The sequence below is a fragment of the Enterobacter cloacae complex sp. P42RS genome (assembly GCF_014930595.1).
Lineage (GTDB): Bacteria > Pseudomonadota > Gammaproteobacteria > Enterobacterales > Enterobacteriaceae > Enterobacter > Enterobacter bugandensis.
On record NZ_JADBRK010000004.1, the window covers coordinates 56,153 to 286,838 of the forward strand.

Consider the following 230,686-nt stretch of genomic DNA (forward strand, 5'->3'; position numbering starts at 1 on the left):
TGAAACCGTATTGCCAGGCGTCAGTGGCGTACCCGTTGCGTTGCCCACCTGGAGCGTTTGGCCAACTTCCAGAGCATACGGGGCCTGGACGTTATTGCGCTGCGCGAGGTCACGGAAATCGTTCCCGGTGATCCAGGCAATGTAGAACAGCGTATCGCCGCGCTTCACGGTATAGGTGCTGCCGCCGGTATAGCTACCTTTCGGAATGTTCCCATACTGGCGGTTATAGACTATGCGGCCATTTTGGGTCTGAACAGGCTGTTCAACTGGCTGAATCTGCGTTGGCTGTGTAACAGGATGTTGCACAGGCTGAATTTGTGGTGTTTGCTGCGGCGCAGCAGTACCCATTTTAGGCGGAGGCGTGATCAACATTCCGCTGGACGTGTTACCGGAGCCGCTGTTTCCCCCGACGGAACTGACGGGCGCAGGCGCGTTGTTGGAACTTGTACAGCCTGCCAGCCAGAGCGAAACCAGTGATAATGCCGCAACACGGCTGATGGTGAATTTAGGGCTTCCCGCGCTCATTTATCCCCCAGGAATGTGTTAACTACCAGTGACTTAAAATTTACCGTGATGACACGAATCTTTCGCGCCACACCATACGCTGAATTTGCCTTAATAACCCTGGATAAATCCGAGTCTCAGGCCAACTCCCCCTTTACCAGAGGCACAAAGCGCACGGCTTCCACGGTGTCGATAATATACTCGCCGCCGCGCCGACGAACGCGCTTTAATAGCTGCTGCTCGTCCCCGACGGGCAGAACAAGAATGCCCCCCTCATCCAGCTGCGACAAGAGCGCTGCGGGAATTTCAGGCGGAGCCGCCGTCACGATGATAGCGTCAAACGGGGCGCGAGCCTGCCAACCCTGCCATCCATCACCGTGTCGTGTCGAAACATTATGTAAATCAAGTTGTTTCAGGCGACGACGCGCCTGCCATTGCAAACCTTTGATCCGCTCTACGGAACAGACATGGTGTACCAGATGCGCCAGGATGGCGGTCTGATACCCCGACCCGGTGCCAATCTCCAGCACGCGTGAGTCGGGCGTGAGCTCCAGCAGCTCCGTCATCCGCGCCACCATATAAGGCTGCGAAATCGTCTGGCCTTGCCCGATGGGCAGCGCTACGTTTTCCCACGCTTTGTGTTCAAACGCCTCGTCTACAAATTTCTCACGCGGGACCTGAGCGAGCGCTTCAAGCACGTGCTCGTCGCGGATCCCCTGTGCGCGAAGTTGTTCCAGAAGAGTTTGTACACGTTTGCTTACCATTGCGCGTTCACTCCTGCGCGATCCAGCCAGCCCGACACCACATCATGCGCGCTATACGCGGTTAAATCTACGTGCAGCGGAGTGACCGAGACATAGCCATCATCCACGGCGGCAAAGTCGGTGTCCGGACCCGCATCGCACTTATCGCCAGGAGGCCCGATCCAGTAAAGCGTGTTGCCGCGAGGATCCTGCTGCGGGATCACCTGATCGGCCGGATGCCGGCTTCCGCAGCGCGTAACGCGAATGCCCTTAATTTCATTGAGAGGAAGATCCGGCACGTTGATGTTGAGAATGCGCCCGGTACGCAGCGGCTCGCGGCCTAGCGCCCGCAGGATCGAGCAGGTCACCGCGGCGGCGGTATCGTAGTGCGTGTGGCCGTTTAACGAGACCGCCAGCGCCGGGAACCCCAGATGGCGCCCTTCCATTGCCGCCGCTACCGTTCCGGAGTAAATCACGTCATCGCCGAGGTTCGGCCCGGCGTTAATGCCGGAGACGACGATATCCGGACGCGGGCGCATCAGCGCGTTCACGCCCAGAAACACGCAGTCCGTCGGCGTGCCCATCTGCACGGCAATATCGCCATTTTCAAAGGTAAAGGTGCGAAGCGACGACTCCAGCGTCAGTGAGTTAGACGCTCCACTGCGGTTACGATCGGGGGCCACGACCTGCACATCCGCAAATTCACGGAGGTGCTTCGCCAGGGTCTGAATGCCCGGCGCGTGGATCCCGTCATCGTTACTCAGCAATATTCGCATAATCACCCGAGGTGTTGATTAGTTCCCTGACAACACTGGTGGCAAAGCTACCTGCCGGCAGCCAGAAGCGTAACTCGACGGTCACGTCATCCCACCAGTTCCAGCTTAACTGCTGCGGATAGAGCAGCATCGCGCGGCGCGCTGCTTCGACTTTTTCCCGCACCAGCAAGGATTGTAATTCCGGCGCATCCGCCACGGCGGACTGCTCAGCGCTCAACGCGTCGCCCTGGGTGCCCCAGTCGCCTGAGCCCGGCAAAGCTGCGGTAATCATCAGCGCTTTGGCATCCACGCGCGACTGCACATCGGCCATTTCTTCGGCCGTTGCCACAAACCAGCTTCCGCGTCCCGCTAATTGTAGCGCATCGCCAACAACAACTTGATTCGCGTCCGGTTTTTTCAGCCTTTCGCTCACAATCTGATTAAACAACGCGCTGCGGGCCGCCGACAACCAAAAACTGCGTTTATTCCTGTCGCGCACCGGCGCATCGCTTTGCGCCCAGCGCAGCGCGCCCTGCAGGTTGCTGCCGCCAATGCCAAAGCGCTGCGCGCCAAAGTAGTTCGGAACGCCGCGTTCATTAATGGCGTTGAGACGTTTTTCAACGTCTTCTCGATCGGTCACTTCGCGCAGCACCAGCGTAAACGCGTTGCCTTTCAACGCCCCCAGGCGCAGCTTGCGCTTGTGGCGGGCGTACTCCAGCACCTTACAGCCTTCAAGCTCAAATTTGCTTAAATCAGGCATCGCATTGCCGGGCACGCGGGCGCAGAGCCACTGCTCGGTGACAGCGTGTTTATCTTTCTGCCCGGCAAAGCTCACTTCCCGGGCGTGAATTTTGAGGAATTTTGCCAGCGCGTCGGCCACAAAGCGGGTGTTGCAGCCGTTTTTCAGAATACGCACCAGGATATGTTCGCCTTCGCCATCGGGTTCAAAGCCCAGATCCTCAACCACGAGGAAATCTTCCGGGCTGGCTTTCAGCACCCCGTTCCCCTGCGGCTTACCGTGCAGGTATGTCAGGTTATCGAAGTCCGTCATTTTGCCGCCTTCACCAGCAGCGCCACGGCTTCACAGGCAATCCCTTCGCCACGACCGGTAAAGCCCAGCTTCTCCGTGGTGGTGGCTTTGACGTTGACGTCGTCCATATGGCAGCCCAGATCTTCAGCGATAAATACGCGCATCTGCGGAATGTGCGGCAGCATTTTCGGGGCCTGGGCAATAATCGTCACGTCGACGTTGCCGAGGGTGTAACCTTTCGCCTGAATACGGCGCCACGCTTCGCGCAGCAATTCGCGGCTGTCCGCCCCTTTAAAGGCCGGGTCGGTGTCCGGGAACAGCTTGCCGATATCACCCAGCGCGGCAGCGCCGAGTAGCGCGTCGGTCAGCGCATGCAGCGCCACGTCGCCATCAGAATGCGCCAGCAGCCCTTTTTCGTAAGGAATACGTACGCCGCCAATGATAATTGGGCCTTCTCCGCCAAAGGCGTGTACATCAAAACCGTGTCCAATTCGCATTATGCCTTCTCCTGATGGGTCGAACGGGTAAGATAAAATTCCGCGAGCTGTAAATCTTCCGGGCGCGTCACTTTTATATTATCAGCGCGCCCTTCAACAAGCGTGGGGTGAAAACCGCAATACTCCAGCGCGGAGGCTTCGTCCGTGATGGTCGCGCCTTCATTAAGGGCACGCGTTAAGCAGTCGTGGAGCAGTTCGCGGGGGAAAAATTGCGGCGTCAGCGCGTGCCATAAGTCGACGCGCTCAACGGTGTGGGCGATGGCACGCTTGCCCGGCTCGGCACGCTTCATGGTGTCGCGCACCGGCGCGGCCAGAATGCCGCCCACTTTACTGGTTTCGCTCAGCGCCAGCAGGCGTGCCAGGTCGTCCTGATGCAGGCACGGACGTGCCGCGTCATGGACCAGCACCCACTGGGCGCTTCCGGCAGCCTGAATGCCCGCCAGCACGGAATCGGCGCGCTCGGCGCCGCCATCAACTACGGTAATCTGTGGGTGGTTTGCCAGCGGCAGCTGCGCAAAGCGGGCATCGCCGGGACTGATGGCGATGACCACGTGCGTCACCCGCGGGTGCGCCAGCAGCGCCGCCACGGCGTGCTCAAGGATCGTTTTATCGCCAATTGAGAGGTACTGCTTGGGACATTCTGTCTGCATGCGCCGGCCAAAACCTGCGGCCGGCACCACGGCACATACGTCCGAAAAAGTTGCTGCCATGTCGTAATCCTGGGCCTGATTATCGATTGTTTTGTGCTGAGCCCTGATTGCGTTTAGACGCATCCGGAACCAGACGATAAAAGGTTTCGCCCGGCTTAGTCATACTGAGTTCATTGCGTGCGCGCTCCTCAATCGCCTCCTGGCCGCCATTGAGGTCATCAATTTCAGCAAAGAGTTGATCGTTACGCGCCTTAAGTTTGGCATTTGTTGCCTGCTGAGCCGCGACGTCATCGCTCACCCGGCTGTAGTCGTGCAGCCCGTTCTTACCGAACCACAACGAATATTGCAGCCAGACCAGCAAAGCCAGCAACAGCAGCGTTAGTTTACCCATCCTGCCCCCTGAAAAAACGGCATCATCATCCCATAACTTTCCGTTCGACTCTACTGCGGGGTTTTAATTATGTCGCAAGTTAGCCCATCAGCCATAAAAACAGCAGGCCAAAGATGACGACAACGGTGGCAATCGTGATAACCGTACTGTACAGGAGCTTGCCGTTGAAAAGGGAGTGCAGCGCAACCCCGACAACGACCGCAACGGGCATCAGCGCCAGGAAGAAGGGCCAGGTGTAGAGAAAGAAGAAAAGGGTGTTACCACCGTAGATCAAAAACGGGATACCCAGCGCCAGTAACCACGACGCAAAGCCGACTATCGCCCCAGGGAAGGACCAGGTCGTCTCATTGTCGGAGGTTAACGGTTCCGACCCGGTGGTGATAATGTAGTTTTCACTGTTGCGCATAGCTAATCCTGTGACCGTGACTCATCGTTCGGGAAGACAGCTCCCGAACGATACCGCCTCAGGATCTGATAATATCGTCCCGTCTGAGCAGGTCTAATAATTGGCTTACTAAATTTGTTACCAATTGTTGACCTTCCAGGTGAATCTCAGGCGATTCAGGCGCTTCGTAAACCGAGTCAATTCCGGTGAAGTTTCGAAGCTCGCCGGCACGCGCTTTTTTGTACAGCCCTTTCGGATCGCGCGCTTCGCAGATCTCCAGCGGCGTATCGACAAACACTTCGATAAAGCGATCCTGACCCACGCGCTCGCGCACCATCTGGCGCTCTGCGCGGTGTGGCGAGATAAACGCCGTCAGCACCACCAGCCCGGCGTCTGCCATCAGGCTGGCGACTTCACCTACCCGGCGAATGTTCTCTTTGCGGTCGTCGTCGCTGAACCCCAAATCGCTGCACAGGCCGTGACGCACGTTGTCGCCATCCAGCAGGTAGGTACTTACTCCCTGCTGATGCAGCGCCTCTTCCAGCGCGCCCGCCACCGTGGATTTACCGGAGCCAGACAGCCCGGTAAACCACAGCACCACCCCACGGTGGCCATGAAGCTGTTCGCGCTGGGCGACGGTGACCGGATGAGGATGCCAGACGACGTTCTCATCATGGGCGGCCATTACTTGCCTCCCAGCAGATCGCGGGCGCCCCAGTGCGGGAAGTGCTTACGCACCAGCGCGTTCAGCTCCAGCTCAAACGCGCTGAACTCAGAGGTCACGCTCGCCTGCGCGTTAGGCTCGCGCACCATGCCCGCGCCGACGGTAACGTTGGTCAGGCGGTCAATAAAGATCAGCCCGCCCGTCACCGGGTTCTGCTGATACGGATCCAGCACCAGCGGCTCGTCGAAGGTCAGATCCACCAGGCCAATACCATTCAGCGGCAGCTCGCTCACGTCACGGTGGGTCAGGTTGTTGATGTCCACCTGGAACTGAATGCCGTCCACGCGGGCACGGGTTTTCTTCCCGGCAATTTTGATGTCGTAGCTCTGGCCTGCGGTCAGCGGCTGTTCGGCCATCCACACCACGTCCACGGACGCGCCCTGCACCGCCGTCAGCATCTCCTGCGCGTCGACCAGCAGGTCACCGCGGCTGATATCAATTTCGTCTTTCAGCACCAGCGTGACCGCTTCCCCTGCCCCGGCTTCCTGCAGGTCGCCGTCGAACGTCACGATGCGAGCGATTGCCGACTCCACGCCGGATGGCAGCACCTTCACGCGCTGCCCCACCTTCACGGAACCGGAAGCAATAGTGCCGGAGAAGCCGCGGAAATCGAGGTTTGGACGGTTCACGTACTGCACCGGGAAACGCATTGGCTGAGTGTCGACCACGCGCTGAATTTCAACGGTTTCGAGCACTTCCAGCAGCGTCGGGCCGCTGTACCACGGCATGTTCGCGCTCTGGGAGGCGACGTTATCCCCTTCCAGCGCCGAGAGCGGCACAAAGCGAATATCCAGGTTGCCCGGCAGCTGTTCGGCAAAGGTCAGGTAGCTCTGGCGGATCTCCTCGAATTTTTCTTCGCTGAAGTTCACCAGATCCATCTTGTTGACCGCCACCACCAGGTGCTTGATCCCCAGCAAAGTGGAGATAAAGCTGTGGCGACGGGTTTGATCCAGCACGCCTTTACGGGCGTCCATCAGCAGGATCGCCAGATCGCAGGTGGATGCGCCGGTCGCCATATTGCGGGTGTACTGCTCGTGCCCCGGGGTGTCGGCGATAATAAACTTGCGCTTCTCGGTGGAGAAATAGCGATAGGCCACGTCAATAGTGATGCCCTGCTCGCGCTCCGCCTGCAGGCCGTCCACCAGCAGCGCCAGGTCAAGTTTTTCGCCCTGGGTGCCGTGACGCTTGCTGTCGTTATGCAGGGAAGAGAGCTGATCTTCATAAATCTGGCGCGTGTCGTGCAGCAGGCGGCCAATCAGGGTACTTTTCCCGTCATCCACGCTGCCGCAGGTCAGAAAACGCAGCAGGCTTTTATGTTGTTGGGCGTGCAGATACGCTTCCACGCCGCCTTCGTTGGCAATTTGTTGAGCAATAGTGGTGTTCATGGCGGCTCCTTAGAAATAACCCTGACGTTTCTTCAGCTCCATGGAGCCTGCCTGGTCGCGGTCAATCACGCGCCCCTGTCGCTCGCTGGTGGTGGACACCAGCATCTCTTCGATGATCTCCGGCAGCGTCTGCGCGTTCGATTCCACCGCGCCGGTCAGCGGCCAGCAGCCGAGGGTACGGAAACGCACCATCTGTTGTTTGATTACCTCACCCGGCTGCAGGTCGATGCGATCGTCGTCGATCATCATCAGCATGCCGTCGCGCTCCAGCACCGGGCGCTCGGCGGCCAGATACAGCGGAACGATTTCGATGTTTTCCAGGTAGATGTACTGCCAGATATCCAGCTCGGTCCAGTTGGAGAGCGGGAAAACGCGAATGCTTTCGCCTTTGTTGATCTGACCGTTGTAGTTGTGCCACAGCTCCGGGCGCTGGTTTTTCGGATCCCAGCGGTGGAAGCGGTCGCGGAAGGAGTAGATACGCTCTTTGGCGCGGGATTTCTCCTCGTCACGGCGCGCGCCGCCGAAGGCCGCGTCAAAACCGTATTTATTCAGCGCCTGCTTCAGCCCTTCGGTTTTCATGATGTCAGTATGTTTGGCGCTACCGTGCACGAACGGGTTAATGCCCATCGCCACCCCTTCCGGGTTTTTATGCACCAGCAGCTCGCAGCCGTAGGCTTTGGCGGTACGGTCGCGGAACTCGTACATTTCGCGGAATTTCCAGCCGGTATCCACGTGCAGCAGCGGGAACGGCAGCGTACCCGGATAAAACGCTTTACGCGCCAGATGCAGCATGACGCTGGAATCTTTACCGATGGAGTACATCATCACCGGGTTAGAAAACTCGGCGGCCACTTCGCGGATAATATGGATACTTTCCGCTTCGAGCTGCCGCAGGTGAGTAAGTCGTTTTTGGTCCATAACCGTTCCTTAAGCCAAATTTACAACAGAAGAACCAAAGCCTTCTGTATCGGTTGTGTTCTGAAACCAGGCGAGCGTGCTGTGCAGCTGCACCACTTCCCCCACCACGATCAGGGCGGGCATCGGGGCGTCTTTCGCCAGGGTTGCAAGGTGTTCCAGCGTGCCCGTCGCAACGTGCTGATCGACGCGCGTGCCTCGAGAAATAACGGCAACGGGCGTCGTCGCCTCGCGACCGTGCTGAATAAGTTGTTCGCTGATGTCCGCAGCCTTCATCGTGCCCATGTATATCGCCAGCGTTTGTCGGCTCTGGGCGAGGTGCGACCAGTCAAACGGCGTGCTGTCGGCCTTGTAGTGCCCGGTCACAAAGGTCACGCTCTGGGCGTAATCGCGATGGGTCAGCGGAATGCCGGCGTAGGCCGTCACCGCAGAGGCCGCCGTGATGCCGGGCACCACCTGGAACGGCACGCCAGCTTCGGCTGCCGCCTGCAGTTCTTCACCGCCGCGACCGAAAATGAACGGGTCGCCCCCTTTCAGGCGCACCACGGTTTTGCCCGCTTTCGCAGCGTCAATCAGCATCTGGTTGGTATCGTGCTGCGGCACGGAGTGTTCCCCCGCCCGTTTGCCGACGCAGATTTGCTCCGCATCGCGACGGATCAGCTCGCGCACGCCGTCGGTGACCAGGTGGTCGTAGAACACTACGTCCGCATCCTGCAGAACCTGCAGGCCGCGCAGCGTCAGTAAACCGGCATCCCCCGGCCCGGCGCCCACCAGAATAATTTCCCCGCCCGTACTGCCGGGGTTATCCAGTTCGTCTTCGAGAATTTTCTGCGCCGCCGTCTCATTGCCCGCCTGCATCAGGCTGGCAAAGCGGCCGCGAAATACGCGCTCCCAGAAGCGACGGCGTTCCGTCACGCTGGTCAGGCGGTTTTTTAAATGGTTGCGCCAGTAGCTGGCTTTCTCCGCCATGCGTCCGAGGCTGGTCGGCAGCAGCGCTTCGATCTTTTCCCGCAGCACGCGCGCCAGCACCGGCGCGGTGCCGCCGGAGGAGATCGCCACCAGCAGCGGCGAGCGGTCAACGATCGACGGGAAGATAAACGAGCATAAAGGCTGGTCGTCCACCACGTTCACCAGACGGTAACGGGCCTGGGCCGCGTCGGAGACCCGCCGGTTCAGTTCCCGATTTTCAGTTGCCGCAATCACCAGCACCACGCTGTCGATCTGTGACTCGTCGAAATCCGCCTCTTCAACAACCCGCACCTGTGCCCCTGCGCGCTGCAAAAACGCGATTTTGCGATCGGCAATTTCTCCCGTGCCGACAACCAGTACCGGTCGGTCTTTTAAGGCGGCAAAAAGGGGTAGATAGTCCACAGGCAACAACTCACTAACAACGAGGAATAGAGGGACTATAGGGGGCGGCTTAGATCGAATGAAATTACGAATTGGAATGAGTAGTTACTCAATGGAATAACGCCGTGAAAAAGCAAATACCAAAAAATGCTTAACACGCGAAATTTCGGGCATTTAAGAGCAATTCAAATTGTGTATGGACGATCACAGTTTCATACTATGCACGTTATTATTTTGCTCTGTTTTTAAGGACTCACTATGTTTTCCGCAACGCGCCACCGTATTGCTGCCCTGGCGCTCGGCGTTTGCTTTATCCTTCCGGCTCAGGCAAAAAATCAACCTTATGGTGAAATCGCGACTCAGCAGGCGCGACATATTGCGACGGTTTTCCCTGGCCGCATGACCGGTTCACCTGCGGAGATGCTCTCCGCCGACTATATTCGCCAGCAGTTTGCACAGATGGGCTACCAGAGTGACATACGCTCGTTTCACAGCCGCTACATCTATACCTCACGCAATAAAATGCAGAACTGGCATAACGTAACCGGCAGCACGGTGATTGCGGCGCATGAGGGGAAAGCGGCTGAGCAGATTATTATCATGGCGCACCTGGATACCTATGCGCCAATGAGCGACGCCGATATTGATAATAACCTCGGGGGACTGACGCTGCAGGGCATGGACGATAACGCAGCGGGTCTCGGCGTGATGCTTGAACTGGCTGAACGCCTTAAAAATATTCCGACGAAATACGGTATTCGCTTTGTGGCGACCAGCGGCGAAGAAGAAGGAAAACTCGGCGCTGAGAATCTCCTTAAACGGATGAGCGCTGAGGAGAAGAAAAATACGCTGCTGGTGATTAACCTCGATAACCTGATCGTGGGCGATAAGCTCTATTTTAATAGTGGACAGAGCACGCCGAGCAGCGTGCGTAAACTCACCCGCGACCGTGCGCTGGCGCTTGCCCGTACGCATGGCGTCTATGCCGCAACAAACCCAGGCGGTAACCCGGATTATCCAAAAGGCACTGGCTGTTGTAACGACGGGGAAGTGTTTGATAAGGCAGGTATTCCGGTGCTGTACGTCGAGGCGACGAACTGGGCGCTGGGCAAAAAGGATGGCTATCAGCAGCGCGCTAAATCGAAAGCGTTCCCGGACGGAACCAGCTGGCATGACGTGCGGCTGGATAATCAGCAGCACATTGATAAAACGCTGCCGCAGCGGATTGAGCACCGCAGCCGGGACGTGGTGAAAGTGATGCTGCCGCTGGTGAAGGAGCTGGCGAAAGCGGGCAAAGCCTGATGTTTTTAAGTATAGCGGGGCCTGATGCCCTCACCCCAACCCTCTCCCACAGGGAGAGGGAGGATAAAGGATCACCCTTCGTGCAGCCCGCACTCGCGCTTCAGCCCAAAGAATCGCGTCTCTTCTTCCGCCATTCCCGGCTCCCATTTGCGCGTGGTGTGGGTGTCGCCCACCGACAGGTAGCCCTGATCCCACAGCGGATGGTACTTGAGCCCGTGTTTTTGCAGGTACTGATACACCGTGCGGTTATCCCAGTCGATAATCGGCAGCACTTTGAACACGCCGCGCTGTACCGCCAGTACCGGTAAGGTTGCGCGGCTCCCGGACTGCTCGCGGCGCAGACCCGCAAACCACGTTTGGGCGTTCAGCTCTTTCAGCGCGCGGTTCATCGGCTCAACTTTGTTGATCTCATTGTATTTCTCAATGCCCTCAACGCCCTGCTCCCAGAGCTTGCCGTAGCGCGCCTCCTGCCAGGCCGGGCTTTCCGTTGCGCGGTAGACTTTAAGGTTCAGCCTGAGCTTGTCCGTCAGCTCGTCGATAAACTGGTAGGTTTCCGGGAACAGGTAGCCGGTATCGGTGAGGATCACCGGTATGTCCGGACGGATCTGATTCACCAGATGCAAACTGACCGCCGCCTGAATACCAAAGCTTGATGAGAGCACATACTCTCCCGGCAGGTTTTCCAGCGCCCACGCCACGCGCCCTTCGGCGTCCAGCTTTTCAAGGTGAGCGTTAGTTTCTGCCAGCGCCAGAATGCGTTCGACTTTTGGCAGGTCATTAAGGGCGTTTAGATCGAGTACGGACATAATTACCTCTCGTGGTTACTCCCAGAAATCCCTGGCAGGATCGAGCACCGGGCGAATGATGCCCGCACGCACTGTAAAGTCGCCGAAGCCTTCACCCGCTTCGCGCTCTTTCGCCCAGCGCCCGACAAGCTCGTCGATGGAATCAAGAATTTCCGGCTCGGTGATGTTCTCGCGGAACATGCGTGGAATACGCGTGCCGATACGGTTACCGCCCAGGTGCAGGTTATAACGGCCCGGCGCTTTCCCCACCAGCCCCAGCTCGGCCAGCATCGCGCGACCGCAGCCGTTCGGGCAGCCCGTCACGCGCATAACAATATGCTCGTCCGGAATACCGTGTTTTTCCAGAATCGCTTCCACTTTGTCAGTGAATGACGGCAGGAAACGCTCGGCTTCGGCCATCGCCAGCGGACAGGTCGGGAACGACACGCAGGCCATCGAGTTTTCACGCTGTGGCTTCACCGCATTCATCAACCCGTGCTCGCGCGCCAGTTCCTCAATTTTCGCCTTTTCGCTTTCCGGCACGCTGGCGACGATCAGGTTCTGGTTAGCGGTGATACGGAACTCGCCTTTGTGGATCTTCGCGATTTCCAGCAGACCGGTTTTCAGCGGGCGGCCCGGATAATCCAGAATACGGCCATTTTCAATGAACAGCGTCAGGTGCCAGTTATTGTCGATGCCTTTCACCCAGCCGATGCGATCGCCGCGACCGGTGAATTCGTAAGGGCGGATCGGCTCAAATTTGATGCCTGCGCGACGCTCCACTTCCTCTTTGAACGTCTCTACGCCCACGCGCTCCAGAGTGTACTTGGTTTTCGCGTTTTTACGGTCGGTACGGTTGCCCCAGTCGCGTTGGGTGGTCACTACCGCTTCTGCCACGGCCAGCGTGTGCTCCAGCGGCAGGAAACCGAACTCGCTCGCGGTACGGGCGTAGGTTTTCTTGTTACCGTGCTCAATAGACAGGCCGCCGCCCACCAGCAGGTTAAAGCCAATCAGCTTGCCGTTTTCGGCAATCGCCACGAAGTTCATGTCGTTGGCGTGCAGATCGATGTCGTTCTGCGGCGGGATCACCACCGTGGTTTTGAACTTACGCGGCAGGTAGGTCTGACCGAGGATCGGTTCTTCGTCGGTGGTCGCGACTTTTTCCTGATCGAGCCAGATCTCCGCATAGGCGCGGGTACGCGGCAGCAGGTGCTCGGAAATTTTCTTCGCCCACTCATACGCTTCGGCGTGCAGCTCGGACTCGTACGGGTTCGAGGTGCAGAGCACGTTACGGTTCATGTCGTTGGCGGTCGCCAGCGCGTCCAGACCCACGGAGTGGAGCATCTGGTGCACCGGCTTCACGTTCTTCTTCAGAATCCCGTGGAACTGGAAGGTCTGACGGTTGGTCAGGCGGATGCTGCCATAAATCGTGTTTTCACCTGCAAACTTGTCGATCGCCTGCCACTGTTTGGTGGTGATCACCCCGCCCGGCAGACGGCAGCGCAGCAGCATCGCGTGGCGCGGCTCCAGTTTCTGTTCTGCGCGCTCGGCGCGGATATCGCGGTCGTCCTGCTGATACATACCGTGGAAACGGATCAGCAGGAAGTTGTCGCCTTTGAAACCGCCGGTCAGGCCGTCATTCAGATCTTCAGCAATGGTGCCGCGCAGATAGTTGCTTTCCAGCTTCATGCGCTCGGCGTCTGTCAGTTTACCTTCGACCACCAGTGGCCCTGGATGTTTTTCGCTCATTAGTAGACATCTCGCTGATAACGGCGCTCAACGCGCAGCTCACTTAAAAATTCATCCGCCGCTTCGGCATCCATACCGCCGAATTCGGCAATCACTTCCAGCAGTGCCTGCTCAACGTCTTTCGCCATGCGATTGGCGTCGCCGCAGACATAAATGTGGGCACCGTCATTAATCCAGCGCCACAGCTCTGCGCCCTGTTCGCGCAGTTTGTCTTGTACGTATACTTTTTCTTTCTGATCGCGGGACCAGGCCAGATCGATGCGGGTCAGTACGCCCTCTTTGACGTAGCGCTGCCACTCAACCTGGTAGAGGAAATCTTCGGTAAAGTGCGGGTTGCCAAAGAACAGCCAGTTTTTACCCGGCGCGTCGTCCGCGGCACGCTGCTGCATAAAGGCGCGGAACGGCGCGATGCCGGTGCCCGGGCCAATCATGATCACCGGCGTCTCCGGATTCGCCGGCAGGCGGAAGTTGTCGTTGTGCTCGATAAAGACGCGCACCTCGCCCTCTTCTTCCACGCGGTCCGCCAGGAAGCTTGATGCCCCACCCGCGCGGGCGCGGCCTTCGATGTCGTAGCGCACCACGCCGACGGTAACGTGAACTTCGCTTTCCACTTCCGCCTGGGAAGAGGCGATAGAGTACAGGCGTGGGGTCAGCGGACGCAGCAGACCGATCAGCGCATCGGCATCCAGCTGTGCCGGAGAGAAACGCACCATATCGACAATCGGCGTCGTCGCGGCGTAATGCTGCAGCTTCGCTTTATCGCCCACCAGTGGCAGCAGGGATTCGCTGCGCGTTAGGGTGGCATAATTCTCGACGATATTCGGGGTGTTCACCGTCAGCTCAAAATGCCACTGCAGCGCCTCTGAAAGTGGCTGGGTTTTGCCGTCAACGGTGACGGGCTCGTCACCCTTCAGCCACAGCAGTTCCACCAGCTCTTTCACCAGCGCCGGATCGTTCTGATACCAGACGCCCAGCGCATCGCCAGGCTGATAGCGCAGGCCGGAGTCGCCAAGATCGATTTCAATATGGCGCACGTCTTTTTCCGAGTCGCGGCCCGTAATTTTCTGGTTCACCGACAGGCTCGCCGTCAGCGGCGACTCTTTGGTGTACGGGCTGGTGTGGATCTCATTGACGGTGCCCGCAGCGGTCACCGCGGCCTGTGCTGGCGTCTTTTTCGGGACGCGGGCTTTCAACACCTCAACGATGCGCGCACGCCATTCAGCGGCGGCAGTCTGGTATTCCACATCCGCGTCCACGCGGTCCAGCAGGCGCTCCGCGCCCAACTCCGCCAGCTTGCTGTCGAAGTCTTTACCGGACTGGCAGAAGAATTCATAGGAGGTATCGCCCAGGCCAAAGACGGCAAACGCCGTGCCATTCAGCTTAGGGGCTTTTTTTGAGAACAGGAACTTGTGCAGCGCCACCGCTTCTTCAGCGGGTTCACCTTCCCCCTGGGTCGAGGCGACCATCACCAACAGTTTTTCTGACGCGATTTGTTTGAATTTATAATCCCCGGCGTTGACCAGGTTCACGTTCAGTTTGGCGGCCAGCAGATCATCACGCAGCGCTTCGGCCACGCGGCGGGCGTTGCCCGTCTGCGAGGCGCTAATCAGCGTAATGGCAGGAATTTCCACGGCCGTTGCCGGTGCGCCAGCCATCGCGCCAGGCTGCTGGTTGAGCATTCCCCAGAAATAACCGGAGACCCAGGCAAGCTGAGTGGGAGAAAAATCAGAGGTGGCAGCCTGAAGGCGCGCCAGTTGCTCCGGGTTAAGGGGAAGCAAATTTGAAGGTGGGGCCTGTGTTGTCATGCGTCGTTATGTTCCAGTAGCCAAGCGGACTTTAAGCGAATAAATCCAAACTGAAGATAAGGTTAACGGCGTGGATAATAACAATTAAAGAAGGGATGGAAATAATAAATAACCAAATGGACTAACCTGTTTTAGTTATCGTTCTTAGCGATAAAAACGATTGAATAACCATTTGAAATAAAAGAATAAAAACCAATAATCACCCTGAATACCGGGCGTTCAACGTTCAGAGCCGTTTTAGTTAATGCTAAAAATTGTGCTTTCCGGTACTATGCGGCGGTTTTTTCCGCATTACTGAGAGCGATCATGTCCACCACACTGTTTAAAGATTTCACCTTCGAAGCCGCCCACCACCTTCCGCACGTTCCTGCAGGACATAAATGCGGCCGCCTGCACGGGCATTCGTTTATGGTGCGTCTTGAGATCACCGGTGAAGTTGATCCGCATACCGGTTGGATCATGGACTTTGCCGAGCTGAAGGCCGCGTTTAAGCCGACCTACGATCGTCTGGATCACTACTATCTCAACGATATTCCGGGTCTGGAAAACCCGACCAGCGAAGTGCTGGCAAAATGGATCTGGGATCAGATGAAGCCGCTGGTACCGCTGCTGAGCGCGGTGATGATAAAAGAAACCTGCACGGCAGGCTGCGTGTATCGCGGAGAGTAAAAAAAGCCCGGCAAAACCGGGCTTTTTTCTAGGCAATATTCAGATACTTGTGCGTCTGCATCGACAGGCGCCAGTTGCGCGCAATGCAGGTTTCAATGCACAGGCGCGTCGCATCCTCTTTCTGGCTGATCGGCTGCAGGGCGATTACCCGCTGCTTCTCATCCGTCAGCGTCGCCAGCAGTTCATCCAGCGCTTCGATATCACGCACGCGTCCTACCGGATGCTTAATTTCATCCGCGCGCTCCAGCGCCTGAGACAGCACGTCATACCCGCCACGCATATTCACTTTTGGCGATACCGTCACCCAGGTAGTGTGTGAACAGCGCACTTCATGGGTGCCGCTGGTCTCAATCTGGCAGCTGTAGCCGTTCTTTTCGAGCAGCTCGGTCAGCGGCGTCAGATCGTGAATGCAGGGTTCGCCGCCGGTGATGACGACGTGGCGAGCTGTCCAGCCCTGGCGACCAATAATGGCCAGCAGGTCTTCTGCACTGCCCGCGCCCCACTTATCGCTCTCTTTTGTTTTCGCCAGAATGCTAAACAGCGACACTTCCCGATCTGCGAGCTTATCCCACGTATGTTTGGTATCACACCAGGCACAGCCAACCGGGCATCCCTGTAAACGAATAAAGATAGCGGGAACGCCGGTAAAGTAACCCTCGCCTTGCAGGGTCTGGAACATCTCGTTAATCGGGTACTGCATAGTCATCTCAGTAAAGGGGATAAACGATAAGTATCGCAGATCCCCGTCGGATGGTCATGCTCCATCGGTGCTTTGCGCGCTAATCGCCGCCATAAAGCGCGCGGTAATTTGCTGTGGGCGGGTGATCGCCCCGCCGACAACGACCGTATGCGCGCCCAGAGCCAGACACCGGGCCGCGCGCTCGGGCGTATCCACGTTGCCTTCGGCAACCACGGGGACCGTCACGGCCGCCAGAACCGCTTTCAGGAACGCACAGTCATTCTCCGGAAGCGTATGGCCTATCGTTTCCGCCGTATAGCCGTACAGCGTGGTACCGACGCAGTCAAAGCCAAGCGTCTGCGCCGTCACGGCTTCGTCTACGGTGGAAATATCTGCCATCAGCAGTACCGAGGGGTAACGTGAGCGGATGGCCGTGACCAGTGTTTCCAGGGATTCACCGCCAGGACGTTCCCGCGCCGTCGCATCAAGGGCAATGATTTCCGGAGAGACGGCCATGAGCTCATCCACCTCTTTCATCGTAGCGGTGATAAATACTTCGCTCCCTGGATAGTCCCGTTTGATGATGCCGATAACCGGTAAAGACACCTGCTGTTTAATGGCCTCGATATCCACCACGCTGTTGGCGCGAATGGCGAAGGCTCCGCCCTGTGCCGCCGCCAGCGCCATTCGCGACATGATAAACGGGCTGTGCAGCGGTTCGTTTTCCAGCGCCTGACAGGAGACGACCAGTTTTCCCTTCAGGTTATCCAGTACATTTTTCATTACGATAAGATCTCTTCCACTTCGTTTTTGATAATAGTGACGTGCGGGCCATAAATGACCTGTACACCGTTACCGCGCACGATAACGCCGCGCGCGCCGGTGGCTTTCAGCGCCGCGTCATTCACTTTGCTGCCGTCTTTGACCGTCACGCGAAGCCGCGTGGCGCAGCAGTCCACCTCTTCCAGATTGTCTTTTCCGCCCAACCCGGCGATCACCGCCGCAGCGCGCTCGCTTTGCGGCAGGCTGACGTCATCAACCATCGCCTCCTTTTCACGGCCCGGCGTGGCGAAATCAAAGCGGTTAATCAGGTAGCGGAAGGTGAAGTAATAGAGGAAGAACCACGGCACGCCGACCAGCGGAACGAACATCCAGTTGGTTTTGGCCTCCCCCTGCAATATGCCGAACAGCACGAAGTCAATAAAACCGCCGGAGAAGGTCTGCCCGATTGTAATGTGCAGCATGTGCGCGAGCATAAACGCCAGCCCGTCAAACAGCGCGTGAATGACGTAGAGCACCGGGGCAATGAACAGGAAGGAGAACTCGATGGGCTCGGTAATTCCCGTCAGGAATGAAGTTAACGCCGCGGAGAGCAGCAGCCCGGCAACGCGCTTTTTGTTCTCCGGTTTCGCCGTGTGGTACATCGCCAGACACGCGCCGAGCAGGCCAAACATCATCGTGATAAAGCGCCCGGACATGAAGCGTGACGTGCCTTCATAGAAATGCTGCGTGTTCGGGTCGGCGAGCTGAGCGAAGAAGATCCGCTGCGTGCCCTCAACCAGGTGGCCGTTGACGATCTCGCTGCCGCCGAGCGCGGTGGTCCAGAACGGCAGATAGAAGATATGGTGCAGACCAAACGGGCCAAGCATGCGCAAAATAAAGCCGTACAGCAGCGTGCCAAGATAACCGGTGGCATCCACCAGCCCGCCCAGACCAAAAATAAGCTTCTGGAAATGCGGCCAGACCACGGTCATGATCGCGCCAACGAGTATTGCCGCCAGCGAGCTGATAATCGGGACAAAGCGCGAGCCGCCAAAAAAGCCCAGGAACTGCGGAAGCGCTATCTTATTAAACCGATGATGCAGCGCGCAGGTCACGAGACCAATCACCACGCCGCCAAACACCCCGGTTTCCAGCGTCTGAATACCCAGCGTCATGCCCTGCCCTACAGCGCCCGGGTTCTCGTGCGCCAGTTTGCCGGTGAGGATCAGCAGCGCGTTGATGGTGGCGTTCATCACCAGAAACGCGAGTAGCGCTGCCAGCCCCGCCGTGCCCTTATCGTTTTTTGCCAGCCCGACAGCCACCCCAACCGCAAACAGCACCGAGAGGTTCGCAAACACAATCGAACCCGCACTGCTCATGATGGTGAAAATGGCCTGCAGCCAGCTCACATCTAAAAACGGATAGGCCGCCAGCGTATTGGGGTTCGATAACGCCCCGCCGATACCGAGCAGCAGACCCGCCGCGGGCAATACGGCGATAGGCAACATAAAGGATTTGCCAAAGCGCTGCGCTTTTTCAAACCATCCACCCGACGAAGCGCCACTGAATATTTGCATCATTTTTTCATCCCCCCATTAAAAGATGAAAATTTTTACCATATAAATATTTTATAGTGAAAATTATCATCACAAACCAGGAGGCCGATCATACTTTTTTAAAATGACTGGCATCTTTCCCCCGCTTTCCGCCACACTAGTCGCAGTGAAACACATTAAGGACGTGGCATGTCGGACCATGAAAACCTGCTGCTGAAGCTCCGCCAGGAGGCTTCCGGGTACAGCCCAACGCAACAAAAACTCGGTGAGTTTGTCCTCAGCGACCCTGCCCGGGTGCTCTACCTGACCATCACCGAACTGGCGCGAGAGAGCCACACCAGCGAGGCCAGCGTGACGCGTCTTTGCCGGACGCTGGGGTGCAAGGGGTATAACGAATTCAAAATGGCGCTGGCGCTGGATATTCAGCAGGGTCAGCCCGCGCGTCAGGCGGGGGATGAGATTGACAGCGTGGTGGATGAATCGGTGCAGGCTCTGCAGGATACCGCGAGTCTCCTCGACCGCGCGCTGCTTGAAAAAGCCGCACTGGCGCTGCATCAGGCGCAGTCCGTGCAGATTTATGGCGTCGCGGCCAGCGCAATCCTCGGGGAGTATCTGCATTACAAGTTATTAAGGCTGGGTAAATCCGCACAGCTGTTTAGCGATATGCACCGCGCAGCCATGAATGCGACCACGCTTTCGGCAGAGACGCTGGTGGTGGCGATCTCCAGCTCCGGTTCAACGCGAGATTTACTTCACGTAGTGAAACTTGCCCGCAAGCGCGGGGTGAAGGTTCTGGCGCTCAGCAACACGCCCCGCAGCCCGCTGGCGTCTCTTAGCGATATGCTGCTGGTGGCCGCCAAGCCAGAAGGCCCTCTTAGCGCGGGCGCGCTCAATGCCAAAGTTGGGGTGATGCTGCTGGTCGAATTACTTACGACATCCATGATTGCGCTGGATGGTCATTACGCTGACGTCAGCCAGCAAACGGCCAGCGCCACGCTTCCTCTTCTGCTCTGAAAACCCTTCGCAGGCTAAATAAAATAGCCTGCGTTTTATTTTGCTCAATTTAACTTAAGCAGAGTTCAATTCATTTATATGATAAATGTTTGGTGTAACAAATTATTTTGTTTATTACAGTTTGAATTATTTCCCTCGCGCCACCCCAGAGACAAAAACAGATTAAAATCATTAAGTTAAAATAAAAACATGAATAAATTGAATTTTTCCGCTTTCTGCAATGTCCAATATTTTCACCTGATTTCCTTTCCTTAAAATAAGCTTAAGACGCTGTCGGTCCCGACGTTTTATTATTTAAACGCCGTTTACTTTTGCGCGCCTACAATCCGCCTCATCAATCATAATGAGACGGTAATAATGAAGATGTTATTAATTACAGGAGTGACCGGGTTTCTGGGCGGTGCAGTACTTGAAAAAATCCTGACCAGCGATCAATCCGTAAAACTCCTTTTGCTTGCCCGTGCCGGCGATCCGCAAAGCGGGCTGGCGCGCGTGCAGGAGAACATGCGTAAGTTCAACATTTCTGAGGAGAAACTGGCCTCCCTGAGCGTGGATAATATCCTCATCGGCGACCTCAGCCAGCCGGAAGCCTTTCTGAACGATCCCCGTCTGGACCAGGTTACGCATGTCGTTAACTGCGCGGCAGTTGCGTCATTTGGCAATAACCCGCTGATCTGGAAGGTGAACGTAGAGGGTACGCTAGCGCTGGCGCGCCGCATGGAGCAGGTCGCAGGGCTGCAGCGTTTCCTGCATGTAGGCACCGCAATGTCATGCACGCCGGAGCAGGATTCGCTGGTCGCCGAAAGTGCGGAATTCAGAGAAAACGCTGAGCACCTGGTGGAATATACGTATTCGAAGTCAACCATCGAACAGCTGATGCGCCAGGAATGTCCTAACCTGCCGCTGCTCATCGCCCGTCCGTCCATCGTCGTCGGCCATACCCGCCACGGCTGCACGCCGTCGAGCAGTATCTTTTGGGTCTTCAGCATGGGCCTGATGCTGCAGAAGTTTATGTGCTCGATGGAAGACCGGATCGACGTTGTCCCGGTAGATTATTGCGCCGACGCAATGTTAATGCTGCTGAGCAGCAACGCGCGTCCGGGGGAAGTGGTACACATTTCAGCCGGGGAAGAGAACAGCGTTCGCTTTGCGGATATCGATCGGGCAATGGCGCAGGCGCTGGAGAAAGCGCCCGTTGGCGATAAGTACGCGCAGGTCAGCTACGAAACGCTGGTCAAAATGCGCCGTGAACTGAAAACCATTTTTGGTCCGTGCAACGAACGTCTGATGCTGAGAGCGATGCGCTTATACGGTGCCTTTGCCACGCTGAACGTGCGCTTCAGCAACGATAAGCTGCTCAGCATGGGGATGCCGAAGCCACCTCGTTTTACGGATTATATCGCCCGCTGCGTGCAAACCACCCGGGGACTGACCATTCCCGAGCAGATGGCGGTCGATTTTAAATAACCAAAAAAAATGCCAGTCATTCGACTGGCATTTTCATGTTAAGGCTTAAGCAATTATGCCTGGCCTTTGATCTCTTTACGACCGTTGTAAGGTGCTTTTTCACCCAGCGCTTCTTCGATACGAATCAGCTGGTTGTATTTAGCAACACGGTCAGAACGGCTCATAGAACCGGTTTTGATCTGGCCAGCAGCGGTACCAACAGCCAGGTCGGCAATGGTCGCGTCTTCAGTTTCGCCAGAACGGTGAGAGATAACAGCGGTGTAGCCAGCGTCTTTCGCCATTTTGATCGCAGCCAGCGTTTCGGTCAGAGAACCGATCTGGTTGAATTTGATCAGGATGGAGTTAACGATGCCTTTCTCGATGCCTTCTTTCAGGATCTTAGTGTTGGTTACGAACAGATCGTCACCAACCAGCTGGATTTTGTCGCCCAGTACTTTGGTCTGGTATGCGAAACCATCCCAGTCAGACTCGTCCAGACCGTCTTCGATAGAAACGATTGGGTACTGTTTGGTCAGGTCTTCCAGGAAGTGAGTGAACTCTTCGGAGGTGAACGCTTTGTTGCCTTCGCCAGCCAGAACGTATTTACCGTCTTTGTAGAATTCAGATGCTGCACAGTCCATCGCCAGGGTGATGTCTTTGCCCAGCTCGTAGCCTGCTGCTTTAACCGCTTCAGCGATAACAGCCAGTGCTTCTGCGTTAGAACCCAGGTTTGGCGCGTAGCCACCTTCGTCACCAACAGCAGTGTTCATACCTTTAGCTTTCAGAACTTTAGCCAGGTTGTGGAACACTTCAGAACCCATACGAACCGCTTCTTTCAGGGTTTTCGCGCCAACTGGCTGAATCATGAATTCCTGAATATCAACGTTGTTGTCTGCGTGCTCACCACCGTTGATGATGTTCATCATTGGTACAGGCATAGAGTATTTGCCTGGGGTGCCGTTCAGTTCAGCGATGTGCTCGAACAGTGGCATACCTTTAGCAGCGGCTGCTGCTTTGGCGTTCGCCAGGGAAACGGCCAGGATTGCGTTCGCACCGAAGTTAGATTTGTTTTCAGTACCGTCCAGATCGATCATGATCTTGTCGATGCCAGCCTGATCTTTGGCATCTTTGCCAACGATAGCCTGAGCAATAGGACCGTTAACAGCGCCAACCGCTTTCAGTACGCCTTTGCCCATGAAACGGGATTTGTCGCCATCACGCAGTTCCAGCGCTTCACGGGAACCCGTAGAAGCTCCTGATGGAGCAGCTGCCATACCGACGAAACCACCTTCCAGATGAACTTCGGCTTCAACGGTCGGGTTACCACGGGAGTCGATGATTTCACGACCGATGACTTTAACGATTTTGGACATTAGATTTTCCTCAGTACAAGTTAAACTAAAACTCCAGACAAACAACGCGTACCGTTGGTACGCGTTGCCGTTCTAACTTTTTTACTTCGCCTGACGCTTCTGGTACTCGCTGGCGGCTTTCACGAAGCCTGCAAACAGCGGATGTCCATCACGCGGCGTTGAAGTAAATTCCGGGTGGAACTGGCAGGCAACAAACCACGGATGGTTTGGCACCTCGATGATCTCGACTAACTGATCGTCCCCGGAGCGACCCGCAACACGCAGGCCCGCGGCTTCAATTTGTTTCAACAACATATTGTTGACTTCATAGCGGTGACGATGGCGCTCGGTGATGACCGGCTCGCCGTACAGCTTGCGAACCACGCTATCGTCGGACAGCTGGCAGGCCTGTGCGCCAAGACGCATAGTGCCACCCAGATCGCTCTTCTCGGTACGGACTTCGACGTTACCGTCTTCGTCGCGCCATTCCGTAATCAGCGCCACGACAGGGTACTTACAGTCTGGCACAAATTCCGTAGAGTTCGCGTTTTCCATTCCCGCTACGTTGCGCGCAAATTCGATCAGCGCAACCTGCATACCCAGGCAGATGCCGAGGTATGGAATATTGTTTTCACGCGCATAGCGTGCAGTGGCGATCTTGCCTTCAACACCACGGTAGCCGAAGCCGCCAGGGATGAGGATAGCATCCAGATCTTTCAGAATTTCAACGCCACGTGTTTCAACATCCTGCGAATCAATCAGCTTGATGTTCACGGAGACGCGGTTCTTCAGACCACCGTGCTTCAGCGCTTCGATAACGGACTTATAGGCGTCCGGCAGTTCGATGTACTTGCCGACCATACCGATAGTCACTTCGCCTGCCGGGTTCGCTTCTTCATAAATAACCTGTTCCCATTCAGACAGGTTAGCTTCCGGACAGTTCAAGCTGAATCGTTTACAAATATAATCGTCCAGACCCTGTGATTTCAACAGGCCCGGGATTTTATAAATGGAATCGACATCTTTCATTGAAATAACGGCTTTTTCAGGCACGTTACAGAACAATGCAATTTTCGCACGTTCGTTCGCTGGAATGGCACGATCGGAACGGCAAACCAGGATGTCAGGCTGAATACCGATAGAGAGCAGTTCTTTAACGGAGTGCTGAGTCGGTTTGGTTTTCACTTCACCTGCCGCCGCCATGTAAGGCACCAGCGTCAGGTGCATGAACAGCGCGTGTTCACGACCAATGTCTACCGCCAGCTGACGAATCGCTTCGAGGAACGGCAGGGATTCGATATCACCCACGGTACCGCCGATTTCAACCAGCACAACGTCATGCCCTTCGCCACCGGCAAGGACACGCTCTTTGATGGCGTTAGTGATGTGTGGGATAACCTGCACGGTCGCGCCCAGGTAGTCACCGCGGCGCTCTTTACGCAGAACGTCAGAGTAGATGCGGCCAGTCGTAAAGTTGTTACGACGGGTCATTTTGGTACGAATGAAACGCTCGTAGTGGCCAAGATCCAGATCGGTTTCAGCGCCGTCTTCAGTAACGAACACTTCCCCGTGTTGGGTTGGGCTCATGGTGCCAGGATCGACGTTGATATACGGATCCAGTTTCATCATGGTCACATTGAGGCCACGGGCTTCAAGAATGGCTGCGAGGGAGGCTGCGGCAATGCCTTTACCCAGAGAGGATACGACCCCGCCGGTCACAAAAATATAGTTCGTTGTCATGCTGAACCTGAGAAGTTAGGGTGAAACGATGGAATAACCAGGACGGGAAAGTAGTATACCCGAACACGGCGAGCGCCACAAACTTTCATTCTCCGTCTCCATTCCAGGCCATGACAAACATAAGGAGTGAGAAAATAGCCCCTTTTGGGTAAATGTTTTTGACGCAAATCAAGCGCTTGTCATTTAAAAAATCACACAAATTGCGCTTGATCGCAAAATTCCGTTAGAGATCAGATTCCTGGCGTTTTACTTCCTGCCAGACTTCTTCCATCGCGTCGAGGTCAATTCCGGTCATTTCCAGGCCGCGCGAGGCCACAATCCGCTCGACTTCACGAAAGCGTCGTTCGAATTTCAGGTTGGCTTTTTGCAGCGCGGTTTCCGCTTTTACCCCTAGATGGCGAGAAAGATTGACGGTGGCGAACAGCAGGTCGCCCATCTCTTCCTCCAGCTTTGCTTCATCGACCACCGCCTGCTGCGCTTCGTGCATCACTTCGTCGATCTCTTCATGCACTTTATCCAGCACGGGTCCCAGGGAATCCCAGTCAAATCCTACCGCCGAGCAGCGCTTTTGAATTTTGTGGGCGCGCATCAGCGCGGGCAGGCTCAGCGGGATGTCGTCCAGCGCAGAGTGTTGGGACTTTTCAGCGCGCTCGGCGCTTTTAATCTGCTCCCAGCGGGCCAGCACCTCTGCGCTGTTTCCTGCGGTGGCATCGCCAAAGATATGGGGATGGCGGCGCTCCAGCTTGTCGCTGATAGCGGCACAGATATCGTCAAAGTTAAAGCGCCCTTCCTCCTGCGCCATCTGGGCGTAGAACACTACCTGGAACAGCAGGTCGCCGAGTTCACCGCGCAGGTCATCGAAATCCTCGCGTGAAATGGCGTCCAGCACCTCATAGGTCTCTTCGAGGGTATAAGGTGCGATGGTCGCGAAAGTCTGCTCCTTGTCCCACGGGCAGCCGTTTTCCGGGTCGCGCAGGCGTTTCATGATGCCGAGCAGGCGGTCGATTTGAGTCATGGTTTTTCCCATTTAAAAAAAGGGCCGGGTGGCAGCGAAGCTTTACCCGGCCTTCATAAGAGTGTGTTTAGCCGCCGTGCAGACGACGCGCGTCAATCACATCCGGCACCTGGTTCAGTTTGCCCAGCACGCGGCCGAGCACCTGCAGGTTGTAGATTTCGATGGTCATATCGATGGTGGCAAGCTGCTCGCGGGTATCGCTGCGGCTGGCGACGCCCAGCACGTTGACCTTCTCGTTGGCGAGAATGGTGGTGATGTCGCGCAGCAGCCCGCTGCGATCGTTGGCAGTGACGCGCACCACCAGCGAGTAACCGGCGGAATAGCTCTCACCCCAGACCGCTTCCACGATACGCTCCGGCGCGTGGGACTGCAGTTCGGCAAGCTGGTCGCAGTCGGAGCGGTGGATCGAGATCCCGCGCCCCTGGGTGATAAAGCCAACGATATCGTCCCCCGGAATCGGCTGGCAGCAGCGGGCAATGTGGTGCATCAGGTTGCCCACGCCCTCGACCACCACGCGGCCGTTGTCTTTGCTGCGCTGCTGCGGGGCATAGGTTTTCTGCTGCAGCTGCTTCAGCGCCGCCGCGTCCTGCTCTTCCGCGCTAGGCTTGTTGAACTGCGCCTGCAGGAAGTTGACCATCTGATTCAGACGGATATCACCGCCGCCAATCGCCGCCAGCAGCTCGTCCAGCTCGTTGAAGTTGTAGCGCGGCAGCAGGAATTTCTCTGCTTCTTTCAGGCTGATCCCGATATGCTCCAGCTCGTCGTCAAGGATCTGGCGACCGGCAAGAATGTTTTTGTCACGATCCTGCTTGCGGAACCAGGCGTGAATTTTGGAGCGCCCGCGGCTGGTGGTGACGTAACCGAGGTTCGGGTTAAGCCAGTCGCGGCTCGGGTTTGGCTGCTTCTGGGTAATGATTTCAATCTGGTCGCCCATCTGCAACTGATAGGTAAACGGCACGATACGTCCGCCGATCTTCGCCCCGATGCAGCGGTGCCCCACGTCGCTGTGGATGTGGTAGGCAAAATCGAGCGGCGTGGAGCCAGCCGGCAGGTCGACAACGTCCCCTTTCGGGGTAAAGACGTAGACGCGGTCATCAAAGACCTGGCTGCGCACCTCGTCGAGCATTTCGCCGGAGTCGGCCATCTCCTCCTGCCACGCAATCAGCTTGCGCAGCCAGGCGATGCGGTCTTCGTGGCCGGAGCGTGCCCCGCCAGAAGTGCCCTCTTTGTACTTCCAGTGCGCGGCTACGCCCAGCTCGGCGTCTTCGTGCATCTGTTTGGTGCGGATTTGAATCTCGACCGTTTTGCCGCCGGGGCCAAGCACCACGGTATGAATGGACTGGTAGCCGTTCGGTTTTGGGTTCGCGACATAGTCGTCAAATTCATCCGGCAGGTGGCGGAAGTGAGTATGTACTATCCCCAGCGCGGCGTAGCAGTCCTGTAGACGCTCCGCCACGATACGCACGGCGCGCACGTCAAACAGCTCGTCAAAGGCGAGGTGTTTCTTCTGCATTTTGCGCCAGATGCTGTAGATGTGCTTGGGCCGACCGTAAACTTCGGCACGCACATTCTCTTCTTTCATGGCCTGGCGCAGCCCGCTGACAAACTCGTCGATGTAGTGCTCACGATCGATACGGCGCTCATGCAGGAGTTTGGCAATGCGCTTGTATTCTGCCGGATGCAGATAGCGGAAGCAGTAATCTTCCAGCTCCCATTTCAGCTGACCAATACCTAAGCGGTTCGCCAGCGGCGCATAGATGTTCGTACACTCTTTGGCGGCCAGCACGCGCTCGTCTTCCGGCGCGTCTTTCACTTCACGCAGGTGGGCAATACGCTCGGCCAGCTTGATGACCACGCAGCGAAAATCATCCACCATGGCCAGCAGCATCCGGCGGACGTTATCAACCTGCTCAGAGGAGACGGAATCGGTATGCGCGGCTTTTAGCTGGCGAATGGCCGCCATATCGCGCACGCCGTGGATCAGCGCAACGACGGATTTGCCGACGCTGTCGCGCAGCACATCTTCGCTGACCACATCCGCATCCGCGAGGGGGAACAGCAGCGCGGCCTGCAGCGTTTCGATGTCCATGTTCAGCATGGACAAGATTTCCACCATCTCCACGCCGCGCCATAAGAGCAGATCGGCATCCGGGTGTCCCTGCGTGGTGCGCAGACAGTAGGCCCAGGTTTCGGTTAAGCGTTCACACGACTGCTGGCTGGAAATTCCCAGACTTGCGATCCATTTTTGTGGGTCAAACTCCCCAGCTTTATTGAGATGTGCACTTCTTACCGCAACCATTGTCCTCTCCTTTAGGGACCAGGGCCTGTCGAAGTCGACAAGCCAAACAAATTAGATGTGCTCGAACAACGCCATCGATTCCAGATGTCCAGTGTGCGGGAACATGTCCAGCATTGCCAGACGCCGAATCTGGTAACCCGCGCTGATTAACGCCTCACTGTCACGGGCAAGCGTTGCCGGGTTACAGGAAACATAGACCACACGCCTGGGCGCGAGTTTAATAATATGCGCCATGACGCCTGGGGCACCTGCACGCGCCGGGTCGAGCAGGATTTTGTCGAAACCCTGCTTTGCCCACGGCTGTTGAGTGACATCTTCCTCAAGATTTTGATGAAAGAATGTCACATTTTGCAAGCCGTTCTGCTCTGCGTTTTCCTGGCCTTTGACCACCAGCGCCTCAACGCCTTCCACCCCGACCACGCTTGCCGCTCTGCGCGCCAGCGGCAGGGTAAAGTTACCCATGCCGCAGAACAGATCGAGCACACGGTCAGTGGGCTGTACGTCAAGCCATTCCAGGGCCTTCGCCACCATTTGCTGGTTTATGCCGTCGTTGACCTGGATAAAATCACGCGGACTGAACGTTAAGCGTAGCCCGTCTGACGCATACCAGGGAGCTTCGCCCGATACCTGTTCAAGTATCTCGCTTTGCGGCGCGAGGAAAAGCGCAAGCTCATGAGAATGCGAAAAGCGTTCCAGTTTTTCGCGATCTTTTTTCGACAGCGGCGCGGTGTGGCGCAGCACCATCAGCGGGCCGTTGTTCGCCAGCACCAGTTCAACGTGGCCCAATGAACGCACCCCGTCGAGCGATGCAAGACAGCGGTGCACGTCCGGAAGTAACGCCTCAAGATGGGGCACCAAAATGGGGCACCGCTTCACGTCAACAATATCGCTGGTGGCCGCTTTGCGAAAACCCATCTCCAGCCGCTCCGTTTTGGGCTGATAGCTCAGGCTCAGGCGCGCGCGGCGGCGATAGCCCCAGGGCTCATCGGCGATAATCTCGTCAACTTCGTGTTTAAGGAGGCGCGCCAGCGCGCGGCTTTTACTTTTTTGCTGTAATTCTGTGCTCGCATGCTGTTGCTGGCAGCCTCCGCACACGCCAAAATGTGGACAGCGGGGCTCCACGCGCTCAGGGCTCGCGTTGAGGCGACGCTTCACCTCTCCGCGCGCGTACTGACGCTTGTCTTCCGTCAGCGTAATTTCTGCTCGTTCTCCTGGCAGCAAACCTGTTATAAACAGAGTCTTACCGTTGTGACGAGCCACTCCCTGACCAAACGGATCAAGGTCCGTGGCTTCAACAGTAATGATTTGACGCGTCGTCACGCGTCGCTTTGCAGAGTAGAATTGCGCCATCGCCGAGATTTTTCTCACATAAACATAATTATCTTAATTGTCCCATAACGGAACGCCATGACCAACTACAGCCTGCGCGCGCGCATGATGATTTTGATCCTCGCCCCCACCGTTCTCATCGGTTTGCTGCTGAGTATCTTCTTTGTGGTGCACCGCTATAACGATTTGCAGCGACAGCTGGAGGACGCGGGCGCCAGCATTATCGAACCGCTCGCCGTCTCAAGCGAGTATGGGATGAACCTGCAAAACCGTGAATCCATTGGGCAGTTAATCAGCGTGCTTCACCGTCGCCACTCGGATATCGTCCGCGCCATTTCCGTCTACGACGAACATAACCGCCTGTTTGTCACCTCAAACTTTCATCTCGATCCGACCACGCTGAAGATCCCTGACGGAACGCCATTCCCGCGCCACCTCACCGTACTGCGGCGCGGCGATATCATGATCCTGCGCACGCCGATCGTGTCGGAAAGCTATTCACCCGATGAGTCTGCGCAATCCGATGCCAAATCCAGCAATAACATGCTGGGATATGTAGCGCTTGAGCTCGATCTCAAGTCGGTACGGCTGCAGCAGTACAAAGAAATTTTTATCTCCGGCGTGATGATGCTGTTCTGCATTGGTATTGCGCTGATCTTCGGCTGGCGTCTGATGCGTGACGTCACGGGTCCCATCCGCAACATGGTTAATACCGTTGACCGCATCCGCCGGGGACAGCTCGACAGCCGCGTGGAAGGGTTTATGCTGGGCGAGCTGGATATGCTGAAAAACGGCATTAACTCGATGGCGATGTCGCTGGCAGCCTATCACGAAGAGATGCAGCATAACGTTGACCAGGCCACCTCTGACCTGCGCGAAACGCTGGAGCAGATGGAGATCCAGAACGTTGAGCTGGATCTGGCGAAAAAGCGCGCTCAGGAAGCGGCGCGTATCAAGTCTGAGTTTCTGGCCAATATGTCGCACGAGCTGCGTACGCCGCTCAATGGCGTGATCGGCTTTACCCGCCTGACCCTGAAAAGCGAGCTCAACCCAACTCAGCGCGATCACCTGCACACCATTGAACGTTCGGCCAACAACCTGCTGGCGATCATTAACGACGTGCTGGACTTCTCCAAGCTGGAGGCGGGCAAACTGATTCTGGAAAGTATTCCCTTCCCGCTGCGCAGTACGCTCGATGAAGTGGTGACGCTGCTCGCGCACTCGTCGCACGACAAGGGCCTTGAGCTAACGCTCAATATTAAAAACGACGTGCCGGACAACGTTATTGGCGATCCGCTGCGCCTGCAGCAGGTCATTACCAATCTTGTCGGGAATGCGATTAAATTCACCGAAAGCGGCAACATCGACATCCTGGTAGAAAAACGCGCCATCAGTAATAACAAGGTGCAGATTGAGGTTCAAATCCGCGATACCGGTATCGGCATTCCGGAGCGGGATCAGTCGCGTCTGTTCCAGGCCTTCCGCCAGGCAGACGCCAGCATCTCCCGCCGCCATGGCGGTACCGGACTGGGGCTGGTGATCACGCAGAGGCTGGTAAACGAGATGGGCGGCGATATCTCTTTCCACAGCCAGCCAAACCGCGGCTCAACCTTCTGGTTCCATATTAACCTCGACCTCAATCCGAACGTGCTGACCGACGGCCCGGTGACGGACTGTCTGAAAGGTAAGCGCCTGGCCTACGTCGAGCCTAACGCGGCAGCGGCGCAGTGCGCGCTGGATATTTTAAGCACCACGCCGCTGGAGGTGGTTTACAGTCCAACCTTCTCTGCCCTGGCCGTTGATCATTACGACATTTTGCTGATGGGGATCCCGGTGACCTTAACCGGCGAGCTGACCATGCAGCAGGAGCGACTGGCGAAAGCCGCGTCGATGACCGACTATCTGCTGCTGGCGCTGCCCTGCCACGCCCAGCTTAATGCGGAAGAGTTGAAAAACGACGGTGCGGCCGCGTGCCTGCTTAAACCACTCACCGCGACCCGCCTGCTGCCCGCCCTTACGGAGTATTGCCGTCTTAGCCAGCACGCACTGCCGTTGATTAACGACGAGCAAAAACTGCCCATGAGCGTGATGGCGGTGGATGATAATCCGGCCAACCTGAAGCTGATTGGCGCATTGCTGGAAGACCAGGTTCAGCATGTTGAGCTGTGCACCAGCGGCGCGCAGGCGGTTGAACAGGCTAAGCAGATGCAGTTCGACTTAATTCTGATGGATATTCAGATGCCGGGCATGGATGGCATTCGTGCCTGCGAGCTGATCCACCAGCTCCCGCATCAGCAGCAAACGCCGGTTATTGCTGTCACCGCGCACGCGATGGCGGGCCAGAAGGAGAAGCTGCTGAGCGCCGGGATGAATGACTATCTGGCAAAGCCCATCGATGAAGAGAAACTTCATAGCCTGCTGTTGCGCTACAAGCCGGGTCATATTGGCGGAACATATACGGTTTTCAGCGAGCCGGTTGAGGTAAGCGTTAATCAAAATGCGACCTTTGACTGGCAGCTGGCGCTGCGCCAGGCGGCAGGGAAACCCGATTTAGCACGAGAGATGCTGCAAATGCTGGTCGCGTTTCTGCCGGAGATCCGTAATAAGGTTGAAGAACAGCTGGTGGGCGAGAACCCGGAAGAGCTGCTGGAAGCGATCCACAAGCTGCACGGCAGCTGCGGCTACAGCGGCGTACCGCGGCTGAAAAACCTCTGCCAGCTGCTGGAGCAGCAGCTGCGCGCGGGTACGCCGGAATCGGAGCTTGAACCGGAGTTCCTGGAACTGCTGGATGAGATGGATAACGTGACGCGGGAAGCGATGAAGGTGTTGGGTAGCTGAGGTAAAAGCCCGGTGGCGGCTTCGCCTTACCGGGCCTACGATTGCGGGTGCGGCCTGATGCCCTCACCCCGCCCCTCTCCCACGGGGAGAGGGAGAACTACATCCCCTGCCCCACTTTCAGCACCGCCGCGATATTCCTTGCAGCCATCTGTACATTCGCGCTGGCATTTTCCAGCGCGTCCTCCAGCGAGCAGATGGTGTAGATCACGCTAAACACCGCGTCTAAGCCGTGATCGTGTACCACGCCAACATCCGCCGTCAGGCTGCCTGCAATGCCGATAACGGGCTTATTAAAGCGTTTCGCCACTTTCGCCACCCCTACCGGCACTTTGCCGTGGATCGTCTGGCTGTCGATACGGCCTTCCCCGGTGATCACCAGATCCGCATCGGCCACCTGGTCGGCCAGGTGTAGCGCATCGGTCACAATCTCAATGCCCTGGCGCAACTGCGCGCCACAAAAAGCGTAGAGCGCCGCGCCCATGCCACCCGCCGCACCGCCGCCAGCAAGGTTGAGCACATCAATGTCCAGATCCCGGGCAATGACTCTCGCATAGTGCGCAAGCGCGTTGTCCAGGGTGACGATCATCTCGGGTGTAGCGCCCTTTTGCGGGCCAAATACCGCTGACGCGCCATCCTTACCGGTGAGCGGATTCGTCACATCGCAGGCGACTTCTATCCGGCACTCCGCCAGACGCTGGTCGAGGCCGCTCAGGTCGATCCGCGCAAGCTTATCCAGCTCGCCCCCGCCCTGCCCCAGCGGCTGTTCATTGTCGTCCAGCAGCTTCGCCCCCAGCGCCTGCACCATCCCGGCGCCGCCGTCATTGGTGGCGCTGCCGCCGATACCGATGATGATATGCTTAACGCCCGCATCCAGCGCGTGGCGGATAAGTTCCCCCGTGCCCCAGGAGGTCGTTTTCAGAGGGTCACGCAGTGAAGGGGCTACCAGTTCCAGACCGCTTGCCGCCGCCATTTCAATAAAGGCGCTCTGCTCGTCACCGGATATTCCATAAAATCCGTCCACGCGCTCGCCCAGCGGACCGGTCACCGGAACGTGCACAATGCGTCCCCGGGTTGCCGCGATCATCGCCTCAACCGTGCCTTCACCGCCATCAGCGACCGGCAGTTTGACGTACTCCGCCTCAGGGAAAATCTCGCGAAAACCGCGCTCGATCGCTGTCGCAACCTCAAGCGCACTCAAACTTTCCTTATACGAGTCCGGTGCGATAACAATTTTCATAAGCCATCCTTACGCATAGTCGTTACGTTAAGCATACACCACGTAGGAAACCGCTCATGGGAGCGGTCCCAATGCGTTTATCGTACCATGCACGGACGTTTATTGTCGAATGTCCAGTCAGGGATCAGGTACTGCATCGCCATCGCGTCGTCGCGCGCGCCCAGACCGTGTTTCTGATACAGCTCGTGTGCTTTCATTACCTGATCCATATCCAGCTCAACGCCCAACCCCGGCGTGGACGGCACCTGCACCATGCCATCTTTGATCTCAAACGGCTCTTTGGTGAGGCGCTGGTTACCCTCCTGCCAGATCCAGTGCGTGTCGATAGCGGTAATGGTGCCCGGCGCGGCGGCGGCCACGTGGGTAAACATCGCCAGCGACACGTCAAAATGGTTGTTGGAGTGCGAACCCCAGGTCAGGCCAAACTCGTGGCACATCTGCGCCACGCGAACCGAGCCCTGCATTGTCCAGAAGTGCGGGTCCGCCAGCGGGATATCCACCGATTGCAGAGAGAGCGTGTGACCCATCTGACGCCAGTCGGTGGCGATCATATTGGTCGCGGTCGGTAGCCCCGTAGCGCGACGGAATTCCGCCATGACTTCGCGGCCCGAGAAGCCTTGCTCAGCCCCGCATGGATCTTCGGCGTAGGCCAGTACGCCCTTGAGCTGCTTACCAATTTTGATCGCTTCATCAAGCGACCACGCGCCGTTCGGATCCAGCGTCACGCGCGCCTGCGGGAAACGTTTTGCCAGCGCGGTAATGGCTTCCGCCTCCTCTTCCCCCGCCAGCACGCCGCCTTTCAGTTTGAAATCATTGAAGCCATATTTTTCATACGCGGCTTCTGCCAGCCGCACCACCGCATCCGGGGTCATCGCTTCTTCGTGACGAACGCGGTACCAGTCGCATTTGTCATCTGGCTGGCTCTGATACGGCAGCGGCGTCAGCTTGCGGTCGCCGACAAAGAACAGATAGCCGAGCATCTCCACTTCACTGCGCTGCTGGCCCTCGCCCAGCAGCGACGCGACGTTAACGCCCAGGTGCTGGCCCAGCAGATCCAGCATCGCGGCTTCAATGCCGGTCACCACGTGGATAGTGGTGCGCAAATCGAAGGTTTGCAGACCGCGGCCGCCGGCATCGCGATCGGCAAAGGTGTTGCGCACGGTGTTGAGGACATTTTTGTACTCACCCAGCGTTTTGCCCACCACCAGCGGAATGGCATCCTCCAGCGTTTTGCGGATCTTCTCCCCGCCTGGAATTTCACCCACGCCGGTATGGCCGGCATTGTCTTTGATAATGACAATATTGCGCGTGAAGAACGGCGCATGCGCCCCGCTCAGGTTCATCAGCATGCTGTCATGACCTGCGACCGGAATGATTTGCATGGAGGTGACGACAGGGGTCGTAAAAGTACTCATCGTGTAATCCTTTTATCAGTGACGTCCAAAAACAGGGCGCTTACGGTCAAATGTCCAGCCGGGGATAAGGTACTGCATCGGGCCCGCGTCGTTACGTGCGCCGCCCGGTAGCTTTTTATACGCCTCATGGGCTTGATGAACCTGATCCCAGTCAAGCTCCACGCCCAGCCCCGGCGCATCGGGTACGGCAATTTTACCGTTTTTGATCTCCAGCGGATTTTTCGTCAGGCGAGCTTCGCCTTCCTGCCAAATCCAGTGGGTGTCGATGGCGGTCGGGTTACCCGGCGCCGCCGCGCCAACGTGGGTAAACATTGCCAGCGAGATATCGAAATGGTTGTTGGAGTGGCAGCCCCAGGTCAGGCCCCAGTCATCGCACAGCTGCGCCACGCGAACCGCGCCGGAGAGCGTCCAGAAGTGCGGATCTGCCAGCGGAATGTCGACGGCGTTCAGCATCACCGCGTGGCCCATTTCGCGCCAGTTGGTGGCGATCATATTGGTCGCAACCGGCAGCCCGGTTGCGCGGCGGAATTCGACCATCACCTCGCGGCCTGAGAAGCCCTGCTCGGCGCCGCACGGGTCTTCCGCGTAGGTCAGCACGTCACCGAGACCTTTACACAGGCTAATCGCCTCATCCAGCAGCCAGGCGCCGTTCGGGTCGACGGTGATGCGCGCCTCCGGGAAACGTTTTTTCAGCGCCCGGGCTGTTTCAATTTCCTGCTCGCCGGGCAGCACGCCGCCTTTCAGCTTGAAATCCTTAAAGCCGTAGCGATCCTGAGCAGCTTCAGCCAGCCGGACCACCGCCTCGCCGGAGAGCGCTTCCTGATGGCGCAGCTGATACCAGTCGTGGTCACCCGGTGAACGAGCCAGATAGGGGAGATCGGTTTTATTGCGATCGCCAACGTAGAACAGATAGCCCAGCACGGTGACCGCATCGCGCTGTTTGCCCGGCCCCAGCAGTTCGCAGACCGGAACGTTAAGGGCTTTACCGAGTAAATCCAGCAGTGCCGCTTCCAGGGCGGCGACCGCATTGACGCGCAGTTCAAACGTCCACGCGCCCTTGCCGAAGGTATCAAAGTCCGCCGACTGATTGCCCTTATGCACCCGCTGAACCACCTTGTTCAGACGAGCCACTTCCTGGCCCACGACCTGTGGAATTGCCTCTACCAGGGTCTGGTAGATCACTTCCCCGCCGGGGGCTTCACCTACCCCGGTGTTGCCTGCACTATCGGTCAGCACCACGATATTGCGGGTAAACCATGCGTTATGCGCGCCGCCAATATTGAGCAGCATGCTGTCCTGACCGGCCACCGGGATAACTTTCATTTCCGTGACGACAGGGCTTGATTGTGTTGTCATCATCCGCGCTCCACGACAGGTTTAAGTTCAACGCGTTTAATATCGCCCACCAGCACCAGGTAACTCAGCACCGCCACCAGGGCATGCACACCAACGTAGATCAGCGCGCCGTTGAAAGACCCCGTGGTGCCGACGATGTAGCCGATAGCGATAGGTGTAACAATCCCGGAAACGTTGCCGAACATATTGAACAAACCGCCGCTCAGGCCGCTGATCTCTTTCGGTGCCGTATCCGCCATCACCGCCCAGCCCAGCGCGCCAATCCCTTTGCCGAAGAAGGCCATCGCCATAAAGCCGATAATCATCCACTCGGCACTGACGTAGTTACAGAACACCATGGTCATGGAGAGCAGCATGCCGAGCACAATCGGCGTTTTACGCGCGATGTTCAGCGAACCCGTGCGGCGCATCAGCCAGTCGGAAATGACCCCGCCAAGCACGCCGCCGATGAAGCCGCAGATTGCCGGGACCGAGGCAACAAACCCCGCTTTGAGGATCGACATGCCGCGCGCCTGCACCAGATAAACCGGGAACCAGGTGATAAAGAAGTAGGTTAAGGCGTTGATACAGTACTGGCCGAGATAGATACCGATCATCATGCGCGAGCCGACGAGCTGCTTGATCTGCGCCCATTTCTGGCTGAAGGGGACTTTTGCTTTGTCAGATTTCTGATCCATATTGATCAGCGCCCCGCCCTCAGCAATGTATTCCAGCTCCTTCTTGTTCACGCCAGGGTGCTGATTCGGTTCGTGGATCACTTTCAGCCAGATAAAGCTGATGACGATCCCAAGCCCGCCCATAAAGAAGAAGACGTGCGACCAGCCCACCTCATGCGTCAGCCAGCCCATAATGGGCGCAAAGATCACCGTCGCGAAATACTGGGCAGAGTTAAAAATTGCCACCGCTGTTCCCCTCTCCTGCGCAGGAAACCAGGCCGCGACAATGCGGCTGTTGCCCGGGAAGGAAGGGGCTTCCGCCAGGCCTACCAGAAAGCGCAGCGTAAAGAGCGCCACGATAATGCCAAAGCCGCTGAAGATATCGACGAAACCCTGCAAAAGGGTAAAAGCAGACCAGATAAAGATGGACCAGAAATAGACGCGTTTAGAGCCAAAACGGTCCAGCAGCCAGCCGCCAGGAATTTGGCCGATGACGTAGGCCCACGAGAATGCAGAGAAAACGTAACCCATGCCCACCGGATCAAGGCCGATGTCTTTTGCCATCTCCGAGCCGGCAATCGACAGCGTGGCGCGGTCACCATAGTTAAAGGACGTGACGATAAACAGCATCACCACTATCCAGTAGCGGGCATTAGTGCGCTTTTCAGCGCTGCTCGCTGCGTGGCTTAATGTACTCATTGTTGCACTCCTGAAACATAGCTTTCGCCTGTTCATTCTGTACAGCACCGGTAGGGTAATCAGAATGAGATAAGTTTTGTCGTTTTAGTACGGCCTGAAGCCGTTTTATTGTGACCGGAAAAGTATATGAAGGAGTGACAGGTTCGCTCACCGTGCAGAAACACAACATTGAGGAGTGTGGGGAACGTGGTTTGAGGCATAAGCCCAAAGCAGTGGAAGATACTTCACGGAATTGAGGATTTAATGCGGCTTTGTTGCCGGGTGGCGGCTACGCCTTACCCGGCCTACGAAACTATTTAAGAAGCGTTGCCCAGTGTTCAACCCACGGGTTCGACTCGCTTTCGGGTTCAGGATGCTCACCGGCATCAATCAGCAGCATCTCGCCGACGCGCTGGGCGCTCTGTTCCTGAAGAAGCGCATCGAACTGCTTGCCGCCGCCGCAGAAGTTGGCGTAAGAGCTATCGCCAAGGGCAATAATGCCGTAGTGAACGTCCGGCTGGTAGCCAAGCCGATCTTTAATGCCCTGGAAAAGCGGCACGATACTGTCCGGGAGATCGCCCTGACCGGTGGTGGAGGTCACTACCAGAATGTATTTATCTTTATACTTTTCCCAGTCCGCCAGCTCCGGGTCTTCATAGACCGTGGCTTTATGGCCCTGGCTTGTCAAAATCGCCTCAGCCTCTTCCGCTACCAGCAGCGAGTTGCCGTACATTGTGCCGACAAAAATGCCTACTTCAGCCATGCTTTGCTCCCGTAATTATTGCGCTTACCGTTCATCCTGAACGTTGCCTGATACAAACTCAACCCTTTCATTTTCGGGGAGTTGTCCCCGCCAGCCAAACTGTGACAGCGCCTGCGTCCAGACGTCGTCCAGCCCGGCACGAATAATCAGTGGTTCACCGGTAAACGGGTGAGTCAGGCTAAGCTCGCTGGCGTGCAGCATCAGTCTGTTACAGCCAAAATGCTCTGCCGCGCTGCGGTTCTGGCGCAGATCGCCGTGCTTGCTGTCGCCAATAATCGGGTGGCGCAGGTGCGCAAGATGGCGGCGAAGCTGGTGCTTGCGTCCGGTTTTGGGCAAAAGCTCAACCAGGCTGTAGCGTGTGGTGGGGAATTTGCTGGTTGCTACCGGCATTTCCGTTGTCGCCATGCCGCGATAATCCGTCACCGCGGGCTGCGGGCCTTTGTCATCTCGGGCAAATTTATCGGCGATTTTGTCCAGCTCCTCCACCAGCGGATAGTCCAGCGTGGCGGATTCGGTCAGCCAGCCACGAACGATCGCGTGGTAGCGCTTCTGGATCTGGTGCTGTTCGAACTGCTGCGCCAGCAGGCGGCCCGCCTCGCTGGAAAGCCCCATCAGCAGCACGCCGGAAGTCGGTCTGTCGAGGCGGTGCGCGGTAAACACATGCTGACCAATCTGGTCGCGCACGGTTTGCATCACCACCACTTTCTCATCGCGATCCAGCCAGCTGCGGTGCACCAGCCAGCCAGACGGTTTATTCACCGCCACCAGCCACTCGTCCTGATAGAGGATTTCCAGCGTCATGCCTCTTCACCGGCAAACAGGGCGTCCAGTTTTTCCAGCTCAACCAGCATCACATCGCGCGCAGGGTGCGTCGCCTCAAGCGCCATTTCATAGTAGGGAGAAACGGCGAACGCCTGCGGCAAAGGATGACCGCCTTCCAGCAGCGCGTGCATGCGCGGAATTAATACCCACTGGAGCCACTCGAACGGTGCCAGCGTATCCAGGCAGAATGGCTGGGTACTGGCAAACGCTTCCGGATTCGGCGCGGTCTCCTGCCACAGCTGATGCTGGCGCAAAAGGGCTTCGATGGCGTGCAACTGAGCACGAACGCTATCGTGTTGCGTCATAGTAACCTCAACTGAAAAAGTGAACGGCGCGCAGCATAGCATTGCGGAAGACAGAAATAAAAAAGGGAGCACTGTAAAAACAGTGCTCCCGGTTCGTTTCGCAGCATTCCAGCTACAATTCGTGCTCCCTGCTCTTCCGTGACAACTTTTCCTGATGCCCGAAGGCCTGGTCATCCTTATACCTTTTGCATCCTGCACACATCTTCCTGACGTGTTTGTTTCATCCTGAAACGTCCTGGCCTTCCTGACCCACCGACCATCCTGTTCGGTTCTCGTTCTCCTTCCTGGAGGTGTCCCTTACGCGTCCTGCGTTATCCTTTTGCTTCATCCTGAAGCCTTCCTGCAGCGCCATCCTGACGTGTCCTGAGTAAGAAACGCCATCATCCTGATGTTCGTTTCTCGTGTCGGCGTCCTGCCGACGGAGATAGAATCCGCTATTCCGCTTCGTCTTACAACCCACCCTTGCAGCACTGTAAGCCGTAAGAAATCCCTAAAAAAGATGCGATGAACAACTAATTCTTTGAAAAACAGAGTGATATTAATCTGAATTAAATAAGGCAATACTGAATGATCCAGCGATCTCTCACAAACCTTGTAAGAGATCTCTCACACGCGTCGTAGCATCATGGATTACAGAAGCGGCTCAAGCCGGGTAAGGAAATCCGCAAGAGAGGGGGCGAGCGTTTCGCGATTGCGGGTACCGATGGTCTCTTTAATCACTTCCCCGGACAGGTTGCAGACGGATATCACATCCAGTTCGCTGTCCAGCGTGGCAATAAAGAGCGTCGGAGAAAGCTTAAGGCGTTTTTGCGTGACCAGATGACCAATCAGGTTTTCCTGAACACGCTGCAGATCGTCTTCGCTCCAGGTCTGCAACAGCGTCAGCGTCAAATCACCCAAGCGCGCGGGCATATCCCCTGCGAACTGCGTGGCATAAAACGCGTGAACCGCTGGTTGTACCACAAGGTCCATAGCCCGTTCAACCGCATTTACATTTTGCTCAGCGGTATTGGGCTTCGGCTGCCAGATAACATAGTCATCCTGCGAAGAGATAATGCACTGCGACGGCACGCCATATAAATCAGCGCTTTGCGGCCATGTTCCGTGCTTTTCATGCCACGCGTCGCAATAGCGGGTTGTGAAGGTAGTAAGGGCATTTGCAGTTTCGATGTCCACCGATTTCTCTCTTCTTGTAAGACAGGATAAACTCTGCCCATAAGTGTACCTGTAAAGTGGCTATGAAACATGTCTTACGAAAATCATCAGGCGTTAACCGGCCTAACGCTGGGTAAATCGACCGATTACCGCGATACCTACGATGCAAGCCTGCTGCAGGGCGTGCCGCGCAGCCTGAACCGCGATCCTCTTGGACTGCATGCGGACGCGTTGCCGTTTGTCGGCGGCGATATCTGGACGCTGTACGAACTCTCCTGGCTTAACGCGCGCGGTCTGCCGCAGGTGGCCGTGGGCCACGTTGAGCTGGACTATGCCAGCGTGAACCTGGTGGAATCCAAAAGCTTTAAGCTCTATCTCAACAGCTTCAACCAGACCCGATTCAACAGCTGGGACGAGGTTCAGCAAACGCTGGAGCGGGATTTAGCCGCCTGCGCGCAGGGGAACGTGTCCGTCTCGTTATACCGCCTGCACGAGCTGGAAGGACAGCCCATCGCCCACTTCCACGGAACCTGCATCGACGAGCAGGACATCGAGGTGGAGAATTATGAATTCAGCGCCGATTACCTCGAAAACGCGGCGAGCGGAAAAGTGGTTGAAGAGACGCTCGTCAGCCATTTGCTGAAGTCCAACTGCCTGATTACCCACCAGCCGGACTGGGGTTCGGTGCAGATCCAGTACCGCGGCCCGAAAATTGACCGGGAAAAACTGCTGCGCTATCTGGTGTCGTTCCGCCATCACAACGAATTTCACGAGCAGTGCGTGGAGCGTATTTTTAACGATATTCAGCGTTTCTGCCAGCCGGAGAAACTGAGCGTTTACGCGCGCTATACCCGCCGTGGCGGGCTGGACATCAACCCGTGGCGCACCAACACCGATTTTGTGCCAGCAACGGGCCGGCTGGTGCGTCAATAATATAAATATTTTCACAATATGCGTGCGGTATTCCGCCGAAGTGTTGTGAAACGTCACGCGCCAGGGCTATTGTAATCAAAGGGAATGACGATAATCGTCCCATAAGGAGCTCACTTGATTACACATATTAGCCCGCTTGGCTCAATGGATATGTTGTCGCAGCTGGAAGTGGACATGCTTAAACGCACGGCCAGCAGCGATCTTTATCAACTGTTTCGTAACTGTTCACTTGCCGTACTGAACTCCGGAAGCCTGACAGATAACAGTAAAGAACTGCTGTCCCGCTTCGAAAGCTTTGATATTAACGTGCTGCGCCGCGAGCGTGGCGTTAAACTGGAAGTGATCAACCCGCCGGAAGAGGCCTTTGTCGACGGACGTATCATTCGTTCCCTTCAGGCCAACCTGTTTGCCGTCCTGCGCGACATCCTGTTTGTTAACGGGCAGATTCACAACGCGGGCCGCTTCCAGCATCTCGACCTGGAAAGCTCCGTTCATATCACCAACCTGGTGTTCTCTATTCTGCGCAACGCCCGCGCCCTGCACGTTGGCGAAGCACCAAACATGGTCGTCTGCTGGGGCGGCCACTCGATTAACGAAACCGAATATCTCTATGCCCGTCGGGTCGGAACGCAGCTTGGCCTGCGCGAGCTGAATATCTGTACCGGCTGTGGTCCGGGTGCAATGGAAGCACCAATGAAAGGTGCAGCCGTGGGTCATGCGCAGCAGCGTTACAAAGAGGGGCGGTTTATCGGCATGACCGAGCCGTCAATCATCGCCGCTGAGCCGCCTAACCCGCTGGTCAATGAGCTGATTATCATGCCGGATATCGAGAAGCGTCTTGAGGCGTTTGTTCGTATCGCTCACGGGATTATCATCTTCCCGGGCGGCGTGGGAACGGCGGAAGAGTTGCTCTATCTGCTGGGGATTCTGATGAACCCGGCCAACAAAGATCAGGTTCTACCGCTGATCCTGACCGGCCCGAAAGAGAGCGCCGACTACTTCCGCGTGCTGGACGAGTTTATCGTGCATACGCTGGGAGAAACCGCGCGTCGTCACTATCGCATCATCATTGATGATGCGGCGGAAGTGGCGCGCCAGATGAAAAAAGCGATGCCGCTGGTGAAAGAGAATCGTCGTGATACCGGTGATGCGTACAGCTTTAACTGGTCAATCCGTATTGCGCCTGACCTGCAGATCCCGTTCGAGCCGACCCATGAAAATATGGCGAACCTGAAACTTTACCCGGACCAGCAGGTGGAAGTGCTGGCCGCCGACCTGCGTCGCGCCTTCTCCGGGATTGTGGCGGGCAACGTGAAGGAGATGGGCATCCGCGCGATTGAGCAGTATGGTCCGTACAAGATCCACGGCGACCCGGAGATGATGCGCCGTATGGACGACATGCTTCAGGGCTTTGTGGCTCAACACCGCATGAAGTTGCCGGGTTCAGCCTACATTCCGTGCTACGAAATCTGCACGTAACGCTCAGTTTCTTCTCCTCAAAGCCGGGGCACCCTGTAGCGGGTCCCGGCTTTTTTATTACCGAATCAATTCATAGGCCTCACTTATAACTTTAACAAACTTACGGCGAACGCAATCGATTACCTCCATTTAACAACCGTAACTTATCAGCCTTAAACTAAATTACCCGCAAGAAAATCCTAAAAACCCATATCTTTACAGCGGAAGACACCTATATTGCGGGCCGCTCTTTTAGCCCACATGTCGTTGGTGGTAGCCTTCGCGCCCGTAAATTCTATTTGATGTTTTTTTAACAGATAAATGGTCTAAAGATGCCCACATCATAAGTGGATTATTGCATTTGGGATCGCGATCACTGATAGATTCATAACGAGAATGTATCTTTCCGCCCGCCAATAGTTACGGGCGAAAATTATTAAAAAACCGTCACTGAACGAATTTCATATTACCGTCAGGCACTTTTTCATCGGATTTGACTAAAAACCTGACAATTTGCTTCCTCCAGGAGATACAGATGGAAACCACTCAAACCAGCACCGTTGCTTCGATTGAATCCCGAAGTGGTTGGCGCAAAACGGATACCATGTGGATGCTGGGCCTTTACGGCACGGCAATCGGCGCTGGTGTACTGTTCCTTCCTATCAACGCAGGCGTCGGCGGTCTGATTCCGCTGATCATCATGGCCATCATCGCCTTCCCGATGACCTACTTCGCACACCGCGGGCTGACCCGCTTCGTGCTGTCCGGTAAAAACCCGGGCGAAGACATCACCGAAGTGGTTGAAGAACATTTCGGCGTTGGCGCAGGTAAACTGATTACCCTGCTCTACTTCTTCGCGATTTACCCAATCCTGCTCGTCTACAGCGTGGCGATCACCAACACCGTTGAAAGCTTCATGACGCACCAGCTGCACATGACGCCGCCACCGCGTGCCATTCTGTCTCTGATCCTGATCGTCGGCATGATGACCATCGTGCGCTTCGGCGAGCAGATGATTGTTAAGGCCATGAGCGTGCTGGTCTTCCCGTTTGTGGCTGCGCTGATGCTGCTGGCCTGCTACCTGATTCCACAGTGGAACGGTGCAGCGCTGGAAACCCTGTCCCTGAGCAGCGCGTCTGCGACCGGTAACGGCCTGCTGATGACCCTGTGGCTGGCGATCCCGGTAATGGTCTTCTCCTTCAACCACTCCCCAATCATCTCCTCTTTCGCCGTGGCGAAACGCGAAGAGTACGGTAATGGTGCAGAGAAGAAGTGCTCCAGCATCCTGGCCCGCGCTCACGTGATGATGGTGCTGACCGTGATGTTCTTCGTCTTCAGCTGCGTACTGAGCCTCTCCCCGGGGGACCTGGCGGCAGCGAAAGAACAGAACATCTCTATTCTGTCTTACCTGGCGAACCACTTTAACGCACCGCTGATTGCGTGGATGGCACCGATCATCGCGATGATCGCCATCACCAAATCCTTCCTGGGCCACTACCTGGGCGCGCGTGAAGGCTTCAACGGTATGGTGATTAAATCTCTGCGCGGTAAAGGCAAGAGCATTGAAATCAACAAGCTGAACAAAATCACTGCACTGTTCATGCTGCTCACCACCTGGGCGGTAGCGACCCTGAACCCAAGCATCCTGGGCATGATTGAAACCCTGGGTGGCCCGGTTATCGCGATGATTCTGTTCCTGATGCCGATGTACGCGATTCAGAAAGTGCCTGCCATGCGCAAGTACAGCGGCCAGGTCAGCAACGTGTTTGTGGTTATCATGGGCCTTATCGCTATCTCTGCGATCTTCTACTCCCTGTACACTATGTTCTGATGAACGCCCGCGCCGCCTTCGGGCGGCGCACTCCTCCCCCTCTGACTGAAAGCAATGGACGCATCATGATTAGCGTATTCGATATTTTCAAAATCGGTATTGGTCCTTCCAGCTCTCACACTGTCGGACCAATGAAAGCCGGTAAGCAGTTCACGGATGACTTGATTGCACGCGGCATTCTGCACGACATCACCCGCGTGGTTGTCGATGTGTACGGCTCGCTTTCCCTGACCGGGAAAGGCCACCATACCGATATCGCCATTATCATGGGCCTGGCGGGAAATCTGCCGGATACCGTTGATATTGACGCGATCCCTGGCTTCATCCAGGACGTGAACACCCACGGTCGTTTGCTGCTGGCAAACGGTGAGCATGAGGTTGAATTCCCGGTTGACCACTGCATGAATTTCCATGCGGACAACCTGTCGCTGCACGAAAACGGCATGCGCATTACCGCGCTGGCCGGCGACAAAGCGGTTTACAGCCAGACGTATTACTCCATCGGCGGCGGCTTTATCGTCGACGAAGACCACTTTGGTCAAACCACCACCTCTTCTGTTGAGGTGCCGTATCCGTACAAAACCGCGGCAGATCTCCAGCGCCACTGCCACGAGACGGGGCTTTCCCTCTCTGGCCTGATGATGAAAAACGAACTGGCCCTTCACAGCAAAGAGGAGCTGGAACAGCACTTCGCTAGCGTCTGGGAAGTGATGCGCGGCGGCATTGAGCGCGGGATCACCACCGAAGGCGTTCTGCCGGGCAAGCTTCGCGTACCGCGTCGTGCGGCGGCGCTGCGTCGTATGCTGGTGAGCACCGACAAAACGACAACGGACCCGATGGCCGTCGTCGACTGGATCAACATGTTCGCCCTGGCGGTGAACGAAGAGAACGCCGCAGGGGGCCGCGTCGTCACGGCGCCAACCAACGGTGCCTGCGGTATCGTTCCGGCCGTGCTGGCGTACTACGACAAGTTTATCCGTGAAGTGAACGCTAACTCCCTGGCGCGCTACCTGCTGGTCGCCAGCGCGATTGGTTCTCTGTACAAGATGAACGCCTCCATTTCCGGTGCGGAAGTAGGCTGTCAGGGCGAAGTCGGCGTGGCATGTTCCATGGCGGCGGCGGGCCTGGCGGAACTGTTGGGCGCAAGCCCGGCGCAGGTCTGCATCGCTGCGGAAATCGGCATGGAACATAACCTGGGGCTAACCTGCGATCCGGTTGCCGGACAGGTACAGGTGCCGTGCATCGAGCGTAACGCCATCGCCTCCGTCAAGGCGGTGAACGCGGCGCGTATGGCGCTGCGCCGCACCAGTGAGCCGCGCGTCTGTCTCGATAAAGTTATCGAAACCATGTACGAAACCGGTAAAGATATGAACGCCAAATACCGCGAAACCTCTCGCGGCGGCCTGGCGATGAAGATCGTAACCTGCGATTAAGCCTCTGAGGAAGCCTCGTTTTGCGAGGCTTCTTCCTGTTTTCCCTCACGCTATTCGTTTCATCCTGCCGACAGTGATACCCTTTACCCATTAGATTTAAGGGAGAATATCTGTGGCTGTTCATTTGCTTATCGTCGACGCGCTCAATCTGATTCGCCGAATCCATGCGGTACAAGGCACGCCCTGCAAGGACACCTGCCTGCACGCGCTGGAGCAGCTTATTCGCCACAGCGAGCCGACGCACGTCGTGGCCGTGTTTGATGACGAAGCGCGCAACAGCGGCTGGCGACATCAGCGCCTGCCCGACTACAAAGCCGGACGCGCACCGATGCCGGACGATCTGCATGCCGAAATGCCCGCCCTGCGTGCCGCCTTTGAGCAGCGTGGCGTCCCCTGCTGGGGTGCACAGGGCAATGAAGCCGACGATCTCGCGGCCACCCTGGCCGTAAAAGTGGCAAGTGCCGGGCATCAGGCCACTATCGTTTCAACTGACAAAGGCTACTGCCAGCTGCTCTCCCCAACTATCCGCATTCGCGACTATTTTCAAAAACGCTGGCTGGACGCGCCGTTTATTGCCAGCGAGTTCGGCGTCTTGCCTGAGCAACTGCCGGATTATTGGGGTCTGGCAGGCATCAGCAGCTCTAAGGTTCCAGGTGTCGCCGGTATTGGACCAAAGAGCGCCGCCCAGTTGCTGACCGATTTTCAGAGTCTGGAAGGGATTTACGCCCGTCTGGATGAGGTGCCAGAAAAGTGGCGCAAGAAGCTGGAGGCGCATAAAGAGATGGCGTTTATCTGCCGCGAGGTGGCGACGCTACAGACAGATTTACAGCTGGACGGGAATTTACAGCAGTTGCGGTTAGAACGTTAAAACGTCAACACCGTTTTGTAGGCCCGGTAAGCGCAGCGCCACCGGGCAAAACAAAGCACGCACTATCGCTCGTCGCGACGTCCGCCTACAGCCGCCCACCAGCGACGGATGTGTACCGTCACCTCTTCGCGGTCGTGGTACAACTGACGCGCCTGGATCTCCACGTTAATACCGTGCTCATCCAGCTGTGCCTGAATGTAGGCCAGGTTCTGGGATACCTCCTCGTAGCGCTTTTTCATCGGCAGCTTGAGGTTGAAAATTGTCTCACGGCACCAGCCGTTCACCAGCCAGGAGGCCATCAGCGCGGCCACTTTCGCCGGCTTCTCCACCATGTCGCACACCATCCACGAGATGTTGTTGCGGGTTGGGCGATAGCGGAAACCGTCTTCTCGCAGCCAGGTGACCTGTCCAGTGTCCATCAGGCTTTGCGCCATTGGGCCGTTATCCACAGACGACACCCACATGTTGCGTTTCACCAGCTGATAGGTCCAGCCGCCCGGGCACGCGCCAAGGTCGACGGCATACATGCCGTTAGCCAGACGCTCGTCCCACTCATCAGCCGGGATAAAAACGTGAAACGCCTCTTCCAGCTTCAGGGTTGAACGGCTCGGCGCATCTGCCGGGAACTTCAGGCGCGGGATGCCCATAAAGAATGGCGAATTGTTATTGGTGTACGAATAGCCCGCATAGCAGCAGCCCGGTGCGATAAAGAAGATATGTACCACCGGACGCTTCGGCGTTTCGTAGTTTGTCAGTATGCCCGCGTCACGCAGCGCTGCGCGCAGCGGCACGGTGAACTTACGGCAAAACTTCATCAGCTCTTTGCTTTCGTTGGTATCGGCAACCTCAACGCGCAGGTCGCCGCCCTTCTCCACCACGCCCTGCAGCATGCCCACAATCGGCGTGATGCGATCTTCCGGCGGAAGATCTTTCAGCAACTCACCCGCGACGAACATCTGGCGGGCGAAAATCAGCGAGCTGAACGGCAGCTCGCGCGCCAGCTTGTCGGCGTCTTCAGGCTGATAACACTCGAATACCACATAGCCCGCATTTTCTTTTACGCGAGCAAAGCCGAAGACTTCGCGCTTCGCCGCTTTATCGGTAATTTCCGCGGCGCACTCTTTCTCAAACCCCGGGCGACAATATAAAACAACCTTATTCATGAACAACGCCCTTGCGTTTCAGACGGATAGCTCCGATAAACATTAATACCCAACCCGCCAGGAAGCTCACGCCGCCGACAGGTGTAACAAACGCCCACAGGCGCAAATGCGAGAGGGCCAGACAGTAAAGGCTGCCGCTAAACAGCACGGTACCCAGCGCCATAAATACGCTACTCCAGTAAAACCAGATGCTTATCCGGCGCTGCATCGCTACCGCCAGCCCAAAAATAGCCAGCGTATGAAACGCCTGGTATTCAAGGCCGGTCTGGATCCAGCCCATCTCGACGGCGCCCAAAGACTTGCTCAATACGTGCGCGCCAAAGGCGCCCAGTGCAACAAAAATAAAGCCACTCACAGCGGCAAAAATCAGCATGAATCGGCTGGTCATGTTTAAGTCCTGAATTAATGCGTGCCCGGCACACAAACGTTATTGTTCATACCTGAAGCGGAATTTTTCTTGCTCGCTTGCCGCTTTCGCCAGTATCCACTGCCGGAAGGCGGCTATTTTACCCAGTTCTGCCTGACTGTCATGACAAACCAGATAAAATGCATTCTTGCTGACCAGTACATCATTAAAAGGGCAAACCAGACGGCCTGCCTCAATTTCGGACTGCGCCATCACGTTGTTCGCCAACGCCACGCCCTGTCCGTGAATGGCAGCCTGTAGCACCATCGCACTATGGCTAAAAATGGGGCCCTGCTGCACGTTTATATGACTAAGACCTAATTGACGGGTATAAGTTTGCCAGTCGCGGCGAGAGGCATCATGTAAAAGCGTATGCTGCGCCAGGTCAGCGGGTGTTTTCAGCGCCTTGTCGCCTGTTAAAAGCAGAGGCGAACAGACCGGCAGCAGATATTCTGCGTATAATTTCTCGACACGCAAGCCCGGCCAGTTGCCGCGACCATAAAAAATGGCGACATCCACATCATCGGCCAGCTTGTCTTCCTGACGATCCACCGCCTGGATTCGAACGTCGATCCCCGGATAAGCTGAGTTAAAGCTTGAGAGTCTTGGCACCAGCCACTGAATGGCAAAACTGGGCAATAAACTAACAGTCAGGGCACCTTTTGCACTGCGGGCCTGCAGCTTACGCGTGGCTTCCGTGAGCTGGGAAAAAATCTCTTTAATATCCTGAAAATAGCTCTGCCCCTCTTCGGTCAACAGCAAGGAACGATTGCGTCGGCGGAACAGCTTAAGGCCCAGGAAATCCTCCAGGGACTTGATTTGGTGACTTACTGCGGCCTGTGTCACAAAAAGCTCATCTGCCGCACGGGTGAAGCTCAGGTGACGTGCTGCTGCATCAAAAACGCGTAATGCATTAAGGGGTGGCAATCGCTTTGACATGGTTATCTGGCTTAGATGTTAACGGAATTTAACAAACAGGAAACAACGTTTAACCTATTAGTTTTTTTTATCTGAGCCATTATAATTTGTCCGTTGAGGAACTACCAGCAAATACCTATAGTGGCGGCACTTCCTGAGCCGGAACGAAGAGCTTTTTTCGGAATGCGTGTTCTGAAGGGCTTTTGGCTTACGGTTGTGATGTTGTGTTGTTGTGTTTGCAATTGGTCTGCGATTCAGACCACGGTAGCAACGCTACCAATTTTTCACTTCCTGTACATTTACCCTGTCTGTCCATAGTGATTAATGTAGCACCGCCAATTTGCGGTGCTTTTTTTTCGCCTGCGATCGGTTAATGCTCGATCTCTTTCATCTCTTTCACGTCCGTGCGGTTGATCTGCTGCTTGTTCCCGTTAGCATCTTTGTACGAAATCATCCCGGTATCGTTATCGGTAGTCGGTTTCCCTTCCGAAACGATAGAACGACCATCGTTTGTGTGCATCACGTAGTTGTTACCAGAACAGGCGCTCAGGGCAAAAGTAAACGCACAGGCAGAAATGATTGCAGCTGTCTTATTCATGATTATTCTCCTTTAGCAATTAATGCTATTCAAACCTCGATTTATAACAGGCTAAAACATCCGCCTAACACTATTTAGCATAACCTGCTTTTTCGAGGTCGCCAGGATAAGCAGACAAATCTGATAGATATCAACCTCCTTGCCCTGCCGCAGAAATTGCGCGACGATCTCTCTATCGACACGAGGAATTCCATGAACGCTTTCAGTCCTGCGCAGTTTCGCGCACAGTTTCCGGCGCTGGCCGATGCCGGTATTTATCTTGATAGCGCCGCCACGGCCCTGAAGCCCCAGGCGGTGATCGAGGCCACGCAGCAGTTCTACAGCCTGAGCGCCGGCAACGTACATCGCAGCCAGTTTGCCGAAGCGCAGCGCCTGACCGCGCGCTATGAAGCCGCACGCGATCAGGTTGCACGCCTGATCAATGCCGAAAGCGGGAAAAATATCGTCTGGACGCGCGGCACGACCGAAGCCATCAATATGGTGGCCCAGAGCTATGCCCGCCCGCTGCTGCAGCCAGGGGACGAGATCATTGTCAGCGAAGCAGAGCACCACGCTAACCTGGTGCCGTGGCTGATGGTGGCTGAGCAAACGGGCGCGCGCGTTATTAAGCTCCCGTTGAGTGCAGACTTTCTGCCTGACGTGGCCCGTCTCCCTGAGCTGATTACCCCCCGCAGCCGTATTCTGGCGCTGGGGCAGATGTCCAACGTCACCGGCGGCTGTCCGGATCTGGCTCGCGCCATTGAGATTGCCCATGCCAGCGGCGTGGTGGTGATGGTCGACGGTGCTCAGGGCGTGGTTCATTTCCCCGCTGATGTGCAGGCGTTGGATATCGACTTCTACGCCTTCTCCGGGCACAAGCTCTACGGGCCAACCGGGATTGGCGCGCTGTACGGTAAGCCAGAACTGCTGGCAAAAATGACGCCGTGGCTCGGCGGCGGCAAAATGATTACCGAGGTGACCTTCGACGGTTTTAAAACGCAGAAGGTGCCTTACCGTCTGGAAGCGGGCACGCCGAACGTGGCCGGGGTCATCGGCCTGAGCGCCGCACTTGAATGGCTGGCGGAAACGGACGCGGTTCAGGCGGAAAGCTGGAGCCGAGGGCTGGCGACGCTGGCAGAGGAAGAACTGAAAAAACGCCCGGGTTTCCGCTCGTTCCGCGTTCAGGATTCCAGCCTGCTCGCCTTTGATTTTGCTGGCGTGCATCATAGCGATATGGTGACGCTGCTGGCCGGATACGGCATTGCCCTGCGCGCAGGACAGCACTGCGCCCAGCCGCTGCTGGCGGCGCTCGGCGTCAGCGGTACGCTGCGCGCCTCGTTTGCGCCGTATAATACCCAAAGCGATGTCGACGCGCTGGTTAGCGCCGTTGACCGCGCCCTTGAAATACTGGTGGATTAATGACTAGCGCTGCTTTAGCCGGACATCCGTTTGGCACGGTCATCACTGAAGAGACCTTAAAACAGACCTTCGCCCCGCTCCAGCAGTGGGAAGATAAATATCGTCAGCTGATCCTGATGGGTAAACAGCTCCCAGCTCTTTCCGACGATCTTAAAGCGCAGGCGAAAGAGATTGCGGGCTGTGAAAACCGTGTCTGGCTGGGCGTGAGCGTCTCCGGCGAGAAGCTGCATTTCTTCGGCGACAGCGAAGGGCGCATCGTCCGGGGCCTGCTGGCGGTCCTGTTAACCGCCATTGAGGGGAAAAGCGCGGCGGAATTGTTAACGCACTCGCCGCTGGCGCTGTTCGACGAGCTGGGGCTGCGCGCACAGCTTAGCGCCTCGCGCGGTCAGGGCCTGATCGCGCTCAGCGACGCGGTGCTGGACGCCGCACGTCAGGCTCAGGCCTGACGTTCCGCCTTCGCCATCATTTTCTTCAGGGCGTGAGAGACCGCCACAAAGCCAAAAGAGGCGGTTACCATGGCGGCCGCCCCAAAGCCTGACGCGCAGTCCATGCGTTTTGGCCCTTCCGCCGTGCTTTTCATCGCACAAACTGAACCATCCGCCTGCGGGTAGACCAGCGCTTCGGTGGAGAACACGCAGTCGACGCCCAGCTTGCCCTTGCTGTTCTTCACCACATTGAAGTCGCTCTTCAGGCGTTCACGCAGCTTGGCAGCCAGCGGATCCTGAATGGTTTTCGCCAGATCGGCAACCTGGATCTGCGTAGGATCGATTTGCCCGCCCGCGCCACCAGTCGTGACCAGCGGCACCTTGTAACGACGGCAGTATGCGATCAGCGCCGCTTTAGGCCGCACGCTGTCGATGGCGTCAATCACATAGCTGTAGCCTTTGCTCATGTACTCCGCGACGTTATCTGCCGTCACAAAGTCATCGATCACCGTCACCCGACACTCCGGATTGATGAGGCGAATGCGCTCCGCCATCACCTCGGACTTCGCCAGGCCGACGTTATCACGCAGGGCGTGGATCTGACGGTTAGTGTTGGTCACACAAACGTCATCCATATCAATCAGCGTGATTGCGCCAATCCCGGTTCTCGCCAGCGCTTCCGCCGCCCAGGAGCCGACACCACCAATGCCCACGACGCAGACGTGCGCATCCGCAAACAGCTGCAGGGCTTTTTCACCATAGAGACGTGCCGTGCCGCCAAAACGCTGGCGCCAGGCATCACTGATTACCACAGACATAAAACCTCAGATGTAAAAAGGGTGAGGTTTTCCTCACCCTGAACAGTAATCCGTATTGCGCTCAGAATACCACAATCAGCCGCTGAATACGTTTCCGGTGCCCGGCGCGGCCTTAAGCACCCATACGCGTCCGTAGTGGTTATACCAGCCTGCACGGTGACCAGCATCCGGGCCAATGCCCTGATAGATATCAAAGTGCTGTCCCTTAATCGCTCCGCCCACATCCAGGGCTACCATCAGACGCAGCTCATATTTGCCGTTGAACTTGCCGTTGTTGTCGAGCAGAGGGACTTCCGCCAGCAGCGTGGTACCCGCAGGAATGATAGAACGATCCGATGCCACCGACGCGCGGCCAATCAGCGGCACGGCGCTGGCCCCTTTCACCGGGGCGAAGTTTTGCGGCTTGAAGAAGACGAACGATGGGTTCTGCTCCAGCAGTTCGCGCACCTCGGCTTCACTGTGCTTTTCGCCCCACTCGCGGATCGCCTGCATCGACATATCTTCTTTTTTCACTTCGCCGCGGTCAATCAGCACCTTACCGATGCTGCGGTAGGCATGGCCGTTTTTCCCGGCATAGCTGAAGAAGTTAAGCGGTGAACCGTCGCCAAAATCAATGTAGCCGCTGCCCTGCACGTCCATGATGAAATTATCCATCAGGGAGTTGCTGTAGGCCAGGACGTAGTTTTCGCTCAGCGCACCGGCGTAGATTTCGGCGCGGGACGGCAGACGGCCGCGTTTTGGCGGCATACGGTAGATAGGGTACTGGAACTCGCCCTGGCGCGTGTGTCGCGCCTGAACCACGGGCGTGTAATAGCCGGTGAACTGGACGTTGCCGTAGTTATCCGCCCCTTCCATTTGCCAGGCATCAATACCAAACTGGCGCATGTTGCGCGTATCGCCGCCCGCCTTCAGCCAGTCCTGTACCGCGCTATAAACATTGTTCTGTGTGCTATACAGACGCGGCGACGCATTGCGGATCTGGTAGACCTGCTCGGAGAAATCACCGGCGTTGATCGGCGCGCCAACGGCGTCAGGCTGATTAACTAAAGAGAAAGGCTGGGATAACTTCCCGTCTTTATACTGCTGACCGCGATCGGTCGGTTTGGAAGAACAGGCCGCAAGAATCGCTACCATTGCGCCCGCCATCAGATACTTCGCCCAACGTCCTTTCATTATATCTCGTCTTTAAGTTGCCCATTTCCGCGTGATGAAGATAACAAACCGACAAAGCGAATGAAATGCGATCGCATGCCCTTTGGCAAATTCAGAGCAAAAAATAGTCTAAATGTCGCAATGCCGTTCACTTTACATACAAAGTTAATGATTTATGTGAAAAAGGGGTTGCATCACAAACCTATCCGAGTATAGTGCGCTTCCACGGACGCGGGGTGGAGCAGCCTGGTAGCTCGTCGGGCTCATAACCCGAAGGTCGTCGGTTCAAATCCGGCCCCCGCAACCAACACTTCTAAAAACAATAAACACCCTTAAGGGTGTTTTTTTGTATCTGTCGTTTGTGAATTTGCCGGGCATTTCACCCGGCTAAAAACCTACCCGCGCCGCGCCAGCGTCGCCCCGTCTGAGAAATACGCCCGTATCCCCGCCAGAATCGACTCCGCCACCTCCTGCTGGAACTTTGCCGTCTTGAGCTTACGCTCTTCTTCAACGTTACTGATAAACGCGGTTTCTACCAGAATGGACGGGATATCCGGTGCCTTCAGCACCGCAAACCCGGCCTGCTCAACACTGTTTTTGTGCAGCTTATTGATGTTCCCCAGCTTGCCCAGCACCGCTTTACCAAACTTCAGGCTGTCGTTAATGGTCAGGGACTGCACCATGTCGAACATGGTGTGGTCGACGTAGCGGTCGCCGCTTTTGCTCACGCCACCGATCAGGTCCGAGGCGTTCTGGGTGTCCGCAAGGTATCGCGCCGCGGTACTGGTCGCACCCTTGGTTGAGAGCGCAAACACCGACGAGCCGCTCGGCTGGCGGCTGGTAAAGGCATCCGCATGGATCGAGACGAACAGATCGGCACGCTGCTTCTGCGCTTTCGCCACCCTCACCTTCAGCGGGATAAAGACATCCTCATTGCGCGTCATGTAGGCGCGCATATTGCCCTCTTTATCAATTAACGCCTTCAGACGACGGGCAATTTGCAGCACCACGTCTTTTTCACGCGTATGATATTTCCCCACCGCACCGGAGTCTTCGCCGCCGTGGCCGGGATCGAGCATGATCACAATCGGACGATCGCGCCCTGCTTTCCCCGGCTGCGGGCCGCTTTGCGCAGGCGGCACCTGACGCTGAAGATCGCCTTTGTTGTAATCCTCCAGCAGGGCGAGAAGCGGATCCTGAATATCCGTCGCATTCGCCGGGTAAAGATCCATCACCAGACGCTCTTTAAACGTCGCGACGGGCGCCAGGGCGAACAGCTGCGGCTTAACGTTCTGCTTAAGCTCAAACACCATGCGCACGGTTTGCGGATCAAACTGACCGACGCGCGCCGATTTAATAAACGGATCGTCACCGCGGATCTGCGCCGCCATGCCTTTCAGCACGGAGTTGAGGTTCACCCCTTCGAGATCCACCACCACGCGTTCAGGGTTGCTGAGGGCAAATTGCTTATATTTCAGCACGCGATTGGATTCAACCGTCACGCGCGTATAGGTCGACGACGGCCAGACGCGCACCGCCACCACCTGACTCGTGGCGGCAAGACCGACCTGGCTGACGCTAAGCAACCACATTGCCCCGGCCCCTTTTAACAAACGGCGGCGGCTTATTGCTGAATTGGATCCCGACATGCTTCTCCCGAGCAAGAAAACAAACTGATATACAAAAGTGCAGATTGACCGAAAACTTTAACGAATGACGCATAAACTGTCATCTATAAAAGGGTAAACAATCATACGTTAACGCACGGATTACTTATTAATTTCTGTAGGTCGCAGAAAATTTGCACTTGCACACGCGCCCACAATCGAATAAAAATACATAAATTACGAATAAACATTCATTAAGGGTTGTGCCATGGTGAAGGAACGTAGAACCGAACTGGTCCAGGGATTCCGCCATTCTGTTCCCTATATCAACGCCCACCGGGGAAAAACGTTTGTCATCATGCTGGGCGGCGAAGCCATTGAGCATGAAAATTTTTCCAGCATCGTCAATGACATTGGCCTGCTGCACAGCCTCGGGATCCGCCTGGTGGTGGTCTATGGCGCGCGCCCGCAGATCGACGCCAACCTGGCCGCTCACCACCACGAGCCGATTTACCACAAACATACCCGCGTCACGGATGCCAAAACCCTGGAGCTAGTGAAGCAGGCGGCGGGTCTGCTGCAGCTGGATATCACCGCTCGGCTGTCGATGAGCCTGAACAACACGCCGCTACAGGGCGCGCATATCAACGTCGTGAGCGGCAACTTTATCATTGCCCAGCCGCTCGGCGTGGACGATGGCGTGGATTACTGCCACAGCGGCCGCATTCGTCGTATTGATGAAGAGGCCATTCACCGTCAGCTCGACAGCGGTGCCATTGTCCTGATGGGGCCGGTGGCGGTTTCCGTAACCGGTGAAAGCTTTAACCTGACGTCCGAAGAGATTGCCACCCAGTTGGCGATCAAGCTGAAGGCGGAAAAAATGATTGGGTTTTGCTCTTCCCAGGGCGTCGTAAACGATGAAGGGGTGATTGTGCCGGAACTCTTCCCGAATGAAGCGCAGGCCCGCGTTGAAGCGCTGGAAGCCGAAGGGGATTACCACTCCGGCACCGTCCGCTTCCTGCGTGGCGCCGTGAAGGCCTGCCGCAGCGGCGTGCGCCGTAGTCACCTGATCAGCTATCAGGAAGACGGAGCTCTGCTGCAGGAGCTGTTCTCCCGCGACGGTATTGGCACCCAGATTGTGATGGAAAGTGCGGAGCAGATTCGCCGCGCGACCATCAACGATATCGGCGGCATTCTGGAGCTGATCCGTCCGCTGGAACAGCAGGGTATTCTGGTTCGTCGCTCCCGCGAGCAGCTGGAGATGGAGATCGACAAATTCACCATTATCCAGCGCGATAACCTGACCATTGCCTGCGCCGCCCTCTATCCGTTCCCGGAAGAGAAAATCGGAGAAATGGCCTGCGTGGCGGTGCACCCGGATTACCGCAGCTCTTCACGCGGCGAAATGCTGCTTGAGCGCGTGGCGGCACAGGCGCGTCAGATGGGGCTGAGCAAGCTGTTCGTCCTGACGACGCGCAGCATTCACTGGTTCCAGGAACGCGGGTTCACGCCGGTGGATATTGATTCTTTGCCGGAAACGAAGAAAGAGATGTACAACTATCAGCGCCGTTCGAAAGTGCTGATGGCCGACCTGGGGTAATCCTTTCTTTGCCGGCGTCGTTCAGAGGGAGTCAAATATCGCGCTCAGCCCGCTTCGGCGCTCCGTGCGGGTGGCAATCGCCTGTACCAGCACCCGTTCATCGGTATACAGCGACAGGCGCTGACGCGCGCGCGTAATGGCGGTATAGATCAGCTCGCGGGTAACGACGGGGGAAAGCTGTGTGGGCAGGATAAGTGCCGCATGGTTAAACTCAGAACCCTGGGATTTATGCACCGTCATCGCCCAGGCAGTTTCATGCTCGGGCAAACGGCTCGGCTGGAAGGACTTCACGCTACCGTCCGGCATCTGGAACCAGACGCGGAGCCCCTGCCCGCGATCGAGCGCAATCCCGATATCCCCGTTAAACAACCCCAACGCGCTGTCGTTGCGGGAGATCATCACCGGCCGGCCTTCATACCAGCGCGAGTGCGGAGTACGGTTGATTTTACGCTTTTGCGCCAGCAGCTGTTCCAGCCTGTCGTTCAGGCCGCTGACGCCAAAGGGCCCTTCCCTCAACGCGCAGAGCAGCTGGTATTCGCCAAACGCGGCAATGACCTGCTCCGGCGTGCTTTGCTGCTGTACGCCCGTCAGAAAATGTTGGTACCCCAGCAGGGCGTCATCCAGCATCGCCTGATACTCTTCCCCGGTTTGCAGCGATTTTTTCTCAATATCGGTAAAGGTACCGTCAAATACCGCACAGGTAGCGTGCCGGTCGCCCCGGTTCACCGCCGCCGCAAGCTGACCAATGCCGGAGTCGCTGCCAAAACGGTAGCTTTTTTGCAGTAAACACAGGCTGTCGCGCAGCGCCCCCGCAAGTAAATGGTTCTCAGCCGCGAGCGAACATCCGGTCAGGCGCGCCAGCTCCTCAGCGCGTTCAGCGGTATACCCCAGGCTGGCATAGGTGCAGATATCGCCCAGCACGGCCCCGGCCTCAACGGAGGCAAGCTGATCGCGGTCGCCGAGGAAAATGACGCGCGCGTGCGGCGGCAACGCATCAATCAAACGCGACATCATCGTCAGGTCAATCATCGATGCTTCATCCACCACCAGCACGTCCAGATGCAGCGGGTTACCGGCATGGTAGCGCAGACGCTGGCTACCCGGCTGCGCGCCGAGCAAGCGGTGCAGCGTGCTGGCTTCGTTAGGGAAAAGCGCAAGCCGCTCCCCGGTGAGCGGCAGTTTTTGCAGCGCGCCGCCTAACGACTCCGTCAGACGTGCAGCCGCTTTACCGGTGGGTGCCGCCAGGCGGATACGACACTTTTGCTCACCCGATAACTGAATCAGCGCGGCAAGCAGCTTAGCCACGGTGGTCGTTTTACCGGTGCCCGGCCCGCCCGAAATCACCGAAATCCGCCGCGTTAACGCCACTGCTGCCGCCACTTTCTGCCAGTCTGTCTCGTCGTCAGAGGTAAACAGCGTATCCAGCGTTTGCCGGAGCAGTGCTTCATCGCACGGAAGCGGAGTATTGGTCTCGCTGAAGAAGCGCGCCACCGTCAGTTCGTTACGCCACAGCCGGTTCAGATACAAACGTTCACCCGTCAAAATCATTGGCGTACCGGTATCGGCGCTGCTGACGGCGGGCGAGCGGAGTAATATTTCTTGCCAGTCCACTGCCTCACCCAGAAGCGCGAAACACGCCTGTAAAGCCGGCGGCATTTTCTCATCCACCACCAGACGTGAAAGCGGCAGACAGACATGCCCTTCTCCCGCATCTTTACTCAGGATCGCCGCGGCAAGCATGACGGCAGGCTCTTCGCTCGCCACCATCATGGCAAATTGTACGTCCAGGTGGCGAAGTGCACGTTGTTCAATTGCGTCCAGCAGTAGCGCCTGCATCGTCATGCTACTTCCTCCGTGCTTGCAGCAAACAGGTTATCCATCTTTTCAATCAACTCCGCAGCCGGGCGGGTGCTGAAGATACCCGAACGCGGGTCGTTAGCATCCACGCCGCGCAGAAACAGGTAAATGACGCCGCCAAAATGATCTTCATAGCGATAATCGGCCATGCGATGGCGCAGGTAACGGTGCAGCGCCAGGGTGTAAAGCTGATACTGCAGATCGTAGCGATGCATTTGCATCGCTGAGGCCATCGCCTGCTGGGTATAAGCTTCGCTGTTTGCCCCCAGCCAGTTCGATTTGTAATCCAACAGGTAGTAGCGCCCTTCATGGCGGAAAACCAGGTCGATAAAGCCTTTCAGCATCCCCTGCACCTGGCGAAAATTCAGCGGCGGACACCCGGCGGATAACGGATCGTACTCGCGGATCAGCGCATCAAGCGCCTCGGCCCTGAGCGGGCTGGCGATGGGGAGGTAAAACTCCATCTCCACCTGCTTATCTTTGGCGGTCAGCTGGCTCAGCGAGATCCCCTGCGCCGTGAGCGGCGCGTGCAGAACAGCGCGGATCCATTCAGTGAGAACCGGCTGCCACTGTGCGTCGTAGCCGCCGCTCTGTAACATCTTCAGCACCCACTCTTCTGATACCGGCTGGGTAAAATCCAGTTCTTCAAACAGGCTGTGCAAAAACGTGCCCGGCGAGGCGCCGCGCGGAAACTGATGCGGCGTGAGCGCCGGCTCGACGGGCACGCTCCCGGCCCCAGCGGCATCCACGTCCAGTTTTGGCATCAGATCCTGCGCAATACTCTGTCCGTGCTGCTGTAAACCGGAGTAACTGGTGACGCGCCAGTCGTCAGCGATTGTGCGAGCCACCTCGCGGGCATGCAGCGCTGACTCTCCCTGCTCCGGCGTCTGCCAGCGGCTGCTGTCGGGCTGGGAGGGAATATGCAGGGCAACATGCTCTGAGCAAAGTGATTCGATGCACTGGCGCAGCCCTGCGGCATCTTTAGGCTCGCCGCGCTGAATAAGCCGCCCCAGCGCGCTCAGATGAAAATCACTCTCGCCGCTCTTTTCGCCACGGCGACGGAACAGCGGCGCGATACCCAGGGAACAGTGCCAGACCGAACGGGTCAGCGCCACGTATAGCAGGCGCAGGTCTTCCGCGAGACGCTCCGCTTCGGCCAGCTCGACGCTGGACTCCGCGTTGCTGAGGTCGAGTACCGCTTCGAACGACTCGCGATCGTGGTAAAAAGCCTGGTCCTGCACGCGATAATTGGCGATAAACGGCAGCCAGACCAGCGGATACTCCAGGCCTTTCGACTTGTGAATGGTGACGATCTGCACCAGATGTTTATCGCTCTCGAGGCGCATCTGCTGGCTGGAAGAATTGCTGTTAGGGTCGGCAATCTGCTGGGCCAGCCAGCGCACCAGAGCATGCTCGCTCTCCAGTTGCGTACCCGCTTCCTGGAGCAGCTCGCTGATGTGCAAAATATCGGTCAGACGGCGTTCGCCGCCCGCTGTCGCCAGCATGTTTTCCGCAATGTGACGATGTGCCATGAGCTCGCGCACCATCGCCATCACGCCGCGCTTCTGCCATTTTTCACGGTAGCGCACAAACTCTTCTACCACAGCATCCCACGCGGATTCGTCAGTATTAAGCGCATCAATGTCACGCGCGTTCAGCCCGAGCATCGCGCTCGCTAAGGCGCTGCGGAGCGTGCTTTCACGCTCCGGGGCCAGCACAGCCTGCAGCAGCCATAGCATCTCGAGGGCTTCCAGCGTTTCAAAAACGCTGTCGCGGTTGGAGAGGTAGACGGACGGTATATTCAATAGCGTCAGGGCGTCGCGGATAAGCGCGGCCTCCTGACGGCTGCGCACCAGCACCGTGATATCAGATGCCTTTACCGGGGCTGGTTTATCCTCCTTCCACAGCAGCGCATCGCCGCGCGCGCCTGCGCTGAGCCAGTCCCTAATTTGCGCCGCACAGTGCTGGGCCATAGCATTTTGATAGTCCGCGACGCCCCAGCCTTCCCCATCAAGTAGCCAGAAGTTCATGGCTGGCTGCGTTTCGCCATTAACCTCGAAGCGCAACGCGGTATTTTTAGGGGCGAACTTGACCGGCTGGAAAGGGATCTCCCGGAACATAAACGCCGTATCCATGCGGCTGAAGAGCGCATTGACGCTTTCCACCATGCCGGGAGAAGAGCGCCAGTTGGTGTCGAGCGTGTAGTGCGCGTCAACCTCGCTGCGGGCTTTCATGTAGGTGAAAATATCCGCACCGCGGAAGGCGTAAATGGCCTGCTTAGGATCGCCGATTAACAACAGCGCGGTGCCGGGCTGCTGGCGCCAGATACGGCGGAAAATGCGGTACTGCTGAGGGTCGGTATCCTGAAATTCGTCAATCATTGCCACCGGGAAGCGGGTGCGAATCGCGGCGGCAAGCGCTTCGCCATTTTCACTGCACAGCGCCGCATCAAGTCGGCTCAGCATATCGTCGAACCCCAGTTCGCCCCGGCGACGCTTTTCACGCGCGACGGCGTCGCGGATCTCCGTCATGGCGCGGACGATCATCAGATCGTTGAGCGTCAGGGGCTCCGCCAGCAGGGTTTCAATCGCCAGAAACAGGGGATGTTCAGGTACGATACCGTCGGCTTTGGTCCGCTCAACCAGGAAACGCCGGGAGAATTTCTCCAGCGCATCCGGGAGCTGGTAACCGCGCGTCTCTTCCTGCGCCCACGCGCTGATCTTCTCGATCCATTTGCCCTGGTTGCCGCGATTGAACTTACGTCGATCGATCCCGGAATTCTCGATGATCGCGTCAATCTCACCGACTGACTCAATCCATTTTTGTTTGATGTCGGCAATTTTAGCGATGATTTTTTCATGGCGTGAGGCCAGGGTTTCATCCGCCGGGGGCGGAGATTTGATGACCGGCGCTTCCCCCTGAAGATAACGATCGATGGCGCGCAGCAGTGCTTCGGGCCCCTTCCACAACGCATGTACCGCTTCCGCAATATCCCGCTGTAACGGATAGCAGTGGCGACGCCAGAAATCCGCGCAGGCCTGATAGCGAAGCACGGATTCATCTTCAATAAGCTGTTGCTCAAACAGCATGCCGGATTCAAACGCATTCAGGCTCAGCATGCGCTGGCAAAAACCGTGAATGGTGAAGACGGACGCTTCGTCCATCTGCCTTTCTGCGAGGAGCAGCCACTGGGCTGCCTGTTGCTTATCGGCAATCTCTTCCAGAAGGCTCGCGTAGAGAGGGTTATCCGTGCTCTGGCGTAGACAGGCGATGCGCAGTTCGTGGATATTGCTCCGAATACGGCCGCGCAGCTCAGCGGTGGCGGCCTCGGTAAAGGTAACGACCAGCAGCTCTTCAACGCTCAAAGGACGAGGAAAAGCGGCATTACCGCCAAGGCCTAACAGCAGGCGCAGATAGAGCGCGGCGATAGTGAAGGTTTTTCCCGTTCCCGCTGAGGCTTCAATCAATCGTTCACCCTGCAGAGGTAAACGTAAGGGATCAAGGGACTCAGCGGTATCGGTCATTCTTTCTTACTCCAGGGCATAGATTGCTGCAACGCGCTGACGCTCTTCCAGACTTTCCAGCCTTTAGGGTTCACGTAGTCCGTTTTCCCGTTCTGGCTACCGGAAACCTGAGACAGGATAGTGATGCCCTGCGGCTTAATCACGGCCTGATGGAAGAAATCGGCAGCCTTCTGCGGCGTCAGCTGTTTTATCTCGGCCACTACTTTATCACGCGAATCAAATTTCAGATTACCGCGATCGAAATCTTTGCTCAGCTGTGACGCCTCTTCGCCCAGCGTCTGCGGCGGCTGCATCACCTGCGCGATGACGGCCTGCTGGATCTGAGCAAACTCTTCCGGCTTCATGGCCCGCAGTTTTGCTTCCACCTGCGGGAAGAACGCCTGATAGCGGTGCCAGAGATAGGCTGGCTGTTTGTCGCTGCTTTGCAGCAGGAAGCCCAGCCCCCATTGACGCCCCACGTTCATTGAGAAAGCAAATACCGCATAGCCAAGCTGCTCTTCTGTGCGCAGCTGGTTATAGAACCACGGCTGAATAATCTGACCCAGAACGGCGCTCTGCGCAGAGCTTGCGAATTCATCATAGCCCGTTGGCACAAACACCGCGGCCAGCGCGGAATCGGTGCTGCTCCCCGCTTTTTCAAAGATCACATTCTGTTTTTTCTCAACCAGCACGTCCTGGTTACGGCACCACTCGTCCCCTTTCGAACCGAGCTGCGTGCGAACATTTTCTGCCAGCGTTTTGGCCTGATCTTCGCTCATGTTGCCGACGATAAGAAACTCCGGGCGCGTGTTGGTTTTTAGCGAGTCACGGTAAGCCAGCACCTCTTTTAATGAGATTGATGGCAGTAAGGCACGGCGTTCTTCACGCTGGAAATAAGGTATTTGCGACAGCATTTGTGCCGGCATAAGCGCCTGATCGTAAGCTTTGCCCTTTTCTGCAGAATCCATCATCTGCGCATACCAGGATTTAGCCTGCTCAAGCTGCTCTTCCGTTGGCGTGTAGCTAAAGTAACCCTCGAGCAGTGCCTTGAAAAGCTGAGGCAGACGCTGAGTATAGCCATTTGCATTAAGCATCAAACCGTTGTTGGCGTTGGTGGAGAAGCTGATCCCGCCCACGGCCGCCTGGTTGCTGAGCTGATCGAGCGCGATACCGGCCAGATAGTCATTGAGCGCGAACATCACCTGATTTTTGGCGCTGTTCATCGCTTTCGGGTTACGCAGGACCACGCTGACATCGGCCTTTGGCTCGCTCGCAAAATAACGGCTTGGGGTATACACCACGCGCAGCGTCGGTTCATCAATAATGAGCTCCGGGTGCGGATAATCCTTAGTCGTTTTGATCAGCGAGAAATCATCCGGGATATAGGGGTTCAGCTCCGGCAGCTTCAACGCAATCTCACCGGCCTTCTTCTGCCAGTCGGCGAAGGTCTGGTCGCTGATTTTGTCTACCTGATAAGGGGCATCAACAAAGTATGCCGTCTTGTTATGCGGTTCGTTCGGGCTGATGTACCAGATGCGGGCATTTTGCGGCGTCATCATCGCCAGGCGCGCTTTAACCGCCTCGGCATCATAACGATCGGCAATATTGACCGCGTCGAGCGTGTGCGCCACCGGCACGCGGATCATGGTATCCGCCAGCCACTCCACGTAATCCATATCGCGGGTAATGGACGGGTAACGGAAATCGAGATCCAGCACGTGCGCGAGTTCATCAAAATAGCGCTTATCGACGCCTTTCTCGCGCATTAAAGAGAGGTAGCTAAAGATAGCCGCCACCACTTCATCACGGTTGGCCTGACCTTTGTCGGTCAGGGTGGCGGAGATCGCCAGCACGCCGCTGTTGCCGTTTACCACGGGATCGGAATCGGCGCGGATCCCTTCCACCAGCCCCTGTTTTTGCAGCCAGTCAGATAAGGTTCCCGGGCTGCGGTTACCAATCAGGTAGGTCACCAGCTCGTCGGTTTTACTGCGAAACTGGGCTGTGTTGTTATCAATGCGGAACTCAACGCGCAGCACTTTGCGGGGCATGGCAGGGACGTAGTGGATGACGATCCCTTTTTGCGCGTCCGTGACAACCGGTACGTCTATCTTCGGCAGGTCAATATTTTTATTCGGCACCCGGCCAAACGTTTGTGCCGCCAGTCCGGCAAGCTCCGGCAACGATTTGTTGCTGTAAATAACCGCCTTCATCAGGTTGGCGGAGTAGTATTTGTCACGAAACGCATGCAGGGCGTCAATGACCGGGCTTCCCGGTTTATCGCTCAGCGTCTCCAGGTTACCGCCCGAGAAACGTGAGCCCGGATGCGCCGGGTTGATGGTCTCGGCGCTGACCTGCGCCATACGCATACCGTCCCGGGTACGGGCCATAGTCAGCTCCGCATTGACGGCATTGCGCTCGCGGTCGGCGTATTTTTTATCCAGCAGCGGCGCGGCGATAGCATCGGCAAGACGATCAACCGCCCCTGCCAGCGCGTCATTTTCGACTTCGAGATAAAAGGCCGTGCGGTACGGTGCCGTGCTGGCGTTGTGGCTGCCGCCGTGCATTTTTAGGAATTCAGAAAGGCTATCCGGCTGCGGATATTTTTTAGAGCCCATCAGCGTCATGTGTTCGAGATAATGCGCCAGCCCCGGATGCGCCTCAGGATCTTCGAGCGATCCAACCGACACCACTAACGCCGAGAGGGATTTCACCGCCTGCGGATCGGAAACCAGCAGCACGGTCATACCGTTATCGAGGCGGATAGCCTGATACTGACGGGTATCTTTTTCGCTCTTACGGATAGTTTCCTGAACGGGTTGCCAACCGGAGTCTGCCTGAGTGACGGGAGCCCAAAGGGCGACAAACAAAACAAACGCTTTGAACAAGGTGCTGCCTGGCATTACGACCTCTTTATCACGGCTACATCATTAACAAACTGCGTGCTGGACACGCCAACATCTCTTTATTTAGGTACATCAGTCCGTGATAAGAAGTGCATCATAAATGAACACCCCATACTGCGCAATTTTTATACAGCGCTCAGGACTGATTAAACTTAAACAACGGTAACAGGTAGCGCTGTGCCTCTTCCGTAATAGCCTCGAAGTATTCTGGCTCAAGCGTTCGCCATAGACGTTGATACCAGACATCCTCACCTTCACCGCGTACCATCATGTTTCCTTCATAGGCCTGCATAAATTTACTGCGCGCTTTCTGCAGCGAAGCCTCATCCGTTAACATCGCATCATTCTGCGCGTCATAACAGGCTTTTATCCACGCACCGCCACTTTCGGGCAGTAACAGGAGAGGTTTGTTCATTCCCTGAAGATAGCCCTCAATATACAAGGACAGATAGCGTAACGCCTGTTCTGCCTCCATGGGTGGGAAGCGCCATTCGCCCTCTTTGCGCACGAAGATCCGGCTTTCACCTTTATTCCCACCCGCACTGTAGACAAGATGTTCCAGCCAGAGTTGCAATCCTTGTGAAACGCTGAGCAGAGAAGGCCGCCAGCGCAGTAGCCCATCCGGCTGAACCTGGGTTAGCCAGCCCGTGAGCTGTATGCCCTTGCAGCTGAGATCGATTTCGATGCTTTGTCCGGGCTGGCGGTGCTCCCTGACGCGCTCCGCCAGAGCGGTCATCTCCTGGCACTGCGCCTCCCAGACGATTTCCCCAAACGCACCGTAAGGTAGTTGTCCTGCGGCACGGTAGCGGCGGTAAAGTTTGTCTGCATCTTCCTCTTCAACCAGCGCATTAAGCAGCTGGAGGTTTAGCTGATAGCGCTCCAGCCCTTCCAGAGTAAAGGGTTCTGCATCAGGAATTTCGCTCTCTTCAGAGCGGAAGTTGACCCGTAATCGCTGCTGGAAGAAGGCGCGCACCGGATGCGCCCAAAACCGCTGAAGCTGTTCGAAAGTCAGAGTGTTAATGGGCAGCGGATCAAGCGGCTGAATAAAATCCGTATGGGCTCTCCCCTCTTTTTTCGCTGCTGGCAGCCATTCGCGGGCATAGCTCTGCTGTTCGCTGACAATATAGTTTACCGGGTCAAACGGCATGCGGCTGTGGATACAGGTAATGTGCGCCTTCACCCGCTGCTCGCTTTCATCGCAGTTAAGCGCCTCATCCCCAGCCAGATAGTGGCTCTGGCCGATATAGTCCACCAGTTCCTGCACCAGAACGGAGGGGAAGCGCTCGCTGTTGTCCTGAATGGAACGACCGATATAGCTGATATAGAGCTTACTTTGAGCGGAGATAAGCGCTTCAAGGAAGAGATAGCGGTCATCATCACGACGGCTACGGTCACCCCGCTTTGGATCTGCGTTCATCAAATCGAACCCCAGCGGTGCCAGGGCCCGAGGATAAATACCGTCGTTCATGCCGAGCAGGCAGACCACCTTAAAGGGAATTGAGCGCATTGGCATCAGGGTACAGATATTGATGGGGCCTGCCAGGAAACGCTGGCTGATTCGCTCCTGGTCAAGGCGCTGCGTCAACTCATCTCTCAGCAGCGACAAAGGAATCGCTTCGCGATAGTGGGAATTCACGCCCTCGTCAACGATAGCCTGCCACTGCGTTTCAATGAGCGCCATCGCCGCTTCGGTGTCGTTGTCTGGCAGGAAGAAATCATTAAGTAACGCCCTGCACACCGGGAGCCACTCTTCAAGCGGACGCGGCTGCATTAGCTCACGGCGCCAGCGGTTAAGCTGCATCAGTAGAGAAGCTAAATGCCCTACCAGGTCAGCAATCAAACCGCTGGACTCATCGTAAGGCAGCACTTCGTTCCACTCGCCCTGGCTGCTCTCCATGGCGTAGCCCAGCAGCATACGCGTCAGGCCAAACCGCCAGGTATGCTGGCCGGTTGGGGGAAGCTCGAACTCCTGAACGTTATCGTCATCGATGCCCCAGCGAACGCCTGATTCGTTTACCCACTGGCGAAGGTAGCGCAGCCCTTCTTCATTGATGTTGAAGCGGGCTGCCAGCACGGGAACATCCAGTAACGCCAGAACATCTTCGGAGATAAACCGGCTATCCGGCAGTGAAAGCAGGGTGATAAATGCCTGCAATGCCGGGTGCGACTGACGGGCACGACGGTCAGAGATGGCGTAAGGCAGGTATCGCTCACCCGTCGCACTGCCGAAGACGGCCTGAATAAAGGGACTGTAGCTGTCGATGTCCGCCACCATCACCACGATATCGCGTGGCGTCAGTTCAGGGTCGTCCTGCAGCATCGCCAGCAGCCGATCGTGAAGCACTTCGACCTCACGCTGCGGGCTATGACAAACATGGATCGTGATACTGCGATCCTCGGCGTCCAGCTTCCGCTTGCTGTCGCTGCGCTCAAACTCTTTCGCCGTCACGCCCATGACGGCGCGGTTCTCCAGATCCAGAATATCTAACTGAATATTATGCAGCAGACTATCCGGGGCGATCTCGACAAAGGCGTCAACGTCACCTTCGCCTGATGACGTAATATCGGAGAGCATGTGAATGTAATCACGCCCCAGCTTCCCCCATGAGGCAAGCAGTGGATTGGGCAGGTTCTGGATGCCGTCTTCATCAAAAAGCTGCCCGGCAGTCGAGCCGTCTTTAAACAGCGGGACGGATCGTTCTTCAAAAAGGCGCTTTCGCTGGCGAGTCACCAGCCGCGCAAGCCAACGTTCGTCGAGGATATCCCCCCAATACTGTCGGCAAGGGTTGGTGAACAAAATATGAATATCGATATGTTTACCCAGCGCATTCAACGCTTTCAGATAAACAGGCGGTAATGCGGATATCCCACAGATAAAAACGCGTGACGGCAGTCGGGCTGGACGCGCCGACGCATTCTCGAGTATTGAGATAAACCGATCGTAGAGGTTGGCACGGTGCCACTTAGGCTGCCCAAGTTTCTCCGTATGCTCGACCAGCGCTTTCCAAAGCGGTGCCTGCCATATTTGCGCCTCCGGTAACCCTTCAACCAGTTCGCCCGCTTCCCAGCGAATTAACCAGTCAGAACGGTAAACAAGGTATTGGTCGTAGAGATCGGCGGTGCGCGACGCCAGCTGGAACAGCTTGCGCTTATCGGTATCGTCATTAAGGTAGTGGCGCAGCATGGCGAATTCATCGTGCTGGAGCATCTCCGGCAGCAGCGCCATCAGCTTCCAGCTCATGCCCTGCTTGTTGAAGGCGCTCTGCTCGGGGATGTCCGGTAACACGCGAACAAACATCTCCCAGATAAAGCTCGCGGGCAGCGGGAAATCAATATTCGCGGCAATGCCAAACTTACGAGAAAGCGACATTTGCAGCCACTGTGCCATACCGGTGCTCTGCACCAGCACCATTTCAGGCTCAAAAGGATCGTCGAGCCGCTCGCGCTCAACGATAAATTCCATCAGTGCTTCCAGCACATCCAGACGATTTGAGTGGTAGACCCTTAACATAGACGCTCCCGACTACTGGCTAACCGGGCAATGCAGACGCGTGATTTCACCGCGTCGCCCCAGAGGAGAAATAAGTGTAACCGTGATGCTGACACATCCTGCGTGCGTTGTCTGCACCCGACTGGCCTGCCAGCCTGCGGGCAGAACATTTGTTGAGAGCTGAGCCTGATTCCAGGCGTGGTGCCAGAGCTGACGATACTGGTTAAACTGCGTAAACCGCGCCGCCAGCGCCCGATGATAACCGGCCAGTGCCGTGACGATGATGACCAGCAGCATCATCGCCAGCAGAACCTCAACCATGCTAAATCCTTTTTCTTTGCTTACGGCAGCTGGCATAGCGAACGCTCCTTTAGCGGGCAAAAATCACTCCAGCCGTGAGGCGAAAAGCGAATATTACCGTCAATAATCTCTCCTGAACGCCAGAGTAACAGGTCGTTGACTCCGGCAATCAGTAAAACAGTGGTCTCACTCAGCCGCCGCAAACACACTTGCCAGGCGAGTGCCTTTTTGCACTGGACTTCAGGATCGGGTGACCAGCTCTGAACGCGTCCCCACTCAAGCGCTGACTGTACAGAAGCCTGCTGCTGCAGCGAACGGCTCTCACCGCCAACGAGCGCGCTGAATGTTGTCAGTTGCTGGTTAAGGCCGGTGAGGATCAGCGTACCAAGCACCAGTAAAAGTAGAACCAGCGCCAGCGAAGACATACCGCGTTGACGGTTCACAGGTTGTACCCCGTGACCGTATACAAAGCCTGATAAGGCTCTCCTTGATCGCCGTTGCGCAGGGCGGACAGTTCGATATTCAGCTCCGGCGCAAACCCGGTGTGTGTTACTTTCCTCACCACAAAATGCGCGATGGCGAGCCTGTCCGGATCCGTGAGCTTTTCCCATCCCTGACCTTCACACGAGGTTGCCCCACGAAGCGTTTCCAGCGCGCCCGATTCCAGACGAAAACCGGTGCTGTCGTTTTCTGATGCACTGCGGTCCCAGCGACCATTACTGTTGGCATCCCACCGAACAATGACGCAGCTGCCCTGCCTTGCGATCGCCAGCCCTTGTCCCTGGCAGTTCCCCGCACAGTAACCCGCACGCTGAAGCTGTTTGCCGAGAGCAAACAGGCGCTGCCAGACCTCTTCTTCCAGCTCTCTCTGGCCGGATTGCAGTAATACCGCCTGCTGCAATCCGGGTAGAAAGCGCGATGCGCCAATCAACAACAGGCTACTGATGGCCGTGGCAATCAGAACTTCTGTCAGCGAGAAACCGCGTTGTCTCATCGACATGAACCCCCTTGTGAGACCTTACACATTCTGATGCGCCCTCCGTCTGAGACCAGGATAAGCCATTCTCCGGCACGGCTTTGCACGCGTATCCGCCCTGCCCATGCCGTATCCCTTAATCCATAGAACCCTAATGACGGTGTGACCTCGCTCACCGCGACCTCTGGCCAGAGTGGAATCAGAACAAAGGGGCTGCCCTTCTCACAGCCTTGTACGGCAGCGCTCACCAGACACTCCAGTCCCCCAACCCGCAGCTGGGTTATGTGATGATCGCGGTTGTACCTGTTGGCATCATTTCGCAGAAACACCAGATAGTCGCGCACCTGGCCGGCGGTTTGCCACAGCCGCTGCTGCCGCTGCCAGCTGTCCCAGCCGTACAGACCTGAGGCGCTGAGTATGACAACCAGCGAGACTGCCACCAGCGTTTCGATAAGCGTAAAGCCGTTCTCTTTTTTCATGCGGGAAGTGTGGCGATTCGCCTTGGGCGTGGCGAGCGGTGAATAATGTTTTTACGAGGCGTTATCCGAAGTATCAGGAGAGTTGCAGCGCGTTGCACGTTTTCTGGATAACGCCTCGGAAAACGAAATAAAGACGAAAAAAAACCGGCGCTAAACAGCACCGGTTATGTCACGCTTTACCGCATCAGATAGCGACGGGCGCTTTGATACCAGGGTACGGGTCGTACCCCTCAATCTCAAAATCATCAAAGCGGTAATCGAAGATCGATTCCGGTTTGCGTTTGATAATCAGCTTCGGCAGCGCGCGCGGTTCACGAGTGAGCTGAAGATGCGTCTGTTCCATATGATTGCTGTAAAGATGGGTGTCCCCACCTGTCCAGACGAAATCACCCACTTCTAGGTCGCACTGCTGCGCCATCATGTGGACTAACAGCGCATAGCTGGCAATGTTAAACGGCAGGCCGAGGAACACGTCACAGGAACGCTGGTAGAGCTGGCAGGAGAGCTTGCCGTCTGCGACATAGAACTGGAAGAACGCGTGGCACGGAGCCAGCGCCATTTTATCCAGCTCGCCCACGTTCCAGGCGGAAACGATGATTCGGCGCGAGTCCGGATCGTTTTTCAGCTGGTTCATCACGGTGGTGATCTGGTCAATATGGCGGCCATCAGGCGTTGGCCATGCGCGCCACTGCTTGCCGTAAACCGGGCCCAGGTTGCCGTTTTCATCTGCCCATTCGTCCCAGATGGAGACGTTATTTTCGTGCAGATACGCAACGTTGGTGTCGCCTTGCAGGAACCAGAGCAGTTCATGAATGATCGAGCGCAGGTGGCAGCGCTTCGTCGTCACCAGAGGGAAGCCTTCTTGCAAATTGAAGCGCATCTGGTGGCCAAAAATGGAGAGCGTACCGGTACCGGTACGGTCGTTTTTCGGCGTGCCCTCATCGAGCACTTTTTTCATCAATTCAAGATACTGTTTCATGGTTCCTCAGGAAAGTTGTTGCTGTGGACGACGACGATACGCCCAAATCATCATAATGGCACCCGCGACAATCATCGGAATGGAGAGGATCTGCCCCATGCTGATGTACTGTACCCATTCGCCGGTAAACTGCGCATCCGGCTGGCGGAAGAATTCAACGATGATGCGGAACGCGCCATAGCCAATCAGGAACAGTCCGGAAACAGCTCCCATCGGGCGCGGCTTGCGAATAAACAGGTTGAGGATGATAAACAGCACCACGCCTTCCAGCGCCAGTTCATACAGCTGGGACATATGACGCGGCAGCACGCCGTAGGTATCGAAAATGGACTGCCACTCCGGGTGCGATGGCAGCAGCGCGATATCCTCCGCGCGGGAGCCCGGGAAGAGCATCGTGTACGGCACGCTTGGGTCAACGCGGCCCCACAGCTCACCGTTAATAAAGTTGCCCAGACGACCCGCCCCCAGACCAAACGGGATCAGCGGTGCGATAAAATCTGACACCTGGAAGAAGTTGCGTTTGGTGCGTTTGGCAAAAATCACCATCACCAGGATCACCCCAATCAGGCCGCCGTGGAAGGACATGCCGCCGTCCCAGACGCGGAACAGGTAGAGGGGATCGTTCAGGAACACCGGGAAGTTATAGAACAGTACATACCCAATACGGCCACCGAGGAACACGCCGAGGAAGCCCGCGTACAGCAGATTTTCAACTTCGTTTTTGGTCCAGCCGCTGCCAGGACGGCTGGCGCGACGGCCCGCGAGCCACATGGCAAAAATAAAGCCCACCAGGTACATCAGACCGTACCAGTGAAGCGAAACAGGTCCTACTGAGAAAATGACCGGATCAAACTCCGGAAAATGCAGATAACCACTGTTCATCTGTCACCACAAGATGTTGTTATTCCGCTGAAAGTGGACAGCGGTAGACATGCGATTCTGCCTTAAGCAGAGGCTCCAAAGTTGCGAATCATAGCATAAGGCGGGCGCGGAGGATGCGCCAGAGATGTAAAAGATGTGTATAGGTTTTTGTGCGCACTGGCGCCCTCTCCACAAGGAGAGGACGAAAGACGATTAGCGACCACCGCGGATCAGGCCGCCCATACCGCGCCGCTCCATAAATGCCGCCACCTGGTGACGAACCTCTGCGGCCAGCTGCGCCTCAAGGCTGCGCTCAGCCAGCTCGCGGGCATCATTGATGTCGATATGCCGCAACAAATACTTCACGCGCGCTACTGCGCGGCCGTTCATTGACAGATGGCGATACCCCAGACCAATCAGGATCGCGACGCACATCGAGTCTCCGGCCATTTCACCGCACAGGCGGAGATCAATACCGTACTGTTCAGCCTCACGGGCAATCATCGCCAGCGCGCGAATGATCGCCGGGTGCAGGCTATCGTAGATACTGGCGACGCGGGTGTTGTTCCGGTCGACGGCCAGAATATATTGCGTCAGGTCGTTGGTACCAACCGAAATAAAATCAACGCGATTTGCCAGCTGCGGCAGCATAAAGACCATAGATGGCACTTCGAGCATGACGCCGATCCGTGGTTTCGGGATCGCATAGCCAATCATCTCTTCCACTTCACGACCAGCACGTTCGATCAGGCGCCGCGCTTCGTCGATTTCATCTATGCTGGTGACCATCGGCAGCAGGATACTGAGATTGCCCGTCGCGGCGTTGGCGCGCAGCATCGCGCGCACCTGGATCAGGAAGATCTCCGGCTGATCGAGCGTAATGCGGATCCCGCGCCAGCCCAGACACGGGTTCTCTTCGCTGATGGGCATATACGGTAGCTGTTTATCCGCCCCGACATCCAGGGTTCGCAGGGTGACAGGCTTGTCGTTGAACATCTGCAACATCCCCTGATACTGCGCCACCTGCTCCTCTTCGGAGGGGAAACCGCTCTGCAGCATGAAGGGGATTTCAGTGCGGTATAAACCGATCCCGTCGATGCGGCTGCCAAGCTTCTCTTCGTGCTCGGGGCTTAAGCCGGCGTTGAGCATGACTTTGATCCGCTCTCCGCTTTTCAGCTGCGCGGGCAGGTTAACGTCATCTTCCGCCAGCTTGCTTAATTCATTCTCTTCGCTGATGAGACGCTGATATTCCTGGAGCAGAACCGGCTCAGGATCGACCAGCAGTTCACCGCGGTAACCATCAACCACCAGCGTGCGGCGATGCAGCACCGAAGGCTGAATATCCGCCCCCATAACGGTAGGGATACCGAGCGCGCGCACCATAATGGCGGCATGGGAGTTCGCTGCACCATCACGTACGACAACCCCGGCGAGTCTGTCCTGCGGCAGCTCGGCCAGTGTTGTTGCCGAAAGTTCATCGGCCACCAGCACAAACCGTTTTGGCCAGGCATTCGGCCCCTGAATGGTATCATCGAGGTGGAACAGCAGGCGCTGTCCCAGCGCGCGGAGATCTCCCGCCCGCTCTTTCAGATAACCGTCGGTCAGAGCAGCGAACTGCTCGGCAAATTTTTCGATGACCTTTTTAACCGCCCACTCCGCGACTGCGCCTTTATCAACCTCAGCAAAAAGCTCACGGCGCAGACGCGCGTCGGAAAGCAGGTGCGAGTAGAGGTCGAAGATGGCCGCCGTCTCTTTTTGCGCACCAGCGGCAAAGCGCTTGCTGTAGCGACGAAACTCATTGGCCGCCTCTTCCAGCGCGGCGGTAAGACGCTCGCGCTCCAGCGCTTCATCAAGCGTAGAGGCTTCGTAGACCTGCTCCATCAACGGCAGCGTGGCGTCCATCCAGCCTTCCGCAATCGCCACCCCTGGCGATGCCGGAAGGGCGCGAATGCGCGTATGGCGGTACTGACCAAAGAGCGCAGCAAGCTGAGACTGAGAGAGGATCGCCGCCATCTGTGTCGCCAGCGTGACGAGGAAGGACTCTTCGCTTTCATCATACTGACGCAGCTCGCGCTGCTGGACGACCAGCACACCGAGTAGCTGACGACGCTGAATAATCGGCACACCCAGAAACGCGCGGAAGCGTTCTTCTTTTACGGAAGGGATGTATTTAAAGCTGGGGTGTTTTTGCGCGTCGGCAAGGTTGATAGGTTCAGCCAGCCGCCCAACCAGCCCGACGATACCTTCATCAAATGCGAGCGTTACGGTGCGCCCCCGCGGCTTTTTCAAACCGCGGGTCGCCATCAGGTAATAGCAGCGCCGATCGTGGTCGGCCAGATACACCGAACAGACCTCGGTCTCCATCGCAAGACAGATGTCAGTGACCAGAATATTCAGCGCCTCGTTGAGGCGCGGAGCGCTGGCCACCTTCTCGACTATTTCTCGCAAGCGGGTGAGCATGATTTGCGTAGCTTAACCTCTTTTACGTCGCCAGGCAGGTGCGCTCTGCGGCTTAGGCGGGATCTCCTGAAGCTGCATCACCACACTTGCAAACTCTTTCATCACCCTACGGTAAACATCGCGCTTAAATGACACGACCTGACGAACAGGATACCAATAGCTCACCCAGCGCCAGCCATCGAACTCCGGCGTACTGCTGGTTTGCATATTGATGTCCGAATCGTTGCCCACCAACTGCAGAAGAAACCACTTCTGTTTCTGGCCGATACAAACCGGCTTTGTGTCCCAACGCACCAAACGTTTCGGTAACTTGTAACGCAACCAGTTGCGGGTCGAGGCAAGGATGCGAACATCTTTTCGGCTTAAACCGACCTCTTCAAAAAGCTCCCGGTACATCGCTTGTTCTGGGGACTCTCCCGGATTGATCCCGCCTTGCGGGAACTGCCAGGAGTGCTGACCATATCGACGGGCCCACATGACCTGGCCCTGACGATTACAAATTACTATTCCTACGTTCGGGCGGTAGCCATCGTCATCAATCACCGGACTACCCCAAACTAAACCTTATATATGAATGATTGTTTCACACTACAGTGAGGCGGTAAACCACTCTCTTACAGGCCTGCAACCTAATAACATTTGAATAACTCACAAATAAGCGCAGAGTTATAAACAGATGTGCGGTCTCGAGGGCAATTTTATTCACCTTTTCTGTGGATATAGTTGTGAAGAAGTGTCTGATTACCGATGAACAACCTGAAATGGCCTCTGCCCTCCCGTTTCTCGCCTTCAAAATAAAGCCATATTTTTCATTATCTTATATTCATATCGACAAACAAAATGCAGAATAGCGTGACGATCGTCACAGCAGGGATCGTCGTGCTGATGAAAGATCGAACAGCGTCGGTTTTATCCACAGATTGTGCCAATAAGTTAGGCACAATTTGTCTGAAATTTGGATTTTCGTCGCACGTCAAGGCTGTAAATTGAAACAGTAATCAGGGTTATGCCCAGTTATCCCATTTTTCTGTGGATAACATGGTGTAAGATCCTGTTTATTGTCAGTGACCAGATTTGAACAACCCGTTTTGCGTCCCTGATGAAACCGTGAAAAATTCATAAAAAAACTTATAAATCATGCACATGGAATATTGGTACAGAAAAAGTTAAACTCTATCCACAGGGGACTGTTTCTTCGTTTATTTTTTAATCAAAAGGTTATCGTCATGCATCCGCTTTCACCCTTGCTCTCACCGCCTTCGAGCGAAAGCCAGTTGCTACAGCAGGCTCAGCGCCTTGCAGGCTTCTCGCTGGGCGAACTGGCGGCGATGGCAGGGCTACAGATCCCGAAGGATCTGAAACGAGATAAGGGCTGGATCGGCATGCTTCTGGAGCTGTGGCTGGGGGCAAGCGCCGGGAGCAAGCCAGAGCAAGATTTCGCGGCCCTTGGCGTAGAGTTAAAAACTATTCCTATCGACCGCCAGGGTCGGCCCCTGGAGACTACCTTTGTCTGCGTTGCGCCCTTAACCGGCAATACCGGCGTAACGTGGGAAACCAGCCACGTGCGCCATAAGCTGAATCGCGTGCTTTGGGTTCCGGTTGAAGGTGAACGGCAGATCCCGTTAGCTGAACGCCGAGTTGGCGCGCCGCTGCTCTGGAGCCCGGATGAAGAAGAGGAGCATCAGCTTCGCCTGGACTGGGAAGAACTGATGGACATGATTGTGCTCGGTCAGGTCGAGCGAATTACCGCCCGGCACGGAGAAGTGTTACAGCTGCGCCCGAAAGCGGCAAACAGCAAAGCGCTTACCGAGGCGATCGGCGCGATGGGCGAACCCATACTGACGCTACCGCGCGGTTTTTATCTTAAAAAAAATTTCACCGGCGCGCTGCTTGCTCGTCATTTCTTACTTAAAACATAGTTTTTTACTTATTTTGCGAGCTCACAAACATAATCGCCTGGTTTTTAAGATTTTACCGCTTCACCCTGTTGCTATAACGGGTTAATACTACACTATGATTTGATACGAGCCAGATGAGGACGATAACGATGAAAAAATGGGCGGTGTTAATTTCAGCAGTCGGGTTGGCGTTTGCCGTTTCGGGCTGCAGCAGCGATTACGTCATGGCGACGAAAGACGGCCGGATGATCCTGACTGACGGTAAACCTGAAGTCGACGATGATACCGGTCTGGTCAGCTACCACGACCAGGCAGGCAATAAAATGCAGATCAATCGCGACGAAGTCTCGCAAATTATTGAGCGATAACAGTCGGAGGTCAGTAGCCTACTGGCCTTTTTGATTTTTTTCTTCCCCTTTTGCTTCCCCTCTGCCATGTTTATATTCCTTTGTCGGGAGGTTCCTGACGCGGTCTACATGTCTATTGAAGGAAGCCGGCTATGCATTATCACCGTATCCCCCACAGCGCTCTGGAGATAAGTCAACTGGGGTTGGGCACGATGACATTTGGTGAACAAAACAGCGAAGCCGATGCCCATGCACAACTCGATTATGCCGTCAGCCAGGGGATTAACCTGATTGATGTCGCAGAGATGTACCCTGTGCCTCCACGCCCTGAAACGCAGGGGCTTACCGAAACCTACGTCGGTAACTGGCTGGCAAAACGCGGTAACCGTGAAAAGCTGGTTATCGCCTCGAAAGTGAGTGGCCCCGCGCGAAACAACGATGCCGGGATCCGACCAAACCAAATCCTCGATCGCAAAAATATCCGCGCCGCGCTGGACGCGAGCCTGAAGCGCCTGCAAACCGACTATCTCGACCTTTACCAGGTCCACTGGCCGCAGCGTCCAACCAACTGTTTTGGCAAGCTCGGCTACAGCTGGAATGAGAGCGCCCCCGCCGTTACGCTGCTGGAAACGCTGGAGGCGCTGACCGAATGCCAGCGCGCGGGAAAAATCCGCTACATTGGCGTGTCCAACGAAACAGCCTTTGGCGTAATGCGCTATCTGCACCTGGCGGATAAACACGATCTGTCGCGCATCGTCACCATCCAGAACCCGTACAGCCTGCTTAACCGCAGCTACGAGGTGGGGCTGGCCGAAGTGACGCAATATGAGGAAGTGGAACTGCTCGCCTATTCATGCCTCGGTTTCGGCACCCTGACGGGGAAATACCTGAACGGTGCGAAACCGGCCGGGGCACGTAATACCCTCTTTAGCCGTTTTACCCGCTACAGCGGCGAGCAGACGCAAAAAGCCGTTGCTGCCTATGTGGATATCGCGAAGCGCCACGGCCTGGATCCGGCGCAGATGGCGCTGGCCTTCGTGCGCCGTCAGCCGTTTGTTGCCAGTACCCTGCTTGGCGCGACGACCATGGAACAGCTGAAAACTAACATTGAGAGTTTCCATCTGAACCTGAGTGAAGAGGTATTAGCGGAGATTGAAGCGGTGCATCAGGTTTATACCTATCCTGCGCCGTAGCCTGATGCTTTTGCCGGGTAAGGCGAAGCCGCCACCCGGCTACTTATTAACGGCGACGCTGCCAGATCCACAATCCCGCAATCGCCGCCGCGAACAGCCCACCAAATCCAACGCCAATCGCCACCACCGGGACACCCACTTTTACCGCCAGCGAGTAGAGCCCCAGCATTAACAGCATGGCCAGGTTTTCACCGAGATTTTGAACCGCAATGGCATTCCCCGCCCCGACGGTCTGCTTGCCACGCTCCTGGAGTAACGCATTCAGCGGTACCACAAAGAAGCCCCCCAGAATACCAATCAGGATCAACAGAGCATAAGCGGGCAATAACGCATGTTGTAGCGAGAAGATAAGCACCACGAGGCCAATCAGGATCCCCGCTGGCATGCAGCGTGCTACCGTTTCAAGCGTCACCAGCTTCGCCGCCGCGCCCGCCCCAGCCACAATCCCGATCGCCACCATCGCATTAAGATAGGTCGGCGTCGCATTGTCCGTAATCCCCAGCGCCACCGGTACCCACAGAACCAGCAGGAAGCGCAGCGTGACGCCCGCCCCCCAGAACATACTGGTTCCCATCAGGGAGAAACGCGTTTCCCCGTTACGCCAGAGCACGCGGCACGCGTTAAAGAAACTGCCGGTCATTGGTTTAAAGCGCCAGGACTGGCCCGGGCGAGCCACCGGCAGCTTCGGAATAAACAGGTTAGCCACGACCGCCCCACCATACACCACTGCACACACGCCCAGGGCCGCCAGAACATGCCAGTCGGCCAGCACGCCACCCGCGACGGAGCCGAGGAGGATAGCGGCAATCGTTGACGACTCCATCAGGCCGTTGGCTTTCACCAGCTTATCGCCCGTGGTCAGCTCCCCGAGGATGCCATACTTCGCCGGAGAGTAGGCGGCAGCGCCGATACCCACCAGCGTATAGCCAATAAACGGATTGAAGCCGAAGCAGATACTGGCAGCGCCCAGCAGCTTGAGACCGTTGGCAAACATCATCACCCGGCCTTTGGGGAAACTGTCCGCCACCTGCCCCACAAACGGGGCAAAGATAATGTAAGCGCCCACAAACACCATCTGCAGGATCGGCTGACTCCAGTCAGGGTAAAACTCGGCTTTCAGCAGCGCCAGCGTGGCAAACAGCAGCGCGTTATCACCGAATGCAGAGAGAAACTGCGCGGCGATGACCGCCATCATGCCTTTCGACCTGAGGGAGGTGTTAGTGTGTACTGACTCACGCATTTTGCTGTTCCGCCTCTTCAACCATACCTTTCAGGGTCACGAAATCGGGCTTGCCGCTACCCAGCACCGGAAGCTGCTTCAGGTAGCGAATATCGCGCGGCACCGCCAGCTCTGGAATGCCATGCTCACGCGCATAGCTCAGTAACCTGTCGCGCTTAAGCTCAGCATCAGTGGTAAACAGCACCAGCGCCTCGCCTTTGCTGGCATCGCTCTTCACGACCGTGGCGTGCATCTTCTCGGCGGACACGGCCGTCGCCAGCTGTTCAACCATTTCCAGAGAGACCATCTCACCGGCGATTTTGGCGAAGCGTTTTGCGCGCCCCTGAATCTGTACAAAGCCTTGCTCATCGAAACGAACGATGTCACCGGTGTCGTACCAGCCGGTTTCAATCTCGCCGTTGACGTTTTCCGCCGTTGGCGCTTCCAGCACGCCTGGGTTTTCCACGCGCAGGTAACCGTTCATCACGTTCGGCCCTTTCAGCTGCAGGCGGCCACCGTCCTCAATGCCCGGCACCGCCAGCAAGCGCGCATCCATCCCCGGCAGAATTCGGCCCACCGTTCCCGGTTTCGCCGCCATCGGTACGTTGATCGAGACAACGGGCGCGCACTCGGTAACGCCATAACCTTCAAGAATGCGCAGGCCAAACTTGTCCTGCCAGATCTGACGCGTGCTCTCCTGCAGCTTTTCCGCACCGGCCACCACGTACCGAACGCGGAAGAAATCATACGGATTGGCGAAACGGGCATAGTTACCCAGGAAGGTTGAGGTCCCGAACAGGACGGTGCAGTTACGGTCATACACCAGCTCCGGCACGATGCGGTAGTGCAGCGGGCTAGGATAGAGGAACACCTCGGCACCGGTCAGCAGCGGCGTGAACAGCCCCACAGTCAGGCCAAAGGAGTGGAACAGCGGCAGCGCCGACATAAAACGGTCATTCGCGGTAAAGTCGGCAATGCTTTTGATCTGCTCAACGTTCGCCAGAATACTCTTGTGGCTGTGGACGACGCCTTTCGGGTTGCCCTCCGAACCCGACGTGAAAAGGATAATCGCGTCATCTTCCGGCTGCTGTTTGACCTGAGCCAGATGCGGCACCAGCAGATGCGCAAAAATCCACAGCTTGTCGCCGGTGGTCACGTCCGCTTTTAGATCTTCCAGGAAGACCCAGCGTACCTGGGTCAGCTGTTCCGGCAGATGCCACAGCTTGCCTTTGTCCAGGAACTGTCGGGAGGTAAAGATGGTATTGATTTGGGCGGCGGTAATGGCGCTGGTCAGCCCTTTCACGCCCGCCGTGTAGTTCATCATCGACGGTATACGGCCACGGGAAACCGCACCAAAAATCACCGCCGCGCTGATGCCCGCGTTTGGCAGCATCAGGCCGATCTTTTCGCCCTTTTTGCTGTACTTCTCAAGAATGCGGCCCACGAACAGCGTCTTGGTCAGCAGTTTACGATAGGTATCCGGGGTAAAGTTGATGTCTTCAATGCAGTTTTTCTTCGCGCCGTAGCGGTACTGCGCCGAAAGCAGGGATTCATACAGCGTTTCGCGCGCACGAACGGCCATGCGCGCTTCCATCATAATCTGGTGCAGCATTTCCCCGGCGATTTTACGGCGATCGCGGGCACGCGGCGCTTCCGGCATCGGTAACGACGTTGGCGGCAGAATATGCAGGGTGATTTTGGGGAACAGACGCTGCTTCACCAGCCCCTTAAGGCGGCTGAAATGGGTCAACTCCGCGCCTTCAATGCGCAGCGGCACCACGGTCGCGTTTGATTTCGCCGCGACAAACCCCGCGCCGTCGTAGATTTTCATCAGCGAACCGGTCACTGAAATGCGCCCTTCCGGGAAAATGACCACCGGACGCCCCTGCTCTACCAGACGTACCAGGTGTTTAATCATCATCGGCTTTGTCGGGTCAAGCGGTACGAAATCGATCAGTGGGGTGAGCCAGCGCATATACCACTGCTGGCTGATGGAGGTATAGACCGCAAACACCGGACGCACGGGCAGAAACAGCGCAAGCAGGATGCCGTCTATAAAGGAAACATGATTGGGTGTGATAAGAACGCGCTCGCCACGAAGCGCCTGGGCATCGCCAGTGACGCGGATGCGAAAAAGAATACGGAACAGTGTACGGAAAAACCCAAATAGCATCTCAACTCCCTTTGCCAGACAGTGTGGTGGGTTGACAGTAAATGGTGGCAGATTACACGAGAAGTGATACGGGAGCGACAGCAAAAATGGAGGCGAAAAAAAACCTGCGCATCCGCGCAGGTTGGTGCAAGAGATGAGTACGAAACCGTACTAAGAATTCTCACCAATCAATACCTCTGGGATCTTGATTGTGGCTGTTGACCCTGCACTTCGCCAGCAGGAAAACGCAAGGGAATGAGCCGAAATGCAACCAGGTGTGAATATTCTCTTTTGCTGTTACAGGTTGAACTATCAGGCAAAAAAAAACCTGCGTAAGAACGCAGGCTGGTGTAAGTCGTGTTAATCAACCGGAGTTGATTCCACCTATCAATACCTCTGGGATCTCGACTCTACCAACCTCTTTAACGTCATCGCCACCGGACAATCGCAACAGCCTGAGGCAAAGTGTAACTAAAGGTTCAGAATGACATTCTTCTGACATGACCAGGCGTGTAACGATTACACTACCAGGGTTGGTCTGCGTCACGTTTGTGGCTCCCGGAAACCGGCTTCCCTTGAATGGACGTCACTTTTCCGCAACACTATTCAGTGTGTAAACGCTTACCCCAAATAAGAAGGTTATAAATGGCGACAATAAAGGATGTGGCTCGTCTGGCAGGTGTGTCGGTAGCCACCGTCTCCCGCGTGATTAATGATTCACCCAAAGCCAGTGACGCATCACGCCAGGCGGTACAAAGCGCCATGGAAACCCTGAACTACCATCCGAATGCCAACGCCCGCGCGCTCGCCCAGCAGTCAACAGAGACTATTGGGCTGGTGGTGGGAGACGTTTCCGATCCCTTTTTCGGTGCCATGGTAAAAGCGGTTGAACAGGTCTCTTATCAGACGGGTAATTTTTTGCTGATCGGCAATGGCTATCATAATGAACAAAAAGAACGCCAGGCCATCGAGCAGCTGATCCGCCACCGCTGCGCTGCACTGGTGGTACACGCCAAAATGATCCCGGATGCCGAGCTAATTCACCTGATGAAGCAGATGCCCGGCATGGTGATTATCAACCGTATTATCCCCGGCTTTGAAAAACGCTGTGTAGCCCTCGACGACCGCTACGGCGCCTGGCTTGCGACCCGTCATCTGATTCAACAGGGTCATACCCGGATTGGCTATCTCTGCTCCAATCACCCCATTTCTGATGCGGAAGACCGCCTGCAGGGCTACTACGACGCCCTGCGCGAAAACGGTCTGCCGTGCAATGACCGTCTGGTGGCCTACGGTGAACCGGATGAGAGCGGCGGCGAACAGGCCATGACGGAGCTGCTGGGTCGCGGACGGAATTTCACCGCGGTCGCCAGCTATAACGATTCGATGGCCGCCGGGGCAATGGGCGTCATGAATGACAACGGGATCGAGGTGCCGGCGGAAATCTCGCTGATTGGCTTCGACGATGTTTTGGTCTCCCGGTACGTGCGCCCGCGCCTGACCACCGTACGCTACCCCATCATCACGATGGCCACCCAGGCCGCAGAGCTGGCGCTGGCGCTGGCCGAACAACGCCAGCCGCCGGAGATTACCCATCTCTTCAGTCCAACGTTAGTGCGCCGTCACTCCGTTGCTGCCCCCGCTGACGCACAGAGCGAATAGCGATACAGGTGTACCGTTTTATCCGGATACTCCAGCCCATCGCCAATATACTGCCAGCCGTAACGTTCATAGAAGTCGCGGCAGGCAGACCAGAGATGAAGTTCCTCGTACCCGGCCCGTGCGGCGAAGCGAATAACATGCTGCTGTAACTTCCCTGCCAGCCCCTTGCCACGCGCCGCGTCGTCAACGTAGAGCGCCGCCAGCCACGGACAGAGATCCTGACGGGTAATCAAATCACAGCGCCAGAGTCCCACCGTCCCGAGAAGCCGTTCATCCTCTACGGCGATAAAGGTCAGCGGCAGGGCACCCGGCGTCTGGCTGTGCTCGACGATGCTATGGAAAAAATCCCGCGCAAGCCCCTCGCCAAAGGCCTGCCAGAGCCAGTCGGTGACCTGCTCCGCATAGCGCGGTGCCTCGTAAAGCGGGAGAATGACGGTCTTTTTCACGTTTCACCTGCGTTTTTAATGATTATGCTGGCCTGACGTCTCCAGCCCGGTTTGGCGATTATTTTACCAGAGTCAGACTATTTAGTTTTACTTCCGGCAGGCCAGGCGAATCGTGACCAAAAAGCGTGATCGTGGCAGAAGTTTTGCGCTTCCCGCATCGCTTATACGCTGTCAGGTCTGTGTTAAACTGCAAACCATTACGTGGAAGCAGGAATGTAGAATGGCAACAATGCTGGATGTCTCACTGCGCGCGGGCGTGTCGAAGGCTACCGTCTCGCGCGTGCTGAATGGCACAGGTCAGGTTAAAGAGAGCACGCGTCAGCAGGTCTTTGCTGCGATGGAAGAGCTGGGCTACCGCCCAAACTTTCTCGCGCGTTCGCTGGCTAACCAGACCAGCAACAGCATTGGTCTGGTCGTCTCTACCTTCGACGGCTTTTACTTTGGTCGTCTTTTGCAGCAGGCGTCGCGGCAGACCGAAACCCACGGGAAACAGCTGATCGTCACCGACGGTCACGACGCGCCAGAGCAGGAAGAGCAGGCGGTGCAAATGCTGGCCGACCGCCAGTGCGATGCCATCGTGCTTTACACGCGCTATATGAGCGAAAAAGCGATCATCAAGCTGATTAATACCGTGCAAACGCCGCTGGTGGTCATCAACCGTGAAGTCAGCCAGGCACCGGAGCGCTGCGTGTTCTTCGAACAACAGGATGCCGCGTTTAAGGCGGTGGATTACCTGATCAATCAGGGCCACCGGGAGATCGCCTGCATTACCGTTCCGATCCACACCCCCACGGGTAAAGCGCGGCTGATGGGCTACCGTAAGGCGCTGGAAAAGCACGGCATTCGTCTGGACGAGCGTCGAATAAAGTACGGTGATGCGGGAATGACGCGGGGCTATGAGCTGTGTAAGGAGCTGATTGCTGAAGGGGTGTCGTTCAGCGCGCTGTTTGCCTGTAACGATGATATGGCGCTTGGCGCGTCCAAAGCGCTGCATCAGGCAGGGCTTAAGATCCCGCAGGATATCTCCCTGTTCGGCTTTGACGATGCCCCAAGCGCAAAGTGGCTGGAGCCTGCGCTGTCGTCGGTTTATCTGCCGATAGATAACATGATCGTCACGGCTATCGATCAGGCGATCCGGCTGGCGAAGAACCAGCCGGTCGATGCGATCCCGCCGTTTACCGGCACGCTGGTATTACGCGATTCGGTCACAACGGGGCCGTACTTTAATCAAACGAGTTCCAGCGCCAGCAGTTCCTGAATGGTCTGGCGACGACGGATCAGCCGCGCCTTGCCGTTATCAAACAGCACTTCCGGCAGCAGCGGACGGCTGTTGTAGTTCGAGGACATAGACGCCCCGTACGCCCCGGTGTCGTGCAGCACCAGGTAATCGCCCGGCTTCACCTCGGGCAGCGCGCGGGTTTCAACTTTGCCACCTTCCTGCTGGGTAAACACATCACCGGATTCACACAGCGGGCCTGCGACCACCGTCTCGCGGCGCGGCGCGTGCGTTAAATCGCGGCCATCGGCAGCCAGGGCGGTAATGTGATGGTAGCTGCCGTACATGGACGGACGCATCAGGTCGTTAAAGCCCGCATCAATCAGCACGAAGTGGCGGGAGCCCATCTCTTTGACGCTGCGTACCTGAGCCACCAGCACGCCGGCTTCGGCTACCAGGAAACGACCCGGCTCAATTTCCAGCTTCACGGCATGGCCCTGATGCGCGGCAATTTGATCGCGCGCGGCGCTCCACAGGCCGTAATAGTGATCGGTGTCGATCGCCTCTTCCCCTTCACGATAAGGAATGGAAAGACCTCCACCGGCGGAGATCGCCTCCAGATCCTGACCGAAGTCGACAACCTGGCGCACCATCGCCCCGCACACCTGCTCCAGGTGCCCGTAATCGACGCCGGAGCCAATGTGCATATGAATGCCTACCAGCTTCAGGCTGTAGCGCTGCAGTACCTCAAGCGCGGCAGGCATATCGGCGTACCAGATGCCGTGCTTGCTGTTTTCGCCCCCGGTGTTGGTTTTTTGGCTATGGCCATGTCCAAAGCCCGGGTTGACGCGCAGCCAGACGCGATGGCCGGGTGAAACCTGCCCAAGCTGCTCCAGCATATCCACAGAACCGGCGTTCACCGGCACCTGCAGTTCATGCACGCGCGCAAGCGTGGCGTCGTCGATCACATCCGCGGTAAAGACGATCGCGTCAGGATCGGTTTTCGGATCAAAGCCTGCCGCCAGCGCACGCTCGATTTCACCCAGCGATACGGAGTCAACTTTCACGCCCTGCTCGCGCATCAGGCGCAGAATATGAATATTGGAGCAAGCCTTCTGGGCAAAACGCACCACGTCAAACTGATGCAGGGCGGCGATCTTCTCGCGAACGATCTGCGCGTCGTAGACCCATACCGGGCAGCCAAACTCGGCGGGCAGGCGCAGCAGGTTTTCAGCGTTCAAATCGGTATCCGTCTGGTTGAGCGGGCGTGGCATGGTCTTCTCCGGTTCAATTCATTTTTTTTATGATTACGCCACAGCGGAAGCAGAATAAAAAATATCGTTTTATCGCGAGTCTATGCAAAAATGATATGGACAGTTCCTTGCTTTCAGGTGCCCTATGCCCGCCGTCAATTTACGCCACATCGAGATTTTCCACGCCGTGATGACCGCCGGCAATCTCACCGAAGCCGCGCAGATGCTGCATACCTCGCAGCCGACGGTCAGCCGCGAGCTGGCGCGCTTCGAGAAAGTGCTGGGGCTGAAGCTGTTCGAACGCGCCCGGGGCAGGCTTCACCCGACGGTGCAGGGGTTGCGCCTGTTTGAGGAAGTGCAGCGCTCATGGTACGGGCTGGACAGAATCGTCAGCGCGGCGGAAAGCCTGCGCGAGTTTCGTCAGGGCGAGCTGTCGATTGTCTGCCTGCCCGTCTTCTCTCAGTCCTTTTTACCGACGCTGCTCCAGCCTTTTCTGGCCCGCTATCCTGAGGTCAATCTCACCATCGTCCCGCAGGAGTCGCCTCTGCTTGAAGAGTGGCTGTCGGCACAGCGGCACGATCTCGGGTTAACCGAAACCCTCTCGACACCCGCAGGAACGGCGCGCACGGAACTGCTCGCGCTGGATGAAGTGTGCGTTCTGCCCGCCGGGCATCGGCTTGCCCACAAAGCAGTGCTGACGCCCGCGGATTTTCATGGTGAAAACTACATTAGCCTGTCGCAAACGGACAGCTACCGGCAGCTGCTGGATACGCTTTTTTCTGAGCATCAGGTGAAGCGGCGGATGGTCGTTGAAACCCACAGCGCGGCGTCAATATGCGCGATGGTGCGCGCGGGCGTCGGCGTTGCGGTCGTCAATCCGCTTACGGCGCTGGACTATGCAGGAAGCGGGATCGTCATCCGCCGTTTTAGCGTTTCCGTCCCGTTCACCGTAAGCCTTATCCGCCCGCTGCACCGTCCGGCTTCCGCGCTGGTGGACGCATTCACCGAACACTTAGTTGAGCATGCGCGTCAGGTGGCGCTTCGCTTACCTGACCTGCAAAACCCGTTATGACAGCATAAATTCCACGGCATCTGCCGCGTGAATGGCCGCGGTATCAAACACCGGGATGGGGCTTCGTTCGGCCGGCACCAGCAAACCGATCTCCGTGCAGCCGAAAATCACCCCTTCAGCCCCCTGCTGCGCCAGTTTATCTATTACGCTGACGTAATATGCGCGGGAGGTTTCGCTGAAGGTTCCGAGGCAGAGCTCGTCGAAGATAATCTGATTGATGCGCGCCCGGTCCCCCTCATCCGGGATCAGGCTTTCAATCCCAAACTCGCTGTGCAAGCGCCCGCGATAGAAATCCTGCTCCATGGTGTAACGTGTGCCCAGCAAGGCCACGCGCGACATTCCCGAAGCGCGAATGGCGCGTCCGGTGGCGTCCGCGATGTGCAGGAACGGCAGCGAACAGCGCGCTTCAATGTGCGAGGCCACTTTGTGCATCGTGTTGGTACACAGCAGAATGCCCTGCGCCCCCGCACGCTCCAGCCCCAGCGCGGCATCAGCCAGGATTTCTCCGGCTTTATCCCATTCGCCGCTCGACTGGCAGGCTTCGATTTCATGAAAATCAACGCTGTGCAGCAGCAGGCTCGCGGAGTGCAGGCCGCCCAGACGCTGCTTTACGCCTTCGTTAATCAGGCGGTAATAAGGGATTGTCGATTCCCAGCTCATCCCACCTATCAGGCCAATCGTTTTCATCATCGCTCCTTATCTGTTTAAGCCAGTGAAGCAAACTTGTGATCCTGTTTCCAGTTCTTTATTACGTCGTTTTCTTTTTAAGCTGGCCAATGTAAATTAAATAAAACACTGTTTTATTATGAAGGGCAAAGCCATGTTTATGTTCCACAAAGAGACCGCGTCTGAAGATCTGGGGAACGGCGTTACGCGTCGCGTGCTGGCCCACGGCGGCAGGATGATGGCGGTTGAAGTACATTTTGAGCAGGGCGCGATTGGCCCACTGCATAACCACCCGCACGAACAGTTAACCTATGTTCTCTCTGGAGAATTTGAGTTTACCATTGGTGAAGAGAAGCATGTCGTGACGGCGGGAGATACCCTCTACAAACAACCACATGTGATGCACGGCTGCGTCTGCCTCAGGGCCGGCACGCTGCTGGACACCTTTACGCCTGTTCGCGAGGATTTCCTGAAATAAAAAAGGCGCTGTTGCAGCGCCTTCATGTGTGCAGAATTTATTCCGTTACCGGCTCTGGCAATGGGTTTCGGCTGAGCATGGCCTCACGGAGTAATACGCTGCCGCAGGCAAACAGAGCGCCAAGGATCGCCGCCAGAATGACAATCATGCCTTTGCCCGGGCCGTCTTTTTTCACCGGCATCGATGGCGAAAGCTGATACCTGAATGGCTCAAGCTTAACGTCTGCGAAGGAGAGTTTTTTCAGCTGCGCCAGGTAATATTCCCGGTTCTGGAAGTCCGCGTTCAGCTCCGTCACATCCTTAAGATTTTTTTCAATCCTTAGCTTTTCCGCGATACCGTCAGCCCCGAGCGCGACGGAGTAATCCGGATCGTCTTTTATCCCTTGTCCGTTGCTATAAACAGGCTTCTTAATGCCCGCCGCATTCGCCACTTCCAGCGAATAGTTCAGCCGCTGCAGGTTGGTGTTATGCACATTGGTCAGACGAACGCGGTCGAGCGTCAGCTGCTGCTCTACCTCGTTCGTTTTGAGGGCGATCTGGTTGCGGATATTCTGCACCGTTTCTTTCTCAACAATTGCCGAGATATAGTTGATATACCCCTCCAGAACGGATTGGGCATCGGCAGCGGTCGGCGCGGTGAAGCTCAATGTCCAGGAGACGAAAGGCGCTTTATCCGCATCTTTTCCCTGAACATCATTCACCGCTTTCATTCTGTCTGCAATATTGACAACCGCACGGTGCAGTTCAAGCGGGTCCACTTGCGCATTCTTGAGCTGTGCCATCACGTAAGGGGAAGAGGTAATATACTCTTCGAGCAATGACTGCGACTGGAATTTTTTAATAAACAGGTCAAAGACTTCCTGACGGGTAACCGGCACCTTCACATCAAGAACCTGCAGCGCAACCATCATCTGGCGCAGCGGGTTCCACTGTGTCTGTTCCGCCGGAGTGATCACCGCTTTACTGGTCCATTTTTGCGGCAGTAGAAGCGCAATTGCCAGACCTGCCAGCGCGAAAACAAAGATAATGGTGGCAATACGTTTTTTCGCGGTAATCAGAATATCTAACAGGCCCAGAAGATCGATCTCTTTTGAACTGACTGCTGGAGGGGCATATGAGGGAAAATCGAGGTCCGTGTTTTTTTTGAAATCCATTGCTGACATAGCCGTTCTTCTGTTTCGGGTGCAGTAAATTCCTGCCGGGTGAGTTCAGTTGCCCGATAATACAAGAAACTAAGAATAATCTGAACGCGAGAATGGACTATCTGAGGAACTGCTATCAAAGTTGGTAGTTATTCAGCATCACGCTAACAAAACGCCGGGTGGCGCTGCGCTTACCCGGCATTAACTCTTACACGCCGATATTTCGCAGTTTCTCCCCGCTCATCAGCTTGCGTTCAATATGTTCCAGCGTCACGCCTTTGGTTTCTGGAATTAGCCAGAATGTCACGCCAATAAACGCCACGTTCAGCACCGTATAGAGCCAGAAGGTTCCCGCCGCGCCAATCGCATCCAGCAGCGTCAGGAAGGTCGCACCGATGATCATGTTCGACACCCAGTTGGTGGTGGTGGAACAGGTGATACCAAAATCGCGACATTTCAGCGGCTGAATTTCAGAGCACAGGATCCACACCACCGGCGCGGCGCTCATCGCGTAGCCAGCAATACACATCATGGTCATGCCCACGGAGAGCCAGGAGAGGCCGCTGGACGCCGTGCCGTTATCAAACTGCATCAGGCAGTAGCCGAGGATCAGGGTGCCGAGCGCCATCACGCTAAAGCCAATTTTCAGCGCAGGCTTACGACCGGCCTTATCGACGGTGAACACCGCAATAAAGGTGGCGAACATAAAGGTCAGCCCCACCACCAGCGTGGCGATCATCTGCTGTTCCGTGGTGGTAAAACCGGCCATTTTGAAGATGCGCGGGGCGTAATACATGATGATGTTCATCCCCGTGAACTGCTGCATCGCCTGCAGCAACATACCGAGGAACACCGCGCGGCGCACGTTGCGGTTAGCCTTAAACAGCGACCAGCCGCCCTGCTTCAGCTTCAGGCTTTCGCGGATCTCGTTCAGCTCTTCACGCGCTTTCTCAGACGTGTCGCGCAGCATGCGCAGCACCTCTTCCGCTTCCACGTGACGCCCTTTTTGCGCCAGCCAGCGCGGACTGTTGGGCAGGAAGATCACTAAAACAATCAGCACTACCGCAGGCAGCGCCAGCACGCCGAGCATCGCCCGCCAGTTACCGCTGTAGCTGAAGTACGTATCGGACAAGAACGCCAGCACGATGCCCAGCGTCACCATCAGCTGGTACATACTAATCATCTTGCCGCGCACGTTCTCGCTCGCCATTTCGGAGAGATACAGCGGCGCAGTGTAGGAGGCAATCCCCACCGCCACGCCCAGCAGTACGCGGGAGAGCAGCAGCACTTCAACGTTAGTGGCAAACGCCGAACCAATGGACCCGGCAACAAACAGGACCGCCCCGACCATCAGGCTGTATTTACGCCCGAGGCGGAACGAAAGCCAGCCGTTAAACAGCGCGCCGATGGCCGCGCCGAGCATCATGCTGCTCACCACCCACTCCTGCAGGCGGTTACTCAGCGTAAAGTGATCGGTAATAAACGGCAGCGCCCCGGCGATAACGCCGATATCCAGGCCGAACAACAAACCGGCCACGGCTGCCGCAATGGAGACAAACTGGTTCATGCGGCGGGTATCGCGCAGCGCGGCGGGCATCAGGGTAGAGTCATTTATAGATGTCATATTTTTCCTGCCTCAACAGCAAAATTCGTTAAATGAAATTACGAGATAGCGGGGAAAAGTGTCAGGCCGGAATTCGTGAAGATATGGATTATTTCGCTATGGCATAGCGATCTGTGATGGACATTACAATTTCAACTAATGCTGGATAATCACCTGATATTACTAACGCCTTAATTTTTCAGTAATAAAAGTGTGATGGCAGTCATCTATGATTTTTAAGTATGGATTTTTCGTGTTTATCAATATGGACTTTGACAAATTTTAAGCAAAAAAAACCTCCGCCGAAGAGCAGAGGTATTTGTCATAAGTTAGGTTATCGCGCCAGCCAGCCGCCATCAACCGCGACGGTATAACCATTGATATAGTCCGATGCCGGGGAAGCCAGGAACACTACCGGCCCCATCAGATCGCTCGGCAGCCCCCAGCGGCCCGCCGGAATACGCTCCAGGATCGCCGCACTGCGTTCTTCGTCCGCGCGAAGCTGCTGGGTGTTGTTGGTGGCCATGTAGCCCGGCGCAATCGCGTTGACGTTGATGTTGTGCTGCGCCCATTCGTTCGCCAGCAGGCGGGTCACGCCCATCACCGCGCTTTTCGACGCGGTGTAAGACGGCACGCGGATGCCGCCCTGGAAGGAGAGCATCGAGGCGATGTTAATGATCTTGCCGCCCTTGCCCTGCGCGATGAAGTGCTTCGCCGCCGCCTGGGACATAAAGAACACGCTCTTGATGTTCAGGTTCATGACATCGTCCCAGTCGGTCTCGCTGAAGTTAATCGCGTCTTCACGGCGGATCAGCCCCGCGTTGTTGACCAGAATGTCGATATGGCCAAATTCCGCCACCGCGCGATCCAGCAGCTCCGGAATAGCGTCGATTTTACGCAGGTCGGCGGTCAGGCTGAGAAAACGGCGGCCCAGCGCGGTTACGCGTTCGATGGTTTCCGTGGGCTCAACGATGTTAATCCCGACGATATCACAGCCCGCTTCCGCCAGGCCTAACGCCATCCCCTGGCCCAGTCCGGTGTCACACCCGGAAACCACGGCCACTTTACCCTGCAGAGAAAATGCATCCAGAATCATGTTTGTTCCTTACTCTTTCAGCGCCTGTCATCAACAGGCAGATGTATGCTTAACTGCCCGCGACTAGCGCAGATCCTTAACCGCGACGTGGTCCATGTCATCGAAGACCTGGTTTTCTCCAACCATCCCCCAGATGAAGGTATAGGCTTTAGTCCCCACGCCGGAGTGAATAGACCAGCTGGGTGAAATCACCGCCTGCTCGTTATGCATGACGATATGACGGGTTTCCTGAGGCTGTCCCATCATGTGGAACACGCAGGCGTCTTCATCCATGTTGAAGTAGAAGTAGACTTCCATGCGGCGTTCGTGGGTATGGCACGGCATGGTGTTCCACAGGTTGCCTGGCGCAAGCTCGGTCAGCCCCATGCTGAGCTGGCAGGTTTCCAGCACATCCGGCACGAAGTATTTATTGATGGTGCGGCGGTTGCTGGTGAGGTTGTCGCCCAGCGTCACGGGCGCAACGTCCGCGGGCGTTACTTTTTTGGTTGGATAAGCGGTGTGCGCCGGGGCGCAGTTGTAGTAAAACTTCGCGGGTTTACTGCCGTCGAGGCTGGCAAAGACCACCTCTTTCGCCCCTTTGCCGACGTACAGCCCGTCGCGGTGGCCAATCTCGTAGCACTGGCCGTCCACGGTAATCGTGCCCGGCCCGCCAATATTAATCACGCCCAGCTCACGACGCTCCAGGAAGTAGCTTACGCCCAGCTGCTTGCCTACTTCACCGCCCACGGAGACGGTTTTCGCCACCGGCATAATGCCGCCCACGATAATGCGGTCGATGTGGCTATAGACCATGGTGTACTTATCGGCTTCGAACACCTGCTCAACTAAAAACTCGCTGCGCAGTCCCTGAGTATCCAGCGTTTTGGCGTGCGCGCTGTGGATGCTTTGTCTGACGTCCACGGTAACCTCCAGATGTGGTCATGCCCGAAGGCAGAAATTAAACGAAACGACGTTTCGTTTTATGATGAGCACATACTAGCGGCATAAAATAGGGTTTTCAATTGCAATTAAAACAACGTTTCATTTTTTATTTTTGTTTATAACAGAAATGACGCGCGGATCACGATTACTTCCCATGAAGAGAAGAGCACGATAAAAAAAACCTCCCGAAGGAGGTTTTTTAAGGGAGGAGAAATTAGCGTTCGATGGCGAGCGCCACACCCTGTCCGCCGCCTATACAGAGGGTAGCGATCCCTTTGCGCGCGTTTCGCTTTTTCATTTCGTGGACCAGCGAAACCAGGATTCGGCAGCCGGACGCGCCGATGGGATGACCCAGCGCAATTGCACCGCCGTTCACGTTGACCCGCAGCGGATCCCATTCCAGCATTTTGCCGACCGAGATCGCCTGCGCGGCAAAGGCTTCGTTCACTTCGATCAGATCGACATCCGAAAGCTGCCACCCTGCGCGCTCCAGGCAGCGACGGGTAGCGTAGACCGGCGCAATCCCCATCAACGCAGGATCCACGCCCACGCTGGCAAACGCCTTAATGCGGGCCAGCACGGGGAGATCGAGCTCAAGGGCTTTGCTTTCGCTCATCATCATCACGGCGGCGGCACCGTCGTTAATGGACGAGGCATTGCCCGCGGTGACTGAGCCCTGTGTTTCAAACGCGGGGTTCAGTCTCGCCAGGCCTTCTGCGCTGGCATCCGTGCGCGGCTGTTCATCGGTATCGACGACGATCGCCTCGCCGTTCTGACGCTGCGTGCTGACCGGGACAATCTCGTCGCGAAAGCGACCGGAATCAATCGCGGTACGCGCTTTTTGCTGCGAACTGAGCGCATAGGCGTCCTGCAATTCGCGGCTAATGCCGTACTCGCGCGCCAGGTTTTCTGCCGTCACGCCCATATGATAGTCGTTGAACGCATCCCACAGCCCGTCATGCACGAGGCTGTCGAGCAGCTGGCTGTTACCCAGCTGCGCGCCGGTTCGGCTATCGGTGAGAACGTGCGGCGCGCGGCTCATGTTCTCTTGTCCGCCAGCTATAACCACATCCGCTTCACCACACTGAATGGCCTGGGTGGCGAGATGCAGCGCTTTTAACCCTGAACCACAGACGTCGTTGATGGTAATGGCGGAGACGGTATTGGGCAGCCCACCCTTCAGCGCCGCCTGACGCGCAGGGTTTTGCCCGGCACCGGCCGTGAGAACCTGCCCCAGGATCACCTCATCAACTTCATGGGCTGCGATCCCGCTACGTTCCACCAGCGCTTTAACGACCACGCTGCCCAGGTCAACCGCCGAGTGACGCGCAAGCGCTCCCTGAAAACAGCCGATAGCCGTACGCAACGCACCCACTATTACGACATCTTTCATCACGACCTCTGTGTTAAATGACATGACGATAGTAGAGGATTGTTACTGGCAATTATCTTAATTGTTTAAAAATAGTGAGTTTAATCACAAGGATTAGCGTGCATCCTGCAGATACTGCCGTAGCCAGCTTCCGGCCACGCCGGGAGGGGATCGTTTATTCCACAGCAGATCGATGCCGATCGCCCGTGGCCAGCCGGGAACATTGAGCTGTACCAGCGACTTCGCGGCGGCGAATTCATCCACCAGCGCGCACGGCAGCACGCACCAGCCGAACCCCTGGACGGCCATACTCAGCAATAACAGGTAGTTCGGCGCTGACCAGACGGGCCCGCGCGCGATCTCAGCCTCGCGCTCAAGGTAGGTGCTGAGCCTCAGCTCCCGCCAGCCGTGCAGCTCGTCGCTCTGCACCTCGCGTTGTCCGGCGAGCGGATGCGTGGTCGCGGCATATATCGCCATTCGGGTCTGCACCGGCAGCCGGGTAGCGCCAATATCCGTAGGATAACCGTCTCGCGCTTCCGTCAGCCCCACCTGCGCGCGCTCCTTTTGCAGCAGATCGATCACGTCCTCTTCCTCGCCAATCAGGCATTCGAATTCCGTGTGGGGAAAGCGAGCGTCAAACTGCTTCATCAGATCTTCAAGCACGTCGGGGTTGAGGGTATCGGAGAGGACAAACGTCAGACGCGCCTCCGTTTGTGCCGTTAACGACACCGCCAGCTCATCCAGCCGCGTGCTGGCGGCGAGGATGGCCTGCACATAGCCCAGCACCTGTTCTCCCTGGACCGTTAACACCGGCTGGCGCGCCGAGCGGTCAAACAGTTCGAAACCAAGATCGGCTTCAAGGTTGGCAATGGAGGTGCTGATCGTCGACTGGCTTTTACGCAGCCTGCGCGCGGCAGCAGAGAAAGAGCCTGCCGCAACGGTCTCAACAAACGCAGTAAGAGCTTCAGGTGAATAGCGCATAAACTATCTACTTTATCGATGGATACCATCTTTAATATATCACCTTTAGCGATAAAAATAGGCTGCATCAACGCCCATACCGGTGAATTAATGAGGTCTACACTATGCAACATCAGGATGCACTCCAACGTAAGCTGCCGGAGCGGATCTTTCATGCTGTCTGTTTCGAAGGGATTGCCACGGCAATTCTCGCCCCCACGGCGGCATGGCTGATGCAGCGATCGGTGGTGGAGATGGGTGGGTTAACCATTATCCTGGCTACCACCGCCATGCTCTGGAACATTATCTATAACTTCGGCTTCGACCGTTTCTGGCCTGTCCAGCGCGTAAAACGTACGGCAAAAGTGCGCGCGCTGCACGCCCTGGGGTTCGAATGCGGGTTTATTGTAATCGGCGTGTCGATTGTCGCCGCCGTGCTGGGCGTGACCCTGCTTGAGGCATTCACGTTAGAAATTGGTTTCTTCCTGTTCTTCCTGCCATACACCATGTTCTATAACTGGGCATACGATAACCTGCGTGAGAAATTCCTTAAGCGTCGTCAGCAACGACGCGCTCTTGCAGGCTAAACCCTCGCTGGCCGGACGCCTGTTCCGGCCAAACTCCGTCGAAGCAACTGCGCTCTTCAGGCATAACTATGGTAAATTGCACGCCATTCTGATGGTTTGTTAGTTGAAACGTTGCTCTAATGTCGAAAATTTGGTCAAAAGATGAGACTCTCTGGAGTTTCGCTCTCTATGGCACGGCCGTGGGCGCAGGAACGCTGTTCTTGCCCATTCAGCTGGGCTCCGCAGGCGCTATTGTCCTGTTTATCACCGCCCTCGTGGCCTATCCGTTAACCTACTGGCCGCACCGGGCGCTGGCGCAATTTATTCTCTCGTCAAACACAAAAGGTAATGAAGGGATCACCGGCGCCGTCTCCCACTACTATGGTAAGAAGATTGGCAATCTGATCACCACGCTCTATTTCATCGCCTTTTTTGTGGTGGTGCAGATTTATGCGGTGGCCATTACCAACTCGTTAACCGAGCAGCTGGCAAAACACCTGACGGTGGACACCACCGTTCGCGTGCTGGTCAGCCTGGGGGTGGTGCTGGTATTGAATCTGATTTTCCTGATGGGACGGCATATCACGATAAAAGTGATGGGCTTCCTGGTGTTTCCGCTGATTGCCTATTTCCTGTTTGTCTCGATCTATCTCACCGGAAGCTGGCAGCCCTCGTTGCTCACCAGCCAGATGGCTTTCGATCGCCAAACGCTGCATCAGGTATGGATTTCAATTCCGGTGATGGTGTTTGCCTTTAGCCATACCCCGATTATCTCAACGTTTGCCGTTGACCGTCGCGAGAAGTTTGCCGACGGTGCCATGGATAAATGCAAGAAGATCATGAAGGTGGCGTACCTGATTATCTGCCTGAGCGTGCTGTTCTTTGTCTTCAGCTGCCTGCTCTCTATCCCACCGTCCTATATTATGGCCGCCAAAGAGCAGGGGGTGACGATTCTGTCAGCGCTGTCGATGATGCCGTCTTCCCCAGCCTGGCTCGGCATTTCCGGGATTATCGTGGCGATCGTAGCGATGTCGAAATCGTTCCTCGGCACCTATTTTGGGGTGATTGAAGGGGCGACGGAGATCGTGAAGTCGTCGCTAAATCAGGTGGGGATTAAAAAGAGCCGCGCCTTTAACCGCGCGATTTCCATTATGGGGGTGTCGTTAATCACCTTTGCGGTCTGCTGCATTAACCCGAACGCCATCTCAATGATTTACGCCATCAGCGGCCCGCTTATCGCCATGATCCTGTTTATCATGCCGACGCTGTCGACGTATCTGATCCCTTCCCTGAAACCGTACCGCTCAATTGGCAGCCTGCTGACGCTGGTCGTCGGCGTGCTGTGCGTGTCGGTGATGTTTGTTGGCTAGACGTACTCGTGCCCGGCGTGCTGCCGGGCGCGTTATTTACGCCCGAATATCGTCATATTCCCGCGTCTTATCAAACTCATGCTTCGCAAACGGGCACAGCGGAATAATTTTGCGGTTCTCACCGCGCATCTTCTCCACCACTTTCGCCACCAGCTGTTTACCGACGCCCTGCCCTTTCAGGCTCTCATCCACATCGGTGTGCTCGATAATGCTCAGGTGCTCGCCGGTCGGCACGAAGACAATCTCTGCGACCTGATTGCCGTTCTCATCATTCACGTAAAACTTGTTATGGCCTTCCAGAATTTCCATGGTTCCTCGCTTATTTTTGGCGATACTTCAGCGCACCGCTCGGGCAGGTATCAATCACGCGTACAACCGTTTCAACGTCCACTTCATCGGGAATGATCCACGGCTTACGTTTCAGATTAAACAGCTTTGCGCTCCCACGCACGCAGTTACCTGAGTGTTTGCAGATCCCGGTATTAAAGTAAACGTCAATTTTCTCGCCGGTATAGGCCCGGTACCCCTCATCCAGTAGTTCTTTATCCATGACATTGCCTCTGTAATTATTATCGTGCTGAATGAAGCATAGCCTTACGGGATCCTGATGGCTATAACGCCGAAAACGAAAAGCCAGGTCACAACTCTTTTCTCGCCAGATTGCGTCCGCTATTGGCACATGTCAGGCTCCGCAAATCTCTCACTTTCATAGGGCTAGCACAGGTTGAATGAAACGCAGACTCTCTTTTCAGGTAAAGCTGTTTTTAGCGCTGGTGTGCTTCTCCTGCCTGCTCTTAGTTCTGCTGGGAACGATCCTGTTTCATTTTATTGACCGACAGCTACACCACGATTTGGGCCAGCGCGCCCGGGTACAGGCCAGTGAAATCGCCCTGATACCGGGTCTGGCGGAAATGGTGGCAGCCAGAGATATCCCCGGTATCGCCCGCTTAATACAGCCGCTGCGTGCCGAAAGCGATGCCAGCTATATTGTGATTGGCGATACCCGGGAACAGCACCTTTATCATTCGGAATCACCGGAGCGCATTAATTTACCGATGATTGGAGGGGATAATGCGGAGGTGTTAAAAGGCAAAACCATTATTTCCGTGCGTCAGGGCGGGATTGGGGTGTCGCTGCGCAGCAAAGCGCCAATCTTTAATGCGCAGCATCAGGTCATTGGCATCGTCTCGGTCGGCTATCTGACCTCGTATATCGCCAATATTAACGCCCGCATTCTCTGGCAGGCTGGACTGTACGGTATTGCCCTTCTGCTGTTGCTGTTTATTTTCTCCTGGCTGTTTACCCGCAATCTTAAAAAGCAGATGTTCCGCCTTGAGCCGAAAGATATCGCCCAGTTGGTTTTGCAGCAACGCGCGCTATTAGAAGCCATGTACGAGGGGGTATTTGCCATCAATGAAGAGAAGCGGCTGATTTTAATTAACCGGGCAGCCAGGGAGATGCTCGATATTCATCAAAGTGAGAAAGAACTTATCGGCAAACCGCTGGAAGACGTTCTGCAGACGTCGCCGGGCTTTTTATCCCAGCGCTACGCCTCGGTAAGCGCTGGTCGCCACGACCAAATCGCAGTGCTTAACCAGCGAGAGGTGATCGTTAACCGCGTGGCGATTGAGGTCGAACCCGGCGTTGAAAGCGGCTGGGTGTACAGCTTTCGCGACAAAAACGACATTAACACCCTCAGCAGCCAACTGAGCCAGATCAAGCGCTATGCGGACAACCTGCGCATTATGCGCCACGAGCAGCTGAACTGGACCGCGACGCTGGTGGGGCTGCTGCAGATGAAACACTATGACGAGGCGATCCGTTACATCCAGATGCAGTCAGAAGGCGCGCAGCGCGTGCTGGACTTCGTTTCGGCCCATTTTTCCTCTCCGGCCCTGTGCGGGCTGCTGTTAGGAAAATACGTCAGCGCGCGCGAAAAAGGCGTTGAACTGCAGTTTGACCCGGCCTGCCAGCTCACCCGCATGCCCGGCACGCTCAACGAAACGGAGCTGATGTCCATTATTGGTAACCTGCTGGATAACGCGGTGGATGCGACCCTTAAGGCACCGGTCCCCGCGCCGGTGGAACTCTACATTTCTGACCGCAACCAGGAGTTGTTGATAGAGGTGGCAGACAGAGGCTGCGGTGTGGATGAGGCGGTGAAGCCACACATTTTCCGCCAGGGATTCAGCAGCAAACCGGAAAGTGAAAACGACATTGTGGGTACCGAGCACGGTATTGGCCTGTTTCTGGTGGCAGGCTATATCAGGAAAGCGGGCGGCAGCATAGAGATCGCCGACAACACGCCGCAGGGCACCATTTTTTCTGTGTTTATTCCCAATGGACAACCGCATGACCCAACCACTTGACGTTGTGATCGTTGAAGATGAACCGCACCTGGCGGAGCTGCATCGCGAGTATATCGAGCAGAATTTTCACTTGCGCGTGGTGGGCATCGCCGCGTCGATTGAGCAGGCATGCAGCCTGATTCGTCAGCATCAGCCGCGGCTTATCCTGCTGGACAACTATCTCCCGGACGGTAAAGGCGTGGAGCTCATCGATAACCCGCTGTTGAAAAGCTATGAATGCTCGGTGATCTTCATCACCGCCGCCAGCGATATGCAGACCTGCAGCCATGCCATGCGCAGCGGCGCGTTTGACTACCTGATCAAGCCCGTCTTTTTCCAGCGCCTGCACGCCTCGCTGGAGCGGTTTATGCGCTTCGTCCACACCGTGCAGCAGGTGAAGGTGGTCGACCAGCACGCGCTGGATCGTCTGTTTAATCTGCCTGCCGCGGAAGCCTCCATTACGCCGTCGACGAAGGGCATTGAACCCCAAACGCTGGAAAGGATTAAACGCCTGTTCGCCGAACATCCCGACAGCGCGATGTCGGTTGAAGAGGTGGTGGAAAACGTGGGGATCAGCAAAACCACGGGGCGTCGCTACCTGGAATACTGCGTGGAGAGCGGGTTAATCATCGTCGAAATGCTGTATGGCAATATTGGTCATCCACGGCGGCTATACCGCAAAGCCGACGATAAACCGTAATCCGAAACCGTTCGCAGGCAAACGTTCGCGGATTTTATGGTGTTAATTGCTGAAACGATGGTGACAGTCACACTTCGGAATCATTGCCCGCGCCTCCCTATTGTCGGAGGCGCGCTTTACGCTATGTTGACAATTAGTTCCTCAAATGTAACTAAAAGGTTAACTATAATGTCGAACACGTTCCGAATTTCTCTGCTTACCGCTACCGTCCTGTTCTCTGCTTCTGCACTGTCTGCCCTGCCGCAGGGCTATCCTGCTGAGTATCAAAAAGTTGTCGATGCCGCCACCAAAGAGGGCAAGGTGGTGATTTACTCCACCACCGACACCAAAGCCGCCGGGCCGCTGATTGCGGGCTTCGAAAAAACCTACCCGGGCATCAAAGTTGAATACAACGACATGAACAGCACCGAGCTGTACAACCGTTTTATCAGCGAACAGGCCTCCGGCGGCGGTAGCGGCGACGTGGTCTGGAGCTCCTCAATGGACACCGGGCTGAAACTCGCCACCGACTACGCCATGGAGTACAAATCGCCGGAGCAAAGTCAGCTGCCGAAATGGGCAGTCTGGAAAGATAAGGCATACGGCACCACCTATGAGCCAGTGGTCTTTATCTACAACAAGCGCCTGATCCCGGCTGGCGACGTGCCGGATTCTCACGCCGCGCTGGCGAAGCTGATTGCCAGCCAGACGGACAAATTCAAGAGCAAAGTCACCACCTACGACATCGAAAAATCGGGTCTTGGCTTTATGCTTTCCGTGCAGGATCACAAGGCCGATCCAAACTACTTTAAAACCCTGGCCGACGTCGCCAAAGGCGGCTTAGCGGTGCAGTCATCAACGGGCACCATGATGGAGAGGGTTTCCTCCGGTGAAAACCTGATCGGCTTTAACATCCTCGGATCCTATGCTGAAGCCCGTGCGAAGAACGATCCTTCTCTCGGCATTTCGTACCCGAAAGATTACACGCTGGTGCTCTCGCGCGTGTCGTTCATCAGCCAGCAGGCGCAAAACAGCAATGCGGCAAAACTGTGGCTGGACTATGTGCTGTCTGAAAAAGGGCAAAGCATTCTGGCCAGTCAGGCGGACATCCCCTCCATCCGTAACGATATCGAAGGCAAAAATGATATTGACGGCCTGACCAAAATCCTCGGTAACGCGCTGAAGCCGATCCCGGTTGATGAAACGCTGCTGGAGTACCTGCAGCCGAAAAAACGCCTGGAGTACATCAAAGAGTGGCGTGCAGCCGCCGCCAAATAAGCGTTCGGGCGCGGCGCACGCCGTCGCGCTCCCTGTCGACTGAGTTCGTTTTATTGGGCTGCAACACCAGGGATACCCCATGAATACATTACGCAGAAAGTGGCAAAGCCTGCCGCGCGGCATCGTCGTGCTGATAACCGCTCTGGTTATCTACACGCCGCTGTCATTTATCGTGATACAGAGCTTCCTGTCCGCTCCGTTCTTTTCTCCGGCAAAAGAGTGGAGCCTTGAATCATTTGGCTTTATCTTCACCGACCCTGATTTCTATAAGGCCCTAAGAAGCGGTTTTATTCTCGCCTTCGGGCTGGTCATCATCGCCATTCCGCTGGGTGGCGTGCTGGCGTTTCTGATGGTTCGCACCGACCTGCCCGGCCGCCGCCTGATTGAACCGCTGATCCTGGTCCCCATTTTCGTATCGCCGATGGTGCTCGGCTTTGGCTATGTGGTGGCTGCCGGTCCCGTGGGCTTTCTGTCCCTGTGGGCGCAGGCGCTGATCGGCTTTGTGCCGTGGAACATCTACGATATGTCGAGCATCGTGGTCATTGCTGGCCTGACGCACGTGCCGCATGCCTATCTCTATATTTCATCCGCGCTGCGCAGCGTCGGCTCTGATGTGGAAGAAGCCGCGCGCGTTGCGGGTGCCTCTCCGCTGCAGGTGATGACCTCCGTCAGCCTGCCGATGGTGCGCCCGTCGATCCTGTACGCCATCGTGCTGCTGTTCTTCCTCGGGCTGGAAGTATTTGGCCTGATGCTGGTGCTCGGCGATCCGGAAGGCAATATGGTGCTGGCAACCTACCTGTACCAGTTGACGAACAAGCTCGGCACGCCTTCCTATCACCTGATGGCGGCGGTTGCCGTGGTGCTGATCTGCATCACCATCCCGCTGGTGATGCTCCAGCGCCGTCTGATGCGCACCGCCAACCGCTTCGTCACTATGAAAGGGAAAGCCTCACAGGCTCGCGCGTTACCGCTGGGCAAATGGCGCTGGGTTGCCGGGGCGGTGGTTGCCTTCTGGCTCACCGTCACCATCGGCGTGCCGCTGCTCGGCGTGGTGCTGCGCGCGTTTATCTCCAACTGGGGCGTCGGCGTTTCGCTGTGGGATGAGCTTTCGCTGAGCACTTTCCGCACCATCTGGGCACAGCCCAACCTGCTGCGCGCCATCGTCAACTCCATGGCAATTGGGGTGATTGGCGGCGCGCTGGCCGTGGCGTGCTACCTGTTCGTCGGGATTGCGATGCACCGTAAACCGGATAACACCACGCGCTTCCTGGACTACAGCGTACTGGTGCCGCGCGCCGTGCCTGGCCTGCTTGCCGGTCTGGCGTTCCTGTGGGTGTTCCTGTTCCTGCCGATGTGGCTGGACAACTCGCTGAAATCCGGCTGGCTTTCCGGGTTCGCCTGGACCGACTGGATGCGCGAGAACGTCATCGTCTGGCTGCGTTCGCTGCGCAGCACCATTTTCAGCGTCTGGCTGGCCTATACCGTGGTGTGGATGGCTTACGGGCTGAGGCTTATCTCTTCCACGCTGCTGCAGGTGGGGCCAGAGCTTGAAGAAGCCGCGCGCAGCACCGGGGCGACGCGCGGGCAGATCACCCGCCATGTGACCATTCCCCTCTCCCGCTACGGTCTTATTGGTTCGTGGCTGCTGATGTTTCTGATCTTTGAGCGCGAATACTCAACGGGTGTGTATCTGCTTTCCCCCGGCACGGAGACCATCGGTTCAATGCTGGTTTCCCTCTGGGCCGCGGGTGCCATTGATATCGTGGCGGCGCTCTCTTTCATTAACATCCTGCTGGTCGTGGTAGGTCTGGGCATTGCCCTTCGTTTCGGAGTGAAAATACATGATTGAATTAGCGGTTGACGATCTGCACTTAACCTACGGCGACAATCCTGTTTTAAAAGGTGTCTCCATGAACCTGAAGCGCGGCGAAGTGGTCTCCCTGTTAGGCCCCTCCGGCAGCGGTAAAACCACCCTGCTGCGTGCCGTCGCGGGTCTGGAAAAACCGACGCAGGGGTCAATTGTCATTGGCAACAATAAAGTTTACGACGGCACGCCGCGCAGTGAGATCCCGGCAGAAGAGCGTAACCTGGGGCTGGTGTTCCAGTCCTATGCCCTGTGGCCGCACAAAACCGTGTTTGAGAACGTGGCCTATCCGCTCAAGCTGCGTAAAGTTCCGGCCAAAGAGATCCAGCAGCGCGTACAGGACGTGCTGGACCAGTTGGGTCTGGGGCATCTTGGCAAACGTCACCCGCACCAGCTCTCCGGCGGGCAACAGCAGCGCGTGGCGATTGGCCGGGCGCTGGTGTACAACCCACCGGTGATTTTGCTGGACGAGCCGCTTTCCAACCTCGACGCCAAGCTGCGCGAAGAGGCCCGCGTGTTCCTGCGCGAGCTGATTATCAAGCTCGGGTTATCCGCGCTGATGGTGACGCACGACCAGAACGAAGCGATGTCCATATCCGACCGCATCCTGCTGCTTAACAACGGCAAAATTGAGCAACAGGGCACGCCGCAGGAGATGTACGGCTCGCCAAAAACGCTGTTTACCGCCGAGTTTATGGGCAGCAACAACCGCCTGCACGGTAAGGTCACCGAAGTGCGCGACGGCAGAGCGCGTATCGAAGGAAAAGGCTGGGTGCTGTGGGGCCAGGCGGGCGAAGGGGTACAGAGCGGTGATGACGCTACGGCGGTGATCCGGGTCGAGCGCGTGGCGGTGGTTGAGGGGCCAGGGGAAAATCAGCTTGAGCTGCCGCTGCTCACCAGCATGTATCTTGGCGACCGCTGGGAGTACCTGTTCCGCACGCCGGGAGATGATTTTGTCATTCGCGCGTACGGGCATGAGGTGCGGGATCCGCAGCACTGCCATCTTTCGCTGCCGGAGAAGCATGTTTGGGTGTTCCCGAAAGGGTGAGTGTGAGAGGAAAGGCTGCGGGATGCGGCCTTTTCTGTTGGTGTATTATGAGTGCATGCAATCTATCTTATGTTAAATGATCTCAATGGATATATTACTTCATTGCTCACTGGTGTTGCCGCAGAAATCATATCGTCAGAATTTTAAAATTTCCTCTTTGCTTACTGGCATGTCGACTGTAATTAGTTTTTATGTCTGTTCCTGAATATCCTTCGCAGAGGTATTTTCCCAGACAAATGCAGAGAGCCGAATGCAGTCTGCATCAAGTACTTTTTCTTGTACTTTTCCATCCTTCGCAATTCTGTACCAGAGATCCAGAGCAGCACAGGCCCGCTCCAGAAAATTTTCTTCGTTATCCACATATGGATCCAGTAACCTTCCCATACATTCCAGAATATAATTCTCGGTAACTCTTGTCAGGTTATCATAGTCTTTTTTTTGCATCACATTATCACCCCGCATATTAAATATGAAAACTAAAACCCTTTAGGCAGTTTATTAATTTTAATTAATAATCCTTTTTTGATGACAATGTAACCACCATCTCTCAATGATGCTAATATTTTCATAATGCCGCTGCGCGAAAGTGAACTTCTTTCCTGTATATATTCCAGTGCGCTGGTTGTTGCGCGGATCTCAAAACTCTCATTGTTAAGTGACATAAGAAGATTACATATAAGCTCATAATTACTAATGCCCACAGTTTCTTTTTGATACTCGCTAAAACGTGTTGTGGATATCATAAGCATATACGATATTTCTTTCCATAGATGATTCTCATCGACGAAATTGAAAAAATCCTTTGCTTTCGTTATACCATACTCAATATCGCTTACAGCATGAATAAGTACATCAGATTTCTCATGATATATGTCATGCAGACCAACTAAGCAGGGCGCCGTAATGGTTGATAAAACAAGTGAATCGCTGCTTCGCTTTACGAGGCAAGTTCCACTGTATAGCATGAAGCACATCCTTTCTCCGTCTTTATCCAGTATGAACCGTTGGGTTTCTTTTCCTGTTTTTATTCCAGTAAAAGTCCGTAGAGATTCAAACAGTCCCTGAACACTATTCATAGATCTGGTGCTAATGTTTACTTTATTAAGATTGTACATGATCTTATTTCCTAATGAAAAACAGGTTTCAATCACTTACCCTAAGATGATGCTGATGTTTATTGGAGTCTAAGTATCTTATGATAGATCCTGCAATTAAAGTTTATTTCAATCCAATTGTAAGACCATAATCCAAAAAAGAATCGGAAGTGCATAATTCCACTATGATGGCATGAATATTTGTTCTTTCTGTGAGTTAACACGAAGGTTCTATTGTTAATTTCTTTAAGAGACTTATAATGGATGATATAGACTCATAATATAGGAGTTGTCCAACGGGCATGTCTTGAGGAAGTGAACATCCCGGTTAATCAACATGGAGATTTTATTGCATGCAAAAAATTATTGATCTTATAAGACAGAAGGGAACCGCTAAGGCTGTAGCCCCCGGTGAAATTATCAAGTCCCGGCACAATGGTATTTTTTTATGTCATCTCATCGAGTCAGGGATTGCCGTAATCTTTGCAGACATCCATGAGCGCCCCTTGCGGACAGTTTATGGACCTCACATTATTGGGCTGAATCAATTGTTTCATCCGCAGGAGGGGCTGGCTTTCAAAATGATCCATCCTTCTGTGGTGTATTCAATCCCTGTTCAGCAGCTGCTTACTATGATTGAAGAAAATGGCTTATGGTCAGAGCTTGCAGTTAACCTGTCAGAACTCGTACTTGAACTGTCTGTAAATGCCAGGAAGCGTAAGACGGATGAAACGGCTGACGTTGTGTACAAGATACTTCAGTCATTGCAGGACGAGAGTGAGGAGGTCCGAATTTCGCATACAGTAAATGACTACGTGCGTTATCTGACAGGTCTTTCTGCAAGTACGGTTTCCCGGACGATCGATACTTTCAAGAAAGAACACTGTATTGAAGTTCAAAACGGAGTACTCATCAGATTACATAAACGAGATGAGCCTGAAAAGACTTAGCGAAAACCATCAATGTTCAACATGTTATCAGGTGTATTTACTTAGAGTTTTTGTAGGTAGATTTATCACTGATTGTCTGTACATGTTCCATTGTCACCAGCGTGATATTATTTGCCTCTGAAAAAGTTTAAATTCAGCATAATCCGCAAAATTCATCTGATAGATAATTCTTTTGTATCCAGAAAAATTTTTTGTTCGTTAAATCTTAATCTTTCGACGGAAGCACTCCAGAATGCTATGCCTGTATTTCATAGGGTGAACATCACAACACGATTATAAAATCATCTCTTTAAATATTCGGTGTATGCAAATGAGGCTTTTATGGTTTATCATCCTTTTTCATTGACGGGGGGCTAGTCTTTAATTTAAAACGAATCATCCCCTCGGGCTAGAGATAAAAATGCTGGAGATTTAACAATAAATTGCCGCTTCGTACCATCATCTCCTATCAGGGTGACATCCAGTTCTGTGCGGGTGTCCAGCAAACGGAATCCATCTACTTTAAACGGGCCGGCAGGCAGTATTGTAGTGTAGATCAGAACACCCGACTGACAGATCTCCACTACCGACCGGGAATCCACAACCCCTTCAACAAATCCGGTAACCTGTCCGGTCGTTTGCAATGTTGCTTCAGGGAACAGCAGCCAGCCATGGGGTTGACCAGCATCCGGGATCGCATTCGACAAAGATACTGCTCTTATTTTAAGGTGCTGCTGGGAATGGATGGATATATTGAGATTCTTAACCACCGGAGCGGCCATATCCGCCACAGCCGATGCGGAAAGTGCAGATAGTATGCACAGGAACATCACGGTTTGAAGCGGCCCGCCCGGGCGTTTGCGACGAGAGTGAGAAGTCACGTTAACATCACTGTCAGTGAGTGAGTGGTGCGTCGTAGCTCTGCACCGAGTAGCCCCAGGTGGTGGCGGGGGCGATGCGGACCTGCCGGGCTGAGCCTGCAGCCGCGCCCTTTTTATCCAGGGAGAGCGTGCGTGTCTGGCCCGGCAGCACGTAGGTGCCGTCCATGGTCCAGGTGGCGTTATCCGGCAGGGTCTGCACCTTCTGCTCCATGCGCACCACGTAAGGCGACGGGTTGGAGACGGTCAGCGTGCTGCCGGACTGCTTCCAGACCAGACCCTTCCAGGGGGCTTCGTCTTTCGCCAGACCGGCCGGACGGATAATGACGGGCAGGTTCTGGCGGAACCCCATGCGCACGATATTCTGGTCTTTCTTCTGCGGCGGAACGCCCTCAAAGGTGACGCGCATCAGGTGTTCAGTGGTCAGCGGTGTCTTGTCGGTCATCAGAAAACGCACGCGCTGGGTCTTGCCCGCTTCGACGCGCGCTGCCGGCGGCGTGAGGGTCAGGAGATTCGCTTTATCTTCGGGAACAGCTTTCAGCGTGCTGAGCATCAGGACCGGGTAGCTGTCGGTGTTGGTCACGTTGACGCTGCCCTCTCCGTCACTCTGCTCAACAATAATGACGGACGTTTCCGGCACCATACCGGTGGCGTGGGATACCGCAGACGCGAGCATGAGGGCAGCCGCCCCGGTTTTGATAAACGAGGAAAGTTTCATTAGATATATGCCTCTGAAGAATGAAACAGAACGGCCGGGAGCCGTGGGGGCCTCCCCCGCCGGGTGGCGGGGGAGGCTGCCGTCAGTAGAATTGACGGGAATTACAGGTAAACCACTTCCAGGGTGGTCTGGCCGTCCAGCTTGACGGCATGGCTCAGATCCAACTCGGATGCCTTGTTGATGTACGCCTGAACATCCAGCTTACCGGCCAGGGTTTTAAAGGCCACTGGTACCAGGGTGCCTGTTTGGGCCCATGAAATTGAACGTGGAGTCCAACTGAAAGGGGTTCCGGCTCCGAGACCCTTGCCTGAACTATACCATGTTCCCGTGCCGTCATTCTGCGCATTGGTAATACTGTCAACAGGGTTCCCGTCAGCTGTTACAGTGCCACCCGTAATGGTCAAACCGTAACCACCAATTTTCTTGGTACCATCAAGACCCAGACCAACAACAGGGTAAAGGCCAGAAGTGTTACCAAAAACATTTACTGGAGCCTTACCCACACCATTGGCCACTTCGCCCCCAGCCAGGGTACCAGGACGATCGTTGACTGCGTGCAGGGCAACGCGTGCCGGGGCATCACAACTAATGGCAAAGTCTAGACTTTTTACCGGCAGCAGTGTATAGGCATCGGCAGACAGGGTGCTGGCCTTGATATTGCCGTAATCCACCACGCCGCCGCCGGACAGGGTCGGGGTGCAGGCTGCCGGCACGATGGTGCCGATAACATTCACCTGCACGCTTTCAGCGGAGGCGGCGTGAATACCGGAAACCAGAAGAGCAGCAGTCACTGCAGTTTTCATAAAGTTGTTTAACATAGTCTTTCCTGTGTATGTTTATTTTCCGCGGATATAAAGTTAAATATAATCCGCAGTGAGTTGGTAAAATTTATCCGTAAATTTCAAGATAATCAGGGCCACCCTTTACTTATTATTCAACTGGCAGCCTGGAGACCTTCTTTTCACTAAATAATCTTCAGTGTGATATTATTTGAAAAGATAATCTCGCACGAAGAAAAACATTCAGCATTAATATTACAGAATAATACCCCGTAACAGCATGATCTAAACTGGAAATAACCATAGACCATACCTGTTGAAGTTAATTATCCATATTAAAATTGCGTCATCAATCTTTTTTTAAAGCATAAATACACCAAAAATCTAAAAATGGACATCTAGTTTATTTTCGGGTTAAAATCTAACCATTCACCCTGATGATGTCCGTTCTGATTCTGGCAACGCTGGCTAGTAAAATCATAATGATTAAAATTATTGGGATGGTTAAATGAAAAAAGTAGCGGGGTATATGGAGGGCTTTAGCATGAACTCAGAGATAAAGTTATTAATTATACGTTAAATAAACAGAGTGGCTTTATTTATATTCAAGATGTGGTTAATTATTTGGCGTCTAATGAAATGCATAACTGAAACCTCTTTGGTTAAATTGGCAAATTTATAAAATACGAACTAAATTACTGTCAATAAATTATTCACATCAGTAATTCTCCGGTAGTTTGTTAATTTTTATCAACAACCCTCTCTTGATTACAATATACCCCCCTGCTTTTAAAGCAGATAATATTTTCATGATCCCGCTTCGAGATAAAAAGGTTCTTTCCTGGATATAAACTGCAGCCGGAATCATGGCCCTTGTTTCAAAATCCTCATTATTCAGCGCATACAGTAAGTTACTGATGATTTTATAAGTTGATAAACCATAACTGTTCCGCAGGTGCTCGTACAGCATAGATACAGCATACATCTGAACATATGATACCTGTTTCCAGGTCTGATTTTTTTCCACCACGCTGAAAAAATCTTCATGCGTAACCTGGATGTACTCAATATCAGAAGACGACTCGATAGTTACATTAATCTCGGGCGGAAGTAACTGGTTTATACCAAAAATATTTGGCCCGGTCATTTTTAAAATAACCAGGCCGTCTTCATTGCGGGAGATTACGCATGTCCCTTTGTATAACAGGAAACACATGGGCTTGCTGTTTTTTTTCATCAGAAAACGGGTTTTCGGGGGGGCGGTTTTTACTTTAGCCACCCTGCTGAAATCATCAAGAAGCGAATTTATATGCTCAACGGGTTTTAGTTCTGTGGCTGGCGTGGAGTGGTTCATTGTGGCACCTCGCTTTTTACTTTATTATAGACTGGATTTATATGCAATGCATGCCTTCTTTTTACATAAAGTGCCCGGTGTGTCAATACCAATTTTATCATCATAAACCTTCAAAAAAGTGCACAGGTCATGTGTGTTCTTCAGACCAAGTTTTTTCATCAAAATATATTTGTGTGAATAGAAAGTTTTAATATTCATATTCAGTATCGCTGAAATCTCAGTAGCATCAAAATCTTTCCTTATAAGATGTGAAATTTCTGACTGAATACCATTCAGGCGAAAGTGCTGACATCTGTTACAATCAGGAGCAATAATGGCCGATTTATACTTAACGATATCACTCCATTTACCCCTTATAAGACTCTCTAACGACCCGGGAGTTATTTTTTTGTTGATAAAAATCGTGCCGTACAGACAGGCTGGACGACGTATGCCAGAAGGTTGCTCAGTAGTCTCGATCATGATGATAACGACACATGAATACTTCTTGCCGAAAAGAGCGCGCTGACAGATATATGGTTCACCGGGAGCAAGAGACAGTATAATAACATCGGCCCTGGCGACAGCGCTGGCAGTTAGATCATATGTTATATCTAATGCCCTTGAACTTTTCGTCTTATTGACGCTTTTTATTATTTCTGCCAGAGAATAACAAAGCCATTTATTTTTAGCATTTATAATTACATTAATCATATTTTTACTTCCTGGGGGGATTACTGCGACACTGACAATAATGACGCAGGAGGTAAGCGGGTTCAGTACATTGATCAGGGAGACAATAAACCAGTAATCGTGTATGCTTTGCAGTCCCGTAATGCAGGGGCTGCCCCCTGCATAATTTCTTACCAGGTCCAGCGGGCTCCGACATTACCGGCCAGCGGTGATTCGCTCTTGCTGCTTTTCGCATAACGCAGGTCTGTATATATCTGCACTGAAGGTGAAATCTGAGCCGTCAGCCCTGCACCGTACTCTGCGCTCAGCCCGGACATGTCATTCGTAAAATGATTGCCGTTAATGCTGACCGAGTTATTATCTGAAAATTCCTCGATAACCGCCGCGCGAATCCACGGCTGGATCATCATTCCGTTTTCCAGATTAAGAGTACGACCGGCCACGCCGTTCAGCGCAGCACGCTGAGAGGTGGTCCGGTTACTTTCAGCATGTAAACCATTGTCATAATCGTAGGCAGCATCTTTTACCCACAGGGCAGAAAGCTGAAGCGAGGGTTCTGCGAACCATCCATCTTTCATCGTTATCTGGCGCCCTGCTTCCAGCGATAACCCAAAGCCCGGCGTATTAAATCCGCCTTTAGTTTTCACACCGTTGCTCATACGAGCTTCCGTGTGGCTGCTGAAGTTATTTGCCTTAGCGACTGCGTCGATAAACCACCCATCCTGTAACAGCCAGGTACTGTAACCCCCGACATAAAAACTGTTGATGGTACCATCGCTGCTGTTATCAAGATCCAGCCGGCTCTGACTGTATCCCATTAACAAACCGGAAATATTGTGTCCGCTTTCCAGTTCGTGTTCACCGTCAATACCGACAGTAAATCCGGTCTGAGTCTGGCGATAGCTGGAATCATCGCGTGGGCTGACATGGCTGGTGTTACCCTGCATGCGTATCCATGCACCTCCCCGTTCATTCCCCTCGCGGACCTCTCCCATGCGAAGACGGAGATTATCAAGCTCGCCATACCAGGCATCCGGCAACGCGTTGAACATGTTCAGCGCCGCTTTTGCGGTTGGGGTCAGTACCGGATTCTTAGCCGGTGTTGGTTCCGGCGCTGGTTCCGGTGCTGGTTCCGGTGCTGGTTCCGGTGTTGGCTCCGGTGTTGGCTCCGGTGCTGGCTCCGGTGCTGGCTCCGGTGTTGGCTCCGGTGTTGGCTCCGGTGTTGGCTCCGGTGTTGGCTCCGGCTTATCCTTCTGTTTCTGCGCCAGCACCCAGTCATTGCCGCGGTGTTCCAGCGCGTACTGCCAGGTACCGGCGTCAACGACACCATTTGTCAGAGAAAACTGTCCATCCCCACCCTGCGTGGCCACAACGGTAAGTGCCCGGCCATCCTGCTCAGGCTCACGCCCCGTATTGGCAATGCCCAGAACGTGCTGACCGCGGGTATCCCCTTTGATTACAATCAGATCGCCCCGCATATTCGCCAGATCGGTATTCATATTGAACCCGCCGTTACCACTGAGGTTATCCAGCGTCAGGGTGCTGAAATCCTCGCCGGTATGGCTAAAGTTCACCGTGCCGTCATGGCTGAAGTCACGGAGTGAGGAATCGCCGGTCAGGATCCACCTGCTGGTGCTGTCCAGTGATAGGGATTCAATATCGCTGATTTTACCCGTCAGGGCTGAGTGGTCTGCCAAGGCGACCTCAACACGGTTGGCGGTCGCGGTACGAATATCCCCCGTCAGGATAACCTCTCCCGTTGCTCTGACGCTGACGTCGCCATTATAGAGCGGGTCTGTGGTACTGCCTGAAAGGCTGTCCAGCAATACGCCATTGCCGCCGGTGATCTGCGTTTTATTTTGCAGGGTAAGGTTCAGAGGGGTCCCCAGGGTTTTAATCGCTGTACTTTTCCCGGCATTTAACGTGACGTTATCGAGAGTGACCGAATTACCGGTTCCGTATTTTGGCGCAGAGGCAACAATTCCCCAGGCTGAGTCACCGGTTGTGGATATCGTCGCATTGCTGATACTCGCAGTGCCTCCACGCACCCACAGGCCATGCGCATCTGCTGCAGAGGTAGTGAGATCGAGGCCTTCAACGGTAATGATCCCCCCTTCATTAGCCAGCATGCCGGAAGCACTGTTTCCTTCGGTACGCAGCTGAACGTTTTTAACATCGATGCGGCCCTCGTGAGTGGCATTCATACCGATAGCACTGGTTCCATGCGTACTGATGACCAGATTTTCCCCGGTGACCCGGGCTGAGCTGTAAATACCTGAACTGTTATCGCCATCGGTAGTGAGTTCCGTATTCTTTACTGAAGCCGAACCCATCATGCCATCCAGGGCATGCGCATTCGTTCCCATGGTATTTATTGATACGTCCGAAATATCAGCTGACGCATCATCAGCACCCACCCAGATGCCATCGGCAAAATGGCCCGTGGTCGCAATACTTCCGCCAGACATGGTGAATGTACTGTAGCGGTTAGCATTCACCCCCTGACCGGTATCCGTCTTAATGTCGGTGTTTTTCAGGGTCACATTCCCCCCGAGAATATAGACACCGTCTCCCTCAGCGGTTGTGATCTGGCTGTCGGTCAGATTCAGTATCCCTGTGTTTCCGCCTCCGGCGTTATAGACTTCAACACCACGGTTACTGTCCAGCGAAGTCAGCGTAACGTTTGTTCCTGTCACGGTGCCGTTTCCCAGCATAATACCGGCTTGTGTGCCCGCCCCGAGCAATTCGACATCAACATTGTCAAGCACTGCAGTTGCCGGACCGAAAGTGGAGTGCGCCAGGGAAATCCCCTGACTGCCAGCACGCGTGGCGATGATATGAACATTGCTGGCATTCAGGCTGCCCTGAGCAAGCTTAACCCCGCCACCGGACTCACCGCTCACATCTATCGTAACGTCCCTGAGCGTGACACTGGAATCGTTCGTCCCGTTAACGCCCTGGCTGTTGGCGCCGGCCACATTGATGGTGCCGCCATTCATACTGAAAGTACCACCCACCAGACTGACAGCATGTGCCAGATTGCCGTTGGTGGACAATCCGGCCTGGGCGAGGTTAATGCTGCCGCCGTTTTTTGCGTACGCTGCAAAAAGCGTATCCCCTGCCGTTGAAAAGTGCAGGTCAGGACTCACCGTCTGCAGAACGCTACCTGCCCCCTCGGCATATAAAGGGTAGTCATTTGCCGTGTTTGAGCTGTAAGAGCTGTTCACGTTAATGACAGCGCCGGATTTTTCGTTCCAGGGTGTCTCCGCAAGTGAGGACATCGGCAACGCACCTGCCGTCAGGGCCAGGAACGTGCTGCGTGCCAGTAACGAACGCTTAAAGATATTCATATCTTTTCCTTGATATCAAAAGTATTAAATACCAGCAAAATGGTTAAGGTTCAGTCCATTAACTCAAATGACACGCTGGCTCCATTGGCCTGCCTGCTGGAAACACGGGCATCGTTATCCGTCAGTACGGGCTGGATCTCGAGACGCACATTGAATGTTTTTCCCTGCGAGGGCAGATTTCCGCTGACTGCAGAAAAGGTCTGGTCGGGCAAAAGAGTCAGTATTTCCTGAGGGGCACCCAGCAACGCCCCCGCTGAACTGGTCAGTGCAACAGGTACATCCCTGCCGTCGAGCTGGGCGCCGGTGACCCGCACCTGAAGCTCTCCTGATGCGCCGTAGCGGAACTCGCCGCGGACAGTGCGACCGCCCATGACCTTGAGGCGCATATTGTGCGTATAGGGGCAGACAACCGTAACGGAAAGCTGACGCTTTCCGGGGGTCACGGCCTGACGGCGACCATCGACATCCTGCATTTGCCAGCGGGACTGCAGGCCATAGTCGATATCGGTGGTACTGGTCGATATCTGGCACCGGGGATCCACAGCCGGTATCTGCGGCGCCTGTTGAAAATGGCCACTCCCGGAGGGAGTCGCCAGAGCGCAGACGGAAAAGAGTAATAAGCTGACAGCAGGAACGGTATTTCGCATAACATCCTCCTTAACTGCACGTAGCCACGGCAGTTTCATAAAGTTCATCAGGGGCCGGTTTTTCAGGCAGCTGCAGCGAGAAGTGGCAAGTTGTCACGCCGGAGAACTGCAGCGCATAGCGCATGCCAGGTCTGGCATCCGGGATAAAAGTGGCACCGTTTTCTCCTGCCACGGTTACGAAACCTCCCTCAGCGTCGAATACGCCGGATCCGTGCTGAACGCCCCTGCCCTGTGCATCTTTCAGCGTGACCAGAACACGGCGGGTACGAACCACATCAAAACTTACGTAGCTCACCGAGCCGCGTGCGGCCTCCGTCTCCTGCCAGGCGTTCGCGATATCGACGTTTTTATCCAGGCTGCGGGTATCAACCTCAACCGTGGATTTACGGAAACTCGCGAGCGAAGGGATCACGGCATAACCCCGGCTGTCGGTCCAGCTCGGGCCACCCGGGGTTTCAAGACGAATGCCGCTCTGATCGCCCACTTTGGCAATCCCGAAGGTATCGCCAACGCGATAGGGTGAAAGGGTCACACCATGATCATGGGCCACGACACCGCCGCTGGCGCGCCCGGACCAGGTCGTCCCGGCGCTGCTGTCCTGGCTTACGCTGCCGTTCAGCTGGCTGTAAGGCGTCACGCTGTCGAACGAGGCGCCGTAAGTATTGCTGTTGTTGCGGTAGTTCCTGTCGCTGGACAGGCTCCAGCCGCGATCCCGGGAGCTGCGGTCGCTGTACCTGACGCCGGCTCGTGCGCCGGAGCTGGAATGGTTGAAGTATGAGCTCACGCTGCGACTGCCAAACGGGATACTCAGGTTGGCATAAACCCGATTATCATTAGTGTCGTTACCGGTGCTGCGGTCGACACTGACGCTCAGATACGCTTTTGAGATCTGGCGACTCCAGCTTCCGCGAAGGTATGTCGTGTCCCCTCCGTTGAACGAGGTGGAACGTGCCCAGGAAGCAGAAAAATTGCCCAACATGTCGTGGGACCAGTTGATGCCAAGCCCATACTGGTTACGAATATTATCGCTGGTATCGAGCGGATCGTTCTGGACGGCATCGTTAATCTCACGATAGCCTCTGGTTTGCTGCGTGAAATTGACATTTGCGCCGGTGCGCTCGGTCAGTTGCTGACTTAAAGAGGTATTAACCGACACCCCTGATTCATCATGATTTGTATCCTGAGCGCCTGTGAGCTGCACTGACCACTGGGTGCTGGCCGTTGGTTGCGTATCAAGACTGGCGGCCAGGGCACGGTACAGCGAGGAGCCCATGACACCACCGTTCAGCGTGGTACGCTCGTTTAACAACCAGCCTGTTGCGGCTGTGGCAATGACCGGCGAGGCATCACTTCCCTCCTGATCAAGCTTGCCGGCACCAAAGGAAAAACCGGGCTGTACGACAGGACCGTTATTCAGAAATGAGGAGGCAGGAACGATAAACTGGCGCTTCGCGCCGTCCTCTCCGGTCAGGGTAACGTCCAGATCGGTACGGGTATTCAGAAGGGAAAAGCCATCCAGCTTAAACGGACCTGCGGGTACCATTGTGCTGTAGATGAGGGCACCGGACTGGCGCACTTCAACCACCGACTGGGAATCAGCAATACCTTCGACCAGCCCGGCGCCACGCTTACCGTTCTGCAGCGCGGCTTCCGGGAACAACTGCACACCCCATACCTGACCAGCACCAAACAGAGAGTTTGATAAGGAGATCTGCCCTGTCTGTAATACTTGCTTTCTTTCAGTCAGGGTTTTCTGGGCATAGGCGGCAAGATGCTGGGAGGTATTTTCGCCGTTAAAGCGCGAAAAACTCTGGCGACTGCGCACGATCCAGTCGCGTATGTTGAAGCCCGCTTCGCTGTCAATTTGTGCAAACCGGGTGTTATCAGATGACATCGCCTGCGCATCGTAGTTCAGCACGGCGGCAGTGCCTCCGTGCGTCCAGTTGCCGGACGTCAGAGAAGAAGATGCAATGGCGTCAGGAGGCACAACAAGCGCAACAGCGCCTTCGCCGGGATCCAGGTTTACATTGCTTTGTGGCCAGACGGTTCGGAGATCCAGGCAGTCAGCGCCGGTATCATGATTTGCAGGCAGGACGAGTCCGGCCTGCCTGAAAAATTCAGCATCCGTGCAGAGCTGACCTTCACTGTCGAACCGGGCAGAGACTTTGCCGCGTTCGCTGCCGTTCACGAGCAGCTTTACCGGTGTCGTGCCCGGCATAAAGCGCGGGGCATGCACAAACATTTCGGCCAGTCTGGGGTCAAGGCCACGGGCTCTCATGGCCTGAACGTCAAACAGCGTTTCCTCGCTTTCTGCCGCCGTGTCAGTCACATCTGCTGCGGCCGGCGCGGAAAGCGCAGAAAGTATGGCCAGGGACAGCGCGGTGCGAAGCGGCCGGCCCGGGCGTTTACGACGAGAGTGAAAAATCACGTTAACATCCTGTCAGTGAGTGAGTGGCGCGTCATAGCTCTGCACCGAGTAGCCCCAGGTGGTGGCGGGTGCAATCCGGACCTGCTGTGCTGAGCCTGTAGCTGCGCCCTTTTTATCCAGGCTCAGGGTGCGGGTCTGGCCCGGCAGCACGTAGGTGCCGTCCATGGTCCAGGTGGCGTTGTCCGGCAGGGTCTGCACCTTCTGCTCCATGCGCACCACATAAGGCGACGGGTTGGAAACCGTCAGCGTGCTGCCGGACTGCTTCCAGACCAGACGCTTCCAGGGGGCTTCATCTTTCGCCAGGCCGGCCGGGCGGATAATCACGGGCAGGTTCTGGCGGAACCCCATGCGCACAATGTTCTGGTCTTTTTTCTGCGGGGGCACGCCCTCAAAGGTGACGCGCATCAGGTGTTCCGTGGTTAACGGCGTTTTGTCGGTGATTAAAAAACGCACGCGCTGGGTCTTGCCCGCTTCAACACGTGCCGCCGGGGGGGTGATAGTGAGCAGATTCGCCTTATCCTCGGGAACAGCTTTCAGGGTGCTGAGCATCAGGACCGGGTAGCTGTCGGTGTTGGTCACGTTGACGCTGCCCTCTCCGTCAGCCTGCTCAACAATAATGACGGACGTTTCCGGCACCATACCGGTGGCGTGCGACACCGCAGATGCGAGCATGAGGGCAGCTGCCCCGGTTTTGATAAACGAGGAAAGTTTCATGGTGTATTTGCCTATGAAGAGACGGACAGAACGGCCGGGAGCCGTGGAGCCCTCCCCCGCCGGATGGCGGGGGAGGAGTTCGTCAGCGGTGCTGACGGGAATTACAGGTAAACCACTTCCAGGGTGGTCTGGCCGTCCAGCTTGACGGCATGGCTCAGGTCAAGCTCGGACGCCTTGTTCAGATAAGCCTGTACATTCAGGGTGCCGGCCAGGGTTTTGAAAGCAACTGGTGTCAGAGAACCTGTTTCAGCCCAGGAGATTGAACGTAAATATGCAGCGTTATAAGGAGCACCGTCGGATGCATGCCACGGACCTTCTCCTCGTCCGTTATTGACTTCAATCGAATCTACCTTGTTGCCATCAACCGTAACGGTTGATGGAGCAACCTGAATAGCGTAACCGCCAATTCGTTTAGTGCCATCCAGGCCAAGGCCAGCGCCTGCGAAATAATTAGCTCTGTATCCAAAAACACCGACTGGAGTTAGTGCGGTACCAATACTTGACTCGGTCACCCCAGCCATCGATCCCGGGCGGTCATTAATGGCACTGATTGCAACACGCGCCGGCGCATCACAGTTAATGGCAAAGTCCACGCTCTTAACGGGAAGCACGGTATACGCATCTGCGGAAAGGGTGCTGGCCTTGATATTGCCATAGTCGATGATGCCACCCCCGGAAACGGTCGGAGTACAGGCAGCCGGCACGATGGTACCGATAACGTTAACCTGCACGCTTTCTGCGGAAGCTGCGTTAATGCCGGATACCAGAAGCGCAGCAGCCAATGCAGTTTTAATAAAGTTGTTTAACATAGTCTTTCCTGTGTATGTTTATTTTCTGCGGATATAAACGAATAATATAAACCGCAGCGAGTCCGTAAAATTTGTCCGTAAATTTCTGTGATAAAAACTGAGTCCATCTTCTGCATATCGGGCGACAGGCAGGTAACCGAACTCTGGCTTTTACATGAAATATGATGAACCGTTGTATGAATGTGAAAAAAACAAGAGGACAGAAAAATTCAGACTTTCCTGCAGTTCTCTGATACATTTTTCACAACACAGGGCTGAGGGTAAATATCAGCTTCCGTTCCTGTTGAAGCTTATTATCCATATTCAAATCCTGCCCTCAATATTTTTTGGATGCATAAATAGTATTAAAATCCATAAATGGACGGAGTGGTTATATTAGGATTTATTAGCTTAACAATAACGTTCCATTTGCATTAATTATAATTATTCCTGGCACGAATTCTGTTTTTATTATTTCTGCCGGTGGACTGTTTTCATTTAAAAATTACAAATGTGCTCAGTTGCTTAATCGTTATCTCAAGTACAATACGGTGGTTAAGATCCGCCATAGCATCCATTACTCAGCAGGATGGCTGTCAGGCAGGCGTACCAGACCCGTTTTTTTATTCGCTGCTTTTTATCATGACATTTGCCTGACACTGCCCGCGCGCCCTGTAACAGCGTTATCCATATCCCTTTCTGTTGTTGCGAAAGCCTCAGGCTTCCGGGCACGGGAAGACGTATACCCGCTTACCGCCCTTTAAATACCTGTAAAGTTCGCCTGATATTTCCTTCTCTGACTGGGAAGAGACGGGGGAACGTGTGGACTGTCGCTGAGGGTGCTGTGTGTTATGCGTGTTTAGCAATAACAACTTTCATTTTTATCCTTTTGGGCAATAATCCACTCAACGCAAAAATTACCCATTTTTTATAACTTTACTGTAATAATGGCTTTTCTCTTATGCCTGGATCCGAAAACTTGCAGTTTCGGATCTTTAATATCCACACTGCTTCATTTTCGTGAAGCGATTACCATTTACCCCGTATAGATCAATTTTAACAGGGAGTTAGCGGTAATTCTCACCTCTGATGACGACTCTGGTCTTAAGCAACAGTTACCGCTTTGCGCATTACCTCACCGAAGTATATTTCCGGAGAAGTGCTCTATGCAGGAAAGTCGGATCTCATAAGGTAGTTGTCCGGTAATTACATGATGTTGTTATTTGGATGATTATTATCAGGAAGGAAAGGATGGTGACAGGAAAACCAAACGACTGAGGGTCTGGAGCTTTGATAGAGAAATATTTCAGAGCGGAAATATTCCATGTGTAAGAAGCTCTTAAAAGACTTTAACCGCTGTTTTATCGAATGAAAGTTGAGTCTGGAAGACTTCTGAAGAGTTGAAACTGGAGCGGGCGAAGGGAATCGAACCCTCGTATAGAGCTTGGGAAGCTCTCGTTCTACCATTGAACTACGCCCGCTTTGAGGTGCGTAAGGCATTATAGACCTTACGCACCTTCATACAAGCCTCTTCACAACTAACCGGCGATTAAATAATCACTTAGCACTTCGGTTTGCTGCCGGGCGCAGTAAGATAGCGTTGCGGATCGATGGCCGTCGCCTTATAGCGGATCTGGAAGTGCAGCTTCACCGAATCGGTACCGGTGCTGCCCATGGTGGCAATCTTCTGCCCCGCTTTCACGTTCTGGCCGTTGTTAACCAGCATCGTGTCGTTATGCGCGTAGGCGGTGATGTAATCTTCGCCATGCTTAATCATGATCAGGTTACCGTAGCCGCGCAGCTGGTTACCCACATAAACCACCTTCCCTGCCCCGGAGGCATAAACCGGCGTACCGCGCGCAGCGGCGATATCAATACCCTTGTTGCCACCTTCAGAGAGTGAGTAAGGGGCGACCACTTTACCGCTGGCAGGCCAAATCCAGCAGCGCTGTCCAACCGGCGGCCATGACGATTGCGGTACCTGATAGGACGGCGTCACTTTGGCGGTTTTGCCTTTCGATGAGGATTTTTTGCCCGAGGACGAACTGCCGTTCACCTTGAGCTTTTGCCCCACTTCGATGGTGTACGGCGGAGAGATGTTATTCAGGCGCGCCAGATCCTTCACGCTGGTCCCCGTTGCGCGCGAAATCCGGTACAGCGTATCCCCGCGCTTAACGGTATAGACCGAACCGGAATAGCTACCCATATCCGACGATTTGCTTCCTGAACAGCCTGCCAGGAATAGCGTCAGCGTCAGGCAAAAGATGGCGATGATGGGATTTCTCGTCAGGCTTCCTGCAAACAAAACAGATCCTCGGTCAGCGTGAATGGCGCACTATGATACCAGCCCGGAGAGATATGGGTCAGCCCTTTTCCGCTCCTGGAAACAAACCGTTCGTATAAGATTGCCGTATAATGCTCCCTGTTGATGGTGCAGAACCATCCGCATCGTTGGCACTGGAGCATGAATGAGTATTCAAGAACACGTTATTTTGGTTAATGACCAGGGAATGGTGATTGGCACTCAGGAAAAATACGCCGCGCATACTGCCCAAACCCCGCTGCATCTGGCGTTCTCATCCTGGCTGTTTAACGCCGAAGGCGAGTGTCTGGTAACCCGACGCGCACTAAGTAAAAAAGCCTGGCCGGGCGTCTGGACGAACTCCGTCTGCGGTCACCCTCAATCTGGTGAACGGACGGAAGAGGCAATTATCCGTCGCTGCCGCGATGAGATTGGCGCAGAAATTACCGCGATTACGCCTGTCGCCTCAGAATTCCGCTACCGCGAAACGGATCCTTCCGGGATCGTGGAAAACGAGATTTGCCCGGTCTTCGCTGCCCGCGTCACCAGCGAACTGCGAATTAACCATGATGAAGTGATGGCATTTGAATGGGTGACGCTGGAGTCGTTATTCCGCGCGCTGGACGCCGCCCCATGGAGCTTTAGCCCGTGGATGGTGCAGGAAGCAACGGTCGCGCGAGACGCGCTGAGAGCGTTCGCGGCGCAATAAAAAAGCCCCTTTCGGGGCTTTTTTAGCAACGTAACGCCTTATTTCACCGGGCGCATTGCCGGGAACAGGATCACGTCACGAATAGTGTGGCTGTTGGTGAACAGCATCACCATACGGTCGATACCAATACCCAGACCTGCGGTTGGCGGCAGGCCGTGCTCCAGCGCGGTCACATAGTCTTCGTCGAAGAACATCGCTTCGTCATCGCCTGCTGCTTTCGCGTCAACCTGATCCTGGAAACGCTGCGCCTGGTCTTCCGCATCGTTCAGCTCGCTAAAGCCGTTGCCGATTTCACGGCCGCCGATGAAGAATTCGAAACGGTCAGTGATTTCCGGGTTCTCGTCATTACGACGCGCCAGCGGAGAGACTTCCGCCGGGTATTCGGTAATGAAGGTCGGCTGAATCAGGTGTGCTTCCGCCACTTCTTCGAAGATCTCGGTCACGATGCGGCCCAGACCCCAGCTCTTCTCAACCTTGATGCCGATGCTTTCAGCGATGGCCTTCGCAGAGTCGAAGTTATCCAGATCCGCCATGTTGGTTTCCGGACGGTATTTCTTGATCGCTTCGCGCATGGTCAGTTTTTCGAACGGCTTGCCGAAGTCGAAGACTTCTTCACCGTAAGGGACCTGCGTGGTGCCCAGAATATCCTGCGCCAGGGTACGGAACAGGGATTCGGTCAGCTCGATCAGGTCTTTGTAGTCCGCGTACGCCATATAGAGTTCCATCATGGTGAACTCAGGGTTATGGCGAACGGAGATACCTTCGTTACGGAAGTTACGGTTGATTTCGAACACGCGGTCGAAACCACCGACCACCAGACGCTTCAGGTACAGTTCCGGCGCGATACGCAGGTACATGTCCAGGTCCAGGGCGTTGTGATGGGTGATGAACGGACGCGCAGACGCGCCGCCAGGGATCACCTGCATCATAGGGGTTTCCACTTCCATAAAGTCGCGGTTGACCATGAACTGGCGAATACCGGCCATGATCTGGGAGCGAATTTTGAAGGTCTTGCGGGATTCATCGTTAGAGATGAGATCCAGGTAACGCTGACGATAGCGCGCTTCCTGATCCTGCAGGCCGTGGAACTTGTCCGGCAGCGGGCGCAGGGCTTTGGTCAGCAGACGCAGCTCGGTGCAGTGGATAGACAGTTCACCGGTTTTGGTTTTGAACAGTTTACCTTTCGCGCCCAGGATATCGCCCAGGTCCCACTTCTTGAACTGCTCGTTGTAGATGCCTTCCGGCAGGTCGTCACGGGAAACGTACAGCTGAATACGGCCACCCACGTCCTGCAAGGTCACGAAGGAGGCTTTACCCATGATGCGACGGGTCATCATACGGCCTGCAACGGCCACTTCGATGTTCAGCGCTTCCAGCTCTTCGTTCTCTTTACCGTCGAAGTCAGCGTGCAGTTGGTCTGAGGTGTGGTCACGACGAAAATCGTTCGGGAACGGCACGCCCTGCTCGCGCAGCGCTGCCAGCTTCTCGCGGCGGGTTTTCAGTTCGTTGTTAAGATCGACTACCGCGTCAGCGCCCTGTGCTTGTTGTTCAGACATGTTGGTTCCTCATAACCCTGCTTTCAAACTTGCTTCGATAAATTGGTCCAGGCTGCCGTCCAGCACCGCCTGCGTGTTGCGGGTTTCAACCCCGGTACGCAGGTCTTTGATGCGGGAGTCATCAAGGACGTAAGAACGGATCTGGCTGCCCCAACCGATGTCGGACTTGTTATCTTCCATCGCCTGTTTCTCAGCATTTTTCTTCTGCATCTCCAGCTCATAAAGCTTCGCTTTCATCTGCTTCATGGCCTGGTCTTTGTTCTTATGCTGGGAACGGTCGTTCTGGCACTGTGTTACCAGCCCGGTTGGAATGTGGGTAATACGCACCGCAGATTCCGTACGGTTAACGTGCTGACCGCCCGCGCCGGACGCGCGGTAAACGTCAATACGCAGGTCCGCCGGGTTAATTTCGATATCGATATCTTCGTCAACTTCCGGGTAAACAAACGCAGAGCTGAAGGAGGTATGACGACGACCACCGGAGTCGAACGGACTCTTACGCACCAGGCGGTGAACGCCGGTTTCGGTACGCAGCCAGCCGTAGGCGTAGTCGCCAATGATCTTGATAGTGACGGATTTAATACCGGCCACTTCACCTTCAGACTCTTCGATAATTTCGGTTTTGAAGCCGCGCGCTTCCGCCCAACGCAGATACATACGCGTCAGCATGCTGGCCCAGTCCTGCGCTTCGGTACCGCCAGAACCTGCCTGAATATCGAGATAGCAGTCAGCGCTGTCGTATTCGCCGGAGAACATGCGACGGAATTCCAGCTGTGCCAGCTTCTCTTCCAGCCCGTCGAGTTCTGCCACGGCTTCGTTAAAGGTTTCTTCGTCGTCGGCTTCGACGGCCAGCTCCAGCAAACCGGAAACGTCTTCCAGCCCCTGGGCCATTTGATCCAACGTATCTACGATAGCTTCGAGAGAGGAACGCTCTTTACCCAGCGCCTGTGCGCGTTCAGGTTCGTTCCAGACGTCCGGCTGTTCCAGCTCGGCGTTTACTTCTTCAAGACGCTCTTTCTTGGCATCGTAGTCAAAGATACCCCCTAAGAACGTCAGAGCGCTCCGTGAGGTCCTGAATACGGTTTTTTACCGGATTAATTTCAAACATGGTCTGTTTTCTTTTATGGACTTGTCAAAATGCGGTGATAAGAGCGGGATTGTACCGAATCCACGCCCTTTTTTATAGAGATTACTGCCGCTAAATTGGCCAGATATTGTCGATGATGATCTGAAGGGTGCGGTTACCGCGAAACTCGTTGATATCCAGTTTGTACGCCAGCTCGACCTCGCGCACGCCGTTGTCCGGCCAGATGGAGGTGTCAACGTTGAAGGCGATGCCGTCCAGCAGCGGTCCGCCGCCCACCGGCTCAACCATCACTTTCAGGTGGCGTTCGCCGACGATACGCTGCTGCAGCAGGCGGAATCGCCCGTCGAACAGCGGTTCCGGGAACATTTGCCCCCATGGACCGGCATCGCGCAGCATCTGCGCGACCTCCATCGTCATTTCGGAGACGGACAGCTCACCGTCAGAGACCACTTCGCCCTGCAGCAGCGCCGGGTCAATCCACTCGGTGACCAGCTCGCCAAACAGGCGCTGGAACTCGTCGAACTTTGCCTCTTCCAGCGACAAGCCTGCCGCCATCGCGTGGCCGCCGAACTTTATCATCAGACCCGGGTAAAGCGTATCCAGACGCTCCAGCGCATCGCGCATGTGCAGCCCCTGAATCGAACGGCCAGAGCCTTTCAGCGTGCCGTCACCCGCAGGCGCAAACGCGATCACCGGACGGTGGAAACGCTCTTTAATGCGCGACGCCAGAATGCCGACCACGCCCTGATGCCACTCGGGGTGATACATTGCCAGCCCGCCCGGCAACGTATCGCCGCTGCGCTCAAGTTTTTCGCACAGGGTCAGCGCTTCGGCCTGCATCCCCTGCTCAATCTCTTTACGGGTCTGGTTCAGGGCGTCCAGCTCGTTGGCCAGCACGCGCGCTTCACCGATGTTGTCGCACAGCAGCAGCGCCACGCCGACGGACATATCGTCCAGCCTTCCGGCAGCGTTCAGACGCGGCCCGAGGGCAAAGCCCAGGTCGCTTGCCGCCAGCTTGAGCGGATCGCGGTTGGCAATCTCCAGCAGCGCCTTAATTCCGGGACGGCACTTGCCCGCGCGAATACGGCTTAAGCCCTGCCAGGTCAAAATGCGGTTATTGGCATCAAGAGGCACCACGTCCGCCACGGTGCCAAGCGCCACCAGGTCGAGGTATTCGGCCAGGTTTGGAACGGCAATGCCGCGGGATTCGAACCAGCCCTTATCGCGTAAGAGAGTACGCAACGCCAGCATCAGATAAAACGCCACGCCCACGCCGGCGAGGGATTTCGACGGGAAATCGCTGTCGCGCAGGTTGGGGTTAATAATCGCTTCTGCTGCGGGGAGCGTATCGCCGGGCAGGTGATGATCGGTGACCAGCACCGGGATCCCCAAAGCGTGAGCATGATCGACGCCCGCATGGGAGGAGATCCCGTTGTCGACGGTCATGATCATCTGCGCACCGCGGGCATGGGCCTGATCGACCACCTCCGGGCTGAGGCCATAGCCGTCTTCAAAGCGGTTCGGCACCAGATAGGTGACATTATCGCAGCCCAGCGCGCGCAGGCTGAGCACGCTCAGGGCGGTGCTGGTTGCGCCGTCGGCGTCGAAATCCCCTACCACCACAATGCGCGTTCCCTCACGCAGCGCGTTGTAGAGCATTTCGGTAGCTTTCTCGATACCGTTCAGCTGCTGCCAGGGCAGCATCCCTTTCACGCTGCGCTCAAGATCCTCTGCGCGGCGCACGCCGCGGCTGGCGTAGAGGCGCTTTAGCAGCGGCGGGAGATCGTCCGGTAAATCAACGTGTTCAACCGCCTCGCGGCGGCGCAATTTGATGGGGGCTTTCACGCGAATTATTTACCACCAAACTGTTTCTGGTGCGCGTCGAGAAACTCTTTCATCTCTTTCGGTCCCTGATAGCCCGGAACAACATAGCCGTTACTCAGGACAATCGCTGGCGTACCGCTCACGCCAAACTGCACGCCCAGCGCGTAGTGATTAGCAATGTCGATGTCGCAGGAGGCAGGCTTAACGTCTTTACCGTTCATCGCGTCATCAAACGCTTTGTTGCGGTCTTTGGCACACCAGATCGCTTTCATGTCCTGCTCTGGCTTGCTCTGTACGCCTGCGCGCGGGAAGGCCAGGTAACGCACGGTAATGCCCAGCGCGTTATAGTCTTTCATCTGTTCATGCAGCTTGTGGCAGTAGCCACAGGTGATGTCGGTGAAGACGGTAATCACATGTTTTTCCTGCGCCGCTTTATAGACGATCATCTCTTTTTCGAGCGCGTTCAGGTTTTTCATCAGCAGCTGGTTGGTGACGTTCACCGGCTGCGCGCCGCTCACGTCGTACAGCGGTCCCTGAATAAAGTGTTTGCCGTCTTCGGTGACGTACAGCACGCCGCTGTTGGTCAGTACGGTTTTCATACCGGCAACCGGCGCAGGCTGGATGTCGCTGCTGGTGACGCCAAGCTTAGCCAGAGACTGTTTGATGGCGGCGTCATCCGCATGGGCGAAGCCGGTAAATGAGGCTGCCAGCAGGGTGAACAGCACGAAAGACTTTTTCATAATTGATCCTGTTACAATTTGTCGGCACTCACGCACGAGGGTGGTGCTGTTGGTGTAGCTGCCGCAGGCGTTCCGTCGCGACATGGGTGTAAATTTGCGTCGTTGAAAGATCGCTGTGTCCCAGCAGCATCTGCACCACGCGTAAATCTGCGCCGTGGTTTAACAGATGCGTCGCGAAGGCGTGACGCAATACGTGCGGCGAAAGCTTTTCACTGTCGATACCCGCCAGTGTGGCGTAATGCTTGATGCGATGCCAGAACGTTTGTCGCGTCATCTGCTGCGCGCGCTGGCTCGGAAACAGGACGTCGATAGACGCGCCATTGAGCAGCCAGGGGCGGCCATGCTCAAGATACGTCTCCAGCCAGTAAACCGCCTCTTCTCCCAGCGGAACCAGCCTTTCCTTGTTTCCTTTACCGATGACGCGCACCACGCCCTGACGCAGGCTGATGTCGCTCATCGTCAGGCCAACCAGTTCCGAAACGCGCAAGCCGGTAGCATACAATAGCTCAAGCATGGCTTTATCGCGTAACTCCAGCGGCAGGTCAACAGCCGGTGACTGTAATAATCTCTCAACTTGTGCTTCGCTGAGATCTTTCGGCAGCCGCTGCGGGAGTTTCGGGGACGCCAGCAGCGCGCTGGGATCGTCTTCGCGAATCTTCTCCCGATAAAGATGCTGGAAAAGCCGACGCATGGCGCTGAGCAAGCGTGCAGAGCTGGTGGCTTTGTACCCCCCTTCTACGCGTTCAGCGAGCAGCGCCTGCAGGTCGTCGCTTTGCGCGCTCGCAAGCGATAGCTCCCGACGCGCCAGCCACTCCACCAGCATGGTGAGATCGCGCCGGTAGGCACTGAGGGTATTCTCGGCCAGATTTTTCTCCAGCCACAGCGCATCGAGAAACTGTTCAACGAGTGCGAGATCCTTTTCCACATCAGCCCCTTTGATTTTGCAGTCAGGCCATTATGCCTGATTGCGACCGGTTTCTGGTACACTACGCGCAAAGTCATAGCAAGAATTGAGATAGTTACGCGATGAATATTGGTCTGTTCTATGGTTCCAGCACCTGCTACACCGAAATGGCGGCGGAGAAAATTCGCGACATCATTGGCCCGGAACTGGTGACGTTGCATAACCTGAAAGATGACTCGGTCGCCTTGATGGAGCAGTACGATGTGCTGATTCTGGGCATCCCAACCTGGGATTTTGGTGAGATACAGGAAGACTGGGAAGCCATCTGGGATCAGCTCGATTCAGTCAATTTCGACGGTAAAATTATTGCGATGTACGGCATGGGTGACCAGTTGGGCTACGGCGAATGGTTCCTGGACGCACTCGGCATGCTGCACGATAAGCTGGCACCAAAAGGGGCGGCGTTTATCGGCTACTGGCCAACCGAAGGGTATGAATTCACCAGTAAAAAGCCGATTATTGCCGACGGCGAGCTGTTTGTCGGGCTCGCGCTGGATGAAACCAATCAGTACGATCTCAGCGACGAGCGCCTGCAGGCCTGGTGCGAGCAGATCCTCGGCGAAATGGCAGAAAAATTCAGCTAACGCGCGTTACTCCTGCGTCGGCTGTTGCAGCAACATCCGGCGCAGATCCCGCCATTCTGATGCGTCCATACTGTCCGCCGCCAGCCACAGGTGCTGGCAACGTCCGCCCCCCACTTTGCGTAACCGTAACATCATCCCGGCGTTAAGCATCCAGGGTACACCGAGAATATCCCACTCTTTTCCCTGCCAGCGCAGGCGGGAATCCATCAGCAGCTTGATCTCACCCTGACGCGCGTTAATGCGACGCTGACTGCGTACGCTGTCAAAAACAACAAACGAAAGTAATAGCAGCCACAGCGGCGTATAGCTGAGCGGCCACGGCATGAGTAAAACGATGGCCGCAACCAGGCCGTGGAGCAATAAAGACATCCACTGCGAGCGCCACGAGACGCGAAGATCAGATTGCCACAGGACCACGTTCCCGATTCCGTGTTTGAATTAATTGCACCATCCGTTGCAACTCGGTGTCGGCAGGTTTGCCGTGGTTCATCAGCCAGTTGAATAAATCCGGATCGTCAGACTCAAGCAGGCGAACAAACAGACGCTTATCATCATCGCTTAAGCTGTCGTACTCATATTCGAAGAAAGGCATGATGGAAATATCAAGTTCACGCATTCCGCGACGGCATGCCCAGTGAATACGGGCCTTGTTGTTAATATCCATGTTCAGTTTCCTGCATTACGTTTGGCACAGTCGGTACCCCGTTTTCTGTTCTTAATTTCTCTACGGGGACACCAGCTAGTGTAACGTGTTTTTGACCGTTTCATTACTGGAATATTGCGTTTGACGAGCTGGCTTCCAGAATAATCCCTACATAGACAGCGGATTACACTATTTTGCGTAGCGCTACGCATAACCCGTTTATGGCACAAATGGTCTGCTGAAAGCGCTTGCAATGCCTGCAGGCTCTTTTACCATTAGGCATTATCAAAGCGTTAAGCAATTCAGGATACCGTTATGGCCTTTACACCATTTTCTCCTCGCCAGCCCGCCGCCTCTGCGCGTCTGCCGCTGACGCTTATTTCTCTTGATGACTGGGCGCTGGCAACCCTCTCCGGCGCCGACGCCGAAAAATACTTGCAGGGTCAGGTGACTGCGGATGTTGCGCAGTTGACTGAACACCAGCATCTGCTGGCCGCGCACTGCGATCCTAAGGGCAAAATGTGGAGCAACCTGCGTCTCTTCCGCCGTCAGGACGGTTTTGCCTTTATTGAGCGCCGTAGCCTGCGCGATGCGCAGCTCAAAGAACTGAAAAAATACGCGGTCTTTTCCAAAGTCACCATCGCCCCGGACGACGAACATGTTCTGCTGGGCGTGGCGGGCTTCCAGGCGCGTGCGGCGCTGAAAAACCTGTTTGCTGAACTGCCGGATGCAGAAAAACAGGTGGTCAGCGAGGGCGCAACTTCCATCCTGTGGTTTGAACACCCGGCAGAGCGCTTCCTGTTAGTCACGGATGCCGCAACAGCCGAACGCGTGACCGAGGCGCTGCGCGGCGAAGCGCAGCTCAACAACAGCCAGCAGTGGCTGGCGCTGAACATCGAAGCGGGTCTGCCTGTAATTGACGCAGCCAACAGCGCGCAGTTTATTCCTCAGGCAACTAACCTGCAGGCGCTGGGGGGCATCAGCTTTAAAAAAGGCTGCTACACCGGTCAGGAAATGGTCGCGCGTGCAAAATTCCGTGGGGCAAACAAACGCGCGTTGTGGACACTGGCAGGCCATGCCAGCCGCGTACCGGAAGCAGGAGAAGACTTAGAACTGAAGATGGGCGACAACTGGCGCCGCACCGGTACCGTGTTAGCCGCAGTCCAGCTGGACGATGGCCGTCTTTTGGTACAGGCTGTAATGAACAACGACATGGAAGCGGACAGCGTGTTCCGCGTGCGCGACGACGCGAATACGTTGAGTATTGAGCCGCTACCGTATTCACTGGAAGAGTGATGCTCTATCGCCCGGTGGCGCTGCGCTTACCGGGCCTACGGGTGCAAATCCAGGTCGGGTAAGGCGAAGCCGCCACCCGACAACAAACTAAACCTGCCCCACGTACAAATAAATCGCCAAAAAGTGGCACACACTGCCGCCCAGCACAAAGCCGTGCCAGATGGCATGGTTGTATGGGATGCGCTTGCAGACGTAGAAAATAACGCCCAGCGAGTAGACCACACCGCCCACCGCCAGCAGCGTTACCCCGCCGACCGCCAGCTTAATCGCCAGCTGATACACCACAATCAGCGACAGCCAGCCCATCGTCAGATAGGTGACCAGCGACAACACTTTAAACCGGTGCGCAATGGTCAGCTTAAACAGGATCCCCAGCAGCGCCAGGCTCCAGATAACAATCATCAGGCCGCGCGACAGCGGTGAGTTTAGCCCCACCAGCAGGAAAGGCGTATAGGTACCCGCAATCAGCAGATAGATAGCGCAGTGGTCAAATTTCTTAAGCCATATTTTGGCCCGCTGATGCGGAATCGCGTGATAGAGCGTCGAGGCCAGGAACAGCAGGATCATACTTCCGCCATACAGGCTATAGCTGGTAATGGCCATCGCGCTGGCATTGGTATCCACCGCCTGTACCAGCAATAACACTAAACCGACAATCCCAAACACCAGGCCAATGCCGTGGCTGATGCTGTTGGCTACTTCCTCAGCCAGCGAATATCCCTGTGCGATTAATGGTCTGCTCGCCATACTAAACTCCGGGAAAACTAAAGATGATTATTCATCGCATGACTATGCTAACTGAGAATGATTCCAGTGAACACCTGTTAGCTAAAATAATTTTAAAGTAAATTTTTATAATTAAAATCAAAAACATAAACGAAAAATTCACCTGACATTTGTTCACATAAAAATTTAAGCGTTACTAATCAATGGCATAAAATTGGCTCCTGCCGTCTGGCTGCATGATATGATGGATAAATGAGGTCTGAATGAGAGTTTTGCCACTGTGAGTATGTTCACCCACTCCGCCATTGCCAGTCTCAATAACCTGGAAATGATGGTCTACAACTATGTCATCAAAAACCGGGACAAAGTGATGTACATGACCATCCGCGAGCTGGCGGATGCGGCCGGCGTCTCAACCACCACTATCCTGCGCTTTTGCCGCAAGCTCAACTGCGAAGGGTATTCTGAATTTCGCGTGCGCTTTAAGCTCTATCTTGAGCAGAACGAGCCCCAGCAGGCAAATTTCGGCGCCAGCGAAATTATCAGCTTCTTTAAAAGCGTGAATAATGAAGAGTTCGACGCGCTATTAAATGACGCGGTAAATATCATTTTGTCTTCCGAGCGAATTATATTTGTCGGGGCGGGCACGTCAGGCTCTTTGGCCAAATATGGCGCACGCTTCTTTTCAAATATTGGTAAATTCAGTAATCATATTGATGACCCTTATTTCCCGGTTACCAATGATATGGCGAAAAATGCGCTGGCGATTGTGCTCTCCGTCTCGGGCGAAACCGAGGAGATCCTGCGCTTCGCCAGCCAGTTCAGCCTGCATCACTGCAAGGTGCTCTCTATCACCAGCCACGAGCACTCGCGCCTGGCAAAACTGGCGGACTTTAATCTCTCCTGGCACGTTCCCCAGACGCGAATTGGCGGCGTCTACGATATCACCACGCAAATTCCCGTCATTTATATTCTGGAATCTCTCGGACGCAAGCTGGCGAAAAAACTGACGGAATAAAACACCCTGTTTTTTCGATGTGACAAATCACAATTTTCGCAAATTGTTATATCGTGACATTCAATTTCGCTTTGCTAGACTCAATGCCAATAAGCCATTTATTGAGAATAGCAGCGATGAAAAAAATAACCTTACCGAAAGATTTTTTATGGGGCGGCGCGGTTGCCGCTCATCAGGTTGAAGGCGGCTGGAACAAAGGCGGCAAAGGGCCAAGCATTTGCGACGTGCTGACCGGCGGTGCACACGGCGTGCCGCGCGAAATCACGCAGGAGGTGGTGCCGGGTAAATACTACCCCAACCACGAAGCCATCGACTTCCACGGCCACTATAAAGAAGACATCAAGCTATTTGCCGAGATGGGCTTCAAGTGTTTCCGTACCTCTATCGCCTGGACGCGCATCTTCCCGAAAGGTGACGAAACGCAGCCAAACGAAGAAGGGCTGAAGTTTTACGACGACATGTTCGATGAGCTGCTGAAGTACAACATCGAACCGGTGATCACCCTCTCCCACTTCGAAATGCCGCTGCACCTGGTGCAGGAGTACGGTAGCTGGACCAACCGCAAAGTGGTCGATTTCTTCGTGCGCTTCGCGGAAGTGGTGTTTGAGCGCTACAAGCACAAGGTCAAATACTGGATGACCTTCAACGAAATCAACAACCAGCGCAACTGGCGCGCCCCGCTGTTCGGCTACTGCTGCTCGGGCGTGGTCTACACCGAACATGACAACCCGGAAGAGACCATGTACCAGGTGCTGCACCACCAGTTTGTGGCCAGCGCCCTGGCGGTGAAAGCCGCGCGCCGCATCAACCCGGAGATGAAAGTCGGCTGCATGCTGGCGATGGTGGCGCTCTATCCATTCTCCTGCAAGCCGGAAGACGTGATGTTCGCCCAGGAATCCATGCGCGAGCGCTATGTCTTTACCGACGTCCAACTGCGTGGTTACTACCCGTCCTACGTGCTGAACGAGTGGGAGCGCCGCGGCTTTTCCATCAAAATGGAGGCGGGCGACGAGCAGATCCTGCGTGAAGGTACCTGCGACTACTTAGGCTTCAGCTACTACATGACCAACGCGGTGAAGGCGGAAGGCGGCACAGGTGACGCCATTTCCGGCTTTGAAGGCAGCGTGCCGAACCCGCACGTGAAGGCGTCCGACTGGGGCTGGCAGATTGACCCGGTGGGCCTGCGTTATTCCCTGTGCGAACTTTACGAGCGTTACCAGAAGCCGCTGTTTATCGTTGAAAACGGCTTCGGCGCCTACGATAAGGTGGAAGAAGACGGCAGCATCAACGATGACTATCGCATCGACTATCTGCGTGCCCACGTGGAAGAGATGATCAAAGCCGTCACGCATGATGGCGTGGATCTGATGGGCTATACGCCGTGGGGCTGCATCGACTGCGTGTCGTTCACCACTGGTCAGTACAGCAAGCGCTACGGCTTTATCTACGTCAACAAGCACGACGACGGCACGGGCGACATGTCGCGCTCCCGTAAGAAGAGCTTCGAGTGGTATAAAGGCGTGATTGCCAGCAACGGCGAGAAACTTTAACGCCGGGCGCAGTTCCCTCTCCCCTTTGGGGAGAGGGTTAGGATGAGGGGTTTACTTCCCGCCAGCCAGCTCGATAAAACTGCCCGTCACGTAAGACGCCTTCTCGCTCAGCAGCCAGACAATCGCCTGCGCCACCTCTTCCGGCTGGCCGCCGCGCTGCATCGGCAGTAACGATTTCACACGATCCACTCGCCCCGGCTCTCCGCCGGAAGCATGGATATCGGTATAAATCAGCCCAGGCCGCACGCAGTTCACGCGAATGCCCTGCGCCGCCACCTCCAGCGATAGCCCGGTTGTCAGCGAATCTACCGCGCCTTTGGAAGCAGCGTAATCGACATACTCACCCGGCGCGCCCAGACGAGACGCGGCGGAAGAGACATTCACAATCGCCCCGCCCTTGCCGCCATGCTTGATGGACATGCGTTTCACCGCTTCACGACAGCAGAGGAAGTAGCCCGTGACGTTGGTCGCCAGCACGCGGTTAATGCGCTCTGCGGACAGATTCTCGATGGTGGATTGCTCAAACAGAATGCCTGCATTATTGACCAGCGCGCGAAGCGGCTCACCTTCACGATCGATGCTGTCAAACATCGCCAGCACCTGAGCTTCGTCGCTGATGTCCGCACGCACGGCAAACGCTTTACCGCCGGCCTCAACGATCTGATTGATAACGTCCGTCGCGGCTTTAATGTTGTGGTGATAGTTCACCGCCACGGTGTAGCCTTCACGTGCCAGCTGCAGCGCGGTGGCTTTCCCAATGCCCCGACTCGCGCCGGTGACCAGTGCAATTGCCATTCACAACCTCCAGATAAAAAAAAGCCGGGTGGCGCTTACGCTTACCCGGCCTACAGTATGGCAAATAATTACTGGTATTCGCTCATCGGCACGCAGGAGCAGAACAGATTACGGTCGCCGTAAACGTCATCAAGACGCTTCACGGTCGGCCAGTATTTGTTTGCCACGCCTGCCGGGAAGACGGCCAGCTCGCGGGAGTAACCGTGGTTCCACTCTGCCACCAACTCGTGCTGGGTATGCGGGGCGTTGACCAGCGGGTTATCTTCCAGTGTCCATTCGCCGTCCTGCACGCGGTCGATCTCCATGCGGATGGCCAACATCGCGTCGATAAAGCGGTCCAGCTCGGCTTTGCTTTCAGACTCGGTCGGCTCCACCATCAGCGTCCCCGCAACCGGGAACGACATGGTTGGCGCGTGGAAGCCGTAGTCGATCAGACGCTTGGCGATATCCAGCTCGCTGATGCCGGTCTGCTCTTTCAGCGGACGAATATCCAGAATGCACTCGTGCGCCACGCGACCGTCGCGGCCGGTATAGAGCACCGGGAAGGCGGACTTCAGGCGAGTCGCAATGTAGTTGGCGTTCAGAATAGCCACCTGGCTCGCCTGCTTCAGCCCTTCCGCGCCCATCATGCGGATGTACATCCAGCTGATTGGCAGAATTGATGCGCTGCCGAACGGGGCCGCAGAGACCGCGCCCTGACGGGTCAGCATGCCTTCAATCTGCACCACGCTGTGCCCCGGCACAAACGGTGCCAGGTGCGCTTTCACGCCGATTGGTCCCATGCCTGGGCCGCCACCGCCGTGCGGAATGCAGAAGGTTTTATGCAGGTTCAGGTGCGACACGTCCGCGCCGATAAAGCCCGGAGAGGTAATGCCCACCTGAGCGTTCATGTTCGCGCCGTCGAGGTATACCTGACCGCCAAACTGGTGCACCACTTCGCACACTTCACGGATGGTCTCTTCGTACACGCCGTGGGTGGACGGGTAGGTCACCATAATGCAGGAGAGCTTGTCGCCCGCCTGCTCGGCTTTCGCACGCAGGTCGGCCAAATCGATGTTGCCGTTCTTATCGCACGCGACCACCACCACTTCCATGCCCGCCATCTGGGCTGAGGCCGGGTTGGTGCCGTGGGCGGAGCTTGGGATCAGGCAGATATCGCGGTGGCCTTCGTTACGGCTTTCGTGATAGTGACGGATCGCCAGCAGGCCCGCGTATTCACCCTGCGCGCCGGAGTTCGGCTGCATGCAGAGCGCGTCGTAACCGGTCAGCTTCACCAGCCAGTCTGAAAGCTGGTTGATCATCATGTGATAGCCTTCCGCCTGTTCTGGCGGGCAGAACGGGTGCAGTTCGGAGAACTCAGGCCAGGTAATCGGGATCATCTCTGCCGCGGCGTTCAGCTTCATGGTGCAGGAGCCCAGCGGGATCATCGCCTGGTTCAGCGCCAGATCCTTGCGCTCCAGAGAGTGCATATAGCGCATCATCTCGGTTTCGCTGTGATAGCGATTGAACACCGGGTGAGTCAGGATCGCGTCATTGCGCAGCATGCTTTCCTGAATGGAGCGGCTGTCGAGCGCGACCTCTTTGTCGAGCGTATCAACGTCCAGACCGTGTGCGTCGCCCAGCAACACGCTGAACAGGCTCAGGATATCGTCGCGAGTGGTGCTTTCATCCAGCGTAATGCCGACCGCGTTGTGGATGTCGCTGCGCAGGTTGATTTCTGCTGCATTCGCGCGCGCCAGCACGGCGGCTTTGTCTGCCACTTCCACGCACAGGGTGTCGAAGTAGTGCGCGTGGCGCAGCTTGAGGCCCTTCTGCTGCAGGCCGCAGGCCAGAATATCGGCCAGGCGGTGAATGCGGCTGGCAATGCGTTTCAGGCCAGCCGGGCCGTGGAATACCGCATACAGGCTGGCGATGTTTGCCAGCAGTACCTGGGAAGTACAGATGTTGGAGTTCGCTTTCTCGCGGCGGATATGCTGCTCGCGGGTCTGCATCGCCATGCGCAACGCGGTATTACCGGCAGCATCTTTTGACACGCCAATGATACGGCCTGGCATGGAGCGTTTGAATTCATCTTTCGCGCCGAAGAACGCCGCGTGCGGGCCGCCGTAGCCCATCGGCACGCCGAAGCGCTGCGCGGAGCCGAATACAATATCCGCGCCCTGTTTGCCCGGCGCCGTCAGCAGCACCAGCGCCATAAAATCGGCGGCAACGCTGACAACCACTTTGCGGGATTTCAGCTCGGCAATCAGCGCGCCGTAGTCGTGAACTTCGCCGGTGGTACCCACCTGCTGCAGCAGCACGCCGAAGACGTCCTGGTGATCCAGCACTTTGTCGGCGTCGTCGACGATCACCTCAAAGCCGAAGGTTTCTGCACGGGTGCGCACCACGTCCAGCGTCTGCGGATGCACGTCCGCCGCCACGAAGAAGCGGTTAGCATTTTTCAGCTTGCTCACGCGTTTTGCCATCGCCATCGCTTCGGCAGCGGCGGTCGCTTCATCCAGCAGTGAGGCGGAAGCGATATCCATACCGGTCAGATCCAGCGTCACCTGCTGGAAGTTCAGCAGCGCTTCCAGACGCCCCTGGGAGACTTCTGGCTGATAAGGGGTGTAAGCGGTGTACCAGCCCGGGTTTTCCAGCATGTTGCGCAGGATAACCGGCGGTAACTGCACGTTGGTGTAGCCCATGCCAATGTAAGACTTATAGCGCTTGTTGAGGCCTGCAATAGCCTTCAGCTCCGCCAGCGCGGCGAACTCCGTGGTGGCTTCCCCTACCTGAGGCGGCGTGGCAAGCTGGATGTCTTTTGGCACAATCTGGCCGATCAGTGCGTCTAATGAATCCGCGCCAACCGTCTTCAGCATCTCCTGCTGTTGCTGAGCATCCGGCCCAATGTGACGTTCAATGAAGGCGCCACGGTTTTCAAGCTGGCTTAAAGTCTGTGTCATGAGCGATGGTTCCTGATACGTGCAGTGAATGTGTTTTCTCCCTCTTCCTTAAGGAGAGGGCTGGGGTGAGGGTGTCGTCTGTTCCCCTCGCCCTACCCTCTCCCCAAAGGGGAGAGGGATAATGGCTTACTCGTCTTCTAACAGTGCTTCGTACGCGGTTGCATCCAGCAGCGCGGCAACTTGCGATTCGTCGCTGGCTTTGATCTTGAAGATCCAGCCGCCTTCATAAGGCTCGCTGTTGACCAGCTCTGGCGAATCGCTCAGCGCATCGTTGACCGCAACAATCTCGCCGCTTACCGGTGCGTAGATGTCAGACGCCGCTTTTACGGACTCCGCCACGGCGCAGTCGTCGCCCGCGCTAACGGTCGTGCCCACGTCAGGCAGGTCAACAAACACCATGTCGCCCAGCAGCTCCTGCGCGTGCTCGGTGATCCCGACGGTGTAAGTGCCGTCCGCCTCTTTGCGCAGCCACTCGTGTTCTTTGCTGTATTTCAGTTCTGCTGGCACATTGCTCATTGAAGTTCTCCTGATAAAAATGATTAGGCGACCGGCTTACCGGCGCGAACAAAAATCGGTTTGGTCACGTGGACCGGCATTTCGCGGTTGCGGATTTGCACTACCGCCGTTTCGCCAATGCCTGCCGGCACGCGAGCCAGTGCAATACTGTAGCCCAGCGTCGGGGAGAAGGTACCGCTGGTGATCACGCCTTCGCGATGATTGCCGTCAGCATCGGTAAAGCGCACCGGCAGCTCGCCGCGCAGCACGCCTTTTTCCTTCATCACCAGTCCCACCAGCTGTTCGGTGCCCTTCTCGCGCTGCATCTCCAGCGCTTCACGGCCAATAAAGTCACGGTCAGCCGGTTCCCACGCGATGGTCCAGCCCATGTTGGCCGCCAGCGGAGAGACGCCTTCATCCATTTCCTGACCGTAGAGGTTCATGCCCGCTTCCAGACGCAGCGTATCGCGCGCGCCCAGACCCGCAGGCTTCACGCCCGCCTCTACCAGGGCACGCCAGAAATCGGCAGCTTTCTCGTTCGGCATCGCAATTTCGTAGCCCGCTTCACCGGTGTAGCCGGTGGTGGCGATAAACAGATCCCCCGCCTGCACGCCGAAGAACGGCTTCATGCCTTCGGTGGCGGTGCGCTGCTCGTCGTTAAAGAGAGAGGCGGCTTTTGCCTGCGCGTTTGGTCCCTGCACGGCGATCAGCGACAGATCGTCACGGACGGTGATGTCGACGGCATAAGGTTCGGCGTGTTGGGTGATCCAGGAGAGGTCTTTTTCGCGGGTGGCGGAGTTTACAACGAGGCGGAAGAAATCTTCAGCGAAGTAGTAGACGATAAGGTCGTCAATCACGCCGCCCGAGGCATTCAGCATGCCGGTATAGAGCGCTTTACCCGGCGTCTTCAGTTTGGCGACGTCGTTTGCCAGCAGATAACGCAAAAACTCCCGGGTGCGGCTACCGCGCAGATCAACAATCGTCATGTGGGACACGTCGAACATACCGGCATCGGTGCGCACCGCGTGGTGCTCATCTATCTGCGAGCCGTAGTGCAGCGGCATCATCCAGCCATGGAAGTCCACCATGCGGGCGCCGCATAACACGTGTTGTTCGTACAAAGGAGTCTGTTGAGCCATCTTGTCCTCGTTGAAAAATTCACCGTGAAACCCGGTATCGGCCTCGTTCCCGAATGCCGACGCAAACGTTCTCTTTTACCTGAACTTACCACCGAAACCGGCGGTTAACCATAAGGTAAAACGGGTCATCACATTAGCTTATGACCAAAAAACGCTGAAAAGCCTACAGAGTTATTCACTGGAAAAATGCGATTAACCCCGCACAAAATTAACAATGATCTAACAGGATTTAGCACATGGTGATATTTCGTGCGGAAAAACGGGCCGAATTTCCGTCACGTGAAAATCACGACATGAGAATAACTAATGCGAAAAATGGCGTGGAATTAGAATATTTCAAACGAGGGGATTTCCCCGACGCAGAGGCCGGGAAAATAAAGTGTGACGGGGATCGAGGTTAGCGTAACCAGTCGGGAAGATCGTTAAGACCCATTGCCTGACGAAGAAGTTGAGGTTTGACGCCGGGAAGGGTGTCGGCCAGCTTGAGGCCGATATCGCGCAGCAGTTTTTTCGCCGGATTTGCCCCGGCAAACAGCTCGCGGAAGCCCTGCATTCCTGCCAGCATCATCGCCGCACTGTGCTTGCGGCTGCGCTCGTAGCGACGCAGATACAGATGCTGGCCGATATCTTTACCTTCACGGTGCAGGCGACGCAGTTCTTCCACCAGTTCCGCCGCGTCCATAAAGCCGAGGTTAACGCCCTGCCCGGCCAGCGGATGAATGGTATGGGCCGCATCCCCCACCAGTGCCAGACGGTGCGCGGCAAATTGACGCGCGTAGCGGCCGGTTAACGGGAAAACCAGCCGCTCGCTTTCAAGCGCGCACAGGCCAAGGCGATTATCAAACGCCACGCACAGCGCCTGGTTAAAGGCCTCCGGCGTCGCATCCTGCATCTGCTGCGCTTTCTCCGGCACCAGGGACCAGACTATCGAGCACAGGTGCGGATCGGCAAGCGGCAGGAACGCCAGTATGCCGTCGTTGTGGAAAATCTGCCGCGCAACGCCCCCGTGCGGCTCTTCAGTACGGATCGTTGCCACCATCGCATGATGGCGGTAATCCCAGTACGTTAGCGGGATATCAGCCTTGTTGCGCAGCCAGGAGTTAGCGCCGTCGGCACCGACCACCAGACGCGCGGTCAGCATGTCGCCGCTTTGCAGGGTGATAAACGCCTCGTTTTCGCCCCATGCCACCTGCTGGATCTGCGCAGGCGCAACCAGCGTCACGTCGCTGCACTGCTCTGCTTTCTGCCACAGCGCGTGGTGGATCACCGCATTCTCTATGATATGCCCCAGATGGCTATAGCCCATGCTTTCATCATCAAAGGCAATATGGCCAAAGCTGTCTTTGTCCCACACTTCCATGCCGTGATAGCAGCTGGCGCGCTGGGCGACGATATCTGACCAGACGCCGAGACGCGTCAAAAGCTTTTCGCTGGCCGCATTAATCGCCGACACGCGGAGTTCCGGCGGAGCATCTGATGCGACAGGCTGGGGCTGCTTTTGCTCCAGCACGGCCACGCGCAGGCCGCTGCCCTGTAATCCACAGGCCAGCGCCAGCCCAACCATTCCGCCGCCAACGATGGCAACATCAACATTTTGCACAGTGATAACTCCTTAACGCGCGACCCAACCCAGGGTCCGCTGCGCCAGCACGTCACGTGCCGGAATGAACAGTTCCATCGCCATCAGCCCGAGGTTGCGACCAACAACCAGCGGCGCCCAGCGATTGGCAAAGAGATGGACTAAGCCGTCGGTGACGCCAATTGTCGCCTCTTTATCGGCCTGACGTCGCGTCTGGTAATGGCTTAGCACCGGGTAAGCGCCACAGTCTTTTTGTTCGCTCCACGCCTGCGAAAGCGTTTCGGCCAGGCTCATCACATCCCGCAGGCCAAGGTTAAAGCCCTGACCGGCGATGGGGTGGAGGGTTTGCGCCGCGTTGCCGACCAGCGCCACGCGGTGAGAAACAGACTGTGATGCCGTGGTTAACGACAGTGGATAGACCGCACGTTTCCCGGCATGGGTAATACGCCCCAGCCGCCAGCCAAAGGCTTTCTGCAGCTCGGTACAAAAACGTTCGTCGGACCAGGATTTAACCTCTTCGGCCTTTTCCTGAGGGTGGCACCAGACCAGCGAGCAGCGCCCGCCCGTCATCGGCAGCATCGCCAGCGGGCCGTGCTGGGTGAAGCGCTCAAACGCCCGGCCGTTGTGTTCTGCTGCGGTCGAGACGTTCGCGATGACCGCGACCTGCCCGTAAGGCTGCTGCCGCCACGCTACGCCGCACTGGGTGCCGAGCGCCGAGCGCGACCCGTCAGCCGCCACCAGAAGCTGTCCGTCAAGCACGGTGCCATTGTCCAGCGTTACGCTGACCGCGTCTTCACTGCGGGTGAAGCTGGCAACGCGTGCCGGGCAGTGCAGCGTGACGCCCGGCGCGTCCTGCAACAGGCGGAACAGGCGCAGGCCAATATCGTGCAGTTCAACGACCTGACCCAGCGCGTCAATACGGTAATCATGGGCATCCAGCGTCACAAACCCGGCATGACCGCGATCGCTCACGTGCACGGTATTAATGGCGGTAGCGCAGTCGGCGATGGCCTGCCAGATGCCAATGCGGGATAGCTGCTGGCAGGTGCCCTGCGCCAGAGCAATGGCGCGGGAATCAAACCCAGGGTGATTCTTCGCCTGCGGCGCGACGGCTTCAACCAGATGCACCGGAAGCTGCCCCTTCGTCAAATGCGAGATGGCTAACGCCAGCGTGGCGCCGGTCATGCCGCCGCCAACGATAATCACGCTCATACGCGCGCCGCTGCCATCAGCGCCTCGATATCGTCCGCTTTTTTCACCACGCTCGCGGTCAGGTTTTCGTTGCCGTTTTCGGTGATGACGATATCGTCTTCAATACGAATGCCAATTCCGCGGTATTCCTCTGGCACGTCGGCATCCGGCGCGATGTACAGGCCCGGCTCGACGGTCAGCACCATGCCCGGTTCAAGCACGCGCGAACGTTCAGGGCCGTACGCGCCCACGTCGTGCACGTCCAGCCCCAGCCAGTGGCTCAGGCCGTGCATAAAGTACGGGCGGTGAGCATTCTCGGTAATCAGGTTGTCGACATCCCCTTTGAGGATCCCAAGCTTAACCAGCCCGGTAATCATGATGCGCACCACCTCACCGGTCACCTCCTGAATGGAGGTGCCCGGGCGATACAGCGTCAGCGCCGTCTCGAGTGATTCGAGAACGATGTCATAAATCGCCCGCTGCGCTGGCGAAAACTTGCCGTTCACCGGGAAGGTACGCGTGATGTCGCCCGCGTAGCCCTGATATTCGCAACCGGCGTCAATCAGCACCAGATCGCCGTCGCGCAGCGCGCTTTCGTTTTCGGTGTAGTGCAGAATGCAGCCGTTTTCCCCGCCGCCAACGATGGTGTTGTAGGAGGGATAACGCGCGCCGTGGCGGTTAAATTCGTGGTGAATTTCGCCTTCCAGCTGGTATTCAAACATTCCGGGACGACATTTTTCCATCGCGCGGGTGTGCGCCAGGGCGCTGATTTCGCCCGCACGGCGCAGCACGTTCAGCTCTTCTTCAGATTTGAACAGACGCATCTCGTGCACCACCGGACGCCAGTCCGTGAGGGTGGCGGGCGCGGACAGGTTCTGCCGCGAGCCTTTACGCAGTTTTTCCAGCGCGTTGAAAACAATCTCATCGGCGTAGGCGTATTCGCCCTGCGCGTGGTAGAGCACGTCGAGGCCATTAAGCAACTGATAGAGCTGCTGGTTGATTTCGCTAAACGCCAGCGCGCGGTCAACGCCCAGCTTTTCCGGGGCGGCCTCTTGCCCTAAGCGGCGGCCAAACCAGATCTCAGCGGTTAAGTCTCGTACGCGGTTGAAAATCACGCTGTGGTTGTGGGTGTCATTGCTCTTAATCAGCACCAGCACCGCTTCCGGCTCGTTGAAGCCGGTGAAGTACCAGAAATCGCTGCTCTGGCGATAGGGGTATTCGCTGTCGGCGCTGCGCGTCACTTCCGGCGCGGCAAAAATCAGCGCCGCGCTTCCCGGCTGCATGTTTGCCAGCAGCGCCTGACGACGGCGCAAATACTCTTGTTGCGAGATAACCATGACACCCTCCTGTGCGTTATTTTTCTTAATGTAAGGTTGGCTTGCGAACTTCCGGCGCGGTCGGCTGCGAGCGCGTAAAGTTGTCGTGGCACAGCAGCGCCGCCACGCGCACGTACTCGATGATCTCTTCGAGAGACATTTCCAGCTCTTCCTGATCTTCCTCTTCATCGTAGCCAAGCTGGGCGATGTTGCGCAGATCGTCAATCGCTTCACCCGCTTCGCCGGTGACTTTATCAAGCTTAGGCTGGGTGACGCCCAGGCCAAGCAGATAGTGGTTTACCCACCCCGCGAGCGCATCGGCGCGATCGAAGACGCTGACATCGTCGCCTTCAGGCAGATAAAGCTGAAAAAGGAAGCCATCGTCTTCCAGCGAATCGCTGGTTGCCGCGTGCATTTTTCGCAGCGCTTCCGCCAGTTCGTGGCCAAACGCCAGCCCTTCGTTGGTGAGGTCGTGGATCAGCGGCTGCCATGAGCTGTCGCTGTTTCCGCCGCACAGTATGCCGCTGATCAGACCGTGCATTTCGGCAGGGGTAAGACCGACGCCCTGCTGGTTCAGTAACTGGTTTAAATCCTTGTAACCAGGCATTTCGTTCTGTATAGACATACGCATTCGTCATCAAAGGGAGGATATTCATGATATGCTACCACTTTGGACCCTGGTGATACCAGAAAAGGGCTTGTATCTTCACATCAGGGTAGCTATAGTGTCGCCCCTTCGCAGCCCCCGGGGCAGTAAGCGAAGGCAGCGCAGTCAATCAGCAGGAAGGTGGCATGTCTGCACAACCCGTCGATCTCCAGATTTTTGGCCGTTCACTGCGAGTGAATTGTCCACCTGAACAAAGGGATGCTTTGAATCAGGCTGCGGACGATTTGAATCAGCGGTTGCAAGATCTAAAAGAACGCACTAGAGTCACAAATACTGAGCAGCTGGTTTTCATCGCCGCGTTGAACATCAGCTATGAACTGACTCAGGAAAAAGCGAAGACCCGCGATTACGCGGCTAGCATGGAGCAGCGCATTAAAATGCTCCAGCAGACCATTGAACAGGCGTTGCTTGATCAAGGTCGCAATCCCGAAAGACCGGGACCAAAGTTTGAATAACACTTCGCAGTTGACTATGGTAGAGTAACTGTGAAGACAAAATTTCTCTGAGATGTTTGCAAGCGGGCCAGTCCCCTGAGCCGATATTTCATACCACAAGAATGTGGCGCTCCATGGTTGGTGAGCATGCTCGGTTCGTCCGAGAAGCCTTAAAACTATGACGACACATTCACCTTGAACCAAGGGTTCAAGGGTTACAGCCTGCGGCGGCATCTCGGAGATTCCCTCTCTCTTCTTCTACCGACTACCATGACTCAATTCCCTGAAGTTTCTGCTTCACGCCAGGACATCCGTCAGCTCATTCGCCAGCGTCGTCGCGCCCTGACGTCCGAACAACAAGCACACTTTGCGCAGCAGGCCGCTGCCCGCATGATGGCCTATCCGCCCGTGGTGATGGCAAACACCGTCGCGCTGTTTCTCTCGTTTGACGGCGAGCTGGACACCCAGCCGCTTATCGACCAGCTCTGGCGCGCCGGGAAAAAAGTTTACCTGCCGGTACTGCATCCGTTCAGCCGGGGCAATCTGCTGTTTCTGCACTACCATCCGCACAGCGAGCTGGTGGTGAATCGTCTGAAAATTACCGAACCCAAACTTGACGTTCGCGACGTACTCCCGCTGTCCGAGCTGGACGTGCTGATTACGCCGCTGGTGGCGTTTGATGAGCAGGGCCAGCGATTAGGCATGGGCGGGGGGTTCTATGACCGAACGCTGCAAAACTGGCAGCAGTACAGGCTGCAGCCGGTAGGCTACGCGCATGATTGTCAGTGCGTGGAGGCGTTGCCGGTGGAGAAATGGGATGTGCCGCTGCCGGCGGTGGTAACGCCAGGTAAAACGTGGCTTTGGTAGCATAAAGCCGGGTGGCGCTTACGCTTACCCGGCCTACAAAAGCTCAACGTAGGTCGGGTAAGGCGTAGCCGCCACCCGACACCACAGACCGCACCATCAGTACAGCAGGCGCGCGCGAATCGTCCCCGGAATGGCCTTCATGCTCTGCAGCGCTTTCTCAGCAACATCTTCATCGGCTTCAATATCGATAACCACATAACCCATCTGCGAGTTGGTTTGCAGATACTGGGCGGCAATGTTAACGCTCTGCTCGGCAAAAATCTGGTTGATGGCGGTCAGCACGCCAGGACGATTTTCGTGGATGTGCAGCAGACGACGACCGCCGTGCAGCGGCAGAGACACTTCCGGGAAGTTCACCGCAGAAAGCGTTGAACCGTTGTCGGAATATTTGCTCAGCTTACCCGCCACTTCCAGACCGATATTCTCCTGCGCTTCCTGAGTAGAACCGCCGATGTGCGGCGTCAGGATCACGTTGTCGAATTCGCACAGCGGAGAGTTAAACGGATCGCTGTTGGTGGCCGGTTCCGTCGGGAACACGTCGATGGCCGCCCCCGCCAGATGCTTACGCTTCAACGCATCGCACAGCGCAGGGATATCGACCACCGTACCACGCGCGGCGTTGATCAGCAGAGATCCCGGCTTCATCAGCGCCAGCTCTTCCGCGCCCATCATGTTTTTGGTGGAGGCGTTTTCCGGCACGTGCAGACTGACCACGTCGCTCATGTTCAGCAGGTCAGAAAGATGCTGTACCTGCGTCGCGTTACCCAGCGGCAGCTTGCTTTCGATATCGTAGAAGTAGACGTGCATCCCCAGCGATTCCGCCAGAATCCCCAGTTGGGTACCGATGTGGCCGTAGCCGATGATACCCAGCTTTTTACCACGGGCTTCGTATGAGCCCGCGGCCAGTTTGTTCCACACGCCACGGTGCGCTTTGGCGTTAGCTTCCGGGATACCGCGCAGCAGCAGCAGCAGCTCGCCAATCACCAGCTCCGCCACGGAACGGGTGTTAGAGAACGGGGCGTTAAAGACCGGGATACCGCGTTTTGCGGCAGCGTTCAGGTCGACCTGGTTGGTGCCGATGCAGAAACAGCCAATAGCAACCAGCTTTTCTGCCGCGGCAATCACGTCTTCAGTCAGATGGGTACGGGATCGCAGGCCAATGAAGTGGGCATCACGGATGGCGGCTTTCAGCTCTTCCGTGTCCAGCGCGCCTTTATGAAAATCGATGTTGGTGTAACCCGCCGCACGAAGGCTATCAAGCGCTTTCTGATGCACGCCCTCGACCAGCAGGAATTTAATCTTGTCTTTCTCCAGTGATACCTTTGCCATTTCCCGACCCTGTTTTTATCTGAACTGATGTTGTGCTGGATTGAAATCCGCTGTAGCCAACATATCAAAAAAAACTATTGCAGCAATATGAACGTTTGCGTCGGCACTCTGAAGAAAAGTCATACAGGGCAAAATGACAGAGTAAAATGCTGAGGAAATTTACAAACGTGGCAGGATCGGCAAAAGAGGCGGAAAAGCGTGACACAAGTCACCAAATTTAGCTTTTCAAAAATTTTTTAGCGGGGGGAGCACTCCCCCCGTCAGATCATTTTACGATGGTTTTCACACCGTCAGCCGTACCGATCAGCGCTACATCCGCGCCGCGGTTGGCAAACAACCCTACGGTGACGACGCCTGGAATGCCGTTGATGGCGTTTTCCAGCGCAATCGCGTCGAGAATCTCCAGACCGTGAACATCGAGGATGACGTTACCGTTGTCGGTGACCACGCCCTGACGGTATTCCGGACGGCCGCCCAGCTTCACCAGCTGACGGGCAACCGCACTGCGCGCCATCGGGATCACTTCAACCGGCAGCGGGAAATTACCCAGAATGTCGACCTGCTTGGAGGCATCCGCGATGCAGATGAACTTGTCCGCCACGGAGGCGATGATCTTTTCACGGGTCAGCGCCGCGCCGCCGCCTTTGATCATCTGCATATGGCCGTTGATTTCATCCGCGCCATCAACGTAAATGCCCAGACGATCCACTTCGTTGAGATCGAAAACGGTAATGCCGAGGCTTTTCAGCTTTTCCGTGGACGCATCGGAGCTGGAAACCGCGCCCTCGATCTGCCCCTTCATCGTGCCCAGTGCATCGATAAAGTGCGCCGCCGTTGACCCCGTACCAACACCGACAATGGTCCCTGGCTGTACGTACTGGAGAGCGGCCCATCCTACTGCTTTTTTCAGTTCATCCTGCGTCATGATCGTTTTGCCTGTGGTGTGAAAACTCAGGGCGCATTATAGAACACGTCGAATGGATTTCGTCTGCCAGGAAGGGAAAATTGTGTCATAGTGCAGATTAAGCAAAATTTAGGAGCCAGCCAGAGCAATGAAACGTCCGGACTACAGAACACTACAGGCACTTGATGCAGTTATTCGTGAACGCGGCTTTGAGCGCGCAGCGCAAAAGCTGTGCATCACCCAGTCCGCCGTATCACAGCGTATCAAACAGCTTGAAAACATGTTCGGGCAGCCGCTGCTGGTGCGTACCGTACCGCCGCGCCCAACGGAGCAAGGGCAAAAGCTTCTCGCCCTGCTGCGTCAGGTTGAACTGCTGGAAGACGAGTGGCTGGGTGACGAACAAACGGGTTCCACGCCGCTGCTGCTCTCGCTGGCGGTGAACGCCGATAGTCTGGCGACCTGGCTGCTGCCGGCCCTTGCGCCGGTGCTGGCCGACTCCCCTATCCGCCTGAATCTTCAGGTCGAAGATGAAACCCGCACCCAGGAACGCCTGCGTCGCGGCGAAGTGGTTGGGGCGGTCAGTATCCAGCCTCAGGCCCTGCCAAGCTGTCTTGTCGATCAGCTAGGCGCGCTCGACTACCTGTTTGTCGGTTCAAAAGCCTTTGCGGAGCGCTACTTCCCGAATGGCGTCACCCGCGCCGCGCTGCTGAAGGCGCCTGCCGTGGCGTTCGACCATCTGGACGATATGCACCAGGCGTTTTTGCAGCAAAACTTCGACCTGCCGCCGGGCAGCGTGCCGTGTCATATCGTTAACTCGTCCGAAGCCTTTGTGCAGCTGGCGCGTCAGGGCACCACCTGCTGCATGATCCCGCATTTACAGATTGAGAAAGAGTTGAAAAGCGGTGAGCTGATTGACCTGACGCCGGGCCTGTATCAGCGCCGGATGCTGTACTGGCACCGTTTTGCGCCAGAAAGCCGCATGATGCGCAACGTGACTGATGCGCTGCTGGCGTTTGGACATAAGGTGTTGAGACAGGATTAAAATGAAAAGCCGGGTGGTTGCTACGCCTTACCCGGCCTATTGATTATTGTGCAGGTTTCGGCTGTGCTGCAACGGGTTCCAGCTGGAACACCACATCAACCTGATCGTCGAACTGAATCGTTGGCTGCTCGTAGGTTTCCTGAGCAGAAACCGGCGCGGCGTCCGCCTTCATCATCCGAACCATCGGGCTTGGCTGGTAGTTAGAGACGTGGTAACGCACGCTGTATACCGGGCCAAGCTTGCTCTTGAAGCCAGACGCCAGCTGTTCCGCCTGATGAATGGCATCATCAATCGCCGCTTTACGCGCTTCGTCTTTGTATTTCTCCGGTTGCGCAACGCCCAGTGAGACGGAACGGATTTCGTTCAGTCCGGCCTTCAACGCGCCGTCCAGCAGAGAGTTCAGCTTGTCCAGCTGACGCACGGTCACTTCCACAGTGCGCACGGCGCGATAGCCTTTCAGGATACTTTTGCCGTTCTGGTAGTCGTAATCGGGCTGGGTACGCAGGTTCGCAGAGCTGATGTCTTTTTTAGCAACACCGTTCTGTTCCAGGAAAGAGAGATATTGCGCAACACGATCGTCTGCCTGTTTTTTGGCGGAAGCGGCATCTTTCGCCGCCACATTCACTTCAATTGCCAGGGTTGCAACATCCGGTACCGCGTCCACGCTTGCGGTGCCTGACGTGACGATGTGCGGGCCATCCGGCAGTTCACTTGCCTGCGCCGACACCGCACCGAAACTTACTAATGCCGCGAGGGCCATCACTTTAAACTTCACTGTCATTCCTCCATGTTGCGAAGAGTGCCCTAACAACAGGGCTCATGCCAGCAAGCTTAGCGGGTCTTGTTCAGTTGTCCATAAGACAAGGATTAGTTGAACAATTCCTGGACATGATGAATCCCCTCTTTTGCCAGCTGAAAGGCAATAAACCACATCACCAGGCCGACCAGGGTATTAATGATGCGCTGGGCTTTGGCCGTACGCAGACGAGGAGCCAGCCATGCCGCCAGAATGGCGAGACCGAAGAACCAGAGGAAAGAGGCGCTGACCGTGCCGAGGGCAAACCAGCGTTTCGGCTCAACGTCCAGCTGTCCGCCCAGGCTGCCCAGCACCACAAAGGTATCAAGGTAGACGTGCGGGTTTAGCCACGTCACGGCGAGCATGGTAACGATAATCTTCCAGCGCCCCTGCTTCATCACTTCGGCGCTAGCCAGCTCAAGATTGCTGCTCATGGCCGTTTTCAGGGCACCAAATCCGTACCACAGCAGAAATGCTACGCCGCCCCAGGTAACCAGCGCCAGCAGCCACGGCGACTGCATCAACAGGGCGCTGCCGCCAAAAATCCCGGCACAAATCAGCAGCAGATCGCTCACCGCGCACAGCAGAGCAATCATCAGATGGTACTGGCGGCGAATGCCCTGGTTCATCACGAACGCATTTTGTGGGCCAAGGGGAAGGATCATGGCCGCGCCTAATGCAAGCCCCTGAAAATAATAAGATAACATGACGTAATTCTCGCAGAGTTGTCCTGGAGGCAGACTATACTGCGGGAACGACATTAGAGGAAATGGATAATATTAATTGGGTATTAGCGGAGCTTATGAAAGTAAAGCCCGGTGGCGCGAGCGCTTACCGGGCCTACGGGTGACGTTATTCTGCTTCTTTGACTTTTTTGACGTTTACGTCCATCTGCGGGTAAGGGAAGCTGATGCCGTTGGCGTCGAAATCGCGCTTGATTCGCTCCAGCACATCCCAGTAAACGTTTTGCAGATCGCTGCTTTTGCTCCAGATACGCACCACGAAGTTAATAGAGGAAGCACCCAGTTCGTTCAGGCGAACCGTCTGCTCGCGGTCCTTCAGAATGCGGTCGTCAGAGGCGATGATATTTGCGATCAGCGACTTCACCTGATCGATATCGGAATCATACGCCACGCTGATGATGAGCTCGTTACGACGCACCGGCTCGCGGGAGAAGTTAATGATATTGCCCGCAATGATTTTCCCGTTCGGGACTACCACAATGCGACCATCAACGGTACGCAGGGTGGTAGAGAAAATCTGTACCTGCAACACGGTACCGGCGATGCCGCCAAGGTCAACATATTCACCGGAACGGAACGGACGGAAAGTCACCAGCAGTACGCCCGCCGCCAGGTTTGAAAGCGAGCCCTGCAGTGCCAGACCAATGGCCAGACCGGCGGCACCGAGAACGGCAATCACGGAGGCGGTTTGCACCCCAACACGGCCCAGCGCGGCAATCAGCGTGAAGGCGATAATGCCGTAGCGCACCAGTGCGGAGAGGAAGTCAGCCACCGTGGCGTCAATGTGTCGTGCGACCATCACACGGTTGACGGCGTTCGACACGATACGCGCCACGATCATCCCGACGATGATGATGGCAATCGCCGCGACAATGTTCACGGCATAGCTCAGCAGCAGGGCCTGGTTGCGCACCAGCCAGTTACCGGCGTTATTGATGCTGTCTACAACATCGAGTTGTTCCATTTATTCTTCCTTTTGTTAAACCAAAACACAAAATCCATCCCCCATGGAGACAGGCAGGTCAGTAAAGGGTAAACAAAAAGCACCGGCTTTGCCAAACAGATCACAAAAACAGGTCTGACAGGGTATTGAAAAAGCATAAAAAAAGGCCCGCATTTGCGGGCCTTCTGATGCTGTCAGCAGCTCAAATTACAGAACGTCGATTGCGTTCAGTTCTTTGAAAGCCTGCTCCAGACGGGTCACCATGGACGTCTGAGCAGCGCGCAGCCATACGCGTGGATCGTAGTATTTCTTGTTCGGCTGGTCTTCGCCTTTCGGGTTGCCCAGCTGGCCCTGCAGGTAAGCTTCGTTCGCTTTGTAGTACTGCAGGATACCGTCCCAGGTTGCCCACTGGGTGTCGGTATCGATGTTCATTTTCACTACGCCGTAGCTTACGGAGTCTTTGATTTCCTGAGCAGAAGAACCGGAACCGCCGTGGAAGACGAAGTTCAGGCTGTTGTGCGGCAGGTTGTGTTTCTTAGACACGTATTCCTGAGAATCACGCAGGATGGTCGGGGTCAGAACCACGTTACCTGGCTTATAAACGCCGTGCACGTTACCGAAGGACGCTGCAATGGTGAAGCGCGGGCTGATTTTGCTCAGCTCGGTGTAAGCGTAATCAACGTCTTCTGGCTGGGTGTACAGGGCAGAAGCGTCCATGTGGCTGTTGTCCACGCCGTCTTCTTCACCACCGGTGCAGCCCAGTTCGATTTCCAGGGTCATGCCCATTTTGGCCATGCGTGCCAGGTACTTAGAGCAGATCTCGATGTTTTCTTCCAGAGACTCTTCGGACAGGTCAATCATGTGAGAAGAGAACAGTGGCTTACCGGTTGCCGCGAAGTGTTTTTCACCCGCGTCCAGCAGACCGTCGATCCACGGCAGCAGTTTCTTCGCGCAGTGGTCAGTGTGCAGGATAACTGGAACACCGTAGTGTTCAGCCATCTGGTGAACGTGGTGCGCACCAGAGATAGCACCCAGGATAGCAGCACCCTGAGGAATGTCAGTTTTCACGCCTTTACCTGCGATGAACGCAGCGCCGCCGTTAGAGAACTGAACGATAACCGGTGCTTTAACTTTTGCAGCGGTTTCCAGTACGGCGTTGATGGAGTCGGTACCTACGCAGTTAACTGCTGGCAGAGCGAAGTTGTTTTCTTTAGCTACCTGGAACACTTTCTGTACGTCATCACCAGTGATAACGCCAGGTTTTACGAAATCAAAAATTTTAGACATGTTGCTTAGTCCTGTATCTTCGGCCGTTAGAAAAGGTGCGAGCTCTTAAAAGCGCGCTGAAAATTGGGCAGGTTTCCCTGCCCTTGAATGGCTTACTTCTTAGCGCGCTCTTCGAGCATTGCTACTGCTGGCAGTACTTTGCCTTCCACGAATTCGAGGAATGCGCCGCCACCAGTGGAGATGTAGGAGATCTTGTCAGCGATACCGAACAGGTCGATTGCTGCCAGGGTGTCACCACCGCCTGCGATAGAGAACGCTTCGCTGTCTGCGATTGCGTTAGCCACGATTTCAGTCCCTTTGCGGAAGTTCGGGAATTCGAACACGCCAACAGGACCGTTCCACAGGATAGTTTTTGCGTTTTTGAGGATTTCAGCCAGTTTCTGTGCAGAAACGTCGCCCAGGTCCAGAATCTGCTCTTCGTCTTTGATGTCGTTTACTGATTTCAGGGTCGCGGTTGCGGTTTCGGAGAACTCAGTCGCCACGCGAACGTCAGTTGGAACCGGGATATCACAGGTACCCAGCAGGCGTTTGGCTTCGTCAACCAGGTCTGCTTCGTACAGGGATTTACCCACGTTGTGGCCCTGAGCGGCAACGAAGGTGTTCGCGATACCACCGCCCACGATCAGCTGGTCAGCGATTTTAGACAGGGAATCCAGAACGGTCAGTTTGGTAGACACTTTAGAACCACCAACGATAGCGACCATTGGGCGAGCAGGTTCTTTCAGTGCTTTACCCAGTGCTTCCAGTTCGTCAGCCAGCAGAGGACCCGCACACGCGACGTCTGCGAATTTACCGATACCGTGGGTAGATGCCTGCGCACGGTGCGCAGTACCGAATGCATCCATCACGAATACGTCGCACAGTGCAGCGTATTTTTTGGACAGGGTTTCGTCGTCTTTCTTTTCGCCTTTGTTGAAGCGAACGTTTTCCAGAACAACCAGCTCACCTTCGGCAACGTCTACGCCGTCCAGGTAATCTTTCACCAGGCGAACCGGGTTGGACAGTTTGTCTTTCAGGTAATTAACAACCGGCAGCAGAGAGAACTCTTCGTTGTACTCGCCTTCAGTTGGACGGCCCAGGTGGGAGGTGACCATCACTTTAGCGCCCTGCTTCAGAGCCAGTTCAATGGTTGGCAGAGATGCACGGATACGCGCGTCGCTGGTCACTTTGCCATCTTTAACCGGTACGTTCAGATCGGCACGGATGAAAACGCGTTTACCTGCCAGATCCAGATCGGTCATCTTAATTACAGACATGGTGAATCCTCTCGTTGATTCTTAAAGTTTTGCAAGCGCAAGGTGCGCTCTACCTGAAACCTTTTGCGGCCATGGCTAACGTGGTGTCGAGCATTCGGTTAGCAAAGCCCCATTCGTTATCACACCAGACCAGCGTCTTGATAAGGTGCGCACCACTGACTCGCGTCTGCGTGCCATCCACGATGGCGCTGTGCGGGTCGTGGTTAAAATCTACTGAGACCAACGGTAATTCCGTATAGTCAACTATACCATGAAATGCTCCCTGTGCCGCTTTTTGCAGCAACAGGTTGACTTCACAGGCTTTTACCGGTTTTTTCACCGTCACGCTGAGGTCGATTGCGGTGACGTTTATCGTCGGAACACGCACGGCAATCGCTTCGAAACGGTCATTAAACTGCGGGAAAATTCGGGTGATCCCTGCAGCCAGTTTCGTGTCCACCGGGATGATTGACTGGCTCGCCGCGCGAGTGCGTCGTAAATCCGGGTGATAGGCGTCGATAACCTGCTGATCGTGCATGGCGGAGTGAATCGTGGTTACGGTGCCGGATTCAATGCCATACGCATCGTCTAACAGTTTGATGACCGGAATAATGCAGTTGGTGGTGCAGGAGGCGTTGGAAACAATGCGGTGTTCGGCTTGCAGCTCATGCTGGTTGACGCCAAACACGACGGTCGCGTCGAGGTCGTGACTGCCGGGATGAGAAAACAGGACTTTTTTCGCGCCTGCTGTCAGATGCGCTTCGCCGTGTTCGCGGTTGCCATACACACCGGTACAGTCAAGCACCACATCCACACCCAGTTCACGCCAGGGTAGCCCGGAAATGCTGTTCTCATGCAGCACACGAATAGCGTCATCACCCACAAAAAGCTGATCTCTTTCCTGGCGCACATCCCAGGCAAAGCGGCCGTGGCTGGTGTCATACTTCAATAAATGCGCCATGCCAGCAGCATCCGCCAGTTCATTGATTGCCACCACGGTGATTTCCGCCCGACGTCCGGATTCATACAAAGCACGAACCACATTACGCCCGATGCGACCGAAGCCATTAATCGCTACGCGTACGGTCATAGATCTCCTGCAAAGCAATCCCTGAGTTTGAGGTGGCTGAAAGAGTAATCCAGCGACGCCCGAAGGGGAATCTTTGCTATCACAAACTGCGATTGATTGGTCAATTGTCGAACATTTAATCGACTGAAACGCTTCAGCAAGAATAAGCGAATCGGGGAATAAAAGGAATGTCTGTCCAGATGAATAAGCGAGCTATATGACTTGCGTCACATTTTCGTTGGAATAATGACGCAAAAAAAGCCGGGTAAGCGCTAGCGCTTACCCGGCCTACTTTTGAGCCATTTGTAGGCCCGGTCAGCGTAAGCGCCACCGGGCAAAACGGCGATTACAGCAATTCTTTCGCCTTAGCGACCACGTTCTCAACGGTGAAGCCGAACTCTTCGAACAGCTGTTCTGCCGGAGCAGACTCACCGAAGGTGGTCATACCGACGATAGCGCCGTTCAGGCCCACGTATTTGAACCAGTAGTCAGCAATACCCGCTTCCACCGCCACGCGAGCGGAAACCGCTTTAGGCAGTACGGATTCACGGTAAGCCGCATCCTGCTTGTCGAACGCATCGGTAGACGGCATGGAGACCACGCGCGCCTTCACGCCTTCGGCAGTCAGTTTTTCCCATGCAGCTACAGCCAGTTCAACTTCAGAACCGGTCGCGATGAAGATCAGCTCAGGCTGGCCCGCGCAATCTTTCAGCACGTAGCCACCGCGGGCGATGTTCGCCAGTTGCTCAGGGGTACGCTCCTGCTGCGCCAGGTTCTGACGGGAGAGGATCAGAGCGGTCGGGCCGTCCTGACGCTCAACGCCGTATTTCCACGCTACCGCAGATTCAACCTGGTCACATGGACGCCATGTGCTCATGTTCGGGGTTACACGCAGGGAAGCTACCTGCTCTACCGGCTGGTGAGTTGGACCATCTTCGCCCAGACCGATGGAGTCATGGGTGTAGACCATCACCTGACGCTGTTTCATCAGCGCAGCCATACGCACGGCGTTACGTGCATATTCCACGAACATCAGGAAGGTAGAGGTGTATGGCAGGAAACCACCGTGCAGAGCGATACCGTTCGCGATAGCGGTCATACCGAACTCACGTACACCGTAATGGATGTAGTTACCGGCAGTGTCTTCGTTGATTGGCTTAGAACCAGACCACAGGGTCAGGTTAGAAGGCGCCAGGTCAGCGGAGCCGCCCAGGAATTCTGGAAGCAGCGGACCGAACGCTTCAATCGCATTCTGAGATGCTTTACGGCTGGCGATTTTAGACGGGTTCGCCTGCAGCTTCGCGATGAATTCGTTGGCTTTCGCGTCGAAGTCAGACGGCATATCGCCTTTCATACGACGGGTGAATTCAGCCGCTTCCTGTGGGAACGCCTTCGCATAGGCAGCGAATTTCTCGTTCCAGGCCGCTTCTTTCGCCTGGCCCACTTCTTTAGCATCCCACTGAGCATAGATCTCAGACGGGATTTCGAAGGCAGGGTGTTTCCAGCCCAGTGCTTCACGGGTCAGTGCGATTTCCGCGTCGCCCAGCGGTGCGCCGTGGGAGTCATGGGTGCCCGCTTTGTTCGGAGAACCGAAGCCGATGATGGTTTTGCACATCAGCAGGGACGGTTTGTCGGTGACTGCGCGAGCTTCTTCTACTGCACGTTTAATCGAGCCAGCATCGTGGCCATCAACACCACGCACAACGTGCCAGCCGTAGGCTTCGAAACGTGCGGCGGTGTCGTCGGTGAACCAGCCTTCAACGTGACCGTCGATGGAGATACCGTTGTCGTCGTAGAACGCCACCAGTTTACCCAGTTTCAGGGTACCTGCCAGGGAGCATACTTCGTGAGAAATGCCTTCCATCATGCAGCCGTCGCCCAGGAAAGCGTAGGTGAAGTGGTCAACGATATCATGGCCAGGACGGTTGAACTGCGCCGCCAGGGTCTTCTCGGCAATCGCCATACCCACAGCGTTAGCAATACCCTGCCCCAGCGGACCGGTGGTGGTTTCTACGCCAGCGGTGTAGCCCACTTCCGGGTGACCTGGAGTTTTGGAGTGCAGCTGACGGAAGTTTTTCAGCTCTTCGATTGGCAGATCGTAGCCGGTGAGGTGCAGCAGGCTGTAGATCAGCATAGAGCCGTGGCCGTTAGACAGCACGAAACGGTCGCGGTCAGCCCATGCCGGGTTCTGCGGGTTGTGGTTAAGGAAATCACGCCACAGGACTTCGGCGATATCAGCCATACCCATAGGGGCACCCGGGTGGCCGGATTTGGCTTTCTGTACTGCGTCCATGCTCAGCGCACGAATAGCATTAGCAAGCTCTTTACGTGAGGACATTTTAACTCCAGATCGGACTGTTAAAGGCCATGCCCTTGACGACAGCGCGTTTTGGGCTACGCCGGAAAAAAGTGCCAACAATGTAACCCAAGCCGCAGGGCATGTACATGGACCATTCTTTTGCAGCTTAAGAAATCTCTGGATCATGCTCGCATGTTGCGCAATCTGCTCGCCCGCGCCTGTAGATATTCCTTATACTTATCCCGCCCCGGCTTCGTTGCGGGTGCACTTTTCGGATTTTATTCAGTTTAACGAGTACGGAAGCAACCTCATGAAAATGCGTGCAATAGTGCTGGCCCTGGGTACAACGCTCGTGCTGAGCGGCTGTCAGAATATGGACTCTAACGGTCTGATGACCTCAGGTGCAGAAGCCTTTCAGGCCTACTCCCTGAGCGACGCGCAGGTTAAAGCGCTGAGCGATCAGGCCTGTAAAGATATGGACGGAAAAGCCACGCTTGCGCCGGCTGACAGTACCTACACACAGCGTCTGAATAAGATTGCTTCCGCGCTCGGCGATAACATCAACGGCCAACCGGTGAACTACAAGGTTTACATGGCGAAAGACGTCAACGCCTTCGCGATGGCTAACGGCTGTATCCGCGTCTACAGCGGGCTGATGGATATGATGACCGACAACGAAGTGGAAGCGGTTATCGGCCATGAAATGGGTCACGTTGCGCTCGGCCACGTGAAGAAAGGGATGCAGGTTGCCTTAGGCACCAACGCCATTCGCGCGGCGGCGGCCTCTGCGGGCGGCATCGTTGGCAGCCTGTCCCAGTCGCAGCTTGGAGACGTAGGTGAAAAACTGGTTAACTCCCAGTTCTCGCAGCGTCAGGAGTCCGAAGCGGACGACTACTCCTACGATCTGTTGCGCAAACGCGGTATTAATCCATCCGGTTTAGCCACCAGTTTCGAAAAACTGGCCAAGCTGGAAGCGGGTCGCCAGAGCTCCATGTTTGATGATCACCCGGCCTCAGAAGCGCGCGCACAGCATATTCGCGACCGAATGGCCGCTGACGGAATTAAATAATTTTGGAAGGAGGCAATTTTGCCTCCTTTTTATTTCGCATGAATTGCTAACTAAATCGCACGTATCGGTAACACCTCTGAAAGCCCCGTCAAATCTACCCTTTCCGGCTGAAACGTCTGGTCACATATTTATTGCAATCGTTAATCTTTCCGGTAATTATCAAACACGCAGTAATTCAATTTAATATATTAAGACAGAGACGTTCCCTCCGTGAAAAAAGAATTATCGTTAATTGCTTTAAGTTTATTCGCCGCATTACCCGCCGCTGCAAGCCAGCAATCTGACAGCAAGGGTTTTATCGACGACAGCCATTTAGACCTGTTTTTACGCAATGCGTATATCAGCCGTGACTACCATCAGGGCCAGCAGGATAAAGCCGAATGGGGTCAGGGAATCATCGCCACCTTTGAATCCGGCTATACCGAAGGGCTGGTGGGCTTTGGCGTGGACGGCATCGCGCAGTACGGCGTGCGCCTGGACGGCGGTCGCGGCAAGAGCGGCGCGGGCGGTATCGACTTCTTTAAACAGGAAGACGATGGCCGGGCCAAATCCGATTTAGCGAAATTTGGCGCTACCGCCAAAATGCGGATCTCGAATACCGTGCTGAGCTACGGTAACCAGCGTCCTGAACTGCCTATCGTTAACGCCGACAGCTCCCGCCTGCTGTTTGAAAGCTACACCGGTGCCATGCTGACCTCGAAAGAGATCGACGGGCTGGAAGTGAACGCCGGTTATTTCACCGACGAGCAGCGTAAAAGCGACGACCGCCACGACAGCGGCCTGAAAAGCCTGACTTTCGGTGGCGCAAGCTACCAGTTCAACGACCAGTTCAGCGGCGCGCTATACGCCTCTCATAACGAAGAGGTGATGAACAAACAGTACCTGGGGCTGAATTTCAAACAACCGTTCAGCACCGGGCAGCAGCTGATGCTCGACTTTAACGGCTATAACTCGCGTCTGGATCAGGGCTACGCTGACAGCCTCGACACGGGCCGCAGCAACACCATCTGGAGCCTGGCGGCGAGCTACATCTGGGATATTCACACGTTCAAAGTGGCGTACCAGCAGAGCAGCGGCAGCACAGGCTATAACTACGGCGGATATCGCGACAAGGGCGGCGTGGGCGACGGCGGCAACACCATCTGGCTCGCGAACTCCTACTGGTCTGACTTTAACGGTGAAGACGAGCGCTCATGGCAGGCATCCTACGGTCTGGACTTCGCGGGTCTCGGCCTGCCGGGCCTGAGCTGGACCACCGCCTACGTGCGCGGCGACAATATCAAGACCTCTGAAACCAGCAACGGCAAAGAGCACGAGTGGTTTAACCAGATCCAGTACCAGGTGCAGGACGGCCCGGCGAAAGATCTGAAGCTGAAACTGCGCTACTCCGTGCTGCGCGTCTCCAGCAACGCCAGCGACTATAACGTGGGCGGGGACGAGATCCGCGCTTACGTGGAATACCCGTTTAACGTGTTCTGATAAAACAAGCCGGGTGGCGGCTTCGCCTTACCCGGACTACTGTTTTCCCTCTCCCCGTGGGAGAGGGAAAACAGCTAGTAAAGCGTTTTCTGCGGCGGCCCGGCAAACTTCAGCGCGCCAATCTGACCCATCCGCACTTCCACTACCGACGGTCCCGGCATCGCCAGCGCCTCCGTCATCACGGCTTCAAAATCCTCTGCCCGCTCAACGCTCCACGCCTGCAGGCCAATTGCCTGTGCCAGCAGGGTAAAGTCCGGCGTATGCAGTTCGTTATAATACTGTCGCCCGCCGAAGTACTTATCCTGAATGCCGCGCATCACGCCGTAGCCCCCGTCGTTCATGATCAGCAGCGTCACGTTAGCTTTCTCCTGCGCCAGCGTCGCCAGCTCGCCTAAATTCAGGCTCAGGCCACCGTCGCCCACCAGCCCCACCACCTTACGCTGTGGGTTGGCAATCGCGGTACCAATCGCCATTGGCAGCCCCATGCCAATCGCCCCGGCCAGAGAGTGAATGTTCATCAGCGGGCCGTTAGCCCTGAACAGGCGGCTGCCCCACAGGCTGCCGGAAACGGTGATATCGCGCACCAGCAGGCCGTCCTTCGGCAGGGCTTTTTCTATGGCGTCGTTGAGCTTCGCATAGGCGCCGCACTGCTCGCGCAGGCCCTGTTCAGCCTGCAATACCGCCTGCTGCACCTGCGCGTCCCACTGGGCGTTGCCCCACTCGCGGCCCTGCGCTTTTTCAGCCAGCGCGCCAAGCAGCGCTGAACAGTCGGCTATCAGCGTATTATCCATCAGGTAGTTACGGCTCGCCGCCGCCGGGTCGATATCTATCTGCACCCTCGGAGACGGCAACTCCAGCGTCCAGGAGCGGGTTTCGTTACTGCGCAGGCGAGAACCGGCCACCAGCGTAAAATCACACTGCTCAATCAGCGCCTCAACCGACGGCGAGTTGTGGAACGCGCGCAGGCTGGCACGATGGCCGTCCGGCAGCACGCCGCGTGCGTGGGTGCTGGAGATCACCGTCACGCCCGCATCCGCCAGCTTTTTCACCGCGTCAGCGCTTCCCAGCGCCCCGCCGCCCAGCCACAGCAGCGGCTGTTTAGCCTGCCTGAGCTGCGCCCATAAAGCATCCACCATCGCGGGATCCACAGCTGCAACCGAAGCCGGTTTCACCGGTGCGGTCACCAGAGACAGAGGAATTTTAGCCCCCTGAATATCAATCGGAATTTCCACAGAGACCGGCCCGCACGGCGGCGTCTGCGCCTCCTGAATGGCTTTATGCAGGATGGCTATCGCCTGGCTGGCATTGCTGATGCGGTACGCCCGTTTTGAACTGGCCTTCAGGAAGGTCAGCTGGTCGCGGGTCTCGTGGATAAACCCGGTGTCAGCGTCCAGCCAGGCCTTTTCAACCTGTCCGGTTAAATGCAGCAGCGGCGTGCAGGCGTTCATCGCCTCCACCAGCGCGCCTACCGCGTTCCCCGCCCCCGCGCCGGTGCTGGTCAGCGCCACGCCGAGGCCGGAAAACCGCCCGTGGGCGTCGGCCATGGTGACGGAACCCGCCTCGCCGCGCGCGGGCACGAAGCGGATTTTGCCCCGCTGCCCCACCGCGTCCGCGATCGGCAGGTTGTGAATGGAGATGACGCCGTAGATGGCCTCAACCTGATACTGCTCCAGCGTTCTGGCGATGGCGTCGCCGACGGTTATCATTTCGCTCATTGCTCACCCTTTCTCAGTCGCACCAGTGGTTGACGCTGTTACCCGTCGCCAGATAAATGCTCTTTTGCTGCATCCAGGCTTTCAGCCCCTGAATGCCCTTTTCGCGGCCCAGACCGCTCTCTTTAAAGCCCCCGAACGGGGTCGAAATCGCAAAAACTTTGTAGGTGTTGATCCACACCGTACCGGCCTCCAGCTGCTCGCTCAGGCGCAGCGCCCGCCCGGTGTCGCGGGTCCAGATCCCTGCCGCCAGGCCGTAAACCGAGTCGTTCGCCTCGCGGATCAACGCCGCTTCATCGCGAAACGGCATCGCCACCAGCACCGGGCCGAAGATCTCCTCCTGGCAGGCGCGGGCGCCGTTCGTCAGCCCTTCGATAATGGTCGGCTGGAAGAAGCTGCCGTTTGCGAGCGCCGGATCTGCCGGGATCTCGCCGCCGCACAGCACCCGGCCCCCCTCGCGCTTCGCCAGCTCGACGTATTCCTGCACGCTCTGGCGATGTTTCTCATTGATCAGCGGCCCAACGTGCACGCCGTCAGTGAAGGGGTGCCCTACGCGCAGCCCGCGAGTTAACTCCAGCAGCCGCGCCATCAGCGGCGCGTACAGGCTTTCGTGGATAAACAGCCGGGACCCGGCGATGCACGCTTGCCCTGCCGAGCTGAAAATGCCGTAGCAGATCCCGCGCGCGGCCTGCTCAACGTCGGCATCCTCCAGCACGATGGTCGGGGATTTACCGCCCAGCTCCAGCGACGCCGGAATAAGCTTTTCCGCGGCCACGTGCGCCAGATGGCGGCCCGTGGCGGTGCCGCCGGTAAAGGAAATTTTTCGCACGCGGGGATGGCGCGCCAGCGCGTCGCCAATCACCGAGCCTTTGCCCGGCAGGACGCTCAGCAGCCCGGCTGGCAGCCCGGCCTGTTCAAAAATGCGCGCCAGCTCAAGCGCCATCAGCGGCGTGGCTTCGGCAGGCTTGAGGATCACCGCGTTCCCGGCGGCGATGGCCGGGGCGACCTTCTGCATCTCGCTGGCAATGGGCGAGTTCCACGGCGTGATAGCCGCCACCACGCCGAGCGGCTCATAGCGGCTTAGCATCAGCAGATCCGGCTGGCGCGGCGTGGGTAGCTCCCCTTCCAGCAGCTCGCAGGCGGCGGCGAAGTAGCGGGCCGTTCCCGCCGCGCTCATCACCAGCCCGCGCGCCTCCGCCAGCGGCTTGCCGTTATCCCGGCTCTGCATCTGCGCCAGCTCGTCAGCGCGGGACTCAATCAGATCCGCCACCTTGTGCAGGATCTTCGCCCGCACGTGCGGCAGGCTGTTGCGCCAGGCGGGATCGCGCCACGCGCGCTCGCCGGCCTCGATCGCGTCGTGCAGATCGTCAAGGTTTGCCGCGTTCAGCGTCGCATTGATCGACCCGTCAGCCGGGAAGTGGCTCTGCATCGGGTTGCCACCGCCGCGTCGCCACTGGCCGCCGATAAAAATCTTCAGATCGTCCATCGTCACTCCTTAGCTCAGGGCCAGCTCGCGGCAGGCGCGCACCGCGCTCAGTGCCGCCAGGGTGGAGGTTTTAGGATTAGAAGCCAGCGGCAGCCCGCTCAGCTCAAGATGGAACTCGCCGAACAATCCTTCCACGTGCAGCGTGTGGGTGTTGCGTTTCGTTAACGGGTCGACCATCAGCTGCACGCGGGTCTCATCCATCCCGACGCCGCCGAGCGCCACGGTCGCCGCCACGTTGGCGTTCGCCGGGAACAGGCGCGCCGCCTCGCGGGCGCTGCCTTCGAAGAAGACTTTCGCTTCTGACACTGCGTTAAGGTCGATAAGCTGCTCGGCGTAGCTGCCGCGCCAGCTGGCCGGGCTTTTGCGTGACTGATAGGTGACGCGCTCAAGCCCGCCCTCCTTCGCCGCCGCCAGCCCGTCGATGCCGGCGACCGCCCCGGAAAGCAGCGTCAGCTTTCCGCCCGCCGCGAGCAGGCGCTGCTCCAGCGCGCTGTCCGCCAGCGCGCCGGTGGAAATAACCGCCAGATGCCAGCCGCGGCGCAGAATCGCTTCGCCGTACTGCGCAACCGCCTGCTGGCTGGCGCACTCCAGCACCAGATCGGGCGTTTGTGCGCACGCCATCGGCGAGGTCAGCGCCTCGACCGCATCCCCAAACTGGTCGCGAATGGCGGCATGGTGAGACGCGCGCGCCACGATCCAGCCGATAGCCACGCCAGCGGGCAGACGCTCAATCACCGCCTGCGCCATGGCGCCATAACCAATCAACATTACCTTTTTCATGATGCGTCCTTACAGATGACGGCAAAAGCCGCCGGAAACGTCCAGCGCCGCGCCGGTGGTAAACGAGGACAGCGGCGAGGCGAGGAACAGCAGCGCCTGCGCGGGCTCCTGCGGCTTGCCGAGACGCGCCATCGGGATGCCGCGCTTGCGCGCGATCTCCGCCGTCCACTCCGGCCAGCTCTGGCTTTTGTCCGCCCGGCTTTCGAAGCGGCGCTGCCACTGGCCGGACTCGACCATGCCAAGCAGTATGGAATTGACGCGAATCCCTTTGCCTACCAGCTCTTTCGAGAGCGTCAGCGTCATGTTCAACAGCGCGGCGCGGGCTGCCGACGTGGCGATCATGTGCTCTTCCGGCTGAAGCGCCAGCAGGGAGTTCACGCAGGTGATGGAGGCGATATCGGACCTTTCCAGCAGCGGCTGAAACGCCTGCACCGGATTAATGACGCCAAACAGTTTAAGTTCGGCTTCGTGCAGCCACGCCTCGCGCGGGGTGTCATGGAAGTGCGCCACGTAGCCCTGACCGGCGTTGTTGATCAGCATATCCGCCGCGCCAAAGCGCGCCTGCACCGCATCCGCGAAGGCCTGCACCTCGTCGGCGCTCAGCACGTCGCAGCGGTATGAGAAAATCTCCCCGTCGGGATAGTCGTTTTGCAGCGTCGCATGGGCGCTGGCGAGCCGGTCCGGGTCGCGGCCACAGAAGGCGACTTTCGCCCCTTCGCCCAGCAGCAGGCGCAGCGTTTCAAAGCCAATGCCGGACGAACCGCCGGTAACGACCGCTACGCGGCCGTCAATGTGTGCATTCATCGCGCACCTCTTCGTTAATGCGTAAAAGCTGTTGATTAAAAAACGCGTCGTTATCGAGATAGCTCGCGTGTCCGGCCTGCGGAATCGCGGTAAACGGCATGCCGTAGCGCAGCGCCAGCCCCTGTACCAGCTCGGGCTGCGTGATCGCGTCCTGCTCGCCGCACCAGACTTCAAAATTGCCGGCGTAACGCTTAAGCCAGCCGTGAATGTCGTCATGCGCCAGCATCCACGCGGCAGCGAGGTAGCCTTCGGGGCGCAGCCTGCGCATGCCCGCCGCGACGGTGGCGATATCGTCCGGGCGCGCGCCGGGGCGCAGCAGCTTCGCGGCGCGGGTCTGCGCGAGAATGTCGCCGCCGAGCGCCATCTGCTGCTCGCGATTACGCCAGACCTGCTCTCGCTGCGCCGGCGCGGCATTACCGTAGCCCTGCGCGGCGTCCGCCAGCACCAGATGAATAACGCGTTCAGGGAACTTCGCCGCAAACGCGCTGGCCACCAGCGCCCCCAGGGAATGGCCCACCAGTACCGCCTGCCAGACGCCTGCGCGGTTGAGCATCGCCGCCAGCGCGTCGGCGTAATCTCCGGCGTTCGCCCGCTCAACCGCCAGCATCGGGCTTTCGCCGTAACCGGGCATGTCCCACGCCAGCACGCGAAAACCGTTCAGCGTCATCTGCTTATGCCAGGACGCAGCGCCAGAGCTGATCCCGTGCAGCAGCATCAGCGGGATGCCGCTTCCCTGTTCACGAAAACCCGTCATGTCGCCCCCTTAGTTCCGCTTCACTTTTGAGAGCGGATGATCGGAGGGATAGGTCGGGATTTCCGGCTTATTGGTTCCCAGCATGACGCACATCAGCGCCTCTTCTTCCCCGTGGTTAAACAGGCCGCGATAGATGCCCGGCGGGACGGAGATCAGGTCTCGCTCTCGCAGCACGGTTTCGGTGTAGTTGTCGCCGTCCTGGATCATCAGCGTGATCTGCCCTTTGAGCATGAAGAACACCTCCTCCACGTCGTCGTGCAGGTGCAGCGGCCCTTCGCACTTCGACGGCAGCACCATGGTGGAGAAGGTAAAATGGTCCGCCTGCACGGTATTGGTGTCGTTCGCCACGCCGGTTGCCCCGGTGCCGATGTAGCGCATCTGCGCCCGGCGGTATTTCGGGTCAAAATCGGCCTGGAACTTCAGCGCGTTCCAGTCGTATTTACGGCCTTCGAAGCGCGCGATGCGCGACTCGACCCACTCTTCCATCGTCAGGTGGTCAGGTTTGATGCCTGTTTTGTTGGTTACGGTTGAATCAGTCATGACACTCTCCTCAGTAACGTCTCAGCAGCGGCAGTAACAGGACGCAGCCCACCGCCGCCATCACCGCCAGAAAAATCAGCCCGGAATCCATGCTGTGGGTGAAGGCAATAAGCGCGCCCATCACCGCCGGCGACAGCGCGCCCGCAAAGTTTCCCAGCCCGTTGAAGATGCCGCCCGCCGTGGCGCTCACCCGGGGATGGGTGGCCTTCGCCAGCAGGGCGAAAATGTTGGGTGCGCCGGTGCCCCACATAAAGGTGCTGAAGCTCATCGCCGCGATGATGGCAAGCGGGGTGTCGAGGTGCATCACCGCCGCCAGGCCTACCGCAGCCCCCGCCATGGAGATAAAGCAGGCCGCCGCGCGCTTATCGACCCGGTCAGAGAGCCACGCGCCAATCACCTCTCCCGCCAGCATGGCGATGAACGGCATCGACGACAGCCAGCCCGCGTGCTCCAGGTGGATGCCTTTGCCCTTAATTAAGTAGCCAGGCAGCCAGCCGTTGATGCCCCACAGGTAGGTCAGGAACGCGATGTTGAAGATGCAGATGATCCAGAAGTGCGGGCTGACAAACAGCTCGCGCCGCGCCGCGCGCCGCTCGTCCCGGGACGCCTGCGAGGTGCCGGGTTTTGCTTCCAGACGGATCCCGCGCAGGCCTACGCGCACAAAGATAAGCACCGGCACGGTCAGCATCGCCATCACAAAGAAGGTGCTCTGCCAGCCGAAGGTGTTCAGGAGCCAGAGGGAGAGCGGGAAGCCAATTGCCGCCCCTACCGGCGTGCCCAGCAGCCAGAGCATGGTGGCGCGCGCCTGTAAATGCTGCGGGAAGTTGTGGCGCACGATGGCGAAAGCCAGCGGGAACAGCGGCCCTTCCGCCACGCCCAGCAGGATGCGCAGGACGATCATCAGCGTGTAGTTATGGGTAAAACCCATCGCCACCATCAGCACGCACCAGATCGCCATCATCCCGGTGAGCAGGCGCAGCGGCGCGATTTTGTCGCCTAAACCGCTCAAAAATACCGACGAAAAGCCGTAGCTCAGCAGGAAGGCGCTCATCAGAATGCCGAGGCGCGTGGTGTCAAAATCGATGCCCATCGCCTGCTGGAAATGGGTGTCGGAAAAGAGCGCCGCGATGCTGATTTTGTCGAAAAAGGCCAGCAGCACGCAGGCCAGCAGCGACAGCGGGATGGCCCAGCGCACCGCTTTTTCAGGCGTGCGGGTTCCCTCACCACTCGCCTCGACGGGCGCGGTGTTGGTCTCTAATGTGGTCATGTCTCCCCCTACGGGTGCGGGTTAGCTATCGCAATGACATCAGTGAAAAAGTCGGGTCGGCGAGCGGTACGTCCGACAAATCCCGCCCCGCCGCCATCCAGCGTTTCGCCAGCTTGACGGTGCGCGCATCGTTGAACGCCACCAGCTGCGTTAGCCGACCGTTGTCGTCCAGCGAGAAGTACAGCGCCTCTTCACGCACTATCGTTCGGCTGCCCGGCTGCGGAATGCCGAGGATCTGGATGTTGTGCTGGTATTGATCCGACCACAGCCACGGTGCGTCGTCGTAGCCTGGCGCATCGGGGTTAAGCATGGCTTTCGCCGTCGCCACCGCCTGATTCTGGGCGAAGGCCCAGGACTGAATGCACAGGCCGTAGTGATGGTGCTGCGCCACGTCGCCGGCGGCAAAGATGAACGGATCGGACGTGCGTCCCTGGGCGTCCACCACGATCCCCCGCTCGGTGCGAAGTCCCGCATCGCGCGCCAGCTCCAGATTGAGATCGACACCGATCCCCACCACCACCGCGTCAAAGGTTTCGCGCTGGCCGTCGCAGTGGATGACCGGCAGGCCGTTATCGTCCTCCAGCTCCAGCGCGCCGCAGCCGGTACGGATATCCACCCCCTGCTCGCGATGGATGGCCTCTAAGCGCTGCGACACCTCGCCGCTCACCGAGCGCATGCACAGCGCGGGCTGCTGCTCGAACAGCGTGACCGTCACGCCGCTTTTGCGCGCGGAAGCGGCAATCTCAAGGCCGATCCAGCCGCCGCCGACGATCGCCAGTTTTTTACTTTCCGCCAGACGCGCCTTCAGGCGCTGCGCGTCCTGCCAGTGGCGCAGAGTGTAGACCTGCGGATGCGCCGCCCACGCTGGTGAAGGCAGGCGCGCCCTCCCGCCGGTGGCCATTAGAAGAATGTTGTAACTAAAGCGTTCGCCGTTGCTTAAACGCACGGTTTTCGCTTCACGATCGACTGACTCAGCACGCAGCGGGCGGTACCATGTCAGGTTCAGCGCCTGCTGTGCTTCTTCGCTAAACAGCCGCGGGAGCGCCGCATCCGGCTCCAGCAGAGACGCTTTCGACAGCGGCGGACGTTCGTAGAAATCCCACTCCTCTTCCGCCACCACGCAGATCTCGCCGTCGAAGCCCTCGTCTCGCAGGGTTTTCGCCGCCCAGCCGCCCGCCTGACCGCCGCCGATAATGACAATGCGCGACGTCATACCGCCTCCGGCTTTTTCTGCTGGCGGCGCGTGTCGTGGTCAATCCCGCCCTCCACCGCCCATTCGGTAAAGGAGACCAGGGAGTGCTCCAGTTCGCGCGGCTGCCAGTTTTCCGTCAGATAGTCGTCGTTGGTGTAATATTCAAACGCGCCGCCGGTCGGGCTATTGACGTACCAGAAATAGGCCGACGACACCGGATGGCGGCCCGGCCCGATAAAAGTGCTCCATTCATTTTTATTCATCGCGATACCGCCGCCGATCACCTCGTGGATGTCGCGCACGGTGAAGGCCACGTGGTTGAGGCCGCGCTTGCGGTTCGGCAGTTGCAGCAGGAACAGGTTGTGATGTCCGCCGCGCGCCCCGCAGCGCAGGAACACGGCGCGGTTGATGTAGCGGTCCGAAACCTGGAAGCCGAGCACCTCGCGGTAGAATTTTTCCACCGCCGCCAGCTCCTCCACGAAGAACACCACGTGCCCGACGTTGATCGGCTGCGCGCGATCGTAAACCGGGCTGGGCGTGTCGATACGGCGTGCATCGCCCCACTGGTTGATCGGCTCAACGTTCAGCTCCACGTCGGTCTGCTGGCTGACCTGCACGCGCAGGGTCATGCCGTTCGGATCGAGGCATTCCAGCGCGTCGCCCACTTCGCGAAAACCGGGCTGCTGCGCCAGCTTCGGGCGCAGCGCGTCGAGATCGGACTGTGCGGCAACCGCCCAGGTCATGCGGCGCAGGGTGTTGCCCGCTTCAAACGCCGGCGGCAGGTCGGGACTGTCGATGGGGTTCAGCTCCACGCGCGCGCCGCTCAGGGTGGTAAAACGCTGGCCGCTGGCATCGCCCGTCAGGCCAAAATCACGCATAAATTTGGCGCAGTGCGTCAGGTCTTCCACGCCAAATTCCAGCTTTTCAATTCCGGTTACACTCATCGTTCGTTGCCTCATCTGGCCCAAATTGGGCGTAAAACATGCCCGACGCAGTCAAGCGCCTGACGTTAACTCACTGATTTAGCTGGCCTGTGACAAATAGCCTAAGAAGCCAGAAATTTTATCCGCCGCGAGGCGAACCTCGTTTTGCAGCCGCTCACGGTCGGTCTGCGGGATCTCTTCCGACGGCACCAGAATGCTGACCACCGCCGCCACGCGTCCGCTTCGGTCATACACCGGGTAGACGATGGAGGAGATGCCGTGGCGGAAGAAGGATTCGCCGATGACAAACCCGCGGGCTTTGTCCTGTTGCACCATCTGCCACAGGGCCTCGCGGTCGTGAAGCTGCCCCGGCGTGTTGCCCGGCAGGCGCTCGTGCGGGAACAACTGTTCGAAATCGGCGCGGGAAATATCGGTCAGCAACATGCGGCCCAGCGAGGTGCAGTGCACCGGCAGGCGGGTGCCAATGCTGACCTGATTGATGCGCGACCCGGCGGCGCTGACGCGGGCGATGTAGATAATGTCGCGCCCGTCGCGGATCGCCAGATGGCTGCTGCACTGGCTCACGTCGCGCAGCTGCTCGATCACCGGCTGGCCGACCTGCGCCACGTCCAGCGAGGCGATGTACTCAAAGCCGAGACGCAGCACGTTCATGCCCAGCGAAAAAGTATTGGTACGCGCGTTACGCTCCAGAAAGCCCATGTACTCCAGCGTCTGCACCACGCGATAGGCGGTCGCCTTCGGCATATCCACCAGCCGGTGCAGCTCGGCAAAGGTCAGATCGCGATGCTGCTCGCCAAAGGCCAACAGCAGCTGTAAACCGCGCTCCAGCCCCGGCACCAGATACTTCACTTCCTGATCGTTTGCCATAATCGCTACACCTTAGTTAAAAACAAAACCGCCGTTGACCGGGATCAGCTGCCCGGTGATAAACCGCGACAGATCGCTTAACAGCCAGACTACGCTGCCGGTGACGTCTTCCGGCTGCTGCGCGCCGGTTAACGCGCGGCCATTCTCGTAAAGCTGATGGCGCTCGGCCGGAACATATTCGGTCGCCTCGACGCGGGTTAACCCCGGCGCGATGGCATTAATGCGTATACGCTTTTCGCCCAGTTCGCGCGCCATTGAGCGGGTCATGGCAATCACGGCGCCCTTACTGGCGACGTAGGCCATCAGGCGTGGCGCGCCCCACAGCGCGGTGTCGGACGCAACGTTCACGATACCCGCGCCCTCGCGCAGCAGCGGCACCGCAGCGCGCGTCACCAGCCAGGTGCCTTTGACGTTAACGCTCATCACCCGATCCCAGAGATCCGGATCGTAATCGAGCATATTTATGCCGCCGACGCCCGTCGCCATCGCCGCGTTGTTCACCAGGCCATCAATCTGACCCTGCTCGCCAATCGCGCTGAACACCTGCTCAATGGACTGTGGATCGGCCAGATCGATAACGTGCGGTTCGATCGCATAGCCCCGCTCGCTCAGGGCGTGGGCGCTCTCAGCCAGCTCGCCCTTGAGGATGTCGCACATCACCACCGCTGCGCCCTGCTCCGCGCAGGCTTTGGCAAAGTGAAAGCCCAGCCCGCGCGCGGCGCCGGTTATGACGATGCGTTTGCCGCTCAGCAGCTCGTTCATCAGGCGGCTCCCTGCTGTTCTTCGCGCATCGCCAGCTGCTCTTTGGCGGCCTTTTGCATCATGCGGCGCAGGCGCGAGAGGCCGACGTCGTGCTGATACAGGTATTCATGGTCGCGGGCGTTTGGCGCCAGGCTTTCCAGCACCACTCGGTCCTGCTCCAGCACTTCCCAGTGCAGTTTTTCCAGACGGTTGCGGTACATGAAGCGCCACATGTCGCGCTGCCAGCCCTGCACCCGGCGAATGCGCCAGAAGAAGACGCGGCAGTTGTCGTTATCTTCCGGCACCACCATGCCGACGATAAAGAAGTGGCCGCCCGGCCCGAAGCGCTTCTTGTACGGAATGGAGAGGCGCATCCAGCAGGTGCCGCTGTTGCCCAGCTCCACCCAGTCAAAGTTGACGCCGCTCTGCCCTTTCTTCTCGAAGATAAAGCCGGTTTTTGTCGGCTGGAGCACCATGTCGGCCTTGCGATCCCCTTCCGCCATTGAGTGCGACGAGGAGTGCAGATAGGTGCCGTGCATCGGGTCCATCACGTTTTCCAGCGCGTACTGGTAATTGCATTTCCACGCGGCGGTGCAGAGGAAGTTGCTGAAGCTGTCCGTATCGGCGAGCTCGTCCGGGAAGGTCAGCTCGTCCGGCTGCTGGTCCGCGGTGACGCCAAACCACAGGAAGATTGCGCCGTGCGCCTCCTGCACGTTGTAGCTGCGCACGCACTGCTGGCCGACCAGCGGACATTTGTCCACGGCGGGCACGTCTTTCACCTCGCCGTTGCCCGCGACCTCCACGCCGTGATACCAGCAGGCAATGCGGTCGCCCAGGTTCCAGCCCATCGACAGGCGTGCGCCGCGGTGCGGACAGCGGTCCTCCAGCGCCTGCACCTGGCCGTCTTTGTTGCGCCAGACCACAATCTGTTCGCCCAGGCGGGTAATGCCCACCGGTGCAGACTGCACCTCCCAGCTCGCCAGCACCGGATACCAGAGGCCGCGCAGACCTTTATCGAGATAGTGTTGTACGGTCGTCGTCATCGCGTTGCCCTCAGTAGCCGTTAACCTGTAAGAATGCCTGGAAGCTGGCCTCGCTCCACGGCTCGCCCTGCTGATCGTGCATGCGCACCGCGTTCAGCCCGTTCACCAGCTCCGGTAAGGTTTCAACCCCCTGCTCGAAGAGATCTTCCAGCGTGGCGATGAGGTTCACTTCCCAGCTTTCCGGCTCGCGGCTGCGGGTCTGCCAGATAAGGTTCTGATAATCACCCGGCTTATGGATCGCACCGTTACCGCCCTCAGCCGGTGGGGCAAACTGACGGCTTTCCGGCAGCGCCGGGTTGTAGTTCAGGGTGTCGCTCATGCCACGGTCTCCTCGACGAAGGTAATCTGAATCTGGTTTTCAAAAACCCGAACCGGGTAGCGGTTGAGGTTGCGCCCGCCGGGGCCGTGCAGGCACTGGCCGGTTTTGACGTCGAAGACCGCCTCGTGCAGCGGGCATTCCACTTTGCCGTCCTCCACGAAGCCCTGGCTCAGCAGGGCATAGGCGTGGGGGCATACGTCTTCCAGCGCGTAATATTCACCGTCAATCAAATACACGCCGATCTCTTTACCGTCGACGTTGCCGCTAAAAGGGAAATCTTCCTGTACTTGTTCTGCGTCACATACGCCTATCCAGCTCATCACGATCCTCCAGGCTTTTGTTTCATATATGAAACTCTGTTTCTTATTTAATACGGTCAATATAAAAGCGATGAATGTTTCGTCAAGCAGCAATGTGACGAATTTGTTAATCAAACGGTAATTAATTAACTAAGTGTGCAAAGGATCACGAAAAAATGCAGCGATATGAAATTTTCATTATTCCGGTGTGAAAGAATACGATTTATCGATGGCCTTAAATTTTAATAAACAGTGATTGACTTCTTTTCTTTTTGTTCCTTAAAAATAAATGAAGTGAAAAACATGGTGTTTCACCTGTGAAACTTGATTTTATTTTTACCTTAATAAACAATGAGTTTCACAGGTGAACCATTTTACCCACGTGACAATCACGCGCATAAAAATAGAAATAAGCGAAAACATAAGGCAGGCGTTATGACGGCAAGATGGCAAGGCACAGTGGCACTGTTATTACTGATTATTATTTCCTACGTTGATCGGGTGAATATTTCTGTCATGATTTTAAACCCGGAATTTGCTCAGCATTTTCAGCTAAATGAAAACAGAATGTTACAGGGAATGCTTATGACCTGTTTTCTGCTGGGTTATGGATTTTCAGCTTTATTATTAACTCCGGTTATTGAAAGCAAACTTCATTATCGACATGGATTATTGAGCAGCATAGCGATGTGGGCAGCGGTATGCGCCATTTCCCCGCTGCTCGGATCGCTGATGGGCATGCTCGTCGCGCGCACGATCCTGGGGATCGCTGAGGGGCCGCTCTTTTCGCTGAAAACGCGCTTCATCAGCGATCACTTTAGCGCGCAAGAGATCGGCAAACCCAACGCCGTGACCGCGCTGGGCGTCTCGCTCGGGCTGGCCGTGGGCTTTCCGCTGGTAACGTGGCTGATGGCGCATCTCGGCTGGGCCGGGTCGTTTTATGCCCTGGCGGTATTAAATCTGGTGCTGGGCGGCGGCCTTGTCTGGCGCTTCCTGCCCGCGCCGCGAAGTGCGGTGAAGATGAAAAAACCGGACTTTACAGAGACGTTTTCGCTGGCCTGGCAGACGCCGCTGCTCGGGTGGATCCTGCTGGTGGAGATTGCCACCCTGAGCTATCTCTGGGGGAGCAGCGCCTGGCTGCCCGCGTGGCTGCGCGACGAGCATCATTTCTCGCTGCACGCCACGGGCATGCTTGCGGCCATTCCCTTCCTGCTGAGTCTGGGCTCGAAGTTCCTCGGTGGGGTGCTGCTCGACAAAATGCGTCCGGAACAGGCGCCAATGCTGTTTGTGGTGGGCGGCGCGCTGACGGCGCTGTCCGTGATCGCGCTGATGCTCAGCCATCAGCCTGCCTGGCTGGCGCTGTTTATGCTCTCGGCGAATATCTTCTGGGGGCTACAGGGGGCGGCTATTCCGGCGGTGATCCAGCATCACGCCGCGCGGGAAGCGGTGGGCAGCGCTTACGGCATTATCAACGGGATCGGCAATATCTGCGCGGCGTTTATTCCGCTGCTGATGGGGATGGTAATGAGGTCGGTGGGGTCGGTTAGCTCAGGCTTTTCGGTGCTGGTCGTCTCGCAGGCAATCACCCTGCTTGCCGGGGGAATGTTGCTGCTGCGCATGCGTCGCGCAGCAGCAATCAGCGCGTAAGGCTTATTCGCCTTTTTTCGCGGCCTGGATGTAGAGCATTTCCAGCGCCAGGGTCGCCGCGGCAAGCGCGGTGATCTCGGACTGGTCATAGGCTGGCGCCACTTCTACCACGTCCATCCCAACGATGTTCAGATCCTTCAGGCCACGCACCAGCTTGATGGCGCGGTCTGACGTCAGGCCGCCAATCACCGGCGTACCGGTACCCGGTGCAAACGCCGGATCCAGGCAGTCGATATCGAAGGTCAGGTATACAGGCATATCGCCGACGATCTGCTTAACCTGAGCCAGAATATCGTCCACGCCGCGATCGTTCACCTGGCCGGCGTCCAGCACGGTGAAACCGTTGTCTTTGTCGAACTCGGTACGGATGCCGATCTGCACGGAGTGGTTCGGATCGATCAGGCCTTCTTTCGGCGCGGTGTAGAACATGGTGCCGTGGTCGAACTCGCAGCCGTTCGCGTAGGTGTCGGTATGCGCATCGAAGTGCACCAGCGCCATTTTACCGAAGTGCTTCGCGTGGGCGCGCAGCAGCGGCAGAGTGACAAAGTGGTCACCGCCGAAGGAGAGCATGCGCTTACCGGCCGCCAGCAGTTTCTCTGCGTGCGCCTGCAATTTTTCGCTCATTTCGCGCGCGTCGCCGAAGGCGTACACCAGGTCACCGCAGTCCACCACGTTCAGGCGCTCGCGCATGTCGAAGTTCCACGGGAAGCGGTTGTGCTCCCAGGCCAGGTTGGTGGAAACCTGACGGATTGCCGCCGGGCCGTGACGTCCACCCGCGCGACCGGAGGTTGCCATGTCGAACGGCACGCCGGTGATCACCCAGTCCGCATCGCTGTCGTACGGCTGGAAGTTCATTGGAAGGCGTAAAAAACCAAACGCGTTAGATACCAGAGAGTTATCGTACTGATGACCTAAAGTGCTCATGTCCTGACCTCTTTTAACGTCGATACATTAAAAACAGATGAAAAAAAATCCCCTCCGCGTCGTTAAACCCGACGAGGAAGGGATTGATTCGTAAATCGCATATTGGGGCGAATTATCGCCGTTAATTCATACGGGTTCAAGTGAGTATAGGGTATTGTGCGGTCTGATGCCCTCACCCCAACCCTCTCCCACCGGGAGAGGGAGGTTTTACTACTCGTCTTCCAGGTAGGTGTACCCGTACAGACCCGCTTCAAACTCTTCCAGGAACTGCTGCTGCAAGGCATCGTCCAGACCGGTGTTTTTCACCTGGTCGCGGAACTGGGTGAGCAGTTTTTTCGGATCCAGCTGCACGTATTCCAGCATATCCGCCACGGTGTCCCCTTCGTCGGACAGCTCAACCTCGACGCTGCCGTCAGGGAAGACAAACACGTCAACCGCTTCGGTATCACCGAACAGGTTGTGCATGTTGCCGAGGATCTCCTGATACGCTCCCACCATAAAGAAGCCCAGCATGGGCGGGTTCTCCGGATCGTACTCCGGCATTGGCATCGTCGTTGCGATACCGTCACCGTCAACGTAATGGTCAATCGCGCCGTCAGAGTCACAGGTGATGTCCAGCAGCACCGCGCGACGTTCCGGGGCGTGGTTCAGCCCTTCCAGCGGCAGAACCGGGAACAGCTGGTCGATACCCCAGGCATCCGGCATCGACTGGAACAGGGAGAAGTTGACGTACATTTTGTCCGCCATACGCTCCTGCAACTCGTCGATAATCGGACGATGCGCGCGGTTGCTCGGGTCGAGCTGTTTCTGCACTTCATGGCACATGTTCAGATAGAGCTGCTCCGCCCACGCGCGCTCCTGCAGGCTGAAGGTGCCTGACGAGTAGCCGACGTGAATATCGTGCAAGTCCATCTGGCTGTCGTGCAGCCATTCGCGCAGGGAGCGACGCGTGCCCGGCTCGTGCATTTCCTGCCAGGTTTCCCACATGCTTTGCAGGGAACGTGGGGCATCGTCTGCCGGAGGCGTCGCTTCGGTGATTTCGCTACGCTCGACGCCGATGATGTTAGACACCAGCACCGTATGGTGCGCGGTAACCGCGCGGCCAGATTCGGTGATCACTGTCGGGTGCGGCAGGCCGTGCTCTTCGCAGGCATCGCCAATCGCCCAGATGATGTTGTTGGCATATTCGTTCAGGCCGTAGTTGACCGAGCAGTCAGACTGGGAGCGGGTTCCTTCGTAGTCCACGCCCAGGCCGCCGCCCACGTCAAAGCACTGGATGTTCACGCCAAGCTTATGCAGCTCAACGTAGAATCGCGCGGATTCACGCACGCCGGTGGCGATGTCGCGGATATTGGCCATCTGCGAGCCGAGGTGGAAGTGCAGCAGCTGAATGCTGTCCAGACGACCGCGCTCGCGCAGGATCTCCACCAGCTGCAGCACCTGGTTCGCCGCGAGGCCGAACTTGGATTTTTCACCGCCGGAGGACTGCCATTTACCGGACCCCTGCGACGCCAGACGCGCACGCACGCCAAGGCGTGGAATGACGTTCAGACGCTCGGCCTCTTCCAGCACGATGGCAATTTCGGTCATTTTCTCGATAACCAGATAGACCTTGTGGCCCATCTTCTCGCCAATCAGCGCCAGACGAATGTATTCGCGGTCTTTATAGCCGTTACAGACGATCACCGACCGGGTCATGCCCGCGTGCGCCAGAACCGCCATCAGCTCCGCTTTGGAGCCTGCTTCCAGTCCCAGCGGTTCGCCGGAGTGGATCAGGGATTCGATTACGCGGCGGTGCTGGTTCACCTTGATCGGGTAAACCAGGAAGTAGTCGCCGTTATAGCCGTAGGATTCACGCGCGCGCTTGAACGCGGCGTTAATGGAACGCAGGCGATGTTGCAGGATCTGCGGGAAGCAGAACAGTGCAGGCAAACGCTGGCCCTGCGCTTCACGGGCTTTCACCAGCTTAGCGAGATCCACGCGCGCTTCAGGGACGTCCGGATCCGGGCAGACGCTGATGTGGCCCAGTTCGTTGACGTCGTAGTAGTTATTGCCCCACCAGGCAATATTGTAAGTGCGCAGCATCTTGCTGGCTTCCTGGGAGCTCATCGCAACCTCCTGCATAGAACGTAGTACACCCTGTTCGCCCGCTGACGAAGGCGAAAAAGAAGACATGTCGTCAGACATAGCGAACCTCAACTCTTTGTATTAAGTGTAAAACAGTTGACTACTATCGCAGCGTTATACGGCGATAACAACCCATAAACGGCTCCGTTTCCCAGCAGAGTATGCTGAAATCCAGACCGTGCGACCGGTTTCTTATTCATATCATTGTAAAACACGTATCCGAACTCTGTATGACAAGGTTCGGCGAAACCACGAGAAAACTCTTGTATCAACAAGAGCGCCCTTGTTCAGTTTTCACAGAGCGTAACCGGCCCTTGAATCCTGAGAAGCGCCGAGATGGGTATAACATCGGCAGGTTTGCAGACTAGAAATGCGGGTTGCGGGAATCAATGGCGCGCCAGAACGGCAGCGCTGAATTAGCGGAAAACGATGGTTCATTATCTCGTATCACCTCCACGGCCGCCTCTGATGAAACGGACCCCAAGCCAAAGCTAAAAGTTCACTGCTCAACCCGGCTGGAAGTGGCGACACGATGTATTCATCGAGCGCTGATTTTATATGAGCCGCGCGCCGCGTTTTATACCGAGAAGGGGGCTAAAAAGCAAAACAAAAATACGCGTGTTGCCAGCAGCGTCAGGAAAAATTTCCAGCAGCCATTTCAACGCAGTGAGAGATGAATCAAAAAAAACTGGAAATCGGGCGAAGAAGTGACCTAAAATAGCCATCCAGATGTTAATCCATCTATACTGATTAACACTCATACTGCCAGTGTCAAAAACCTGCAGGCCTTGGTAGAATTATCTCCTTTGGCTATTCCACACAGCAGCTTGAGCTAACCAAATTCCTCTTAGGTGAAATAAAACATGGCAAAACACCTGTTTACGTCCGAGTCCGTATCAGAAGGACATCCTGATAAAATTGCTGACCAAATCTCCGATGCGGTGCTGGATGCGATCCTGGCGCAGGATCCTAAAGCGCGCGTAGCGTGTGAAACCTATGTCAAAACCGGCATGGTTCTGGTTGGCGGTGAGATCACCACCAGCGCATGGGTTGATATCGAAGAGATCACCCGTAACACGGTGCGTGAGATCGGCTATGTGCATTCTGATATGGGCTTTGATGCCAACTCCTGCGCGGTACTGAGCGCGATTGGCAAACAGTCTCCGGACATCAACCAGGGCGTTGACCGTGCCGATCCGCTGGAACAGGGCGCGGGCGACCAGGGCCTGATGTTCGGTTATGCAACCAACGAAACCGATGTGCTGATGCCAGCACCTGTGACCTACGCACACCGTCTGGTGCAGCGTCAGGCTGAAGTGCGTAAAAACGGCACCCTGCCGTGGCTGCGCCCGGATGCGAAAAGCCAGGTCACCTTCCAGTACGACGACGGCAAAATCGTCGGTATTGACGCGGTGGTGCTGTCTACCCAGCATGCCGAAGAGATCGATCAGAAATCCCTGCAGGAAGCAGTGATGGAAGAGATCATCAAGCCGGTTCTGCCAACCGAATGGCTGAGCTCAGCAACCAAATTCTTCATCAACCCAACCGGACGCTTTGTTATCGGCGGCCCAATGGGCGACTGCGGCCTGACCGGTCGTAAAATCATCGTTGATACCTACGGCGGCATGGCGCGTCACGGTGGCGGCGCGTTCTCCGGTAAAGATCCGTCTAAAGTTGACCGTTCTGCCGCGTACGCTGCACGTTATGTGGCGAAAAACATCGTTGCTGCCGGCCTGGCCGACCGCTGTGAGATTCAGGTTTCCTACGCAATCGGCGTGGCTGAGCCAACCTCCATCATGGTGGAAACCTTCGGTACGGAGAAAGTGCCTTCAGAACAGCTGACCCTGCTGGTGCGCGAGTTCTTCGACCTGCGTCCATACGGCCTGATTCAGATGCTGGATCTGCTGCACCCAATCTACCAGGAAACCGCTGCATACGGTCACTTTGGTCGTGAACATTTCCCATGGGAAAAAACCGACAAAGCCGCTCTGCTGCGTGAGGCTGCCGGTCTGAAGTAATCGACAGCCGAGAGTATTAAACAGGCCAGCCTTTGTGCTGGCTTTTTTTATGTCGGGGGGCGGCTAAAGCCGCACAACTGAAAGCGATTACACCGCACCGGATATATCCCTCTTTCAGAATATTCTCTTTGCATGAACGCCTTTCTTCTGCTGTTACATTTCCTTTCAGTTAAGTCTGAAATTCAAACAAACGCGATGCGCATCACCTCGTTTACCTCTATATTTTCAAAGCTTTAATAATTTTTACGGTTGCACGTTAGTGTAACCGATTACACCATTGTGATTAATCTCACATATTTTTATGGGTCGCTCACCTACCCTTATCATCAATAAAACTGATAACCCAACTGGAGGGCATAATGCCTGACAATAAAAAACAGGGGCGTACGTCCAACAAGGCGATGACTTTCTTCGTCTGCTTCCTCGCCGCCCTGGCAGGATTACTCTTTGGCCTGGATATCGGCGTCATTGCCGGCGCTCTTCCCTTCATCGCAGACGAATTCCAGATTAACGCGCATACCCAGGAATGGGTGGTTAGCTCCATGATGTTCGGCGCCGCCGTTGGGGCCGTCGGCAGCGGCTGGCTCTCCTTCAAGCTCGGACGCAAAAAGAGCCTGATGATCGGTGCGATCCTCTTCGTCGCCGGTTCGCTCTTCTCCGCTGCCGCCCCTAACGTTGAAGTGCTTATTCTTTCCCGCGTGCTGCTGGGCCTTGCGGTGGGCGTGGCGTCTTACACCGCCCCGCTCTACCTCTCCGAAATTGCGCCGGAGAAAATCCGCGGCAGCATGATTTCCATGTACCAGCTGATGATCACCATCGGTATTCTCGGCGCTTACCTGTCCGATACCGCGTTCAGCTACAGCGGCGCATGGCGCTGGATGCTCGGCGTGATCATCATCCCGGCCATTCTCCTGCTGATTGGCGTCTTCTTCCTGCCGGACAGCCCGCGCTGGTTTGCCGCCAAACGTCGCTTCGTTGATGCCGAACGCGTGCTGCTCCGCCTGCGTGATACCAGCGCGGAAGCGAAAAACGAGCTGGAAGAGATCCGCGAAAGCCTGAAGGTAAAACAGTCCGGCTGGGCGCTGTTTAAAGAGAACAGCAACTTCCGTCGGGCGGTGTTCCTCGGCGTGCTGCTGCAGGTGATGCAGCAGTTCACCGGGATGAACGTCATCATGTACTACGCGCCAAAAATCTTTGAACTGGCTGGCTACACCAACACCACCGAGCAGATGTGGGGCACCGTCATCGTGGGCCTGACCAACGTGCTGGCGACCTTTATCGCCATCGGCCTGGTGGACCGCTGGGGACGTAAGCCAACCCTGACCCTGGGCTTCCTGGTGATGGCGACGGGTATGGGCGTTCTCGGTACGATGATGCATGTAGGCATCCACTCCCCAACCGCCCAGTACTTCGCGGTGGGCATGCTGCTGATGTTTATCGTCGGGTTTGCGATGAGCGCCGGTCCGCTGATTTGGGTACTGTGCTCTGAAATCCAGCCGCTGAAAGGGCGTGATTTTGGTATCACCTGCTCTACCGCAACCAACTGGATTGCCAACATGATCGTCGGCGCAACGTTCCTGACCATGCTCAACACCCTGGGCAATGCCAACACCTTCTGGGTCTACGCCGGTCTGAATATCTTCTTTATTGTGCTGACCGTCTGGCTGGTTCCAGAAACCAAACATGTTTCTCTGGAACACATTGAACGTAACCTGATGAAAGGTCGTCCGCTGCGCGAAATCGGCGCCCACGACTAATCCTCTTGCGGGAGGCGCCTCTTGCGCCTCCCCGCTTCCCGCTTTATGCTCTGCCCCTATGAAAGCTCCCCGTCTCCCCATCGCCATTCAGCAAGCCGTTATGCGCAGCCTGCGGGAAAAACTTGCCCAGGCGAATCTGAAACTCGGCCGCAATTACCCTGAACCGAAGCTGGTCTATCAGCAGCGCGGCACCGCAGCCGGCACCGCCTGGCTGGAATCGTACGAGATCCGCCTGAACCCGGTGCTGATGATGGAAAACCAGCAGGCGTTTATTGAAGAAGTGGTGCCGCACGAGCTGGCGCACCTTCTGGTATGGAAGCATTTTGGCCGCGTCGCGCCGCACGGCAAAGAGTGGAAGTGGATGATGGAGGCGGTGCTCGGCGTTCCGGCGCGCCGTACCCATCAGTTCGAGCTGGAATCGGTACGCCGCAATACCTTCCCCTATCGCTGCCAGTGTCAGCAGCACCAGCTTACCGTCCGCCGCCATAACCGCGTGGTGCGCGGTGAGGCGACCTACCGCTGCGTCAAATGCGGCGAACCGCTGATTGCAGAGTAATCACCTGAACTTTCAGGAACTTTCCTGATCTGACTGATTGCATACAGGAACAACATTCGTTACGTTGCGGGCTCGTTTTGACACGGAGTGTAAGATGTCCCGTAATGTTTCTCTCGCGGTCGCTTTTCTGGCGACGGCGCTTTCCGGTCAGGCCCTGGCCGACGGTATCAACAGTTTTTCCCAGGCCAAGGCAGCAGGCGTGAAGGTGAACGCCGATGTGCCGGGCGATTTCTACTGCGGCTGCAAAATTAACTGGCAGGGCAAAAAAGGGGTCGTTGACCTCGAATCCTGCGGCTATAAGGTGCGTAAAAACGAAAACCGCGCCAGCCGCATCGAGTGGGAGCATGTCGTTCCGGCCTGGCAGTTTGGTCACCAGCGCCAGTGCTGGCAGGACGGCGGACGTAAAAATTGCGCCAAAGATCCGGTTTATCGCCAGATGGAAAGCGACATGCATAACCTGCAGCCTGCGGTAGGTGAAGTGAACGGCGACCGCGGCAATTTCATGTACAGCCAGTGGAACGGTGGCGAAGGCCAGTACGGCCAGTGCGGTATGAAGGTAGATTTCAAAGAGAAAGTCGCCGAGCCCCCTGCCCGCGCGCGCGGCAGCATCGCCCGCACCTACTTCTACATGCGTGACCGTTATGACCTCAACCTTTCACGCCAGCAGACGCAGCTGTTCAATGCCTGGGATAAGCAGTATCCGGTGACGGAATGGGAATGCCAGCGCGACGAACGTATCGCCAGAGTCCAGGGGAATCATAATCCGTACGTCCAGCGGGCTTGCCAGGCGCAAAAGAGCTAACCTACACTACGGCAATTCGCTTATACCGCATGACATATGGAATTTTTGACTATGCGCATTCCCCGCATTTACCACCCTGAACTGATTACCGCAGGCCGCGAAATCGCCCTGTCTGACGACGCCGCCAACCACGTTGGCCGCGTGCTGCGCATGGGGGCTGGCCAGGCAATACAGCTGTTCGACGGCTCTAATCAGGTTTTCGACGCGGAAATCACGCGGGCGGATAAAAAAAGCGTGCATGTGAATGTCTTGCGCGGCGAAGTGGACGACCGTGAATCGCCGCTGCACATCCACCTTGGGCAGGTGATGTCGCGCGGAGAAAAGATGGAATTCACCATTCAAAAATCCATTGAGCTGGGTGTAAGCCTCATTACGCCACTTTTTTCCGAGCGCTGTGGCGTTAAACTGGATGCGGAACGTCTGAACAAAAAGATCCAGCAGTGGCAGAAAATCGCCATTGCGGCCTGCGAACAGAGCGGCCGCAACCGTATTCCGGAGATCCGCCCGGCGATGGATCTGGAGGACTGGTGTGCAGAAGAGGATAGCGGGCTGAAGCTCAATCTTCATCCGCGCGCCAGCGCCAGCATCAATACGCTGCCGCTGCCCGTTGAGCGCGTACGCCTGCTGATTGGCCCCGAAGGCGGCCTGTCGGCGGACGAAATTGCGATGACGGCGCGCTACCAGTTTACTGATATTCTGTTGGGACCTCGCGTTCTGCGCACTGAGACAACGGCACTCACGGCCATAACCGCGCTACAGGTACGGTTTGGCGATCTGGGTTGAAGTATTAACGGAGAAGAACATGATAAAGCTCGGCATCGTGATGGATCCCATCGCAAACATTAACATCAAGAAAGATTCCAGCTTCGCCATGCTGCTGGAAGCGCAGCGTCGTGGCTATGAGCTCCACTATATGGAGATGAACGATCTTTATCTGATCAACGGTGAAGCCCGCGCACGCACCCGCATCGTTAACGTCGAACAGAACTACGACAAATGGTACGAATTCGGCACCGAGCAGGACATTGCCCTGGCCGACCTCAACGTCATCCTGATGCGTAAAGATCCGCCGTTTGACACCGAATACATCTATAGCACCTACATCCTTGAGCGTGCCGAAGAGAAAGGGACGCTGATCGTCAACAAGCCGCAGAGCCTGCGCGACTGCAACGAGAAGCTTTACACCGCCTGGTTCTCTGACCTGACGCCGGAAACGCTGGTCACCCGCAGCAAAACGCAGCTGAAAGAATTCTGGCAGAAGCACGGCGACATCATCATGAAGCCGCTGGACGGCATGGGCGGCGCGTCTATTTTCCGCGTGAAAGAAGGCGACCCGAACATTGGCGTGATTGCCGAAACGCTGACCGAGCTGGGCACGCGTTACTGCATGGCGCAAAACTATATTCCAGCGATCAAAGATGGCGATAAGCGCGTGCTGGTCGTGGACGGTGAGCCGGTGCCTTACTGCCTTGCGCGTATCCCACAGGGTGGCGAAACCCGCGGTAACCTGGCGGCAGGTGGCCGCGGCGAGCCGCGTCCGCTAACCGAAAGCGACTGGGAAATTGCCCGCCGCGTTGGCCCAACGCTGAAAGCCAAAGGCCTGATCTTCGTTGGCCTGGATATCATCGGCGATCGCCTGACTGAAGTTAACGTCACCAGCCCAACCTGCATTCGCGAAATCGAAGCGGAGTTCCCGATCTCGATCACCGGAATGCTGATGGACGCTATCGAAAAACGCCTGCAGAAATAACCCACCAATGAGTGACAGCGCCCGGGTTTCTCCGCATACTGGGCGCTGTCGCTTTTTAAACCAGGAAACAGTACCTCTGACAATGAATTTACAGCATCACTTTCTTATTGCCATGCCTGCTCTCCAGGATCCGATTTTTCGCCGCGCCGTGGTTTATATTTGTGAATACAATGAAGACGGCGCGATGGGTATTATCATCAACAAACCGCTGGAAAACCTGCAGGTTGAAGGGATTCTGGACAAGCTGAAAATCTCGGCTGAAGCGCGCCTGCCGGAAATCCGGCTTGATAAACCGGTGATGCTGGGTGGACCTCTTGCCGAAGATCGCGGCTTTATCCTGCATACCCCGCCGGTATTCTCTTCCAGCATTCGCATCTCCGATAACACCGTGATCACCACCTCGCGCGACGTGCTTGAAACGCTGGGCACCGCTGAGCAGCCTTCCGAAGTGCTGGTGGCGCTGGGCTATTCGTCGTGGGAGAAAGGCCAGCTTGAGCAAGAGATCCTCGATAACGCCTGGCTTACCGCACCTGCGGACATGAATATTCTGTTTAAAACCCCTATTGCCGATCGCTGGCGTGACGCGGCAAAACTGATTGGCATTGATATTCTGACCATGCCTGGCGTAGCGGGGCACGCGTAATGAGCGGCACCCTTCTCGCCTTCGACTTCGGCACCAAAAGCATCGGCGTCGCCGTGGGTCAACGGATCACCGGCACCGCCCGCCCGCTCACGGCGCTGAAAGCTAACGACGGCACGCCGGACTGGAACCTTATTGAGCGCCTGCTCAAAGAGTGGCAGCCGGACGACGTGATTGTCGGCCTGCCGCTGAACATGGACGGCACCGAGCAACCGCTTACCGCCCGCGCGCGTAAATTCGCCAATAAAATCCATGGCCGCTTTGGCGTCTCCGTGAAGCTTCACGACGAGCGTCTCAGCACCGTCGAAGCGCGTGCAGGCCTGTTTGAACACGGTGGCTTCCGGGCGCTCAACAAAGGCAGCGTAGACTCCGCTTCAGCCGTTATCATCCTCGAAAGCTACTTCGAACAGGGCTTTTAACGCAGGGGCCTACAGCCGCCCCTGTGCCCGTCTCTCCGCCAGGCTCTGGTCAAAGTTCTGCATTCCCGCCTGCTGGCCGGTTTGAATGATGCCGGGCAGCTGCCACGTCTTCCCCTCACGAATCAGATTCGCCGCCGCCGCGGTGTTTACCAGCAGCTCGTACAGCGCGACGCGCCCGCCCTGAAGATCGGGAAGCAGCTTTTGCGCCAGCACTGCCCGCAGGCTGCCGGCCAGCTGGTTACGCACCGGATCTTTCTCCTGCGCCGGGAACGTATCGACCAGCCGTTCAATCGCCTGTGCTGCCCCGCGCGTATGCAGCGTCGCCAGCACCAGATGCCCGGTCTCCGCCGCCGTCAGCGCCAGGCGGATCGTTTCGCTGTCGCGCAGCTCCCCCAGCAAAATAACGTCCGGGTCCTCGCGTAACGCACTGCGCAGCGCCTCTGCAAATGACGGGCTGTGCTGGCCTATCTCCCGCTGCTGAATCAGGCAACGTTCACTCTGGTACATAAACTCCACCGGATCTTCAAGCGTGAGGATATGGCCGTCAGTATGGCGGTTGAGGAAGTCGACCATTGCGGCCAGCGTGGTGGATTTACCGCTGCCGGTCGCTCCCGTTACCAGAATCAACCCGTTGTCGCTGGACAACAGTTCGGGAATAGCGCGCGGCACCCCAAGCGAAGGGAGCTGCGGACAGGAACGCGGCAACAGCCGCAGGGTAACGGAGATGCCCTTCATCTGCTTAAACGCACTGCCGCGCAGACGCTGGTCTCCTGCGACCGTCACGGCAAAATCGACCTGCCCGTTTGCCCACCATGCGCCCTGCTGTTCGTCGTTGAGCCACGCCTTTAGCAACGCCCCGACGTCCGGCGGCGGAAACGGGGCCGGCTCAAGGCGGCCCAATCTGCGCCAGCGCGGTGGTGAATCACTGCACAGGTGTAGATCAGAGACGTTATGCTTTACACTAAGGGCCACAATTTCTTCCACATCCATAGACTACTCCTCGGAAAATGAACGACATTGCGCATAACCTGGCACAGGTCCGGGACAAAATCTCAGCCGCTGCAACGCGTTGCGGCCGTGCTTCAGAAGAAATTACGCTACTTGCAGTCAGCAAAACCAAGCCTGCGAGCGCCATCGCAGAAGCGATTGCTGCAGGTCACCGGGCGTTTGGCGAAAACTACGTGCAGGAAGGTGTGGATAAAATTCGCTACTTCCAGGAGCAGGAGACGTCCGATCTCCAATGGCACTTTATTGGTCCCCTGCAGTCGAACAAAAGCCGTCTGGTGGCAGAGCACTTTGACTGGTGCCATACCATCGACCGTCTGCGTATTGCTTCCCGTCTGAGCGACCAGCGCCCGGCGGAGATGCCTGCGCTTAACGTGCTGATTCAAATCAACATCAGTGATGAAAACAGCAAGTCCGGCATTGCGCTGAGCGAGCTGGATGCGCTGGCCGCAGAGGTGGCCGCCCTGCCGCGCTTAACCCTGCGCGGGCTGATGGCCATTCCGGCACCTGAGTCAAGTTATGAAAGGCAGTTTGCCGTGGCACAGCAAATGGCTGTAGCATTTGAGGCGCTTAAAGCGCGCTATGAAACGGTAGACACGCTTTCACTGGGCATGTCGGATGATATGGAAGCCGCCATCGCGGCAGGCAGCACTATGGTGCGCATCGGCACAGCCATTTTCGGTGCGCGCGACTACACCAAATAATAAGGAAACCTGAGGAACGCCATGAAGACGTTGACTTTCCTGCTCTCAACGGTCATTGAGCTGTACACGATGGCGCTTTTGCTGCGCGTCTGGATGCAGTGGGCCCGCTGTGACTTTTACAATCCGTTCTCCCAGTTTGTCGTGAAAATCACGCAACCTGTTGTCGGACCGCTGCGCCGTATTATCCCGGCCATGGGCCCCATCGACAGCGCTTCGCTGCTGGTGGCGTTTATTCTGAGCGTGCTCAAAGCCATCGTGCTGTTTATGGTCATCACCTTCCAGCCGATTATCTGGATTGCCGCCGTCCTGATTCTGATCAAAACCGTCGGTTTGCTGATCTTCTGGGTACTGCTGGTGATGGCGATCATGAGCTGGGTAAGCCAGGGGCGTAGCCCGGTAGAGTACGCCTTGATTCAGCTGGCCGAGCCGCTGCTGCGTCCGATCCGTAACCTGCTTCCGTCCATGGGCGGCATCGACTTCTCCCCGATGATCCTGGTGCTGCTGCTCTATGTGATCAACATGGGGATCGCCGAACTGCTCCAGTCTACCGGCGATATGCTGCTGCCGGGGCTGTGGATGGCGCTATGAGTGCAGTAAGCACCTGCACCGACGGGCTGGTTTTACGGCTGTATATTCAGCCGAAAGCCAGCCGCGACAGTATTGTTGGGCTGCATGGCGACGAGCTAAAGGTCGCCATCACCGCCCCACCGGTCGATGGCCAGGCGAACGCGCATCTGACCAAATATCTGGCAAAACAGTTTCGCGTCGCCAAAAGCCAGGTCATCATTGAAAAAGGTGAACTTGGGCGGCATAAACAGGTAAAAATCCTTAATCCGCAATCTATCCCGACGGAAGTCGCGGCTCTGACAGAACAGGACTAAACCATGCAGAAAGTTGTTCTCGCGACCGGTAACGCCGGTAAAGTGCGCGAGCTGGCCTCGCTATTAAATGATTTTGGGCTGGATGTGGTGGCTCAGACCGAGCTGGGCGTGGAGTCCGCCGAAGAGACGGGCCTGACGTTTATCGAAAACGCCATTCTGAAAGCGCGCCATGCGGCGCAGGTAACCGGCCTGCCCGCGATTGCCGACGACTCCGGTCTGGCCGTGGATTTTCTCGGCGGTGCGCCGGGGATTTACTCCGCCCGCTATTCCGGGGTGGACGCCACCGACCAGCAGAATCTGGAAAAGCTGCTCGTGGCCCTGAAGGACGTTCCCGACGAACAGCGTACCGCGCAGTTCCACTGCGTGCTGGTCTACATGCGTCATGCGGAAGACCCGACGCCGATTGTCTGTCACGGCAGCTGGCCGGGCGTGATTACCCGTGAAGCGGCTGGCAACGGCGGCTTTGGCTACGACCCGATTTTCTTTGTCCCGACCGAGGGCAAAACCGCTGCGGAACTGACCCGCGAAGAGAAAAGTGCGATTTCCCACCGTGGACGCGCGCTGAAACTATTACTGGAAGCACTACGTAATGGCTAATTTGCCGCCTCTGAGTCTTTATATTCATATCCCGTGGTGCGTGCAGAAATGCCCGTACTGCGATTTCAATTCGCACGCGCTGAAGGGCGAAGTGCCGCACGATGACTACGTCGCGCATCTGCTGGCCGACCTGGACGCCGATGTGCCGTACGCACAGGGACGTGAAGTTAAGACCATTTTCATTGGTGGCGGTACGCCGAGCCTGCTGTCAGGCCCGGCAATGCAGACGCTGCTGGACGGCGTGCGTGCGCGCCTGAACCTGGCGGCAGATGCGGAAATTACGATGGAAGCCAACCCCGGCACCGTTGAGGCCGACCGTTTTGTCGAGTATCAGCGCGCGGGCGTGAACCGCATCTCCATCGGCGTGCAGAGCTTTAGCGAGCCGAAGCTGAAGCGTCTGGGGCGCATTCACGGCCCGGAAGAGGCGAAGCGCGCGGCGAACCTGGCAACGGGGCTTGGGCTGCGCAGCTTTAACCTCGATTTGATGCATGGCCTGCCGGATCAGTCGCTGGAAGAGGCGCTGGACGATTTGCGCCAGGCCATTGCGCTGAATCCACCGCACCTGTCGTGGTATCAGCTCACCATCGAACCAAACACGCTGTTCGGCTCCCGCCCGCCGGTGCTGCCGGATGACGACGCGCTGTGGGATATCTTCGAGCAGGGCCACACGCTTTTGACCGCTGCCGGGTATCAGCAGTATGAAACGTCCGCCTACGCGAAGCCGGGCTTCCAGTGTCAGCACAACCTGAACTACTGGCGTTTTGGTGATTATCTGGGGATTGGCTGCGGCGCCCACGGCAAGGTGACCTTCCCGGATGGTCGCATCCTTCGCACCGCCAAAACCCGCCACCCGCGCGGATTTATGGAAGGACGCTACCTTGAGCGTCAGCACGACGTTGAGGCGGCGGATAAGCCGTTTGAGTTCTTTATGAACCGTTTCCGCCTGCTGGAAGCCGCGCCGCGCGCGGAGTTTTCGCTGTACACCGGGCTGCCGGAATCGGTGATTCGTCCGCAGATTGACGAAGCGCTGGCAAAGGGGTATCTCACCGAGAGTGAGGAATGCTGGCAGATCACCGAGCACGGCAAGCTTTTCTTAAACTCCCTTCTTGAGCTGTTCCTCGCTGAAGATTCCTGAAGGCTGATTCAGGATTTCGCATCCCGTTCTGCCGGCTAAGGGAAAGGCTGGCAGAGTATGGGGATGGAAAAATCAAAACAACTCCGTAAACAAATGACGCCCGAAGAGTTACGCCTCTGGTATTTACTCAGGGGACGCCGCTTCTTTGGCTATAAGTTTCGCCGCCAGATGCCGATTGGTGCATATATCGTGGATTTTGCCTGTTTTAAGGCAAAGCTGATTATCGAGCTGGACGGTGGCCAACATCAGAATAACGAAACCTATGATTCACGTCGTACTGAATTTTTGAATGCGAACGGCTGGGAAATACTACGGTTCTGGAATAACGAATTCAGGACAAACGAGGAGGAGGTGTTAATGGCTATCAGGCAACGACTGCGCTGCCTGATGCCCTCACCCTGACCCTCTCCCACAGGGAGAGGGAACAATTACACCCTCTCCCCTGGGGAGAGGGACCCAGCGCGCAGAGAACTTACTTCAGCGTCCCCACCAGCGCCTTCCGGCTGTCTTCCAGCGACACCACGCGTTTACACACGTCTTTGCCGAACTGCTGGAAATCATCTTCCTGGTTCTTCCACTCGTTCTGAATGGAAGTCTGCAAGCCGCCCAGGCTGCCCAGCACGCCCTGCAGCGGGTTACCGCCGCCTTTCAGCACGGCTTTGGCGCCCATCTCGTTAATGCTGTCCTGCAGGATGCCGCCCATCGCCTGGTTCACCAGCTGCTGGCCGTCAGCGCGGACCTGATCGATCGCCTTATAGTGGAACGTCAGGCCATCAGAGCGCGTCTCGATAATGCGGTTCATCTGCTCTTTGAGCTGCTTGTCGAGCTTCGTAAGGCGGGAGCGCATATTACTGCTCTCCCCCACCTCTTTAGTGATGATTTTGTCCAGCGCGACGCGGCTCTTTTCGACGCGCGTCAGGGCACCTTCATTAATCCATGGCAGCGCGGTACGCAAATCGGCCTGATAATCTTTCGCCTGCTCACGCTGTGCGGCAGTCAGGTTGTACTGTTTGCCGTTAAAGGTGACGTTCCCTTCCGGCGTAATCACCAGATTGCCGTTCTCGCCTTTGACCTGCACGGTTTGCGGGCTTAACACCACGTCATCACGCGGGGTGACGCTACATTGATAATCCGCATGGGCGGTGAATCCGGTTGCCATCAAAGCAACAGCCAGCAACATTTTGCGCATCTTAAACACTCCCTCAGACAAAATGGGCCAGCTAATGCTGGCCCGCTTACTGCTTTATTAGTCCCACCAAACGTCGAAAAGTTCGCTCACGCGGACATCTTCCAGCTTGTGCTCTTCAAGCCATTTGCGAACCAGGGCCTGATGTTCTTCGGTGCATTTGCCCACTTCCTGGGTGCAGATCAGACCTTCCCATGCCAGGTAGCCGCTACCGTCGAAGGCCAGCTTGTTTGGCTCGATTACCTCGTTGATGAACGCATCAACGTCCTGGTCGATCTGCTCAACGCTGGTGCCTTCCGGGAAACGCCAGGCAACGGAGAAGCCCACTTCCTGGAATTCTTCGATGTGCATCTTTTTACGCAGACGACGGCTACGATTCTTTGCCATTATTTCACCCTCTCGAACATTAAGTCCCATACGCCGTGACCAAGACGATGGCCACGCTGTTCAAATTTTGTCACCGGACGCGATTCCGGACGCGGTACGTAGTCGTTGCTCTCGGACTGATTTTTGTACCCGTCCAGAGACGACATCACTTCCAGCATGTGTTCCGCATAAGGTTCCCAGTCGGTCGCCATGTGGAAAACGCCGCCCAGCTTGAGCTTGCTTTTCACCAGCTCGGCAAACGGTGCCTGAACGATACGGCGTTTATTATGACGCGCTTTGTGCCATGGGTCAGGGAAAAAGAGCTGAACCATGTTCAAAGAATTGTCAGGAATCATTTTGTGCAGCACTTCCACCGCGTCGTGACACATCACGCGCAGGTTCTCAACGCCCTCTTCGTGGGCCGTTGCCAGGCACGCGCCGACGCCCGGGGAGTGTACTTCAATGCCGAGGAAGTTCTGCTCCGGGCGCGCTTTCGCCATAGTGACCAGCGAGGTGCCCATACCAAACCCGATCTCCAGCGTGACGGGCGCGTCGCGGCCAAACAGCTCGGTAAAGTCGAGCGGCTGCTCGCTGAACTCAACGCCCATCACCGGCCAGTAGTTGTCCAGCGCGTGTTGCTGCCCTTTTGTCAGGCGGCCCTGACGGCGGACAAAGCTGCGAATACGGCGCAGCGGGCGACCGTTTTCATCAAATTCCGGTGAAATGACGTCGTTTTTCATAAAAGAGTTGTCTGCTTGTGAGAATGTTCGGGAAACGGGCATTATCCAAAGTTAAGGCTTCTATGCAAGCATGGGAAAGATCCGGTTTACAGTAGATGGACGCTGTGCTGCAATCTGCGTCCCTGATTATGCGAATCGATGACCATGCAAGCCTCTCAATTTTCAGCCCAGGTGCTGGACTGGTACGACAAATACGGGCGTAAAACCCTGCCCTGGCAAATTGAAAAAACGCCCTACAAAGTATGGCTCTCCGAGGTGATGTTGCAACAAACGCAGGTCGCCACCGTGATCCCTTACTTCGAGCGTTTTATGGCACGCTTCCCGACGGTCACCGACCTGGCAAACGCGCCGCTGGACGAAGTGCTGCACCTGTGGACCGGGCTGGGCTATTACGCCCGCGCGCGCAACCTGCACAAGGCCGCGCAGCAGGTCGCCACCCGCCACAACGGTAAATTCCCGGAAACCTTCGACGAGGTGGCCGATTTACCCGGCGTCGGACGTTCAACCGCAGGCGCGATCCTCTCCCTTTCATTAGGCAAGCATTTCCCGATCCTCGACGGCAACGTGAAGCGCGTGCTCGCACGCTGCTACGCCGTTGACGGCTGGCCGGGTAAGAAAGACGTTGAAAAACGCCTGTGGGAGATCGCTGAAGCGGTCACCCCGGCGAAGGGCGTAGAGCGTTTTAACCAGGCGATGATGGATCTTGGCGCGATGGTCTGCACGCGCTCAAAACCAAAGTGCGAACTCTGCCCGGTGAACAACCTCTGCGTGGCGTATGCCAACCAGTCATGGGCGCAGTATCCGGGTAAGAAACCTAAACAGACGCTGCCGGAGCGCACCGGCTATATGCTGCTGATGCAGCACGGTGACGAGGTCTTCCTCGCCCAGCGTCCGCCGAGCGGTCTGTGGGGTGGTCTATACTGCTTCCCACAGTTTGAAGATGAAGACTTGCTGCGTGAATGGCTTGAACAGCGCGGCATTGCGGCAGATACCCTGACGCAGCTGACCGCGTTTCGCCACACCTTCAGCCATTTCCATCTGGATATAGTACCGATGTGGCTTCCCGTGTCCTCATTCACCTCCTGCATGGATGAAGGCACCGCTCTCTGGTATAACTTAGCGCAACCGCCATCAGTCGGGCTGGCGGCTCCCGTGGAGCGCCTGTTACAGCAATTACGTGCCGGTGCAATGGTTTAGCATCGGCAACACAAAGAGGAATACGTATGGCCAGAACCATTTTTTGTACTTTCCTGCAGCGCGACGCTGAAGGCCAGGATTTCCAGCTCTACCCGGGCGACCTGGGCAAGCGCATCTATAACGAGATCTCCAAAGAAGCCTGGGGACAGTGGCAGAAAAAACAGACCATGCTGATCAACGAGAAAAAGCTCAGCATGATGAACCCGGAGCACCGCAAGCTGCTGGAGCAGGAGATGGTGAACTTCCTGTTCGAGGGCAAAGACGTCCACATCGAAGGCTATACGCCGCCGGAAAAATAACAGCGTGCGGGTGAAACCCCGCCGTTAAAGCAAACACAACACGCACTCCCGGAATGATGAAAAAACTTTTAGCGCTAGCCCTTGTTGCGCCGTTGCTGGTCTCGTGCTCGTCCAAAAAAGGCGATGATTACAATGAAGCCTGGGTCAAGGACACCAACGGTTTTGACATTTTGATGGGGCAGTTTGCCCATAACATCGAGAACATATGGGGATTTAACGAAGTTCTTATTGCCGGACCGAAGGACTACGTTAAGTACACCGACGCCTATCTGACCCGTAGCCACATCAACTTTGATGAGGGTACGATCACCATTGAGACCATCGCAGGCACCGACCCTGCGGCACGGCTGCGTCAGGCGATCGTCAAAACCCTGCTGATGGGTGACGATCCGGGATCTATCGATCTCTACTCCGATGCGGACGACATCACCATTTCGAAAGAGCCGTTCCTGTACGGTCAGGTTGTCGACCAGACCGGACAGCCGATCCGCTGGGAAGGTCGCGCCACGAAATTTGCCGACTACCTGCTGCAGACGCGCCTGAAGAGCCGCTCTAACGGCCTGAAGATTATCTACAGCGTCACCATTAACCTTGTCCCGAACCACCTCGACAAGCGTGCGCATAAGTATCTGGGCATGGTGCGTCAGGCGTCGCGTAAGTATGGCGTGGACGAGTCGCTGATCCTGGCGATTATGCAGACCGAATCCTCGTTCAACCCGTACGCGGTGAGCCGTTCCGACGCGCTGGGGCTGATGCAGGTTGTCCAGCACAGCGCCGGTAAAGACGTCTTCCGCTCGCAGGGGAAATCCGGCACGCCGAGCCGCAGCTATCTGTTCGATCCGCAAAGCAACATTGATACCGGCACGGCCTATCTGGCGATGCTGAACAATGTCTATCTCGGCGGAATTGATAACCCGACGTCGCGTCGCTACGCGGTGATCACCGCCTATAACGGCGGCGCGGGCAGCGTGCTGCGCGTCTTCTCGAATGACAAAGTGCAGGCTGCGAACATCATCAACAGCATGACGCCGGGGGATGTTTACTCCACCCTCACCACCCGCCACCCGTCTGCGGAATCCCGCCGGTACCTGTATAAGGTGAATACGGCGCAGAAAAACTATCGTCGTCGATAATCAACACACCTTCTCCAGCAAGGAGAAGGTGTTCTGCTTCCCCTCTCCCTGTGGGAGAGGGTCAGGGTGAGGGCATCAGGCCGCACCTATCCTCCACCCATACGAAAATGTTATTTGCATCACAAACCAAACTGCAAATTAATGTGGATTGCATTTTTTTGCGGGAGGTAACAAAACATATCGTTGCCAACTGATAGAATTGCATCAAATAACAACCCTGAATGTTCCTATAACAACATATCTCCCGCTCACTTGTGAGGAAAGTAACATGAACCTTAAGCTGCAGCTTAAAATCTTGTCGTTTCTGCAGTTCTGCCTGTGGGGTAGCTGGCTGACTACACTCGGCTCCTATATGTTTGTGACGCTCAAGTTTGATGGTGCGTCAATCGGTGCCGTCTACAGCTCGCTGGGTATTGCGGCTGTTTTCATGCCAACGCTGCTCGGTATCGTGGCGGATAAATGGTTAAGTGCGAAATGGCTGTATATGCTTTGCCATCTGGTGGGTGCGGGGACGCTGTTTATGGCGGCCGAAGTGACCACGCCGGGGGCGATGTTTATGGTGATCCTGCTTAACTCGCTGGCGTATATGCCAACGCTTGGGCTGATCAACTCCATCTCCTACTACCGCCTGAAATCTGCCGGCCTGGATATCGTCACCGACTTCCCGCCAATCCGTATCTGGGGCACCATCGGCTTTATCATGGCGATGTGGGGCGTGAGCTTCGCGGGCTTCGAGCTGAGCCACATGCAGCTGTATATTGGTGCTGCGCTCTCCGTACTGCTGGCGCTGTTCACCCTGACGCTGCCAACCATTCCGGTATCTAACCAGCAGAAAAACCAGAGCTGGAGCACCATGCTTGGCCTGGACGCCTTCGCGCTGTTCAAAAACAAGCGCATGGCGATCTTCTTTATCTTCTCCATGCTGCTGGGCGCGGAGCTGCAAATCACCAACATGTTCGGCAACACCTTCCTGCACAGCTTCGATAACGATCCGCTGTTTGCCGGGAGCTTTATCGTTGAGCACGCGTCGGTGATGATGTCCATCTCGCAGATCTCCGAGACGCTGTTCATCCTGACCATCCCGTTCTTCCTGAGCCGCTACGGCATCAAAAACGTCATGCTGATCAGTATCGCCGCGTGGATGCTGCGCTTCGGCCTGTTCGCCTACGGCGACCCGAGCGCGTTCGGCACCGTGCTGCTGGTGCTGTCGATGATTGTTTACGGCTGCGCCTTCGACTTCTTCAACATTTCCGGTTCGGTGTTTGTGGAAAAAGAGGTGAAGCCTGAAATCCGCGCCAGCGCGCAGGGCATGTTCCTGATGATGACCAACGGCTTCGGCTGTATTCTGGGCGGCGTGGTGAGCGGTAAAGTGGTTGAGATGTACACCACCAACGGTATCACCGACTGGCAGCCCGTGTGGCTGATCTTCGCGGCGTATTCGCTGGTGCTGTTCTTCGCGTTCCTCGCGCTGTTCAAGTACAAGCACGTTCGCACAGCGCACGGTACACAGCCGATTGCGCATTAATTGTTGTGCCCGGTGGCGCTTCGCTTACCGGGCCTACAAAACCAGACCGTAGGCCGGGTAAGGCGTAGCCGCCACCCGGCTATTTTATTGCAGAGAGCACCCACCCCACCGACAGCAAATCCGCGCTGCCGCCCGGACTCAGGTTTCGTTCAATCAGTGCCTTATCCATCTTAAGCAACGCCTCGCGATCCCAGCCGTTAGCCAGCAGTTTCCGCGCATAGCCCTGAACGTAGCGCAGCCCCTGAATGCCGCCGCGTGACACGAGATTACTGTCCTGATTGACCGCCATCAGGCGCAACAGCAGGCCGTGAAGCGACTGTCCGTTCCACTGCCCCAGCGCCTTACGCACCGTCGCAAAGCCGCTCTCCGCCTCGCCTCGCGCCCCGGTTAAGCCGTACTGCTGAAACTGCCGCTCGCCCGCCGTCGCCTGCCCGCTGCGCGCTGCCAGCTCCCGCGACACCAGCCCGCTACAGATGTTACTCACCTCACAACAGAGGCTGCTGGCGGAGATATTTTTCACACGCCCGGCAGCGAAGCACAGCAGGCCGAGAGCAAAAATCCCACCCTTATGCGTGTTCACGCCGTTCGTCGCGGCGTACATCGCCTGCTCGCAGGCCATCCCCATCGGGCGGATAATCCGCAGCTGCTGAGCGGCTGGCTTGTCCGCATGTGTCTCGCCCAGCTCCGCAAAACGGGCAAACCACGGCGTAATCGCCGCAATGCTACGGACAAACAGCGCGTGGTCCATATCGCGATGGGAACCGTTGTTGAGCTTGTCCACCAGCCCCGGCTTGGGCGTCAGCTCCAGCTCCTGCCACAGCGCCGCTTCGGCAAGCCCGGGCACGTCAACCGGGCGCGGTTTAGTCGCGAGCAAACCAGTCATCGATCGTCTTCTCCACGCGGGAAACTACCTGCTCAACGGGATGGCGCCGCGAACGGGAGCAGGCATGCGCGGGCTCGTCGCAGATCAGGCAGCGCCTGAGGTTTGCCCCCAGCGACTGACGCCCCACGTGGCCATGCTGAGGACAAATCACGTCCAGATCCCACAGCCTGCCGAGCGGGTGCGTCTGCTCCAGTTCCGCGCAGTGCGCTTTGATTTCCGCCGCCGGATGGGCGACGCACCACAAGGCTTCCGGTCCGGTGGGCAGCCACAGCACCTGGCGGTCCAGCACCTGCCAGCGGTTCTCCCACAGCAGCTGGTCGCACATCTGGAGCGCCACCCCCATGGTGTTGCGATAGCGCAGGCTGTCCTTGATTTCCCCTGGCGTGACCAGCGTGAGGGAGATCACCGGCTGTTTATAGTGCTCAAGCATGTCAGCCTGACGGGCTGCGCGACGCTCCTTCGCCGCCAGCAGTTCCTCCAGGCTGACACCCGCCCGCACGGGTGTCGCTAAAATCATACTGACTCCTTCACCTGTCGTACGGTGTCGATCACGCTGCCGTCGCGGTAGCGGATCACACCGACTATTTTGTCTGTAAATTCAATCGGTTTCGGTACGCCGGTCAGGGAAATCGCCCGCTCATAGAGCGCGCTGATGTCCACTACCTTCAGCCCGGCCTCCAGCAGCCGCTCGCGGATCTCCGGGCGCGCCGGGTTGACTGCGATGCCGTGATCGGTAACCAGCACGTCGATGCTTTCGCCCGGCGTGAGGCGCGTGGTGACGCGCTTCACGACCGTTGGAATGCGGCTGCGCAGCAGCGGCGCGACCACGATGGTCAGGTTGGCTGCCGCCGCCACGTCGCAGTGCCCGCCGGATGCGCCACGCATCACGCCGTCGGAGCCGGTGATGACGTTGACGTTGAAATCAACGTCAATTTCCAGGGCGCTGAGGATCACCACGTCGAGCTGGTCGCAGCTTGCCGCCTTGCTGCCGGGGTTGGCGTAGACGTTGGTGGAGATCTCTACGTGGTTCGGGTTGCGCGCCAGCGAAGCCGCCGCCTGGCCGTCAAAGCACTGGGTGTCGAGCAGCTTTTCGATGAGCCCCTTCTCGTGCAGATCCACCAGGCTGCCGGTGATGCCGCCGAGCGCAAAGCGCGCCTTTACGCCGCTGCGCTCCATCTTCTCTTCCATAAAGCGGGTGCAGGCGGTGGCCGCCGCGCCGGAGCCGGTCTGCATCGAGAAGCCCGGCTTGAAGTAGCCGGAATGCTCGATCACGTCCGCCGCATAGCGGGCGATCATCAGCTCGCGCGGGTTGCTGGTGACGCGCGCCGCGCCGACGCTGATTTTCGCCGGGTCGCCCACGCTCTCGACCTGCACGATGTAGTCCACCTGGTCCTGCACCAGGCTGGCGGGCATATTCGGGAACGGCACCAGCTCTTCGGTCAGCAGCACCACCTTGCGAGCAAAGTGCGCGTCCACCATCGCGTAGCCGAGCGAGCCGCAGCACGATTTACCGTGCGTGCCGTTAGCGTTGCCAAACGCATCGCTGCACGGCACGCCGAGAAACGCCACGTCGATATTCAGCTCGCCGTCCTGGAGCAGCTTCACTCGCCCACCGTGGGAGTGAATGTGTACCGGCTCGTCCATCAGCCCGTGGGAGATGGCGTCCGCCAGCCTGCCGCGCATGCCCGAGGTGTAAATCCGGGTGATGACGCCGCTTTCAATATGCTCGATCAGAGCGTCGTTGCAGGTCATCAGCGAGCTGGAGGCCAGCGTCAGGTTTTTAAATCCCATCCGCGCCAGCAGCGCCACAACGGTGTTGATCACCCGGTCGCCTTCGCGAAAGGCATGGTGGAAGGAGATGGTCATCCCGTCCTGCAGGCCGCTGCGCGCTACGGCTTCTTCAAGGGAGGCACAGAGCTTGCGGTTGTGCTTCGCGTCACTATCCGCCAGCCAGGGCGTCGCGCTGTGGGCAGTATCAAAGGGTTTCAGGTCCCGCAGATGGGGGAAGTTTACGTGGAGAAGTTCAGTCTGATTCATTGTCTTATCCTTACCGACGCACGCCGGAAGCCGCCGCGCGCTCCAGCACCACCTGCGCGTGGTTAATAATTGGTGCATCCACCATTTTGCCGTTGAGCGACACCACGCCCAGGCCGTTACGCTCGCCCTCTTCTGCCGCCTCAATCACCCTTTTGGCGTGATCCACCTCTTCCTGCGTCGGGGCGTAGGCGTTGTGCAGCAGGTCAATCTGGCGCGGGTTAATCAGCGATTTGCCGTTAAAGCCCATCTTGCGGATCAGATCGACCTCGCGAAGGAACCCAGCCTCGTCGTTAACGTCTGACCACACCACATCGAAGGCGTCGATGCCCGCGGCGCGAGCGGCGTGCAGCACGGCGCAGCGGGCATAGAACAGCTCGGTGCCGTCGCCGCGCTCGGTCTGCATGTCCATCACGTAGTCAAAGGCGGCCAGCGCGATGCCGATGAGGCGCGGGGAGCTGCGGGCAATCGCCACGGCATTGATGACGCCAATGGCCGATTCAATCGCCGCCATCACGCGGGTGGAGCCGACCTCGCGGCCGCACTCGCGTTCAATGCGTTCAAGATGGCCTTCCAGCTCGTAGACGTCGTCCGGGGTGTCGGTTTTTGGCAGGCGGATCACGTCCACACCCGCGCGCACGGCGGCTTCCAGATCCAGCAGGCCAAACGGCGTGCTGAGCGGGTTAATGCGCACCACGGTTTCGATATCCTGATACATCGGGTGCTGTAGCGCGTGGAATACCAGCAGGCGGGCGGTGTCCTTCTCACGCAGGGCGACGGCGTCCTCAAGGTCAAACATGATGGAGTCGGGGCGGTAGATAAACGCGGTGGAAAGCATGGCGGCGTTGGCGCCCGGCAGGAACAGCATACTGCGGCGGAGTTTGCTCATTTCAGCGCCTCCCAGTTGATGGCCTGTTCATCGGCGGCACGCATCAGCGCGCTTTGCAGGCGGGCGCGAATAACACAGTCCAGCGCCCCTTTGTCTTCAATAATGATTAATCCCTGGCGCACGTTCATGGCGCGCAGCGTGTCGTTGACCACCTGGCGAATTTGCTCGCCAAACTGCTTAATCACTTCACTGTGGATGACAATCTCCAGCTCGCCGTGAGCGGGGGCGATTTTCACCATCAGGTCGCTGGACTCCTGCGTTCCGGCCAGCGCCTCCCTTACAATATTCATGATAAATTCCTGATAGTTATGCGACTTCCGCACTCGCACGATAGTGTGTTTCGAGATGCGCGAAGGTGGAGTCCGGGACGATCTCCCGGATCCGGGAAAACTGCTGTGACTTGAGTAAACGGCGAACTTCGGACGCCGAAATGGCGTTGCCGGTGGCCTTGATGCGCGGCATCTCCACCACTTCGATATGCGAGGCCAGCAAGTCATGCAGCGTCTGGTTGTACTGGCGGGTGATGTCGCAAAAAGGCTCCGAGCCGATAAAGCGGTGCGTGATGCCGAGCGCCGGGGCGATGAAGTCCCGGAAGATCAGCACGTCGATCTCGCTCCACGCCTGCTGCACTTTGCCGGTCTCCTTCAGGAAGTAGGCCGGGAAGGTGGCGCGGGAGATGATGTACTGCGAGCCTTCATGCACCACCACGTTCGGCAGATGGGCCACGCCCGCGCGCACCATCTCGAGACGCGCGCTGAACGGGAAGAACGAGGCGTCTTCACGCACCACGAACAGATGCAGGGCATCGCACCGCTGCGCCGCCTGCTCCACCAGATGGCGGTGGCCGAGGGTGAACGGATTGGCGTTCATCACTATCGCGCCAGTTTTCTCCCCGCCCTTTCGCATCCGGCTTAAGGTACGGCAGTAGCGCGCGATCCCCTGCGGGGTGTTCTCCATCAGCACCGCGTTGTTCCCGCTCTGGGCAATTGGCCAGAAGCCGCTGCGGGCAAAGCGCTCCCGGTTGCACGGACGGGTGCAGAGGAAGAGGTGAAAATGGCCGCGCTCCAGCGCCGCATTTTCCACCTCTGCCAGCAGCCGCGCGCTGAGGTTTTCCCCACGAAGCTGCTCGTTGACCGCCACGCATTTGATGACGTTGCCGGCAAGTCCTGCGCAACCCACCAGCTGCGCGCCGGACCAGGCTTCGACAAACAGCGTGATGTCGTTGTCCAGGCCAAGGCCGCTGTCTGCCAGCAGGTAGCGGATCTGGCTTAAGCGTTCCGGGTGTTTCGCCACCAGCGTCTGGCGAAAATCGATGGGTTGACTGTTCATGCCGCCTTTCTCAGTGTGCCGCCGCAAGCCCGACGGCTGGCGCTTCAACAATCACGTTGCTCAGATGACCGATATGCTCGATCTCCACTTCAATGCGATCCCCCTCTTTCATAAACAGCGGCGGGTTACGCTTTTTACCCACACCGCCCGGGGAGCCGGTGATGATCACGTCGCCCGGGCTTAAGCGGGTAAAGGTGCTGATGTACTCGATGAGCTCCGCGACCTTGTGGATCATGCTGCTGGTGTTGTCCTCCTGCACCATGCGGCCGTTAAGCCAGGTGCGGATCGCCAGGCTGTGCGGGTCCGGGATCTCATCCGCCGTCGCCATCCAGGGGCCAAACGCCCCGGTCTGACGCCAGTTTTTACCGGCGGTGAACCAGGTGTGCTGCCAGTCGCGGGCGGAGCCGTCCATGTAGCAGCTGTAGCCCGCCACGTGGCGCAGGGCGTCATCGCGGCTGATGTTCTCCCCACCCTTACCGATGATCACCGCCAGCTCGCCTTCGTAGTCGAATTCGCTGGAGTGGCGCGGCTTCAGCACCGGCTCGTTGTGGCCGGTCTGTGAGTCCGGGAAGCGGACAAACAGCGTTGGGGCCGGGTTGTGCTGGTCAAACTCCTTGCGCTTGTCGGCGTAGTTCATGCCCACGCAGAGGATTTTTTCCGGCTGCACGATCACAGGTAAGAAGGTGATGGCGCTCAGCGGTACATCCACCGCGTCGTTCAGGTAACGGGTGGCCAACGCCAGCCCGTTGCCCTGCAGCAGCGCTTTAAGGTCGCCATAGTGGTCGCCCAGGCGGCGGCCTAAATCAATCACGCCCTCGGCCTGGACGATGCCGTAGCTGCGTTTTCCCTGGTATAAAAAGCTTGCGAGTTTCATTGTTTTTTCCTGAATACTTAGACGAGGAAGTTGCCCAGAATCAGCAGTGAGACAGAGACGTTAATCGCCCCGCCGATACGGGTAGCAATCTGGGCGAAGGGCATCAGGCTCATGCGGTTGCCTGCGGTCAGGATCGCCACGTCGCCGGTACCGCCCTGGCCGCTCTGGCAGCAGGAGACGATGGCGACATCAATCGGGTGCATACCGATCTTTTTGCCGACGAAGAACCCGGTCGCCACCAGCGCGGAGACGGTGCTGATAATCACCAGCAGGTTGGTCAGCGTGAAGGCGGCCACCAGTTCATGCCACGGGGTGATGGCCACGCCAACGGCGAAGAGGATCGGGTAGGTCACGGAGGTCTGGAAGAATTTGTACACCACCTGCGAGCCCTCCAGCAGGCGCGGAGAGGCGCCGTTGCAGAGCTTCACCAGCACCGCCATAAACAGCATGCCGACCGGCGCAGGGAGGCCAATCAGCTTGTGGCCGAGCATGCCGAGCATATAGAGCAGCACCGCCAGCAGCGCGCCGGAGGCGATAGTCGTCACGTCCGCTTTACCGGAAAACGCAGGCTGAGAGACGGTGGCATCGGCATTCGCGCGGTTAGGCATCAGCTGGCCTTCACCGGTCAGGTGCGGGTAGCGTTTACCGAGCTGGTTCAGGCAGCCGGAGATGATGATTGCCGTCAGCCCGCCGAGCATGACCATCGGCAGCACGCGGCCGAGCGCTACACCCTGGTCCATATGCAGCAGGGTGGCATAGCCGATGGAAAGCGGAATCGCCCCTTCCCCGACGCCGCCCGCCATGATCGGCAGAATGATAAAGAAGAAGATCTGGAACGGCTCGAGGCCCAGCGCCAGCCCCACGCCCATGCCAACAATCATGCCGACGATTTCACCGCACAGCATCGGGAAGAAGATGCGCAGGAAGCCCTGAATCAGCACCGTGCGGTTCATGCTCATGATGCTGCCGACGATAATGCAGCAGATATAGAGGTAGAGAATGTTGGTGGATTTGTAGAATTTAGTCGTGGATTCCACCACCACGTCCGGCAGCAAACCGTAGTAGACCAGTGCGGAAGGGATAAAGGTGGCGCAAATCGCCGCCGCACCAAGCTTGCCGACAATCGGCAGGCGTTTGCCGAACTCACCGCAGGCAAAGCCGAAGAAGGCCAGCGTCGCCACCATCACAACGATATCGCTCGGCAGCTTTCCGCCCAGGCAATCAATCGCAATCAGCGCGCCCGCCAGAACGAACAGCGGCAGAGGAATAATCCCGATTTTCCAGGTATCCATAATATGCCACCACCGCTCCTTGAGGGATGGCCGCTGAATTTCAATCGGGTCGTGGGTAACAGAGAAAGAATCGTCAGTTGTGCTCATAATAAGCCCCTTAGTTATTTTGTGCGTTCAGCTTAGAGTCACAAAGGCCTACTTTATGTGAGGAATGGCATATTAAAAGCGAAGTTTTAATGGCAGCTATGGTTTTTATGGTTTCTTTTATTTAATGTGATTTATGCCTTATTTATTATCGTGGTTTTTATGGTTTCTTTTCTGAATTGAACGACCAAATAACATTTAACTTAGCAGCAAGAAGATCTTAAGCCTTCTGGATAAATCATTTACAGGCCTTGCTGTGCAAGGGATCACAAGTTTCCCGCAAAGCGGACATCCGCATGAAAAAAGATGATATATTGACGATCTTTGCCGCTACTTTGCGTGATAGTTATGAAAGTCTCTTTCCAGATTAAGCTGTTTATTTCGCTCGTTGCCTTTTTCTCAGTGCTTTTTGTGCTGCTGGGCGGATATTATTATGCCGATGTCGGAAAACAGCTTTATCAGGAAATGAGTGCGCGCGCTAAAATACAGGCGGAAGAGATTGCGCTTATTCCGTCATTGCGTACTGAAGTTGAACAAAAAGATATCAACGCCATTCATGATTTCATGCAGAAAATGGCCGCGCACAGCGACGCCAGCTTTATTGTCATTGGCGATAATACGGGACGGCATCTTTTTCACTCCGTCTTTGCCGACAGGGTGGGCACGACGCTGGTCGGCGGCGACAATGAAGCCGTATTGCAGGGGAAAAGCACGACAACCATACGTAAAGGCGGGTTGGGCATTTCACTGCGCAGTAAAGCGCCCATTTTCAACGACGCCGGGCAGGTGGTCGGCATTGTTTCAGTTGGCTATCTCACCAGCTACCTGGACACCATTACCGTCAGTAAAGTGGTCAATATCCTGATTGCCGCCATGCTGCTGCTGATCGCCCTCTTTGTCTTCTCCTGGTTCTTTACCCGTAGTATTAAGAAGCAGATCTTCTCCCTGGAGCCACGAGAGATCGGCCTGCTGGTGCGCCAGCAAAAGGCGATGATGGAGTCCATTTACGAAGGCGTGATCGCCATTGATAACGAACGGCGCATAGAGGTGATCAACCAGGCGGCGCGCAAGCTGCTGGGCCTGAGCCAGCCGGCCCGGGAACTGCGCGGGCAGCTGATAAGCCAGGTGATCGATCCGGTCCCGTTCTTCGACACGCAGACGATGCTGGCGAAAGATACCCATGACGAGATTTGCCGCTTTAACGATCTCACGGTGATTGCCAGCCGGGTACACATCATGCTTGAGGGGTCGCTGCAGGGCTGGGTGATCACCTTCCGCGATCGCAACGAGATCGACTCTCTCAGCAGCCAGCTCAGCCAGGTAAAACGCTACGTCGATAACCTGCGTATTATGCGTCATGAGCAGCTGAACCGGATGACCACCCTCTCCGGCCTGCTGCATATGGGCCGCTATGAAGAGGCCATTCGCTACATTCAGGCGCAGTCGGAGCATGCTCAGGAGCTGCTGGACTTTATCTCCTCCCGCTTTAGTTCCCCGACACTTTGCGGGCTGCTGCTGGGAAAAGCCGCCCGCGCGCGTGAGAAAGGCGTCGAGCTGAGTTTCGACCCGGCCTGTCGGCTGGACAAACCGTTCCTGCCGCTGGGAGAGCAAGAGCTGATTTCGATTATTGGCAACCTGCTGGATAACGCCATCGAAGCGACGCAGCGATCGCCGCTCCCGCATGCGCCGGTGGAAGTGCTGATAAAACTCAGCGAGCAGGAGCTGATTATTGAAGTGGCCGACCAGGGCGTTGGCATTACCCCGGCGATCCGTGACCGGATATTTGAACGCGGCATCACCACCAAAACGCGGGGCGATCACGGGATTGGCCTGTATCTGATCGAAAGCTACGTCACGCAGGCTGGCGGCACAATAGAAATTGCCGATAACATGCCGCACGGGACCATTTTCTCACTGTTTATCCCGGCCTCGGGAACCGTCCGGCAACTGGAAGATACCGACTATGCAACATGAACTTATCGACGTACTGATTGTTGAAGACGAGAACGAACTGGCACAGCTGCACGCGGAGCTTATCGGTAAACATCCGCGCCTGAGGCTGGTGGGGATTGCCGCGTCGTTGGCCGACGCGCAGGTTCAGCTTGAGAGTAAACAGCCGCAGTTGATGCTGCTGGATAACTACCTGCCGGACGGCAAAGGCATTACCCTTATCAGCAACCCGATGCTGGCCCGCGCCAACTGCTCGGTGATTTTCATCACTGCCGCCAGCGATATGGACACCTGCAGCCAGGCGATTCGCAACGGCGCGTTTGACTATATCCTTAAGCCGGTCTCCTGGAAGCGGCTCAGCCAGTCGCTGGAGCGTTTTGTGCAGTTTACCGAACAGCAGCGGGTCTGGAAGATTGTCGACCAGCAGAACGTGGATTCACTCTATCAGTTACAGGCGAAAAACTATCGTCTGGACAACGGCAGCAAGGGAATAGAGGAGAACACGCTGGCGCGGGTGCAAACGCTGTTTAACAGCAAGGCGGCGCACTGCTTTACGGTGGATGAGGTGGTGAGCGAGACGGGACTGAGTAAAACCACCACCCGACGCTATCTGGAACATTGCGTGGAGGTGGGTTTTCTGACGGTGGAGATGCTGTACGGGAAGATTGGGCATCCGAGAAGGATGTACCGCCGCGCAGAAGCCTGACGAAGTATTGTAGGCCCGGTAAGCTTGCGCCACCGGGCCTACGTTCAGACATTCAATACGTACCCATACAGCCGCTTAATCCCGTCCGCATCCTTCTCGCTGTAAACGCCCTGCAACTCCGGCGAGAAGCCCGGCAGCATATTAATGCCTTCTTCCAGCGCCAGGAAGTAACGCTGTACCGCCCCGCCCCAGACTTCTCCCGGCACCACGCAAAGCACGCCTGGCGGGTACGGCAGCGCACCTTCGGCGGCAATGCGCCCTTCAGCGTCACGAATACGCACCAGCTCCACGTTCCCGCGAATGTACTCCTGGTTGGCATCCTGCGGGTTCATCACTACGGCGGGCAGGCTCTCCTGGCGGAACATCGCCTTCTGTAGATCCTTCACGTTAAAGCTGACGTAGAGATCGTGCATCTCCTGGCACAGTTGACGGATCGTGTAGTCGCGGTAACGCACCGGGTATTTTTGGTAGATGGTCGGCAGCACGTCAGCGAGCGGCGTGTCGTCTTCAATATGCTGCTCAAACTGCCCCAGCATCGCCACCAGCTGCGCCAGCTTCTCGCTGCTTTCGGCAGGCGTCAGCAGGAACAGGATCGAGTTGAGGTCGCACTTCTCCGGCACGATGCCGTTTTCGCGCAGATAATGGGCGAGAATGGTTGCCGGAATGCCGAAATCTGTGTAGTGACCTGTTTCTGCATCAATGCCCGGCGTGGTCAGCAGCAGCTTGCACGGGTCGACGAAATACTGCTCGCTCGCATAGCCCTCAAACCCGTGCCATTTGGCCCCCGGCTCGAAGCTGAAGAAGCGACGCTCGCTCGCGATGACCTGCGTGGGGTGATCCTGCCATGGCCGCCCCGCCACCACCGGCGGAATAAACGGTTTGATCATATGGCAGTTGGCGATGATGGCCTTGCGCGCCTCAATGCCCAGCTCGACGCACTCCGCCCACAGCCTGCGCCCGCTCTCGCCCTCGTGAATTTTGGCGTTCACGTCCAGCGCCGCAAACAGCGGATAAAATGGGCTGGTGGAGGCGTGCAGCATAAACGCGTTGTTCAGCCGCTTGTGCGGACAGAAGCGCGCCTGACCGCGGATGTGGTTATCCTTTTTATGGATCTGCGACGTTTGCGAGAACCCGGCCTGCTGCTTGTGCACCGACTGGGTCACGAAAATACCCGGATCGTTCTCGTTAAGCTCCAGCAAGAGCGGGGACGTTTCCGCCATCATCGGAATAAACTGCTCGTAGCCCACCCACGCGGAGTCAAAAAGGATGTAGTCACACAGATGGCCGATCTTGTCGATCACCTGGCGGGCGTTGTAGATCGTCCCGTCGTAGGTACCAAGCTGAATGATCGCCAGGCGGAACGGGCGGACCTCGTCGGCCTTTTCCGGCGCCGCCTCGCGGATCAGATCCCGTAGATACGCGTCATCAAAGCAGTGCTCGTCGATCCCGCCGATAAAGCCAAACGGATTGCGCGCCGCCTCAAGATACACCGGCGTGGCGCCCGCCTGGATCAGTGCGCCGTGGTGATTAGATTTATGGTTGTTGCGGTCGAACAGCACCAGGTCGCCGCGGGTCAGCAGCGCGTTGGTCACCACCTTGTTGGCCGCCGACGTGCCGTTCAGCACAAAGTAGGTTTTGTCCGCGTTGAATACTTTCGCCGCGAACTTTTGCGCGTGCTTGGCGGAGCCTTCGTGGATCAGCAGATCGCCCAGCTTAACGTCGGCGTTGCACATGTCGGCGCGAAACACATTCTCACCGAAGAAATCATAGAACTGTCGCCCTGCCGGGTGTTTTTTGAAAAAAGCCCCGTGCTGGTGGCCCGGACAGGCGAAGGTGCTGTTGCCCATCTCTACATACTGGCTCAGGGTATCGAAAAAAGGCGGCAGCAATTCCTCTTCGTAACGGCAGGCGGCGCTCTCCAGTTCCAGAAACTCCTGAGCTTTACCCGAGATAATCGCCGTGACGCCATCAGGCATCTCTCCAGGCTCTTGCGAGAACATAAACACCGGTAGCTGAAAGCCCGTACGCTTCAGCAACGCGAGAATGCCGCTGTAGCTTTCAACAACGGTAATGACGACTGCCGCCACATCGGTGAAATCGGTGTTATCCAGCGTCACCTTTTCACGGTGCGTAGAAACCTTGGATACCAGCTCATGGCTGACGGCAATTTTCATGGTTTTCATAAGCGCAAATACCCTCACCGAGCGGTGAGACAGGGAGGAGAAAATTCGCGCAATCATGTCACTTTTTATTTTCACGCGCAAGAAGGAATCAGTATGCACGAAACCACCCAAAGCTAAGGCTCGCGCAGCCCTGACGTGCCATAATAATGCAATATCAATGAGTAAATAACAGGAGTTAACTGTGGTTATCGGGCCATTTATTAACGCCGGAGCCGTATTGCTGGGCGGCGTACTGGGCGCAGTGTTGAGTCAGCGGCTGCCGGAGCGTATCCGTTCATCCATGCCCTCTATATTCGGCCTGGCATCCTTAGGCATCGGCATCCTTCTAGTGATCAAATGCGCCAACCTGCCCGTCATGGTGCTGGCTACACTGCTCGGCGCATTGATTGGTGAATTTTGCTATCTGGAAAAAGGCATCAATAGCGCGGTGGGCAAAGCCAAAAACCTGATTGCCCGACCGGGCAAGGCGAAACACGGCACGCACGAGTCGTTTATTCAGAACTACGTCGCCATCATTATTCTGTTTTGCGCAAGCGGCACCGGGATTTTCGGCTCGATGCAGGAAGGGATGACGGGCGACCCAAGCATATTGATTGCTAAAGCGTTTCTCGATTTCTTCACCGCCACCATTTTCGCCACCACGCTCGGCGTTGCCGTTGCGGCGATTTGCGTCCCGATGCTGCTAATCCAGCTGGCGCTTGCCACCTGTGCCACCTTGATTCTCCCGCTGACCACGCCAGCGATGATGGCGGACTTCACCGCCGTCGGCGGCCTGCTGCTGCTGGCGACGGGCCTACGTATTTGCGGGATCAAAATGTTTGCCGTGGTGAATATGCTGCCCGCATTACTGCTCGCCATGCCGCTCTCTGCGCTCTGGACGCACTTTTTCGCTTAAGATTGCGGCGAAATGGCGAGAGATTGCGCAGTCTGTAACGAAAATAACATTTTTCGTTGACGGCAACGGGCAGATCGGGTTTAATGCGCCCCGTTGCCCGGATAGCTCAGTCGGTAGAGCAGGGGATTGAAAATCCCCGTGTCCTTGGTTCGATTCCGAGTCCGGGCACCACTTATTTATAACCCTCGCTTCGGCGGGGGTTTTTGCTTTCTGAGTCAGCAACTCGTTGTTTGAACAGTAGTTACCGCCCTTATCTCTCCTCCGGCCCCGCTTCCCGGTGGTACAACTGGCGTGTTTACCGCCTTTACCGCCACACAGAAGCAGAAAAACCTGACCTTCACCGATCTATTTGAGCATTACAAATGCACATATCAATTGGACAGAGCCCGACAGAGCGGCATCACGTATCCGTGATTACACCCCATCGGCTAACTGTTTTATTAGATTGATTGGTGGTAAATCCATCCGGGACATCCTGAAAAGTGACCTGTCGGCGTTCCGTACACTGCTGGAACAGGCCCTGGCTAACCGCAGTAAAGTAGGCCGAGGAACGAAGCTGTAAAAAGCGACTTCTACTTCAGACACCGTAACCACATTACTACTATATTGTGTGTGCGTTGGCACGCATGGCTGTCAGGGGGGCGTTTATCAGTCTAAGCAGAGCCCGGTAAAGCAATTGAGAGGAACACCAATGGATGCAGCATTACTTAACATGATGCGCTCAGATGGAAGAAATAAAGCCTGGGCGGAAACTATGGTGAATATGGAAGCCAGGAAACTGGTAAATACAGCCAACACTCTGTCGGCTTTTCATCTCAGCGATAGTTTGACTCGAATGAAGTTTGTTCAGGAAATTCGGGACCTCATAGAACATCAGTTTACGTTAGCTCGTCGGGCTAAATCAGATGAAGAATGCATGGAATGCGTTAAAATTCTCAGAGAAGAAAACAGTAACCTGCTGGAACAAGCGCGTTTATTAAGAACGAAGGCAGCGAAGCTTTAGGCTAAAGTCGAGTTTATCCGAGAGAATAACAAAATTGTTGGGTATGTGATCTCGGCTGTTAGTGTTGTCCTGGCCGGTGCTGAAATAGCCGCAGGATTTACCCTCATAGGCACTATGACCCCTCTCGGGGTTCTTGCTGGTGCGATTCTGGTTACTGACGGGGCAAACAGCATCAGTAAAGAAGTGGCTCGCTACGCAACTAACAACACTACCAGTGAAGGGCTGGTCGCGAATGCCGCGATGTCTACAGCTGAGTTTATGGGCTTTAGTCGTGAGAATGGGTTAGGTGTCTACAAATCAATTTCACTGGCCGCTAATGCGTACACCATTTTTGGCTTGTTACGGCGACCTGGTACCTGGCGACTGTTTCGTTATCTCCCTGCTGACTATTACCGAAAGGTGAGCACACTGAGCCGCCCGCAGCTTACAATGAAAATAGCGGGTTATGGCGTGAAAGCTAAGATTATTTTTGATCTGTTGTCCGTCAGCGACCCGTCCCAGAATTAGTCAGCATTTTACGATAACGCCAGGATTTGTAGCCAAGTTTTGCTGGCGTTATATACCAGATGAAAGGTAGTACAATCAATAACGTGAGTGCTAGTGTCAGGCTTGTATCCTTGGATGCAAGTAAAAGAGTTAAAGCCAGTATGATGAAGGCAATAATAGTTATCCACTTCATAGCCTTAAAACGATTGGCCAGATCATGAGTTACGCTATCAAACGAACCACCGTAATTTTCAATATTGTTTTTTAGCTTTTGAATATCTCGTTTGCTAAAACCTGATTTTAAAAGTGCCTCTTCGCTGGTCATTCTGTTATCCGTCCCATAACTCACTGAAACCTGTGACGAAGTTTAACTTAATTTGGCGGATAAATCGCTACCTGACGATATTCGTCAAATTTATATATATCAACGAGTTGAAGATATCTTAGAGTATACGCTCGAAAACTGACATTATTGCCCACTGCGGAACTTCGCTGGTAGCAACTCTAATGACTCCTTCGGGGCCGTTTCCAACATCTCCCGCCCTGCCCTGTAGAAGCAACATGCAGATCACCACAGGAGGCTGAATCATGCACGATGAAATCATTAATCAGGCCCGCGAAATCCTCCCTCAGCGGCTCAACCATACCGACACATTGGCATCACAGCAGGACACCGCGAACTATCTGGCCCTACAGTGAAGCGCAATGCTGCTATTATCTATTCCCCTATCCACGACACCCCGACCACTGCGTCAGCAGCGCATGCAGTTTAGCCGGCTCCAGAGGCTTGCGGAGCACCAGGTACCCTTCCTGCTCCGCCTCCAGCAGAACAGGCGAATTAAATTCGCCGCTGACCATCGCGCCGCTCATGTCCGGCAGACGTTCAAAAAGCGCTTTCAGGATGTCGAAGCCGCTTTCACCGGATCGCAGGCGCTGGTCGCACAGCACGGCGAACGGGGTGAAGCCGTCGTCGATGATGGCGAACGCTTCTTCAGCGGAGGCCGCGCAGCGCACGTTGATTCCCCAAACGCTCATCAGGCTCTCCCAGGCTGACGTCACCAGCGGGTCGTCATCGACGACCAGGCAAGAACCGCGCAGCGGCGCATAGCGTACCGGCGCAGAGGCGTTGTTATCGGCGGGCGGGATGTCCGTCGCGATCTCTTCGCCAGCATATTGAGTGAAGCGCATCCAGAAGCGTGAGCCTTTAGCTTCTATGGATTGCATCCCGTACTTCACCTTCATCAGCCTGGCACAGCGGGCAACCACGGCGAGGCCCAGCCCGTGTCCGGCGCTGTCGATCTTCCAGGCCAGTTCGGGGCGGTAGTAAGGGGAGAAGATTTTACCTTTCTCGTCATCAGCGATACCGACACCCGTGTCCCACACCTCCACCAGGCACTCGTCACCGCGCGGTCGGATGGCAACCAGCACGCCGCCCTGCTGCGTGTAGCGAAGGGCGTTTTGAATCAGGTTAATCAGCGATTGTCGCACCAGCAGCGGGTCGCCCATCACGTGGATGCGGCGTTTGGGTCGACGGGTGGACAGCCTAAGTGCACGGCTATTAGCCTCTTCGCGAAACAGCGTGATCACCGAGTCGAGCAGAGCGCCGATATCCACTTTGGTAGGGGCTGTGAGCACTTTCCCGGATTCAATCTTGCTGAGGTCGAGCAGAGAATTGAACATCAAATGCACCGAGCGAACGCTCTGCTGAAGGTCAAGCAGCTGGGGCGTCAGGCTGTCGTCCCGATTTCGGTGGATAATCGCTTCGATCAGAAAGCCCATGGCGTGTACCGGCTGACGCAGGTCGTGGCTGGCAGTCGTCAGGAACTGATTTTTATCCAGCAGCGCCTGCTCCGCTTCCTCTTTGGCCTGACGAAACTGTTCTGCCAGGCGTGAGCTTTTTTCCTCAAGCAGCGCTTGCTGAATAAAGTACGCGTGCGACGTTAACGCATGGCGGTAAATGGCGAAGCCGTACAGCAGGTTCAGCATCAGCACAATGAATATCAGCTCGTCCAGCCGCCAGATGATGCCGATATTCAATACTCCCCAGGAGGCGAAGAAAAAGCACGTAAAAGTGCTGATGACTGGCGTCAGATGCGTCGCATTGGCGGCGACGATGGCGGCAATACTGATATTAAGGAGCAGGAAAAAGTCAAAGTTCTGCGTCTGCGGAGTAATTAAATAGAGAGATGAAATCCCCAGCCCGTGAATAAAAGCGATCTTATTTATGCGCGGAAGCCAGCGGCGCAGGACGTCCTCTTCATCATGCTCTTTCACTTCGCGCTGGTAGCGTCGGTGCAATATGCGGATTGCCACGGCACATAGCAGGTAAATAATTATCCAGATAATGGTTGGGCCAAGTTCATCGTCCAGCAAATAGATCCAGATGGCAAAAGGAATACCGACAAATGGCACCGCGCTAAAGCTGAACACCAGCCGCAAAAAAGTGTTGTTTAGCAAACGGATCTGCGCGGGAGATGAGATACCATCTTTCTGTAAGCTCTGGAAAAACCTCATTCTGATGATTCCCGCTTGCCATGCAGAAGCGTGATGGCTTCGACCCGGCTGTTAACGCCTATCTTTTTCAATATATTGCTGATGTGTTCTTTGACCGTGGGCTCAGAAATTGAAAGCTGCGCGGCGATTCGTTTATTTGGCAGGCCGCGCATAATCATATTTAAAACGTCTATTTGTCGCGGCGTTAAGTTAAATTTACTTAACTTCTCATTATTCGATTCAACGGGAAAATCGTTTCTCTCAGGAAACCAGGTCAGATTATCAAGGAGTGCACAAACGGCCCGTGAGAACATTTCAGGCGGTTCGCTTTTCAATACAAATCCGTGTCCCCCGGCGGCGTGAACTTTCTGCCAGATGTCATTATTGTCGTCCCCGCTGACCACCAGGAACCGTACCTGTGGGTAATGTTGTTTTACTTCTTTGAGTAATTTCAGTGCCGTTCCGGACGAAAGCCAAAAATCGATGACCAGCAAACGCGGCGGGCCATTATCCCTAATTTGACGGTAGCAATCTTCCTCATTCGTCACCACGCTCGCCTGCTTAAACTGGCAATGTGAAATCAGAAAATTAGCGATGCCGCTTGCTACCAATGGATGGTCATCAACGACCAACGCATAATTCTGCCCCAAAGGATCCTCCTTTTACCTTCGCATATCTGAGTGTACAGATGAATTATTATCTACCCACCCTACTTTAGGAGGGTTTTTTCGATTAGGAAAGGGAAATATATTATTCGCTGATTTGGGTAATTGAAAACATAAATACAATCAGTGAAATTAACTGATTGGATATCAAGGATAATTTATGAAAAAACCACTCATCTTTTTAAGCGTTACGTTGATGCTCGCCGGTTGTTCCACGCTAAAAACCGATCAGGCTATTCCACTCCTGCAGGCGGAGACCGCTAAAATGCTGGGGCTGGGCTCATCGGATGAAATAACCGTGACCAATGTTAATGGCGCCCAGCCGGACGCACTGGGAGGGCAAAAACTGTCTTATCGCGCTACGACGGAAAAAGGGCGTATTTTCGATTGCTCATCAATGATGATGCCGGGGATTTTAGGATCCGCCCCGACGCTCAGCGCACCAACCTGTACCCCGGTTGTCACGCATAAATAATTAACGGCAAATGAAAAGGCGTACATAAATAACGCCTTTTATATTTTCTGACGTATCTGAGTTTTCATAAAAACGATTTTCCAGACATCACGCTAATGAGTACGGAGATAGCCCGTGAATAACTCTACATCGCATGCTTTAGCGGTTAAGACGCCGCTTTCCAGACTTTACCTCGCTCTATTTTCCGCGCCACTGTTACTGCTTTCACCTGCCGATTTCGCGCGCGCAGCCGATGCCATTTTTGATGGCGAGGCGCGTATAACCGAAACGCTGGGTTACACCGGAGATGTTTACGTTGGACGTAATCAACCCGGAAACCTGCTGATTGATAATGGCAAAATCACCGCCTATAACATCAACATCGGTCGGCTGTTCGACGGCCAAATTTATGAAAGCGTGGTCACGGTCCGTGGGCCAAACGCTGAGCTTAACGCAGTGAACGATCAGTACGTCCTGCGCGGCGACCTGAATCTTGGCCTCGGCACCCTGCGAGTCGAAGAAGGCGCGCTGGCCAGCGCAAAAGAAATTGTTGTCGGCACCACCCGCGGCTACGACAGCCACCTTATCGCCACTGGCGCCGGCTCTCGCGTGACCAGTAATTTTCTCAGCGTAGGTACCGATCTGGGGGCACGCTCCACGCTGGCGATTGAAGACGGCGCGGCGCTCAGCACCGCCTACGATGCGCGCATCGGCAACGGTACCGGGCCGGGTGAAACCGACACGCTAAGCCCGAAAGCCACCGTCACGGGGAGCGGCTCACAGTGGAACGTTGGCCGTACGTTGACGCTTTATGGCGACCTGGACGTGCTGAACGGCGGTGCGGTTAACGTTGGCGGCGTGCAGGTGGCGGGCGTCTCCGGGGCAGGTAAAACCGCCGAGCTGGTTATTGCGGGCAAAGACTCGCGCTTTACCAGCGGCAGCAGCGTGAGCGTGGGCGATTATGGCAATGGCGTGCTGTCGGTGATTGACGGCGGTTCATTTTCCGCTGGCAGCAATACGCTGATCGTGGGGACCTCGGGTTCCGGCTCGAACCGGGGTGCGCTCATTGTCGGCAGCCGCGGCAATATGGACACCGGCACGGGTTTAACTGAGCCAACGCTTGGCACAGCGGGCGGCGCGGGTACTCTCGATGCGAATACGGCAATCAGCCTGCGCGGCGGGCTGTTCGGCAGCTATGTCTACTTCAACCATACCGACGAAAATTACATCTTTAGCAACAAGATGAGTGGCGAAGGTGAGGTGATCAATACTTCCGGGCAGACAACGCTGAATGGCGATCTTTCATCCCTTCAGGCGAACGTGACCGCGCGCGGTGGCAAAGTCATTATCGCCAGCAACATCAACACCCAGCCAGAAGACGATATTTTTGATATTCAGACCCTTAGCGCCGAGAACGGCGGGACGCTGATCCTCAACGCGACGGCGGGATCCGACGTTAGCGACGGGCTGGGCTACAGCAGCGCCGCGTCAATCAAGGCCGGCGGAACGCTGGGAGGGAACGGCACGCTGGGCCAGACCGAGATCCTTTCCGGCGGGCATATCTCGCCCGGGGATGGCGATATCGGCACGCTGACGCTGAAACGTTATCTGAATTTTGTGGGTGACTCTTTCTATGACGTCGATATCGCCGGTGATGGCCGCAGCGACCAGCTGCTGGTCGCAGGCAAAACGACCATCAGCGATCGGGCTCAGGTACAGGTCACCGCGCTGGATCCGCAAACCAGCTACAAAACGGGCCAAAGCTACCGCATTTTAACCTCCGACGGGGGAATTGACGGTCAGTTCGCGGGGGCGGTGTCTAAATCCGCCTTCCTGGACGTGGCGCTCAACCAGAGCACCAACGCCGTCGATCTGACTATCGCGCAGAAAGAGACCGGCGGCGAGAATCCGGGAGGCGAAAACCCGGGAGGTGAAAATTCAGGAGGAGGAAGCCCAGGAGGAGGAAACCCTGGCGGTGAGAACCCGGGGGGAGAAAACCCTGGCGGTGAGAATCCGGGCAGCGGCAAGCCGGGGATTTTCCAGACCGTCGCCAAAAGCAGCAACCAGTGGAATACCGCCGGCGCGCTCTCCACCCTGACGCAAAGCGGCCCGTCGCTGGCGCTGTATAACTCTCTGCTGGTACTCAGCGCGGCGGAAGCGCGCGAGGCGTTCAACCAGCTGTCCGGTGAAGTTTATCCGTCAATGCAGTCCAACCTGATCGCCGGCAGCACGCAGGTGTTTAACGTCTTAAACCAGCGTATGCAGCGCGCGTTTGATAACGACAGCCTGCCGATACCACCGTTAGCGATGTCGCTGGTGCAGCAGCCGGAGCCGCAAAACAATGGCGTCTGGGGCCAGACCTTCAGCTCCTGGAGCCGAAACGACGGCGACGGGAACGTGGGCAAGCTGGACGGCAACACCACCGGCTTCCTGCTGGGAGCAGATCGCAAGCTGGCGGATCATAACGTGCGTGTCGGTGGCTACTTCGGCTACAGCCGCGGTGATTACGACGTCGACAGCCGTCGTTCCTCAACGGATACCGATAACTACCACCTTGGCCTGTATGCGGCGGGTCAACAGGATGCGTTCTCCCTTCGCGGCGCGCTGGGTTACACCTGGCACAAGATAGAAGGCGAGCGCAGCGTTGATTTCAGCGGCTTCTCGGATCGGCTGAAGTCGGATTACGACGCCAACTCGCTGCTGGCATTCACCGAAGCGGGTTACCGCTTCGGCCAGCCTGATATGAATATCGAGCCGTTCGTCAATTTATCGTACATTCGACTGCATACCGACAGCTTCAGGGAAGACGGCGGTGCCGCCGCGCTGAGCGTAAGTAACGAAACGATGAACACCTTCTACTCCACCCTCGGGGTGCGCGGTGTGACCGAGCTGCCGAAGAACGTGAACCTCTACGGTTCGTTGGGCTGGCAGCACGCCTATGGCGATAAGAATACCTCTTCGCGCATGGCGTTTGCGGGCAGCGACGCGTTCATTACTCAGGGGCAGGCCGTGGATGAGGACGTGATGGTGGGTGATATCGGCGTGAGCGTACAGCTGTCGCGTGCTGCGACGCTGGATGTGGGTTATCAGGGGCAATATGGTGCGGATACCCGCGTCAACTCGGTTAACGCTAATCTGCGCTGGTCGTTCTGAATTATTTCCAGTAAAAGAACCCGCCCTTGTGGCGGGTTTTTGCTTTTAGGCTCTCAGGAATTCAGGGATCGTTCCCAACCGCGTCCAGCAGTTTGTTTTTAAAGATAAACAAACACGCCTCGTTGAAGTTCTCCGCCCCCAGGCGTTCCGACAGCGCTGTCCGCTTGCGATAGAGGCTCTTCACCGACGTGTTCAGCTCATCGGCAATCGCTTCCATCGACATCCCTGCCCTCAACAACCGCAGCATGATCGCTTCGTGCGTGCCAAGCCGTAAGTTAAGCAGCCATTTGGTGGTCAGACGCCTGCCCTTCATATTGAGCACCAGGTTAAATAACGATGCCATATCCGGCGCCGTAAGCGACGTGTTCATAAACAACTTCATACTGAGTAGATTCTCCTCGCGATGTCGCATATCCAGCATAACGCAGCAGATCGTTTTTTTTGTTCTGGCCGGATGGCGTATCAGGTAATCATATAAACGGAGCGGAGAACGGCTATCAATCAACACAGAATATTCATCTGCACCGTTATCAAATATGTTTCTGTCAATCGAGTCGAGCAGGATAATATCCGGGAAAAATAGCCTCATCCCCCTGACAAGATAGCGATCCTGGGTCACTAACACTATTGAAGTTGCCACTAACCATCCCTTTTAGATTAAAGCAAGAGCGCACCTTCAGAAAGAAGGCCGCCTTCGTTTTATAGCGCTGTAATATTAACGACAATATGTATTCTGGCGTTGAACATCCCTCAATACAGACATTGATGAGTAAGACTTCCTGTAGACTTTCATTCAATGGCTGGCGTTAATTATAAATAAAAAACAATCGCAGAAAAGTCACTTCGATGAACATTAAGACTTTTTGTCATGAAACTTCCCAAACATGCACCAGAAAGTACTTTAATTGCTACAATAAAACCTCGCCGGGAATATAAACAAACTCAAAAACACTTAAATAAATTACATTAATATCAAATAGTTACAAATACACACTCAATTCAAAATAATCACAAAAGACATCTCATTCCAGAATTATCCCAAAACTACCCCTCTGCTTTTCACCATATTTATCCGGCAACATATCAGGTGTACATTACCTTCCACCCAGTTTCCAAAGAGGAGGTTCCATAATTACCTTAAAGTAAGTACCCCATAACGTTATTGCATTCAGATTTAATGTTCTCATTTATGGCCTTTAACGCAGAGTTAAAAGGCGGCCGTGTTATGCAATGGATTCATGATAAACAAATGGCAAATAGATATGGAAAGATCGCTTCGCTTCAATACGTTATTCTTTTATCGCGCCCCAGGATTATTGTTTCTGCTATTTCTGTTTCCTGTTCTCGTTCAGGCAACGGAATCCGTTTATGAGCAACAGATTCAACAGGCACGTAACGGTAATTACACGCCGTTTCTCAATTATCTTCAGCGGTATCAGCAACAGCATGCTCTGACGCCCGAGCAAGTAGCGGACTGGTTACAGGTGGCTGTGTGGGCAGGTCGTAATGACGAGGTGATTCAGCTCTGGCAGCGCTATGGCATTTATATGCCGCTGCCCGCTCGCGGCGTTGCGGCTGTCGCGCAGGCCAGAAGAGATCAAAAAGCGTGGCAGCCTGCCTTATCACTGTGGAAAGAGGCGCTTAGCCTTGCGCCACATAATGACGATTATCGTATCGGTTATATCAAAACCCTGGCCGATGCCCGCATGGATACGCTCGCTCTGCAGGAAGCCCGCCAGCTGGTGACGGAGGATCCCTCTCCGGCGCATCTTCAGACGCTCTCGTACGTCTGGTTACGCCAGGGAAAAAGCTGGGATCGGCTTTTAGCGGACACGCGTGCGCTGACCCTCGCGCCGGAGAATAACGCGCTCCTTAGCGAGCTGACTGACGCGCTAACGGATAACCGGGTGAGTACTCCCGCGCTGATGCTGTCACAAAGGGTAACGCTGACCCCCGCGCAGCGCCGCCGTCTGGAGCTTAATGCCGCCGCAGAATGGGTTCGCCTTGCCGACGTGCCTGGCAGAACGGAAAAGGAGCGCCTGCAGCTGGCGCAAACGGCACTGAATCGTTACGACGCCCTGCTCTCACGCTGGCAACACGAACCGCAGGCAGCGGAAGACATCATCCTCGCCCGTATCGACAGGCTGGGTGCGCTGTACGCGCATGGCGATTACCCGCAGGTCATCCGTGAATATCAGTCGCTGACGGAGGCGCAGCATCCGGTGCCGGGCTGGGCCATCGGCTGGGCGATCTCCGCGTATCTGCAGGAGAAAAACGCCACTGCCGCCTTCTCGCTGCTGCAACGCTATCCGCAATATGCCGACGATCCGCAGGACGAGGAGCATGCGCTTTTCTACGCCTGGCTGGACACGGGGCAGTATCAGGCCGCTCGCCAGTACGTAGAGCGCCTGACCCGCAGCGTTCCGTGGACCCGCTACGATTTCGGCTCGCCCACTCCGCAGCCCAACGATCGGTGGCTTACCGGGCAGTCGCTCAAATTTAACTATTTGCTCTCAACCAACGCCCTGCCGGACGCGGATAAGCTGGCGCACCGTCTGGCCACAACGGCGCCGGGCAATCAGGGGCTGCAGATTGACTATGCCACCCTGCTTCAGGCGCGGGGCCAGCCGCGCGCGGCCGAGCAAGCGTTAAAAAGGGCGGAGGCGCTGGAGCCATCTAATCTGGAGCTGGAACAGCAGCAGGCTTACGTCGCCATGGATCTGCAGGAATGGCGCCAGATGGATTTACTGGCCGACGACGTGCTTGCCCGCGCGCCCGTTGCTCGCAGCGCCAGGCGTCTGGACAGGCTCAGAACGGTGCATCACATGTCCGAGCTGCGCCTTAACGCGAGCAAGGGCTTGCACTCCGATAACCCCATCAGCGGGACGCACGACCTGAACGGGGATGCCACGCTCTATGGTCCACCGGTAGCTGATAGCTGGCGGCTGTTTGCGGGTACCCGCTATGCGCAAGGTAATTTCGATGAAGGCAAAGGCACCAGCCGTCACCTCCTGGGCGGCGTCGAGTGGCGTCCTCGCGACCTTCAGCTCGAAGCCGAGGTATCCAGCAACCGCTATCACGGTGAAAACAAGCCGGGTGCTCGCCTCTCAACCACGTACTTTCTCAATGATAACTGGCAGGTCAGCGGCAGCCTTGAACGCTTATCCCGCACCGCGCCGCTACGGGCATTACGCAACGGAATTAGCGCCAACAGGGGTGAAGGCGGGATCCGCTGGTATCAAAACGAGCGCCGTGAGTACCAGTTCAGCGCCGCCGTCAGCCGCTTCTCAGACCATAATCGCCGACAGGAATACACCCTTACGGGTAAGGAGCGTCTCTGGCAGACCCCGACCCTGACGCTGGATCTTGAACCGGGGATCGCCGCCAGTAAAAACAGCCTGCGGGACACGCTCTATTACAACCCGGCGCGGGATCTGTCCGTGACGGCCGCCCTGTCCGTGGATCATGAGATGTACCGCCATTACGACACCCTCTGGAGCCAGCAGTTGGTGGCGGGAGGCGGCAGCTACTGGCAGAAAAACCAGTCCGTTGGCGCCATCGCCCTGCTGGGCTACGGGCAACGCGTCCAGTGGAATAACGTCATTGATACCGGCGTGATGCTGAACTGGGATAAACGCCCTTACGACGGCAAACGCGAGAGCAACCTCTCCGTCACGCTTGATGCGACTTTACGCTTTTAAGGATGAATATGCTGAACACACGTTTTTCCGTGAGCCTGATCCTCATCGGCTGGCTCTGCCTCAGCGCGAGCGTCTGGGCGCAGGCGATCTCGTTCGTTGCGCCCAGCGAGCGGCCGCAGCCGGAGGCGAGCAAACCCTGGCCGCAGAACCAGTTTCTGGTGCTGGCCTACCACGACGTCGAAGACGATGCCGCCGATCAGCGCTACCTCTCCGTGCGCACCAGCGCGCTAAACGAGCAGATTAGCTGGCTTCTGCACAACGGCTATCACGCCATCAGCGTGCAGGACATTCTGGACGCGCATGACGGCAAAAAATCGCTGCCGCCGAAAGCCGTTCTGCTCAGCTTTGACGACGGCTACAGCAGCTTCTACACCCGCGTCTGGCCGCTGCTTAAGGCCTGGAACGTGCCTGCACTCTGGGCGCCGGTGGGCAGCTGGGTGGATACGCCGGAAAATCAAAAAGTTAACTTCGGCGGCCTGATGACGCCCCGCGATCGCTTCGCGACCTGGGACATGGTGCGCGAGCTCAGCCAGTCTCCGCTGGTTGAGATCGGATCGCATACCTGGGCCTCGCATTACGGCATCGTCGCCAACCCGCAGGGCAGCCGGGAACCGGCCATCGCCAACCGCTTTTATGATAAAGCGACGGGGCGCTATGAAACTGACCAGCAGTTCAGCCAGCGGATCGGCGATGACGTCCGCAAGGTGACGGAGAAAATCGCGCAGGTGACGGGCAAAGCGCCGCGCGCCTGGGTCTGGCCTTACGGTGCCGCCAGCGGTACGTCGCTCGCCATCGCCAGGCAGCAGGGCTACCAGCTGGCCTTTACCCTGGAGGACGGGCTGGGTGACGTGCGCAATCTCGGTAGCATTCCCCGTTTGCTGATCGCCGGCAACCCCTCGCTCAAAGCGTTTGCCAGTTCGGTCAGCCGGGTTCAGGAGCGCGATCCCGTGCGCGTGATGCATGTCGATCTCGACTACGTTTACGATCCCGATCCGGCTCAGCAGACCCAAAACATCAACAGGCTGATCCAGCGGGTGTACGACATGAAAATCAGCCACGTCTTTCTGCAGGCGTTTGCCGACCCGCAGGGCGACGGCAGGATCAGGGCGCTCTATTTCCCCAACCGCCGACTTCCGGTCCGGGCCGATCTCTTTAACTTCGTATCCTGGCAGTTGCAAACCCGCGCGGGGGTGAAGGTCTACGCGTGGATGCCGGTGCTCTCGTTCGATCTCGATCCTGCCCTGCCGCGCGTACAGCGCCGGGACGATCGAACCGGCCAGCTGCGCGAGGCCAATGAGCCCTACATCAGGCTTTCACCGTGGGACCCGCAGGTTCGCCTGCAGGTGACGGAAATCTATGAAGATCTGGCCCGCCATGCCAGCTTCAACGGGATCCTGTTCCATGACGATGCGGTACTGACGGACGTTGACGCTGCCGGGCAGGACACGACGCGCCAGAAAAGCCGGAGGCTTATCGGATTTACCCGCGCTCTGAGCCAGGCGGTGAAGCACATCCGCGGCCCGCAGATAAAAACCGCCCGCAATATGTTCGTCCTTCCCATTCTGCAGCCCGAAAGCGAAGCGTGGTTTGCGCAGAATCTCGATGATTTTCTGGCGGCCTATGACTGGACGGTGCCCATGGCAATGCCGCTGATGGAGTCCGTTCCGGCGAACGAGAGCAATGCCTGGCTGACGCGTTTGATCAAGGCCGTCGCCGCGCGGCCCGGCGCGCTGGATAAAACCATTTTCGAGCTGCAGGCCAGAGACTGGGAGCAGAAGCCGCAGCGCGCCGTCTCCGACAGTCAGCTTGCGGCGTGGATGCGCGTCCTCCAGCTGAACGGCATCAAAAACTACGGCTACTACCCTGACGATTTCATCAATAACCAGCCTGATATCTCGCGCATCAGGCCCATCTTTTCTTCCTACTGGTACCCTGACAATGACTGATCGCATAATCGCCTTTTCAATTTTGTGTCTGGTATTCGGGCTGCCGTTAGGGGTAGCCGCCCTCTTTACCGGCGAGCTGATTCTGGATTTTGTCTTCTTCTGGCCGCTGTTTATGTCCGTGCTCTGGGTCACCGGCGGCCTCTATTTCTGGTTTCAGCTTGAACGCCGCTGGTCGTGGGATAAAGACACGCCCGCCCCGACGCTCGCCGGCGAGCCGCTCATCTCAATTCTGATCCCCTGCTTCAATGAGGAAAGAAACGCCAGAGAGACCATCAGCGCCGCGCTGGCTCAGCGATACGAGAATATTGAAGTGATCGCCATCAACGACGGCTCGTCTGATAACACCGCGCAGGTGCTGCAGCAGCTGGCGCTGGAGCAGCCGCGCCTGCGGGTGATTAACCTCGCGGAGAACCAGGGAAAAGCCGTGGCGCTCAAAGCCGGGGCGGCGGCGGCCCGGGGCGATCTGCTGGTCTGCATTGACGGCGACGCCCTGCTCGACCGCGACACCGCGGCCTATCTGGTCGCGCCGCTGATTCAGTATCCCCACGTAGGGGCGGTTACCGGGAACCCGCGCATTCGCACGCGCTCCACGCTGATTGGCCGCATTCAGGTTGGCGAGTTTTCGTCCATCATTGGGCTCATCAAGCGGACGCAGCGGATCTATGGCCGGGTCTTTACCGTCTCCGGCGTCATCGCCGCCTTTCGTCGGCAGGCGCTGGCGGACGTCGGGTACTGGAGCCCGGACATGATCACCGAAGACATCGACATCAGCTGGAAGCTCCAGCTGCGCCACTGGGATATCTTTTTCGAGCCGCGGGCGCTGTGCTGGATCCTGATGCCGGAGACGCTGAAGGGCCTGTGGAAGCAGCGTCTGCGCTGGGCACAGGGCGGCGCGGAGGTATTTCTGGTCAACCTGCGCAAGATGGTGCGCTGGGAGCATCACCGCATGTGGCCCCTGTTTCTGGAGTACGCGCTGTCAACGCTGTGGGCCTTCGCGTATGCGATAACGGTGCTGCTGTACATCATCAGCCACGTCGCGCCCATTCCCGCCAGGCTGACCGTTGAAACCCTGTTTCCCCCGGCATTTACCGGGCTGCTGCTGGGCGTGATGTGCCTGCTGCAGTTCCTGGTCAGCTTGTACATCGAGCGGCGCTATGAGCGCAAGGTGGCCAGCTCGCTTTTCTGGGTGATTTGGTTCCCGATGGTCTACTGGATGATTGGTCTGTTCACCACCCTCGTCGCATTTCCAAAAGTCATGCTTAAACGTCAGCGCGCCCGCGCGCGCTGGATCAGTCCGGACAGGGGAAAAGGAAGCCTTCAATGAATGAAAATACCTTAATTTTGACTGAACATCGGTTGCTGCCACGACTTTTTGATGCCGCGTTAACCGTGGTGGCGTGGGGCGGGTTTCTGTTCTTCCTGTATGCCAGGCTGTGGATGCAGTTAACCGAGGAGAGCGACCACCGGTGGAGCGTGATTATTGCCTCCTTTAATACGGTGTTGATCTATTTGCTGTTCGCCGCGCTCAACGGCTGGCTGCTGATTTTGTGGTATCAGTACAACCGCCGCCGCGCGAACGTAAGACGACGTCAGCCGAGCTTGTTGCATCATGACGAACTTGCCCGCAGCTTTAACGTCTCACCGCAGCTCATCTCGGAGATGAGCCAGCACAACCTGCTGACGGTTTATCATGACCAGATTGGACGCATCATCGAACTGAAAACCAGCGCGCAGCAGGACGAGGAAGCGCAGTAACAAAAAGCCCCCACAGAGAATACCCTGCGGGGGCTTTTTTAGCGCAGATGCACGTTACTTATCCTTGAGTACAATCAGCGGCTCGATATCGCTCTCTTTTTTCACCACCAGCGAGTCATCACCGCGCAGGCAGGTCCCGCCGTAATTTCCGCCCACGGTAAAGGTACAGACCTGAATGTACTTGCCGTCGACGTTTGGCAGGCACCAGAGCTGCTGGTAGATATTTTTGCGGTCAACAAACTTGCCGCTGGATTTATCCAGCAGCTCGTCCTGGGCGTTGATGAGATCGATATTGCTGCCGCAGCGTCCGGCAATCGGCTTGACGGCGTATCCGGTCTGCTTCAGCAGGTCGTTAACCTCAAAATCGGTGTCGAGCAGGTAACGGTGGTTCGGGAACAGCTGCCACAGTACCGGAAGAATCGCCTTGTTGCCGGGAATAACGGTCCACAGCGGTTCAAAGACCAGCACTTCCGGGCGCAGCAGAACATCAATCAGGCGTACCTCGCCCTCAGGATGCCCGGTGCGGATCGGCACGGCGGCGTATTCGGTTTCGCTCACCTCGCGGATCTGCTCTATCGCCGTCTCCCACGCCCAGGTTTTCCACACGCAGTTGACGTGACGACCTTCGTCGTCAATCAGCTGTCCGGCGCCATCCCAGCTCAGCGCCTCCAGCCCGTGCAGGATTTTGGTCTCGAACCCGGCCTGCATCAGCGAGCGCTGGATAAAGAGCGCGTGGTAGTCCTCCTCGACATCGTTGTCCTGCATGATGTGAACGAACGGCCGCGCGTGGCTGTGCTTCCATGCGCCGGTCAGCTCTTCAAGCAGCCCTTCTGCCGGGTTATGCCCGCTGCCGCGATAGCCGTTTTTCACCCACTCTTCGAGAATGAGCCCGCCTTCAGTGTGGCAGGACGCGGAGTCGGCGTTGTATTCGTAAACCTTAATCCCGCGCTCATCCATGCAGAAATCCATACGACCGGTGATCATATGGTGGCGGCGCCACTGCCAGGAGAGGCGCAGGCGCGGCCAGAGGATTTTCGGGATGTCGAACAGCGCCAGCAGATTGTCGTCTTTCAGCACTTTGTCCGTCGCGTGCAGGTACATCAGGTGCAGTTCGTTGGTGGCCTTGATCAGCTCCTGCTCGGCGCTTTCGGTGATGGTGAAATACTGGCAGGGATCTTTGTTGATCACATGGCCGTTCGCTCGGATATATGCCTGCTGCAGCGCGTCATTTTCGTTCAGCCATTTTCCGTCGAACTGACGTTTGTTTTTCAGCCGCGCGCCGCGGATTTTCAGCAGTTCACCGTCCGGTTCAGGCTGGGGAATGCTGTGCTCCGTGTCGTCCGTCTGGATCATCCAGCCGAGAATTTCGGTATCGCTGAAGGTGTCATGAAGGGTATAGCAGCCGTTCTCCACGGTCATGCGCAGTTCGCGCGTCCACTGCTGCCCAAGCGGCAGCGGGGAGTGAATCACGTTCTGCTCCGCAATACGCACCTTATCGTCCAGAAGCTGGGTGATCACCGCCACGTGGCCGGTCTCGTGAAACTCGCCGCCTTTTTGCCAGATCAGCAGCGCCCCGGCGCGCGGTGCGCGCTTCGAGCCGTTGGCAAAAGCCTGAAGGGGCAGAATGTTATCGTTCACCACCTGGCGCAAAAAGCGCAGGGAGAAGATCTCCCACGCCATGCCGACGTCGGTAAACACGAAGCCATAGTTGAGGAACAGGAAACGGCGGGTGAACTCAACGCACTGCCACTTGTGGCCCATGTATTCGTTGCCAATATAGCTGCGGAAATCCGCGTCTTCCGGGTATTTTCGCGGATCCAGACTGCCGTAATTCGATGAGTAAATCGCCACGCCACCCGGCGCATAGCCTAACAACGTCCCGAATGGCGCATCACTGCTTAACTTTCCTTTACGCATGTATCCAACCTAAAACAGGCAGGCGGCAATTTTTTGAAGGGTTGTCGTCGTCTGCACGTTGTAATTAACCTGACAGAGGAGCGTTTATCATACACCTGCGCGACGCGTGAATAACATTTAAAACAACCAGCATGCCGCGAAATGCCCTGGCGCAATCTCCTGCATCGCAGGCTCCTGCGTCTGACAAACCGGCATGGCGTGCGGGCAGCGGCTGCAGAACTTACAGCCCGGCAGCGCGGACGTGGGGCCTGGAATGTCGCCGCGCAGGGTGGCGTCTTCGAGATTGCGGATGCGCGGATCGGGCTGGGGAACCGCCGCCAGCAGCGCGCGGGTGTAAGGGTGTGCCGGGCGCTGATACAGTTCATTCGCCGGGGCCACCTCTACCAGTTTGCCGAGATACATCACCCCAATGCGGCTGGAGATATGGCGCACCATGGAGAGATCGTGGGCGATGAACAGGTAGGTCAGCCCCAGCTCCTGCTGCAGGTCCTGCAAAATATTCACCACCTGCGCCTGCACCGATACGTCCAGCGCCGAGAGCGGCTCATCGCACAGCACAAATTCAGGATGTACGGACAACGCGCGGGCAATACTGATGCGCTGACGCTGCCCGCCGCTGAACTCATGCGGGAACCGTTCAAGGTGTTCGTGCTTCAGCCCCACTTTGTAGAGCAGCGTTTCCGTACGTTCTCGCTGTTCTTCGCGGCTGTAGCCGTGGATCTGCATCGGTTCGGCCACCAGCTGTCGCACCGTCATACCGGGGTTGAGCGAGGAGTAAGGATCCTGAAAAATTGCCTGCATCCGCTTACGCAGCGGCTTGAGCTCTCTTTCGCGGGCGTGGGCGATTGCCTGTCCGGCAAAGTGGATCTCGCCAGAGGTAATATCGAAAAGGCGCAGTATGGCGCGCCCGAGGGTGGATTTTCCGCAGCCGGACTCCCCCACCAGGCCAAACGTCTCGCCGGGCTGGATATCAAAGCTCACGCCATCAACCGCCTTCACGGCCACGCCTTTACGCAGCAAACCGCCGTTGAGCGGATAGTGCTTGCGCAGATCGCGCACGCTCACTAATGGCGCCTGTTGTTCACTCATGCCTGAATCTCCTCGGCCCATAGCCAGCAGGCGGCGCGATGGCCCTCTCCGGCGGTGTAAAATACTGGTTGCCGTTCACACTGGGGCATGCGCTTCGAGCAGCGTTCCGCAAATGGACAGCCCGGCGGCGGGTTAAGCAGGCCAGGCGGCGAACCTTCAATGGGCGATAAACGTTGATTCACCTCATCCGGGCGCGGCAGCGAGGCCAGCAGACCCTGGGTGTAAGGATGCGCAGGGCGATAAAAAATGTCCTCCACGCTCCCCTCCTCCATCACCAGGCCGCCGTACATCACCACCACGCGGCTGCAGACCTGCGCCACCACGCCGAGATCGTGGGTGATCAGCAAAATCGCGGTCCGGGTCTGCTGTTGCAGACTTTTCAGCAGGCGCAGGATCTGCGCCTGAATGGTCACGTCCAGCGCGGTGGTCGGCTCATCGGCAATAAGAAGCTTCGGATTGCAGGAGAGCGCAATAGCGATCATCACCCGCTGGCGCATCCCGCCGCTGAACTCGTGGGGATACTGGTCGTATCGGCGTTCCGCTTCAGCAATGCCCACCTGATCCAGCATGGCTATTGCTGCCGCTTTGGCCGCTTTTTTCGACAGATTTTTATTTCGCACCAGGATCTCAGACATCTGCTTGCCGATAGTGAGCACCGGGTTCAGGGCGGTCATCGGATCCTGAAAAATCATCGCGATCTCGTTGCCGCGAATGGCACGCATCTGCGCGGGCGTTTTCTGCGCCAGGTCCTCATTCTGGAAGCGAATGCTGCCGCCGGTTATCCGTCCGTTGCTCCCCAGAAGCTGGATAATCGACTTACAGGTGACGCTTTTCCCGCAGCCCGACTCGCCGACGATACCGACGAGTTCCCCCGGCTGAACCTGAAAGCTCACGCCGCGCACCGCGTGAACCTCGCCCTCGCGGGTGCGGAACGTGGTTTGCAGGTTCTCAAGCGCTAATAAGTTACTCATCGCGATTTGCTCCCGGCTCAAAGGCGGTACGGAACACATCGCCCAGCACGTTAAAGCTGAACACCGTCAGCAGGATCAGAATGCCGGGGAACATCGCCAGCCACGACGCTTCGCCAATATAAGACTGGGCGTTGTTAAGCATGCTTCCCCATGATGCCGCCGGTGCCTGCACGCCCAGCCCTAAGAAGCTGAGCGTTGACTCCATCAGAATGGCCGAGGCGATATTCAGCGTGGCCGCCACGATAATGGTCGGCAGCACGCCGGGAATGATGTGGCGCACGATAATACGCAGCGGATGCGCTCCCGACGCGCGGGCATAAAGCACGTACTCGCGCTCTTTCACCGATAGGGTTTCAGCACGCACCAGACGCGACATGTTCATCCACGTCAGCAGGCTGATAATCAGAATGATGTTATCCACGCCCGGCTTGAGGTAAGCATTCACCACCAGCAGCAGGAAGAAGGCCGGAATGGCCATCAGGATATCCACGGCGCGCATCATCAGGTTATCCAGCCAGCCGCCAAAATAGCCGCTCACCGTTCCCACCACCGTGCCGATAAGCGTGGAGAAGAGCATGGCGAGAAAACCGACCATTAACGAGATCTGGCCGCCATACAGCGCGCGGGTGAAGTAATCGCGTCCGTATTCATCGGTACCGAACCAGTGCGCGGCATCCGGCGGCAACGTGCGCGCGCCGAGCGCCATCCGATCTGGATCGTACGGACTTAACCCCGCACAGAGCGCGGCGACAACGAAAATAAAAAGCACAAACAGGGAGAACTGCGCCGGACGGTTGCGGCGCAGCTGGTGACGAACCTGCTTCCAGCGTCTGCTCATCCGGTTACCTCAGCGTACGAATGCGGGGATCGGCGAAGCGATAAAGCACGTCGGCGATCAGGTTACCGACGATCAGCATTATCGACGAGAGCATGATGATCGCCATAATCAGCGGGTAGTCCAGCGAGGCGATCGACTGGATCCCGAGCAGCCCCATCCCCGGCCAGGAGAAGACGCTTTCCGTCACATAGGCCCCCACAATCAGCTCACCGAACGACAATCCGAACAGGGTGATCACCGGCAGCAGCACGTTTTTCAGCACGTGGCGGAACAGAATGCTGGAACGCGTGGCGCCGTAGGCCAGCTGGGTCTGCACGTAGTCGGCCGAGAGCTGCGAGATGGTGTTGGAGCGGATGTAGCGTACGTAGCTGGAAAGATTATAAAACGTGAGAGCAATACACGGCAGCACGCCGTGGCGCAGCAGATCCAGCGCATTATCTTCCATGCCGATGGTGCGCATCCCCATGCTGGGGAACCAGTTAAGCTGCACGGCAAAAACGGTGATGAGCAAAATGCCGAACCAGAAAATCGGTACCGAGATGCCGATATAGGCAAACAGGTTCAACAGGTGATCCAGCCAGCGGTGCTTAAATGCCCCCGCCAGCAGCCCCAGCGGGATCGCCAGCACGATAGCCATCAGCAGCGACGCCCCCATCAGCCCCAGCGTGGCCGGAATGCGTTCGCCGATCATCTCCAGCACCGGGCGGTGGTAAATCAACGAATAGCCGAGATCGCCCTGCAGGACGCTTTTCAGCCACAAGACGTACTGCGTGACCAGCGGCTTATCCAGCCCCAGGCTCTGGCGAATTCGCTCAATATCTTCCGGCGCCATACGCGGCGTGATGTACGCGGCCACGGGGTCGCCGGGCGCGAGCTTGACCAGCAAAAACGCCACCAGCGAAATAAAGAAAAGCATCGGCAGCAGCTGCAGCAGCCGACGCGTGAGGAGTGTGTTCACGACGTGCCCTTAAAAGGCCCCGATCTTACGACCGGGGCAACAGCCTATTTTTGATAAATTTTTGACAGATCCTGGAACAGATAAACCGGCTTCGGCTCCGCTTCCTTTGTGCCGCCGAAGCGTTTATCCACGGCGACGGTCGCATTGGTGTAGGCGATCGGGTAGTAGGTCATCTCGTTCGCCACGGTCTGCTGAATTTGCTTGTAGATATCGGCACGTTTCGCGGCGTCGGTTTCCACGGCACCTTTATCCCACAGGGCATCAAACTGCGGATTTTTGTAGTGCGCGTAGTTATAGGCTTCGTTGCTCATGAATAGCGATTTGTAACCGTCCGGCTCTGCTCCCATAATGTAGCCGCCCAGGTTCAGTTCCCACGCGGTGTTGTTCATATCAAGACTGCGCTGAGACATGGCGTTGGAGTCCAGCGGCATCAGCTCCACGTTCACCCCAATGCCCTTCAGCGCCTGCTGAATGTAGAGCGCCATGCTCTCCTGGGTTTTGTTGGTGTTCACATACGCCAGGCGTAGCTTGAGATTATCCGGCGCGCCGGACGTCTTCAGCAGGTCTTTGGCTTTTTGCAGATCGAATTTGTACTGTTCAACGTCATCCGTCTTGTAAAGCGTATCTGGCGTCAGGAACGAGGTTGCCGGTTTAGCGTAGTCCAGCGAGGTAAACGCGGTCTGGGTTAGCTC

Annotated in this window: 208 protein-coding genes, 3 tRNA genes, 1 other RNA gene and 1 pseudogene (2 of these 213 cut by a window edge); 71 read left to right on the plus strand and 142 right to left on the minus strand. The window is 56.4% G+C overall.

Going from position 1 to position 230,686, the window contains the following annotated elements; genetic code table 11:
• The 12 genes from nlpD to cysG form a co-directional block, all read right to left on the minus strand.
• Nucleotides 1-525, minus strand: the start of a protein-coding gene (nlpD, locus tag IM314_RS06210) for a murein hydrolase activator NlpD (RefSeq protein ID WP_041908436.1). It extends 600 nt beyond the left edge of the window; the window shows 525 of its 1,125 coding nt (coding positions 1-525); it begins with the start codon at nt 523-525; its stop codon lies off the left edge, out of view.
• 116 nt (nt 526-641) lie between these two features.
• Nucleotides 642-1,268: a protein-L-isoaspartate(D-aspartate) O-methyltransferase gene (locus tag IM314_RS06215; RefSeq protein ID WP_028014237.1), complete on the minus strand. Its 627-nt coding sequence runs from the start codon at nt 1,266-1,268 to the stop codon at nt 642-644.
• A complete protein-coding gene (gene surE, locus IM314_RS06220) occupies nt 1,262-2,023 on the minus strand; it encodes a 5'/3'-nucleotidase SurE (protein ID WP_041908434.1) in 762 nt (253 codons plus the stop codon). The genes IM314_RS06215 and surE overlap by 7 nt, the downstream gene beginning before the upstream one ends.
• Nucleotides 2,004-3,053 carry a tRNA pseudouridine(13) synthase TruD gene (gene truD, locus IM314_RS06225; protein WP_048956588.1) on the minus strand — a complete coding sequence of 350 codons (1,050 nt, stop codon included), beginning with the start codon at nt 3,051-3,053 and terminating at the stop codon, nt 2,004-2,006. Before truD ends, surE begins: the two co-directional genes overlap by 20 nt.
• Nucleotides 3,050-3,529, minus strand: coding sequence for a 2-C-methyl-D-erythritol 2,4-cyclodiphosphate synthase (ispF, locus tag IM314_RS06230; RefSeq protein WP_006811766.1), 480 nt, complete (start codon nt 3,527-3,529; stop codon nt 3,050-3,052). The genes truD and ispF overlap by 4 nt, the downstream gene beginning before the upstream one ends.
• Nucleotides 3,529-4,239: a 2-C-methyl-D-erythritol 4-phosphate cytidylyltransferase gene (gene ispD, locus IM314_RS06235; protein ID WP_028014240.1), complete on the minus strand. Its 711-nt coding sequence runs from the start codon at nt 4,237-4,239 to the stop codon at nt 3,529-3,531. The genes ispF and ispD overlap by 1 nt, the downstream gene beginning before the upstream one ends.
• Nucleotides 4,240-4,258: 19 nt before the next feature.
• Nucleotides 4,259-4,570 carry a cell division protein FtsB gene (ftsB, locus tag IM314_RS06240; protein ID WP_003862095.1) on the minus strand — a complete coding sequence of 104 codons (312 nt, stop codon included), beginning with the start codon at nt 4,568-4,570 and terminating at the stop codon, nt 4,259-4,261.
• A gap of 79 nt (nt 4,571-4,649) precedes the next feature.
• Nucleotides 4,650-4,976 (minus strand): DUF3561 family protein, encoded by a 327-nt coding sequence (locus tag IM314_RS06245; protein WP_188246063.1) that lies wholly within the window; start codon nt 4,974-4,976, stop codon nt 4,650-4,652.
• 58 nt (nt 4,977-5,034) lie between these two features.
• The gene (cysC, locus tag IM314_RS06250; RefSeq protein ID WP_028014242.1) at nt 5,035-5,640 is read right to left on the minus strand and encodes an adenylyl-sulfate kinase; all 606 of its coding nucleotides are present in this window, start codon (nt 5,638-5,640) and stop codon (nt 5,035-5,037) included.
• The gene (cysN, locus tag IM314_RS06255; RefSeq protein WP_153656386.1) at nt 5,640-7,064 is read right to left on the minus strand and encodes a sulfate adenylyltransferase subunit CysN; all 1,425 of its coding nucleotides are present in this window, start codon (nt 7,062-7,064) and stop codon (nt 5,640-5,642) included. Before cysN ends, cysC begins: the two co-directional genes overlap by 1 nt.
• Nucleotides 7,065-7,073: 9 nt before the next feature.
• Nucleotides 7,074-7,982, minus strand: coding sequence for a sulfate adenylyltransferase subunit CysD (gene cysD, locus IM314_RS06260; RefSeq protein WP_045888083.1), 909 nt, complete (start codon nt 7,980-7,982; stop codon nt 7,074-7,076).
• Nucleotides 7,983-7,991: 9 nt separating this feature from the next.
• Entirely contained in the window at nt 7,992-9,350 is a 1,359-nt protein-coding gene (gene cysG / locus IM314_RS06265) for a siroheme synthase CysG (protein ID WP_193358419.1), read from the minus strand.
• A 237-nt stretch (nt 9,351-9,587) separates the two neighbouring features.
• On the opposite strand from cysG, the gene IM314_RS06270 reads away from it, so the two are divergent.
• Nucleotides 9,588-10,631 (plus strand): aminopeptidase, encoded by a 1,044-nt coding sequence (locus IM314_RS06270; RefSeq protein WP_193358420.1) that lies wholly within the window; start codon nt 9,588-9,590, stop codon nt 10,629-10,631.
• 71 nt (nt 10,632-10,702) lie between these two features.
• On the opposite strand, the gene cysH is transcribed toward IM314_RS06270, so the two are convergent.
• From cysH to cysJ, 3 genes are read right to left on the minus strand one after another with little or no spacing between them, the layout of a single operon-like run.
• Nucleotides 10,703-11,437, minus strand: coding sequence for a phosphoadenosine phosphosulfate reductase (gene cysH / locus IM314_RS06275; protein WP_193358421.1), 735 nt, complete (start codon nt 11,435-11,437; stop codon nt 10,703-10,705).
• Between the two features lie 15 nt (nt 11,438-11,452).
• Nucleotides 11,453-13,165 (minus strand): assimilatory sulfite reductase (NADPH) hemoprotein subunit, encoded by a 1,713-nt coding sequence (cysI, locus tag IM314_RS06280; protein ID WP_045261277.1) that lies wholly within the window; start codon nt 13,163-13,165, stop codon nt 11,453-11,455.
• Nucleotides 13,165-14,970 (minus strand): NADPH-dependent assimilatory sulfite reductase flavoprotein subunit, encoded by a 1,806-nt coding sequence (cysJ, locus tag IM314_RS06285; protein WP_193358422.1) that lies wholly within the window; start codon nt 14,968-14,970, stop codon nt 13,165-13,167. The genes cysI and cysJ overlap by 1 nt, the downstream gene beginning before the upstream one ends.
• Nucleotides 14,971-15,276: 306 nt before the next feature.
• Between cysJ and queD the strand changes: the two genes are divergently transcribed.
• Nucleotides 15,277-15,639 (plus strand): 6-carboxytetrahydropterin synthase QueD, encoded by a 363-nt coding sequence (queD, locus tag IM314_RS06290; RefSeq protein WP_003862700.1) that lies wholly within the window; start codon nt 15,277-15,279, stop codon nt 15,637-15,639.
• Between the two features lie 28 nt (nt 15,640-15,667).
• Here queD and queE read toward each other — a convergent pair whose 3' ends face one another.
• The 3 genes from queE to IM314_RS06305 are packed head-to-tail and all read right to left on the minus strand — an operon-like array spanning nt 15,668 to nt 18,660.
• Entirely contained in the window at nt 15,668-16,339 is a 672-nt protein-coding gene (gene queE / locus IM314_RS06295) for a 7-carboxy-7-deazaguanine synthase QueE (RefSeq protein WP_028014249.1), read from the minus strand.
• Nucleotides 16,340-16,393: 54 nt separating this feature from the next.
• Nucleotides 16,394-17,101 (minus strand): N-acetylmannosamine-6-phosphate 2-epimerase, encoded by a 708-nt coding sequence (locus tag IM314_RS06300; protein ID WP_041908420.1) that lies wholly within the window; start codon nt 17,099-17,101, stop codon nt 16,394-16,396.
• Complete coding sequence (locus tag IM314_RS06305; protein ID WP_041908418.1) at nt 17,101-18,660, minus strand: maltose/glucose-specific PTS transporter subunit IIC; 1,560 nt, start codon at nt 18,658-18,660, stop codon at nt 17,101-17,103. The genes IM314_RS06300 and IM314_RS06305 overlap by 1 nt, the downstream gene beginning before the upstream one ends.
• Nucleotides 18,661-18,825: 165 nt before the next feature.
• On the opposite strand from IM314_RS06305, the gene IM314_RS06310 reads away from it, so the two are divergent.
• Together IM314_RS06310 and IM314_RS06315 are read left to right on the plus strand one after the other, a co-directional pair.
• Nucleotides 18,826-19,650 (plus strand): MurR/RpiR family transcriptional regulator, encoded by an 825-nt coding sequence (locus IM314_RS06310; RefSeq protein WP_193358423.1) that lies wholly within the window; start codon nt 18,826-18,828, stop codon nt 19,648-19,650.
• Between the two features lie 357 nt (nt 19,651-20,007).
• Nucleotides 20,008-21,117 carry an SDR family oxidoreductase gene (locus IM314_RS06315; protein WP_041908416.1) on the plus strand — a complete coding sequence of 370 codons (1,110 nt, stop codon included), beginning with the start codon at nt 20,008-20,010 and terminating at the stop codon, nt 21,115-21,117.
• Nucleotides 21,118-21,170: 53 nt separating this feature from the next.
• Here the strand turns inward: IM314_RS06315 and eno are convergent, their stop codons facing one another.
• The 5 genes from eno to rlmD form a co-directional block, all read right to left on the minus strand.
• Nucleotides 21,171-22,469: a phosphopyruvate hydratase gene (eno, locus tag IM314_RS06320; RefSeq protein WP_006811784.1), complete on the minus strand. Its 1,299-nt coding sequence runs from the start codon at nt 22,467-22,469 to the stop codon at nt 21,171-21,173.
• Between the two features lie 81 nt (nt 22,470-22,550).
• On the minus strand, nt 22,551-24,188 hold the full coding sequence (pyrG, locus tag IM314_RS06325; RefSeq protein WP_028014254.1) for a glutamine hydrolyzing CTP synthase: 1,638 nt from the start codon (nt 24,186-24,188) through the stop codon (nt 22,551-22,553).
• A 223-nt stretch (nt 24,189-24,411) separates the two neighbouring features.
• Entirely contained in the window at nt 24,412-25,203 is a 792-nt protein-coding gene (gene mazG, locus IM314_RS06330; RefSeq protein WP_045261274.1) for a nucleoside triphosphate pyrophosphohydrolase, read from the minus strand.
• Nucleotides 25,204-25,270: 67 nt separating this feature from the next.
• Complete coding sequence (gene relA / locus IM314_RS06335; RefSeq protein ID WP_028014256.1) at nt 25,271-27,502, minus strand: GTP diphosphokinase; 2,232 nt, start codon at nt 27,500-27,502, stop codon at nt 25,271-25,273.
• A 51-nt stretch (nt 27,503-27,553) separates the two neighbouring features.
• Entirely contained in the window at nt 27,554-28,852 is a 1,299-nt protein-coding gene (gene rlmD / locus IM314_RS06340) for a 23S rRNA (uracil(1939)-C(5))-methyltransferase RlmD (protein WP_193358424.1), read from the minus strand.
• A 57-nt stretch (nt 28,853-28,909) separates the two neighbouring features.
• Here rlmD and barA point away from each other — a divergent pair, with 57 nt between their 5' ends.
• Nucleotides 28,910-31,669, plus strand: coding sequence for a two-component sensor histidine kinase BarA (gene barA, locus IM314_RS06345; protein ID WP_193358425.1), 2,760 nt, complete (start codon nt 28,910-28,912; stop codon nt 31,667-31,669).
• A gap of 97 nt (nt 31,670-31,766) precedes the next feature.
• Here barA and IM314_RS06350 read toward each other — a convergent pair whose 3' ends face one another.
• The 8 genes from IM314_RS06350 to syd form a co-directional block, all read right to left on the minus strand.
• Entirely contained in the window at nt 31,767-32,906 is a 1,140-nt protein-coding gene (locus IM314_RS06350) for a glycerate kinase (RefSeq protein WP_193358426.1), read from the minus strand.
• 77 nt (nt 32,907-32,983) lie between these two features.
• Nucleotides 32,984-34,321 carry a glucarate dehydratase gene (gene gudD / locus IM314_RS06355; RefSeq protein WP_193358427.1) on the minus strand — a complete coding sequence of 446 codons (1,338 nt, stop codon included), beginning with the start codon at nt 34,319-34,321 and terminating at the stop codon, nt 32,984-32,986.
• 15 nt (nt 34,322-34,336) lie between these two features.
• Nucleotides 34,337-35,677, minus strand: coding sequence for an enolase C-terminal domain-like protein (locus tag IM314_RS06360; protein WP_193358501.1), 1,341 nt, complete (start codon nt 35,675-35,677; stop codon nt 34,337-34,339).
• Nucleotides 35,677-37,032: a galactarate/glucarate/glycerate transporter GudP gene (gene gudP, locus IM314_RS06365; protein WP_041908405.1), complete on the minus strand. Its 1,356-nt coding sequence runs from the start codon at nt 37,030-37,032 to the stop codon at nt 35,677-35,679. Before gudP ends, IM314_RS06360 begins: the two co-directional genes overlap by 1 nt.
• Before the next feature lie 292 nt (nt 37,033-37,324).
• A complete protein-coding gene (locus tag IM314_RS06370) occupies nt 37,325-37,774 on the minus strand; it encodes a flavodoxin (RefSeq protein ID WP_028014263.1) in 450 nt (149 codons plus the stop codon).
• A gap of 24 nt (nt 37,775-37,798) precedes the next feature.
• Nucleotides 37,799-38,575 carry a tRNA pseudouridine(65) synthase TruC gene (gene truC / locus IM314_RS06375; RefSeq protein WP_060572251.1) on the minus strand — a complete coding sequence of 259 codons (777 nt, stop codon included), beginning with the start codon at nt 38,573-38,575 and terminating at the stop codon, nt 37,799-37,801.
• Entirely contained in the window at nt 38,572-38,901 is a 330-nt protein-coding gene (locus IM314_RS06380) for a YqcC family protein (protein ID WP_028014265.1), read from the minus strand. The genes truC and IM314_RS06380 overlap by 4 nt, the downstream gene beginning before the upstream one ends.
• A 630-nt stretch (nt 38,902-39,531) precedes the next feature.
• Nucleotides 39,532-40,077 carry a SecY-interacting protein gene (gene syd / locus IM314_RS06385; RefSeq protein ID WP_193358428.1) on the minus strand — a complete coding sequence of 182 codons (546 nt, stop codon included), beginning with the start codon at nt 40,075-40,077 and terminating at the stop codon, nt 39,532-39,534.
• A gap of 69 nt (nt 40,078-40,146) precedes the next feature.
• Between syd and queF the strand changes: the two genes are divergently transcribed.
• The 5 genes from queF to xni all read left to right on the plus strand — a co-directional run bounded on the left by queF (nt 40,147) and on the right by xni (nt 46,579).
• Nucleotides 40,147-40,989, plus strand: coding sequence for an NADPH-dependent 7-cyano-7-deazaguanine reductase QueF (queF, locus tag IM314_RS06390; protein WP_028014267.1), 843 nt, complete (start codon nt 40,147-40,149; stop codon nt 40,987-40,989).
• Nucleotides 40,990-41,103: 114 nt separating this feature from the next.
• Entirely contained in the window at nt 41,104-42,468 is a 1,365-nt protein-coding gene (gene ppnN / locus IM314_RS06395) for a nucleotide 5'-monophosphate nucleosidase PpnN (RefSeq protein WP_193358429.1), read from the plus strand.
• A 514-nt stretch (nt 42,469-42,982) separates the two neighbouring features.
• The gene (locus IM314_RS06400; RefSeq protein WP_041908400.1) at nt 42,983-44,278 is read left to right on the plus strand and encodes an HAAAP family serine/threonine permease; all 1,296 of its coding nucleotides are present in this window, start codon (nt 42,983-42,985) and stop codon (nt 44,276-44,278) included.
• Between the two features lie 65 nt (nt 44,279-44,343).
• Entirely contained in the window at nt 44,344-45,711 is a 1,368-nt protein-coding gene (locus tag IM314_RS06405; RefSeq protein ID WP_041908398.1) for an L-serine ammonia-lyase, read from the plus strand.
• A 112-nt stretch (nt 45,712-45,823) separates the two neighbouring features.
• Entirely contained in the window at nt 45,824-46,579 is a 756-nt protein-coding gene (xni, locus tag IM314_RS06410; protein ID WP_028014270.1) for a flap endonuclease Xni, read from the plus strand.
• 62 nt (nt 46,580-46,641) lie between these two features.
• Here xni and rlmM read toward each other — a convergent pair whose 3' ends face one another.
• The 4 genes from rlmM to IM314_RS06430 all read right to left on the minus strand — a co-directional run bounded on the left by rlmM (nt 46,642) and on the right by IM314_RS06430 (nt 49,664).
• Nucleotides 46,642-47,742, minus strand: coding sequence for a 23S rRNA (cytidine(2498)-2'-O)-methyltransferase RlmM (gene rlmM / locus IM314_RS06415; RefSeq protein WP_028014271.1), 1,101 nt, complete (start codon nt 47,740-47,742; stop codon nt 46,642-46,644).
• Entirely contained in the window at nt 47,735-48,130 is a 396-nt protein-coding gene (locus tag IM314_RS06420) for a DUF423 domain-containing protein (protein ID WP_028014272.1), read from the minus strand. The genes rlmM and IM314_RS06420 overlap by 8 nt, the downstream gene beginning before the upstream one ends.
• A gap of 39 nt (nt 48,131-48,169) precedes the next feature.
• Nucleotides 48,170-49,087 (minus strand): glycine cleavage system transcriptional regulator GcvA, encoded by a 918-nt coding sequence (gcvA, locus tag IM314_RS06425; protein WP_014885066.1) that lies wholly within the window; start codon nt 49,085-49,087, stop codon nt 48,170-48,172.
• Nucleotides 49,088-49,436: 349 nt separating this feature from the next.
• Nucleotides 49,437-49,664: a YgdI/YgdR family lipoprotein gene (locus IM314_RS06430; protein ID WP_008499648.1), complete on the minus strand. Its 228-nt coding sequence runs from the start codon at nt 49,662-49,664 to the stop codon at nt 49,437-49,439.
• Nucleotides 49,665-49,856: 192 nt separating this feature from the next.
• On the opposite strand from IM314_RS06430, the gene csdA reads away from it, so the two are divergent.
• Together csdA and csdE are read left to right on the plus strand one after the other, a co-directional pair.
• A complete protein-coding gene (gene csdA, locus IM314_RS06435; protein WP_193358430.1) occupies nt 49,857-51,062 on the plus strand; it encodes a cysteine desulfurase CsdA in 1,206 nt (401 codons plus the stop codon).
• Nucleotides 51,062-51,508 (plus strand): cysteine desulfurase sulfur acceptor subunit CsdE, encoded by a 447-nt coding sequence (csdE, locus tag IM314_RS06440; RefSeq protein WP_193358431.1) that lies wholly within the window; start codon nt 51,062-51,064, stop codon nt 51,506-51,508. The genes csdA and csdE overlap by 1 nt, the downstream gene beginning before the upstream one ends.
• Here the strand turns inward: csdE and tcdA are convergent.
• Nucleotides 51,499-52,305 carry a tRNA cyclic N6-threonylcarbamoyladenosine(37) synthase TcdA gene (gene tcdA, locus IM314_RS06445; protein WP_193358432.1) on the minus strand — a complete coding sequence of 269 codons (807 nt, stop codon included), beginning with the start codon at nt 52,303-52,305 and terminating at the stop codon, nt 51,499-51,501. The genes csdE and tcdA overlap by 10 nt on opposite strands.
• Nucleotides 52,306-52,380: 75 nt before the next feature.
• A complete protein-coding gene (gene mltA, locus IM314_RS06450) occupies nt 52,381-53,478 on the minus strand; it encodes a murein transglycosylase A (RefSeq protein WP_193358433.1) in 1,098 nt (365 codons plus the stop codon).
• A gap of 209 nt (nt 53,479-53,687) precedes the next feature.
• Between mltA and IM314_RS06455 the strand changes: the two genes are divergently transcribed.
• Nucleotides 53,688-53,764: transfer RNA gene (locus IM314_RS06455), tRNA-Met, on the plus strand.
• 88 nt (nt 53,765-53,852) lie between these two features.
• Here IM314_RS06455 and amiC read toward each other — a convergent pair.
• Complete coding sequence (gene amiC / locus IM314_RS06460) at nt 53,853-55,106, minus strand: N-acetylmuramoyl-L-alanine amidase AmiC (protein ID WP_014885071.1); 1,254 nt, start codon at nt 55,104-55,106, stop codon at nt 53,853-53,855.
• A gap of 226 nt (nt 55,107-55,332) precedes the next feature.
• Between amiC and argA the strand changes: the two genes are divergently transcribed.
• Nucleotides 55,333-56,664 carry an amino-acid N-acetyltransferase gene (argA, locus tag IM314_RS06465; protein ID WP_014885072.1) on the plus strand — a complete coding sequence of 444 codons (1,332 nt, stop codon included), beginning with the start codon at nt 55,333-55,335 and terminating at the stop codon, nt 56,662-56,664.
• 21 nt (nt 56,665-56,685) lie between these two features.
• Here argA and recD read toward each other — a convergent pair whose 3' ends face one another.
• From recD to rppH, 12 genes are all read right to left on the minus strand, one after another.
• Complete coding sequence (gene recD / locus IM314_RS06470) at nt 56,686-58,506, minus strand: exodeoxyribonuclease V subunit alpha (RefSeq protein ID WP_045629959.1); 1,821 nt, start codon at nt 58,504-58,506, stop codon at nt 56,686-56,688.
• Nucleotides 58,503-62,045: an exodeoxyribonuclease V subunit beta gene (gene recB, locus IM314_RS06475; RefSeq protein WP_193358434.1), complete on the minus strand. Its 3,543-nt coding sequence runs from the start codon at nt 62,043-62,045 to the stop codon at nt 58,503-58,505. Before recB ends, recD begins: the two co-directional genes overlap by 4 nt.
• Complete coding sequence (ptrA, locus tag IM314_RS06480) at nt 62,042-64,924, minus strand: pitrilysin (protein ID WP_193358435.1); 2,883 nt, start codon at nt 64,922-64,924, stop codon at nt 62,042-62,044. The genes recB and ptrA overlap by 4 nt, the downstream gene beginning before the upstream one ends.
• A gap of 139 nt (nt 64,925-65,063) precedes the next feature.
• Nucleotides 65,064-68,438 (minus strand): exodeoxyribonuclease V subunit gamma, encoded by a 3,375-nt coding sequence (gene recC, locus IM314_RS06485; protein ID WP_047364466.1) that lies wholly within the window; start codon nt 68,436-68,438, stop codon nt 65,064-65,066.
• Nucleotides 68,439-68,450: 12 nt separating this feature from the next.
• The gene (locus IM314_RS06490) at nt 68,451-68,774 is read right to left on the minus strand and encodes a prepilin-type N-terminal cleavage/methylation domain-containing protein (protein ID WP_041908385.1); all 324 of its coding nucleotides are present in this window, start codon (nt 68,772-68,774) and stop codon (nt 68,451-68,453) included.
• Nucleotides 68,759-69,160: a DUF2509 family protein gene (locus IM314_RS06495; protein ID WP_193358436.1), complete on the minus strand. Its 402-nt coding sequence runs from the start codon at nt 69,158-69,160 to the stop codon at nt 68,759-68,761. Before IM314_RS06495 ends, IM314_RS06490 begins: the two co-directional genes overlap by 16 nt.
• Nucleotides 69,157-69,717 (minus strand): prepilin peptidase-dependent protein, encoded by a 561-nt coding sequence (locus tag IM314_RS06500; RefSeq protein WP_192971665.1) that lies wholly within the window; start codon nt 69,715-69,717, stop codon nt 69,157-69,159. Before IM314_RS06500 ends, IM314_RS06495 begins: the two co-directional genes overlap by 4 nt.
• Nucleotides 69,708-70,172: a prepilin peptidase-dependent protein gene (locus tag IM314_RS06505; RefSeq protein WP_193358437.1), complete on the minus strand. Its 465-nt coding sequence runs from the start codon at nt 70,170-70,172 to the stop codon at nt 69,708-69,710. Before IM314_RS06505 ends, IM314_RS06500 begins: the two co-directional genes overlap by 10 nt.
• 184 nt (nt 70,173-70,356) lie before the next feature.
• On the minus strand, nt 70,357-71,151 hold the full coding sequence (gene thyA, locus IM314_RS06510; RefSeq protein WP_047367463.1) for a thymidylate synthase: 795 nt from the start codon (nt 71,149-71,151) through the stop codon (nt 70,357-70,359).
• A 6-nt stretch (nt 71,152-71,157) separates the two neighbouring features.
• Nucleotides 71,158-72,033 (minus strand): prolipoprotein diacylglyceryl transferase, encoded by an 876-nt coding sequence (gene lgt, locus IM314_RS06515; RefSeq protein WP_028014284.1) that lies wholly within the window; start codon nt 72,031-72,033, stop codon nt 71,158-71,160.
• Nucleotides 72,034-72,225: 192 nt separating this feature from the next.
• Nucleotides 72,226-74,472, minus strand: coding sequence for a phosphoenolpyruvate--protein phosphotransferase (ptsP, locus tag IM314_RS06520; protein WP_028014285.1), 2,247 nt, complete (start codon nt 74,470-74,472; stop codon nt 72,226-72,228).
• A 12-nt stretch (nt 74,473-74,484) separates the two neighbouring features.
• On the minus strand, nt 74,485-75,015 hold the full coding sequence (gene rppH, locus IM314_RS06525) for an RNA pyrophosphohydrolase (protein ID WP_013098553.1): 531 nt from the start codon (nt 75,013-75,015) through the stop codon (nt 74,485-74,487).
• 683 nt (nt 75,016-75,698) lie between these two features.
• Here rppH and mutH point away from each other — a divergent pair.
• The 3 genes from mutH (at nt 75,699) to IM314_RS06540 (ending at nt 77,910) form a co-directional block, all read left to right on the plus strand.
• Complete coding sequence (gene mutH / locus IM314_RS06530; protein ID WP_028014286.1) at nt 75,699-76,391, plus strand: DNA mismatch repair endonuclease MutH; 693 nt, start codon at nt 75,699-75,701, stop codon at nt 76,389-76,391.
• A gap of 128 nt (nt 76,392-76,519) precedes the next feature.
• Nucleotides 76,520-76,738, plus strand: a complete 219-nt coding sequence (locus IM314_RS06535) for a YgdI/YgdR family lipoprotein (RefSeq protein WP_014885085.1) — start codon at nt 76,520-76,522, stop codon at nt 76,736-76,738.
• A gap of 131 nt (nt 76,739-76,869) precedes the next feature.
• The gene (locus IM314_RS06540) at nt 76,870-77,910 is read left to right on the plus strand and encodes an NADP(H)-dependent aldo-keto reductase (RefSeq protein WP_193358438.1); all 1,041 of its coding nucleotides are present in this window, start codon (nt 76,870-76,872) and stop codon (nt 77,908-77,910) included.
• Between the two features lie 46 nt (nt 77,911-77,956).
• On the opposite strand, the gene lplT is transcribed toward IM314_RS06540, so the two are convergent.
• Nucleotides 77,957-79,150, minus strand: a complete 1,194-nt coding sequence (gene lplT / locus IM314_RS06545; protein ID WP_028014288.1) for a lysophospholipid transporter LplT — start codon at nt 79,148-79,150, stop codon at nt 77,957-77,959.
• On the minus strand, nt 79,143-81,302 hold the full coding sequence (aas, locus tag IM314_RS06550; RefSeq protein WP_193358439.1) for a bifunctional acyl-ACP--phospholipid O-acyltransferase/long-chain-fatty-acid--ACP ligase: 2,160 nt from the start codon (nt 81,300-81,302) through the stop codon (nt 79,143-79,145). Before aas ends, lplT begins: the two co-directional genes overlap by 8 nt.
• 624 nt (nt 81,303-81,926) lie before the next feature.
• Here aas and galR point away from each other — a divergent pair.
• Entirely contained in the window at nt 81,927-82,943 is a 1,017-nt protein-coding gene (gene galR / locus IM314_RS06555; RefSeq protein ID WP_028014290.1) for an HTH-type transcriptional regulator GalR, read from the plus strand.
• Here the strand turns inward: galR and IM314_RS06560 are convergent.
• A complete protein-coding gene (locus IM314_RS06560; protein ID WP_041908378.1) occupies nt 82,904-83,389 on the minus strand; it encodes a GNAT family N-acetyltransferase in 486 nt (161 codons plus the stop codon). The two genes, galR and IM314_RS06560, sit on opposite strands and share 40 nt — an antisense overlap.
• 220 nt (nt 83,390-83,609) lie before the next feature.
• Between IM314_RS06560 and IM314_RS06565 the strand changes: the two genes are divergently transcribed.
• Nucleotides 83,610-84,647, plus strand: coding sequence for a LacI family DNA-binding transcriptional regulator (locus IM314_RS06565; protein ID WP_028014292.1), 1,038 nt, complete (start codon nt 83,610-83,612; stop codon nt 84,645-84,647).
• On the opposite strand, the gene lysA is transcribed toward IM314_RS06565, so the two are convergent.
• On the minus strand, nt 84,617-85,879 hold the full coding sequence (gene lysA, locus IM314_RS06570; RefSeq protein ID WP_193358440.1) for a diaminopimelate decarboxylase: 1,263 nt from the start codon (nt 85,877-85,879) through the stop codon (nt 84,617-84,619). The two genes, IM314_RS06565 and lysA, sit on opposite strands and share 31 nt — an antisense overlap.
• Before the next feature lie 124 nt (nt 85,880-86,003).
• Between lysA and IM314_RS06575 the strand changes: the two genes are divergently transcribed.
• Nucleotides 86,004-86,930, plus strand: a complete 927-nt coding sequence (locus tag IM314_RS06575; protein WP_045260912.1) for a LysR family transcriptional regulator — start codon at nt 86,004-86,006, stop codon at nt 86,928-86,930.
• On the opposite strand, the gene IM314_RS06580 is transcribed toward IM314_RS06575, so the two are convergent.
• Nucleotides 86,925-87,617: an aspartate/glutamate racemase gene (locus tag IM314_RS06580; protein WP_028014295.1), complete on the minus strand. Its 693-nt coding sequence runs from the start codon at nt 87,615-87,617 to the stop codon at nt 86,925-86,927. The genes IM314_RS06575 and IM314_RS06580 overlap by 6 nt on opposite strands.
• Nucleotides 87,618-87,750: 133 nt before the next feature.
• Between IM314_RS06580 and IM314_RS06585 the strand changes: the two genes are divergently transcribed.
• Nucleotides 87,751-88,074, plus strand: coding sequence for a cupin domain-containing protein (locus tag IM314_RS06585; protein WP_041908374.1), 324 nt, complete (start codon nt 87,751-87,753; stop codon nt 88,072-88,074).
• Nucleotides 88,075-88,111: 37 nt separating this feature from the next.
• On the opposite strand, the gene wzz(fepE) is transcribed toward IM314_RS06585, so the two are convergent.
• From wzz(fepE) to IM314_RS06615, 6 genes are all read right to left on the minus strand, one after another.
• The gene (gene wzz(fepE) / locus IM314_RS06590) at nt 88,112-89,236 is read right to left on the minus strand and encodes an LPS O-antigen length regulator Wzz(fepE) (protein ID WP_193358441.1); all 1,125 of its coding nucleotides are present in this window, start codon (nt 89,234-89,236) and stop codon (nt 88,112-88,114) included.
• A 187-nt stretch (nt 89,237-89,423) separates the two neighbouring features.
• Complete coding sequence (locus IM314_RS06595) at nt 89,424-90,839, minus strand: sugar porter family MFS transporter (protein WP_028014298.1); 1,416 nt, start codon at nt 90,837-90,839, stop codon at nt 89,424-89,426.
• Nucleotides 90,840-91,152: 313 nt separating this feature from the next.
• The gene (gene kduD / locus IM314_RS06600; RefSeq protein WP_003862835.1) at nt 91,153-91,914 is read right to left on the minus strand and encodes a 2-dehydro-3-deoxy-D-gluconate 5-dehydrogenase KduD; all 762 of its coding nucleotides are present in this window, start codon (nt 91,912-91,914) and stop codon (nt 91,153-91,155) included.
• A gap of 63 nt (nt 91,915-91,977) precedes the next feature.
• Nucleotides 91,978-92,814: a 5-dehydro-4-deoxy-D-glucuronate isomerase gene (gene kduI / locus IM314_RS06605; RefSeq protein ID WP_047364474.1), complete on the minus strand. Its 837-nt coding sequence runs from the start codon at nt 92,812-92,814 to the stop codon at nt 91,978-91,980.
• Nucleotides 92,815-93,049: 235 nt separating this feature from the next.
• On the minus strand, nt 93,050-94,228 hold the full coding sequence (locus IM314_RS06610) for an acetyl-CoA C-acetyltransferase (protein WP_193358442.1): 1,179 nt from the start codon (nt 94,226-94,228) through the stop codon (nt 93,050-93,052).
• Nucleotides 94,229-94,321: 93 nt separating this feature from the next.
• Nucleotides 94,322-95,188 carry a LysR family transcriptional regulator gene (locus tag IM314_RS06615; RefSeq protein WP_193358443.1) on the minus strand — a complete coding sequence of 289 codons (867 nt, stop codon included), beginning with the start codon at nt 95,186-95,188 and terminating at the stop codon, nt 94,322-94,324.
• Between the two features lie 104 nt (nt 95,189-95,292).
• On the opposite strand from IM314_RS06615, the gene IM314_RS06620 reads away from it, so the two are divergent.
• A complete protein-coding gene (locus IM314_RS06620) occupies nt 95,293-95,754 on the plus strand; it encodes a multidrug/biocide efflux PACE transporter (RefSeq protein WP_041908370.1) in 462 nt (153 codons plus the stop codon).
• Nucleotides 95,755-95,873: 119 nt separating this feature from the next.
• Nucleotides 95,874-97,103 (plus strand): amino acid permease, encoded by a 1,230-nt coding sequence (locus IM314_RS06625; RefSeq protein ID WP_059358104.1) that lies wholly within the window; start codon nt 95,874-95,876, stop codon nt 97,101-97,103.
• A gap of 36 nt (nt 97,104-97,139) precedes the next feature.
• On the opposite strand, the gene IM314_RS06630 is transcribed toward IM314_RS06625, so the two are convergent.
• Together IM314_RS06630 and yjdI are read right to left on the minus strand one after the other, a co-directional pair.
• Nucleotides 97,140-97,412 carry a GNAT family N-acetyltransferase gene (locus IM314_RS06630; protein ID WP_048957332.1) on the minus strand — a complete coding sequence of 91 codons (273 nt, stop codon included), beginning with the start codon at nt 97,410-97,412 and terminating at the stop codon, nt 97,140-97,142.
• A 10-nt stretch (nt 97,413-97,422) separates the two neighbouring features.
• A complete protein-coding gene (yjdI, locus tag IM314_RS06635; RefSeq protein WP_041908367.1) occupies nt 97,423-97,653 on the minus strand; it encodes a 4Fe-4S mono-cluster protein YjdI in 231 nt (76 codons plus the stop codon).
• A gap of 178 nt (nt 97,654-97,831) precedes the next feature.
• Between yjdI and IM314_RS06640 the strand changes: the two genes are divergently transcribed.
• From IM314_RS06640 to IM314_RS06660, 5 genes are all read left to right on the plus strand, one after another.
• The gene (locus tag IM314_RS06640) at nt 97,832-99,472 is read left to right on the plus strand and encodes a sensor histidine kinase (protein WP_063437488.1); all 1,641 of its coding nucleotides are present in this window, start codon (nt 97,832-97,834) and stop codon (nt 99,470-99,472) included.
• Nucleotides 99,456-100,151, plus strand: a complete 696-nt coding sequence (locus tag IM314_RS06645) for a response regulator (RefSeq protein WP_075206212.1) — start codon at nt 99,456-99,458, stop codon at nt 100,149-100,151. The genes IM314_RS06640 and IM314_RS06645 overlap by 17 nt, the downstream gene beginning before the upstream one ends.
• A 168-nt stretch (nt 100,152-100,319) precedes the next feature.
• Nucleotides 100,320-101,408 carry an ABC transporter substrate-binding protein gene (locus IM314_RS06650; protein ID WP_028014307.1) on the plus strand — a complete coding sequence of 363 codons (1,089 nt, stop codon included), beginning with the start codon at nt 100,320-100,322 and terminating at the stop codon, nt 101,406-101,408.
• Between the two features lie 79 nt (nt 101,409-101,487).
• Complete coding sequence (locus IM314_RS06655) at nt 101,488-103,257, plus strand: iron ABC transporter permease (protein WP_080330079.1); 1,770 nt, start codon at nt 101,488-101,490, stop codon at nt 103,255-103,257.
• Nucleotides 103,250-104,320, plus strand: a complete 1,071-nt coding sequence (locus tag IM314_RS06660) for an ABC transporter ATP-binding protein (protein ID WP_041908363.1) — start codon at nt 103,250-103,252, stop codon at nt 104,318-104,320. The genes IM314_RS06655 and IM314_RS06660 overlap by 8 nt, the downstream gene beginning before the upstream one ends.
• A gap of 189 nt (nt 104,321-104,509) precedes the next feature.
• Here IM314_RS06660 and IM314_RS06665 read toward each other — a convergent pair whose 3' ends face one another.
• Together IM314_RS06665 and IM314_RS06670 are read right to left on the minus strand one after the other, a co-directional pair.
• The gene (locus IM314_RS06665; protein WP_193358444.1) at nt 104,510-104,764 is read right to left on the minus strand and encodes a hypothetical protein; all 255 of its coding nucleotides are present in this window, start codon (nt 104,762-104,764) and stop codon (nt 104,510-104,512) included.
• 32 nt (nt 104,765-104,796) lie between these two features.
• The gene (locus IM314_RS06670) at nt 104,797-105,285 is read right to left on the minus strand and encodes a helix-turn-helix domain-containing protein (protein WP_193358445.1); all 489 of its coding nucleotides are present in this window, start codon (nt 105,283-105,285) and stop codon (nt 104,797-104,799) included.
• Nucleotides 105,286-105,767: 482 nt separating this feature from the next.
• Between IM314_RS06670 and IM314_RS06675 the strand changes: the two genes are divergently transcribed.
• A complete protein-coding gene (locus IM314_RS06675) occupies nt 105,768-106,364 on the plus strand; it encodes a helix-turn-helix domain-containing protein (protein WP_193358446.1) in 597 nt (198 codons plus the stop codon).
• Nucleotides 106,365-106,729: 365 nt separating this feature from the next.
• On the opposite strand, the gene IM314_RS06680 is transcribed toward IM314_RS06675, so the two are convergent.
• From IM314_RS06680 to actS, 12 genes are all read right to left on the minus strand, one after another.
• Nucleotides 106,730-107,224, minus strand: coding sequence for a fimbria/pilus outer membrane usher protein (locus IM314_RS06680; RefSeq protein WP_193358447.1), 495 nt, complete (start codon nt 107,222-107,224; stop codon nt 106,730-106,732).
• A gap of 13 nt (nt 107,225-107,237) precedes the next feature.
• Complete coding sequence (locus IM314_RS06685) at nt 107,238-107,939, minus strand: fimbria/pilus chaperone family protein (RefSeq protein ID WP_193358448.1); 702 nt, start codon at nt 107,937-107,939, stop codon at nt 107,238-107,240.
• A gap of 101 nt (nt 107,940-108,040) precedes the next feature.
• The gene (locus tag IM314_RS06690; RefSeq protein ID WP_193358449.1) at nt 108,041-108,757 is read right to left on the minus strand and encodes a DUF1120 domain-containing protein; all 717 of its coding nucleotides are present in this window, start codon (nt 108,755-108,757) and stop codon (nt 108,041-108,043) included.
• Between the two features lie 679 nt (nt 108,758-109,436).
• Nucleotides 109,437-110,072 carry a helix-turn-helix domain-containing protein gene (locus tag IM314_RS06695; RefSeq protein WP_193358450.1) on the minus strand — a complete coding sequence of 212 codons (636 nt, stop codon included), beginning with the start codon at nt 110,070-110,072 and terminating at the stop codon, nt 109,437-109,439.
• Between the two features lie 24 nt (nt 110,073-110,096).
• Nucleotides 110,097-110,765, minus strand: coding sequence for a response regulator transcription factor (locus IM314_RS06700; RefSeq protein WP_193358451.1), 669 nt, complete (start codon nt 110,763-110,765; stop codon nt 110,097-110,099).
• 149 nt (nt 110,766-110,914) lie between these two features.
• Entirely contained in the window at nt 110,915-114,094 is a 3,180-nt protein-coding gene (locus IM314_RS06705; protein WP_193358452.1) for an autotransporter outer membrane beta-barrel domain-containing protein, read from the minus strand.
• A gap of 50 nt (nt 114,095-114,144) precedes the next feature.
• Nucleotides 114,145-114,741, minus strand: coding sequence for a fimbrial protein (locus IM314_RS06710; protein WP_193358453.1), 597 nt, complete (start codon nt 114,739-114,741; stop codon nt 114,145-114,147).
• A 10-nt stretch (nt 114,742-114,751) separates the two neighbouring features.
• Nucleotides 114,752-117,169, minus strand: coding sequence for a fimbria/pilus outer membrane usher protein (locus IM314_RS06715; RefSeq protein ID WP_370529575.1), 2,418 nt, complete (start codon nt 117,167-117,169; stop codon nt 114,752-114,754).
• Between the two features lie 12 nt (nt 117,170-117,181).
• Nucleotides 117,182-117,883, minus strand: coding sequence for a fimbria/pilus chaperone family protein (locus IM314_RS06720; RefSeq protein WP_193358454.1), 702 nt, complete (start codon nt 117,881-117,883; stop codon nt 117,182-117,184).
• Between the two features lie 101 nt (nt 117,884-117,984).
• Nucleotides 117,985-118,692, minus strand: coding sequence for a DUF1120 domain-containing protein (locus tag IM314_RS06725; RefSeq protein WP_193358455.1), 708 nt, complete (start codon nt 118,690-118,692; stop codon nt 117,985-117,987).
• Between the two features lie 1,386 nt (nt 118,693-120,078).
• Nucleotides 120,079-120,152, minus strand: a tRNA-Gly gene (locus IM314_RS06730).
• 80 nt (nt 120,153-120,232) lie between these two features.
• On the minus strand, nt 120,233-120,976 hold the full coding sequence (actS, locus tag IM314_RS06735; RefSeq protein WP_193358456.1) for an amidase activator ActS: 744 nt from the start codon (nt 120,974-120,976) through the stop codon (nt 120,233-120,235).
• A gap of 163 nt (nt 120,977-121,139) precedes the next feature.
• Between actS and idi the strand changes: the two genes are divergently transcribed.
• On the plus strand, nt 121,140-121,682 hold the full coding sequence (gene idi / locus IM314_RS06740; RefSeq protein ID WP_041908358.1) for an isopentenyl-diphosphate Delta-isomerase: 543 nt from the start codon (nt 121,140-121,142) through the stop codon (nt 121,680-121,682).
• Nucleotides 121,683-121,720: 38 nt separating this feature from the next.
• Here idi and lysS read toward each other — a convergent pair whose 3' ends face one another.
• The 5 genes from lysS to xerD form a co-directional block, all read right to left on the minus strand.
• Nucleotides 121,721-123,238 (minus strand): lysine--tRNA ligase, encoded by a 1,518-nt coding sequence (gene lysS / locus IM314_RS06745; RefSeq protein ID WP_014885130.1) that lies wholly within the window; start codon nt 123,236-123,238, stop codon nt 121,721-121,723.
• Between the two features lie 9 nt (nt 123,239-123,247).
• Nucleotides 123,248-124,346 (minus strand): peptide chain release factor 2 gene (gene prfB, locus IM314_RS06750; RefSeq protein WP_100170824.1). Its coding sequence is split into 2 segments (ribosomal slippage): nt 123,248-124,270 and nt 124,272-124,346, totalling 1,098 coding nucleotides; the frame shifts between segments, so codons are not numbered across the junction.
• 90 nt (nt 124,347-124,436) lie between these two features.
• Nucleotides 124,437-126,170: a single-stranded-DNA-specific exonuclease RecJ gene (gene recJ, locus IM314_RS06755; RefSeq protein WP_193358457.1), complete on the minus strand. Its 1,734-nt coding sequence runs from the start codon at nt 126,168-126,170 to the stop codon at nt 124,437-124,439.
• 5 nt (nt 126,171-126,175) lie between these two features.
• Entirely contained in the window at nt 126,176-126,889 is a 714-nt protein-coding gene (dsbC, locus tag IM314_RS06760) for a bifunctional protein-disulfide isomerase/oxidoreductase DsbC (RefSeq protein WP_028014319.1), read from the minus strand.
• A 28-nt stretch (nt 126,890-126,917) separates the two neighbouring features.
• Nucleotides 126,918-127,814, minus strand: a complete 897-nt coding sequence (xerD, locus tag IM314_RS06765) for a site-specific tyrosine recombinase XerD (protein WP_028014320.1) — start codon at nt 127,812-127,814, stop codon at nt 126,918-126,920.
• A 101-nt stretch (nt 127,815-127,915) separates the two neighbouring features.
• On the opposite strand from xerD, the gene fldB reads away from it, so the two are divergent.
• The gene (gene fldB, locus IM314_RS06770) at nt 127,916-128,437 is read left to right on the plus strand and encodes a flavodoxin FldB (protein WP_041908355.1); all 522 of its coding nucleotides are present in this window, start codon (nt 127,916-127,918) and stop codon (nt 128,435-128,437) included.
• A gap of 6 nt (nt 128,438-128,443) precedes the next feature.
• On the opposite strand, the gene IM314_RS06775 is transcribed toward fldB, so the two are convergent.
• On the minus strand, nt 128,444-128,854 hold the full coding sequence (locus IM314_RS06775) for a protein YgfX (protein ID WP_028014322.1): 411 nt from the start codon (nt 128,852-128,854) through the stop codon (nt 128,444-128,446).
• Complete coding sequence (sdhE, locus tag IM314_RS06780) at nt 128,835-129,101, minus strand: FAD assembly factor SdhE (RefSeq protein WP_010435322.1); 267 nt, start codon at nt 129,099-129,101, stop codon at nt 128,835-128,837. The genes IM314_RS06775 and sdhE overlap by 20 nt, the downstream gene beginning before the upstream one ends.
• 294 nt (nt 129,102-129,395) lie before the next feature.
• Here sdhE and ygfZ point away from each other — a divergent pair, with 294 nt between their 5' ends.
• Nucleotides 129,396-130,376, plus strand: a complete 981-nt coding sequence (gene ygfZ / locus IM314_RS06785; protein WP_028014323.1) for a tRNA-modifying protein YgfZ — start codon at nt 129,396-129,398, stop codon at nt 130,374-130,376.
• A gap of 87 nt (nt 130,377-130,463) precedes the next feature.
• On the opposite strand, the gene IM314_RS06790 is transcribed toward ygfZ, so the two are convergent.
• Entirely contained in the window at nt 130,464-131,123 is a 660-nt protein-coding gene (locus IM314_RS06790) for a hemolysin III family protein (RefSeq protein WP_023331242.1), read from the minus strand.
• A gap of 265 nt (nt 131,124-131,388) precedes the next feature.
• Here IM314_RS06790 and IM314_RS06795 point away from each other — a divergent pair, with 265 nt between their 5' ends.
• Nucleotides 131,389-132,120: a MurR/RpiR family transcriptional regulator gene (locus IM314_RS06795; RefSeq protein ID WP_028014325.1), complete on the plus strand. Its 732-nt coding sequence runs from the start codon at nt 131,389-131,391 to the stop codon at nt 132,118-132,120.
• 116 nt (nt 132,121-132,236) lie between these two features.
• Nucleotides 132,237-133,670, plus strand: a complete 1,434-nt coding sequence (bglA, locus tag IM314_RS06800; RefSeq protein ID WP_028014326.1) for a 6-phospho-beta-glucosidase BglA — start codon at nt 132,237-132,239, stop codon at nt 133,668-133,670.
• 51 nt (nt 133,671-133,721) lie between these two features.
• Here bglA and IM314_RS06805 read toward each other — a convergent pair whose 3' ends face one another.
• The 8 genes from IM314_RS06805 to IM314_RS06840 form a co-directional block, all read right to left on the minus strand.
• Nucleotides 133,722-134,465, minus strand: coding sequence for an SDR family oxidoreductase (locus IM314_RS06805; RefSeq protein ID WP_028014327.1), 744 nt, complete (start codon nt 134,463-134,465; stop codon nt 133,722-133,724).
• Between the two features lie 68 nt (nt 134,466-134,533).
• Nucleotides 134,534-137,407 (minus strand): aminomethyl-transferring glycine dehydrogenase, encoded by a 2,874-nt coding sequence (gcvP, locus tag IM314_RS06810; RefSeq protein WP_193358458.1) that lies wholly within the window; start codon nt 137,405-137,407, stop codon nt 134,534-134,536.
• A 126-nt stretch (nt 137,408-137,533) separates the two neighbouring features.
• On the minus strand, nt 137,534-137,923 hold the full coding sequence (gcvH, locus tag IM314_RS06815; protein WP_008499718.1) for a glycine cleavage system protein GcvH: 390 nt from the start codon (nt 137,921-137,923) through the stop codon (nt 137,534-137,536).
• A 23-nt stretch (nt 137,924-137,946) separates the two neighbouring features.
• A complete protein-coding gene (gene gcvT, locus IM314_RS06820; protein ID WP_193358459.1) occupies nt 137,947-139,041 on the minus strand; it encodes a glycine cleavage system aminomethyltransferase GcvT in 1,095 nt (364 codons plus the stop codon).
• Nucleotides 139,042-139,438: 397 nt separating this feature from the next.
• The gene (ubiI, locus tag IM314_RS06825; protein WP_193358460.1) at nt 139,439-140,641 is read right to left on the minus strand and encodes an FAD-dependent 2-octaprenylphenol hydroxylase; all 1,203 of its coding nucleotides are present in this window, start codon (nt 140,639-140,641) and stop codon (nt 139,439-139,441) included.
• Nucleotides 140,642-140,653: 12 nt separating this feature from the next.
• A complete protein-coding gene (gene ubiH, locus IM314_RS06830; RefSeq protein WP_045260937.1) occupies nt 140,654-141,832 on the minus strand; it encodes a 2-octaprenyl-6-methoxyphenyl hydroxylase in 1,179 nt (392 codons plus the stop codon).
• A complete protein-coding gene (gene pepP / locus IM314_RS06835; RefSeq protein WP_193358503.1) occupies nt 141,829-143,142 on the minus strand; it encodes a Xaa-Pro aminopeptidase in 1,314 nt (437 codons plus the stop codon). The genes ubiH and pepP overlap by 4 nt, the downstream gene beginning before the upstream one ends.
• A gap of 31 nt (nt 143,143-143,173) precedes the next feature.
• Nucleotides 143,174-143,752, minus strand: coding sequence for a YecA family protein (locus IM314_RS06840; RefSeq protein ID WP_028014333.1), 579 nt, complete (start codon nt 143,750-143,752; stop codon nt 143,174-143,176).
• Nucleotides 143,753-143,919: 167 nt separating this feature from the next.
• Between IM314_RS06840 and zapA the strand changes: the two genes are divergently transcribed.
• From zapA to IM314_RS06855, 3 genes are all read left to right on the plus strand, one after another.
• Nucleotides 143,920-144,249 carry a cell division protein ZapA gene (gene zapA, locus IM314_RS06845; RefSeq protein ID WP_006811891.1) on the plus strand — a complete coding sequence of 110 codons (330 nt, stop codon included), beginning with the start codon at nt 143,920-143,922 and terminating at the stop codon, nt 144,247-144,249.
• 41 nt (nt 144,250-144,290) lie between these two features.
• Nucleotides 144,291-144,474: non-coding RNA, 6S RNA (gene ssrS / locus IM314_RS06850), on the plus strand.
• A gap of 24 nt (nt 144,475-144,498) precedes the next feature.
• Nucleotides 144,499-145,095: a 5-formyltetrahydrofolate cyclo-ligase gene (locus IM314_RS06855; RefSeq protein WP_047364508.1), complete on the plus strand. Its 597-nt coding sequence runs from the start codon at nt 144,499-144,501 to the stop codon at nt 145,093-145,095.
• A 96-nt stretch (nt 145,096-145,191) separates the two neighbouring features.
• On the opposite strand, the gene serA is transcribed toward IM314_RS06855, so the two are convergent.
• Together serA and rpiA are read right to left on the minus strand one after the other, a co-directional pair.
• On the minus strand, nt 145,192-146,424 hold the full coding sequence (gene serA / locus IM314_RS06860) for a phosphoglycerate dehydrogenase (protein ID WP_193358461.1): 1,233 nt from the start codon (nt 146,422-146,424) through the stop codon (nt 145,192-145,194).
• Nucleotides 146,425-146,689: 265 nt separating this feature from the next.
• Nucleotides 146,690-147,349: a ribose-5-phosphate isomerase RpiA gene (gene rpiA, locus IM314_RS06865; protein WP_003860091.1), complete on the minus strand. Its 660-nt coding sequence runs from the start codon at nt 147,347-147,349 to the stop codon at nt 146,690-146,692.
• A 127-nt stretch (nt 147,350-147,476) separates the two neighbouring features.
• On the opposite strand from rpiA, the gene argP reads away from it, so the two are divergent.
• The gene (gene argP / locus IM314_RS06870) at nt 147,477-148,370 is read left to right on the plus strand and encodes a DNA-binding transcriptional regulator ArgP (protein ID WP_003860089.1); all 894 of its coding nucleotides are present in this window, start codon (nt 147,477-147,479) and stop codon (nt 148,368-148,370) included.
• A gap of 43 nt (nt 148,371-148,413) precedes the next feature.
• Here argP and IM314_RS06875 read toward each other — a convergent pair whose 3' ends face one another.
• From IM314_RS06875 to tkt, 7 genes are all read right to left on the minus strand, one after another.
• Entirely contained in the window at nt 148,414-149,145 is a 732-nt protein-coding gene (locus IM314_RS06875) for an oxidative stress defense protein (protein WP_028014336.1), read from the minus strand.
• A 92-nt stretch (nt 149,146-149,237) separates the two neighbouring features.
• Nucleotides 149,238-149,873, minus strand: a complete 636-nt coding sequence (argO, locus tag IM314_RS06880) for an arginine exporter ArgO (protein WP_021242063.1) — start codon at nt 149,871-149,873, stop codon at nt 149,238-149,240.
• A gap of 145 nt (nt 149,874-150,018) precedes the next feature.
• Nucleotides 150,019-150,873 (minus strand): small-conductance mechanosensitive channel MscS, encoded by an 855-nt coding sequence (gene mscS / locus IM314_RS06885; RefSeq protein WP_003860082.1) that lies wholly within the window; start codon nt 150,871-150,873, stop codon nt 150,019-150,021.
• 186 nt (nt 150,874-151,059) lie between these two features.
• Complete coding sequence (fbaA, locus tag IM314_RS06890) at nt 151,060-152,139, minus strand: class II fructose-bisphosphate aldolase (RefSeq protein ID WP_041908346.1); 1,080 nt, start codon at nt 152,137-152,139, stop codon at nt 151,060-151,062.
• Nucleotides 152,140-152,231: 92 nt separating this feature from the next.
• Nucleotides 152,232-153,395 carry a phosphoglycerate kinase gene (gene pgk, locus IM314_RS06895; protein WP_028014337.1) on the minus strand — a complete coding sequence of 388 codons (1,164 nt, stop codon included), beginning with the start codon at nt 153,393-153,395 and terminating at the stop codon, nt 152,232-152,234.
• A 49-nt stretch (nt 153,396-153,444) separates the two neighbouring features.
• Complete coding sequence (gene epd / locus IM314_RS06900) at nt 153,445-154,464, minus strand: erythrose-4-phosphate dehydrogenase (RefSeq protein ID WP_041908345.1); 1,020 nt, start codon at nt 154,462-154,464, stop codon at nt 153,445-153,447.
• Between the two features lie 325 nt (nt 154,465-154,789).
• The gene (tkt, locus tag IM314_RS06905; RefSeq protein ID WP_193358462.1) at nt 154,790-156,781 is read right to left on the minus strand and encodes a transketolase; all 1,992 of its coding nucleotides are present in this window, start codon (nt 156,779-156,781) and stop codon (nt 154,790-154,792) included.
• 271 nt (nt 156,782-157,052) lie between these two features.
• Here tkt and IM314_RS06910 point away from each other — a divergent pair, with 271 nt between their 5' ends.
• Both IM314_RS06910 and IM314_RS06915 read left to right on the plus strand, forming a co-directional pair.
• Entirely contained in the window at nt 157,053-157,811 is a 759-nt protein-coding gene (locus IM314_RS06910; RefSeq protein WP_028014340.1) for a M48 family metallopeptidase, read from the plus strand.
• Nucleotides 157,812-158,021: 210 nt separating this feature from the next.
• A complete protein-coding gene (locus IM314_RS06915) occupies nt 158,022-159,290 on the plus strand; it encodes an OprD family outer membrane porin (protein ID WP_193358463.1) in 1,269 nt (422 codons plus the stop codon).
• A 74-nt stretch (nt 159,291-159,364) separates the two neighbouring features.
• Here IM314_RS06915 and IM314_RS06920 read toward each other — a convergent pair whose 3' ends face one another.
• The 14 genes from IM314_RS06920 to IM314_RS06985 form a co-directional block, all read right to left on the minus strand.
• Nucleotides 159,365-161,005 (minus strand): thiamine pyrophosphate-binding protein, encoded by a 1,641-nt coding sequence (locus tag IM314_RS06920; RefSeq protein WP_041908342.1) that lies wholly within the window; start codon nt 161,003-161,005, stop codon nt 159,365-159,367.
• A gap of 13 nt (nt 161,006-161,018) precedes the next feature.
• Nucleotides 161,019-162,488: an aldehyde dehydrogenase gene (locus IM314_RS06925; protein WP_193358464.1), complete on the minus strand. Its 1,470-nt coding sequence runs from the start codon at nt 162,486-162,488 to the stop codon at nt 161,019-161,021.
• A gap of 9 nt (nt 162,489-162,497) precedes the next feature.
• Entirely contained in the window at nt 162,498-163,268 is a 771-nt protein-coding gene (locus tag IM314_RS06930; protein ID WP_193358465.1) for an aspartate dehydrogenase, read from the minus strand.
• A gap of 9 nt (nt 163,269-163,277) precedes the next feature.
• Entirely contained in the window at nt 163,278-164,072 is a 795-nt protein-coding gene (locus IM314_RS06935; protein WP_047364526.1) for an SDR family oxidoreductase, read from the minus strand.
• Nucleotides 164,056-164,826 (minus strand): alpha/beta fold hydrolase, encoded by a 771-nt coding sequence (locus tag IM314_RS06940; RefSeq protein ID WP_193358466.1) that lies wholly within the window; start codon nt 164,824-164,826, stop codon nt 164,056-164,058. The genes IM314_RS06935 and IM314_RS06940 overlap by 17 nt, the downstream gene beginning before the upstream one ends.
• A gap of 9 nt (nt 164,827-164,835) precedes the next feature.
• The gene (locus IM314_RS06945; RefSeq protein WP_017382915.1) at nt 164,836-165,366 is read right to left on the minus strand and encodes a cupin domain-containing protein; all 531 of its coding nucleotides are present in this window, start codon (nt 165,364-165,366) and stop codon (nt 164,836-164,838) included.
• 10 nt (nt 165,367-165,376) lie between these two features.
• A complete protein-coding gene (locus IM314_RS06950; protein ID WP_045260759.1) occupies nt 165,377-166,633 on the minus strand; it encodes an MFS transporter in 1,257 nt (418 codons plus the stop codon).
• A 25-nt stretch (nt 166,634-166,658) separates the two neighbouring features.
• Nucleotides 166,659-167,846: an NAD(P)/FAD-dependent oxidoreductase gene (locus tag IM314_RS06955; protein WP_193358467.1), complete on the minus strand. Its 1,188-nt coding sequence runs from the start codon at nt 167,844-167,846 to the stop codon at nt 166,659-166,661.
• Entirely contained in the window at nt 167,843-168,769 is a 927-nt protein-coding gene (locus IM314_RS06960) for a VOC family protein (protein ID WP_047364532.1), read from the minus strand. The genes IM314_RS06955 and IM314_RS06960 overlap by 4 nt, the downstream gene beginning before the upstream one ends.
• A gap of 78 nt (nt 168,770-168,847) precedes the next feature.
• A complete protein-coding gene (locus tag IM314_RS06965; RefSeq protein WP_028014350.1) occupies nt 168,848-169,636 on the minus strand; it encodes an IclR family transcriptional regulator in 789 nt (262 codons plus the stop codon).
• Between the two features lie 12 nt (nt 169,637-169,648).
• Nucleotides 169,649-170,398, minus strand: coding sequence for an SDR family oxidoreductase (locus tag IM314_RS06970; RefSeq protein ID WP_193358468.1), 750 nt, complete (start codon nt 170,396-170,398; stop codon nt 169,649-169,651).
• Nucleotides 170,398-171,420 carry an aromatic ring-hydroxylating dioxygenase subunit alpha gene (locus IM314_RS06975; RefSeq protein ID WP_028014352.1) on the minus strand — a complete coding sequence of 341 codons (1,023 nt, stop codon included), beginning with the start codon at nt 171,418-171,420 and terminating at the stop codon, nt 170,398-170,400. Before IM314_RS06975 ends, IM314_RS06970 begins: the two co-directional genes overlap by 1 nt.
• Nucleotides 171,421-171,430: 10 nt before the next feature.
• Nucleotides 171,431-171,739: a recombinase-like helix-turn-helix domain-containing protein gene (locus IM314_RS06980; protein WP_028014353.1), complete on the minus strand. Its 309-nt coding sequence runs from the start codon at nt 171,737-171,739 to the stop codon at nt 171,431-171,433.
• On the minus strand, nt 171,736-172,059 hold the full coding sequence (locus tag IM314_RS06985) for a non-heme iron oxygenase ferredoxin subunit (protein ID WP_003860044.1): 324 nt from the start codon (nt 172,057-172,059) through the stop codon (nt 171,736-171,738). Before IM314_RS06985 ends, IM314_RS06980 begins: the two co-directional genes overlap by 4 nt.
• Nucleotides 172,060-172,473: 414 nt before the next feature.
• On the opposite strand from IM314_RS06985, the gene IM314_RS06990 reads away from it, so the two are divergent.
• A complete protein-coding gene (locus IM314_RS06990; RefSeq protein ID WP_193358469.1) occupies nt 172,474-173,685 on the plus strand; it encodes an MFS transporter in 1,212 nt (403 codons plus the stop codon).
• A 3-nt stretch (nt 173,686-173,688) separates the two neighbouring features.
• Here IM314_RS06990 and speB read toward each other — a convergent pair whose 3' ends face one another.
• The 3 genes from speB to yqgB form a co-directional block, all read right to left on the minus strand.
• Nucleotides 173,689-174,609, minus strand: a complete 921-nt coding sequence (speB, locus tag IM314_RS06995) for an agmatinase (protein WP_017382921.1) — start codon at nt 174,607-174,609, stop codon at nt 173,689-173,691.
• A gap of 210 nt (nt 174,610-174,819) precedes the next feature.
• The gene (speA, locus tag IM314_RS07000) at nt 174,820-176,796 is read right to left on the minus strand and encodes a biosynthetic arginine decarboxylase (RefSeq protein WP_045629995.1); all 1,977 of its coding nucleotides are present in this window, start codon (nt 176,794-176,796) and stop codon (nt 174,820-174,822) included.
• Nucleotides 176,797-176,804: 8 nt separating this feature from the next.
• A complete protein-coding gene (gene yqgB, locus IM314_RS07005; protein ID WP_127312443.1) occupies nt 176,805-176,936 on the minus strand; it encodes an acid stress response protein YqgB in 132 nt (43 codons plus the stop codon).
• A 189-nt stretch (nt 176,937-177,125) separates the two neighbouring features.
• Between yqgB and IM314_RS22045 the strand changes: the two genes are divergently transcribed.
• From IM314_RS22045 to ruvX, 9 genes are all read left to right on the plus strand, one after another.
• The gene (locus tag IM314_RS22045; RefSeq protein ID WP_041908330.1) at nt 177,126-177,413 is read left to right on the plus strand and encodes a hypothetical protein; all 288 of its coding nucleotides are present in this window, start codon (nt 177,126-177,128) and stop codon (nt 177,411-177,413) included.
• A gap of 186 nt (nt 177,414-177,599) precedes the next feature.
• Nucleotides 177,600-178,754, plus strand: a complete 1,155-nt coding sequence (gene metK / locus IM314_RS07020; RefSeq protein ID WP_041908329.1) for a methionine adenosyltransferase — start codon at nt 177,600-177,602, stop codon at nt 178,752-178,754.
• A 359-nt stretch (nt 178,755-179,113) separates the two neighbouring features.
• Entirely contained in the window at nt 179,114-180,511 is a 1,398-nt protein-coding gene (galP, locus tag IM314_RS07025; RefSeq protein ID WP_041908328.1) for a galactose/proton symporter, read from the plus strand.
• 58 nt (nt 180,512-180,569) lie between these two features.
• Nucleotides 180,570-181,067: a SprT family zinc-dependent metalloprotease gene (locus IM314_RS07030; protein WP_028014364.1), complete on the plus strand. Its 498-nt coding sequence runs from the start codon at nt 180,570-180,572 to the stop codon at nt 181,065-181,067.
• 94 nt (nt 181,068-181,161) lie between these two features.
• On the plus strand, nt 181,162-181,869 hold the full coding sequence (gene endA, locus IM314_RS07035) for a deoxyribonuclease I (RefSeq protein ID WP_028014365.1): 708 nt from the start codon (nt 181,162-181,164) through the stop codon (nt 181,867-181,869).
• A 51-nt stretch (nt 181,870-181,920) separates the two neighbouring features.
• Nucleotides 181,921-182,652 (plus strand): 16S rRNA (uracil(1498)-N(3))-methyltransferase, encoded by a 732-nt coding sequence (rsmE, locus tag IM314_RS07040; RefSeq protein ID WP_041908327.1) that lies wholly within the window; start codon nt 181,921-181,923, stop codon nt 182,650-182,652.
• Between the two features lie 19 nt (nt 182,653-182,671).
• Entirely contained in the window at nt 182,672-183,619 is a 948-nt protein-coding gene (gshB, locus tag IM314_RS07045; protein ID WP_041908326.1) for a glutathione synthase, read from the plus strand.
• Between the two features lie 82 nt (nt 183,620-183,701).
• Nucleotides 183,702-184,262 carry a YqgE/AlgH family protein gene (locus IM314_RS07050; RefSeq protein ID WP_028014368.1) on the plus strand — a complete coding sequence of 187 codons (561 nt, stop codon included), beginning with the start codon at nt 183,702-183,704 and terminating at the stop codon, nt 184,260-184,262.
• Nucleotides 184,262-184,678: a Holliday junction resolvase RuvX gene (ruvX, locus tag IM314_RS07055; protein WP_021242076.1), complete on the plus strand. Its 417-nt coding sequence runs from the start codon at nt 184,262-184,264 to the stop codon at nt 184,676-184,678. Before IM314_RS07050 ends, ruvX begins: the two co-directional genes overlap by 1 nt.
• Nucleotides 184,679-184,687: 9 nt before the next feature.
• Here the strand turns inward: ruvX and IM314_RS07060 are convergent, their stop codons facing one another.
• A complete protein-coding gene (locus IM314_RS07060; RefSeq protein WP_041908325.1) occupies nt 184,688-185,668 on the minus strand; it encodes a type IV pilus twitching motility protein PilT in 981 nt (326 codons plus the stop codon).
• A 17-nt stretch (nt 185,669-185,685) separates the two neighbouring features.
• On the opposite strand from IM314_RS07060, the gene IM314_RS07065 reads away from it, so the two are divergent.
• From IM314_RS07065 to IM314_RS07090, 6 genes are all read left to right on the plus strand, one after another.
• Nucleotides 185,686-186,387 (plus strand): YggS family pyridoxal phosphate-dependent enzyme, encoded by a 702-nt coding sequence (locus IM314_RS07065; RefSeq protein ID WP_028014370.1) that lies wholly within the window; start codon nt 185,686-185,688, stop codon nt 186,385-186,387.
• 21 nt (nt 186,388-186,408) lie between these two features.
• A complete protein-coding gene (locus tag IM314_RS07070; RefSeq protein ID WP_045260768.1) occupies nt 186,409-186,975 on the plus strand; it encodes a YggT family protein in 567 nt (188 codons plus the stop codon).
• Complete coding sequence (gene yggU, locus IM314_RS07075) at nt 186,972-187,268, plus strand: DUF167 family protein YggU (protein ID WP_047364545.1); 297 nt, start codon at nt 186,972-186,974, stop codon at nt 187,266-187,268. Before IM314_RS07070 ends, yggU begins: the two co-directional genes overlap by 4 nt.
• A 3-nt stretch (nt 187,269-187,271) precedes the next feature.
• Nucleotides 187,272-187,865, plus strand: a complete 594-nt coding sequence (locus tag IM314_RS07080) for an XTP/dITP diphosphatase (protein ID WP_010435473.1) — start codon at nt 187,272-187,274, stop codon at nt 187,863-187,865.
• Nucleotides 187,858-189,000, plus strand: a complete 1,143-nt coding sequence (hemW, locus tag IM314_RS07085; RefSeq protein ID WP_045630003.1) for a radical SAM family heme chaperone HemW — start codon at nt 187,858-187,860, stop codon at nt 188,998-189,000. Before IM314_RS07080 ends, hemW begins: the two co-directional genes overlap by 8 nt.
• 63 nt (nt 189,001-189,063) lie before the next feature.
• Nucleotides 189,064-189,402: an endonuclease domain-containing protein gene (locus IM314_RS07090; RefSeq protein ID WP_028014373.1), complete on the plus strand. Its 339-nt coding sequence runs from the start codon at nt 189,064-189,066 to the stop codon at nt 189,400-189,402.
• 70 nt (nt 189,403-189,472) lie between these two features.
• Here the strand turns inward: IM314_RS07090 and IM314_RS07095 are convergent, their stop codons facing one another.
• The 3 genes from IM314_RS07095 to trmB are packed head-to-tail and all read right to left on the minus strand — an operon-like array spanning nt 189,473 to nt 191,292.
• Entirely contained in the window at nt 189,473-190,189 is a 717-nt protein-coding gene (locus tag IM314_RS07095) for a DUF2884 domain-containing protein (RefSeq protein WP_047364549.1), read from the minus strand.
• A 57-nt stretch (nt 190,190-190,246) separates the two neighbouring features.
• Nucleotides 190,247-190,573: a YggL family protein gene (locus IM314_RS07100; RefSeq protein WP_028014375.1), complete on the minus strand. Its 327-nt coding sequence runs from the start codon at nt 190,571-190,573 to the stop codon at nt 190,247-190,249.
• The gene (gene trmB, locus IM314_RS07105) at nt 190,573-191,292 is read right to left on the minus strand and encodes a tRNA (guanosine(46)-N7)-methyltransferase TrmB (protein ID WP_028014376.1); all 720 of its coding nucleotides are present in this window, start codon (nt 191,290-191,292) and stop codon (nt 190,573-190,575) included. The genes IM314_RS07100 and trmB overlap by 1 nt, the downstream gene beginning before the upstream one ends.
• A 144-nt stretch (nt 191,293-191,436) precedes the next feature.
• Between trmB and mutY the strand changes: the two genes are divergently transcribed.
• From mutY to IM314_RS07125, 4 genes are all read left to right on the plus strand, one after another.
• Nucleotides 191,437-192,489, plus strand: coding sequence for an A/G-specific adenine glycosylase (gene mutY, locus IM314_RS07110; RefSeq protein ID WP_188245988.1), 1,053 nt, complete (start codon nt 191,437-191,439; stop codon nt 192,487-192,489).
• Nucleotides 192,490-192,515: 26 nt separating this feature from the next.
• Nucleotides 192,516-192,788 carry an oxidative damage protection protein gene (locus IM314_RS07115; RefSeq protein WP_003862425.1) on the plus strand — a complete coding sequence of 91 codons (273 nt, stop codon included), beginning with the start codon at nt 192,516-192,518 and terminating at the stop codon, nt 192,786-192,788.
• 56 nt (nt 192,789-192,844) lie between these two features.
• Nucleotides 192,845-193,921 carry a membrane-bound lytic murein transglycosylase MltC gene (gene mltC, locus IM314_RS07120; RefSeq protein WP_041908319.1) on the plus strand — a complete coding sequence of 359 codons (1,077 nt, stop codon included), beginning with the start codon at nt 192,845-192,847 and terminating at the stop codon, nt 193,919-193,921.
• 268 nt (nt 193,922-194,189) lie between these two features.
• The gene (locus IM314_RS07125) at nt 194,190-195,446 is read left to right on the plus strand and encodes a nucleoside permease (RefSeq protein WP_041908317.1); all 1,257 of its coding nucleotides are present in this window, start codon (nt 194,190-194,192) and stop codon (nt 195,444-195,446) included.
• A 79-nt stretch (nt 195,447-195,525) separates the two neighbouring features.
• On the opposite strand, the gene citG is transcribed toward IM314_RS07125, so the two are convergent.
• The 8 genes from citG to IM314_RS07165 are packed head-to-tail and all read right to left on the minus strand — an operon-like array spanning nt 195,526 to nt 202,834.
• Entirely contained in the window at nt 195,526-196,329 is an 804-nt protein-coding gene (gene citG / locus IM314_RS07130; RefSeq protein ID WP_193358470.1) for a triphosphoribosyl-dephospho-CoA synthase CitG, read from the minus strand.
• Nucleotides 196,307-196,846: a citrate lyase holo-[acyl-carrier protein] synthase gene (gene citX, locus IM314_RS07135; RefSeq protein WP_060572186.1), complete on the minus strand. Its 540-nt coding sequence runs from the start codon at nt 196,844-196,846 to the stop codon at nt 196,307-196,309. Before citX ends, citG begins: the two co-directional genes overlap by 23 nt.
• On the minus strand, nt 196,843-198,366 hold the full coding sequence (citF, locus tag IM314_RS07140; RefSeq protein ID WP_028014382.1) for a citrate lyase subunit alpha: 1,524 nt from the start codon (nt 198,364-198,366) through the stop codon (nt 196,843-196,845). The genes citX and citF overlap by 4 nt, the downstream gene beginning before the upstream one ends.
• Nucleotides 198,367-198,376: 10 nt before the next feature.
• Nucleotides 198,377-199,252 (minus strand): citrate (pro-3S)-lyase subunit beta, encoded by an 876-nt coding sequence (gene citE, locus IM314_RS07145; protein WP_041908314.1) that lies wholly within the window; start codon nt 199,250-199,252, stop codon nt 198,377-198,379.
• A complete protein-coding gene (gene citD, locus IM314_RS07150) occupies nt 199,249-199,542 on the minus strand; it encodes a citrate lyase acyl carrier protein (RefSeq protein WP_028014384.1) in 294 nt (97 codons plus the stop codon). Before citD ends, citE begins: the two co-directional genes overlap by 4 nt.
• Nucleotides 199,543-199,558: 16 nt before the next feature.
• On the minus strand, nt 199,559-200,581 hold the full coding sequence (citC, locus tag IM314_RS07155) for a [citrate (pro-3S)-lyase] ligase (protein ID WP_193358471.1): 1,023 nt from the start codon (nt 200,579-200,581) through the stop codon (nt 199,559-199,561).
• A gap of 10 nt (nt 200,582-200,591) precedes the next feature.
• Entirely contained in the window at nt 200,592-201,455 is an 864-nt protein-coding gene (locus tag IM314_RS07160; protein ID WP_188245697.1) for a fumarylacetoacetate hydrolase family protein, read from the minus strand.
• A 17-nt stretch (nt 201,456-201,472) separates the two neighbouring features.
• Nucleotides 201,473-202,834 (minus strand): 2-hydroxycarboxylate transporter family protein, encoded by a 1,362-nt coding sequence (locus tag IM314_RS07165; RefSeq protein ID WP_045630637.1) that lies wholly within the window; start codon nt 202,832-202,834, stop codon nt 201,473-201,475.
• A 345-nt stretch (nt 202,835-203,179) separates the two neighbouring features.
• On the opposite strand from IM314_RS07165, the gene IM314_RS07170 reads away from it, so the two are divergent.
• Both IM314_RS07170 and IM314_RS07175 read left to right on the plus strand, forming a co-directional pair.
• On the plus strand, nt 203,180-204,805 hold the full coding sequence (locus IM314_RS07170; RefSeq protein WP_163332786.1) for a sensor histidine kinase: 1,626 nt from the start codon (nt 203,180-203,182) through the stop codon (nt 204,803-204,805).
• Entirely contained in the window at nt 204,795-205,487 is a 693-nt protein-coding gene (locus IM314_RS07175) for a response regulator (protein ID WP_041908309.1), read from the plus strand. The genes IM314_RS07170 and IM314_RS07175 overlap by 11 nt, the downstream gene beginning before the upstream one ends.
• A 44-nt stretch (nt 205,488-205,531) precedes the next feature.
• On the opposite strand, the gene IM314_RS07180 is transcribed toward IM314_RS07175, so the two are convergent.
• Nucleotides 205,532-207,670 carry an ornithine decarboxylase gene (locus IM314_RS07180; protein WP_193358472.1) on the minus strand — a complete coding sequence of 713 codons (2,139 nt, stop codon included), beginning with the start codon at nt 207,668-207,670 and terminating at the stop codon, nt 205,532-205,534.
• A 181-nt stretch (nt 207,671-207,851) separates the two neighbouring features.
• On the opposite strand from IM314_RS07180, the gene IM314_RS07185 reads away from it, so the two are divergent.
• From IM314_RS07185 to IM314_RS07195, 3 genes and pseudogenes are all read left to right on the plus strand, one after another.
• Nucleotides 207,852-208,565 carry a DUF554 domain-containing protein gene (locus IM314_RS07185; RefSeq protein WP_028014391.1) on the plus strand — a complete coding sequence of 238 codons (714 nt, stop codon included), beginning with the start codon at nt 207,852-207,854 and terminating at the stop codon, nt 208,563-208,565.
• A 95-nt stretch (nt 208,566-208,660) separates the two neighbouring features.
• Nucleotides 208,661-208,736, plus strand: a tRNA-Phe gene (locus IM314_RS07190).
• 520 nt (nt 208,737-209,256) lie between these two features.
• A pseudogene (locus IM314_RS07195) lies at nt 209,257-210,075 on the plus strand (DUF4225 domain-containing protein).
• Here IM314_RS07195 and IM314_RS07200 read toward each other — a convergent pair.
• From IM314_RS07200 to IM314_RS07210, 3 genes are all read right to left on the minus strand, one after another.
• Nucleotides 210,053-210,379, minus strand: coding sequence for a hypothetical protein (locus IM314_RS07200; protein WP_045630641.1), 327 nt, complete (start codon nt 210,377-210,379; stop codon nt 210,053-210,055). The pseudogene IM314_RS07195 and the gene IM314_RS07200 sit on opposite strands and share 23 nt — an antisense overlap.
• Before the next feature lie 401 nt (nt 210,380-210,780).
• Complete coding sequence (locus IM314_RS07205) at nt 210,781-212,568, minus strand: hybrid sensor histidine kinase/response regulator (protein ID WP_193358473.1); 1,788 nt, start codon at nt 212,566-212,568, stop codon at nt 210,781-210,783.
• Nucleotides 212,565-213,197 (minus strand): response regulator transcription factor, encoded by a 633-nt coding sequence (locus IM314_RS07210; RefSeq protein ID WP_028014393.1) that lies wholly within the window; start codon nt 213,195-213,197, stop codon nt 212,565-212,567. The genes IM314_RS07205 and IM314_RS07210 overlap by 4 nt, the downstream gene beginning before the upstream one ends.
• A gap of 175 nt (nt 213,198-213,372) precedes the next feature.
• On the opposite strand from IM314_RS07210, the gene IM314_RS07215 reads away from it, so the two are divergent.
• Both IM314_RS07215 and IM314_RS07220 read left to right on the plus strand, forming a co-directional pair.
• Nucleotides 213,373-213,687, plus strand: a complete 315-nt coding sequence (locus tag IM314_RS07215; protein WP_028014394.1) for a lipoprotein — start codon at nt 213,373-213,375, stop codon at nt 213,685-213,687.
• A gap of 114 nt (nt 213,688-213,801) precedes the next feature.
• Entirely contained in the window at nt 213,802-216,819 is a 3,018-nt protein-coding gene (locus tag IM314_RS07220) for an autotransporter outer membrane beta-barrel domain-containing protein (RefSeq protein WP_193358474.1), read from the plus strand.
• A 61-nt stretch (nt 216,820-216,880) separates the two neighbouring features.
• On the opposite strand, the gene IM314_RS07225 is transcribed toward IM314_RS07220, so the two are convergent.
• Entirely contained in the window at nt 216,881-217,408 is a 528-nt protein-coding gene (locus IM314_RS07225) for a helix-turn-helix domain-containing protein (protein ID WP_045260784.1), read from the minus strand.
• 673 nt (nt 217,409-218,081) lie between these two features.
• On the opposite strand from IM314_RS07225, the gene pgaA reads away from it, so the two are divergent.
• Genes pgaA through pgaD form a run of 4 tightly spaced genes read left to right on the plus strand, consistent with a single transcriptional unit; the run spans nt 218,082 to nt 224,221 of the window.
• A complete protein-coding gene (gene pgaA, locus IM314_RS07230; RefSeq protein WP_193358475.1) occupies nt 218,082-220,520 on the plus strand; it encodes a poly-beta-1,6 N-acetyl-D-glucosamine export porin PgaA in 2,439 nt (812 codons plus the stop codon).
• Nucleotides 220,521-220,528: 8 nt separating this feature from the next.
• Nucleotides 220,529-222,466: a poly-beta-1,6-N-acetyl-D-glucosamine N-deacetylase PgaB gene (pgaB, locus tag IM314_RS07235; RefSeq protein WP_193358476.1), complete on the plus strand. Its 1,938-nt coding sequence runs from the start codon at nt 220,529-220,531 to the stop codon at nt 222,464-222,466.
• On the plus strand, nt 222,459-223,790 hold the full coding sequence (gene pgaC, locus IM314_RS07240; RefSeq protein WP_028014399.1) for a poly-beta-1,6-N-acetyl-D-glucosamine synthase: 1,332 nt from the start codon (nt 222,459-222,461) through the stop codon (nt 223,788-223,790). Before pgaB ends, pgaC begins: the two co-directional genes overlap by 8 nt.
• Complete coding sequence (gene pgaD / locus IM314_RS07245; protein WP_041908160.1) at nt 223,787-224,221, plus strand: poly-beta-1,6-N-acetyl-D-glucosamine biosynthesis protein PgaD; 435 nt, start codon at nt 223,787-223,789, stop codon at nt 224,219-224,221. Before pgaC ends, pgaD begins: the two co-directional genes overlap by 4 nt.
• Nucleotides 224,222-224,275: 54 nt before the next feature.
• Here pgaD and gss read toward each other — a convergent pair whose 3' ends face one another.
• The 6 genes from gss to IM314_RS07275 all read right to left on the minus strand — a co-directional run.
• Nucleotides 224,276-226,138, minus strand: a complete 1,863-nt coding sequence (gene gss, locus IM314_RS07250) for a bifunctional glutathionylspermidine amidase/synthase (protein WP_193358477.1) — start codon at nt 226,136-226,138, stop codon at nt 224,276-224,278.
• Between the two features lie 117 nt (nt 226,139-226,255).
• Nucleotides 226,256-227,227 carry an ABC transporter ATP-binding protein gene (locus tag IM314_RS07255; protein ID WP_041908156.1) on the minus strand — a complete coding sequence of 324 codons (972 nt, stop codon included), beginning with the start codon at nt 227,225-227,227 and terminating at the stop codon, nt 226,256-226,258.
• Complete coding sequence (locus tag IM314_RS07260; protein ID WP_045630647.1) at nt 227,224-228,198, minus strand: ABC transporter ATP-binding protein; 975 nt, start codon at nt 228,196-228,198, stop codon at nt 227,224-227,226. Before IM314_RS07260 ends, IM314_RS07255 begins: the two co-directional genes overlap by 4 nt.
• Nucleotides 228,191-229,036, minus strand: a complete 846-nt coding sequence (locus tag IM314_RS07265; protein ID WP_045630648.1) for an ABC transporter permease — start codon at nt 229,034-229,036, stop codon at nt 228,191-228,193. The genes IM314_RS07260 and IM314_RS07265 overlap by 8 nt, the downstream gene beginning before the upstream one ends.
• A 4-nt stretch (nt 229,037-229,040) precedes the next feature.
• Nucleotides 229,041-229,994 (minus strand): ABC transporter permease, encoded by a 954-nt coding sequence (locus IM314_RS07270; protein WP_028014405.1) that lies wholly within the window; start codon nt 229,992-229,994, stop codon nt 229,041-229,043.
• A 44-nt stretch (nt 229,995-230,038) separates the two neighbouring features.
• Nucleotides 230,039-230,686: the final stretch of an ABC transporter substrate-binding protein gene (locus tag IM314_RS07275; RefSeq protein ID WP_193358478.1), read on the minus strand. The gene runs 942 nt beyond the window's last position; only the last 648 of its 1,590 coding nucleotides appear in the window; the start codon falls outside the window, past its right edge; it ends in the stop codon at nt 230,039-230,041.

Bases quoted from the DNA above. Each gene is read 5' to 3' on its own strand.
- ygfZ (WP_028014323.1), top strand. From the start codon at position 129,396: ATGGCCTTTACACCATTTTCTCCTCGCCAGCCCGCCGCCTCTGCGCGT.
- argA (WP_014885072.1), top strand. From the start codon at position 55,333: ATGGTGAAGGAACGTAGAACCGAACTGGTCCAGGGATTCCGCCATTCT.
- IM314_RS06710 (WP_193358453.1), bottom strand. From the start codon at position 114,741: ATGCGAAATACCGTTCCTGCTGTCAGCTTATTACTCTTTTCCGTCTGC.
- IM314_RS06380 (WP_028014265.1), bottom strand. From the start codon at position 38,901: ATGACGCAACACGATAGCGTTCGTGCTCAGTTGCACGCCATCGAAGCC.
- IM314_RS06360 (WP_193358501.1), bottom strand. From the start codon at position 35,677: ATGACAACACAATCAAGCCCTGTCGTCACGGAAATGAAAGTTATCCCG.
- IM314_RS07265 (WP_045630648.1), bottom strand. From the start codon at position 229,036: ATGAGCAGACGCTGGAAGCAGGTTCGTCACCAGCTGCGCCGCAACCGT.
- pgk (WP_028014337.1), bottom strand. From the start codon at position 153,395: ATGTCTGTAATTAAGATGACCGATCTGGATCTGGCAGGTAAACGCGTT.
- IM314_RS06965 (WP_028014350.1), bottom strand. From the start codon at position 169,636: ATGGCAAACGATCAGGAAGTGAAGTATCTGGTGCCGGGGCTGGAGCGC.
- IM314_RS06405 (WP_041908398.1), top strand. From the start codon at position 44,344: ATGATTAGCGTATTCGATATTTTCAAAATCGGTATTGGTCCTTCCAGC.
- IM314_RS06620 (WP_041908370.1), top strand. From the start codon at position 95,293: ATGCAACATCAGGATGCACTCCAACGTAAGCTGCCGGAGCGGATCTTT.
- IM314_RS06960 (WP_047364532.1), bottom strand. From the start codon at position 168,769: ATGAGTGTAACCGGAATTGAAAAGCTGGAATTTGGCGTGGAAGACCTG.
- recB (WP_193358434.1), bottom strand. From the start codon at position 62,045: ATGACCGATACCGCTGAGTCCCTTGATCCCTTACGTTTACCTCTGCAG.
- IM314_RS07095 (WP_047364549.1), bottom strand. From the start codon at position 190,189: ATGCGCAAAATGTTGCTGGCTGTTGCTTTGATGGCAACCGGATTCACC.
- relA (WP_028014256.1), bottom strand. From the start codon at position 27,502: ATGGTTGCGGTAAGAAGTGCACATCTCAATAAAGCTGGGGAGTTTGAC.
- recC (WP_047364466.1), bottom strand. From the start codon at position 68,438: ATGTTAAGGGTCTACCACTCAAATCGTCTGGATGTGCTGGAAGCACTG.
- eno (WP_006811784.1), bottom strand. From the start codon at position 22,469: ATGTCCAAAATCGTTAAAGTCATCGGTCGTGAAATCATCGACTCCCGT.
- IM314_RS07065 (WP_028014370.1), top strand. From the start codon at position 185,686: ATGAACGACATTGCGCATAACCTGGCACAGGTCCGGGACAAAATCTCA.
- csdE (WP_193358431.1), top strand. From the start codon at position 51,062: ATGACTAGCGCTGCTTTAGCCGGACATCCGTTTGGCACGGTCATCACT.
- IM314_RS06670 (WP_193358445.1), bottom strand. From the start codon at position 105,285: ATGCTATACAGTGGAACTTGCCTCGTAAAGCGAAGCAGCGATTCACTT.
- metK (WP_041908329.1), top strand. From the start codon at position 177,600: ATGGCAAAACACCTGTTTACGTCCGAGTCCGTATCAGAAGGACATCCT.
- IM314_RS06270 (WP_193358420.1), top strand. From the start codon at position 9,588: ATGTTTTCCGCAACGCGCCACCGTATTGCTGCCCTGGCGCTCGGCGTT.
- citG (WP_193358470.1), bottom strand. From the start codon at position 196,329: ATGACTGGTTTGCTCGCGACTAAACCGCGCCCGGTTGACGTGCCCGGG.
- IM314_RS06630 (WP_048957332.1), bottom strand. From the start codon at position 97,412: ATGGAAATTCTGGAAGGCCATAACAAGTTTTACGTGAATGATGAGAAC.
- IM314_RS07100 (WP_028014375.1), bottom strand. From the start codon at position 190,573: ATGGCAAAGAATCGTAGCCGTCGTCTGCGTAAAAAGATGCACATCGAA.
- citF (WP_028014382.1), bottom strand. From the start codon at position 198,366: ATGAATCAGACTGAACTTCTCCACGTAAACTTCCCCCATCTGCGGGAC.
- queF (WP_028014267.1), top strand. From the start codon at position 40,147: ATGTCTTACGAAAATCATCAGGCGTTAACCGGCCTAACGCTGGGTAAA.
- IM314_RS07225 (WP_045260784.1), bottom strand. From the start codon at position 217,408: ATGAGGCTATTTTTCCCGGATATTATCCTGCTCGACTCGATTGACAGA.
- gss (WP_193358477.1), bottom strand. From the start codon at position 226,138: ATGCGTAAAGGAAAGTTAAGCAGTGATGCGCCATTCGGGACGTTGTTA.
- ruvX (WP_021242076.1), top strand. From the start codon at position 184,262: ATGAGCGGCACCCTTCTCGCCTTCGACTTCGGCACCAAAAGCATCGGC.
- idi (WP_041908358.1), top strand. From the start codon at position 121,140: ATGAGTATTCAAGAACACGTTATTTTGGTTAATGACCAGGGAATGGTG.
- IM314_RS06505 (WP_193358437.1), bottom strand. From the start codon at position 70,172: ATGAAAAAAGAGAACGGCTTTACGCTTATCGAAACGCTGGTGGCAGTC.
- speB (WP_017382921.1), bottom strand. From the start codon at position 174,609: ATGAGCACTTTAGGTCATCAGTACGATAACTCTCTGGTATCTAACGCG.
- IM314_RS06490 (WP_041908385.1), bottom strand. From the start codon at position 68,774: ATGCCAGCTGCCGTAAGCAAAGAAAAAGGATTTAGCATGGTTGAGGTT.
- hemW (WP_045630003.1), top strand. From the start codon at position 187,858: ATGGCTAATTTGCCGCCTCTGAGTCTTTATATTCATATCCCGTGGTGC.
- fbaA (WP_041908346.1), bottom strand. From the start codon at position 152,139: ATGTCTAAAATTTTTGATTTCGTAAAACCTGGCGTTATCACTGGTGAT.
- IM314_RS06705 (WP_193358452.1), bottom strand. From the start codon at position 114,094: ATGAATATCTTTAAGCGTTCGTTACTGGCACGCAGCACGTTCCTGGCC.
- IM314_RS06935 (WP_047364526.1), bottom strand. From the start codon at position 164,072: ATGAATGCACACATTGACGGCCGCGTAGCGGTCGTTACCGGCGGTTCG.
- IM314_RS06215 (WP_028014237.1), bottom strand. From the start codon at position 1,268: ATGGTAAGCAAACGTGTACAAACTCTTCTGGAACAACTTCGCGCACAG.
- endA (WP_028014365.1), top strand. From the start codon at position 181,162: ATGTCCCGTAATGTTTCTCTCGCGGTCGCTTTTCTGGCGACGGCGCTT.
- gcvA (WP_014885066.1), bottom strand. From the start codon at position 49,087: ATGTCAAAGCGATTGCCACCCCTTAATGCATTACGCGTTTTTGATGCA.
- csdA (WP_193358430.1), top strand. From the start codon at position 49,857: ATGAACGCTTTCAGTCCTGCGCAGTTTCGCGCACAGTTTCCGGCGCTG.
- surE (WP_041908434.1), bottom strand. From the start codon at position 2,023: ATGCGAATATTGCTGAGTAACGATGACGGGATCCACGCGCCGGGCATT.
- IM314_RS06805 (WP_028014327.1), bottom strand. From the start codon at position 134,465: ATGGCAATTGCACTGGTCACCGGCGCGAGTCGGGGCATTGGGAAAGCC.
- dsbC (WP_028014319.1), bottom strand. From the start codon at position 126,889: ATGAAAAAGTCTTTCGTGCTGTTCACCCTGCTGGCAGCCTCATTTACC.
- pyrG (WP_028014254.1), bottom strand. From the start codon at position 24,188: ATGACAACGAACTATATTTTTGTGACCGGCGGGGTCGTATCCTCTCTG.
- tcdA (WP_193358432.1), bottom strand. From the start codon at position 52,305: ATGTCTGTGGTAATCAGTGATGCCTGGCGCCAGCGTTTTGGCGGCACG.
- truD (WP_048956588.1), bottom strand. From the start codon at position 3,053: ATGACGGACTTCGATAACCTGACATACCTGCACGGTAAGCCGCAGGGG.
- IM314_RS06790 (WP_023331242.1), bottom strand. From the start codon at position 131,123: ATGGCGAGCAGACCATTAATCGCACAGGGATATTCGCTGGCTGAGGAA.
- truC (WP_060572251.1), bottom strand. From the start codon at position 38,575: ATGACGCTGGAAATCCTCTATCAGGACGAGTGGCTGGTGGCGGTGAAT.
- cysD (WP_045888083.1), bottom strand. From the start codon at position 7,982: ATGGACCAAAAACGACTTACTCACCTGCGGCAGCTCGAAGCGGAAAGT.
- argP (WP_003860089.1), top strand. From the start codon at position 147,477: ATGAAACGTCCGGACTACAGAACACTACAGGCACTTGATGCAGTTATT.
- IM314_RS06910 (WP_028014340.1), top strand. From the start codon at position 157,053: ATGAAAATGCGTGCAATAGTGCTGGCCCTGGGTACAACGCTCGTGCTG.
- IM314_RS07070 (WP_045260768.1), top strand. From the start codon at position 186,409: ATGAAGACGTTGACTTTCCTGCTCTCAACGGTCATTGAGCTGTACACG.
- IM314_RS06625 (WP_059358104.1), top strand. From the start codon at position 95,874: ATGTCGAAAATTTGGTCAAAAGATGAGACTCTCTGGAGTTTCGCTCTC.
- gudP (WP_041908405.1), bottom strand. From the start codon at position 37,032: ATGAGTACATTAAGCCACGCAGCGAGCAGCGCTGAAAAGCGCACTAAT.
- IM314_RS07175 (WP_041908309.1), top strand. From the start codon at position 204,795: ATGCAACATGAACTTATCGACGTACTGATTGTTGAAGACGAGAACGAA.
- ispD (WP_028014240.1), bottom strand. From the start codon at position 4,239: ATGGCAGCAACTTTTTCGGACGTATGTGCCGTGGTGCCGGCCGCAGGT.
- amiC (WP_014885071.1), bottom strand. From the start codon at position 55,106: ATGTCGGGATCCAATTCAGCAATAAGCCGCCGCCGTTTGTTAAAAGGG.
- IM314_RS07255 (WP_041908156.1), bottom strand. From the start codon at position 227,227: ATGAGTGAACAACAGGCGCCATTAGTGAGCGTGCGCGATCTGCGCAAG.
- galR (WP_028014290.1), top strand. From the start codon at position 81,927: ATGGCGACAATAAAGGATGTGGCTCGTCTGGCAGGTGTGTCGGTAGCC.
- queD (WP_003862700.1), top strand. From the start codon at position 15,277: ATGTCCACCACACTGTTTAAAGATTTCACCTTCGAAGCCGCCCACCAC.
- tkt (WP_193358462.1), bottom strand. From the start codon at position 156,781: ATGTCCTCACGTAAAGAGCTTGCTAATGCTATTCGTGCGCTGAGCATG.
- lysS (WP_014885130.1), bottom strand. From the start codon at position 123,238: ATGTCTGAACAACAAGCACAGGGCGCTGACGCGGTAGTCGATCTTAAC.
- IM314_RS06665 (WP_193358444.1), bottom strand. From the start codon at position 104,764: ATGCAAAAAAAAGACTATGATAACCTGACAAGAGTTACCGAGAATTAT.
- IM314_RS06950 (WP_045260759.1), bottom strand. From the start codon at position 166,633: ATGACCACATTAGAGACCAACACCGCGCCCGTCGAGGCGAGTGGTGAG.
- IM314_RS07050 (WP_028014368.1), top strand. From the start codon at position 183,702: ATGAATTTACAGCATCACTTTCTTATTGCCATGCCTGCTCTCCAGGAT.
- IM314_RS06975 (WP_028014352.1), bottom strand. From the start codon at position 171,420: ATGACGACGACCGTACAACACTATCTCGATAAAGGTCTGCGCGGCCTC.
- mutH (WP_028014286.1), top strand. From the start codon at position 75,699: ATGCATCCGCTTTCACCCTTGCTCTCACCGCCTTCGAGCGAAAGCCAG.
- IM314_RS07060 (WP_041908325.1), bottom strand. From the start codon at position 185,668: ATGGATGTGGAAGAAATTGTGGCCCTTAGTGTAAAGCATAACGTCTCT.
- IM314_RS07170 (WP_163332786.1), top strand. From the start codon at position 203,180: ATGAAAGTCTCTTTCCAGATTAAGCTGTTTATTTCGCTCGTTGCCTTT.
- galP (WP_041908328.1), top strand. From the start codon at position 179,114: ATGCCTGACAATAAAAAACAGGGGCGTACGTCCAACAAGGCGATGACT.
- yqgB (WP_127312443.1), bottom strand. From the start codon at position 176,936: ATGAATAAGAAACCGGTCGCACGGTCTGGATTTCAGCATACTCTGCTG.
- ispF (WP_006811766.1), bottom strand. From the start codon at position 3,529: ATGCGAATTGGACACGGTTTTGATGTACACGCCTTTGGCGGAGAAGGC.
- IM314_RS07260 (WP_045630647.1), bottom strand. From the start codon at position 228,198: ATGAGTAACTTATTAGCGCTTGAGAACCTGCAAACCACGTTCCGCACC.
- IM314_RS06925 (WP_193358464.1), bottom strand. From the start codon at position 162,488: ATGGACGATCTGAAGATTTTTATCGGCGGCCAGTGGCGACGCGGCGGT.
- IM314_RS06640 (WP_063437488.1), top strand. From the start codon at position 97,832: ATGAAACGCAGACTCTCTTTTCAGGTAAAGCTGTTTTTAGCGCTGGTG.
- cysH (WP_193358421.1), bottom strand. From the start codon at position 11,437: ATGTCCGTACTCGATCTAAACGCCCTTAATGACCTGCCAAAAGTCGAA.
- IM314_RS07200 (WP_045630641.1), bottom strand. From the start codon at position 210,379: ATGACCAGCGAAGAGGCACTTTTAAAATCAGGTTTTAGCAAACGAGAT.
- IM314_RS06610 (WP_193358442.1), bottom strand. From the start codon at position 94,228: ATGAAAGATGTCGTAATAGTGGGTGCGTTGCGTACGGCTATCGGCTGT.
- pgaA (WP_193358475.1), top strand. From the start codon at position 218,082: ATGGAAAGATCGCTTCGCTTCAATACGTTATTCTTTTATCGCGCCCCA.
- IM314_RS06980 (WP_028014353.1), bottom strand. From the start codon at position 171,739: ATGAGCGACACCCTGAACTACAACCCGGCGCTGCCGGAAAGCCGTCAG.
- mltC (WP_041908319.1), top strand. From the start codon at position 192,845: ATGAAAAAACTTTTAGCGCTAGCCCTTGTTGCGCCGTTGCTGGTCTCG.
- gudD (WP_193358427.1), bottom strand. From the start codon at position 34,321: ATGAGTACTTTTACGACCCCTGTCGTCACCTCCATGCAAATCATTCCG.
- IM314_RS06675 (WP_193358446.1), top strand. From the start codon at position 105,768: ATGCAAAAAATTATTGATCTTATAAGACAGAAGGGAACCGCTAAGGCT.
- IM314_RS06690 (WP_193358449.1), bottom strand. From the start codon at position 108,757: ATGTTAAACAACTTTATGAAAACTGCAGTGACTGCTGCTCTTCTGGTT.
- IM314_RS06535 (WP_014885085.1), top strand. From the start codon at position 76,520: ATGAAAAAATGGGCGGTGTTAATTTCAGCAGTCGGGTTGGCGTTTGCC.
- argO (WP_021242063.1), bottom strand. From the start codon at position 149,873: ATGTTATCTTATTATTTTCAGGGGCTTGCATTAGGCGCGGCCATGATC.
- IM314_RS07080 (WP_010435473.1), top strand. From the start codon at position 187,272: ATGCAGAAAGTTGTTCTCGCGACCGGTAACGCCGGTAAAGTGCGCGAG.
- citC (WP_193358471.1), bottom strand. From the start codon at position 200,581: ATGAACAGTCAACCCATCGATTTTCGCCAGACGCTGGTGGCGAAACAC.
- pgaC (WP_028014399.1), top strand. From the start codon at position 222,459: ATGACTGATCGCATAATCGCCTTTTCAATTTTGTGTCTGGTATTCGGG.
- pgaB (WP_193358476.1), top strand. From the start codon at position 220,529: ATGCTGAACACACGTTTTTCCGTGAGCCTGATCCTCATCGGCTGGCTC.
- gcvT (WP_193358459.1), bottom strand. From the start codon at position 139,041: ATGGCTCAACAGACTCCTTTGTACGAACAACACGTGTTATGCGGCGCC.
- lgt (WP_028014284.1), bottom strand. From the start codon at position 72,033: ATGAACAGTGGTTATCTGCATTTTCCGGAGTTTGATCCGGTCATTTTC.
- rpiA (WP_003860091.1), bottom strand. From the start codon at position 147,349: ATGACGCAGGATGAACTGAAAAAAGCAGTAGGATGGGCCGCTCTCCAG.
- mscS (WP_003860082.1), bottom strand. From the start codon at position 150,873: ATGGAACAACTCGATGTTGTAGACAGCATCAATAACGCCGGTAACTGG.
- IM314_RS06305 (WP_041908418.1), bottom strand. From the start codon at position 18,660: ATGATGCAAATATTCAGTGGCGCTTCGTCGGGTGGATGGTTTGAAAAA.
- IM314_RS06500 (WP_192971665.1), bottom strand. From the start codon at position 69,717: ATGTCGATGAGACAACGCGGTTTCTCGCTGACAGAAGTTCTGATTGCC.
- IM314_RS06655 (WP_080330079.1), top strand. From the start codon at position 101,488: ATGAATACATTACGCAGAAAGTGGCAAAGCCTGCCGCGCGGCATCGTC.
- kduD (WP_003862835.1), bottom strand. From the start codon at position 91,914: ATGATTCTGGATGCATTTTCTCTGCAGGGTAAAGTGGCCGTGGTTTCC.
- IM314_RS06615 (WP_193358443.1), bottom strand. From the start codon at position 95,188: ATGCGCTATTCACCTGAAGCTCTTACTGCGTTTGTTGAGACCGTTGCG.
- IM314_RS06310 (WP_193358423.1), top strand. From the start codon at position 18,826: ATGTCGGACCATGAAAACCTGCTGCTGAAGCTCCGCCAGGAGGCTTCC.
- cysN (WP_153656386.1), bottom strand. From the start codon at position 7,064: ATGAACACCACTATTGCTCAACAAATTGCCAACGAAGGCGGCGTGGAA.
- IM314_RS07125 (WP_041908317.1), top strand. From the start codon at position 194,190: ATGAACCTTAAGCTGCAGCTTAAAATCTTGTCGTTTCTGCAGTTCTGC.
- yjdI (WP_041908367.1), bottom strand. From the start codon at position 97,653: ATGGATAAAGAACTACTGGATGAGGGGTACCGGGCCTATACCGGCGAG.
- epd (WP_041908345.1), bottom strand. From the start codon at position 154,464: ATGACCGTACGCGTAGCGATTAATGGCTTCGGTCGCATCGGGCGTAAT.
- ubiH (WP_045260937.1), bottom strand. From the start codon at position 141,832: ATGAGCGTGATTATCGTTGGCGGCGGCATGACCGGCGCCACGCTGGCG.
- IM314_RS07180 (WP_193358472.1), bottom strand. From the start codon at position 207,670: ATGAAAACCATGAAAATTGCCGTCAGCCATGAGCTGGTATCCAAGGTT.
- IM314_RS06420 (WP_028014272.1), bottom strand. From the start codon at position 48,130: ATGACCAGCCGATTCATGCTGATTTTTGCCGCTGTGAGTGGCTTTATT.
- aas (WP_193358439.1), bottom strand. From the start codon at position 81,302: ATGCTATTTGGGTTTTTCCGTACACTGTTCCGTATTCTTTTTCGCATC.
- IM314_RS06840 (WP_028014333.1), bottom strand. From the start codon at position 143,752: ATGTCTATACAGAACGAAATGCCTGGTTACAAGGATTTAAACCAGTTA.
- speA (WP_045629995.1), bottom strand. From the start codon at position 176,796: ATGTCTGACGACATGTCTTCTTTTTCGCCTTCGTCAGCGGGCGAACAG.
- ptsP (WP_028014285.1), bottom strand. From the start codon at position 74,472: ATGCTCACCCGCTTGCGAGAAATAGTCGAGAAGGTGGCCAGCGCTCCG.
- IM314_RS06370 (WP_028014263.1), bottom strand. From the start codon at position 37,774: ATGGCTGAAGTAGGCATTTTTGTCGGCACAATGTACGGCAACTCGCTG.
- IM314_RS06645 (WP_075206212.1), top strand. From the start codon at position 99,456: ATGACCCAACCACTTGACGTTGTGATCGTTGAAGATGAACCGCACCTG.
- lplT (WP_028014288.1), bottom strand. From the start codon at position 79,150: ATGCGTGAGTCAGTACACACTAACACCTCCCTCAGGTCGAAAGGCATG.
- ptrA (WP_193358435.1), bottom strand. From the start codon at position 64,924: ATGCCAGGCAGCACCTTGTTCAAAGCGTTTGTTTTGTTTGTCGCCCTT.
- IM314_RS07205 (WP_193358473.1), bottom strand. From the start codon at position 212,568: ATGAGGTTTTTCCAGAGCTTACAGAAAGATGGTATCTCATCTCCCGCG.
- thyA (WP_047367463.1), bottom strand. From the start codon at position 71,151: ATGAAACAGTATCTTGAATTGATGAAAAAAGTGCTCGATGAGGGCACG.
- IM314_RS06245 (WP_188246063.1), bottom strand. From the start codon at position 4,976: ATGCGCAACAGTGAAAACTACATTATCACCACCGGGTCGGAACCGTTA.
- IM314_RS06400 (WP_041908400.1), top strand. From the start codon at position 42,983: ATGGAAACCACTCAAACCAGCACCGTTGCTTCGATTGAATCCCGAAGT.
- mltA (WP_193358433.1), bottom strand. From the start codon at position 53,478: ATGAAAGGACGTTGGGCGAAGTATCTGATGGCGGGCGCAATGGTAGCG.
- IM314_RS06720 (WP_193358454.1), bottom strand. From the start codon at position 117,883: ATGAAACTTTCCTCGTTTATCAAAACCGGGGCAGCTGCCCTCATGCTC.
- IM314_RS06580 (WP_028014295.1), bottom strand. From the start codon at position 87,617: ATGAAAACGATTGGCCTGATAGGTGGGATGAGCTGGGAATCGACAATC.
- sdhE (WP_010435322.1), bottom strand. From the start codon at position 129,101: ATGGATATTAACAACAAGGCCCGTATTCACTGGGCATGCCGTCGCGGA.
- fldB (WP_041908355.1), top strand. From the start codon at position 127,916: ATGAATATTGGTCTGTTCTATGGTTCCAGCACCTGCTACACCGAAATG.
- IM314_RS06990 (WP_193358469.1), top strand. From the start codon at position 172,474: ATGACGGCAAGATGGCAAGGCACAGTGGCACTGTTATTACTGATTATT.
- IM314_RS07115 (WP_003862425.1), top strand. From the start codon at position 192,516: ATGGCCAGAACCATTTTTTGTACTTTCCTGCAGCGCGACGCTGAAGGC.
- gcvH (WP_008499718.1), bottom strand. From the start codon at position 137,923: ATGAGCAATGTGCCAGCAGAACTGAAATACAGCAAAGAACACGAGTGG.
- IM314_RS06540 (WP_193358438.1), top strand. From the start codon at position 76,870: ATGCATTATCACCGTATCCCCCACAGCGCTCTGGAGATAAGTCAACTG.
- rlmM (WP_028014271.1), bottom strand. From the start codon at position 47,742: ATGAATAAGGTTGTTTTATATTGTCGCCCGGGGTTTGAGAAAGAGTGC.
- recD (WP_045629959.1), bottom strand. From the start codon at position 58,506: ATGACGATGCAGGCGCTACTGCTGGACGCAATTGAACAACGTGCACTT.
- gcvP (WP_193358458.1), bottom strand. From the start codon at position 137,407: ATGACACAGACTTTAAGCCAGCTTGAAAACCGTGGCGCCTTCATTGAA.
- IM314_RS06595 (WP_028014298.1), bottom strand. From the start codon at position 90,839: ATGACATCTATAAATGACTCTACCCTGATGCCCGCCGCGCTGCGCGAT.
- zapA (WP_006811891.1), top strand. From the start codon at position 143,920: ATGTCTGCACAACCCGTCGATCTCCAGATTTTTGGCCGTTCACTGCGA.
- IM314_RS06685 (WP_193358448.1), bottom strand. From the start codon at position 107,939: ATGAAACTTTCCTCGTTTATCAAAACCGGGGCGGCTGCCCTCATGCTC.
- IM314_RS06855 (WP_047364508.1), top strand. From the start codon at position 144,499: ATGACTCAATTCCCTGAAGTTTCTGCTTCACGCCAGGACATCCGTCAG.
- IM314_RS06695 (WP_193358450.1), bottom strand. From the start codon at position 110,072: ATGAACCACTCCACGCCAGCCACAGAACTAAAACCCGTTGAGCATATA.
- IM314_RS06985 (WP_003860044.1), bottom strand. From the start codon at position 172,059: ATGAGCTGGATAGGCGTATGTGACGCAGAACAAGTACAGGAAGATTTC.
- IM314_RS06920 (WP_041908342.1), bottom strand. From the start codon at position 161,005: ATGAGCGAAATGATAACCGTCGGCGACGCCATCGCCAGAACGCTGGAG.
- IM314_RS06565 (WP_028014292.1), top strand. From the start codon at position 83,610: ATGGCAACAATGCTGGATGTCTCACTGCGCGCGGGCGTGTCGAAGGCT.
- lysA (WP_193358440.1), bottom strand. From the start codon at position 85,879: ATGCCACGCCCGCTCAACCAGACGGATACCGATTTGAACGCTGAAAAC.
- IM314_RS06350 (WP_193358426.1), bottom strand. From the start codon at position 32,906: ATGAAAATTGTTATCGCACCGGACTCGTATAAGGAAAGTTTGAGTGCG.
- mutY (WP_188245988.1), top strand. From the start codon at position 191,437: ATGCAAGCCTCTCAATTTTCAGCCCAGGTGCTGGACTGGTACGACAAA.
- IM314_RS06585 (WP_041908374.1), top strand. From the start codon at position 87,751: ATGTTTATGTTCCACAAAGAGACCGCGTCTGAAGATCTGGGGAACGGC.
- IM314_RS06970 (WP_193358468.1), bottom strand. From the start codon at position 170,398: ATGAACGAGCTGCTGAGCGGCAAACGCATCGTCATAACCGGCGCCGCG.
- serA (WP_193358461.1), bottom strand. From the start codon at position 146,424: ATGGCAAAGGTATCACTGGAGAAAGACAAGATTAAATTCCTGCTGGTC.
- IM314_RS06575 (WP_045260912.1), top strand. From the start codon at position 86,004: ATGCCCGCCGTCAATTTACGCCACATCGAGATTTTCCACGCCGTGATG.
- IM314_RS06795 (WP_028014325.1), top strand. From the start codon at position 131,389: ATGTTCACCCACTCCGCCATTGCCAGTCTCAATAACCTGGAAATGATG.
- IM314_RS07165 (WP_045630637.1), bottom strand. From the start codon at position 202,834: ATGAGCACAACTGACGATTCTTTCTCTGTTACCCACGACCCGATTGAA.
- cysJ (WP_193358422.1), bottom strand. From the start codon at position 14,970: ATGACAACACAGGCCCCACCTTCAAATTTGCTTCCCCTTAACCCGGAG.
- citD (WP_028014384.1), bottom strand. From the start codon at position 199,542: ATGAATATTGTAAGGGAGGCGCTGGCCGGAACGCAGGAGTCCAGCGAC.
- IM314_RS06430 (WP_008499648.1), bottom strand. From the start codon at position 49,664: ATGAATAAGACAGCTGCAATCATTTCTGCCTGTGCGTTTACTTTTGCC.
- trmB (WP_028014376.1), bottom strand. From the start codon at position 191,292: ATGAAAAACGACGTCATTTCACCGGAATTTGATGAAAACGGTCGCCCG.
- rlmD (WP_193358424.1), bottom strand. From the start codon at position 28,852: ATGGCGCAATTCTACTCTGCAAAGCGACGCGTGACGACGCGTCAAATC.
- cysC (WP_028014242.1), bottom strand. From the start codon at position 5,640: ATGGCCGCCCATGATGAGAACGTCGTCTGGCATCCTCATCCGGTCACC.
- rsmE (WP_041908327.1), top strand. From the start codon at position 181,921: ATGCGCATTCCCCGCATTTACCACCCTGAACTGATTACCGCAGGCCGC.
- gshB (WP_041908326.1), top strand. From the start codon at position 182,672: ATGATAAAGCTCGGCATCGTGATGGATCCCATCGCAAACATTAACATC.
- IM314_RS06940 (WP_193358466.1), bottom strand. From the start codon at position 164,826: ATGACGGGTTTTCGTGAACAGGGAAGCGGCATCCCGCTGATGCTGCTG.
- IM314_RS06955 (WP_193358467.1), bottom strand. From the start codon at position 167,846: ATGACGTCGCGCATTGTCATTATCGGCGGCGGTCAGGCGGGCGGCTGG.
- queE (WP_028014249.1), bottom strand. From the start codon at position 16,339: ATGCAGTACCCGATTAACGAGATGTTCCAGACCCTGCAAGGCGAGGGT.
- IM314_RS06725 (WP_193358455.1), bottom strand. From the start codon at position 118,692: ATGTTAAACAACTTTATTAAAACTGCATTGGCTGCTGCGCTTCTGGTA.
- IM314_RS06650 (WP_028014307.1), top strand. From the start codon at position 100,320: ATGTCGAACACGTTCCGAATTTCTCTGCTTACCGCTACCGTCCTGTTC.
- pgaD (WP_041908160.1), top strand. From the start codon at position 223,787: ATGAATGAAAATACCTTAATTTTGACTGAACATCGGTTGCTGCCACGA.
- IM314_RS22045 (WP_041908330.1), top strand. From the start codon at position 177,126: ATGGCGCGCCAGAACGGCAGCGCTGAATTAGCGGAAAACGATGGTTCA.
- barA (WP_193358425.1), top strand. From the start codon at position 28,910: ATGACCAACTACAGCCTGCGCGCGCGCATGATGATTTTGATCCTCGCC.
- IM314_RS06700 (WP_193358451.1), bottom strand. From the start codon at position 110,765: ATGATTAATGTAATTATAAATGCTAAAAATAAATGGCTTTGTTATTCT.
- IM314_RS06660 (WP_041908363.1), top strand. From the start codon at position 103,250: ATGATTGAATTAGCGGTTGACGATCTGCACTTAACCTACGGCGACAAT.
- IM314_RS07160 (WP_188245697.1), bottom strand. From the start codon at position 201,455: ATGAAACTCGCAAGCTTTTTATACCAGGGAAAACGCAGCTACGGCATC.
- IM314_RS06945 (WP_017382915.1), bottom strand. From the start codon at position 165,366: ATGACTGATTCAACCGTAACCAACAAAACAGGCATCAAACCTGACCAC.
- IM314_RS07090 (WP_028014373.1), top strand. From the start codon at position 189,064: ATGGAAAAATCAAAACAACTCCGTAAACAAATGACGCCCGAAGAGTTA.
- mazG (WP_045261274.1), bottom strand. From the start codon at position 25,203: ATGACTCAAATCGACCGCCTGCTCGGCATCATGAAACGCCTGCGCGAC.
- citX (WP_060572186.1), bottom strand. From the start codon at position 196,846: ATGATTTTAGCGACACCCGTGCGGGCGGGTGTCAGCCTGGAGGAACTG.
- ftsB (WP_003862095.1), bottom strand. From the start codon at position 4,570: ATGGGTAAACTAACGCTGCTGTTGCTGGCTTTGCTGGTCTGGCTGCAA.
- IM314_RS07030 (WP_028014364.1), top strand. From the start codon at position 180,570: ATGAAAGCTCCCCGTCTCCCCATCGCCATTCAGCAAGCCGTTATGCGC.
- IM314_RS06930 (WP_193358465.1), bottom strand. From the start codon at position 163,268: ATGAAAAAGGTAATGTTGATTGGTTATGGCGCCATGGCGCAGGCGGTG.
- cysI (WP_045261277.1), bottom strand. From the start codon at position 13,165: ATGAGCGAAAAACATCCAGGGCCACTGGTGGTCGAAGGTAAACTGACA.
- citE (WP_041908314.1), bottom strand. From the start codon at position 199,252: ATGAGCAAACTCCGCCGCAGTATGCTGTTCCTGCCGGGCGCCAACGCC.
- yggU (WP_047364545.1), top strand. From the start codon at position 186,972: ATGAGTGCAGTAAGCACCTGCACCGACGGGCTGGTTTTACGGCTGTAT.
- IM314_RS06300 (WP_041908420.1), bottom strand. From the start codon at position 17,101: ATGAAAAATGTACTGGATAACCTGAAGGGAAAACTGGTCGTCTCCTGT.
- IM314_RS07215 (WP_028014394.1), top strand. From the start codon at position 213,373: ATGAAAAAACCACTCATCTTTTTAAGCGTTACGTTGATGCTCGCCGGT.
- bglA (WP_028014326.1), top strand. From the start codon at position 132,237: ATGAAAAAAATAACCTTACCGAAAGATTTTTTATGGGGCGGCGCGGTT.
- IM314_RS06315 (WP_041908416.1), top strand. From the start codon at position 20,008: ATGAAGATGTTATTAATTACAGGAGTGACCGGGTTTCTGGGCGGTGCA.